Source organism: Sorangium sp. So ce281, from assembly GCF_051527395.1.
In the GTDB taxonomy this organism is placed as follows: domain Bacteria; phylum Myxococcota_A; class Polyangia; order Polyangiales; family Polyangiaceae; genus Sorangium; species Sorangium cellulosum_B.
In genome coordinates this window covers 5,997,710-6,228,395 of record NZ_CP150322.1, presented here as the reverse complement: position 1 = coordinate 6,228,395, position 230,686 = coordinate 5,997,710, and the positions used below count along the sequence as shown (strand labels likewise).

Here is a 230,686-nt window from a genome sequence, read left to right as displayed (position 1 = left end):
GTCGTAGACGCCGAGCGACAGGGCGAGCGGCGGCTCGACGGACGCCTGGGCGGCCGCGGGCCCATGGGCGGCCGCGGGCCCGTGGGCGAGCCCGCGCGCGAGATCGCTGATCAGGAAGGTGTCCTCGTTGTGCTCGCGGCTGAGGCCCACGTCGGTCCGGGCCGCCACGGCGACCGCCGCGGCGTGTTCGGCGGCGGACGTGCGGTACACGGGCATGCGCGCATCGTACCGCGAGGGCGCTGTCCGAGGGAGGGCGCTCGACGCGCGGCGCGCCTCGTGCCTGAAATGGAGAGAGACCGCATGAGGCTGCTCCCCAACCCCGAGCGCGCCTGGGAGCGCGCCGCGCACGTCCAGACCCTCGCGCGCGCCGAGATCGAGCGGCGGATCCCGCCGTTCACGGGCGAAGCGGAGGTGCTCTCCGGCGGGCACGCCAACGTGAACGTGCGCCTCGGCGCCGAGCGCGTGCTGCGGGTGTACCGCCGAGACGCCAGCGCGGCGCCGAAGGAGGCCAGCCTGCTCGCGCGGGGCTGGAGGTCGTTCCGCGTCCCGGCGGTCCTGTCGGCGGGTGACGATTTCCTCGTCCTCGAGCACGTCCCGCACGTTCCGCTCCAGGACACCGCGACGTGCGGCGCTGCGGTCGGGCGCGCGCTCGCGGAGATTCACGGCGTCAGCTACGACAGCGCGGGTTTCCTGGGGCCTGAGCTCGCCGTCTCCGTGCCGTTCGCCGACTGCATCGGCGCGCTGCGGGGTCATGTCGACGCGGTCCTCGACAGGCTGGCTCCTGCCCTGCGCGGCGAGCTGAGCGAGCCCGTGCGCGCGTTCCTCGACGCGAACGCGGAGGCGCTGCGCGCGCTGGCGTCGGCGCCCGTGCTGCTCCATGGGGATTTCAAGGCGTCGAACCTGCACTGGCTGTCGTCGGGCGAGCTCCTCGTGCTCGACTGGGAGTTCGCGTACGCGGGACCGAGCCTGATGGACGTCGGCCAGCTCCTGCGCTGGAGCCCGGGGCCCGAGTTCGTCGCGGCGTTCGCGGGCGCTTACCGCGAGAGCGCGCCGCTTCCCGAGGGGTTCGAGCGCTGGGCCGCGGCGTTCGACCTGTTCAACCTGGTGGGGCTCCTCGACGGGGCGGAGCCAGGCTCGCGCCGGGCGGCCGATGTCTGCGGCCGCATCCTTCAGACCACAGGGGGAAGCGAGGACTGAGGTGGCTTGAAGATGCCGAACCCGGCATCGCTCGGCAGTGCTTCTCGGCGGGCGCCGCAGCTTGGAGAGTCATTTTCGTGATGAGCGCTGAGCTCCTCGCGTAAGGATGCTTGTCGCGGATCTTCCGCTCTATCTTGTGGGCCGTTCGCCGTGATGCGGTTAGGGTGCGCCGCTGATGCACAACGGCGCTGACCAGTTCGCGAAGAACATTCTGCGCGAGGCGCTGAGCCGAGCCTCGTCTCCGGAGACGGAGGTGGAGGTGCTCGCGGCGACGCAGAAGATCGATGTCTACAGCGTGCCCGATCCGGCGCGGGACGCTGAGCGCGCCGGGATGGGCTTGCTGGGCGAGCTCTCCGCGGAGCCGAGCCTGTTCGAGCCGTTTCACCGCACACCAGGCCTGCGGCAGGTCCGCTCGTGTCTGCGCAAGCAGCTCACCTGGTATCACGAGCTCGAACGCCGGGCCCGCGCGCAGGCGTCTCCAGTCGGCGCCTCGTCGAACGATGCGGAACCCGACGCATCGACCCAGCCGGCCGTGGCTTTCCCTGCGCTCGTTGTCATCAGCTCGGGCCGACCGGAGAGCGTGCTTGCAGCGTACGAGTGCCGCAAGGCGAAGCCCGGCGTGTCCCACGCGGCGCCGGGGCTCGCGCTTCGCATCGTCGTGCTGTCCGAGCTGCCCCGGACGCAGGAGACGCTGCTCTTGCGCCTGCTCGGCTCCGGGCGCGTGCTGCGCGAGGCGCTCGCCGATCTGGCGGCGATGCCGGAGGACGCCTGGGAGAGGAGCGTCGCCACGCCTCTCCTGGTACATTTCCAGCTCGGGCTCGATGAGCAGGCGACGAGCGAGGAGGACGACGTGAGCGCAGAGATCCGTGCGTGGTTCGAGGATTACCAGCAAAAGCTGCGCAACGAAGGGCGCGACGAAGGGCTGAAGGAAGGGCGCGACGAAGGGCTGAAGGAAGGGCGCGACGAGGGGCTGAAGGAAGGGGGACGCAACCTCCTGCTGCGGCAGCTCCGGGCCCGCTTCGGCGAGCTGCCCGCCGCCGTCGTCGCTCGCGTCGATGCAGCCGACGTGGCCGAGCTCGAGCGGTGGGGCGAGCGGGTGCTCGGCGCGCGGACGCTCGACGAGGTGCTCGGAGCGCCGAGCTGAAGGGCCGAGGAGGGCCCGCCGTGCCTGCCCGGCCGCGCAGGGGCGGCAGCGATGCTCCGGCGTCCCCGGCGTCGCCGACCACCCCGTCGCTGTCTGCGCAGAAGACGCCCGCTCAGGGCAGGCCGGCAGGCGTCAGGACGACACCTTCACCCAGGCGGGGCGCTCGCTGATCCGCTTCCACCACGCCGCGACGTTCGGCCGATCGGTGATGAGCTCCCCGAGCTTCGACACCACGAGACACTGGAGGTACGGCATCCACGAGATGTCGGCCAGCGAGTAGCTCGAGCCCGCGAGGTACTCGTGGCCGGCCAGCGCCTTCTCGACCACGTCGAGCGCCCTCACGACCTCGGCCTTGGCCGCATCGACGATCGCCTCGTCGCCCTGCTTGCCCTGCATCGGCAGGAAGACCCGCTGGAAGACGATCTTGACCGCCGGGGTGGCGAAGTACGACTGCTCCACGCTGAGCCACTGATCCATGAGCGCCCTCGCCCTGAGCTCGGTCGGCGCCAGCGGAGCTCCCGGAAGCTTGTGATCGAGGTAACGCATGATCGCCCTCGACTCGTAGAGCGTGAAGTCCTCGTCCTCGAGCACCGGGATCACGCCGAAGGGGTGGCGCGCGAGGTGCTCGGGCTGCTTGTGCGCGCCCTTCATCAGGTCGACGAGCACGAACTGCGCCTCCTGGCCCTTCTCGGCGAGCACCGTCAGGACCTTCCGCGTACACGTGCTCATGGGATGTCCGTAGATCTTCATCGCGTCTCCTTAGACCTGTGTTCCGTCGCGAGGCGCCGACCGGCGGCGGCCACCACGGCGCGCTAGCCTAAACGGATTTCTCGGACCGCGATCGCCCAGATGATGCGGGCCGATCGCGGCGCGCGATCAGCCCTCGCGCCGCCGATCCTCCTGCCACTCGGCGTCGCGGGCCGCGGCGAAGACCGGGAGGTGCGCGAGCCACCGCTCGCCGGCGTTCGGGCGCTCGAGCGCGATGCGCAGGGCTGCGATCAGCTCGAGCGGCGCGGCGTCGAGGCCCTGCTCCTTCGCAGCCCAGCCCAGCCCGGCGAGGACGGCGTTGGCGACCTCGTAGCTCGGGCGGTGCATCGGCGCCGTGGGGATCGACGCGGGCGCGGCGAAGTGGCGCTCGCACGCCGCGACGTCGAGGGAGCCCCAGGCCGCGCACACGATCGGGCGGACAGCGTGGATCGAGCAGGCGCCGCGCTCGTCGAGCAGCGGGCAGGGGACGCCGGCCTCGGCGCGCTCCAGGCGGGAGAGCCCGCGCGTCGCCGCGTCGGCGGCGCGGACGCGCTCCTCCAGCGCGGCGAGCTCCGCCTGGCTCCGCGTGGCGCGCAGGTGGGCCGCGATGCGGAGCACCTCCGGCGCCAGCACGAGCACCTTGCTGACGCAGCAGGTCGCGCAGCCGGCCCTGCAGGCGATGGGCCGATCGGGCGGCTCGGCGCCCGCCGAGGCCGCCTGCAGCGCCTCGGCCCGCGCGAGCGCCGAGGCCGCGGCCGACACAGCGCCGGCCTCGGTGCGCGCGGCGAGCAACGGCGCGAGCGCGGCGCGCTCCCCGTCGGCGATCCCCTCGAGGACGGCGGGGGTGTACCGCGTCCCGCGGGCGAGCGGCAGGGAGCGCTTCCGCCGGGTCATCGCGGCGCTACGCGGTCTCCGGGAGCCGCCAGTCGATCTCGTCGGCGCCGCGGGCGCGGAGGGCGCTGTTGATGGTCGAGAACGGCTTGCTGCCGAAGAAGCCGCTCCTCGCCGACAGCGGCGAGGGGTGAGCCGCCTTGATGACCGTGTGGCGCTTCGCGTCGATGAGCTTCGCCTTCTTCTGCGCGTGGCCACCCCAGAGCACGAACACCACCCCGTCGGGCCTGTCGTTGACCTTCTTGATGACCGCGTCGGTGAACGACTCCCAGCCCTGGTTCTTGTGGGAGTTCGGCGTGTGCGCCCGGACGGTGAGCACGGTGTTCAGCAGCAGCACCCCCTGGGTCGCCCACGTGGTGAGGCAGCCGTGGCTCGGGATCGTGAAGCCCGGCAGATCCGAGACCGCCTCCTTGTACATGTTGGCCAGCGACGGCGGCGGCGTGACGCCCGGGCGCACGGAGAAGCACAGCCCGTGGGCCTGCCCGTCGTCGTGGTACGGGTCCTGGCCGAGGAGCAGCACGCGCACGCTCTCGTACGGCGTGAGCTTGAACGCGGCGAAGACGTCCTCCTCCGCCGGAAACACCTGGTGCGCCGTCCGCTCGTCCTCGACGAAGCGCGCCAGCTTCTTGAAGTACGGCTGCTCGAGCTCTCCGGCGAGCACGCGCTCCCACGAGGCAGGTAGATCGATCTTCATCTCTCGCTCAGACCCCTTCCTTCGGACAGAACTCGCTCATCCGGCACTCCCCGCACTTCGGCTTCCTGGCGACGCAGGTGTAGCGGCCGTGCAGCACCAGCGCAGGGCCGAAGAACGTCCATTGATCCTTCGGCACGATCTTCATCAGATCCTCCTCGATCTGCTCGGGCTTCTCGCGCTTCGAGAGGCCGATGCGCCCGCTGAGGCGGGCGACGTGGGTGTCGACGATGATCCCCGAGGGGATGTCGAACGCCGTGTTGAGCACGACGTTCGCCGTCTTCCTGGCCACGCCCGGCAGCGTGGTGAGCTCGGCCATGGTCGCGGGCACCTCGCCGCCGAAGCGCGCGACGAGCTCCCTGCACGCGGCCTGCACCGTCTTCGTCTTCTGGCGGTAGAAGCCGGTCGGCCTGAGCTCTTCCTCGAGCTCCGCCGTGGGCGCGTCGGCGTACGCCTGCGCCGTCGGGTACTTCGGGAAGAGCGTGGCGGTCACCCGGTTGACGCGCTCGTCCGTGCACTGCGCGGCCAGGATGGTCGCGACGAGCAGGTCGAGCGGCGTCTTCCAGTCGAGCTCGTAACGCGCGTCGGGGTACGCCTCGCGTAGCTGCTCGAGGAGGAGGGGGATGCGGTCTCGGGCGTTCATGGGGGTCATCGCAGCGTAACCCAGCCCCGGGCCGCCCGTCAGCGGGGCTCGGCCCCTCAGCGCCGCCGCGCGACGAGCCCCGGCCGCCTTCGGCCGAAGTAGATCTCGAGCAGCTCGCGCCCCACGAGGTTCGCCTTGGTGCGCCACGCGATGTCGTTGGCCAGCATCACGGAGACCGCGATCTCGGGGCGATCCGACGGCGCGAACGAGGCGAACCACGAGAACATCCGCGACGGCCTGCCGCCGACCAGCGTGCCGGTCTTGGCGGCGACGGGCATGGTGCCGAGGGCGCGGGTGCCGTCCGGCTTGCGGAACGCCTTGGCGCAGGTGCCCCGCCGCGTCGTGACCTCGAGCATCGACCGGAGGGTGCGCGCGACGTCGGCCCGGAGGCCGCGGCCGTCGGTGCTCCGCGGCGCGAGCGCGCCCGCGTCCTCGCGGTCCTTCGCGTCGTGCGCGCCCGGCGGCGCGAGCAGCGAGAGGCGGACGCGCTCGCCGTCGTTGGCGATCGTCTGCATGGCGAACAGGGCGCCGAGCGGGCTGAGCCGCCCGCTCCAGAAGCCCGCGGCGGCGCGGGCGAGGCCGAGCCCGCCGGCGGGGATGTTGGCGGTGCTCGGCGCGACGGGGATGTCGATGGGGACCTCGCCGTCGAAGCCGAGGTCGCGGGCCTTGTTGCGCAGGTCGTCGGCCGTGAGGTGCCGGCCTGCGAGGCGCGCGAAGACGCCGTTGATGCTGCGGCCGAGCGCCTCGCCGAAGACGGTGCAGGTGGTGCCGCGGCCCTCCAGATCGGCCGCGGTGATCGCGCTCATGCCGCCCGTGTAGCAGACGGGCGTGGCGACGTTCACCTTGCGGCCCTCGAGCAGCGCCGCCGCGGTGACGATCTTGAAGAGGCTCGCGCTCGGGGCGAGCGGGGTGGCGACGTAGTCCCTGTCTCCGCGGCTCGCCCACACGAGGATGCGGCCGGTGCGGACGTCGGAGGCGACGATGGCGCCCTCGGGGGCGCCGGAGCGGGCGAGGAGGCGCTCGGCGGCGCGCTGGAGCTCGGGATCGAGCGTGAGGCGCACCTGCTTGCCCGACGCGCCGACCGTGGCGTGGACCGCGCCGGCCTCGACGTGGAGCTTTCGGACGCCCGGCGGCGCCGGAGATGCCGTCGCCGGCGCGATCCCGACGGCGATCGCGGCGGCGAGCGCGAGGAAGAGACGTGATCGCACCCCGCGGAGATGCCAGGGAGAGGGCGCGCGGGCCAAGTTCCGCGCGGCGTTCGCGACGGGGCCTCGTCGCCCAAGGAGGAGGGGGGAGCGGTCCATGAGGAGCAGCGCCCGCTCCCCGGCTTTGCCCTGGAGCGGCTCAGCGCTCTTGTTCCAGGGCGATCCGATGGCCATCGGGATCGATGACCGTCACGGGCGAGCTGCCCTCCGAGCCGGTGGCGCCGACCACCGCGCCCAGCGCTCGGAGCGACTCCAGGATCCGATCGAGGTCGGAAACGACGAGCCCCAGGCGGAGGCCGGACGTCGGCTTGTCGGAGAGCGGATAGAGCTCGAGGACCATGCCACCCACGTCGCACGCGTAGTGCTTCGGTCCGTTGCCGTGCTGCTCCGGGGACAAGCGCAGGCCAAGGCCTTCGTAGAACCGCCGCGAGCGCTCGAGGTCCGCGCACCGGAGGACCACGTAGGCAACACGTTGCACGCTCATTGGAAGGGACCCGCGCGCGCCGACCGAGGTCAGCGCCGCCCTTCCGGCACGAGGGTCTCACCGCGCGCCAGCATCTCCACCAGCGCCGCGATCTTCTTCGCGCGCCCGGTGGGCGTCTTCATGTTGTTCGTGCGAAACGCCAGCGCGAAGAGGTTCTGGCGCCCGAGGGTCTGGAACGTCTTGCGCGCCCGTGGGTTCGCCTCGATGGCCGCGCGAAGGTCGTCGGGAACGGTGGCTTCGGTCGCGCTGCGGATGGGGGCGTAGGCGGCCTCCCAGCGACCATCCGCCTTCGCGGCGTCGACCTGCCGCTGGCCGTGCGGCGTCATGCGGCCGGCTGCCGTCAGCCGCGCGATGTGATCCCTGTTGATCTGGCTCCAGACGCTCCTCGCCTTGCGAGGGGTGTACCGCTGCAGAAACGAGACTTCGTCGAAGGATTTCCGGATGCCGTCGATCCACCCCCAGCACAGGGCCACGTCCAGCGCCTGCGCGGTGCTCACCGTCGGCACGCCGGAGTCCTTCTTGTGAATCTTCAGCCACAGCTCGGTCTCGCGGGCGTGGTTGGCGGCCATCCAGGCTTCGAAGGCCGCCTCGGTGGGGAAGCTCTTGATCTTGTCTGGATTGGGAATGATCGGCGCCATGAAAAAGGTCCCGGTTGAAGTCTATCGATCAAGGTGCCCAGGGAGCCGGCACGCCGGGTCCTCTGCACGTACCAGGGCTCTTCCTCGGGAGGGAGAACATCGAAGGTTGCCCATGGCGACCAAGTTGCGCCCGTGTCCACAACTCGCCTTTCTGTGTGTCTTTTTTTACTGCCCAACGTGTCGTTAAGCCGCAGGCGGGCAACAAAGGCAACCGACCGACAGCTTCAACGGCATGTTGGAGCGCTGAACGATATTGAAACATCGGTGATGATGCCACGGCAGGGATTGGCAGCTCGTCCCGATTTGCCTCGGTTTAGCGATCCTGTGACCGAGTCACTCCGCCCCTGGTTTCAAGAGAACGTTGTCGGTTACCTCGCGTGCGCCTGGCAGGCGCAAAATGTCATTCATCCTATAGTTCTTGTTGAGCTGTGTGCCGGTCGTTCCGGCGAAGTGGCTCACCAGGTCGTTAAGGAGAGAATCGGCGGGCACAAGCACTGCCCGCACGATCGTGCCTCCCTCCCTCTTTGCACAAATCGCGGCAGTAACACCCACGAAGTGCCGTCTGACCTTCGACTCCGGTCGATCCACAGATTCTCGTGTGCCGAAGTGGAAGTTGAACTGGTCTGTAATGCTGACTTTGTACTCGAATTTCTCGCCGGTTGGCGCGACTCCGTCGGCACCCTTGTCCGAAACAGCGAGTAAGTGGCCCATGTGGTGTGCGAGCAGTATTTCGCCCACTCCACCCTTTGCCATCGCGTCCCGTAGACCCACGGCGACCGTCGCCGCGAAGGCGGCCCTAAGGTGCTCAACGATTTTATCGTAGGGATGGGGCACTGGCTGTTCTTCCGTTCAACGAGTAGTCGACTGGTCAACCGAAGCCGGCGGACGAGGTCCATGTATTGGGGCGCCTTTGGTGACCTCGCGCACGGAGTGTCTCATGCAGTGGCGCTGCGCCGCAAGCTCCGAGTGCGGTCCAGCGCCGTACGGTAGACCCGTCGAACACAGGCGCGGTCGCGGCCTTTCCGGGGTGCCACGAGGCGCTTGTGGGGGCGCGGTGGACCGCGCGGACGGGGACGGCGCCGCGCCTAGGCGACGCGCCGAGGTGGCCTCGTCCAAGCCAGCTCTTGCGGCCGACCTGTCAGGTCGACGTGCTCTTCTGTACTTGATGTGTGGCAGGAGGCGTCTTTCAGGTGCTGTGGCTGAGCCAGCGATGGCGAGGGAGATCCGCGCGCGGCTCGGGCTCCCGCTGGAAGCTCCGGAATGCCGAGCGCGCGAGCCCACGGAAGGGATGCCCCGGTCCGACGGGCCCGCGTGCGGGAGGCCCGCCGCCGCGGCGGTCGTCGCCGCGCTCCGGGTCTGGTAGGGTGCGCGCAGAGGTGCATGTGCTCAAGCTGCCGAAAGATCTCGTCGCCGATCCGCGCCATGACGCGGTGTTCGAGCTCCTCACCAAGCATGCGGGTCTCTTGTGGGAGAGCGGCCGGAACCGGGTGGCGACGCTCCCGATGACCGACGCGCTGGCCGCGGAGCTCCGCGGCGCGCTCGCGGCCGAGCACGCCTGCCACGGCCTCGAGCTCATCGCCGATAAGCTCGCCAGGGAGCAGAAGGGGCTGGACGCCGCGGCCAGGAGGGCCCCGGAGAGCCCGCAGAACGCCCGCGCGTCGCGCATCCTCTTCCTCGCGAGCGACGGCAGCACCCGCTTCTATCGCGACTGCGACGCGCTCCTCTCCCGCTACCCGCAGCGCCTCCTGGCCTGTCGGCTCGAGATCGCCGGCGAGGCGCTGGGCGAGAAGCTCACGGGGAGCGCAAGGCTCATCCGGAGCGTGCTTGTCCTCGACAAGAAGGTTGCCGCCAGAGCGCTGCTCGCCCTGCTCCCGCCGGGCTGACGCCCGACGCCGCCACGGCGCGCTCCAGCACCGCGCGTCCTCCGTCTACGCTGCGCTCGCGCGCCGTCAGCACCGCCGGCGCGGCCTCCTGGAGAGGCACGCCTCTGCGCCTGGAGGTCCTGGCCTTCAGGCCACAGCCTCCACACCGGCGCCTGGAGCATTGTAACAGAGCTGTTGGCGTGTTCCCTTCCCGGCGCTCGGTCCACGAGCACCCCCTCAAGATCACCGGAAATCCGCGCCCGCCGGACCGGCACGCTGCGTGCTCAGCGTGCTCAGGAGGAAGGACAGCCCGTCGATCAATCCATCCCCGGCCGGAGAGAACCCATCGGCGGACTCCTGGCCTGCCACGAGCAATGACCTGAACTACGGCGCCATCGCGACGTGGCTCAAGACCGACGTCGTGCACACGGCCAACATTGCTCGCCCGGCGCCGTCGTCTTCTGATCCACGCCGCCTCCGCTCGGCGCGCAAGTCGGGAGAACCCGCGCCGGGCGCACCGAACATGGGCTCCGCGCCCCGTCGCTCAGTCGGTGCAGCACGGCGCCCCGCCGGGCGCGTCGCAGGTCGCCGGATCGTCGCTGCACGGCAGCCCCCAGGCCACGGTGGCGCCGAGGACGACCTCCAGCTGCGCGGTATGCTTCGTCGAGCCGTCGTCGTTGCGCGCCTCCGCCGCGAGGATCACGTGGGTCCCCTCCTTGAGCACGGCTTCCGGCTCCCACTGCCTTCCGGGGAGGAACGCGATGAGCCCGTACGCGTGCGGGAACTCCCCGGGGAGGAGCTCGATCATCCCCTCCTGCGGCACGCCCGGGGGGAACAGGTCCCCGGTCGCAGGGTCCTTGACGCTGTACCGCACGCGGACCCTCGTGCCGCAATCGCTGCAGCCGACGGCGAACCAGAGGTGATATCCCCCCTGCGGCCCGGCCATCACCGGGAGCGTGGCGCCCTCCTCGATGCTCTCGAAGCAGGTCTGGCCAGTCCCGATCTCGAACACAGCGGGGTTGTCCGGCAGGCGGCACCCGCCGCCGCCGCCCGCCCCGGTGGAGCTTCCGCCGCCGCCCGCCCCCGTGGAGCTTCCACCTTCGCCTGCGGAGCTTCCGCCGCCTTCCCCGGTGGAGCCGCCGGCGCCCGATCCATTCGAGCTTCCGCCGCCGCCCTCGCCGGTCGAGGTGCTGTCGGCGCTCCCCTCGCTGGTGGAGCTACCGCCGCCGCCCTCGCCGGTGGAGCCGCCGCCGCCCATCGCGTCTGACTCGACGCTCGAGCCGCAGTGGAGACACAGCACCGCGAGGGTGAACACGGGAGTCGCTTGCCAGCGGGTCAATGCGCGAAGGAAGGATCTCATGGGGAGCACCTGGAACACGCGAGGGCGCTGTGAAGGGGAGAACCGGAGCGCTCCCTCCTTCAGGCGCGATGTCCCGGAGGGCCGCGGCGGGCTCGACGCGAGCCTCGGCCCTGGCCGACTTGGCAGCAACCGTTCCATCGCGCGCTCCGCCCAATCCGGGCGCTTTCCCGAGCGCGCTCGCCAGCGCGCTGCGCCACGTGTGCCAGGCGCAGGCAGCTCTGGCACAGGGACCAGGCGCCCGCGACCCGGCAGGCGCAGCGCGCGCGCTGGAGAAGTGCATCGACGGCGCGCTCGGCCCCGGCGGGCGTCTTCGAGACCCACGCCGTGCCTTGGCGCGCTATGGTGTCGTCTCCCGGCCGGGGGTCGGGGGTTCCTTGCCGCCCATGCCGACGACCCGCCTGTTGCACAGCGCCGAGATCCCCCAGGCCGACAGCCTCGCGAACGTGCGGCGCGTGCTGGAGGCGCTCTCGGGCGGGGTGACCGAGAAGGAGCGGATCTCCGAGCAGACGGGCATCTCCTTGCGGCACGTCGGCTATGCGCTCGCCGCTGCCCGGGTCCTCGGCTGGCTCGTCGACGACGGCGTCTCGATCACGCCTGCGGCACGCGAGCTTCTCGCCACGTCGTCCGGCTCCGCCGACGAGCGGGCGCACCTGCGGCGCGCGATCTTCGCGTGCGAGGTCGTGAAGGAGGTCGCGCCGGATCTCTTCGAGCCCGCGGCGCCGACGCGGGAGGCGCTCGCGCGGCGCATCTTCCGCTTCACCGCGGGCATCGGGAAGGAGACGGCGCGCCGGCGCGCGCAGACCCTGCTCGCCTGGCGGAGCCAGGTGCTGGAGCGGCAGCTCCCGCTCTTTCCGAAGCGTCCGAGGAAGCGCGGCGCCGCGGCCGCAGCGAGCGCCGGCGAGGAGACAGCGCCGGGCGAGGGGACGGCCTCCGGCGAGGAGACAGTTCCGCGGCGCTGACCTCGCTGCTACCCCTGGGAGCCTCGCCGCGCGGCGCTCAGCGAGACCGCGCCGGGAAGGAAGAACGCATGAACCCTTACGCACCTCCGACCGCATCCATCGAGCCTCACGCCGAGGGCGTCGCGCAGATCAGCCCGGAGCGGCGCCTCGAGATTCAGAAGAAGCTGAGTCGCTACAGCAACTTGAGCCTCCTGTACGGGGTGCCGGGGTTCCTTCTGCAATCGGTGGGTCGCGCGACGGACAAAGCTGCCATCTCGCTCGTCGGCGTCGTCCTGTTCATCACCGCCCTCGTGTATTACGCGAAGATGCGCGGCCGTAGCGGCGCGTGGGGGATCGTGGGGCTGGCGACCTGCATCGGCCTGGCGCTCCTCTACTTCCTGCCGAAGCACTGCCTGAACTGCGAGGCGAAGCACTCGTACCGAACGAAGGGTTGCGATCGCTGCGGCGCGCCGCTCGGCTCTTGAGCGGGCGCGCTCGGCTGCTCCCCGGCGCCGCGGCAGGCGGACCGCGGGCCTCGATCTCGGGCCCCGTGCGGCGCTGCAAGGGGTAGAATGCCGCCCATGAACCGCGTTTCCAGGATGATGACGGTCACGGCGATCGCGCTCGCGGCGGTCGCAGCCGGCTACGGGCTCCTGAGCTCACGCGCTTCCGACCCGAAGACGCTGGTCGGCCGCGTCTGGATCGAGCGGATTCCGACGGGCGACACGGACCGCGTCGAGCTCGTCGCGTTGCTCGCCGACGAGCCGATCGGCATCTTCCGGCGTGCGTCTCAGTACGAGGGCTCGTTTGCCCTGTTTCGTTACGAGCTCCGCGGCAACGACAAGGCGCAGCTGCTCTTCCCGCAGGACAAATCGAAGCACGAGGTCGCCTTCGATGCGCGGCCGTGCGATGTGAAGGGCTTCGACTACTGCCTCGATCTGAGCGGCGCTCCGCGGGGCGCGGCGAAATATTACAGCCGGAAGGAATGGGAGATCGAGGGGAGCGACCTGCCGGCGCTGGAGAGCGCGCTGCGAGCGCTCGGCGATGAGGTGCTCCGGTCCGCGCCGGAGCCATGAACGGGCAGGGGGAGGGCAGGGGACGGGGGCAAGCCCTGGCGCGGCCCGGTGCGCGTGACCGGGCGCTCGCCTCGAAGCTCGGCCGCTCGCCTCGGAGCTACCGCGCTGCCGGCGCCTTGCGCGCGGGGCGCGCCGCGCGCAGCTCGTCGGCGCTCACCTTGCCGTCGCGGTTCGCGTCCGCCGCCTTCATCCGCTCCCAGCGCTTGTCGCCCACCTCGTCCTTGGTGAGGAAGCCGTCGCCGTTCTTGTCCTTCTTGGCGAAGCGCGCCTTGTGCTTCGCTTGCCGGTCCTTCATGCGCAGCTCGGCGTGCGCCTTGAGCTCCTCGGCCGACAGGGTGCCGTCGTTGTTGGTGTCGGCCTTTCCGAGCCGCTTTTGCGCCTTCTCGGGGAGCTCTGCGACGGTCAGCTTGCCGTCGCCGTTCTTGTCGAAGCGCTTGATGAGGCGGGCCGGGTCCTTCGGGCCGTGCTGGCGGTGGGCGTCCTTGCCCTGGCCCTGGTGCGGCGCCGGCTTGCCCCCCGTTCCGCCCGCGCCGTTCGCCGCGTAGGCCGCTCCGCCTCCGGCGAGGACGGCCGCGGCAAGGAAGCTGCCGAGGATGAAGCGACGGAGCGCGGTGTGGGTCTTGTTGGAGAAGAGGGCGAGGGTCATCGGGTCGTGCTCCTTGGTGCAAGGGCCAGCGTGTTCTTGCCGGCTTCTGTTCCTGGGACGCGCCCCGGGCCGCCCTCCCTACGCGTACCTCGATCTTTTTTCAGCGGGCGCGGCCGTGGCCCACGGCACCTCGCTCGGCCCCGGCCCGCCACCACCCGCCCGTGGGCAGGGGCCGCGCGCAGCCCGCTCGTGTGAGCCTCCGCGCATCGCATCGAGGTCGCCGCGCCGGCTCCGGCAGACGGACGCCGAGATCCACGTCCAGCGGGGGTATAGTGGAAGCAGAGACGACGATGATCTTGTACCGCCCCGTGGGCCTCGCCGAGCTCCGGCTCATCGCAGAGGCCGGCTATCGAGCGTTCCCGCCGCGGCTGTCGCATCAGCCGATCTTCTATCCGGTGCTGACCGAGGACTACGCGCGCAAGATCGCCCGCGACTGGAACACCGCCGATGAGACCTCCGGGTTCGCGGGGTGGGTGACGCGGTTCGAGGTCGAGGACGACTTTGCTCGCAGGTATCCTGTGCAGATCGCGGGCGGACGCTCCCACGAGGAGCTCTGGGTGCCCGCCGAGGAGCTGGAGGAGTTCAACCGGCATCTCGTCGGGACCATCGAGATCACCGAGGTCTATTGCGGGCCGATGTTTCAGGGAGACATCGATCCTGCGACCCGCCTTCCCCTCGGTTGGCTCCGCAACCCGCCCACGAAGGGAAGTTGAGGCCGTGGAGCTCTCCACCCCCGCAGCCAGCCCCCTCCCGGCGAGATGGACCTACTCGCCGGGGCAGGCGATGAACAGCGTGGCCCCCTGCTGGGCTTCACCCCTGCCGACGAACCGGATCTTGCGGCGCTCGTCTGCCCGGCAGTCGGCGACGATGGCCGGGTCGCCGCGGCCGTTCGCCGGGTCGACGTAGCACCACCCGTGTACCGGCTCGCCGCCCGCCTCGACATCGTCGCTCGCGTCGTGCCTGCACGCCTCGCCCTCTGCGCCTGCGAGCTGCTCGATCTCGCACACGCAATCCCAGCCGGCGGCCGCTGCGATCGGATCGGCGAGGACCTCTTCCTTCGCCGCCGCGTGCTCCTCCGTGACGTCGGCGCGCGCCGGGATGTCAGCGCAGCTGCACGCGCCCTGGGAGTTGCGCGCCTCGAGGATCAGACAGGCGACCTCCCCTCCAGCCTCGGGCGTCAGCGTGCGCTGCAGGCACCGGCTGTCGAGCCCCGTCTTCAGACGCTCGATGATGGCGCCGATCGCCGGCCGGTAGCCGAAGTCGGCCGCGTTCGCGTCCGTGAGCTGGCGCGGGCACACCGAGCCGACGATGCCCTGGGGGCCGAGCTCCCGGATGAGCTGCAGCTCGCGGAGGCTCGGGTAGGCCTTCACCTTGATCTGCGTCGTCGACCTGGGCCCCGGATCCTCCTGGTCGTTCCCCGCTTCCGGCTCGCACAGCGGGTTGTCGGTCGCCTGACCCCCCACCGCTATGCAGTCGCAGCTCTGAGCCTGCCCGTCGCAGCGCTTCACCGCGTCCCTGGGGAGATCGAAGATGCAAGCGTACTGGAGGTCCCCCGAGCCGTCCTCCGGGATCGTATACTCGCGGCCGTTGATGTCGTTCCAGCCCGTCGCCTGCGGCCCGACGATCGCATCGCCCGTGATCGGGTTCATGCCCGAGCGAGGCTTCATCGACTCGACCATGAAGGGATCCTTCGGCGGCTGGTACTTCGCGGGATCGCCGAGGATGAGCTCCCAGGTGCTGGCGTAGTCGCCCACCGGAGCGCTGAGCTCGTCGGCGTTCTTGAGCCCACCGACCGGCTCGCCTTCCTGGTTGAGGCCGTTCAGCAGGTCGGGCTGGCCTTGCGCGTTCTGGCGCGCGATGTCCTGCCATGGCACGCCGACGATGCCGGCGAAGAAGACGAGCCCGGGATCGCGGATGCCGTAGTCGAGGTCGTCCGGGTTCAGATCGCTGAAGATCGGGTTCGGGACCAGCTCGCCCCTGCGGTTCGGGATCTGCGTCTCGGTGAAGGCGCGCCTGTAGCGGTCGATCGGATAGAGGAAGTTGAAGCCGAACCGGCGCTTCTGGTCCCAGCAGCGAGAGTTGACCGGGTCCTCCGCGGCGGTCAGCCTGGCCGCGTCGCCGTCCGGGCCTGTGCACGCCGGGTCCTCGGTGCAGCCCGTCTGATCCTGGCGGCACGACCTGCAGCACGTGTTGCCCGGGTCCTGGGCGCACTCGGCGCGCGGCCGCCACATCCGGAAGCCCGGCGCGGTCTCCGCGACGAGGTAGTCCATGCCCTCCTCGCGGATCGAGCAGTCGTTCTCGTCGGTGAGCATGAGGATCGCGAGGAGCGAGCTCGGCCGCAGGAAGTCGGCGCGCTGCGTCTTGACGACGGCATCCTCGCCGGTGACGACGATGTACTCGGTGGCCGGGTCGACGCTGATCGTCGCGTAGGGCTCCGGGTCGACGAGGAAGCGGTACACGCTCTCGAGCTGCGCCTCGAAGCCGCAGCCGGTCTGCCCCGTGCCCCTGACCATCGCGGTGAGCTGCCCGACCAGCGACGTGTCGTTGAGGTCGGCGCTCGAATCGGCGCTGATGTCCGCCTCGCCGTCGAGCGGATCCGGCCTCTCCGGCTCGCCATCGAGCTTCTGATCCGGATCCCAGGCCAGGAAGCCCCGGTCGAGGTAGGTCGGGAGGTCGTTTTCGGTGGAGCTCTCGTTGCTGCGCGCGAGGAGGTGCGCCATGTCCACGTTCGAGGCGCTCGTCGTCGCCTGGCAGGCGCCCGACCCGTGGCCGCCGAGGCTCGAGCTGATGATGCCGATGTGGAGGTCCTTGACCGGCGCGAACTCACGCCTGTAGTCCTGCGGACAGGGGTCGTTCGGCGAGCCGACCGTGGTCGGGGGCATCGCGCCGGTCTCGTGGATGCAGCGCGGGTTGACGAGACCGTGCACGAGGTCGGGGATCGCGATGGCGAGGACGTCCTGCTTGTCGGCCATCGAGCCCGAGTTGTCGATCGCCAGGAGGAGGTCGATCTTGTCGACCGAACCCTGCACCAGCTGCTCGGGGTGCACCGTCGCCGGTCCTGGCTCCGACATGCCCCCTGCGCCGCCCGTCCCTGGGCTCTGCCCATCGTCGCCCTGCTCCGCGCGGATATTCTGCGCGCAGCCGCCAGGCGCAACCGTGGCAACGGCCCAGAGCCAGACCGTCGCTGCTGCAGCCCTGCTCCTGCCCCTCATGGCGCAGAGCCTCTGGCGGTGTGCTTCGTGAGTCAAGCGCTCCGCGCTCCGGGCGCTCGTGCGCCGCCGCCGAGCGCGGCCCAGGAAAAAATCTTCCGGACGACCGATGAGTCGGGCACGGTCGCGCGGTCTTAGGGATCGAATCGGCCGCGCCGCGCCGCCATGACGCCGGGGCGGGAGGACCGATCTGTCCAGAGCGAGCCAGGAGGAGACGATGGAGACGAGCGCCTTGATGTCGCAGCAGGAGCCGGTGGTTGTGTCGAACAAGAAGGTCTGGGCCGGGCGGATCCTCAGCGGCCTCTCGGTGGCGTTCCTGCTCTTCGACAGCCTCGGGAAGCTGATGAGGGTGCCCCAGGTGCTGGAGGGGTCGGAGCAGCTCGGCTATCCCGTGAGCTCGGTCCGCGGCATCGGGCTCGTCCTGCTGGCGAGCGTCGTCACCTACATGATCCCGCGCACCTCCGTGCTCGGCGCGATCCTGCTGACGGGCTTCCTGGGCGGCGCCGTCGCCACGCACGTGCGCGTCGACAACCCGCTGTTCAGCCACGTCCTGTTCCCTGTGTACGTCGCCGCGATGATCTGGGGCGGGCTGCTCCTGCGTGACGAGCGGCTGCGCGCGCTGCTCCCGTTCCGGAAGTAGCGGGGATCGAGAAATGCTCGCGCGACCGATGAGCTTGAGCGGGTCGCGCGGTCTGTGATGGAGGAGCGCCCGGGGTGCCGGGCGAGCACCCCGTCTTCATCTGAATTGTACAGTGTGACGGCTGTCTGAAGCCTCCGGCGAGAGTTTCATCTCTCCCGGAGGGTGTCGACAGCCTCCGGCGAGAGTTTCAACTCTCCCGGGAGGGTGTCGACAGCCTCCGGCGAGAGTTTCATCTCTCCCGGGAGGGTGTCGACAGCCTCCGGCCAGAGATTCATCTCTCCCGGGAGGGTGCCAGCACCCTCCAACCGGTCGCTCGAGGGGTCGAACCGCCCTTGACTCCGTGCGTGCGCTCACTTTTACGTTGGCGTCCGTCGCCGCGGCCTCTCCGTGGCGCCAAGGAGCCCCACCATGCACACCCGCAAGCTCGGAACTCTGCAGGTCTCCGCCCTCGGCCTCGGCTGCATGGGCATGAGTGATTTCTATGGTGAGCGCGACGAGACCGAGGCGATCGCCACGATCCACCGCGCCGTCGAGCTCGGCGTCACGCTGCTCGACACGGCGGACATGTATGGTCCCTTCACGAACGAGGAGCTCGTCGGCCGGGCCATCGCGGGCCGGCGCGATCGCGTCGTCCTCGCGACCAAGTGCGGCATCGTCCGCGACCCGAACGACGTCACGGTCCGCGGCATCAACGGCGCGCCGGCGTACATCCGCGCGGCCTGCGACGCGAGCCTGCGGCGCCTGCGCGTCGACGTGATCGATCTCTACCAGCTGCACCGCGTGGATCCGAAGACGCCCATCGAGGACAGCGTCGGCGCGATGGCGGACCTCGTGAAGGCCGGCAAGGTGCGCGCGATCGGCCTCTCCGAGGCGAGCTCGTCGACGCTCCGGCGCGCCCACGCGGTGCACCCGCTCGCGTCGGTGCAGACCGAGTACTCGCTCTGGTCGCGCGATCCCGAGGACGACGTGCTCGCCACGTGCCGCGAGCTAGGCATCGGCTTCCTCGCGTACAGCCCCCTCGGCCGCGGCTTCCTCACGGGGCAGATCCGGCGCTTCGAGGATCTCGCGCCGGACGACTACCGCCGCACCTCGCCGCGATTCCAGGGCGAGAACTTCCAGCGGAACCTCGATCTCGTGGTGAAGGTCGAGAGCGTCGCGCGGGAGAAGGGCGTGAAGGCGTCGCAGCTCGCGCTCGCCTGGGTGCTCGCGCAGGGGGACTTCATCGTCCCGATCCCCGGCACGAAGCGCCGCAGCTACCTCGAGGAGAACGTCGCCGCGGAGGCGATCGAGCTGACCGAGGGCGATCTGCGGCGCCTGGACGCGGTGGCGCCGAAGGGCGCGGCCGTCGGCCTTCGCTATCCGGAGCCCGGCATGCAGCTCGTGAACCGGTGAGCGCCGCGGCCTGAGGAGCACGCTTCGGTCCGCGGCCGCGAGCGCCGCGCGAGGGCTACTGGCACGCGGTGGGCACGCTGCCCCAGTGGCTCTTGGCGACGACGAACCCGTCCGGGCCGGACGTCGAGTGGGAGCCGCACAGCCCATCGGCGTCGGAGATCACGGAGTCGATGCCGATGCCGTACTCCCAGTATTTGACCTCGAGGCTCGAGTCGTGGGTCGTGCCGCTTCGCGCCGGGATGGAGGGGACGAGGATGCCGCTCGACTCGAAGAACTCGAAGCCCTCGATCGAGATCGAGAGCGTCACGTTGCGCACCTGGCCGACGCAGGTCGTCCTGCACGTGGGGTAGCCGGCGGTGCTCTCCACCGTGAAACCGGAAGGGCAGCCGGACGGATACGTGCAGTAGCCGGTGCATTTGACGGGCAGGGGCCCCGGCAGGTCCACGCACTCGTACTCTCCGCGGCCCTGGATCGTCTGGCGCCGGGTCTCGAACCCCCCTGACGTCACCGAGGTTCGGCTGCCGAGCTCTCGATACAACACGTAGTCGCTCTTGAACGACTCGTCATTCGTGCAGAGGCCGCCGTTGCAGTGGGCGATCGCGGCGAACAGCCCGGACTCCTGGTCTTCCAGGAGATAGCGCTCCCCCGCGATCTCGACCGCACGGTCCTCACCGCCCAGCTCGCCGATCAAGCCCGCCTTCGCCGCGGCGATCTCGTCGGGCGAGCCGATCGACACGCCGGCCACCTTGATGGGCCGGCCTCCCTCGTCTCGTTCGACCATCACCGGCCCCATCTCGAGCTCTTCGGCCCGCCTGGCGACCCACCCGAGCGCGTCGTGCTCGCTCGCGAAGCGCAGCCCGCCGTCGGCCGAGGGCTGGGCGAGAGGGGCGGCGTCGTCCGCCTCGGTCGACGCGGCGGCGCAGCCCATCATGAACGCCGCGGCGAGCAGAGGCGCGGCTCGGTACGTTCGACGAGGATTGCTGGCGAGAAGCCTGTGAGCTCTGTCGGTCATGGCGCGATCCTTTGTGGCCTTGGGTGTCTGAGGGAATTTCAGCTCGACGCTGGGCCCCCCCGGGCGTGTCCCGGCGCGGGGCGACGTGGGTTGAAGCGATCTCGGGCACCCTGGAGGTCGCCGAGCGACGTCTCCCGCGGGTGTCCTCGTTCCCCACGGCTGGCCTCCAATCACGCTCCGTGCCACGCCCTGCGTCGAGGGCCCACGACCTGGCCAGGCGCTCCGGGGACGCGACGCCGCGGGGCGCTAGGGCGACAAACGGGTTGAAACTGCCTGAAAAGCGCAGAATTTCCAACCGCCAAGACGCCATAAGACGCCAAGATTTTTGTGTTTTTTTGGCGTCTTATGGCGTCTTGGCGGTTCATTCCTCGCTTGATCAACGTGATCGATGTTCTCGCGCGGGGTGGCCTGCGCTGGTTTGCGCAACTTGAGCAGGGACTCGCGCAATCGGAGCGGCGTTGCGCAGGGACGACCGCGAAGGTGGTGCGCGCCGAGCCCGCCGCGGTCAGCGACGCTCGCCAGGATGCGGGACGGACGCCCCGAGGGGCGCGCGGCCGGCGCGCTCCTTCAGGGGCGCAGCGAGCCACGCCTCTTCGGGCACCCCGGGCAGCCGGAGGACGCGCAGGGGACCCTCGGACGAGACCAGACCGGCGAGCGCCGGGTCGGTCATCACCTCGTGCAGATCGCGCTCCGCTTCGTCGACCGTGCACCGCCGCCGCACGAGGCGGACGACCTGCGAGTAGTCCACGTGATCCGGATCGTGCGCGAGCCCGAGAGGTTGCCACAGCGTGTGCGGGCCGTACCTGTGGGCCGCGCCCGGGTCGAACCAGCCGTAGTTGGCGGCCCGGTCGGGGCGTTCCGCGAGGCGGTTCGTGAGTACCCAGTGCTTGCCCACGTTCTCGATGAGCCCGGCCCTCCCTGCGACCTGCTCCTCAAGGCGGCGGTGGTGCTCCAGCATGCGGGAGGTGTTCGCCATCGTGGCATCCGGGGCGCCGATGCACGGCGGGATCCGCACGGTGGCCTGCTCCCACACGAGATCGCAGAGGCGCGTCGTCAGCATCGCGCACTCGAGCAGATCCGCGATTCGCTGGGTCGTCCGGGCGGAGGCGTTGACGCGGACGGAGTCCTCCGCGTCGCCGATGCGGAGCGCGTCGGCGCTCACCAGGAACGTCGCGCGGCGCTCGTCGAGCTGGCTGTACACCGGGACCCACGAGATCGGCGCCAGGTGACCGGCCTGCACCGCTTCGAGGATGGCCTCCTCGCGCGCGGCGCACGCGTTTTCCGGAAGGCCTGCGACGAAATCGGTGCCTCTCAGGACGTCTGTCATGCTCCCCCCTCCCGCGAGCGCGACCGCGGCGCTCGAGGTGGAAGCGTGCGCGGAAGCGGACGCGGCAGGAAGATGTTTCGTTCTCTCGTCTGCGGCGTGCCCACGGCCGCGCGCTCCTGCGCCGCTTTGCGCTGTCCGTCCGCTCGCCCTAAGCTCCGCCCATGTCGCCCCCGGCGCGCCGTCTCTCCCTCCGTCCATCCCGCGCGTCCCGCGCGTCCCGCTTCCTGCTCGCCGCGTGCGCCGCCGTCCTCGCCGCGCAGGCGGCCGGCTGCGGCTCGAGCACCGCCCAGGGGCCCGAGGCGGGCGCCGCGATCTCGTCGATCGACGCGCGCCTGCGCGGCAGCTTCAGGCTCGTCCGGTTCGAGCCCGAGGTCCCGCTCGAGCCGATGCTCGCGTCGATGCTCGAGTTCCAGTACGCGCACCTGGTCGTCCGCTTCGATGGAAAGCGCATCCTCGCCGACTCACCCGGCCTCCACGTGGACCGCGCCTACGAGATCCGCGACCCCGCGTGGGATCGGTTCAAGATCGTCTCCTATGACGAGGCGGGGGTCGCCTACGAGGCGCTGTGCGAGTTCTCGGGCCAGGACGAGCTCGTCGTGCACGCGCAGACGCCGCCCTGGAAGGGCGTCGCCACGCTCCGGCGGGCGCAGTAACCCGACGGCGCAGATCAAGAGCCCACGGGGCAGGCGCGATCCCACGCGAAATAGCCCCGTACTCGGTAAGTTGTCTTCAGCTGAGAAAATCGAACCGGTTCCGGCAATGCGCTGAATCCACGCGCCGGATGAGAATTTGTGACCCGTTGGCGTAATGCTCCAGCGGCCGTTCCGCGCGCGCAATTCGGCGTTATTGACCTTGCGTCATCGCCCCGGCGGATCTAGTCCGTCGCGCACGGCCTGACTGTCGGCTCATGGCGAGTCGACTCCACAGGGGAGACCTCGTGTCGCAACGCGGTGAAGGCGTGTCGGGCGTTCCGCTCATCCGGCGCGCCCCAGGTGACGCCCAGGCGCTTCCGGTTCCGTCGCGCGACCGGGCACCGGAGGGCGGAGCGGCGCGAGCGCTCCCGGCAGCGAGCTCCTCCCTCGCCGAGCTCGCCCAGCTCGCGTTGCCCCAGCCTGCCTGGATGGGCCGGCGGTCGGCTCGTCCCTGGCTCGCCGAACCCTACCTCGGTGAGCCGTTCGGCGCGCCGCCTCCCGCCGTACCCGTCAACCAGGCCGGCGAGCGCCCCGCGCCGGCTCGCGGGCGAGCCCGTCGACGTCGCGCCGCAGGTGCTTGATCTGCCGCGCGAGGTGGCCGACGCGCTCCTCGACCTGGATCCCGAGCTGCGCGAACCGCTGCTCCAGGCTGCGGAGGCGGTCCTCGTGCGCGGCGAGCGTCGGCGGCGTCTCCGGGCCTCCGAGCTCGGAGACCGTGGTGCGTGACACCCGCATCGTCTCCGGCTCCTTTGCGGAGGAGCTCGGCTGCGTCACCTCGCCCCCCGACCAGAGCCTGGCGGACGCGCGGGGCGAGCGCCGGCGCCCGGGCGCGGTCACGTCGCCTTGAGGAACCTGCGGGCGCCTTCCCATACCGCACCTTCCAGCTCTGCTGCCATGTCCGGGCCCAGCGTCAGCGCGTGTCGCCCCGAGGCCACGAGGACGAGCTCCGTCGCGCGGAGGAGCGCGATGGACAGCCGCGCCACCGGGCCGCTCGGCGGATCGACGGACCACGCGACGGCCGTCTGGGTCAGCCGGTGCGAGCGCGCGATCGACGGCCTGGACTTGAGCCTGAGCGCCGGGAGCGGCCTGTAGGCCCCTTCATCGATCACGAAGGTCGCCGTCACATCGACGCTCGCCGCCTCGCCCCCCGGCCAGTCCGCCGCGATGCGCTGAAGTACCTTCGGCCACCCTCCGACGACGCGGCTGGAGCTCTTGATCCGCTGCGGGATGGCCCCTTCCGGCATCATCTCCCAGCGCAGCTTGAGGTGGGCGCTCGCCTCCTCCCCGGGGACCGGGCGGAGATCTCCGTAGAGGTACAGGGGACCCCCCTCCGCGGTCGTGCCGGTCGGGAGCGCATAGAAGTAAGCGGAGTAGTCGAGCTTCCTCCCGCTCTTCCCCGCACCCGGGATCGCCGACATGGCCGTGGCCTTGACGAACCTGCCCCACTCCCGCGGCGAGGCGCTGGCGCGGAGCACCGCCTCCAGCGAGTCGAGCGTGACGCCGCGCCCGGGCTTCCTCGGCTCCGGCTCCGACCCACCTCCGGCACTGCCCTTCACCCGCGCAGCACGTGCTGACACAGGCATGTGATACACGTCGCCATTGTATCCGCGGAGAAAAAATTATCACTTCACGGACGCGATCCGTGATTTTAGTGGGTATGTGTATGTTTTTGTGGCTTACGCGATGGTGGGCGCTGCCCTCAGCGAGCCGGCTCGCGCGCCATCGTCTTTCGCTCATGCGGCGGGGCTCGCGGGGCTACGTGGCCTTCCAGCGGGGTCCTTGCCGCGTCGCCGCGGAGTCGCCACGTCCACGTCAGCGGAGGCGCGCTGTGCGCCTATCCGATCGGGTGTTCGGTTCGCCGAGGAGCGTTACGCATCGAGTCATGACGCCCGCGGCTCTGCCCGCGCGGCCCTGGGCGCCTGTCCTGCGACGAGGCGGCAGCTCGTCCGGTCCCATGGAGTGGTCGCCTCCTGAAGAGTACGCTCGCACACGAGACGAACCACGAGATGCCCGCAGACAGCCGATCTGGTGCGTCACGATGCGCCGACCGGACAGGAGGACGTGCGCTGCGCGTGCGCGTGCCTTCCTCGTGCTCGAAGTTCACCCGGCGGGGTCGTCCTTTGATAAGATAGCTAGGACGGACGTAACTGTCCACACTGCGCGCCAAGGAATCCCCAGATCATGAACGACGGCGAAGCGGATGTGCTCGCTACGATGCGAGCGGAATTGGAGGCGCTCCGCTTCCGCAACGCCGAGCTCGAGCGGGAGCTCACCGAGAAGCAGCGCGTCGAGAAGGACCTGCGGGAGAGCGAGGCGCGCTACCGGGGCATCGTCGATGACCAGACCGAGCTCATTTGCCGCTTCCGGATGGATGGCACGCTGACCTTCGTCAACGACATCTACTGCCGGTACTTCGAGAAGACGCGGGAGGAGCTGGTCGGCCACCGCTTCATGCCGCTGGTCCCCGACGAGGACGGGCCGCAGCTCGCCCGGCAGTTCGCGAAGCTCGGCCCCGAGAACCCGATCGTCCACACCGAGCACCGCGTCATCCTCCCGAACGGCTCGATCCGCTGGTTGCACTGGACCAACCGCGCCCCGCTCGGCGAGGGGGGGCCGCTCGCCGAGTTCCAGGCGATCGGCGTCGACGTCACCGAGCGACGGCACGCGGAGGACGAGGTGAGGCGCCTCAACGCCGAGCTCGAGGCGCGCGTGGCGGACAAGACCCAGCGGCTCGAGCAGATGGTCCGCGAGCTGTCGACCCCGCTCATGCCGGTGGCGGATCAGGTCATCGCGGTGCCGCTGATCGGCTTCCTCGACAGCGACCGCGCCGCGGCGACGCTCGAGACCGTGCTCAACGGGGTCGTCACGCACAGCGCCAGGACGGTGGTCCTCGACATCACCGGCGTGGGGGTCATCGACTCGCAGGTAGCCGACTCGCTCATCCGGCTGGCCAAGGCGGTGAACCTCCTCGGCTCCCAGGTGGTGCTCACCGGCATCCAGCCGCGGATCGCGCAGACGCTGGTCGCGCAGGGCGTCGGCGTCGGCGGCGTCGTGACGCTCCGGACCCTGAAAGAGGGTATCGCGTTCGCCCTGCGGCGCGGGCTCACCGCCCCTCGACCTCCGGCCCCCCAGGGCAGCTAGCACCGCGTCTCGGCGTGCGCCGGAGAGGGCGCGCCTGCCCACTATCCAGTCTCACGTGCGATCGTGTAGCCTCATCGACGATGGCGCACACGCAAACGACTGCTCAACCCGACGTGCATTCGGCTGCTCACGGCGCGAAGGCCAGCGAGGGCTTTCAGCAGACAGGAGGGGACATCGACTCGCGCTACATCAACGAAGATATCGCGCCCGTGCGCCTGGATCAGCGCAAATGGGGGATGAAGGACATCGCCGCGCTGTGGGTCTCCATGTGCGCCTGCACGCCGACGTACATGCTCGCCTCGGGCCTGATCGCCGAGGGGATGAGCTGGGGGCAGGCCGTCCTCACGATCCTCCTCGGCAACGTCATCGTGCTCATGCCGATGATCCTCAACGCGCACGCGGGCACGAAGTACGGCATCCCGTTCCCCGTCTACTGCCGGAGCGCCTTCGGCATCCGGGGGGCGAACGTGCCCGCGGTCCTGCGCGCCCTCGTGGCCTGCGGCTGGTTCGGGATCGGGACGTGGCTCGGCGGGTGGGCCATCTACAAGATCGTGGCGGTCTTCATCCCGTCGATAGAGCAGATGCCGCCGACGCCGCTGGGCATCAACGTCGCGCAGCTCGCCTGCTTCCTGTTCTTCTGGGGCATCAACATCTGGATCATTCGCATGGGCATCGAGTCGATCCGGATCCTGCTGAACATCAAGGCGCCTCTCCTGATCGGCCTCGGCCTGGCGTTGCTCCTCTGGGCCTATAGCCGCGCCGGTGGGTTCGGCCCGATGCTCGAGAAGCCCTCGTCCTTCGGGGTGGGGCAGCCCAAGGAGGGCCAGTTCTGGGTCTTCTTCTTCCCGGCGCTCACGGCGATGGTCGGCTTCTGGGCCACCCTGGCCCTCAACATCCCGGACTTCACGCGCTACGCGCATTCGCAGCGCGATCAGGTCATCGGGCAGGCGATCGGCCTGCCGCCCACGATGGCGTTCTTCTCGTTCATCGGCGTCGCCGTCACCTCCGCCACGGTCGTCATCTACGGCGAGACGCTCTGGGATCCGGTCGTCGTCATCACCCGCTTCGAGAACCCGGTCGTCCTGATCATCTCGCTCGCGGCCCTCTGCATCGCCAACCTGGCGACCAACATCGCCGCGAACGTCGTGAGCCCGGCGAACGATTTCTCGAACCTCTGGCCGTCGCGGATCTCCTTCCGCACCGGCGGCCTCATCACCGGCATCATCGGGATCCTGATGCAGCCGTGGCGGCTCGTCAGCGACCCGACGGGGTACATCTTCACCTGGCTCGTCGGCTACTCCGCGCTGCTCGGCCCCCTCGGCGCGATCCTGATCGCGGAGTACTACGTCGTCCGCAGGACCAACCTCGATGTCACCCAGCTCTACAAGCGGGGAGGGATCTACTGGTACGAGGGCGGGTGGAACCCCGTCGCGATCGTCGCCCTCGCCGCCGGCATCTCGCCCAACTTGCCTGGCTTCCTCGGCACCATCAAGGTCGCGACGGTCTCCAAGGCATGGATGGATCTCTACAACTATGCCTGGTTCACGGGCTTCGCCATCTCGTTCGTCGTCTACGTCGCCCTCTCGCTGATTCGCCGCCCGGCCAAGCTCGCCGCGGCCTGATCCTCATCGCCTCGCGCCGCGGCGCGCGACCCCACCGCCCATCCAAAACGGCATCAGCGCCGTCGGCCGCGAACGGCCGCATCTCCCCCCGCGGCGCGCGCCCCCGAGACGCCCTCTGCCTCGGGTGCGCCGCCGGCGCCTCGCCGGCGCGCGCCGCCCCGACGGGTCGCTCTTTTTTTTGTACGCGGGCGTTCATCTCGTGATCAACGGCGAGGCTCGCCGATGGCAACAACGTTGTTGTGGGTCGGGGCCCCACCGTGGGAGACCTGTGGCGTGTTGTGGAGCGCTCCCGCCGCCGAGGCGCTCCGCGCTTTAAAAGTGTCTTGCCAAACAACGTGTGTTGATTCCATTCGTCTGTCTCTTGCTCCGTGGGCGCCTTTCGATGGATCATGAAATGTCGCTCTTCTCCCGCCTTCGAGGTGCCCATGAACAAGATCGTCCTCTGGTCGCTCCCGGCTCTCGCCCTGGCCGCATGCGCTGATAACGGCACGCCTGTCGACGAAACCCCGAACGTCGCGGGCGCCCCGATCACGGTCGCCGCCGCCCGGCCCTACTCCCTCTTCGAGAGCGGCCAGGTCCGCCCTCTCGCCCTCTCGCCCGACGGCTCGATGCTCTTCGCCGTCAACACGCCTGACAACCGGCTCGAGATCTTCAAGGTCAGGAGCGGCGCGCTCGAGCACCGCGGCTCCGTCTCCGTGGGCCTGGAGCCGGTCGCCGTCGCGGCCCGCACCGACGACGAGGTCTGGGTCGTCAACCACCTCTCCGACAGTGTGAGCGTGGTCGACGTCTCGAGGCCGAGGAAGCCCCGCGTCGTGCGCACCCTGCTCGTCGGCGACGAGCCTCGCGATATCGTCTTTGCCGGCGCCGGCAAGGACCGCGCCTTCATCACCACGGCGCACCGCGGCCAGAACAGCCCTGTCGATCCGGCGCTCACCACGCCGGGCGTGGGCCGCGCCGACGTCTGGGTCTTCTCGGCGGCGAGCTCGAGCCCCGCGCCGCTCAACATCATCACCCTCTTCAGCGACACGCCGCGCGCGCTCGCCGCCACGCCCGACGGCTCACGCGTCTACGCGGCGGCCTTCCACTCCGGAAACCGCACCACGGTGATCGAGACCAACGTGGTCAACCTGGGCCTCGGCCTGCCCCCGCCGACCACCAACGCCGCCGGGGTCCCGCAGCCCTCGGCGCCCCTCATCGTCAAATTCAACGGGACGCACTGGGTGGACGAGCTGAATCGATCCTGGGACGACAAGGTGAACCTCTCGTTGCCCGACAAGGACGTCTTCGTCATCGACGCCCTGGCCAGCCCGCCCGCGCCCGTCGCGGGGGCCGGGGGCGTGTTCCGGGGAGTCGGCACGGTCCTCTACAACATGGCCGTCAACCCGGTGAGCGGGCGCGTCTACGTGGCCAACACGGAGGCGTTCAACGAAAATCGCTTCGAGGGCCCCGGCGTCTTCGCCGGCCACACCGTGCGCGGCCGGTTCAACCACAACAACATCACGGTGATCGATCCCGCGACGGGCGGCGTCGCCCCGCGGCACCTGAACAAACACATCGACTACAACACGTGCTGCGCCCCGGTCCCGAACGCCGAGAACCGGAAGAGCCTCGCGCTGCCCACGGGCATGGCCGTCTCCAGCAACGGGAAGAAGCTCTACGTCGCCGCGCTCGGCTCGGACAAGATCGGCGTCTTCAACACCGCCGCGCTCGAGGCGGACACCTTCGTGCCGAGGCGCGCGCGCCAGATCCCGGTCTCCGGCGGCGGGCCGACCGGCGTGGTGCTGGACGAGGCGCGCGGGCAGCTCTACGCCCTCACGCGCTTCGACAACTCCATCTCGATCATCGACGTCGGCGCCAAGGCCGAGATCGCGCACGTGCCCATGTACAGCCCCGAGCCGGAGAGCGTGGTCCGCGGCCGCCGCTTCCTCTACGACGCGTCGTTCACGTCGAGCCACGGCGACTCGGCGTGCGCGAGCTGCCATGTCTTCGGCGATCTCGACAGCCTGGCGTGGGACCTCGGCGACCCCGACGCGGTGAACACGCCGATGCCAGGCCCGTTCGCGCTCGATCCGGCGATCTTCGGCGCGCCCCGCGAGTTCGCCGCGCTCAAGGGGCCGATGACGACGCAGAGCCTGCGCGGGCTGGCCAACCACGGGCCGATGCACTGGCGCGGAGACCGCACAGGCGGGAACGACGCGCCGAGCGCGCAGCCGGACAGCGGCACCTTCGACGAGGACGCCGCGTTCAAGAAGTTCAGCGTCGCCTTCGTCGGCCTGCTCGGGCGGGACGCGCCCATCCCCGCGGCGGACATGCAGGCGTTCACCGACTTCACCATGCAGATGATGTATCCGCCCAACCCCATCCGTCAGCTGGACAACTCGCTCACCGCCGACCAGGCGGCGGGCAAGGCCTTCTTCACCCTGCCGGCCAGCGAGGGCGGCGCGTGCGCCTCGTGCCACGTGCTCGATCCCACGGCCAACGCCGAGCACGGGGTCGCGTTCCCCGGCTTCTTCGGGACCGACGGGCGCTACACGTTCGACTTCATCTTCCAGAGCTTCAAGGTCGCCCAGCTCCGCAACGTCTATCAGAAGGTGGGTATGTTCGGCATGGTGCAGAACCCGCGCTTCAACGACCGGAACTTCGAGTTCCAGGGCGATCAGATCCGCGGGTTCGGCTTCGGCCACGACGGGACGATGGATACGATCTTCCGCTTCCACGACCAGAACGGCTTCAACGAGGCGCCGGGGATCGCCGGCTTCCCGCCTGGCGCGGCGGGCGACGTGCTGCGCCACCAGGTGACCGACTACCTGCACGCGTTCGACAGCAACCTGGCGCCCGTCGTGGGCCAGCAAGCGACGCTCGCCGGCGCGGGCGACACGGCCGCCGAGCTGCGCGTGGATCTCCTGATCGCGCGCGCCGACGCGGGGGAGTGCGATCTGGTGGCGAAGGTCCGCAGGCACGGGAATGAGGAGGGCTTCCTCTATCAGCAGGGCGCTGGCACATTCCTGCGGGACAGGGCGGCGAGCGCGGCGATCAGCGCGGCGGCGCTGCGCGCGATCGCGGCGCCGGGCAAGGCGCTGACCTTCACCTGCGCGCCGCCGGGCTCGGGGGTGCGGATGGCGCTCGATCGCGACGGCGATGGGGCGCTCGACGGCGACGAGGCGGACGCGGGGACCGACCCGGCCGATCCGGCGAGCGTGCCCTGATCCCGGGGCCGCGGCGCGCTGCCTCGCGCGCGGTCATCCACGCCCGATGACCGCGCCGCTCGCCGCGGCTCGCCGCTCACCGCGCGTCGAGGAGGGCAGGGGGCTCGCCCTGCGCCCACCGGCGCTCGCCGCCCGAACGCCGGAGAGCCGGCCAGATCAGGTGACGGTGAGTCGGACGCTCCCTGCCTCATCCTCCGCTCGCTGGAGCTGATGGGCGAGCATGCGCCTCCAGGGGATCTCCCCGAGGAGGATGTCGTCGATCGCCCAGGTGAGGTGCTCCATGGCGGCTCCCAGGGCCTTCATCCCGTTCATGAAGATGAGCTCCGTGTCGGGCGTGGTGAACGGCCGTGGCTCCAGGGCCCCCGCGGCGGCGATCGCGGGCGTCATCAGGACCGGGCCCGCGGCGATCACATCGGGCAGGTGCTCGACACGGGTGCCGGCCCGCCGGACGGCGGCCACGCGCCGCTTCACCGCCTCCGCCGGGTTGCCCTCCAGGCCCTTGTCGACGCGGAGGTTCAGCGCCCAGATGGCCGCATACCAGGGGTTGCGGATCGCCGGAAAGCCCCTGTCCCGCTGGATGGCTCCGTCCTCGAGCGAGATCCTCGGCGCGATCATCTTCAGCGGTACGGGGGCGCGCGTCAGCCGCTTCACCGCCGCTACCTGGCGACACGCCTTGACGACGGACTGCCCCTGGCTCTTCGCGGGCACCTTCGCCTGCGCATACAGCGTGTGCTTGATCTCGATGTAAGCGAGGACAGCCTCGGCTGGCACGCGCTCCCGGATCGCGAGGTCGCCGCCCAGCCCGCGCAGCGTCGGGAAGCGCGCGGCGTCGTAGATGATGATGTCCTCGCCCTGCTTGTCCCCCGTGACGTCCACCACCCAGCCGCGACAGACGCCGGCGCGCTCGGGGAGGAACTTCCGGAGCGCATGGCACATCGCGATCTCCAGCTCGGGACCGAGCTCGAGGGTCGCGAGGGCGCGGAGCTTCCGGAACTCGTCTTCCAGGTGCTCGACGATCTCCTCGGACCAGCCGCCGTAGAACCCGCCGCGCGGCGGGGCCTCCGCGCGGCCGTCCGGCGCGCCCCCGCCGCCGCGCTTCGATGCGGCGATCCCTGGTCGCGTGGTCGTCTTCGCGCGCTTGCCCGCCATCTTCACGTCATCCCCGCCGAGGCTTCCTCGCGAGCCACGCCCGCTCCCCCCACGGGCACGCGAACTCCAGCGGCTTCGTCAGGACCCAGAGCACCGGCAGCGGCGGCGGCGCCGGGGGCGTGGGCCCCGCGCCGTCCGTGAAATAGATGACGCCGGAGACCTTCCGCGCCGCCAGGAACTCCGGGGCGAACACCGGCCGCAGATCGGTCCCGCCGCGGCCGCCGACCTCGTCGAGCCGCCCGTCGAACGCGTACACGCGCCCGATCTCCACGTCGCACTCGACGACGGTGATGCGCGCCGACTCGCTCATCACCTGCAGCTGCCGGGCGATCTCCGAGAGCTCCTCGCGCCGCATGCTCATCGACGTGTCGATGGCCACGAGCACCGACGGCTTCGTGATCGCGCGGGGCGCGTACGTCCTGCCGGGGACCTCGCCGACGCGGCCCGGGAAGCGCCGGTTCGGCCGCGCGTACGTGTGCACCGGCGCGCGCTCCCTCGCCACGAACATCCTGAGCGCGGTCTTCCAGTCGAGCGGGTGCGCGGGCGGGCCCAGCGCGTCCGTCAGCTCCTCGATGAGCCGCCCCGGCGTCTTGCCCGCGAGCAGGAGGCCGGGCACGTCCGCCGGATCGCCGTCGTCCGCGAGCGCGTCCGCCTCCTCGGCGGCGCGCAGCAGGAGCTGCCGCGTCTGCTCCACCGCGCCCGGCTCCCGCGAGGGGCGCCGGAGCACGCGGTGATCGTCGACGGCCTCTCCGCCGCGCTGCGGGAGCTTGCCCTCCCGCGCCGCGCTCACGAGCAGCTCGTAGCGCTCGAGCGTGCTCTGGCCGCCGCGCAGGCCGATCGGGGCGTAGGGCTGCCAGCGGATCGGATCGGGCAGCGGCTCCTCGATGTACTCGTTGGCCGACATCTCGAGGGCGAGGTCCATGAGCTCCGGCTCGTCGGCGCCCGCGAACTTGGGGTGGCACAGGTGCCCGAGCGCGACGTGGTGCACCTCGTGGAGGAGCACGCCCCGCAGGAACACGGGCTCGTTCATGAACGACTCCACGTTGACGTGGAGGAAGAAGCGGCCGTCGAACAGCGAGACGGCCATGCGCTTGACCGAGGGGTCCGCGACCGGCGCGAGCCGCGCGAGGATCGCCGCGTAGCAGGGGTACCGCTCCAGGAAACCGGGATCGCGCACGAAGGCGTCGAGCCACGCGGCGAGCGCGTCCTCGGGCACCTCGCCGCGCCCGCCGCGCCCCGCCGCCTCGCTCATTGCGGCCGGACCGGCGTGACGCCGTGCTTCTTCAGCGCCCCCGCGAGCCGCAGGGCCCAGCGCTCCGGCAGCTGCGAGAGCAGCTGGCCCAGGCACACGCGCGCGACGTTGCTCCGCCGCACGTCGACGAGCTTCGCCTGCTGGGCGAGGTGCGCCGACAGCGCGGTCACGACGAGCCCCACGCGGTGCTGCCGCAGCGGATCGGCGCGCCACGCCAGCACCTTCTGCTCGGCGGCGCTGCCGGCGTAGTTCTGGAGCAGCTCCTCGGGGCGGACGTCGATGAGCTGCGTGGCCGTCGCGTTGCCGCCGAGCGCGTCCTGGAGGCGCTCGCGGTGGTCGCCCGGCAGGTCGGCGAGCAGCGCCTCGAACGCCCCCAGCGACAGCTTGCGCTGCGCCGCGAGCACGCCGACCTCCGGCCCCTCGAGCAGCGGCGCGAGCCGCGCCGTCACCTCGTCGAACCGGTCGGTCTCCCCGCGCTCGCGCGCCCCGCGCAGCACCTTGCCCGCCGGTGAGGTCGGCCCGTACTCGGCGAGCAGCGCGCGCAGATCGAACGGCAGCCGCGTCGACCAGGTGTCCTTCGACGCGAGCAGGAGCTCGACCCAGCTCGGGGGCAGGTACCCGCCCAGCGTGTCGCGCAGGAGCACGCCGTCCGCGAGCTCCTCGGGGCGGAGCGCGCTCAGCACGTGCGACGCATAGGTCCAGGTGCGCGGGGGCACGTCGTCGAGGACGCGCTCGTGCCCCTGCGCGAGGGCGATCACGCCCGGGTGGAGCCCGTTCACCTGCGCCCAGGCGAGCCAGGACGCCCGGTCCGCGCGGACGTTCAGGTGGAGGAACCGCGCGCGGAGCGCGCGATCGAGGGGGGTCACCTGGTAATCGGCCGACTCGGGGTTGACGGCGGCGAAGCACACCCAGCCCGCGGGCAGCTCGTACTCGTGCAGCCGCCGGGCGCTGAGCAGCTGGAGCGCCGGCTGCTGGATGTACCGCTCCGCCCGGTTGAGCTCTTCCAGCATCAGGATGCCGGCGCCGTCCTGGGGCAGCACCGACGGCGCGGCGTAGGTGGTCCGGCCGTCCCGGATGACCGGCAGGCCCACGAGGTCGGGCGGCTCGAGCAGGCTCAGATCGAGCACGACGGTGGCGATGCCGAGCCGCTCGGCGAGCTGCCGGACGAGCTCGCTCTTGCCGATCCCCGTGGGCCCCTCGAGCAGCACCGCGCGGCGCGCGCGGTAGGCGAGCTCGAGCACGGCCTCGAGGCGCGGCCCGACGGGGATGGGCGCGGAGCGTCCCTCGAGGAGGTTCGGTGAAGTCGCCGGGGCCGGCCTGCCCGGCGCGTTGCCATCGGATCTGGGCTTCGTCACGGATGAAGAGGGGGTGCCGCGCGAGGGCGAAGAAAGGACCGCCGGGGCCCGGGGCCCGGGAGGCTCGGCCCTTCCGTACCCGACGGGCTTCCGGCGCGCTTCGTCTTTCTTGCCGGGTCGCCCCGAGCTCTAGCAGCCGCTGCGCGGCCTGTCATTCACCACCGCCCACGCGACGGTGCGGGCCGCGGCGCGCTCAGGCGCCAAGGAGCAGCCCGAGGGCGGCCGCGAGCGCGGCGTCGCTCCACGAGGACAGCCCGCGGGGCAGGAGCACGGTCGCGCGATGAGGCTGGCCTTCGCAGCGCCGCGACCCCTCGTAGGTGCGCCCCGCCCGCGTGAGCTCGTAGCTGCAGCGCCCGATCGTGCCCGTGAGCTGCCGCTCGTCCAGCCGGTAGTCGGAGAGGGCGCCAGCCAGGAGGCCCTGCGCGCGGAGCCCTGCCTCCGCCCGGGTCACCGAGAGGTCCAGCGGCATGGCGCCGACGATGCCGGCCGCGCGCTGGCCCGTCGCGGTGACGTTCACGGCCCGGTTGAACGCCACGCCCCGGACTGTCTGCCCGTCGCGTCCTCTGTCGGCGGCGTACACGCCGAGGTTCACGTCCGGGCCGACGACGCGCCCCGGCTCGATGTCGGCGCTGACGAGCTCGCCCCGGGCGGTCAGCAGGATGAACTCGTTCGGCCCCGCGGCGCGGAAGATGTCCTCGCGCGCAGGGGATTCGGCGGCCGGCGCCGTCCCGCACGCCGCGGCGAGCGCGAGCGCGAGTAGCCAGAGAGCGCGCCCGGGGAGAAGGTTCATCCGCATCGCAACACCTCGCCGCCCGATCGGGTGTGCCCCGATCGGCCACGCACAACGTGATGCCGGCGATGACGGACCGGTAGACGCCCGCACCGCCGGGAGCGCGCTTCGCAGATCCGTTCCCGATGACATCGGGCCGACCCTGGCAAGTCCGTCCCAACAGCTCCTCCCCTTCCGCCCCTCAGCTACATGCCAAGCCGAGCGGCGGTCGCCCGCACAGGAGACGGGCCCAGATCGGCGTTTTCGGCGCGGAAGCGCACTCCGGTGCGCTGAGCACCGAAAACGTCGAGGTGGGCCCGTATCCGAAGCGGTCGACCGTCGCCCGCTTTAGCGAGGCAGCTCGAGGGGGGCGCAGGTCGAGACGCCGGCGCCGACGATGCGGAAGCCGATGTTCCTCATGTAGTCCGTGTCGATCGAGCCGTCCGACGGGCGATAGCGGCTCACGTTGGTGGTGCGCGACGGGGACCCGAGCTCGCTCGGGGCGGTGTAGAAATAGAAGTCGCCGCCCCAGAACGAGAACGCCCAGGCGCTGGGGGTCTCGATGCCCGGCAGGTCCGTGGCCTCGATGATCTCGCCGGTCTCCTTGTCGATCTCGGCGAGCTGCACCGGGGTGGTCGTGAAGAAGCCGAAGAGGCGGCCATCCCCGGTGCCGGTGAGCTCCGCCGAGATGTCGCGCATCGAGCCGCTGAACTCGCCGACCGGCGTCACGGACACGCCGTCGATCCTCCCCAGCCCGATGCCCGGCGTGCCCGTGGCGCCCGCCACGAACAGCTCCTCGGTGTCCGGGCGCGAGAGGTCGCTCGAGAAGCCCATGCCGAGCCGGGACCACCCGTCGGAGAGCGCGGCCCCCGAGGGCTCGCAGCTCGCGTCCTCGGTGCTGACCTTGAACAACGTCCCCTCGCTGTCGTCGGGCTCCACGTAGTTGACCCACGCCACCGCGTTGCGATCGATCGCCATCGAGTTCGGATCCATGCCGGTCCGGCACCCCAGGACACCAATCTTCGTGAACTCCTTACGATCGGGCCTGAAGCTGTAGAGCTCGTTGTCCTGTGAGAGCACATACACGAGGGATGCTCGCTCGATGCACCCGCTGTCAGAGGCCCCACTCCCGTTGCCTCCATTCCCGACGTCTCCGCTGTTTCCGCCGATATCGGTGCCGGAGCCAAACGGGTCGTCCTGGCCGCCCGCGCCGCTCCCTTCACCGCTCTCTCCGGCGCCCGAGGTCGGGTCGGTCTCCGTCGCGGACGTGCCGCGGCTGGACGCGCTGCAACCGGCCGCGGCGAGCGCGAGCCAGAAGCACCATCGTGCGATTCGCATATCCGCTCTCCCTTTCGCGTGATTCGCTCTTATAGCCGCGAAGCGCGCGTACGGGTACACGAAGTCGCACCCTCGCTCAATGGGGCGTCCAGGTCGAACAGCCCTTGGCGGGCGGGGTCATCAGTAGATGGGGATGACCTCGTCTGACTGGCAGCAATAGTAGGTCGGGCTCTCCGGTGTCACCTGGCCCATGGCGACTCCTCCGGTCGGGGCGCACCGGCCTGGGTCGTCCCTGATCCATCGCGCCTCCATGCTCTCGAGCCGCAGATCCGGCCCTGCGACGCACTTCGGCCCGGCCATCGTCACCGTCTCTGCGCCGAGGAGCTCGCGACAGCCGCTGTCCTCGTAGACCGAGACGAGCGCGGCGCACGCGGCGTCCTCGAGCTGCTCGCACGCGCAAGGCGTGCAGCTGCGCGTGTCGTCGAAGCCCTGGGCGACCGCCAGCAGATCGGGATACGGCTCAGGGCACTCCGGCGTGCGCTGGCCGAGATAGCGGATGCACATCGTGAAGCCCCCGGACCGCCGCCTGGGGGCCGCGACACACATCATCGAGGGATCTCTGCACTTGTCCTTGTCGGCCGCGCCGGTGCACGCGCGCACCCGGGTGCTCGCGGGGGCGGCCAGCTCGGGCGGCGCTCCTCCGGGATCGTGCGTCGGGGCGCACGCGCTCACCGTCGGCGCCGGGATGAGCAGCGAGCCGAGCTCGCCCGAGGTCGTCACGGCCGGCGCCGTGCACGCGCCGCTCCAGCCCTCGGGGGCGGCGAACGACGTGGACGCCGTCCCGTCGCACGTGGCCGAGGCGCTCCCCAGAAGGCCTGGAGGCAGCTCGCAGGAGGGCTTCGTGCAAAGGCACGTCGGACACATGTGCTCGCCGCCGAACCCGCTGTAACCGTCGAACAGGAGATCCGGCGCCTCCGCCGGGCACTCCGGTGGGGACGTCCCGCCGGTCGCGTCGCCCCTCCAGAGCAGGATGGGATCGTCGAACCCGAGGGACGGCGGCGGCACGCACGCGCCGTCGCACACGGGGCACGGATCATTGCACTCGTGAGCATCCAGGCTGAAGCACGGCTCGTTGCACGAATAGATCTGGACAGCGCCGCCTTCCCAGCAGCCTGCGAAGCTGCCGGCGCCGGCGAGCGCGAGCGCGACGCCGAACGGGTCCTTCCTTCTCCTCATCGTGATGGTCCTTCTCTCGCGTGTCGCGTTTCGGCTCTTCGGCAGGGGGCACCGCGACGATCGCTCGGCGCTGCCCCAAGCCTCTCTCTTCCCGCTCCTTCACGCCGGCGAGGCGACCCGACCGGGGGCGCGCGGCGCCCTTGTCACTTCGGAGCCAAGGAGAGCTCACTCGCCTATTTCATACTTGGACAAGCGAGGACAAGGAAGCCGAATCTGCCGTGGAGGCGCGATGACTCGAGTGTATATCGAGTGTATTTCGATAGGCCCCGAGAAAATCTCAGCATTTGTTGGTCGTGCGCTTTTCGTGAGAATCTCACCGCGGAGGGTGGAAAGCACGGTGGCGCTGCGGCGCTGCCGGCGGGAATCGGGCCGCGCAGGGAGGTGCGGGCGGCGCGCGCGGCGGCGGGCGAGAGCAACATCACCGGCTGAACCGCCTCGTGTGCTCGCCGCTCTCGCTCACCCTCGCGGCCGCTGTCGCGGGCGCCACGCTCGACTGACCCGCATGGCGCGCGAGCAGAAGCGGCAGCGGCTCTCCGCTGTCGTGCGCTCGCTCGACGGCCGGCTCGAGCTCGCCGTGCGGACGTGGGCGCTACGAGCGAGCGCGCCGCGGGCTCGCTGGGGCTCGCGCTCGATCGCGCGCTCGAGCTCCTGGCCAACGACGAGCGTGTCGCGCGTCCGCGGGGCGCGGCACGGAGGCGGCGAGCGACGTGAAGCCTGGCGGCCGCCGCGTCAGGAAAGTCGTTGCGGCAGGGAGGCCCTGGCAGGAGGCGCCGAGGCGCGGAACTCATGCCAGATGTGAAAGCAGAGATCTCAGAATCGAAAGGTGTCGGGGGTGCCCTTAAGGGTAACCCCAGGAACAGAGAGGGGGAGGAGCCTTGGCCCGTGTCCTGCTAGACACGGACGTCAGAGCGCCCGTGACGGCTTTCCCCCCCCCGCCGTCGAATGGGCGCTCTGTTTTTTGTGCCCCCGGGTCGGGGAAGGGCACGCGCCGCCATCCTGGCCGGCGCCCTGCGAGCGCGGGGATGCGCGTCCAGGGCGCGCAGGTGGCCGAGCGTGCATGGACTCCCTGGCTTTCGCCGAGCCGCTGGATTTGCTACTTCCGGGGCGCCACGGGGGAGGTTCTCCCGGCTGCCCGGCGGCGCATTTACGACATCCGCGTGAGATCTCCAGGCGCACTCTTCTCCCTCGCGCTCGCGGCCGCCGCCACCTTGCGTGCGGGCGAGGCGCGCCCTCAGACTGCAGGCCGCCCGGCCGGTGAGCCGGCAGGAACCGACGCGGCGCAGGCGCCCGGCGCGGCCCCGGCCGAGCCGCCGGCTCCCGTGGGCCCCGGCGGACAGGCCGCCGCGCCCGCCGGGATCGAGGTCACCGTCGAGGGCAACCGGGCTCCGCCGGGCTCCGTCTCGCTCACGCGGCGCGACGTCCGCGAGCTGCCCGGCGCCCTCGGCGACCCCTACCGCGCGATCGAGATCCAGCCCGGGGTGACCGCCATCGCGAGCGGCATGCCGTACTACTACATCCGCGGCGCGCCCCCGGGGAACATCGGCTACTTCTTCAACGGCATCCAGGTCCCGCTCCTCTTTCACGTGGGCTTCGGACCCAGCGTCATCCCGGCCGCGATGGTCCAGCGCGTCGAGATGCACCTCGGCCCCTATCCCGCGGACATCGGGCGGCTCGCGGGCGCGGCGATCGAGGCCGAGAGCGCGCCGCCGTCCGACGTCTGGCGCGGGGAGGGGAGCCTCCGGTTCGTCGATCTCGGCGGCGTCGTCGAGGGGCCGATGGACAAGGACACCCACGTCCTCGTGGGCGGGCACTACGCCGCGGGCGCGGCGCTCACCTCGGCGCTCGTCCCGAGCGTCGACGTGGGCTACGCCGACTACCAGGGCCGGATGACCTACCGGCTCGGGCCGGAGGAGCGCTTCACCGTCTTCGCGTTCGGCGCGTACGATTACCTCGCCACCATCGGCGAGAAATGCGGCGCCGCCAACATCGGCGTGCAAGGCGGCGTCGCCGCCACCGGCAAGGAATGCGGCGCCACCATCGTCGAGAAAGGCGGCGCCGACGCGACCGAGGTCCTGCTCGACAGCGACTTCCACCGCCTCGATCTGCGCTACGACCGCGACGAGGCCGCCTCCGGTGCGCGCGTCAGGGCGGCGCTCACCCTCGGGCTCGACCGGTCGCGCGGGGTGGGCGTGGAGAGCGCCGAGGCCTGGAAGCTCAACGCGCGGGTGAGCCTGTCCCGGCCCGTCCTGGCGGGGCGCGCGCTGCTGCGGGCCGGCGTCGACGCCGCGGTCGACCGTTACGACGTGACGCCGCACTCCAGCGCATCGGACAGCGAGCCCGCCGAGGGCGATCCCACCGCGGGGGACGAGCCCGCCGAGGGGACGGCCCAGCTCGACAAGCCCTTTTCGGAGCTCTTCCGCAGCCGGCTCGACCTCGCGCTGGGCGCGTGGGCCGACGCGCTGCTCGTGCTCGACGAGCGGTCGACCATCACGCCCGGCGTGCGCGTGGACCACTACACCTCGCTCGGCAAGAACGCGCTCGCCGTTGATCCGAAGATCGTCGGCCGCTTCGGCATCGGTGAGCACGTGCGGCTCATCCCGGCGATCGGCGTCGCCTCGCAGCTGCCCGGCCTCGCCCCGCTGCCGGCGCTCCAGATCGGCGGCATCCCAGGGGGGCTGCAGCGCAGCCTGCAGTCGAGCTTCGGCGTCGAGGCCGATGTGGGGCCGGTCAATTTCAGCGCCTCGGTGTTCCGACAGGTGACCTTCGGTCTGAGCGATCCGATCGGGACGGGTCGCGGCACGAACCTGAGCACCGAGCGCTTCCTCACGCGGAGCCTGGGCGACACGTACGGCCTGGAGCTCGGGGCGCGCGGGGCGCTCCGCCGGGACATGTTCTTCCTGGCGTCGTACACGCTGTCGCGCTCCACGCGCACGCGGGGCAAGGCGACGATCCCCTCGGCCTACGACCGGACGCACGTGGCGCACGTCGCGCTGCTCTACGATCTCGGCGGCGGCTGGCGCGCCGGGATCCGCCACGTCTTCTACACCGGCTTCCCCGCCGACGAGGCCGCCCCGGGCCGCCCCCCGCGCGAGCACCCGGATCGCATCGCGCCGTTCTACCGGCTCGACATGCGCCTGTCGAAGCGCTGGGCGCTGGGCGCGCGGGGCTATCTCGGGCTCGTGTTCGATGTGCAGAACGCGACGCTGGCGAAGGAGGTGTTCGACGTGAGCTGCGACGACGGCGGGTGCACGCCGCGGAAGCTCGGGCCGATCACCCTGCCGGGGCTCGCGATCGAGGGCGGGTTCTGAGGGGGAAGCGGCGGGCGCCTCGGCGGCAGGCCGGCTGAGCCGGCGGCTGCCCGCGTTACCCGTGGAGCACCTCGAAGAGCTGCTTCAACATGAGGTACGTGAGCCCCCAGACGACCCGCTCGTCCACCATCAGGCACGGGAGCTGGAGGACGTTTCCCTCGTGCGTGTAGGCATAACGCGAGGTGCGCTCGCCGCGCGCGAGCGGCCCGAGCGGCGTCCAGACTGTCTCTGCCACCTCGCCGCTCAGGGTGAGCTCCGGCGTGGCGTTCAGCGCGAAGACGAACGGGGCGACGATCATCCTGGCGCGCCGCCCGCGCGCGACCGTGGGGACCTCGGGCAGGCGCGCGAGCAAGGTCCCGTGCGCCGCGAGGTCGATCCCCACCTCCTCGCGCGTCTCGCGGATCGCCGTGGCGAGCAGGCTCTCGTCCGCCGGCTCGCGCCGCCCGCCCGGGAGCGCCATGTGCCCCGACCAGGGATCGGCCGGGTGCTCGGCCCGGCGGATCAGGAGGAGCTCGGCCTCCCCGGGCTCCCGGCCCCCCGCGAGAGGATCGAGCGCCGTGCCCAGGGGCCCCGCCGGCGCCCGCAAAATAGCGGCGACCGCGGCCTGGCGCTCCTGCGTGAGCAGGTCGAGCGCGGCCTCGCGCCCCTCGAGGCGGGCCATGATGGCGGCGAGGTCGTAGGAGGAGAGCACCGGGGTCAGGATAGCATAATATCTATCGCTATTTAGAGCGCGGCGGCGGCGCTCGGGGATCGCGCTCGCGGCGGGCCCGGACTCAAGACTCAAGCCGCGCAGGCCGCTCGCCGGGTCCCGGCCATGGCGCCATGGCGCGCCGCGCCGCGGCCCTTCGTGCGAGCACCGTCAGGGAGCCGCCGCGGCGAAGGTGTCCCACGCGTCGCAGAGCGCTCCCTTCAGGCCGGCCTGCGGCGCGATGTCGAGGCCCAGGGCGAGGCTCTCGTCCCCCTCCGCGTCATACCTCGGCCACGCGACGGCGCCCTCGCCGTTGGGGTCCCCGCTCGCCGCGTGGCGCGACCAGTACCCCATGATCTCCTGCGACATCCCGAGCTCACCCTCGGTCAGCGGGTCTGGCAACACCAGCGTCGGGTTGCCGAACACGAACTTGATCTCGGCAGCATGGAAGGAGCCGAGATCGCCGAGCAGCGAGCCCTCGGGCGCATAGGTGAAATGATAGAGATACGTCGCCGCGCCGCCGGCCGCGATCGCGCGCGCCGCCCGCCGCGTCGGGCACACGAACATCGAGTCGCCCAGCGCCGCGATCGCCGCCGCCTGCGCCGAGCCGTAGGTCTCGCTCGGGTAGAGCGCCACCACCTCCTCGCCGTGGCCTGGGGCGAGCGTCTCGGCGAACGCCTCGAACGCGGCGTCGTCGGCGACCGCCGCGGACTCGCCCCAGAGCGCGACGAAGAGCGTGCCCTCGTCCGCGTTGCTGCCGAGGATCGTCGGCACCTTCTCGAAGCTCCCGGCCTCGAGGAGCTTGCCCGGCGTGTCGGGGAGGTTCCATCCGTCGACGACAGGGAACCACGTCGGGCCGGCGCCCTCGAGGAAGGCCGGGCCCTGCGGCAGCGCGCTCATGATCTCCTCGTCCGATTTGCCGCGAAGGCACTCGAGGACGGAAGGCGCGTCGGTGCAGCCCAGCGCCTCGACGAACTCTTGCCCCTGCGCGCTGGCCGCCGCCTCGTCCGCGGCGGAGTCGCACGGTCCGCTCTCGATGATGGCGCGCTGGAACAGGCCTTTGCTCCTGGGCGACACCAGGTGCATGCAGACGCTGATGCCGCCCGCGGACTCGCCGAACAGGGTGACCCTGGAAGGATCCCCGCCGAACGCGGCGATGTTGGCCTTGACCCATTCGAGCGCGGCGCGCTGGTCCTCCAGGCCGTACGCGCCCGTCGACGGGTGATCGGGATCCTCCGACCTGAGCTCCGGGAGGGCCAGGAACCCGAGCGGGCCGAGGCGGTAGTTGAAGGTGACCACCACCGATCCGGTCGCCTCGGAGAGCGCCCGGCCGTCGTAATCCGCCTCCCCGCCGCTGCCGAGCTCGAAGCCGCCGCCGTGGATCCAGACGAGGACGGGTACGGACGAGGACGCCGGGCGCTCGGGCGTCCAGACGTTCAGGGTGAGGCAGTCCTCTCCCGAGCTCTCATTGAAGCCCGGGGTGAGCAGGTTCAGCTGCGAGCAGGGGATGCCCACCTCGACGGCGGCCCGCGGCTCGGTCCACGGCTCGTGCCGCGCGGGCGATCTCCAGCGCAGGTCCCCGACCGGCGGCGCGGCGTACGGGATGCCAAGGAAGGCGCGCGTCGCGCCGACGAGCGCGCCCTCCACCGGACCCGCCTCCGTCTCGACGAGCGGCGCAGCCACGTCGCCGCCGCCCGAGCCGCCGGCGCCGCCCGAGCCGCCCGAGCCGCCCGAGCCGCCGGCGCCTTCCAGAGCCGGCTCGCTCGAGCTGCAGGCGGCAGCGAGCAAGCCAAGAAGAATGGTGTGCGACAATGAAGGTCGAATGGGCATGATCGTCTCCGTCAAGAGCAAATCGTGAATGCGGGACCGTGGGAAGCCGAGAGCGCGGCGCCGACGACGTAGGGGGCGATGAAGGCCGCCAGTCGGCGGAGCAGCGTTCGGTGCGCGCGGAATTCAACCATGAAGAGCGAGCGGTGATGCTGGAATTTGACGTTGTTGTCTGAAAAGCCCTGACTGTGTCAGCTTCGTGCCGTGAGGCCGGGCAACCTTGACATGGCGAAGGGCGCGAACTCCTCCTGTGCCCATGGCAACTCATCGAAAAGACGGGATCGCGGGCGGCGCCGGGCGTCGAGGGGATTCGGCGCGTGGGTACCAGGGCCGCGCGGCCCGCATCGGGAGATCAGGCTGGTCCGGGCTGCTGACGTGCATGGTGATGGCCGGCGCCCTGGCCGGGAGCGCGTGCAGCTCGGATCCGGACGCCGGGGGGACCGGCGGCACGGCCGCGTCCAGCGGGAGCGCGGGCGGCGAGGGCGCAACCACGGCGACCGGCGCGGGGGGAGAGGGGGGTGGAGGCGAGATCACGCCGGTCATGCCCGATATCCACCCGGAGGTGTTCGGCACGTTCGACACGTCGGAGCTGACGGTGTTCGCGTTCAGCCAGGTGGAGGTGGACGAGGCGGATCCCCAGGTGCTGGAGCTCGCCCCGGACATGGTGCCGAGAGCGTGGCAGCGCTGGCGCGACACCGGGATCCAGGCCGACGACTATGACGCCGAGTACCTGGCGAGCTGCCATGAGCGCGGCATCCGCTTCGTCGCGGGCAGCACCGCGTCCATCGTCTTCGAGGACGAGGTCGACAGCGAGGAGAAGTTTCTGGAGCAGACCACGCGCGACGCCGCGGGCGAGCTCGTCGCCCACGACCAGATCGTGCCAGGCGCCCACCGGTCGAGCATGGCGTCCCCGAGCTACCGCGCGCGGCTCGTCGAGATCGGCAAGCTCCAGATCGACCTCGGCGTCGACGGGCTGAACTTCGACGAGATCAACGGCGGCTACGGGGGCGCGGAGTACGACGGCAACGAGGGGTTCGACGACCACCATGTCGCGGACTTCGGCAACTACCTCTGTCGCAAGCACGGCGGCCGGCCGGCGGGCTGGCAGCAGGGGTTCGAGCTCCTCCCGGAGGACGGGCTCGACTGCGGAGGAGCGCCCGAGACCGCCGGGAGAGGCTTCGATTTCCGCGGATACCTCCGGCGCGTGAACGCCGTGGCGAAGCCCTTCGACAGCGGGAACGAGCTGCTCGTCGAGGAGTGGGGCCGGACGGTGGGGAACCGTCCAGACCCGCAGCTCGGGACCTTCGTCGAGGTCTATCCGGCGCTCGTCTACTGGCAGGAGGTCGTGCTCGAGCTCCGCCGCTACGCGCGCGAGCAGCACGGCCGCGAGATCTTCATCTCGTCGAACGGCATCGTGCCGTTCGTCGACCTGCAGAGCGTGGGCCTGTACGACTGGAACATCGACGGCGGCGGCCCGCGCGGCATGAACTGGGTGCCTGTCGTGGAGGGGCACCTCGACGGGACCGTGTCGTTCCAGACTGCTCTGCGGGGGCTCAAGGCGCGCTCGAAGCGCGTTCAAGAGCTCGTCGGCGGCAAGGAAGTCCCGCTGATGCTGTTCCTGGACTGGCCCAACGACATGATGAACCGCTACTACGGGCTCCCGCTGGAGGAGCGGAAGGACTATTTCCGCGTCTTCGCCGCGGAGGCCTACGCGAACGGCCTGTACTTCGCCCTGCCGCTGCACACGACGACGGACGAGAGCACGGCGACCGCGCTCGAGATGATGGAGTTCTTCGCGCGCTTCCGCGACTTCTACAAGTCCCACGAGGAGCTGTACCACGGAGCCACCGACGTCACGGGGCCCGTGACCCTCTCCTTCGAGGAGTGCGCGTCCGCCGAGCAGCCCGAGGCGTGCGCCGGCGAGAAGAAGATGAGCCACAACCTCGTGCGGCTCGCGGACGGCCGCACCGTGCTCCACGTGATCAACCACGAGTACAGCGCAGGCGTGGTGGAGCAGGTGGGCGTGACGGTGAGCTTCCCCGTGGACGCGAGCCCGACGCAGGTCACTGTCGCGTCGATCGACTTCGAGGAAGATCGCGAGGTGCCCTTCTCGTACGAGGACGGCGTGGTCACGGCCGTGGTCGGGGCGCTGCCGGCCTCCGTCGCGATCGTCGCCGAGTGAGCGCGGCAGCGCCGTGGGTCAAGCTGTCCACCCGGGGCGCATCGCCGACCTTCTCCGGGTCAGGCCCGCAGCTCGGCGTGACGAGCCTGAGGTGGTCTGGCGGCGCGCCACCCCACGCAGCAGCGCTATTGCGCGAGCGGCGGCGCGTGCTCGTCTGCGCGGGTGTCGCCGGAGCGCGGCTCGACCGACATCTCGCCGGTGAGCACCGTCAGCGCGACCTTGATGGCGATCGTGAGCACCATGAACCCGACGGCCCAGATGCCCGCCGTGATCTTCCACTCGGCCATCGAGGGCACGTACTCGACGAGCTCGTGCAGGGTGCTCGGCACGAAGCCCGGGATGATGAGGCCCATGCCCTTCTCGATCCAGACGCCGGTGAAGGCGGCGACGCAGGCCGCGTTGAGGTAGGCGCGGCTCCCGCGGCTCGCCGGCAGGTGCAGGAGCGCCGCGGAGGCCACGTTCAGCGCGACGGCCGACCAGATCCACGGCACGAGCGCGCTCTTGCCGTGAAGGCCGAAGAACAGGTAGGTCACCGCGGTGCTGTGCGCGCCGCCGGTGTAGAGCGACGTGAAGAGCTCCGAGCCCAGCATGAACAGGTTGAGCAGGACGGTCACGCGGAGCACGGAGGTGAGCGTGCGGATCGGCCCGTCGCCCACGCGAAACCGGGTCAGCCGGGCGACGAGCTGGAGCAGCAGGATCACGAAGGCCGGGCCCGTGATGAAGGCAGAGGCGATGAAGCGGGGGGCGAGCAGCGCCGAGTTCCAGAAGGGGCGGCCGCCGAGGCCCGAGTAGAGGAACGCCGTCACCGTGTGGATCGACACCGCCCAGCCGATGGACAGGAACACGAACGGCAGATACCACTTCCTGTCCGGCTTCCTGCCCAGGTACCTCGTGTAGATGAGGTAGCCCGAGATGTGCAGGTTGATGAACAGGTACCCGTTCAGGACGATGACGTCCCAGGTCAGCATCGAGATAGGCCAGTTGAACCGCCCGAGCCCGGGCACGATGTGCCAGAACCTGTCCGGGCGCCCCATGTCGGCCACGATGAACAGGAGGCACACGACGATGGCGGCGATCGCGAGCAGCTCGCCGAGGATCACGACGTCGTGCATCTCGTGGTCGTCGTAGAGGTACGCCGGGATCACCATCATCACGGCGCCCGCCGCGAGCCCCACGCCGAAGGTGAAGTTCGCGATGTAGAGGCCCCACGAGACGTGGTCGCTCATGCCGGTGACCCGCATGCCCTCGGCGAGCTGGTGGGCCCAGGCGTTCGCGCCGACGAGCGCGATCGCCGTGAGCACCGTCATCCAGAGGTAGAAGCGCCACGAGCCCTCGAAGCTCTGGCCGACGACCCGGAGCAGGAAGCGCGGGTAGGTGATGGCGTGGGTGTCTTTGCCCATCGTGGCTCCGCTCGCTCAGACGTCGAAGAAGTAGAAGAAGCGCGGCCGCGTGCCGAGCTCCTCCTTGAGGATGAAGATCCGCTTGTTCTCGAGCACCCAGCGGATCTCGCTCTTCGGATCCAGGAGGTTGCCGAAGACGCGCGCGCCCGTGGGGCACGCCTCGAGGCAGGCGGGCATCCGGCCCTCGCGCGTCCGATGCAGGCAGAAGGTGCATTTCTCGACGACGCCCTGGGGCCGGATGCGGTTCGACAGGTAACCCTGGTCCGGGTTGATCTCGTCCGCGGGGATCTCGGGCTTCGTCCAGTTGAAGCGCCGCGCGTGGTAGGGGCAGGCGGCCTCGCAGTAGCGGCAGCCGATGCACCAGTTGTAATCGACGGCGACGATGCCGTCGGGCTCCTTCCAGGTCGCCTGGACGGGGCAGACCTTCACGCAAGGCGCGTTGTCGCACTGCTGGCACTGCACCGGCAGGTAGTACTTGCCCTTCGCGGGCACGGCGTGCTCGTACGTCGCGTCGCCCTTCTCCATGTCGAAGCTGCCCTGATCCATCTCGAGCACGCGAATGTAGGAGTTGTTCGTGCGCCGATCGTGGTTGTTCTCCACGTGGCACGCCTCCACGCACTTGCGGCAGCCGATGCACACGCTCAGGCTGAGCGCGTAGCCGAACTGCACCCCTTCCTGCGGGCGGACGTCGCGGATCGTGACCTCGCGGCCGTACTCCTCGCGCGTCTCTCGCTCGAGGCGGTCGATGACCTCGGCGAGCTCATCCCTCGTGAGCTCCTTGTAATGGCGCTGAAGGAACTGATCGAGCGAGAGGTCCTTGCTCCACGCGCGGAGCGGCTCCATCGCGCGGGCGAACGCGGAGGCGCCGAGCGTGGCTCCGAGCACCTTGAGCGCGACGCGCCTGGATGTCTGGGTCATCGGTGGGCTCCTTCTCCTGCGCCGCGCGCCTCCACGAAGCGGTCGCGCGGGGGCAGGACGGGCATCGACGGCTGGAACGCCGGCACGTGCGGATCGTGGCAGTCGACGCAGTGGTTGCGCACCCGCGCGCCGCCCGCGTAACTGCCGTTCATCCCGCCGTGCGCCCCGTTCGCGTAGTCGCGGAGCTGGGGGCCGTGGCACTGGGCGCAGAGCTGCATGGCGTCGCGCATCGCGAGGAGCGTGCCATCGGCCTTGCGCAGCGTGTCCTGCTCGCCGATCACATGGCACGAGGCGCAGCTCAGCCCGCCGTGCTCGAACCTCAGCCCGACGTGGAACTCGTCGAGCTCCGCCGTCGAGGTCGGCAGCGCACCGGGCCTGCGGAGCGAATGGCACGTCACGCACGCCGCGCGGATCGGCCGGCCCAGCGAGTCCCGCTTGTCCGTGGCGACACCGGAGAGCTTGTCAGGGTGGTGGATGCTCGCGGAGGCGATCGGCGTCGCCTCGAGCGCGGGGCGCAGCGCGAGCGGCTGGTCGCGATCCTGGCAGCCTGCCGCGTGCGCAACGCAAAGGAGTCCCAGGACCGCGGCGGCCCCGGGAAGACGAAGAGAGGAGTGCACGGCGCGATTCACATCGCACGCCACGTGCCATCGCGCGCGTCCGGGGCGGCGCCGCGGCCCGCGGCTCCGCGCGATGCAGGGCGCGCGTCCGGGACGCACCGTTTGCGCTGCCCCGCGGTCCGCGCGCGCCATGGATCTCCGGTGAGGCGCAGGACGCAGGCCGCGATGGACGGGCCTCCCGGCGACGATCTCGTGTGGCGTGGACCTTGCGATGTGGCGCTCGACCCGCTCGATCATATCCCCCGATCAACCCCAATCAGGCGTGCCGATGCCCATCAGTGCTCTTGTCATCACGCTCTCCGATGAGCCCAGCGCGCGAGCGCGGGCGCGTCGCTCGCTCGCCGCAGAGGCGGCGCTCTCGCTCGGTCCGCCGTGTGGTTCGAGGCTGCCCGCGATCGCCGAGACAGCGACCCTGCTCGCGGGGGAAGAGCTCGTGGAGCGGGTGCTCTGCACCGACGGGGTGGACTTCGTCGATGTGGTCTCGGTCGACTTCTCGGATCTGGAGCCATGATGGATCGCCGCGATTTTCTGAGGTGCTCCGCGATGGGCGCGGCGACCGTGGCCGCCAGTCGGCTCGCGCTGGGCAAGGACGGCATCGCCGCCGCCCAGGCGGCGCCCGGGGCGGGGACCGCCTCCGATGTGGTCTGGAACAAGGCGCCGTGCAGGTTCTGCGGCACCGGCTGCCACGTGCAGGTGGGCGTGAGAGGGGGCCGCGTGGTCGCGGTCGCGGGCGACCAGAGCGCGGACGTCAACAAGGGCCTGCTCTGCGTGAAGGGGTATCACGTCGGCCTCGCCCTCTACGGCAGAGACCGGCTCACGAAGCCGCTGCTCCGCAGGAACGGCAAGCTCGAGCCCATCGGCTGGGACGAGGCCATCGCGATCGTCGCGCGGCGCGCGATGCAGAACCCGGCGGGGTTCGCGCTCTACGGCAGCGGCCAGTGGACGATCCCCGAGGGGTACGCGGCGAACAAGCTCGTGAAGGCGGGGCTCGGGAACAACCAGATCGACCCGAACGCGCGCCTCTGCATGTCATCGGCGGTGACAGGCTTCCTCTCCACCTACGGCGTGGACGAGCCGGCCGGCTGCTACGAGGATCTCGACAGGTGCGATGTGCTCCTCATGTGGGGGAACAACCCGGCCGAGATGCACCCCGTGCTCTTCTCGCGCGTCGTCGACCGGCGATCGAGGGGCGAGCAGGTGCTCCTCATCGATCTCACGACGCGGCGCACCCGCACCTCGGCCTTCTGCCAGCACACGCTGTTTTTCAGGCCGAACACCGATCTTGCGATCGCGAACGGCATCGCGCACCTGCTCGTCGAGCGCGGGACGTTCGACCGGGCGTTCGTCGACAGGTTCTGCAACTTCCGCAAGCGGACGGAGCACCCCACCCTCGAGGGGCAGCCGATGAGCTTCGAGGAGTACAAGATGGCGCTCGCCGAGTACACGCCGGAGCGTGTGGAGGCGATCTCGGGCGTCGCCGCGAAGGACATCCGGATGCTGGCGGATCTCTTCGGGCGCCGCGATCTGCGGATCACGAGCCTCTGGTGCATGGGGATGAACCAGCACACCCGCGGCACCGCGATCAACGATCTGGTGCACGGCGTGCACCTGCTCAGCGGCCATTTCGGCAAGCCCGGCGACGCCCCGACCAGCCTGACGGGCCAGCCGTCGGCCTGCGGCACGGTGCGCGAGGTCGGCACGCTCGCCCACGGGCTCCCCGGCGGCCTCGTCGTCACGAACGCAGAGCACCGGAAGGAGGCCGAGCACCTCTGGAACCTGCCCGAGGGGCGGATCAACCCGAAGCCCGGCTACCACACGGTCGAGCTCTGGAAGCGCTTCTCGACCCCGAAGGAGCGGGGGGGCGACATCGACACCATCTGGGTGATGGTGACCAATCCAGGCCAGTCGTTGCCGAACACGAACGAGCTCTTCGACGCGAGCCGCAAGATCCCGGGCAAGTTCCTGATCGTGTCCGACGTCTACCCGACGGCCACGGTGCGCGCCGCGGACCTCGTCCTGCCCTCGGCCATGTGGGTCGAGAAGAACGGGATGTTCGGCAACTCCGAGCGCCGCACGCAGCAGTGGTTCAAGATGGTCGAGCCGCCCGGCGAGGCGCGGGACGATGCATGGCAGATCATCGCCGTGGCGCGCAAGCTCCACGACATGGGCCTCGCCGGGATGAAGGACAAGGACGGCCGTTTCCTGTTCGACATCCGGAAGGACGGCAAGGAAGTGCCGATCTGGGACTACAAGCACTACCACGACGTCAACGTCGACGAGCACCTCTTCGAGGAGTACCGCGAGTTCAGCCGGTTCAAGCACAAGGACCTGGCGCCGTACCGCGAGTACGTCAAGGCGCGGGGCCTGCGCTGGCCCGTCGTCGAGCAGCCCGACGGCTCGTGGCGGGAGACGCGGTTCCGCTTCGCGCGGTTCGACGACCCTTATGCCACGAAGGAGGAGATCCAGTTTTACCACTCGGTGACCAAGGACGACCGGGCGCTCATCTGGTTTCACCCCTACGAGCCGCCGCCCGAGTCGCCCGACGCGGAGTATCCCTTCTGGCTGTGCACGGGCCGCGTCCTCGAGCACTGGCACACGGGGTCGCTCACCATGAGGATACCCCAGCTACAGCGGGCGATGCCGCAATCGTACCTGGAGATGAACCGCGAGGACGCGCGGAGGCTCGGTGTCGGCGACGGCGAGGTCGTCATCCTGGAGAGCCGGCGCGGCGCGCTCGAGCTGCCTGTCTGGATCGAGGGCCGGGGCGCGCCGCCGGCTGGCACGGTGTTCGTGCCGTTCTTCGATGAGACCGTGATGGTGAACCGCGCGACGCTCGAGGCGTACGATCCGCTCTCGAAGCAGCCGGACTACAAGAAGTGCGCGGTCAGGATCCGCCGCAGGCCGCAGGGCAAGCGGGGAGAGGCGCGATGAAGGACGCCCGCGGCCTGCACGTGGGCCTCGCCGCGATCGTCGCCGTCGCGGCGGCGGGCTACTTCTCGGGAGTCCGCGGCACGGAGCAGGGCGTCGCTGAGCTGCGCGGCGATCCCGCTCCGCCCTCGGCGAGCGTCGAGGCGCGCAGCTACGCGGACATGCGCGAGCGCGCGCACGGCCCGAACGCCGGCATGTACGACGGCGCATTCGCCCGGCTCGAGGCGGCGGACGCCGATCTCTACGCGCCTGTCGAGCAGTCGGAGGCCGATCGAGAGGCGGCGCTCGAGCGGCGCGCTTCCCGCCGCGCCTACGACGGCGCGCCGCCCACGATCCCGCATCGCATCGAGCAGCTCGGCGCCCCGGATTGCCTTTCGTGCCACGAGCGCGGGCTGCGCGTCGCGAACCTCACCGCGCCGAGGATGAGCCACCGTCGCTACGAGAGCTGCACGCAGTGCCATGTCGTCGGCGCCGACCCGAGGCCGCTCGCGGAGACGCCGCCTCCGCCCGACAACACCTTTGCTGGCATGCCGTCGCCGCGGCGAGGCGCCCGCGCCTACGAGGGCGCGCCGCCCACGATCCCGCACCCGACGCTGATGCGCTCGGAGTGCGCGAGCTGCCATGGCGTCCATGGCGCCCTGGGCATTCGCTCGACCCACCCTTACCGGCAGAGCTGCACCCAGTGCCACGCGCCTTCGGCCGAGCTGGATCAGCGCGCGCCGAGGCCCGTTTCGGCGTGGCCGCCGCCGAGCATGGGAGCGGACAGGCCATGAAGCTCCACACCGTGGATGAGACGGAGAGCGCGCCTGAGATCCGGCTGCCGCCGTTGCAGGAAGCGGTGCTCGACGAGGCGACCCTCGATCAGCTCTTCTTCGACCTCGCCGAGGCCGCGGAGCTCGTCTCGGTGTCGCTCAAGGGCGGTGCGACTGCCCGCGCCGGGGATCTCCCGCGGGCCGGAAGCGGGGGTGACGGACTCGCCCTCGCCCGCCGCGCGCTCGGCGACGGGACCGCGCTCGGGGTGCAGATCCGTTATCGCTTCGCGGGCTCGGAGTGGTGGGACACGCTGCTCCGGGTGCCCTCCGGCGTGCGCCTCGTGCGCGTCCGGCACGAGGACGCTCTGGGATAGCGCGATGCGCCCGCGTGGCGCTGTCGTTCGATGAGCAGAGAAAGAGGCCTCAGAGGCCGACGGTGGCCCGGAAGAACTGGCCGTGTCCCTCGATGGCGTAGCTCCCCGACGAGAACGGGACGAAGATCGAGCCACCCTGGCGGAGCTCGCGGGCGGCGCCGCGCGCGTCGACCAGCGAGGCCTGTCCCCGGGTGCAGAGGACGATCTCCGGGCCTCGGCGGTCATCGGTCCTCCAGGGGGCCGCGGCGTCGAGGTCGATGCGGGAGAGCCGGAACTCCGGCGCCGGGGTGTCATAGAAGGACTCCACGCCCACCTGGCGCGGCACGATGGGCTCGACGCGCCACGGCGCGAAATCGAGGACGCGAACGAGCTCGTCGACGTCGACGCGCTTCGGCGTGAGCCCGCCGCGCAGCACGTTGTCGGAGCTCGCCATGATCTCGATCCCGACCCCCTGCACATAGGCATGCAGACGGCGCGGCGGCAGGTACAGCGCCTCGCCCGGCTCGAGGTGCACGTCGTTGAGCAGGAGCGCGATCACGACGCCGACGTCGCCCGGGTAGAGCTCGTGCAGGCGGAGCGCCCAGCCGGCGGCCCGCGCGAGCCATCCGCCCGCCTGGGCGCGCGCCCGGCACGCCTCCACCACCGAGGACACGAGCCCGCGCCGGGCGGCCGGCTCGAGCGCGAGCAGGCCCTGGACGAGCCGCGCGACCGCGGCCGCGTCGATCGCATCGGCGCTGCGCGGGACGAGCGCGTCCCCTGGGCCTCCGGCGAGGAGCTCGAAGACCTCCGGCAGGGCCGTGGCCGGCCGGAAACCGCAGAGGGCGTCGAACGGGGTGAGCGCGCAGATGAGCTCGGGTTTGTGGTACGGGTCGCGGTAGGTGCGCTCGGGGGCGTCGACCGGGACGCCGGCGGCGTTCTCCGCGTCGAACCCGCGCCGCGCCTGCGCTTCGTCCGGGTGTGCCTGCAGCGACAGCGGCTGGTCGGCCGCGAGCACCTTGAGCAGAAAGGGGAGCCGAGCGCCGAAGCGTTCGCGCGTCGGTCCGCCGAGGAAGGCGTCTGCGTGCCTGGAGATGGCGTCGAACAGGCGCTCTCGGCTTCCGTCGAGCTCGATGCACGAGGAGGCCGCCGGGTGGGCTCCCATCCAGAGCTCGGCCTGCGGTTTGTCGGAGGGGCGCTGTCCGAGCAGCGTCGCGATGGCGTCCCGGGAGCCCCAGGCGTACTCCTGAACGCGGTTCTCGAGCGAAAACATTGGGATAGCGTGCTCCTGCAAGGCGCCACGCTACCTCATGGCACCGGAGAAATCAGCTCTCGAGCGGGCTGCGAGCAGGCGCCGTTCCGGCTTTACGAGGTCCTGCGAGCGCTCTACGCTCGTCGGATGACGATGCGCCAGGACGACGCGAGGTTCACGCCGATCCTCGCGAGGCTGCGCGACGCCGCGCTGGCCTATCCCGGGGCCGTGGAGGAGTTCCCCTGGGGCGACCGTGTCGCCAAGGTGCGCGGGAAGATCTTCGTCTTCCTCAACAGCCACGAAGGGAAGCTCGTTGTCACGGCGAAGCTCCCGCAGTCGGGCGAGGCCGCGCTCATGCTGCCGTTCGCGGAGCCCACGGGGTACAACCTCGGCAAGAGCGGCTGGGTGACGGCGCGCTTCGGCCCGAAGGATCGCGTGCCCGAGGCGATGCTGCTCGAGTGGATCGAGGAGAGCTATCGCGCGGTGGCGCCGAAGCGGGCTTTGCAGTCGCTGGATGGCGCGGCGCCGACGCCGGGGGGGCCAGGGAAGCCAATGAAGACGCGCGCTCCAGCAGCGCGTGCGGCGGCGAGCCAGCGAGAGGCGCAGGCGACGGCCGCTGCGGCGGGGAAGGCTGCGGCGAAGAAGAGGACTCCCGTCAAGAAGGTGGCCGCGGCGAAGGAAACACCGCAGAAGAAGGCTGCGGCGAAGAAGAGGACTCCCGCCAAGAAGGCGGCGGAGAAGGAGAGCCGGCGAAGTCCATCACGCCTGTGAACGAGGCGGCGCCAGCGGACGCGGCCGGCGCGCCCGGCCGGTGAGGCTGAGTGCGTTCGTCGCCGCCCCCGCGCGTAGAGACGGGCCCTACACGCCGACGGAGGAACATCGATGCGCCACCGCGAGCCATCCAGGGATGCGTCGTCCGAGCCGCAACCGCAACCCGCCAGGCGTCCTTCATCCCCACCACGCTGGCGCCGGCTCCGGTTCGTCGTGCTCGCCGTCGCCGTGCTCTACCTCCTCGCGGTCGCGTCGATCTGGCTCGCCGTGCCCATCGTGGGCGACCGGTGGTGGCCAGGGACGCTCTTCCTCTTCGGCCCGCGCCAGATCGTCGCCCTCCCTCTCCTCGTGATCGTGCCCGCCGCCCTCCTCGTGCAGCGCCGCGCTCTCCTCCCGGCGGCGCTGGCATCGGCGATCGTGGCCGGACCGATCCTCGGTTTCACGCTCTCGCTCCGGGCCCTTACCGGAGACGCCGACAGCCCCGATCTGCGCGTCGCCTCCTTCAACACGGGGAGCCGCGCCATGAACATCGATCGACTCAAGGGCTTCGTGGCCGAGACCCGGCCCGACGTGCTCGCGCTGCAGGAGTGCTCGGCGTCGGAGCCGGAGCTGAACGCAGCATTCCCAGGATGGTCCGTCCACGTCGATACCGGGATGTGCCTTGTGAGCCGGCACCCTCTCCTCAAGGTCGAGTCCAGGGATCGCCGCGACGTCTGGAATCAAGGCGGCCACGGCGCGATCCTGCGCTACGCGATCGCGCTGCCGGACGCGCCGCGGCCGGGCTCGGAGGAGCCGCGCGGGACCCGTGTCTTCAGCTTCCTCAACCTGCATCTGGAGACGCCCCGCGAGGCGATCGAGGCGCTGATCCACGGCCTGTGGAAGCAGGCAGCGGAGCACGACCGCGTCATCGCATTGCGTGTCTGGGAGTCCGAGCTCGCGCGGCAGTGGGTCGACGAGGCGCCCTATCCGGTCGTCGTCGCCGGCGACTTCAACATGCCGGTCGACAGCGCCATCTACCGGCGCTTCTGGGCGGGCTTCGAGAACGCGTTCTCGCGCGCCGGCCTGGGGTTCGGCGCGACGAAGCGCACGCGCTGGTTTGGCGTCCGGATCGACCACGTGCTCGCCGGGCCTGGCTGGACGACCGAGCGCGCGTGGCTCGGCCCGGATCTCGGCTCGGATCACCTCCCCATCGTCGCCGACCTGCGCTGGAGCGGTGCCCCGCGCGAAGGGCGTGCGGAGCGCTAGCGCGGCGACGCCGCGAGGACGAGCGGGCGAGGTTCGAGCCGGCCCGTCATGCGCGCGCGGGGCGCGGGCCGCACAGCGGGCGCAGCGCCTCGCGCTCGGCCGCCGACAGCACCGTGATGGGGTACTTCGGATTGCCGCTCGCGCGATCGAAGAACGGATGCGGCCACGCCTTGCCGCGGAGCTTCCAGCCGAGCAGCTTCCGGGCCACGTGCGCGAGGAAGCGCACGCTCGGCCTCAGCGACCCGGGCGGCGGCTCGCCGATGGCGAACTTGCCCAGGATCCTGCCGCGCGGCGCGCCGAAGACCTCGTCGCACGGGCGCGCGCTCGGCGCTTGCTGGAACAGCTCGGTGACGATGCCGACGAACGGCAGCCGCGGCGTCAACGTGTTGCCGAGCGGCGTCTTGCAGCAGCTCGCGTACCAGCGATAGATGCCCTTGGGTGCCAGGCGCGCGGCGACGATGAGCTCGTCGCCGCGGTCGAACGAGACCGCCGAAGGAGCCACCTGCACGATGTCCGTGCCGCCCTGCTCATCGAGCAGGTCGGCGCGGCCGAGGTGGTGCAGGAACGCCTGACAGTCGTCGCAGTAGCAGACGGCGCGGTTCACAGCGTCCGGCGATGCACCGCGCAGCCATCCATGGACCTTTCCGCAGCGACACTGGAGCTCGACGTCTCTGGACATCCGGCTCGCATAGCACGGCTTGACGCGCGCCGCGCGCGCTTCCGGTCGTCAGCGGTCGAGGAAGTCCATCAGCCAGGTCATGGCCGGCCGCATGGTGCCGTTCGGCTGCTGGAGGCCCGTGTTGGCCCTCCAGGTGGAGCCGACGATGTAGCCCCACAGCGTGACGCCGGGGACGGAAGGGTGATTCCAGAACATCGTGAACTGTTCCTGCATCACCCGGCGCTGCTCCTCGTCGTTCGCGATGCCGATATCGTACTCGGTGATGTACACGGGCTTGCCCAGCGACGCGAGCTTGTCGATGTACCCTTTCACCGTGTTGGTGTTGAGCCTGTATGCGTCGTGGGCCTGCGCGCCGAGCGCGTCGACCGGGGCGCCTGCGTTGATCACCGCCCTCGCGATCCGCATGAAGTTCTGGTGCTCACCCTCGTACTCGATGTTGTTGTAGTCGTTGAGGATCAGCTTCGCGTTCGGGCAGAACTCGCGAGCCCACTTGAAGGAGTTGACGATCCAGTCATAGCCGCTGGCGCCGTCGCCGCCGATGCCGTTCTTGTAAGAGGGCGTCGTGTGGGGCGGCGGCTCGTTGACGACGTCGATGTACTTGGTGTCGGGGTAGCGCGCGCAGAACGACCGCATCCAGTCCCTCACGGCCGCCTGCTGCTCCGACCCGGAGAGGCCCGCGAGCCAGTCGGGCTGCTGGCTGCCCCACACGAAGGTGTGCTGCTTGAACGGGATGCCGTTGTCCTTCGCGTACTTGTAGATCGCGTCGAGCTTGCTCCAGTCTTTCTGGCCGCGCGCCCTCTCGACGGAGCCCCACTTGCCCTCGTTCTCGGGCGTGATCTGGTTCCAGTAGTTCGCGAAGCCGGCGCGCACGGCGCCATTCGTCGTGATGTTGCCCACGAACTTCGCGCCGGTCGGCGTGCCGCCGCCGGAGCCGCCTGAACCGCCCCCGCCACCGGAGCCGCCTGAGCCGCCCCCGCCGCTGCTCGCCGAGGAGCTCGAGGAGGAGCTCGAGCTGCTGCTGCTGCTGCTGCTCGAGGAGGAGCTCGAGCTGCTGCTGCTCGAGGAGGAAGCGCTCGTGCTGGTGCTCGAGCCTCCATTGCCCTTGACCGAGACGATCGTGGGGCCCCCGGTGCCGCTCGCGCAGAACCCCCATGACGTCGAGCGGCCCGGAGCGACCGAGCCATTGTAGCTCTCGTTGGTGATGTTCAGCTGGCCGCCGGACGGCGTGGAGCGCGCGTTCCACAGGCTGGTCACCGTGGCGCCGTTGAGCCCGAGGACCAGACCCCAGGACGTGGCCGGGGCGTTGCTCGTGTTCGTCATCGTCACGTCCGCGCAGTACCCGCCGGTCCATTGCGACTGGAACGCGAGCTCGGCCTTCATCGTGTTGTCCGGGCTGCTCAACCCCGACTCGAGGGCATCGCTGTCCTCCAGGTCAGCAGGCTCCATGGCGCAGGCGACCAGGCAGCACGCGAACGAAAAGGAGACAGCGCCAAGTAAGCGATCGATACGCATAAGGTTCTCCATGATCCGGCCGGCAGCGCCGCAGGGGTGTGCTCAAAGCGAATAAGTAAAACAGAGTTGCGTCTGCGAGCCCTGCCGCCCGTCGGGTCGAGTTTGTAAGATTATCGCCAGAGCGATATGCGATCGGCAATGGCCGTTGCACGATCACACCGTGACTGTCGAAGGAAGGTTTACACATGCCATGCCCGGCGCGAGGCGATGCCGAGCATGGCATGTGACTTAAGCACGCAATTGGGAACCGATGTCAAGCGCTTCGCGCGATCGGTTTCCTGATACAGTCACGTCGCATTCACTGGCCCGCGACGGAACGACGTGCGCGCCGTCCGCCGTCCTGAAGTTGCAACGATGGTTTGATGGCCGAGCTGTGCGCTCAAGGGGGATACTGTTGCTCCCGCGGCCTGCGGGCGCGAGGTCAGAAGCCCGGGCGGATGTGTGGCCCGCGGCCCTCGCTCACCCCGCGGGGTGTGTCTCGGCGTCCGCGCAGCAGCGGAAGCCGACCTCGTAGCCGTAGTCGTCTTCCTTGTGAAAGGTCGTCATCGGGCGGCACTGGCTCCGGATCGGACCCCACCATCCGCCCTTGAGCCCGCTGCGGTAAGGGGCCTTCTGATCGGTGCGCACCACCCACTCGTTGACGTTGCCGTTCAGGTCGAAGACGCCCGCCCACGAGGCGCACTCCGCGCGCCCGCCGGCCGGCTCGCGGCCGTCCAGGCGCGCGAGCTCGGCGGCGCATCGCGCGTTCTGCTGGCACGCTGCGTAGTGGAGCAGCCGCTGCGAGTGGTCTGGAAAGCGGTAGTCCCGGTCCTGATTGCACGTCTCGGCATTCCGCTCGTAGCCGTAGACGTAGGGCAGCGATTCGGGGCCTTCGCAGGCGAAATTGAACTCGGCCTCGGTGCAGAGCCGCTTGCCCTGCTCCGCGCAGAGCCCGGCGGCTTGCTCCCACGAGGTCAGCGTGCGCGGCAGCGCGCCGGGGACATTCGGGTACTCGTACCGGTCCATGCAGAACGAGAGGTGCTCGGTCTTCTCGGCGACGCACCGCGACGGCTCGCGGAATCGCAAGCATCGGGCGGCGACCCCCGGCTCGCCGTGGCGCTTTGTCCATTCGGGATGGTACTCGAGGCATTCCTGCACCACGGCGCTGCAATACTCGCCCTCCACCCGCACCATCCCGTCGGGGCAGCCCTGGGTCGAGCCGGGCAGCGCGATCGGCACCTCGATCATCGCCGGCTGCTCCAGCGGCTCGTCGTCCTCTGCGGCCGGAGGCTCGACCGGCAGCGGGTCCGAGTTCTCCGCCTCCGTCGCCGGCGTCTCGACAGGCAGCGGGTCGGACATCTCCGCCGGCTGCTCGGGAATCTCGACGTGCCGGGCGTCGCCTCCAGCTCCGCCCCCGCTCCCGCCGCTCCCGCCGCTCCCACCGCTGTCCGAGGGACCGGTGCAGCTCAAGGTCGCAACGCCGAGCAGTGCCAGTACCGTGAAACCCAGGATACGCACGTTGACCTCTTCCCACGTTTGGCTACATCAGCCTACAGGCGTGGGCCAAAATTGATGCTGACCCGGGCTCGCCTCGATTTCTCGCGAGCGTCGGGAGCCATCCGGAGGCATTGCAAGATCTCGGCCTGCTCCCGTACCCCGGAAAAGCCGGGCTACGGGGCTGTTGGCCGTGGCTTTGTCCCGTGGCGTGGCCGCCCGGTGGTCCAGGATGGCCGGCCAGCGCGGCCACCCCGGCACATCGGCCAGCGCGCGAACTGCGCGCTCTGCGTCCTCTTGCGCGGCGGGCAGGTCTCCGGCCGCCGTGGGCGCTCGGCGGGAGTCCGTTTGAATGCGACGTTATGGTGAATTACACGAGCTAATGAGTCGCCCATGGTGGGCGTCGAGGCCAGGGCCGCCGCTTCTACACGGGGTTCCCTTCGTCGTCCCACGTGGAGAAGCCCTGCGCGTCCGGATGATGGGTCTTCACCACGCAGAAGCGCTGGCCGGTCGGCGCCTCGAGCACCCACCACGTCGAGGCCTGCGTGACCCGCTTGGCGCCGAGCCGCTCGAGGCGGCGCACCTCGGCTTCGACGTTGTCGGTCTCGATGTCGAGGTGAACGCGGCTCCCGTGCTTCACGCTCTGCACCTCGACCGAAAGATCGCGCGCAGACGCGTCCAGGCGGACGTAGGCCTCGCCGTCCTGGCCGCGCGATCGCATTCCCAGCGCCGCGCTCCAGAAGCGGGCGGCGCCATCGAGATCGTCGGTTCGGCAGTCGATGATGAGCCCAGCCAGGCGACTCTTGTGCATGCGCTCTGTTAGCACGGCCACCACGGTGCGGCCGCGACCTGACGCGCCCTGGTGAGATTGCTGCCTACGCACCAGTTGATGTGGCGCGTCGCCGTGGTCAGAGGTCCAGCGTCGGCTCCTGGAGCATCAGGCTCACGTCCGCCACGCCGGGCAGCGCCTGCAGGCTCGTCACGAGGCCGGCCCGCATGTCGGGGTGGCGAATGCGGATCTGGTAGGCGTGCTCCATGACGGTGCCCTGCGCCGCCTCGCGCAGGGTCACGAGCGAGAAGGTGCCGCAGTGCTCGCGGAGGACGCCCGCGATCGGGCCGGCGATCTCCGCGCCGGCCTGGCCGGCCGGCGCCACGAACCGGAGCAGCCCGTCCGGCTGCCGGCGCGACCCGTAGCCGGTGACGTGGAGCAAGAGCGTCGCGACGCCGAACATCGCCGCCCCCGCGATCGCCGCGCCGTAGGCCCGCGCGCCGCTCGCCATGCCGATGGTGAGCGACGCGAAGACGAACACGACGTCGCGCGGGTCGCGCATCGTGGTGCGGAACCGGATCGCGGAGACACCCCCCGCGATCCCGATGCCGGCCGCGATGTTGTTGCCGACGGCGAGCATGAGCGTGCACGTGATGATGCTGCCGAGCGCCATGCTCTGGACGACCGTCCGGGAGTACGAGAGGCCGCGGAACGTCAGCATGTAGACGCCGGCGATCCCCTGCGTGAGCCCGAAGGCGACGAGCAGGGCGACGAGCGCGTCGCGCCACTCGACGGCCTCGCCGTGCGAGAGCGCGGCCAGCCAGTCCATCATTGCCACCCTGCGACCCGGGTCGCCCGCGCCTCCGGGAGCGTCAGCTGCGCGGTGACGCCGTAGCAGTACTTGGAGAACGAGTGCCGGACGAGGTCGAGGCGCCGCACGAGCGCCACCATCCACGCAGGCGGCCTGCGCTCGAACTTGAGCTCGAGGACGCAGACGGGCTCCGGCGTCTGCGTCTGGACGGGGTGGTCGACCGGGCGCCACCCCCCCTCGGCGGCGTCGAGATCCAGCGTCTCCCTGCGCTGGCAGACGATCTTCCGGTCAAACGTCAGGCGCGCGTAGGTGTCGATGGTGCTCTCGTACGCCTCGCGCTCATAGTCGACCAGGAGCATCGGCCTGAGGTCGTGGCGGTGGAACGCGCCGATGAACTTCTCCGCGCCCTTCCGCGCGCCCGGCGAGAGCCCATCGAGCGAGGGGGCGCGGCCGGGCGCGAGCAGATCGCGCCACTCGCTCGCTGGCACCGCCGCGCGCGACTTGATGATCACATCCTGGACGCGCCGCTTCACCTCCAGGAAGGCCGGGCTGGTCTTCCCGGGATAGGTGCGCACCCGCAGCTTGAAGCGGTCGCGCTGCTCGCGGGCGTTGGCCCAGTAGAGGTCGAACCCGCGGGTGTCGAGGTAGAGCGACCGGATGCGGTACACGCCGCCCGGGCCGGCGTACCGGTCCAGCCGGCCGATCGCGCAGGCCGTGGCCCGGATCGCCGGGACCAGACGCTCCGGCACCAGGTATTTGAACTCGTATCGTTCGATGACGTCCAGGACTCTCGCCTCCTCGGTCGTCAAGGGCAAGCGCGCCGCGCTGCTGCGCGTCGCAAAGTCGTTACGGTAACCACGCGATAATGACACAAATTTCGCCGGCGTCCGCAAGCGGAATCCATGGCCGTTCCGCGAGATTTTTGCGCTTTCGCTGCAACCTGCGCGCCTGCGGCAGCGCTGCTGGGGGAGCGCCCGGCGCGGCTCGGGGCCCGCGCGGGCGCCGCTCCTCGCCGTGGGCTGACAGGGGCTCGGAGCGGGGCGGGCCTCTTCGGCTGCCGGTGTGACGCGGGCCGGCGCGCTCCCCGCGGCGCAGGCGGAGGTCGCTGCCTGTTGGTGCCACGAGCGCCCAGCTCACGAGCGCGCCGTCATGAGTCGATGCCGTGAGCGGTTCCTCGCCGGCGGCGACGCCGGCGCGACGCACCACGCTCGCGCCCATCGACGCGCGGTGTCGGCGCGTGTGCCCGGCAGCCAGCGCGTCGATGTCGCTCTCGGCTCGGCTGGCGCGATCGAGCGGTTCGGCGCGGCGGTACCGCCGCAACCGGCGCGAGCCGCGCCGCCTCCCGGCCGCGCCGCCTCTTCCCACCCCCGATTGACCCGATCGATCACGCGCGAATTTGTTGAAGGCCGCCTGGATCCAGGCGAGATCGTCGAACGATCCGCATGCGTCAGGTACCCGACCTCCTCGCCGTCCTCCAGCAGACCGTGCGGCGGGCCATGGCCGTCGTCCCGCACGCGCGGCGCGGCTGCCTGCTGCTCCGCGAGAGCGACCGCTTCGTGGCCCGAGCGCTGGTCGGGTTCGACGCGCCTCCTGGGGTTTCCTCGCGCGTTCCGGTCGGCGTGGGGGTCGAGGAGGGCGCGCTCGGCACGGCGGCGCCCTCTGACGGCGCGCACGCGAGCCGCATCGTCGACGCGCGGGCGTGGTACCGGACGTACCTGCCCTTCGCGATCGAGGCGGGCTGCGGCGTCCCCGAAGGCGCCGGGGTGCTGGTCGCGCCCATCCAGCTGTGCGGCGAGCCGGCCGGCTATCTCGCCGTCGAGCAGGCCACCATGGAGCCTCCGGGCGAGGAGCGCCGCGCCACGATCGAGGTCCTCGCGGGCACGGCCGGCGATGCGCTGGAGCGGCACAGGCTCTATGACGACAAGGCGAGCGCGGCGCAGGAGATCCGCCTGTTCGAGCGGCTGCTCCACGCGGTGGGCACGACGCTCGCGCTGCACGACCTCATCGAGACCATCGCTCACGGCATCAAGAGCGTGCAGCTCGATCCGAGCTGGAACACGGTGGAGATCTGGCTGCTCGAGGAGGACCGCGTCGGGGACGGCCCTGGGCTCGCGCGAGACGACCTCTGCGCCCGCGTCTACAGGGCTCCGGCGTCGGAGCCGACGACCTACTTCCAGAACGTCCGCGCCGGCGCGGACAGCGCCGCGCGGCCCCTCGGCGTCTCCATCGACTGGCGGACCGGCCACGGCGGCGACGGCGAGGGCTCTCAGCGCGTCCTGCTCGACGAGGCGATCGACCGGCGCATGTCCGGCATCATCGTCGCGCCCAGCAACCCCGTGAGCGCGGAGGAGGCGTTCCGGCGGGCGGCCGAGATGGACATCCCGGTCGTCGTGATCGACACGCCTCCGATCCCGGGCAGCCGGGCGCCGCTCTACATCGGGACGGACAACCTGGCGTCGGGCAGGCTGGCGGCCGAGGTGATGAAGCGGCTGCTCCCGGGCGGCGGCGTCGTCGCGTCCCTCGGCGCCGTGGGGCTCGCGCTGAACATCCGCGAGCGCGTCGATGGCTTTTGGGCGGCGGCGCTCGGGTCGAACCTCACGGTGCTGCCGACGATCCCGTGCGACTGGGATCAGGAGGCCGGGACGAGGCTCGCCATGGTGGCGCTCGAGGGGCGGTCCGACGTCGCGGGCGCCTTCGGCGCCGCCGCGGACAACGGGCCCTCCTGGGGCCGCGCGGCGCGAGCCCTCGGCCGGGCCGGGGATCTCAAGGTCGTCGGCTTCGATCTCGTCGCCCGGACGGTCGCCCTGCTCCGGCAGGGGGCGATCCACGCGACGATCGTCCAGCGCGAGCACGACATGGGCTTCCGCGCCGTCGAGACGATCCACCGGATGATCACGCGCGGCGTCGGGCCGACCCTCGCCGAGCTGCCGCCTTCCCGTGTCGTCCACACCCGCGTCGATTGCGTCACCCTCGAGCAGACGCCGTGGTCCACGGCGCTGAGCGATTACCTCTCTCTCGAGGCCGCCCGCCGGGCCGCGGCCGGGAACGGCGTTCGGATCGCGCCCGTCGCCCCTGCGATCGAGGTCATGATGATCGGGCTCTCGCCCCCCTCGAGCTCCGTCGTCGAGGACCAGGTCTCGATCCCGGCGCGCTCGCTCGTGCGCCGCGCGATCGCGTCGGGCCGCCCGGTCGTGATCGACCCCGCCGAGGGGGGCGCGGACGCCGCCCTGCCCGCCGCTCACGACGGCGCGCGCACGGCCATCGCGGTGCCGCTGCAAGGCCGCGGCAACGTCCTCGGCGCCCTCGTCCTGAGCAGCGCTCGCAGGGAGGCGTGCGGCGCGTGCGACGTGGCGTTCCTGGTCCGCGTCGCCGGCACGGTGGCGATCGGCGTCGAGAACGCCCGGCTGCTCCGCCGCATCTCCGCGCGGAGCGAGGAGCTCGAGCGCGCCAACCTGCAGCAGGAGGCGATGCTCCAGACGATCCGCGAGCTCTCGAGCCCCGTGGTGCCCATCGCGGACGGCATCCTCGTGATGCCCATCGTGGGCGTCATGGATGCGCAGCGCTCCGGCGACTTCATCGCGTCGATGCTCCGCGAGATCGACGCGAAGCGCGCGCACGTCGTGCTGATCGACGTCACCGGCATGGCGTTCGTCGACGCGACGGCGGCGTCCCGGCTCGTCGAGGCGGCGCAGGCGGCCGCGCTGCTCGGCGCCGAGGCGGTGCTCGTCGGCATCCGGCCGGAGGTCGCGCAGATGATGGTCCGGCAAGGCCTGGACGTCGGCTCGATGGTGACGCACGCCAACCTGGCGAGCGGCTTCCGCCATGCGCTCTCGAGGGTGCGCCGCCGCGCGGCGAAGCGCCGCTGATCGCGCGGCGGCTGCTCCGCCCCGGCGGCCGGCGCCTCGATGGGGCGCGGCTCGGGCCGCAGGGCTGCGGGGCGTCAGCGAATCCACATCTGCTCCAGGGAGCGGGGGCGACATGAGCTCATGATGTGGGGGTGCAGCGTCGCGCTTGATCCGCGGCGGCCCACCCCGGGGAACCGCGGCCCGGGGTGACCTGACCGGGAGGGCCCTGTTGGAGATGGGCTCCCGGAGGTCGAGACGCCTCAGGGACGTCGCCGGGCGACGGCTATTGCGAGCAGCGCTGAGGATCCGATTGGCATTGGCACTGATCTCTACGCTCGGTTTCATTCCATTCGCAATAGCCGCACACTGCGTGCCTTTGGCTCTTGCAGTACTGGTCGCACGCCGCGCCCCCGAGGAAGCCGAAGTCGCAGACGTGAGGGAAATCAGACCAGGACACCGCCGTGGCGAGGTCCCCCTGCGGCGGGCGGCTGAGGGCGCCCTGGGCCGGGATAGCCTCTGACGAGGCTCCGTCCTGCGGCGTCTCTTGGTAAGATGAGCTGTCGACGACGCAACCGGTGAGCGATCGCGCGCCAAGTGCGGTGCATGTCCACAGCGCGGCATACTTGAAGATGATCTTGCTCGTCATTTTCGGCCCTGTCCTCCCGTGATGCTTCGCTGATTCCGTGTTTCCACACGAACGCCGTCATCGCCTGCACGAGGTGCTTGCGCGGGCGTTGGCCGTGTCCATGCGGCGCCGTGGCCGCGAGAGGCAAGCGGGAGCGCCCTGATCGACGGCGGCGCGTTCGTGGAGGGTGGCCGGCGTCTGGCCCGGACGAGGGGGACGGTGGTGTCTCCGGTGAACTCGTGTCGTCTGAGTCGTCGCGCTCGGCGGATGGCGCGGCGGTGGAGGCGCCCGTGGGATCCCGAGGGACTCAGGGATCAACGACGGTCAGGGAGATCGCGAGATGGAGAGCGTGAGAGCGCCGCCGTCCGAGCGGGGATCGACCCGCAGGCCGGCGCGATGAAGCAACTCGTCGACGAGCCTGGCGGCGAGGTCCTACCGGGCAGCGCGCTCTCCTGGAAGCTCACGGCCGTCGTCGGCCTCCTGCCCGCGGCGCGATCACCCGGGGCACGCCGCGGCGCAAGCCGCGCCGCCGCAGTCGACGCCGGCCTCGTCGCCGTTCTTCACGCCGTCGGTGCAGGTGGGCGCCTCGCAGGCGCCGCTCCAGCACACGCCGCTCAGGCAGTCTGCGCCGGTCTTGCAGCCCCCGCCCGGCGGGCAGCGCGGGCAATATTGCTTGCCGCAGTCGACGCCGGCCTCACGGCCGTTCTTCACGCCATCGCTGCACGTCGGGATCATGCAGCTTCCGTTCGTGCACACGCCGCTCTCACAGTCCGTGGCGGCCTCGCAGCGCTCGCTCGATGGGCAGGGACGGCATGAACCGCCGCAGTCCAATCCTGTCTCGCGGAGCCCCTCATCTCGCGCGCCGTTCACGCAGTGCTCCGGCACGCACCAGACACCATCACACGCGAGCCCGCCAGGGCACAGCGGCGTCGGGTCTGTGTCCACGCACTGCACGCACGCGCCCTCATGGCATCGGCCGGCGCCCGAGGCGGGACATGCGACACCATCCAACAGGAGATGTCGCGGCTCGTCGATGTCGCAGGCGTCGAGGGTGCACTGGTTGCCGTCGTCGTAGGGGTCGACGGCCGCCACGCTGACCGCGCGGCCGTCGGCCGTGCACTCCTCGACCTTGCAGTCGCCGCGGATCTGCGAGGCGATCGGGCCCCGCTCGATCTCCACGACGCACGCGCCGTCCACGCACCTTCCCACGCCGCACCGCGGGTCCGGCGGGCCCGCGCAGTCCGCGTCGCCCTCGCAGCCCCCCGGCGGAACCGGCACCCCCGAGCACTCCTCCGTGCCCTCGGCGCACTCGTCGCAGGTCCGGCACTCCTCGAAGCAGTTCGGCTTGTCGTCGCCGCGCGCGCAGCAGATGACCTTCCCCGGCTCGCCACACTCGCAGCGCTCATCGATGCAGATCGTGCCCGGCACATTCTGCTGGTCCGACTGGCAGTGGTCCGTGGTCGCGCACCTTCCGCCCACGTAGGGCCCATCGCCACACGCAAGGAAGGTCGCCGAGATGATGAGAAAAAGCAGCGCAGCAGCACAACGCGCGATGGGTCTACCCATGCGTCCAGTCCTCCGGCACGAGGCTGTGGCGCCGGCACCCAGGCGGCCCCAATCCGCCGGGGTGTCGTCTGCCAGGTCGTCTCGGGGCGCAGTATGCCGCGGTCAGGCGGCCGCCGTCACGCAAGTTTTCGCAAGATCGCGCAGCGTGCGGAGCGGCCTTCGATCAGAGCAAGGGCAAGGTCGAAGCGCACATCAAAACGTGCTCGTCAACGTAAGCCCCTTGGCCGACACCGTGATCTCTGCCGGCCCGCGCGGATAGAACGTGTAACCGAGCGTGGCGGCCAGGACGGCCCCTCCCGCGATGAGGCCGGCGAGGCCCACGCCCCGGTAGGCGATCGCGTCGTCGTAGGCCGACGCCGACTGCTGGCAAACCGGCCGGGTCAGCCGGAAGCAACGGTTCGGCCCTGCGGAGAGCGCGGCGGTGTCGCCCGCGTCGTCCTTCTTCTCCGCGCCGACGAGCATCACGCCGCCGATCGCCGCCAGGGTGGCGGAGAGCCCGAAGCCGCCGGCGACGAGCTCCGGCCGCGGCCCGGGCCGGGGAGGCGGGGGGGCGAGGGGGGAGGCGCGGGGGCCGGGGGGCGGCGCCGGCGCGCCTGCGGGCGCGGCCGGGAGGCCTGGGAGCGGCGCAGGGACGCCGGCGGGCCGGGCAGCGAACGTGAGCACGACTTCCCGCGCCTCGCCGCGCGGCACGTCGATCTCGGCCGTCGCGACGTTGCCGTCCAGCACGGCGCGCACCACGTGGTGGCCGGGGGCGACGGGGATGGGCTTGTCGCCCTCGATCTCGGCGGGCGCGCCGTCGATCGTGATCTTCGAGCCCGCGGGGGCGACGACGTGGAGCTCGCCGGCGAGCTGCCGCGCGCGGGCCAGGTCGCTGAGCCGCGACGCGACGAGCGCGCGCTCCGCGGGCGTCCTGGGCGCGCGCATGATCTCCTGGCAGAGCGACAGCCAGCGCACGGCGGCCGGCGCGTCGCCGAGCCGGAGCGACAGCGCCCCGATGTTGCACGCGGCGACCTGGGCGGGCTCCAGCCGCCAGACGGCCATCCACAGGTCGCGCGAATCGGCGAGCCGATCTTCGCGAGCGGCCGCGTTCGCCTGCGCCATGAGCCGGGCGACCGCCTCCGGCGGGGCCTCGGCGCGACCCTCCGCCGCGCCGGCCAGCAGGGCGATGCACAGCGGGAGCGCGGCGACGCGGCGTGTGTTCCTTAGCACGGGTGCGGATCTCCTTGGCCGAGCCTCGGTCTGAAGGGCCGCTCCGGAGCGAGGGCTCCGGGCGACGGCCCCACGTACCAGAAGGAGGCTGTCGGTGGAAGCCCTGGAGCGTGTGTCTCGTCCCTGTCGTTCGTCGTCGTACTCGGCGTGGACGTGGACCAGGAGCGTGCCGTAGGCCTCGTGCCATGCCTCCACGGCCTTGATCGTCGGGTCTGCGCTCTTCACCTCAGGGACGCCGAGCTTCTGGCCGTACAGCTCGGTCCAGCGCCGCAGGCGCCCTGCCTCGGCCGAGAGCCCGAGTCGCTCCACCGTCGCCTTCACGTAAATGCGGAGTTGGCCATCCAGCCGGGATATGAGGCGCCTCTACGAGCGACGCACAGAGGCCATTCGTGCGCTACGCGACACCATCATACTTCGAGAAGCCAGGAAGCTCTCCCCCCGGAGAGCGCGGTTGCGATGAGTATCCCCGAAATCCGCGGCGTATCGGCGCACGACCTGCGTGCCCGGTCTCGCCCGCGCTCACCCCACCGCCGGCCCGGCCTTCCGCTGGGCGCTGTCGCAGACCCACCGGACCACCCCAGGAATGACCCCCTGCGCGAACGCGCTCACGCGCGAGCCCACGTCGGGGTAGATCTCGAACCGCCCGCGCGCCATGCCGTCGGCCATGCTGCGCGCCACGGCGTCCGGCTCGAGCGTCTTCACGTTGCCCGCGATGGCCTTCGTCTCCGCCGGCTTGTACTGGTTCTCGAACGCCAGCTGCGGAGTTTCGGTGTCGGGCGGCATGCACACGCTCACCCGCACGCCGTGAGGCCACATCTCCGCGCGCAGCGCCTGCGAGAAGCCGATCAGCGCGAACTTGCTCGCCGCGTACGGCGTGTACCCGTAGATGCCGATCACGCCCGCGAGCGACGAGACGTTGAGCACATGGCCGGCGCCGCGCGCCGCCATCGCCGGGAGCACCGCCTTGCACAGGTGCACGGCGCCAAAGAAGTTCACGTCCATCATGCCCCGGAACTGCTCCATCGGCAGCTCGAGGAAGCGCCCCGGCATCACCACGCCCGCGTTGTTCACGAGGTGATCGATCGGCCGCTCGGCGAGCCGCGACTCCATCGCCCGCGCCACGTCGTCCGCCCGGCTGATGTCGAGCTCCAGGACGTCGACCCGCGCGGAGGGGTGCTCGCGCCGGATGCCCACGGCGGCCTCGTCGAGGAGGGCGCGGCGGCGCGCCACCAGCGTGACCGCGGCGCCGTACCCCGCGACGAGCCTCGCGAACGACAGCCCGATGCCGCTCGAGCCGCCGGTGATGAGAACGCTCTTGCCCTGGAAATAAGTTCGGGTGTCCATCGGCGGCCGAACCTACCCCAGGACCGCCCGAGGCGCGAGGCGCTCGTGCGGGCCCGCGGCGGCGCGCCTCATCGGTCACGCCGCCGCTTCTTCAGCGCGTCCTTCAGGGTGAGCTCTCCCCGATACGCCACTGGCCCGCTTCAAACCGCCCAGCGCGCTCGCCCACGCCCTCACCTTCCGGCTCACGGCGGTCTTCGCGCTGCTCAGATAGTTTCTCGCCTCACCGCTGTACAGGCCGGCGGCGAACACCGCTGCGAGGCTCGCCGCCGCGGCCACCGGCCGGAGCGCTCTCCGGCCGAGCTTGTTGAGCTTCCTCTTTTGCTTCTTCGAGAGCTTCGCCTTCATGATCCCATCAGCTCAGCAGGGGTCGTGCCATGGCGAACAGGGCCGAAGCGCGGTGACGAGCGCAATGCGCCCCCGTGACGCGCGCCCCCGCAGACAGGACGTTTTGCCTCGGTAGGGTGAAAATGCCCCTTCCGGCGCCGGCGCTCACGGGGCACGCCACCCGCGCTACGACGAGTGATGTTGGGAATCTCACAATCTGGGCGGGCTTGCGGCCGCCGGCGGGCAGCCTCGTCCGGCCGCTGCGGGCGGAGTCGCTGGCGATCGGGGCCGAGTTCGTTTACTCCGTTGTAAGCAGGCTCATGCGAGGTCTCAGGTAAGACGGGGAGCCGGGATGCGCGTGGGAGACGTCATCGACCGTCGCTTCCTGATCGAGCGCCTCGCCAGCTCGGGCGGGATGGGGGACGTCTACCGCGCCTGCGATCTGGTCACGAACGAGCCGGTGGCGCTGAAGGTCTTGCAGCGGCGAGGGCTCCAGGACGCGATCCGGTTCGCGCGCGAGGTCGAGGCGCTCGAGGCGCTCACCGCGCTGCGGCACCCGGGCATCGTGCGCTACATCGCACACGGCGCGACCGACGCGGGACAGCCCTACCTCGCGATGGAGTGGCTCGCCGGCGAGACGCTGACCGAGCGGCTCACCCGCAGCTCGCTCACGATCGCCGAGAGCATCGCGCTCGCGTCGCGCATCGCGTCGACGCTCGGCGTCGTCCACCGCGCCGGCATCGTCCACCGCGACCTCAAGCCGAGCAACCTGCTCCTCGTGGGCGGCGCGATCGAGGGGGTCACGCTCATCGACTTCGGTGTGGTGCGCCTCGGCGCCATGGACCGGCACCTCACCATGCCCGGCACGATGCTCGGCACCCCGGGCTACATGGCGCCGGAGCAGGCCCGCAGCGAGCCGAACATCGACCCCCGCGCCGACGTCTTCTCGCTCGGCTGCGTGCTCTTCAAGTGCCTCACCGGGCGCTCGGCGTTCCAGGGCGCCGACGGGCTCTCGGTGCTCATCAAGGTCATCCTCGAGGAGCCGCCGCGGCTCCGGGAGCTGCGCGGGGACATCCCCGAGGCGCTCGACGATCTCGTCGCGCGCATGCTCGCGAAGCCGCCGAAGGACCGGCCCCGCGACGGCGACGCGGTCGCGGCGGAGCTGCTCGCGCTCGACGACGCGGGCGTCGGCGCCGCGAGCAGCCGCCCGTCGAACACCCTGCGCGGGGGCGAGATCACCACGAACGAGCGCAAGATGATGTGCCTCGTGCTCGCGCGCGACGCGAGCGGCGACGCCGAGGCGACGCGCTCCCAGGAGGAGGACCTGGAGCGCAGCAAGGCGCTCATCGCCGTCGCCGAGCGCTACCAGGGCGAGCTCGAGATCCTGGAGTCCCGCTCGCCGCTCATCGTGCTCACCGCCGGCGGCGCCCCGACCGACCTCGCGGCGCAGTCCGCCCGCTGCGCGCTCGCGCTGAACGCGCTGCTCGGCAGCGTGCCGGTCGCGCTCGTCACGGGCCGCGCGGAGATGTCCGCGCGGCTGCCGGTCGGCGAGCTCATCGACCGCGCGGTCCACCTGCTGCCGCCCGCGCACGCGCCCGCCCGCGCGGACGCCGTCTGCACGGACGAGGTGACCGCGGGGCTGCTCGGCGCCCGGTTCGACGTGACCCGCGACGCGGGCGGCCTCCGCCTGCACGGCGAGCGCGAGGAGCTCGCCTCCACGCCGCCCCTGCTCGGCAAGCCGACGCCGTGCGTCGGGCGCGACCGCGAGCTCGCGCTGCTGGAGGCGGCGTTCTCGCACTGCGTCGAGGAGTCGACGCCCGGCGCCGTGCTCGTGACCGCGCCCGCGGGCGCAGGGAAGTCCCGCCTGCGCTCCGAGCTGATCCGGCGGCTCCGCGACCGCGGCGAGGACCTGGAGGTGTGGATCGGGCGCGGCGACCCGATGAGCGCCGGCTCGGCCTTCGCGCTGCTCGCCCCGGCGCTGCGGCGCGCGATCGGCCTCTTCGAGGGCGAGCCCATCGAGGCGCGGCAGCGCAAGCTCCGCGCGCGCGTCGCGCGGTACGGCCACGCCGAATCGGCGCGCACCGCGGCGTTCCTCGGGGAGCTCGTCGGCGTGCCGTTTCCCGACGGCGACAGCGTGCAGCTGATGGCGGCGCGGCGCAGCCCCGTGCTGATGAGCGACCAGATCCGCGTCGCCTGGGAGGAGCTCCTCAGGGCCGAGTGCTCGGCGAGGCCCGTGCTGCTCGTGCTCGAGGACCTGCACTGGGGCGATCTGCCGAGCGTGCTGCTCGTCGACTCGGCGCTCCGCAACCTCGGCGATCAGCGGCTGATGGTGCTCGCGCTCGGCCGGCCGGAGGTGCGGGAGCTCTTCCCGAAGCTCTGGGCGGGGCGCGGCGTCCACGAGGTGCAGCTGTCGGGGCTGCCGCGGCGCGCGAGCGAGCGGTTGGTGCGCCAGGTGCTCGGCGAGGGCGTCGCGCCGGAGCTCCTCGCGATGATCGTCGACCGCGCCGACGGCAACGCGTTCTACCTGGAAGAGCAGCTCCGCGCGGTGGCCGACGGCAAGGGCGCCGATCTGCCCGAGACCGTGGTGGCGATGGTGCAGGCGCGCATCGAGGCGCTCGACATCGAGGCGCGGCGCGCGCTGCGGGCGGCGAGCGTCTTCGGGCAGACGTTCTGGCAGGGCGGGGTGTCGGCGCTCGTGGGCGGGGCCCAGGTCGCGCCGAAGCTGGTCGAGCTGGAGCAGCGCGAGGTGATCTCCCGGCGCGGCGAGGGCAGCCTCCCCGGCGAGGTGGAGTACGGCTTCCAGCACGCGATCGTGCGGGAGGCGGCCTACGGGATGCTGACGGACGGCGACCGGCGGCTCGGGCACCGGCTCGCCGGCGAGTGGCTGTCGCGCGCGGGCGCGGGCGCGGCGGACGCGATGGCGCTCGGCGAGCACTTCGAGCGCGGCGGCGAGCTGTCGCGGGCCGCGGCCGCGTACTGCCGCGCGGCGGAGCAGGCGCTGCGGGCGCAGGACCTCGCCGCGGCGATCGCGCGCGCCGAGCGCGGCGTCGCGTGCGGCCCGAGCGCGCAGGCGCTCGGCGCGCTGCGCCTCGTGGAGGCCGAGGCGCACGTCTGGCGCGGGGAGCTCGCGCTCGCGGAGCAGCGCGGGACCGAGGCGGTGGACCGGCTGGCCGCCGGCTCCGCGGCGTGGTTCTCGGCGATCAAGCACGTCGCCATGGCGGCGGGCAAGCTGGGCGGCTTCGAGCGGGTGGAGCGCTGGATGAGCGCGGCGCAGGCCGCCGAGGCGGACGCGGAGGGCGCGCTCGTGGCGAAGCACATGTGCCTCGGCGAGGGGGCGCTGCTGCTCGTGTTCGGGGGGCGCTACGCGTTCGCGGACGCGCTGATCGAGGCGATCGAGGGCGACGGGACGGACCTCGCGGAGCGGGAGGTCGAGGTCGTGGCGCGGCTGCACGCGGCGCGGTCCGCCCGGGCGCTCGTGAGCGGCGATCCCAGCGCGTGCCTCGCGGGGCTGTCCGCGGCGCTCGCGGCGTACGAGCGCGCGGGCGACCGCGGCAACGCGTGCGCGTTCCGCATGAACGTCGGGTACATGCACGCGGAGCTCGGGGATTTCGCGGGCGCGGAGGAGGTGCTGCGCAGCGCGCTCTCGGGCGCGGAGCGGATGGGGCTGCACGATCTCGCGGTGGCGACGCTCAGCAACCTGGGGCACGTCCTCGGCTACCGGGGGAGGCTCGAGGAGGCGGAGCGGACCGAGCGCGAGGCGATCGCGCTGTCGCAGCGGCTCGGGGATCCGCGCACGGAGGGGAGCGCGCGGACGTACCTCGCGCGGATCGCGCTGCTCGCGCGGGACTTCGAGGGGGCGGAGCAGGAGGCGAGGGCGGCGGCGGAGATCCTGCAGAGCGCGCCGCCGCTGCGCGCGGCGGCGGTGGCGGCGAGGGCGAGGGCGCTGCTCGGGCTGGGGAGGTTCGACGAGGCGCTGTCGGCGGCGGGGGAGGCGTTCTCGATGCTGAACGCGCTCGGGGCGATCGAGGAGGGGGAGTCCGCGGTGAGGAACGTCTACGCGGAGGCGCTGGCGGCGAACGGGATGGAGGCGGACTGCGCGGCGGCGATCGCGGCGGCGAGGGAGCGGCTGATGGAGAGGGCGGGGAAGATCAGCGATCCGGTGTGGAGGGAGCGGTTCCTCACGATACCGGAGAACCAGCGGACGCTGGAGATGGCCGAGCGGTGGGCGGGATAGGAGGGCGAAGGAGCCCGCCCCCCCTCCACCATCGGTCACCAACGTGAACGTGAACGTCAACGACCACGTAAACGTTCGAATGTAAGAGAACGCGACGCGAAGGCTGGTTAGCGCCTACGGGACGGGGGATCAGCCCTCGCCGGGCTCGGCCGGCAGGCCGGCGTTCTTGCGGAGGGCGGCGATCAGGCGGTCCATCGCCTCGCGGTAGGCCTTCTGGGCCGCGGCGATGCGCTCCTCCATCGTCTCGTCGATCTGCTTCGCCTGGGTCGCGGACGAGTCGAGCATCGCCTTGCTGCGCCCGAGCTCCTCGATGCGCTCCTCCGACGCCTTCTTCTCCTCGTCGGTGCGGTTGCCAGAGGACTGGAATGCTCGCTCCGCCTGGACCGCCTCGTCGATCGACTTCTTGATGGTCTCGATCTCCTCGAGCATCCGGCGGAGCCGGAGCTTGTGCTCGACCATGTCGATGTGGACGACGTAGCTCACGAAGCTCACGGCGTCGGCCTGCTTCTCGAGCGTCGCGGCGTTCTCCTTGCCGAGCGAGGCACGGTAGCGCTCGATGCGGCGGTGCGCCTCGCTGCGCTCGCGGACGTACTTCTCGAGCTGGCGCTCGACGCCCTCCGCGAGCGCGTGCGCCGTGGCCCCGGTGACGTCGACGTCGCACCCCTTCTGCTTGACGACGTACTGCGCGGCGCCGCTCACCTTGCGGGTGAGGTCCTCCTTGTTGTCGTTGAAGAACGCCATCGCGCCGTCGACGGCGCGCACGCGCTCCACGTAGTCGTAGCCCCGGCCCGCCGCGTCCGCCTGCTCGATGACGTCGAGGACCTGCTTCCAGTCCGGCTTCTTGAGCTGGTCAGGATAGCCCGCGAACTGCGCTGTGGCGCGCTTCGCGAGGTCGTCGCGCTCGCCGAACGACGTGGCCGTCGCCTGCAGCTCGGCCGGGTAGCGCTCCGCATAGCCGCTCTGCGAGGCCGAGGACGCGATCTCGGGCTCCGGCTTGGGGGCGCTGCAGCCGAGCGCGAAGAGCTGGCCGGCCAGGAAGAGCGCGCCGGCGACAAGGTACGGTCGGTTCATGGGCGCTGGCCTATAGCCCATCTCCGCCCTGGCCGCGCGCGCTCCGCGCCGACGCCACCTCGGTCAAGGGGGACGTGACCCACATCCGCGCAGCCCGGCGCAACCAGGGCGACGCACGCGCGACACCACGGCACAAGGAGCCATGTGGCGCGTCGTGTGCGCGTCGTTTGAAACGCGCAGAACTGTGGAATTGCTTCCCTTTTGTATGCGCCCTTGGCATCGTCACGGACCCGCTCTGCGCGTTCGGTTTGCGCTCCAGACGGTCGAAGACGGTTGTTCCTTGCTCGGCGTTTCGCTGGCGCCGGCGCCTGTCCTGGAGGCGCCGGCCATCTTCGAGGGATGTGACGCATGGGAGCTCTGAAAGACAAGGTCGTCATCGTCACGGGCGCGAGCTCGGGCATCGGCAGGGCGACGGCCGTCGCCCTGGCCGCCGAGGGCGCCAGGGTCGTCGCGAGCGCGCGGCGCGAGGCGCAGGGGCGCGAGCTCGTCGCGGCCGTCAAGGATCGCGGCGGGGAGATCACCTGGGTCACCGCCGACATGCGGGTCGAGGGCGACGTCGAGGCGCTCGTGAAGGCCGCGATGTCCACCTACGGGCGCCTCGACTGCAGCTTCAACAACGCCGGAGCCGGCTCGCTGGTGCCGCTCGCCGACATGTCCAACGCCGACTACGACCTGGTCATGAACACGAACCTCCGCGGCGTCTTCTGGTGCATGAAGTACCAGATCAAGGCCATGCTCGCGAGCGGCGGGGGCTCGATCGTCAACTGCGCCTCGGTGGCCGCGTCGCGCTTCTTCCCCGGGCTCGCGATCTACGCTGCCTCCAAGGCCGGCCTCGTCGCGCTCACGCGCACCGCCGCGGTCGAGTACGCGCAGAAGGGGATCCGCATCAACGCGGTGAGCCCCGGCGTCGTCGAGTCGGAGATGGCGACGGCCGGCTGGCGCCTCGACGATCCCCAGGGCCGCGCCTTCGCCGCGTCGCTCCACGCCATGAACCGCGTCGGCGGGCCCGACGAGGTAACCGCGCTCGTCGCCTTCCTCTTCAGCGACAAGGCCTCGTTCATCACCGGCCAGGACGTCGCCGTCGATGGGGGCCTCCTCTCGGCGGCGTGGCCCGCCAACTACGCTGGCGGGGGCTGATCCGCGCGCCGCGGCGGAGCCCGGCCGGAGGCCACGCGCCTCACCCCGCCGCGCTCGGATCCTCCGAATCCCGGGTTCCCGAGCCTCCTGCGCCCCATACTGCGGCCATGGGTCAGCCTGAAGCGGAGCCGGCCCCCGCGGCGGGTCGTGGTGCGCGCCCGGCGGCCTCCGCCCCGCCGCTGTTGCGCGCGCTCCGCCACCGGAACTACCAGCTCTTCTTCGCCGGCCAGCTCGTCTCGCTGGTCGGCACCTGGATGCAGTCGGTCGCCCAGTCGTGGCTCGTCTACCGGCTGACGGGCTCGTCGCTGCTGCTCGGCAGCGTCGGGTTCGCGACGCAGATCCCCGTCTTCCTGCTCGCCCCGATCGGCGGCGCCGTGGCCGATCGGCGGAGCCGCCACCGCATCCTGCTCGTCACGCAGTCCGCCGCGATGGCGCTCGCCTTCGGGCTCGGCGCGCTCACCCTGAGCGGGCACGTCCAGGTCCCGCACATCCTCGGGTTCAGCGTGCTCCTCGGCGTGGTGAACGCGTTCGACATCCCGACGCGGCAGGCGTTCGTCGTCGAGATGGTGGGCAGGGAGGACCTCGCCAACGCCATCGCGCTCAACTCCTCGATGTTCAACGGGGCGCGGATCCTCGGCCCGGCGGTGGCGGGCATCCTCGTCGGCGCGATCGGCGAGGGGTGGTGCTTCGTCGCGAACGGGGTGAGCTTCCTTGCCGTGCTCGGGAGCCTCCTGGCGATGCGCGTCGCGCCCCGTCCGGCCGCCGCCGGGCGCGGCTCCGCGTTCGCCCACACGGTCGAGGGCTTCCAGTTCGTCGCGCGCACCAGGGCCATCCGCGCGCTCCTCCTCCTGCTCGGGGTCGTGAGCGTCACTGCGATGCCGTACGCGGTGCTGATGCCGATCTTCGCCGATCGGATCCTGCGCGGGGGGGCGCAGGGGCTCGGCATCCTGATGGGCGCGTCGGGCGTCGGGGCGCTGCTCGGCGCGCTCGTCCTCGCCAGCCGGAGGCGGCTCGGGGGCCTCGGCCGCTGGGTCGCCGCGGCCTGCGCGGGGTTCGGGGTGGCGCTCGGGCTGTTCGCGCTGTCGCGGTCGTTCTGGCTCTCGGCGCTCCTGCTCGTGCCCGTCGGCTTCTCGATGATGGTGCAGATGGCGGGGTCGAACACGCTCGTGCAGGCGATGGTGCCGGACGCGCTCCGCGGGCGCGTCATGGCGGTCTACGCGATGATGTTCATGGGGATGGCCCCGCTCGGCGCGCTGCTCGCCGGCTGGCTCGCGGGCGAGATCGGCGCGCCCGCGACCGTCGCCTCGGGCGGGGCGTGCTGCGTCGCCGCGGCGGCGGTGTTCGCCGCGCGGCTCCCCGGGATGCGGCAGCAGGCGCGGGAGCTGATCATCGCCCAGCAGATGGCCGCCGGGACGCCCTCGGAGCAGCTCACCCAGCCGGTCGCGGTGGGGGCCGCCTCGGAGGAGCAGCGCGCGGCGCGGCCGGCGTGAGCGGGCGGGGCCGGCGCGGTCCGGCACCTCGCATGCACCCCGCGGGTCGAGGCGGGCGTGTGTGCGGTCGGCGCACTGCGCGCCGGGCGAGGGAGGGGATCATGGGGCAAGAGGCCAAGCAGCGGTCCGGGGCGCAGGGGCAAGAGAACGGGCGGTTCGACGAGGTCGATCAATCGAAGGGGATCTTCCGGCTCGACGGGCCGCACCCCAAGGACGCCGAGCTCCGCGCGCCGGGCTCGCTCGGCGGCGGGCCGTACGAGGAGTCGGGCCGCGGCGGCCCCGCGGGCTCGCTCGAGCTGCGGGAGACCGACCCCGAGGCCACGGCCGCGGGCGCGGCGGCCCCGCCCGAGGAGGAGCCGGCGCCGGAGAGCGGCGCGACCGAGCAGGCGCAGCCGAAAGGCGCGTTGCCCCAGCACGAGGAGCCGGACGCGAAGGAGCGCAAGGCCGCCGGGCAGAGGTAGCGGGGCGCGGCGGCGCTCGCGCCGGCGCCTCGCGCGCTCACCGCGGGGCCACGGCGCTCGCGACCCCGAGGGCAACGTACCTGCCGGCAGTGCCGAGCACGCCCATCTTGTCGCGGAAGCCCTTCATGAGCCGGTCGGGCAGGATCAGATCGTCGAGCAAGAAGCCGCCGAGCGCCGACAGCGTGCCCGTGAGCGCGCTGCTGCGCTGCCCTGCGGCGTTGAGCGCCGCCTCGTAGCCGATGCCCCACACGATCATGCCCGTGGCGAGCGCCGCGACTCCGGTGGGCGTGGCGACCGGATCGAACCGGTCCTTCGCGCGCCGACCCCCGAGGCCGACCGCCGCCGCCATGGCGTTCATGGCGGCCCAGGGCGATCCGCGCTTGAGGGTGGACGCTGCCATCATCGTGCACATCGTCGCTGCCGTCAGCACGGCGCCCGTCCGCAGCCCGCGCGTGACGATCTCGCTCATCCGGATCGCCTGCTGAGGGCGCTGCGCCGCTGCGCGAGGCGTCGCCCAGGGAGACCCGGGCGTCGCCTCGGGCGGCAGCGCCGTCGCCTCGGGCGGCAGCGCCGTCGCCTCGGGCGGCGAGGCGATCGGCGCGGCGGTCACCGAGGCGGCTTCGGGCGGCGGGGACGCCGCCTGGGCAGGTGAAGTCACCCCCTCGGTGGGCGGGACCAGCGCCTCGGGCTGATCCGGCGCCGCGCCTTCCCGGCGGCCGACATGGAGGTAGTCCTCGCGGCCGTCATGGTACGTGTAGGGGACCGGCCTGGGACCCTGGTGCTCCGGCTCCGCCGTTCCTGCGGCGCGTTCCGGGTTCATTCGATTGTCCATCTGGCACCTTTCAGCGATTTCTGCGGATACGTGGGTTCCTCTCCCCGACATGTGCCAACTCCGTGCCAGGTCCGAGCTGGCCAGTCCATGGAGTCGGGGCGCCCTTGGTTCATGGCCGGCGAGCGCGCCGCGGTCCGGCGGCGGCGAACCGGTCGCTCCGCCGGCCCGACCGATCCGTCCTCCGCCGCCCGACGGCTGTGGTTTGCCGCTCGCATGGGGGCGCGCTCAGGAGGATTTCATGAGCACAGCCCGCCCGCTGGAGATCACCACCGCCTCGAGGACATCACGCGCCGTGAAGACGGCGGGTGTGATCTTCGGCCTGGGCGCAGGTGGCCTGATCGACGGCATCCTGTTTCATCAGCTCCTGCAGTGGCATCATCTGATCTGCTTCAGCTGCCATCCTGGCGCGACCATCGACGATGTGAGGCGGAACATCTTCGCCGACGGTCTGTTCGGCGCTGTCGCATTGAGCCTCACCGTGGCAGGGGTCATCAAGCTCTGGAGCGCCCTGCGCGCGGGCGGAGCTGAGCTCCCCGGACGGATGTTCCCGGGCGCCGCCGCCATGGGCTGGGGGCTGTTCAACCTGGTCGAGGGGGTGATCGATCATCACCTCTTGCAGATCCACCACGTCCGTCCAGGTCCGGGTCAGCTGGGCTGGGACCTGGCCTTCCTCGCGTCCGGCGTCCTGCTGATGCTGGTCGGCCGGCGCCTGACGCGCGAGGCGCCCGCGTCAGTGGCCGCGCTTGCTCGGGCCTGACTCGCCCCCGCGCCAGGCCAGCTGGACCAGGCGGTGCAGCAGCGACAGCGAGGGCGCCAGAGGGCCCGCCTCGGGCGACGGAAACGCGCTCGTCAGCTGGGCCGCGGCGTACGGCGTCCTCCTGGCGATGAGCAGCTCGCAGCGGCCGTCGAACACCGCTGGGGCCCGGGGCGAGGCGGGGGGATCCAGCGAGAGCCCTTCCGGGAGCTCTGCGACGGCCCGCCTCAGGTCGTCGAGCTCGTCGAGCGCGAGGCGCCGCTCGTGCGGCGCTCCTGCGCCGCCGCCGCCCGCGCGCAGCAGCGCGTGCCCGCTGGCCTGCGAGCGGAACGGGCCGCCCGAGGAGGGGGACAGCGAGAGCTCGACCTTGACCCAGCGGCGCCCTCCGCCGGCCGGCGCGATGCCCTCGAGGACGAGCAGCCAGTCGGGGGCCGCGGGCCGGCGCGCCAGCGCGCGCCTCGCCCAGCGGCGCTGCGCTGCTGCCCCGACCCACGGCGAGAGCCCCGCGTGCCACGCGCGGAACGCGAGCTCATCGCGGTACGCCGCGCCCGGGAGCCACCCCCTGGCCACGCCGATCGACTCCCAGACCGCGAGCCCGGCCGCGAGCGCCGGACCCACGCTGATGCACTGGACCAGCCCCGGAATGCAGGCGCCGGCCGCCGCGAGCACGGCGCCACCGGCCGCCGCCGAGGCGGCCAGCTGGACCGCGCCGAGCCCGAGCTCCCACGGCTTGCAGCCCCGGCACCGCTGCCGCAGCTCGGCGGTGCTCAGCTCGCTCGGATCGCGCAGGTCGCAGGCCGCTCTGGTCATAGTCTTCGTTGCCATCCCGGGCATGGCCCGGAGCCGAACTCTGCCAGCATACCGCGATCCAGCGGCGGCGACCCGATCCAGGTTGCTCGATCTCGTACCGCGTCGCGGAAGGGCGAACTGGGGGTGGCGAAGCGGGGCGATCCGTCGGGTCGAGCTCGCGGTGCCCAAGAGGAGCGAACCGTCGCATTGGCTTGGTCCTGGATCTGACGCGACCCGGGTGCCGCCGACCCTGGCAGGCGCAGCGGGCCGACGACGCGCCGCGCGCCGGTCACGACCTGGCGAGGTCCGAGAAGCCCCGCGACCGGGCGAAGGTCGCCCCAACGTCACCGTCGCGGAGAGGCGTAACGTGCTCTTGATGGTATTACCGCCCCCTCTCGTTGATGCGGCAGCGCATCGCATCGAGCATGCTGCTTGATGGTGAGGGGGTCTGCCCAACGAGGCTGGCCATCATGGAGAGTGCTCGCTCCGCGTGCGCAACCTGGGAGGACGACTCTGGAGCGCCGCGGCGCACGACGCATTACCTCCAGCCCATCAAGATTCTCATCGCAGCCCTCTCTGAGCCCGGTGGCGTCGGCTCGGAGGAGCCCTTTCCGCACTGGCGCACCCCTTCCGTCCACCGCTCGAAAATTACCACCCCTCGTCGCTCCTACGCCCGCCCCACGACGGGGTAGGCCGACCGCAGGAGCGGAGCAGCGGCGCGGTGCCGGCCACAAAATAGGCGACGAGGAGACCTGATCTTGGCGGACAGCCTCCTCGTCGTGCTCCGGTTCTTGTGCCCAGGAATCGAAGCGGTCGCAGTGTTATCCAGAGCGCCATCGACATCAAGCGCTGGCAGCAGCAGCCGCCCACGGTCGTCGAAGCGCGGCCTGCGCGCTGCCCCGTCTGCGGCGCTGCGAGCTGTCCGCTGGGCGGCGCCATCCGGCTCCAAGGCCACGCGGCGACGTCTGCCACGTGACCGGCTGCACCGTCGGCGGCAAAGCCATGCCGCTCCGCATCCACGGGCTGCTCGATGATGCCTCTCGTTACGTCGTGGCGCTCGAGGCGCACACGACCGAGGAGGAGGTCGATACGCTCGCCATGACCGTCGACGCCCTGCGTCGCCACGGCAAGCCCGACGCGCTCTATCTCGACAACGGATCCACCTACCGCGGCGACGTCCTCAAAGCCGCGTGCGCGCGGCTCGGCATCACGCTCCTGCACGCAAAGCCGTACGACCCAGAGGCGCGTGGCAAGATGGAGCGTTTCTGGCGCACGCTGCGCGAAGGGTGCCTTACCTATCTCGGCGCCCTGACGTCGCTCGTGGACATCAACACGACGCTCCGCGCCTTCCTCGACAGGCGTTACCACCCGGCGCCGCACGCAGGCCTGCTCGGCCAGACCCCGGCGAAGGTCTACGCGGCCCGCCCCGCCGCCGAGGGCAGCGTCGACGAAAGGGCGCTGCGCGTCGCGCTCACCGAGCGCACCCGGCGCCGCGTCTCGGGCGACAACATCGTCTCTGTCGACGGCGTCGCCTTGCAGCTCGATCAAGGCTACCTCGCCGGCCAGATCGTCTCCGTTGCCCGATGCTTCGTCGCACCCGACGAGCCGTCGTGGGTCGAGCACGAGGGCAAGCGCTTGGTGCTGCATCCGGTCGACCCGCAGCGCAACGCGCGCCGAAAGCGGCTGCCGTGCGGCGGGCCTGCGGTGAACAAGCCGACTCGCCCCGTGGACTTCAACCCCGCGCGAACGCTCGGCCGCTCGATGGGTACTGGCGCCGACACGAGCGAGCGCGGAGGTGAGACGTGAGCGAGTCCTACGTCCGCTTCTTCACCCTCTCCGCCGCCCCCTTCTCCAAGGAGATCCAGGACGGCGACCTGTGGCTGCCGCCCTCGAAGGAGCAGCTCGTCGAGGAGGTGTGCGAGGCCGTGCACGGGCACGCCCAAGTGCTGCTGGTCGGCGAGCCCGGTGCCGGCAAGACGTGTGTGCTGCGGGCCGTGCGTCGGCGCAAGCGGCCCAGGCGGCGAACGCCTACGTGCTCGTCGGCGGTCGGTTTCTGTTCCTCGCGAACTTCTCGGACAGCACGCGCCAGAGCCCGGACTCTGTCGGGTGGTCTGCGATGAGCTCCTCGGCGTCCTGGATGCCCGCCTGTATCGCAGCGCTGATGAACTGGGGCTCGAACAGTATGTAGCTCAGCACATCGGGACGGCTGTATGGGCTCATAGATGTTAGCCAATACACAAGTCTGAGATCGATGTGCTTGAACTTTCGAGTGCCACGAAGGATATCTTCGATGGCTCTCGCTGCCACGGAACCGACGTCGTCTTGCCCTGACGGACCACCGAAGATGATCGGGATTGCACCCGCTGCCCGACTTTCCTCGCCCTGCTCGAGCAACACGCGAACCTCCTCGACCATGCGATCGGAGGTTATCATGCGCAGGATCTGCAGAATGTGATCTTGCAACGTCGGTATCCGGCGAATATTCATGGCTGCGGACGCGCCATACCACCGGGAGTCTGTCGAGATCACGACGAGGCCCTTGGCGCCGAACGCTCGGGCGGGCGCCAGCGGCGCGTTCAGGCGCAGCCCGCCGTCGACGAAGAAGGGGCCGCTATCCTGCGCACCGATCCGAGTCGGACGGAACAGCACCGGGATCGATGCCGATGCCAGCACGTGCTCCGCCGACAGCCGGGTCGAGACGTAGTCGATGGCTCGCGCCTCGTCGGAGCCTATCGTCATATCTTGATGTGATTGGTAAAATACCTTGGTTCGGCCCGAGTTGCTCTCGGTCGTGGCGATCGCGAGCGTATCGACTATTTTGCTATTGATGTTGCTGTGGATGGAGTTCCAGTCGATCAGGGTGCTACTTTTGAGGCTGGCTAGCAGGGGCCGCGTGTCGAGCAGGCTCATGGGGGTGAGGTCAACTATGCCGAACAAGCCGGCGATGTATTGTGCGCCCGCGCGCAGCAAGGAGAGCGAGACGGGACCCAGGACCATCTCCTTGTGGATACGTTGCCAGCGTTCCACGAGCTCGCGGCTGGCGTCGTCCGCGGTCATGTGAGCCAGCGACGCGAGCAGGGCTGCATTGATGGCGCCAGCGCTGGTGCCAACGAGGATCGTCGGCCGACTTCGCCGGAGCCTGGGCAGCAGACTGGAAGCGAAGCCGGCCTCGTATGCGCCGCGAGCTCCCGCGCCGGTCAACACGATGGCGACCGGACCTTCAGGTACTGCGCCTACGCGCGCAGCTCGGACATCGTCGTCGTGATCTGACATGACGTTCTCCCTCCCCCTTTTGCGTCAACTGCAACCGCTCTAAATCGAGCGGCAACCAGAGGCCACGCGCGCCTTCGCGCCGTGATGCGCAATAGCGAAGCTGTACCACAACGAAGGCAGATGCGGGAGCAAAAGGGCGATTCCGTCGCGCCCGCATCTCTCGTCCGTGGCGGGCAGATTGTCTGGCGAGAGGCACGCGGGTGAGCCCGTAGGGATTTACAGTGAGCTGCGGAGGGAACGCGGTCCATCCGATGCATGGAGAAGTTGGTGAGCCTGGTCCTCGAGGGCGTGCCAGGCACCTGGTGTCTCCCCGTGTCCCATGTTGATGATTATAACATCCGATGTTCGTGGCTTGTTATTGGCAATGGTATCCGGGTAGCCATGTTCCCGAAGGCTGTAAATGATGTCTGTTGTTGCACGGCATCTGCTGATTGTGTTAGGGTCAATCCGGGCCGCGGTCGATATGTCGCTTCGAGATCCTTCATGAGTATCGCGGGTGGTGTATTTATCTATGCATCTCGGGTGGAGGTGCTGCGTGATTGGGTTCGTGGCAGGATTGTTCGATTTTCTTTGCTCAGTAACTTGTCCAGCCCTCTGCTGGTGCCGCCTCCCCTCGCATCAGAAATCAATGGACAATCTGAGATGGTCATGATCGGGCACACATTCCGTGCCTGACCATTTGTCCCGACCCCCCTCTGCTGGCGCTTCCGCCGCACGAACGCACGAGGTAGAGACGTCTGCTTGCGAAGGCAATTCGCCGGGAGACGAACGATGTGGAAGCTCTTTAGAACGCCATGGTTCAAGCTCGTGTGTGCGGCCGTCCTTGGGATCGGGTGTGATCATGGATATCTCGGAGACGATGTCCAAGCCGAGATTGCCAGTAGTGATTTTCGGCGCGGTACTGTCGATAATGTCGACATTGTCGACGGGGATCGCGGCGTCGGTAGCGGCAATAAGATGACGTTTCGAAAGGTCGCGCTGTCGCTGTCGGATGAGAAGTCCATGGCGGGCATTTACGACCTTGCTGTTGGCGGAAACGTGGTGTGGGCTTCTGCGTATACGTTCAACAAGACAACTAGAGATAAAGGCCCCATGGTCGTGTGGGAGAAGGTCGGCAGTAAAGACTTTGCCCGCGCTACCTTGCCGCCGACGCACGCCGTTCATTTCCCCGACGTCTGCGCTGTCTCGGCTGAGGAAGCCTATGTCTTGGCGCTCGACGGTCCGGACCGTAAAGCACGGCTCTTCGCGCGCAAGCCCGGTGATAAGCCGCTTTTCGAGGAGCAGCCCGCCGTAGAGCCGTCTGAAGGGAGGTACTTCAGCGTGATGCGCCTCGCTTGCTTCCCAGGAGGGAACCTCTGGGTATACGGCAGTATGCAGAAGGGAGACGACATCGGGAACAAAATCCATGCCCTCTTCCACAGGCCGTCGACGCACGAGGCGTGGCAGGCGGTGCCGTTGCCTCACGATCTACCGCCGCCGTCGTGGTCGAGCGGCGTTTCTCTCCTCCTGCTCCGCGCGGATGGGAGCGGATATGCGGGGTTCAGCCTTGGCGGAGAGGCCCGCATCTATGAGCGCACTCAGGACGGGATCTGGGAGAAGGTCTTCGCGATCGGGGATGAGGCCCTTCAGATCACGAGCGCGGTGGGTGATCCTTCGGGCAGAGCGGTCGCAATCGCGCAGCCGAAGGGGAATAAAGGGATTATCCTCAGCCTCGAGGATGCAGTATGGTCGACGAAGATCGTCCCGGAAGCTTCGGAGTTTCGGGCGACTGCCCAGACGCCCGAAGGGGAGCTGCTGATCGGTGGCGTCCGGTACAGCCGCAGGGGCGGTGTGGTCGACGCGGCAGAGGCTGTACTCGTGAATAGTGATCTCCAGCGGCTCCCCGTGCCCGTTCGAGGTCGAGTCCATGCAATGGGATTCCTCTCGGAAACTGGATACGTCGCCATCAATTTTACTGAGAGGGTGGAAGATGCTGGTCTGTATGAAGTAAAATTCTAGAGAGTCAAGCAAGGCATGTCGGCGGCACATGCGCGGATTTCGAGCTCGCAACGCCAGGTCACTTGTCATGCGCATCCTGGGCGAACTATGTTCCTGTCGAATAGCTGCCAAGGACCGTGGGGACACAGTGTTGACGGCGCGGTGTAGCGAAGCAGTCGTCGCTGTAAATGCTGGGAACACGAAGGTTTCATCCTCCTCGGGCTCTGCAGTTTGAAGGGGGTATGATGTTACGCGTAACCGCTGATGTTTTCTCCGGACGTCCGAATCCATCTTGGATCATCAAGGGCGAGTCCACAGGGCGAGAGCTGCTGAAGACAGCGGACAACGTACTCGGCGGCCGCAGCGCAGTCGCAGGCGCAGCACCACCGAGACTCGGCTTCCGTGCACTCATCCTCGAACCCCTGACAAGCGACTCGTCCCAGGGTCTCCATGTTCTCGCGGCGAGGCGCGGGAGGCTCGTGCTCCCAGTGGAGCTGGCCGAAGAAGCCGGGGGACGCGATCTGCTGACGCGACTGCTCCAGACCATGCCAACCACACACCATGATGCGTGGATGAGCCAACGGTTGGGCCCTGACGTGGCTTCGGCCGAGCGGATTCAGAAGTACATGCTCGACTACGTCGCCGGTCGCGCTCGCACGACAGCGCAGACGAAGCCGCGAACCGCTGCTCCGCAGCAGCTGCGAGCCGCTGTGTGTCAGCATGAGACGGCGCCTTACAATCCGGCCGTGTGGAACAACAGTCCTGATGTGGTCGAGCAAAACAACTGCTATAACTATGCTTGCAACATGATCACTAATACGTTCGCTCAGCCAGGTCGTGGCTGCGGCCAATCACAGGACCAGTACGCCTGTAGAGAGTTCGGCGTGGCGGCGCTCTGCGACGGTCTGCGCGGGCAGAGCGACTGCGTGCCTGACTCCGAGGCGCCGCGTTATCTCGTCGCGCTGGTGGTCTGGCCGGATGAGGACTTTCATTGGTATCGGCTGAATGAGGGGGGGACGTGGAGCCACAAGCGAGGTCATGATCCAGTAACGAACGTAGACAACGAAGGTGCCTTTATCAATGATCCAGCCGCATGCGCGCGCGATCCATACGTCCAAATGTGTGGGTACTTCTATACAGGAAAGAGCATTCGTGTCGCGTGACTTTCCGAGAGTGAGGAACAGCCGAGCGGAGATCGCGTGGCGCAAGCAACTCGCCCTCCACGGCAGCGGGGCTCTCGCGGGGCGCACGCCCGGCCGCAAGCCGAAGCGCGACGCAAAAGACGGGCGCATCGCCGAGCTCGAGAAGCGCTCGGCGCGGCTCGAGGAGAAGCTCGCGCTCGCTGCGAAGCTCATCGATCTCCAAAGAAATATCAGCCATTCTGGGGATCAACCTCACGACTGACGAAGCGTGAGAGCGCGGAGCTTGCCGAGCACCTCTTCGCAGAGACGGTCACCCGCCACGGGCTCGATCCCGGCTCGCTCACCGTGGACGCCGACCGCGGCTCCGCGATGAGGGCGGAGGGGCTCGCTCAGCTCCTTGGCTCGGTCGGCGTCGTTCGTAGCTTCAGCCTGCCTCACGTCAGCGATGACAACACCTTCTCCGAGTCGCAGTTCAAGATGCTCAAGTGCCACCCCGACTATCCGGACCGCTTTGCTCGCTGACTCATGCATGCTCGTGGTGCCAGGAGTTCTTCAGCTGGTGTAATGACCTGCATCAGCATTCTGGCCTTGCGCTCTTCACACCTGCTGATGTATTCTTCGGCCGAGTCGAATAGGATTCTCGTCTGGCCTGTCTCAAACCTGTTGGCAACTTCCGTCCCCGATCCGCGTGGCGGCGACGCCCAGTGAGAAGCAGAGGTCGTCGTCGCGCGGGACGAGGCGCAAGAAGACGCGCTCCAGCGCTTCGCTCCGCACGGGGCGCAGCTTGGCCGGCGTGCGGGCCAGCAGGTCGATGATATCTGGCGCGCGCGTCGCGAAGAGGTGCGGGGTCCACGCGCTCCGCCGTAGAGCGAGGAGCGTGTGCTCGCTGGAGTCTGCGTTCGGCCTCGAGTGGATATGCGCCCATGGAGGTTATGCCGGCGAGGGCGCCGTGGTCACGGTGCCCGTCGAACCGCCGTCGATCCGGCGGCGCGCGCGTTCAGTCCGCGTCGCCGCCGGGCGAGCGTTCAGTCCGCGTCGCCGCCGGGCGAGCGTTCAGTCCGCGTCGCCGCCGGGCGAGCGTTCAGTCCGCGTCGCCGCCGGGCGACGCGATGGCGCCGACCTTCGCCCTGGTCGCGCGCAGATAATCGCCGGGAGCGACGAGGATCTGCGTGCCGCGTACGCCGGCCGAGATGGAGACGACCTCGAAGAGCTCGATCGTCTCGTCCGCATAGACGGGATAGGCCTTCTTCGCGCCGAGCGCCGTGACCCCGCCGCGCACGTAACCGGTGAGCGGCTGGACCTCCTTCAGCGGCACCGTGTCGACCTTCCGGTCGCCGGTGAGCCTGGCCATCGCCTTCAGATCGAGCTGGGCGTTGCCGGGTACCACCGCGAAGCAGACGCCGTGGCGATCGCCGCGCGCCACCAGCGTCTTCCACACCTGCTCCGGGGGCAGGCCGATCTTCCTGGCCACGGTGCCCGCGGTCAGGTCGCTCGGGTCGACATCGTAGGTGCGCAGCTCGTAGGGGATGCCGAGGCTGTCGAGGATGCGCGCGGCGTTGGTCTTCATGGGGATGGGCCGGGCCATGCTATACGCGCCGGCTGCGCCGATGACGACCGAGAAGAAGCTCCCTAAGGCCGGCCGAACCGCTTCGTCCGCCTCGCGGGCCTTGCGAGGGCGCGCGGCGCCGGCTCAGCGCGGGCGCCGGTCGTGGAAGAGGAGCATCTCGATGGTGCCGGCCTCGCGGAGCCAGGGCTGGTCGTGCGGGCCCGGCAGGACGCGGAGGGTGTGGGGGATGGACCGCTTCGCGAGCTGCGAGGCGAGTGCGGTGTTCGCGTCGCGGAACGGGTCTCCCTCGCTGGTGAGCAGGTGGAGACCGCGCGGCCCGACCGCGGCGACGGCCCTGGCGAGCCGGTCGGCGTAGGACGCGGCGCGGTGGGCACTGATGGCGGACTGCACGCCGCCGAGGGCGCCGAAGAGCTCGGGCCTGCGGAGGAACACCTCGACGCCGACGTAGCCGCCGAGGGAGCAGCCGTCGAGCGAGGTGCGGGCCGCGTCGTCGAACGCGGCCGCCTCGGCGCGGGCCCGGGGGAGGACCACCTCGGCGAGCCAGCGCGCGTAGCCGTCGAGCGCCGCGGAGGGGTTCGGGGCCTTGTGGACGTTGGGCGTGAAGGGGCACGCGATGGCCAGGCCGCGGAACGGCCGCGCCGCGAGCGCGGCGTTGACCTCGGCGAGCCGCGCGTCGGTCCAGTCCATGCGGCGCGAGGTGCGCTCGAGCGGCGGGCGGCGCAGCCGCTCGTAGGCCGATCCGAGGCCGTACCGCGAGAGCCACGCGAAGGCGCCGAGGCGCTCGTCGCCGGTCTCGCCGAGGCCGTGGAGGAGCACGAGCAGCGGCACGCGCTCGCCCGGGGCGAGGTGCTTCGGGACGAGCAGCGTGAAGCGCCGGCCGAGCGCGCGCTCGCCGGGGACCTGGAGGTCGCGGACGTCGAAGGCGGGCGGGGAAGCGGCGGGGGGCGGCGAGGGCGGCGAGGGCGGCGCGGCGCCGGCGCGGTCGGCGAGGGCGGCGCGCGGGGCAAGCGCAGCGGCGCAGAGGGCCAGGAAGGGGCGCCGGTGGAGGACCATGCGCGGATTGTCGCAGATCGGCGGCCGTCAGCCAGCCCGCGCTCGCGCTCCGAGGCCCGCGGCGCGCGGCGTCTACGAGCGGCGTCCGGGAGCGGCGCTGCGCGGGCGGTGGCCTTTCGGGATCTGACGTCAGGTCATCGAGCCCCAGAGTTCCTGGGACGACGCTCTTCCAACGCACGTCCAAAACACCGAAGCACCGGAGTTGCCCCCTTCGCTGCTCGTGGCTTGACTCGGCTTTGTGCGGTCGTAGGCTCCCTGCGACGGCGTCGTGCCGCTGCGCGCTGTTCTGGGTGGATCGCGGCGGCGCGCGGATGGATCCGTGTCGTGCTCGACAGAGCCGAACAGGGAAAACGAGCTATCGGCATATTCTGACATGCGGTGTTGGCGACCGCGGGCGTCGCCGCCGGGGCTTGTCGAAGGGGGGACGGTCATGTGGATCCAGATGGGGGCGATCGCGCTCGCGGCGGTAGCGGCGGTCGGCTGCGCGCACGCGAAGGGCGGCCGGGGCGCGGGCGATGTCGTATACCTCGACCAGGGATGGGGCGAAGCGGAGCGCCGGATCTTCTACCGTGCCTCCCAGGGCGCCAGGCTAGTCCCGCTCGGGTGGTTCCTTGCGCTCGAGCGGGAAGGCAGCGCCGAGCGGTTCGCCGCGAGCGACTATGTGGCGCGCTATCGCTTCATCGAAGATCGGGACGCGAAGAACAACCCGGAGCGCCTCCCGGTGGGGTTCGCCAGGGACGTCGATCCCGCGACGGGCGAGGTGTACGTCGGGTTCACGTGCGGGACCTGCCACACTCGCCAGATCTCCTATCGCGGCGCGAGGATCCGGATCGACGGCGGCCCTGCGGCGATCGACGTGGTCGCCTTCACCGATGCGCTCTTCGGCGCGCTCGACCGCACGCTGAAGACGCCGGAGAAGCTGGATCGCTTCGCCAGGGCGGTCCTCAAGGACCGTTACGGTGAGGACTCCACGCGCGCCTTGCGAGCGCAGATGGAGAAGATGCTGGAGGTTGTCCGGCTGCAAGCGTTCACCGGGGGCGCGGCGGGGCCCCACGCCGCCGTTGCAGGGTTTGGCAGGCTGGACGCGCTCGGGCGCGCCGGCAACCTGCTGTTCGGTCTTCTCGATCCGGAGAACCTCCGCGCGGCCAATGCGCCCGTCGACTATCCCCACCTCTGGGATGCGCCGAGCTACGACTGGGTTCAATGGAACGGATCCATCACGCAGCCGATGGGGCGCAACATCGGGGAGGCCCTGGGGGTGGGCACGCACACGCGGCTCGACCCCGCGCCACAAGGGGCGGGGATGCAACTCCAGTCGAGCATCCGGGTGGACAACCTGCACCTGATCGAGCAGCAGGTCGAGAAGCTCCGCGCGCCGCGCTGGCCGGAGCACCTGCTCGGCAGCATCGACCGCGAGCGGGCGGCGCGCGGCGAGCGCCTTTACCGCGCGCACTGCGCGAGCTGCCACGACCCGGGGCTGACTCCCCCGGATGAGCACGGCAAGCGCCTCCGGCGAGCGATGATGTCCCCGCTCGAGCTGATCGGCACCGATCCGACCCACGCCGTGAATTTCAACGAGCGCACGGCGGATCTTGGGACGCTCGGGTTCGGGAAGATGGGGATGGCGCAGGCGCTGGAGCTCGGAACGTCGGCGATCCGCGAATTGAAGTACAAGGAGTACGCCCTGTCGTCGGAGCAACGGCTCGCGTGGGACGGGTATCGTCTGAACCGGTGGCGCGCGCCGCGGGCGTACAAGGCGCGCGAGCTCAACGGGATCTGGGCGACGGCGCCGTACCTGCACAATGGGTCCGTCCCGAGCCTGTACGAGCTCCTCCTGCCGGCGGAGCGACGCTCGCGGAGGTTCTATCTCGGCAGCACGGAGTTCGACCCGAAGCACGTCGGCCTCCAGGTGAAGCCCTTTCAGGGAGGGTTCGAGCTCGTGACGGAGATCCCCGGCAACTCGAACGCCGGGCACGAATACCGCGACGGGCCGCGCGGAAACGGCGTCATCGGGCCCGCGCTGACCGAGCAGGAGCGCTGGGATCTGGTCGAGTACCTGAAGACGCTCTGACAGGCGCGCGCCTGGCGAGGCGCGCCGAGCGATGGCGGCGCGGGGGGAGAGCCGCCTCTGGGCCTGCCGGAGGGGACTCTATGGTCGCCGCGGAGGAGGTCCAGAGCCGCCAGAGGCTGACAGGAAATGTCCGAGACGCGCGGGAGGGGTAGACGCGCCGGGCGCGCAGCGAGTACACCGAGGCGCCCATGGACACGACGCACGACGCGACGGACGCGACGCACGACGAGGCGGGGCAGACGCGCCCGATCCGCCCTGAAGATCAGGACCCGAAGCTGTGGAAGGGGAACGGGTGGACGGCGCGGGTCATCAAGAACGAGGACGACGATGGGTGGGCCGTCGAGATGACGTGCGACGGCCAGAGCGAGCCCTCGCTGGTGGGGCCGTGGACGATGGGGCGTGACAAGAAGAACCCGAAGCCGCTCGACGCGAGCGCCTTCGCCACCCTGGTGAAGACGGCGAACGAGATCCTTTCGCGGCACGACCAGCAACGCCGGGCGCAGCTGCACCGGAGCGTGACGACGGTGGTCGGGGGCGGCGCCCGGATGCGGGTGGACCTCGACATCGTGCCCGACGAGGACGATCCCCACGCCATCCTCACGGGGAGAGACGCGGCAGGGGAGACCGTCAGGCGGTCGAGGGTGCCCCCGGACTTCAAGCTCACCGCCGAGAGCGCGCGGGCGTGGCTCGACGAGGGCGTTCCCGAGCCGTGACGGGCGCGCGGCCGGCGATGGGTCCGGTGCTCTGGGGATGAGCGAGGCCGAGCTCCATGCCCCCGCGCTCAGCCGCGGTGGTCCGGCGGCCGGCCGGCGCGCTCGACGCTGGTGAGTGCGCCTGGGCCCGAGCTCCTCGCGCGTCAGCCCACTTCCAGCGGGAGCGCGGGATCCGCCGCCCACTCGGCCAGGGACCCGTCGTAGACGGCCACGTTCTCCGCGCCGAGCAGGCTCAACACGAAGGCATCGCTGCACGCCGCGATCCCGCCGCCGCAATACGTGATGATGCGCTTGCGCCCCAGGGCTCCGGCTGCCTCGAAGCGGTCCCGCAGGATCGCCGGAGCCAGGTACGCGTGCGAGCTCGGATCGACCAGAGCGCCTGCGGGGACGTTGACGCTGCCCGGAATGCGCCCGGGCCGCGCGACGCGCGTCACCTCTCCGGCGTGCTCCTCGGCCGACAGCGCGTTGACGATGCACGTGTCCGTGTCGCCCATCGCGGCGAGCACCCCGCTCTTATCCACGATCCAGCCGGCGCGAGGCCGGGCCACGAACCGCGCCCGAGCATGCCTGACGGCGTCGGCCGATACGGGTCGGCCCTCCGCCGTCCACTTCCGCCACCCGCCGTCGAGCACGGCGGCGCGGTCGAAGCCGAACGCCCTCAGCATCCAGAAGACGCGCGCCGCCCACATGTTCATCGAAGCATCGTAGAGCACCACCCGGACGCCGTCGCCGACGCCGTAGCCGGACATCGCCGCCGCGAACTGCTCCGCAGGAGGCATCATCACCGGCGATGGATCTCCTCGGTCCGACAGATCCGCGAGGAGGTCGGCGAACGCGCTGCCCGGGATATGCGCCTCGGCCCACGCGGCGCGCCCGCTCTCGACGTGGACGCCGCCCGACGTCGGTGTCAGGAAGACCGTGCAGTCCAGGATGCGCAGATCGGGGTCGTCGAGGTGCTCCTGCAGCCAGCCGGTGTCGACGAGAGCCTGTGGGTTCGCGAACGTCATGGATGAAGACCTCGGTGACAGGTAGGTTGCCGAGGACGGCGGCAACACACATCGAGAGGTGCCGCGCGTCGGCCGCTGTCAGTCGTCGCGCCTGGTGCCCTTCAAGGAATCGTTGAACCGCTTGTTTTCCATTGTCAACGTGTAGACTCGCACGGCGGTCTCGATCGATGTCAAGATCCTGTTGATATCACCGTCCTTGATGACATAGGCGAACGGCCGATGCTCTCTGATGACCCTCGCGGGGTCCTTGATGTTCTGGTAGGCCGAATAGAAGATGATGGGGATATCGGGCTGCCTCTTCCGGAGCTGGTCGCACGCCCAGAAGCCGTCGTGCCCCTCCATCTTCACGTCGAGGACGACCGCGTAGACGCCGTCGCGCAAGGCGGCCAGCCCCTCCCTCGCCGACGCGCACAGCAGGACGTCGTACTTCTCGCTCAGGATGAAGTCGAGCGAGTCTCGCGCCGCGGCGTCATCGTCGATCACGAGGATCACGGGGCGTGGCGGCCCGTTCGCCGGTGGTTCGCTCTTCTTGCGCCATGAGTATCTCAGGTCGTTGAACGCCATTGCCCGCATCCTTGCAGCACGGGGCCACCCTCTCGCCGGTTCGTGCTCACCCCGGCTCTTCGCTCGCTCACGATGCCCATCACCTACGACACGCCCGCCGTCGGCAGGGTCACCGTGAACCGGGTGCCCTTGCCCCATTCGCTCTGCACCTCGATGGTCCCGCGACTGGCGTCGATGATCCGCTTGACGACGGCGAGACCCAGGCCGGTCCCGGTCGCGGGTTTCGTGGAATAGAACGACTCGAAGATGTTCGGTAGATCCGCTTCCCGGATGCCCACGCCGTCATCCGTCACCTGGAGCACGCACGCTCCGGCCTCCTCCCTCGCCGAGATCTCGATCAGGCCCGCGCCACCTCGCCCGCTCCTCTCGACGATGGCGTCGCGCGCGTTGTTCAGGAGGTTCTGCAGGACGGAGTAACACTGCGTCGGATCTGCCACGATGCTGATGGTCCCCGCGATGTCGGCCTGGACCGAGATGCTGGATCCTCCGGTCGTCTCCCTGAAATCGATGAGCGCGCTGTCGATCAGCTCGTTCAGGCTGATCCGTTCCCATGAGCGCTCGCCGCCCGTGATCCTGGAAAAATCAAGGATCGCCTTGGTGATGGTGAGCACCCGGGTGGTCGCCTTGAACACGAGGCTCAGGGCGGCGTCGAGCGCCTCCTGGTTCTCGAAGACGCGCTGGAGCCGCGCTGTGAGCGGACCCAGCGCCTCGCCCGGCAGATGCTCGGCGAGCTCCTCGTGCAGCTTGCCGAGCTCCACAGCCGAGTCGAAGGTGAGGCTGGGGCGCGAGGCCGTCTCATCCTGCCCGAGGACCCTCGCGAGCACCAGGCTCGCCCCCGCGAGCGCGTTCCGGATCTCGTGCGCGAACGCGCCCGCCATCCGCTTCTCCGTCGCCTCGCGCTCCAGGCGGATCAGCTTCGCCTGGGCCTCCTGGAGCTCGGCCGTGCGCTCTTTGACCTTCTCTTCGAGCCTGCCGTACAGGCGGCTGTTCTCGATCGAGATGGCGGCCTGCGCGGACAGGACCTGCAGGACCTTGATGCGCGCCGGCGTGAACGCGTCCTCGAGCAAGGTGTTTTCCAGATAGAGGACCCCGACCAGCTTGCCTTGCTGGACGATCGGCGCACACAGGATCGATTTCGGCTTCTTCCGCGCCATGTACGGGTCGGACAGGAATGTGCTCTCGCGCGCTGCGTTGGCGAGGACGACGCGCTCCTTCGTCTTCTGGACGTATCGCACGACCGCCCGCGAGAGGCCCTCCACCTCCTCGAGCGGCACCGACTGGAGGACGCTGCTGGGCGGCTCCTCGGCGTCCGCCGCCGCCTCGACGTACAGCTCGTCGTTGTTCGCGAGCAGCAGGTATCCCTTGTTGGCCCCCGCGTTCTCCATCGCGGTCCGCATCAGCCTCTCGAGGAGCTTGCCGAGCTCGATCTCTCCCGAGATCGCCTGGGAAGCCCGCACGACGGTCGCGAGATCCAGCATCTCGCCGGCCCCGACGATCGTCGCTATCTCCGTCGGTCCGGCAGCCCTCGCCGCCCCCGCGTCCCGCGGCAAGAGCTCCGCGTACCTCTCCTTGAGCTGCATGGCCTTGGCCGCCGCGCCCCAGCGCGTGTAGCCGTAGAGGGCGTCGGTCATGTAGACGCGCGCGATCTTCGCCCTGCCCCTCGCGAGGTGGAACCTCGCGGCGAGCTCGTTCGCCAGCGCCTCGTGGTGCGGGAACTCGTTCTCGTGCGCCGCCATGATCGCCCGCTCGTAGAGGTCCATCGCCGCCGCGTCGTCGCCGACGATGCGCGCGCGCTCGGCGGACAGCAGGAGACGCCTGTGGTGGAAGTTCTCCGGGCAGCTGTCCGCCCACACCGCGATCTCGGCCGCGTACCGGTCGAGCTCTCTCTCGTAGCGCTCTCGCTCGGCGGGCGCCGCCGCCGGGTACAGCGCCAGCATGATCAGGCTCCCGTAGAACGGGATCTCGGTCGAGATCCACATGTGGCCCAGGTACGGGCGCAGCCGCTCCGCGAGGGCGACGAAGGACAGCGCGCGCTCGTGGTCCTCGTAGAGGAACGCGAGCTGCGCCTTGTGGACGTTGTAGTATGCCGCCATGTGCTCGAGGCCCGGGGCCGCCATCTCGGCGTCGAACGCCGCCTCGTCGAAGGCGCCATCGCTCAGGGTGTGGCGGCCGTGCGTGCGCCCTCGCAAGCTCGCGACCATCTGCTTCGCCGAGGTCACGATCAGGATGGCCACGACGTTCTTGGTGCGCTGGAGGAAAGGGGAGCCCCTCTCTATCTCCTCGGCGATCGCGGCGAGGTTGTTGCCGACGCCTATCCCGTTGACGATCCCGTGCATGACGGAGTAGCTGGCGAACTGGATGTCCCCCACATCCAGGCCGTCCTGGTACGCCTGTGAGAGATACGAGAACGACAGCCGGAGCGGCTCTCGGTAGTGGGCGATGAACACCGCGAAGCTGGACTTCACCTTGGACGCCGTGTCGGCACAGGCCATCTTCTCGTTGAGATCCATCGCGAGCTTGCCGAACTCGTAGGCTTCCGAGTACCGACCCAGGCCGATCAGGACGATCGCGTAGACCAGGTAGCCGAAGGGGGAGCCCTCCGCGTGGCCGTGCTTCAGGGAGATGTTGGCCTGCTTGACGCTCGCGAGCGCGTGGAGGGAGGGATACCCGAGGAGGAGGGCCGCGCTCGCGTTCGTCAGGATCGTGAGCGCCGCGCTCTGCTCCGGGTCGGTGAGCGCCGGGGCGTCGAGCAGGTCCGTGATCCGGCGGCCCGCCAGGTTCGATGGCACCTCCGCGAGCTCCGCGGCGAAGGCCGCCTTGATCCGCTCCTCGTCCTCGGGCAGCTCGATCCCGAGCAGCGCGAGGGCTGCCCGCGCGCTGCTCACGGATTCGGCGAACTTCCCGGCGACGTTGAAGAGCGGGATGCGCAGGGCGTGAACGTGCACGCGATCGAGGCGGGTCTTGGCGCGGTCCAGGACGACGTTGAACAGCGATTCGGCCTGCGCGACATGGCCGCTCAGGAACGCGCAGCTGGCTCGCTCGGTGTGGAGCGCGAACGCGAGATCGTAGTCCTGCTCCCACCCGCGCTCGTCGAGCAGCGACGTCCCGGCACCGAGGTAGGTGGCGGCCACGTCGTAGGCCGCGGACGCCTTCGCCTTCCTGCCGGCGGTGAGGTTCAAGCGCGCGAGGCTCGTCCGCTCGCCCTGCGAGGAGATCCGCGAGGCGCCGAGGTTGAGGTGATTGACCGTGTCGAACAGGTTCTCTTCCGTGTCGCCGAGCTCCCGTTGCGCGAGCATCAGGCGCCCGATCCTGAGGTGCAGGTCCTCCTTGCGCTCGCCGTCGATCAGCGAGTAGGCCGCCTGCTGCACGCGATCGTGCAGGAACCTGTACGAGACGTTGATGTCCCAGGGGGCCGGCTCGCCATCTCCGGGCTGGTCGGGCGCGGCGTGGAGGAACCGGTACTCGGCGTCCAGGGGCAGGACGAGGTTCTCCGCGAGCGCCTCCCAGAGATCCGCGGCCGTGCTCCCGGGCGGCCGCTCGTCGATCATCGAGAGCGTCTTCAGATCGAACCGGTGGCCGATGCAGGCGGCGAGCGTGAGGATCCGCTGCGTGCTCGGCGCGAGCTGCCGGAGCTTCCTCGCCATGAACTCGGCCACGTTGTCCGTGATCGCCGCGCTCCGGATGCGATCGAGGTCCCAGGAGAACGAGCCCGATGGGACGTCGAAGGCGAGCAGCTGGTCCTTGTGCAGCGAGGTCAGGAATTGATTGATGAAGAACGGGTTCCCCTGGGTCTTTTCGAGGACGAGCGCCGCCAGCGGGGCGGAACGCCGCGGATCGCAGCCGAGCGCGTCGACGAGGAGCTGGCTGATGTCCGGCAGGCGCAGCGGATCGAGGGTGATCTCGGCCATGTCCGTCCCCGCCTTCCGGAGCTCTGCCCGGGCCGTCGAGAGCGGGTGCCCCGCGTCGATCTCGTCGTCGCGGTAGGCGCCGATCACGAGCAGGTGGCCGCGCTCCGGATCCGACAGGAGCTGCGTGAGGAGCCTGAGCGAGGCGAGATCGGCCCACTGCAGATCGTCGAGGAAGAGGACCAGCGGGTGGTCGGCCGTGGTGAAGACGCAGAGGAAGCGCTGAAAGACCAGGTTGAAACGGTTCTGGGACTCGGTCGGCCCGAGCTCGGGCACGGGCGGCTGGGGGCCGACGACGAGCTCCAGCTCCGGCATCAGGTCGACGAGGACCTGCCCGCTCTGGCGCAGGGCGGTCGCGAGCTTGCGCTTGAAGAGCGCGAGCGTCTCGGCGCGCTCGGTGAGCAGGTGCCGGATGAGATCCTGGAAGGCCTGCGCCAGCGAGGCGTACGGAACGCTCCGGTTGAGCTGGTCGAACTTGCCCGAGATGAAGTGGGCTCGCCGGCCGGCCATGACCTTGTACAGCTCGCTCACGACCGCCGATTTGCCGACGCCGGCGTGGCCGGAGATCAGCACGAGCTCGGCCGCGCCTCGGCTCGCGCGGTCCCATGCCGAGAGGAGCGCCGATATCTCCGCCTCGCGGCCGTAGAGCTTCTGCGGGATGAGCAGCCTGTGGTCGCGGTCGTACCGGCCGAGCGGGAAGGGGGCGATCTGGCCCGTCGCCTCCAGCTGCGCCAGGCACTCGCGCAGGTCGGCCTTGAGCCCGTGCGCGCTCTGGTACCGGTCCTCGGCCGCCTTGGACAGGAGCTTCATCACGATGTTCGACACCGCCTCGGGGACCGCGGGCGACCGTTCGCGCGGCGGCGTGGGCTTCTTGGCGATGTGGCTGTGCAGGAGCTCCAGGGGATCCGTCGCCTGGAAAGGCAGCGTGCCCGTCAGTAGCTCGTAGAGGGTGACGCCGAGGGAATACAGGTCCGTGCGGTGATCGAGGGTTCGATTCATCCGTCCGGTCTGCTCCGGTGACATGTAGGTCAGGGGCCCTTCCAGGGAGTCGGGGCTCTTCGCCTGCTGGATCTCCTGGGAGAGGCGCGTGGCGATGCCGAAGTCGATCAGCTTGACCTGACACGTATCCATGTGGACGAGGATGTTGTGCGGCTTGATGTCCTTGTGGATGATGTGACGCCGGTGGATCGCCTCCAGGGTGTCTGCGATGGATTCGGCGATCTGGAGGGAGGTCTTCAAGCTGAGCTCCTGCGTCCGGAGGACGTCGCCCAGCGATCGTTCCTCGAGGTTCTCCATGACGAGCGCCAGGTTCGTGCCGATCCGCTCCAGGCCGTACACCTTCACCACACCAGAGAGGTCGAGGCTCCTGGTGATCGCGACTTCGTGCCGTAGCTTCGCGATCTGACGGGAGCTAGGGTATTCGCTCTTGAAGAGCTTGATCGCGACCGGCGCCCGATCCACGTTCCGGTACCCACGATAGACGATGGTCTCGACGCCGCTGTGGATCTCGTCCGTGATGGTGTAATGGGGAAGGCTGATCATCGTGTCTCCTACACGGAATCGGTGCAATCGCTCTTGCTGGCGAGTCGATTCGCGGGTGGTCGAGGCCGAACAACGTCGATTGAGCTCTGGTCGGCGTGGGTGGAGAGAGCAGAGGGTGGAGCCCCGACGCGCCCTGGCGCAGCCGCGGGCGCGCGGGATGATGTCGCTCGGAGTCGTTTCGCTCGCTCTCCGACGGTCGTCGCGCGCATCGACGCGGGTCGAGGCGGGTCGAGGCGGGTCGACTGCCGGGTTGTTGCCTCGCTACTTCCCACCCATCCACATTGCACGTATAGCATTCTCGCACCATGCGAGGAAACGGAATTCCTCCAGAGACGTCCGGTGATCCAGCGCCGACTCCCGGCGATCCAGGGCGACTCGACGGGGGCCCCGTCGAGTCGCGTGCGGACCGGTGATGGTGGTCACATCACCGTCTCGGCTTCCGATCCAGGGGACTGTAAGAGCTTCGTGGACGGTGTGGGCGGGAAGCGCGGCGGGCTATCGCGTGACGTCGTCGATTTCTCGTCTGAATGTCATCAATGAAGGACCGGCTGCGTCACGAGGCCCGGCAGCGCCGCACCGCGCGGCCGATCATCCATCGACATCGAGCGCATCGAGCGGGCGCGCGTCGCGAACGCCGAGCGTCGGCCGCCGTCAACCATCGCGCTTGGTGCCCTGCAAGAGGTCGATGGACCTCTTGTTCTCCGTCATTGTCGTGTGGACTCGCACGGCTGTGTCGACCGTGGCCACAATCCTGTTGATGTCACCATCCTTGACGATGTAAGCGAATGGCCGGTGCTCCCGGACGACCCTGCTGGGATCCTTGATGTCCTGGTATGCCGAATAGAAGATGATGGGGATGTCGGGCTGCTTCCGGCGGAGCTCATCGCACGCCCAGAAGCCGTCCAGCGGCTCCATCTTCACGTCGAGGATGACCGCGCAGACATCGTCGCGAACGGCGGCCAATCCCTCCGTCGCCGATCCGCACAAAAGGACGTCGTACCTGTCCTGCAGGATGTAATGCACGGACTCTCTCGTCGCCGCGTCATCGTCGATCACCAGGACCACGGGGCGCGGCGCTTCGTCCTTCGGTGGCGCTCTTCTCTTGCGCCATGCGTCTTTCAGATCCTTGAACGCCATCGTAGGCACCCTTGCAGCGCGGGTCCAACCTGCCGCCGGTTCGCGCTCACCCCGGCGCTCCGGTCGAGAGTGACGATCGAGCGCCTGCTCCACCCGGCGGCGGCCTGCGCGAAATGGCCGCGCAGGATCTCGCATCCGGCGCGCTCGAGGCGGAGCGTGGACGCCAGGTCGTATGCCTGCTCCCACGCTGCATCATTCGCGCTTGGCCGCAATTGGCCGCTGGATCGTTCTTCCCGCCCACACCATGTGAATAGCATTCTCGCATCTTGCAGGTAAACAGATTTTGACCGACGTGGTCGTGCGCCCCGCCGCCGACTCCGGGCGAACCGGGGCGGGTCGACGAGCAGCATCATGCAGTGCCGCTTGGATCCCTGTTGCGGTCCCAGGTCGAGGGGGGAGAGTTTTGCTGCCGGTGTAATCGACCCGTGAGGCGCGACGGGACGCCGCGTGGGGAGGGCGGAGCGAGCCAGGTGAGCGGCTCGCACGTCGCAGCTCCCCGCCTGGCGCACTGCGTTCAGCCCGGGTGGATCGGCGTCCATGCCGGCGGGTCGCTCGCGGGGAACGACTCGTCCGACGCCTCGTCCACCGGCTCCCACGCCTCGCGCTGCGAGAGCGCCCCGCCGCGATCGAGCGGTGTCTGCGGGCTCCGCTCCTCGCGCACCTTCGCCCTCGTCGCCCCGGGTCCGGCCGCGGTGTCTTCAGGCGATTCCGGCTGTCGCTCCGCTGCCTTCTTCTCGTTCGTTCCCATGCGTCACCCTCCGGCGCTCCCGTGCCCGACACGACTGGTGGAGCCGGCGAGGCGTGCGGCAAGGGGAGCCCGCGCTGGATCGCGGCCGCTCTCGCTCGCTCCTCCTTCTCGCTCAGCGCGCCGGCTCAGCCTCGACGAATCGCTCGAACACGGCCTTGCGCAGCAGCTTCGGCGGCAGGATCCCCTGGGCGAGCACGAAATCGTGAAATCGCTGCGCATCGAAGCGAGGGCCCATCATGGACTCGACCTCTGCCCGGAGCTCCATCAGCCGGGTGAACCCGTAGAAATACGATGTCGCCTGTCCCGGCGCGCGGAACGTGTAGCGCTCCACCTCGGACCGAGCGAACGGCGCTGACAGCACCACTTCCTGCTCCAGGAAGGCGCGCGCGGCCGCAGGCGTGATCTTGCCGGCCTGGAGCTCCGGGTCCAGGAAGGCGCGCGCGGCCCGCAGCAGGCGGTATTGCAGCGAGACGAGCTGACCCTCGGGCGGCATGAACGGGAACACGAGGGCCTCGGAGTACAGCCCCCACCCCTCGACGTTGGCGCTGTTCATCGCGAAGACCGCGCGGGCGATCGAGACGCCGCGCTCGACGAGCGAGGCGAACTGGAGCTCGTGTCCGGGGCGCGCCTCGTGGGCGGTGAGCGTCCACGACGCCGCTGCATGGGTGAAGTCGTCAACCTTCTGCAGCCCGTCCGCGGCGCCGGGCGGGCCCGGGAGGCTGAGCGGCAACACGAACTCCCCCACTTCCCCCTGGTTGCCGATCAGCCGCGGCGGCCGCATGTGCGGCGCTGGCGACTCGGCGCTCTCGGCGGCGGTGCCGAGCCGGATGCGCGCAGGCCGCTCGGGCAGCGTGACGAGGCGCTCTTTCCTGATGATGTCCTCTATCTGGGCCAGCCGCGCCTTGTAATGCGGCAAGATGGCCTCGCCCACCAGCTGCTCTTTCTTCAGGGCGCGGATCACGTCGCGGTAATCCGCGCCTGGCAGCTTGCGCGCGCTGGCGACCGAGCTCGAGAGCTCCTGCATCTGCGCCGTCAGATCCTCGAAGGCGGCGTGGGCCAGGGGCGCGAGCTCGGCGGGCGGCAGATCGACGCCGTACGACTCGAGCTGGAACGCATAGAGCGGCCGCGGCAACGCGAAGTCGGTCCGCGCCCGGGGGAGCACGTCGCTGCGCAGCGCCGCGTCGTACGCCTCGAGCTGGCGATTGAGCGCAGCGAGCGGCTCGTCATGGCCGCTGATGCCGTATTTCCTGAAGAGCTCGCCGATGCCCTCCCGCACGCGGGCGTTCGTGGCGAGGTGCCGCTCGATCTCCATCCTGGGTGGGGCGAGCAATCCGGGCTTCTCGAGGTCCTGGAGGAGCCTGGCCATGGCCTGCTCGGCGATGGGCACGTAGCCCGCCTCCATGCCGGCATAGCGCCGGAGGCGCGTGCGGGCCGCAGCCCGCCGCGCCGGCGGTACCCGGTCGTCCAGCAGGTTCGAGATGCCGTCGAACACGAGCCCCGTGACGTGCACGTAGGTGACGCTGTACTTCTCCTCGAGCTCCGAGCTGCGAACGGCCCGGTCCGCGGCGTCCAGCAAGATCCGCAGATCCTCGGCGACCGCCGGGTCCTTCTCGGTCTCTCGCCGTTTCTGGAGCTCCACGATGGCCGCGCGGTAGGCCGCGCGCTTCTGCGCCTCGACCCCGGGCGAGAGGTCCGAGATCTCCCGGTCCGCGCGCTCGATCCCCAGAGATCCGGCGCGCTCCGGCGAGAACCGGACGAGCACGTCGAGGAGGACCTTTGCGTGCTCGTTGCTGCGCTCGACCCAGGCCGGGAGTCGCCGGGCCGCGGCAGGCGCCGAGCGCGCGGCGGGCGCGGTGCTCGCGGCCGCCGAGGGCGCCGGCGAGGGCGGGGGAGCCGGCGCGGCGGCAGGAGGCGGGGCGCCTCGGGCGCACGCAGCGGCGACCAGGGGGACGAGGACGAAGGTGCGAAGTGCGCGCAGGGCCATGCCGCACATCTTGCGACGGCGCCGCCGCGCGCCAGCCGCAACGCGAGGCAAATGCGGCCGGCGTGAGCCCAGCTCAGCTGTGCTCGAGCGGAAGCCCCGCCTTCACCCAGCCGCTCGTGCCGCCATCCAGGTTGTAGAGCTGGTTCAACCCGAGCCGCTCGGCGAGCTTCGCCGCCGTCAGGCTGCGGGCGCCCTTCGCGCACACGAACACCACCCGATCGCGCGGCAGGGCCCGCTGCGGATCCGCTCTCAGTTGATCGAGGGGCACCAGGCGCGCGTGCGGCACGTGTCCGACCGACCACTCGCGTGGCTCACGCACATCCACAACGTCCACCTCACCGCTCTTGATCAGCTCGTCCGCGTCCCTGGGCGATATCGTCTGGATCATTCGTCCACTATAACGGACGAGTGCGACCGTGGCAACCCGGGGGACACAAGTTCGCCCCCGGGACGAAAACCTTCGAAATCCCGTGCGTTCAGCCTGATTCGAAGATCCAACCAGGGGGTTGGACGGCGAGGGCGGCTGGCAGGGAGCCCGGCGGCGTCCGCCTCAGCGGACAGGCGCCGGGCGGGCAGTCAGCGCGCCTTTCCGATCTGGATCCGATGCAACGCGTCAACCAGCGCGTCGATGTCCTCGCAGGTGTTGTAGGGGGCGAGCGACGCGCGCACGGTGCTCTCCAGGCCGAAGCGACGCAGGATGGGCTGCGCGCAGTGGTGGCCCGAGCGCACAGCGATGCCCTCCCGGTCGAGCGCCCCGCCCACGTCCTCGGTGCGCTGCCCATCGAGGACGAAGGAGAGCACGCCCGCCTTGTCGGCCGCGGTGCCGATGAGCCGCAGCCCGGGGACGGTCGCGAGGGCGTGGGTGGCGTAGTGCAGCAGCTCGTGCTCGTAGCGGCTGATGTTCTCGATCCCGAGCCGCGTCACGTAGTCGAGCGCGGCCCCGAGGCCGACCGCGTCCGCGATGTTGCCGGTGCCGGCCTCGAAGCGCGCGGGGGGCGGGTGGTAGATCGTCCGCTCGAAGGTGACGTCCGCGATCATGTTGCCGCCGCCCTGCCAGGGCGGCATCGCGTCGAGCACCTCGCTCTTGCCGAAGACGGCGCCGATGCCCGTGGGACCGAACACCTTGTGGCCCGAGAACACGTAGAAGTCGCAGCCGAGGAGCTGCACGTCCGCGCGCATGTGGGACACCGCTTGCGCGCCGTCCACGACGACGCGCGCGCCGTGCCGGTGCGCCATCGCCACCATCCCACGGGCGGGCGTGATGGTGCCGAGCGCGTTCGACACCTGCGTGATCGAGACGAGGCGCGTCCGCGGGCCGAGCAGCTTCTCGTACTCCTCGAGGATCACCTGGCCCCGGTCGTCCACCGGAGCGACACGGAGCCTTGCGCCCTTCTCGGAGCAGAGCTGCTGCCACGGCACGATGTTGGCGTGGTGCTCGAGCCACGTGATGACGATCTCGTCGCCCGGGCCCACGTTCCTCCGGCCCCAGCTCTGGGCGATCAGGTTGATCCCCTCGGTGGTGCCGCGCACGAACACGATCTCGCGCGTGGACGGCGCGTTGATGAAGCGGCGCGTCGCCTCGCGCGCCGCCTCGTACGCGTCCGTCGCGCGGGCCGCGAGCGCGTGCGCCGCGCGGTGGATGTTCGAGTTCTCGTGCTCGTAGAAGTGCGAGAGACGATCGATGACGGCCCGGGGCTTCTGGGTCGTCGCCGCGTTGTCGAGCCAGACGAGCCGCTTGTTGTGGACCCGCTCCTCGAGGATGGGGAAGTCGCGGCGGATCGCGTGGGGGTCCAGGATGCCGGCGGAGCCACTCACGCCGCGGATCAGCGCCGGATCCACGGCGCGGATCTCGTGCGCTTCGACCTGGGGAGGGCCGACCGGCGACTCGATGCCCAGCGCGGGCGCGCCGGGCACGAAGTAGGGGTCGGCGTCGCGGTCCGCGAGATCGCCCAGCACCGGGATGCGGAGCACCTCGTCGGCCGCTCCCAGGCTCAGCGGATCGGAGCCCACGAGCGGCACGCGGGCGAACCCGGCGTGCACCGTGGCGTCCGGCAGCGACGCCTCGCCGGGGAAGGCGGGTACCGAGCCGGAATACGCGGGTACCGAGCCGGAATACGCGGGTACCGAGCCGGGAACTACGGGGGCCGCCGCCGCGGACGGCCCCGGTACAGGCGACGGCGCCGCGCCAGCCGCCGCCAGGTGCGGGACGGGTGACTGCGACGGCGCGGCGCCAGGCAGCGGCGCCGTCTGCTCCGCCGCCCCCTGCTTCAACGGCGCGCCGAGCATCTCGTTCGCGAGCTGCGCGATCACCGCGGCCAGGGAGGCGGGGTCGAAGCCGGGGACGGCGGGCGCCGGCGCGGGCGCGCCGCCCGGCGCCGAGAGAGGCACGTTCGAGCGCGCGATCCCAGAGCTCCCTACGGCGCGGGTCACCTGCGGCAGAGCACCCTGGAGATCCGCTGTCAGGATCTCACTTGTACTCATAGTAGCTGTCCACCTGGACGCCCTCGAGCACGCCGAGCGCATCTTCGGTCAGAACCGCCGCCGAGCAGTACAGGGACGCGAGGTACGAGGCAGCCCCGAGCTGGTTGATGCCCATGAAGCGAATCGACAGGCTCGGGCTCACCTCGCCGGGGATCCCGGGCTGGAACAGGCCCACGACGCCGCGCTTCTTCTCGCCGGTGCGGACCAGGAGGATATCGGTCTTGTTGCCCGCGAGGTGCAGCTTGTCGGTGGGGATGAGCGGGAGGCCGCGCCACGTGAGGAACGGCGAGCCGAACAGGGTCACCGTCGGCGGCGGAACACCGCGCTTCGTGCATTCGCGACCGAACGCCGCGATGGCCCGCGGGTGCGCCAGGAAAAAGGCCGGCTCCTTCCACACGCGCGCGATGAGCTCGTCGAGATCGTCCGGCGTGGGGCCGGCGCCGCGCGGCTTGACCCGCATGCTCTCATGCACGCTGTTGAGCAGGCCGTAGTTGCCGTTGTTGATCAGCTCGTCTTCTTGCTTTTCCTTGAGCTTCTCGACGAGGACGGTGAGCTGCTCTTTCACCTGATCCATGGGGCTGCGGAACAGGTCGGAGATCCGGGTGTGCACCTGGATCGTCGTGGTCACCGTGTTGAGCACGAACTCGCGCGGCTGCTCTTCATAGTGGATGCGCGCCGTGGGCAGCTCGGCCGCGTCATCCGGGCTGCAATCGACCGCGAAATCGTTGCTGACGACCCGGTTGAGGCGGTACACGCCTGCTTCGACGGGCGTCCAGGGGAGCAGCTGCACGAGCCAACGCGGGGTGGCACCGACCCACTGGGGCGGAGTCTTGCTCGTGTTGGCGTGTTGCCTTGCGGCGCGCTCGCCAAGCAAATGGCTTTCGTGGTTCGTCATGGCAGGGTTTTTCCTAGAGCTTTGACGAGTTGGGGGGATGTCTTCACCAAAGCTGAGCCAGTACTACAACTTCTTCCCAGGTTGCCGCAATGGCGCTCGTGACGCCCTGGACGCTTTCCTCCTGTAAAGCAGATGTGTTTTCCATCATGCTGGACTCCTATAAAACGGATTTTCCTTCCGCGATGGTGGAGCGCAGCCGCGCGTGACGTGGCGGAGGGTGACACCGGCCGACGTTAGCTGAGGTGAAAGCCCAAGTGGGTTGCGGCGTCGTTGCGGCGTCGTTGCGGCGTCGTTGCGGTCTCGTCCGAGATGAGGAGTCAGGTGATGGAGCGCCGGCCCCGAGCCACCGGCGCGCCACGACCACTGAGCGGCGACCGACCTCGGCGGAGCACAAAGTGGCTGGCGGATTATGTCCGTTATGTTAGACGAACATCCGCTGGTAATCAAGCGCGGCGTTCGCTGCCCGCTCGACGCCCTCCGACCTCGAGGACGCGGAGGCATGCGCGAAGGCGGAGAAGATCGTCGCGTCGAACCCGAGCCGGTACGTGCTCCTGCGGCGGCAACGTGTGGCCCACGCGCAGCGTCCCGCCGAACAGCCGTATCAGCCAGGCCCAGGTGCGGAGCGACGTCTTCGAGGACGGCGGCGGCATCCGAGAGGTCCGAGCGCGCCGTCGCGGCGCGCTCGGCGCGGGCGAGATCCCGCTCGTCCCCGGCGCCGGCGCGGTGTATGAGCGCGGGCCTTCCGTCGAGGCCGCCCCGCGATGATCCCCCACCGCCGCCTGCACCGCGCCGTCTTCGCGCTGGCTGCCCTCTACAACGCTTGCTGGGGGCTCTACGCCGCCGTCGACCCGCAATGGCTCTTTCGCTTCGCGGGCATGGAACCCCTCAACCACCCGCCGATCTTCGCCTGTCTGGGGATGGTCGTCGGGGTGTATGCCCTCCTCTACGCGGAGGTCGCGCGCGCGCCCGAGCGCGGGTTCCTCCTTGCGGGCGTCGGTCTGCTCGGCAAGGTGCTCGGGCCGATCGGCCTCGCGGCGCTGCTCGTCACCGGGCAGTGGCCGCCTCGGTCCGCCGTGCTCTGCTTGACGAACGATCTCGTCTGGTGGATCCCCTTCGGCCTGTACCTCCACGACGCGTGGCCGTTCTTCGTGCGGCAGTGGAGGGACGCGCCGGGGAGCCCGTAGCGCTTCGGGGGGCTGACCTGCAGAGCGAGCCGGGGACGAGATCGGCCGGCGTGTGTCGTTCGCGCGGGTCAGGGCGCTACGCTACCGCGGTTCGCCGGCGCGAGGGCCGGCGGGAGGGTGTGTGTTCATGAGCTCGAACAAGGCAGCGGTCGTCATCGGCGTCGGCCCCGGACTCGGGGCCGCGGTGTCGCGGCGCTTCGCGCGCGAGGGGTTCTCCGTCGGCCTCATGGCCCGGACGGCCGCCGCGTGCGAGGCCGTGCAGCGGGAGATCGAGGGAGCCGGAGGGCGCGCCTTGAGCGTCCCGGGGGACGCCACCGACGCCGCCTCCGTCGCGGCGGCCTTCGCGCGCGTGGAGGCGTCGCTCGGGCCGGTGGAGGTGCTGATCTACAACGCCAGCGTCTTCCGCGTGGCCGGCGCGCTGGAGCTCACGCCGCGAGAGCTCGAGGACGACTGGAAGATCCACTGCCTCGGCGGCTTCCTGAGCGCGCAGGCGGCGCTGCCCGGCATGCTCGAGCGCGGCCGGGGGACGATCCTCTTCACGGGCGCCACCGCCTCGCTCCGCGGCGGAGCCCGCTTCGCGTCCCTCGCCGTCGGCAAAGCCGGCCTGCGCGCCCTCGCGCAGTCGCTCGCGCGCGAGCTCGGTCCGCGCGGCATCCACGTGGCGCACGTCGTCATCGACGGGCTGATCGACACCCCGCGGGTGCGCGCGATGGTGCCCGGGAGGACGCCCGCCACCCTGCTATCGCCGGAGGCGCTGGCAGAGACCTACTTCCAGCTCCACGCCCAGGCGCCGAGCGCCTGGACCCTCGAGATCGACGTGCGCCCGTCGGTGGAGAAGTTCTGATCCTGCCCAGGGAGGCGCGGTCACCGATAGGCGCGGCCCGCTCGCAAGGAACGAAGGATGACAGAGAGAGATAGGCAATCGACCCCCGCGGCGATGGATCCGTGGGGAAACGGGCGCGGTTACGGCCCGATCTCGCCGCGGCACCCGCTCGGCGGGGAGATGACGGACGTGGTGCGCGGCATCTTCACGCGCCTCAGGCTCCCGTGGCTCCTCCAGCGCTACTCCAAGATACCGGTGCTCGCGGTCTTCAGCTGCGTGAACGGGTTCGTGAGCATCGGCCTGATGGCGGCCCTCGCCGTGGTGACGAAGTCGCCCTTCGTCTTTCCATCGCTCGGGCCAACGGCCTTCCTGTTCTTTTACACTCCCACGGCGGCGTCGGCCGCGCCGCGCACCACCATCCTCGGGCACAGCATCGGCATCGCGGTCGCGTACATGAGCCTGCTCATCACGGGGCTCACGCACGCAGGTCCGGCGACCGCGACCGGCGTGACGCTCCCGCGCGCCATCGCCGCGGCGCTCTCGCTGGGGCTCACGGCCGGCCTCATGGTGCTCGCCCGCGCGCCTCACCCTCCCGCGGGCGCGACGACCCTCATCGTCTCGCTGGGCATCCTGTCCCGGCCTCCGATGCTCCTCGTGCTCCTCGGCGGGGTCGTCCTGCTCACGCTCCAGGCCATCCTCATCAATCGCCTCGCCGGCGTCGACTACCCGCTGTGGGCCCCGCGGCAGGCGCGCTCCGAGCAGGATCCGCCGCCTGCGCCTCCTCCTTGATCCAAGGGCCTCCCGCTTGATCCAAGGGCCTCCCGTTGCCGAGCGGCCGAGGACGGGCGACTCGCGTCGTCGCTCCATGCCATCTGGGCACCTCGTCGCGCGTCGCGCCGCGCCTGTCCGCGATGTCACGGTCGCGGCGTGACATGTCACGGTCGCGGCGTGACATGTCACGGTCGCGGCGTGACATGTCACGGTCGCCCATCGGGGATGGGGTTGGGCTCCGCGCTCCACCGCGTCAGACGAACGGGCCCGATCCGGCAGGATCCGCCGCCTGCTCGGGCCGTCGAGCTCCACGTCGAGCGGCGGGGGCGGAGAGGCCGTGTTGTTCCGGGCGCTGGCGCACCGGTTGCTTGGCGACTCCGAGAGGGGTTCTGGGGCCAGGCCCGGCGGCGATCGTCGCCTTGGTCGTTGCTTCGGGGCCCCGCACGTCATGTGGGGAGTCCATCAACGGAGGTCTTGTGAAAGTTTCATGTGTGATGGTCGGAACGCTGCTGCTCGCAAGCCTGGGAACCGCGGGCTGCGTGGTGGAGAGCGTCGAGAACGGGGAAGGAGAAGACGCCCTCGGCGAGGCGGAGCAGGCGCTGGCGTCCAGCCCGGCGCTCCGGGACTTCGGGCAAGTTCCGGCGCAGACGACGGCCTGGCGTACGGTCACCGTGGACAGCCAAGGGGTGACGCTGACTGGTTGCCAGTGCAGCGTCTCGAGCCAGCACTTCGGCGTCTCGAGCTGCCCGGTCTCCTTCAAAGGCCAGCGGAACGTCAACGTGTCCTTCACCGCGCCAGGGTCGCCGGGGACCTATACCGCGACGTTCGGCATCACGTGCGCCGGGCCGTCCTCACCGTCGGCCACCAGCGATCTGAGCGCCGTCGCCCCCATCGGCGTGAACCACAACGGCACGCTCCTCCGGGCCGGCGGCGCGAAGCCGAAGGCCGGGCGCAAGGCGACGCGGCAGGCGCGGACGACTGGCGCCGCGCGCTCGACCCGGCGCGCGCGGTGACCCACGGCGCGCGGCGCCGCGGGCCAGAGCCAGCGACGCGCCACGCTTCGATCCGCGGCGATCGCGCGGCGTGGTGGCTCGTCAGGCCTCGATCGCGCCGGCATGGCCCGCCTCTGCCAGGTTCTCCCGGCAGGCCGCGATCGTCGGGTGGCCCGGGCCGAGCGTCGCCGTGTAGATGGAGAGCGCCCGCTCCAGCAGCCGGCGCGCCGATGCCCGCTTGCCCTGCCGGAGGCGCAGCACACCGAGGTTGTTGAGCGCCATCGCCAGGTCGGGGTGAGCCGGGCCGAGGAGCCCCTCCATCGTCCCGATCGCCTTGCGGAACAGGCGCGCTGCGGCGTCGAGCTCGCCCTCGGCGTAGAGCAGGGCGGCGAGGTTGCTCGTGGTGAAGGCGACCTCGTGGTGCGCGGGGCCGTACGCGCGTTCGAAGATGGCGAGCGCGCGCCTGTAGAGCGCCGCCGCCTCTTCGCGCTTGCCCTGCGCGTCGAGGATGGCCGCGAGCGCGGCCGCATCCTCGGCGACGAGCGGGTGCTCGGGCCCGAGCGCCGCCTCCCGCAGCGCCACCGAGCGGCGCGCGAACGGCTCTCCACGGGCCGCGCGGCCGCGAGCGTGCTCGAGCCCGCCGAGGTTGTGGAGCAGGGGCGCGAGATCCGGGTGATCCGGTCCGTGGACCCGCTCGAGCACGCGGAGCGCCCGGCGGTAAAGCCGCGCCCCCTCGGCGAAGCGCGCGCGGTACTTGCAGCTCATCGCCAGCTCGTTGAGGCAGGCGGCGACCTCGACGTCGCGGACGCCGAAGGCGGCCTCGGCCAGCCGGAGCGCGCGGCGGGCGCGCGCCGCCGCGTCTGCGTAGCGGCCCTGGAGCCGCGCGGTCGCGGCCAGGGCGAGCCATGCGTGGACGCGGAGCCGCTTGATCTCGCCGCCCCGCCGCGCCCGCGCGAGCACGAGGATGGCGCGGCGCGCGTGCGCCTCGGCGGCGGGAGGGTCGCCGGACGCCGTCGCGATCCGCCAGAGCACGAGCAGCGCGCCGGCTGCCTCCGGGTCGGCGGGCCCGAGCTCCCGCTCGACGAGCGCGAGCGCCTCGCCCGCATCCGAGCGAGCCTCGCCGAGCATGCCCATGGAGAGATGACGGAGGGCGCGCTCGCGGAGGGCGCGGGCGCCCGCAGCGGCCTGTCCCCGGGCCGGCCGCGCCACGCGAGGGGCGGACGTGGAGAGGGTGGGGGCTGGCATGGGGCAGGGGAGGATCGGCGATCCGGCGGGCGCGCGCCAGGGGGCGGCGAGCGCGTGAGCGACGAGCGGAGGGGCCTTGGTAACCTGGCGGTTCCCTCCAGCGCTCCGCCGGGCGGCGCGCCCGGCGCCCCGGCGTCACTCCGCGAGCGCCGCGTCGCCCAGCGTGTTGACGTATCCCGACTCGATGATCCTCTTGAGGAGCATCAGGAACACGCCCGCGTCGCGCCAGCACTCCGCCGGCAAGCTCGCCACGCCGCCGCGCACGATGTCGACGAATCGCTCGACGACGCGGCCATCCCCGGCGCTGTCGTCGGCGGCGAGGTCGCGCAGCGTCGCCGCGATGACGTCCTCGTCATCGACGCCGACGAACCGCATCGTCGCCTCGACGAGCCGTCGGTTCGGATGGTTGAAGAGGTTGAGATCGAACCGGCCCCGGGGGCCCGAGCGCCGATCGACGTCCTGATCTCCCACGTCGTCGAAGATGCGCGAAGCAGCGTCGGCGAATCGCTCGCACACGCGCCTGACCGCCGGGGAGGCCAGCACCTGTCCGATCGTGGGGAGCTCGGGGCTCGCGCTCCGGTAGAGGCTGTAGACGACGGCGACCGTCCCGGCCGTTTGAATGCTCCCGATCGCATGGGCGACGAAATCGTCGGCGTGGTCGTCCCAGAACGCACCCTCTTCGCGCTCGAGAACTCGCTGGCTGAGCTGCCGCATGGCGGAGCCGTGGCTCAGAAAGCCGGCGACAGGCGACTCGATGAGCGCGCCTGCGTCCTCGGGAGAGCTCAGGCGACGCAGCAGGCGCGCCACCTCGGCCAGGGGCCGAGCGCGCGCGGCGACGAGGGCAGGATCGGGGCGCGGCGCCCTGGCCGCGTCGAGCTCGCTCCGGAGGACGGCGGACGCCGGCTGCCTCGTGTCGTTCGATGCAGCGATGTGCAGGCGCGGCGCGTGAACCTCGATGAACCGGTGCGTTGCGACAACCATCGCAAGGTCCCCGTCATCCATCAGGCCGTCGAACAGGAACAGGAGTCCAAATACGATGGAGACCTCGGCGAGGCGCTCGACATCCTCGATTTCGATCGCGATCGCGGCGCAGAACGCGGTCGCCTTGGGGCCGATCTGGCGCACGACGCGCTCGATGTGCTCCGGATCGAGGTCGGGTAAGGCGCCCTGGACGATCGGGCGGAACCTCTCGAGAAAACACGCGTGGACGGCTCGCATCCTCTCGGAGAGCGCGCGACGACCGACGGCGGTCGGGTAGGAATCGCCAAAGACATGGCTCTGCCACGTCCTCTCGATCAGATCGTCTAGCTTTCCCATGACGGTTGCGACACGAGGAGGGCGCCGAGGACCCACGCGCGGTCCACCCGCGCCGGGCAATACAGCTCCTTGCCGATCCAGCGGAGATCTTCCTGGCCGGCGCCGATGTCATGGTTCGCCATCAGCCAGTCGCGCCCCCGCCGCCAGGCGCTCCGCGCCATCGATTCGAGCTCGCGGTTCCTTCGGGCGGCGCGGAGCGCGAGCACGGCGTAGGCCGTCTCTGCCGCGGTGGGCGCGCCGCCGGCTCCCCAGCCGCCATCGCCGCGCTGCGCGCGCAGCAGCGCCTCCATGCCGCGCTTCACGGCGGGCACCTGCCCCGCGTGCGAGAGGGCCAGGATGACCTGGCTGGTCGTGTAGAGCCAGGAGCTGTGCCATTTGTCGCCAACCCACCGCCCGTCCGGCTGCTGGCGCTCGAGGAGGTACCGCGCCGGCTCCGACGCCTTCTCTCCGCGGGACGCGAGGGCGTGCATCGCGTGTGCATTGGTCGTGAGCGAGGGTTGCAGCTCGTTCGCGTACGTGATGAACATCCCGCCTCGCTCGAAGCGCCGCAGCGTCTCGATGGCGCGGGGCGCAGCGAGCTCTCCCAGGGTGGCGATGACCGTCGAGGTGATGTCGCCGTCCTGCGTGAACGCGTCGCTCATGCCGATGCCCTCGGGGCGAAGCGCGGCGCCGAGGTCGAGCAGCTGCGGCCGCGCCACGTCGCCCAGCCGGGGATGGTCGAGGAGATCGAAGGCCCGCAGCGCGTACAGGACCCAGGTCTGCTCGAATCGGTGGATGGGCCACACCGTGGGGACGATGCCTGGAATTCCGACCTCCGTAGCGCGGCTCGCTCGAACCAGGTACTCGCGCGCCGCCGCTCGTGCGTCCGCGAGGCCGGCCTTGTCCCGAGATGCGTGAAGCCAGGCCGCCGTGGCCGCGGGGCTGTGCCCGACGCCGCCGCTCCCGTCGAGGAGGTCGGGCGAGGGGCTGCTCCCCCAGCCCTCCCACGAGTGCGACGCCGCGCTGCCGGCCGCCGGCCGGGCCTTGCCGATCAAGGCCCGGCGCCGCTCGCCGAGCGCAATGAGCGCCCTGTACGGTCCCCACTCGACGCCGAGGCCGAGCGAGGAGGCCCGGTCGAGGAGCCTGGGCATGAGCAGCTCCAACCCGACAGGGATGTCGTCCGGCAAGGCCGTCCCCCAGTGCGCTGCCTGGTTGCGCAGGAACTCCAGGCCCCCCTCGCAGGCGCGGCGTACCTGCGGCATGAGCTCGCGGTAGGGATGGAGGGCCACGACCGACGCCAGCGTCGGGAGATCGCGCGCGCGTGGAACCGACGAGAGCCCCCAGCCCGCGTCCGGCCGCTGCTGATCCAGGAGCCACGGGATGATGCTCGCCCTGGCATCGGGAAAGACATCGAACATCAGCACGGTGGCGGTGTCGTAGACCGACGGGCTGACGAGACCCCCGCCTCGCCCGAGCTCCGCCACGAGCTCGCGAAGAACGGCCAGAGCGTGATCGGAAGGACTCGAATGCGGTGAGGTGTTCATGTGCTGATCCACCCGGCGAGGGCCGGCTGCCGCCGGCGACCGTGTTGATGGTGAGCAGCGTCGTCCCGTCGGCGACCGTGAGCGATGGCTCGATGCGCTGGGGCGCTGGAGCTCTGCCCGCTCAGCACGGGCGAAAGGCGACCCGTGTCGCGGCCGTCGGATGCCCGATCGGGAAGTACACGTGCTTCGGTGAAGCGCCCTCCAAGTGTGGAACGAGCCCGGCGCGGCGCAACGCCCCGACGAGCATGAACTGCAGCTGGAGCGCCTCCAGGCGAGCGACGTTGTATCCCAGACAGAAGTGCGGTCCCCCGCCGAACGCGGCCAGCTCCAGCGGGCCCGGCGGGCTCGAGCGATCTCTCCAGCGGCTCAGATCGAAGCGGTCGGGGTCCGGGAACAGCGATGGATCGTAACCGAATTGCGCGGGGCTGAGGGCCAGCGGCGTATCTCGAGGGACGCGCCTGCCGCTCAGCGTGATCGTGTCGGTGACCGTCCGGAAGGTGAACCAGACCGGCGTGTACAGCCGCAATACCTCCCGGAAGACGGCGTTGGCGACGGGGAGCCGGTCCGCCTCTCTCGCGGACAAGGGCACAGACGCGTCCGGCGCGGCCGCGTGCTCGTCGCAGAGCGCGCTCCACACCTCGCTCCGGCGCGTCAGGACGATGACGATCCAGGCCAGGATAGAGGCGCTTGTCTCGTGTCCGGCGAGCAATATCGCGCGAAGGTTGTCGACGATGCCTTGGTCGGACAGGGGCTCGCCTTCGTCGTCGCGAGCGTTCGAGAGCATCTCGACGAGGGAACCCGCGGCGCCGCCCCCGCGAGCGAGCGCGAGGAGCTTCCGCAGGCGGTCGTCTATCCAGGCGCGCGCGCGATCCGAGCGGTACGCGGGCATGCCTGGCAGACGACCCGGGATCGGGTAGACACCCAGGAACAGCTCGCGATAGGCCCGGCTCCAGGCGCGCACATCCCCTGTCGGGACGCCGCAGACGCGAAGGATGATCTCGAGGGTCAAATCCCGCATGGCGGGATAAACGGCGAAGCTCTCTTGCTGGAGCCAGGCATCGGTCTTCGCGGCGATCGCGGAGGCGATGGTGGCGGCGGCCTCCTTGGCGAACCCCTGCGGGGAGAACGAGGGGTTGATGGCCGAGCGCATGTGCCGGTGCAGCGACCCGTCCTGCCCAGCCATCGAGCTGCCCACGATCCCCCTGAGGTGCTCCGGATGGTCCATGACCACCTCGGGCGCGCGCAGGAGATCGAGGGCGTCGGCGCCGACATAGAAGAGCCGGCGTTGCGCGAACCCGAGGTTGACCCAGAAGAGCGGGCCCAGCGCGCTCCTGCTGCGGCGCAGCAGGCCGATGGCGTCCCGGTAGAGGACGGGCAGGTGACCGATCACCGGCAGCTCTCCGGCCGCGGTGGGGAAGCTGTCTTGGTCGGTTCGACCCAGGGAGAGCATGACGAACCTCGTTCTCGCGTAGGCCGCGCCTGCGGCGCCTGTCTCGTCGTCGTCACGAGCTCGAACGCGCGCCGCCGGGGCTGCCGGCGGTGCTTCCCGGATTGACGGTGCCGGACGCCGAGCCGCGCGAGCAGAAGGGGAGGGGCCGCGGGTCAGCGGCCCGACGGCCCGTTCGTCGCCGCCGTCGTCGTCGCGGGCTGACGCATCTGGTTGATGCAGAACATGATTCCAGCCCTCAGGTTCGACCGCGTCACCATGCTGTTCAGATCGAGGCCCAGCTCGACGATCGTCTGCGCGACCGACGGCCTGATGCCGCAGATGATCCCGCCCGCGCCGAGGAGCCGGATGGCGTTCACGAGCTTGATCAGGTGATTCGCGACCTGCGTGTCCACCATCTCGACGCCCGTGAGATCCAGGATGGCATACCGCGCGCTGGTGCGGACGATCTCGTCGAGCAGGTTCTGCATGACGTCGGCGGTCCTCGCGCTGTCGACGACGCCGACCATCGGCAGCGCGACCACCCCGTCCCAGACCTGGATGATGGGCGTCGAGAGCTTGCCGATGACCTCCTGCTGCTTCTGGATCTGCAACAGCCGTAGCCGGAGCTCCTCTTCCGCTCTCTTCGCCTCGGAGACATCGAGCGAGAGCCCGATCACGGACTCGACGTTTCCGAGCGGACCCTGGATCGGCACCATCCAGTTCTCCCAGAACGAATTGTTGGTGGGGATGTGGCTCATGGAATGGGAGGGAGACCCGCGGAGCGCCCTCCTCACGTTCTCCGTGCCTTCGGGAGCGTTGGCAAAGACGTCGAAGAGGTTCGTCCCGACGAGCTGCCCCCGCTTGAGGCCGAGCCCCGCCAGGCCCCTCCCGTCGTGGCGGGTGATGACGCCCGCCGAATCGCACGACCAGACGATGAGAGGGAGGTTGTCGGAGAGGGCGCGGAGCACGTCCGCCTCCTCTCCCTTCCCGGGCTCGGCGGCGGGGTGATCGTCGGCGCCGGACGTCGCGTGCAGCGAGCCGTAGACCGCCTGGCCGTGCGGCGCTCTGCGCAGCACGCAGGAGAAGGACGCATAGACGTTTCCCGCCGTCATCACCCGCCCGCGGAGCTCGACGGCCCCGGTCGCCTCCAGAAGCGCGGACCACTTCGCCCGGGCCGCCTCCCGATCGTCGTCGTGGAAGAGCTGGAAGAACGCCGTCCCCGGCGTGGCCGCGTGCCCGACTGTGTGGCCGAATGACTCGCTCCAGTGCGACAGCGTGCCGTCGACATTCGCTACGAACAGCGCCTCCGGGGAGTAGAGATAGGCTGCCTCCCACGTGTCGCGTGAACTCGTGTAATGCTGTGTCATGACGAATGTTGCCCTCCCCCAAGCCCGATTCAGGCCTCCTACCCGTGGTCATCTCGTTCGTAGGGGCCGTGGATCGCGCATGTATTTGACCAAGAATCGGCGTCGGCAGACTCACCCCTCTCAGGACCCGCGAGCGCGATGACGAGCGCCAGGAGATGTGCAAACGCTTCGATCGCAGCGAGGGTTCCAGCTTGCGTTGCGAGATTACAATCCGCCCATCGCCGGCTGAGGCCGGGTAGATCCGGAACTCGCGCTAAGGCCATTCCCGATGTGTGGTCGTGATCGGCGTCCAGGATGCTGTTCAATCCGTTCGGCCCGGAAACGCCGCGAGGCGAGGGGGGCTCAGACGAGACGCGGAGACCGAGCTTCTCATGGGGGCCGCCACGCCGCGAGGGCGCCGGCGACATCGCAGGAGCTCGGCGTGCTTGCCGGCCGCTCGCGAGCATCGCTCGCTCGGCGATGCCGTCAGGTGGCCGTCCCCGTGACGGTGCCTCATCACGGCGCCTCATGACGGTGCCTCATGATGGTGCCTCATGACGGCGCCTCATGACGGCGCCTCATGACGGCGCCTCATCACGGCGCCTCATCACGGCGCCTCATCACGGCGATCGAGCAGACGCCGCCCGGAGCTCCATGGGGTCACACCTGTGCTGTCGTCCCGCCAGGGGAAAGGACTTGACTTCCACGAACCGCTTGGATGTGCTGTCCGGCAGCGCGGCTGCGCCGCTCTGAGCTTGACATGGAAACCGAGACCGCCCCGAGCCCCTCGCCCGAGCAGATCGACCTTTCCGCGCCTTCGGTGATAGCCGATCCTTACCCCGCGTACCACGCGCTGCGCGGGCGATCTCCGGTGCTCTATGCGCGCGTGCCCGCGGGCGGCGCCGCGGGGCTCGGCGAGCCAATCCGTGCCTACGCGCTGCTGCGCCACGCGGAGGTGCTCGCCGCCCTGCGGGATCCCCAGACGTTCTCGTCGAACGTCACGGACAAGATCCGTGTCCTGCCGCGGATCACGCTGCTGCACGACGATCCGCCCCGGCACACCCACCTCCGCAGGCTCGTCAGCCGCTCGTTCACGCCGCGGCGCATTGCAGAGCTTGAGCCGTGGATTGGCCGCCTCGCCGCCTCGCTGCTCGAAGCGACGGGCGACGGGCCGTCAGACCTCATGGGCGCCTACGCGATGCCCCTGCCGATGATGGTGATCGCCACCCTGCTCGGTATCCCGGCGGAGCGCTATGTGCAATTTCGGAGCTGGTCCGAGTCCGTGATGTCCTACAGCAGTGTCCCGGCGGAGGAGCGCGCGAGCCGCGGCAAGGCGATGGTCGACTTCTTCGCGGCGGAGCTCGAGGCGCGACGGCGCGCGCCGTCAGGCGATCTCATCTCGGCGCTCGTCGAGGCCGAGATCGACGGCGCGCGCCTCGACACGCCCGAGGCGGTCGGCTTCTGCGTCGGCCTGCTCGTCGCCGGCAACGACACCACGACGAACCTCATCGGCAACATGGCGCACCTCCTGTCCGAGCGACCCGAGCTCTACCGGCGCGCGCAGCAGGACCGGAGTCTGGTGGAGCCCATCATCGAGGAGACGCTGCGCCATTCGAGCCCGGTGCAGCGCCTCTTGCGCGTCGCCACGCGGCCGGTGGACGTGAGCGGCGTGACGATACCGGCCGGGCACCTCGTCGACGTCGTGTTCGGCGCGGCGAACCGGGATCCGGCCGTCTTCGAGGAGCCGGACGCGTTCCGGCTCGACCGGTCTCCGCTGGAGCACCTGGCGTTCGGGCAGGGGACCCATTTCTGCATCGGCGCGGCGCTGGCGCGGATGGAGGCGCGGATCGCCCTGAACGCGCTCCTCGACTGCTATGAATCCATCGCGCCCGGCGAGGCGCCTCCGCTGCGGCAGACGCGGGCGATGATGCCGCTCGGGTTCGAGTCGCTCCCGCTCGTGCTGCGCCGGCGGGCCGCCCGCACGTAGTGCTGCATCGCTCGAGTTGATCCCTGGTTGGGCGGGAGGTCGTGCCGGGCTGCCCGACCCCCTCCACGGGGGGTTACCGGAAGCGCAGAACCAGGGACGAGCTGGGCCTGTTCGCCGGCGCGGAGGAGCGGACGACGGAGAGGCCGGCAACCTCAATCGCTTCGCGGGACACGGGCGGCTGGCTCCTCGTCCGGCGCGCCCCAACGCGGGCCCGACCGGCCACCTTCGGGAGCGACATGCAGCCCAATGCATTAGCGCAGCAGCGACATGTAGCCCAATGCATTAGCGCAGCGACGAGGCGCGCCGGCTCGTCACGCGCGCGGGAGGAACGTCACCTTGCCGGTCTCGAGGGCGTACTCGGCGCCCACGATCAGCATGCCTTCCTCGGCGCACAGCCGCTCGAGAAGCCGGCTGCCGTGCCGGAGGTGATCGCACGAGTTGCGCACGTTGGCGCGCACCGCCTCGCGCAGGAGAACGTTCCTGTCGGCGTGGCGGCCGGCAGCGCTCACCACCGTCTCGACGGGAGCTCGGCAGCGCTCGACGATATCGCGGATGTTGTCGGTGAGGTGGCCGCCGTGGTCCTCGTCGAGCAGCTCGCTCAGCGTCGCCTCGATGGCGCCGCAACGCGAGTGGCCCATCACCACGGCAAGGCGGGTCCCGAAGGCGGCGGCGGCGAACTCCACGCTGCCCACGAGCGAGGGCGCCACCACGTTGCCCGCGACCCGGATGACGAACAGGTCCCCGAGCCCCTGGTCGAAGAGGAGCTCCGCCGGCGCCCGCGAGTCCGAGCAGCTGAGGATGATGGCGAAGGGCTGCTGCCCCTCCACGAGGGCGGCCCGCGCCCGCGCTCCCATCATGACGTGCTCGCCGCGGATGTTGTCCATGAAGCGCCGGTTGCCCTCGATCAGGCGTTCCAGCGCCTGATCGGCCGGCACGACGGGAGAGGCGGGCGGCGCGTTGCTGGGTTCCATGGTGGCCGGTCACGGTGGGGGACCGGGCCGCGGGCGTCAATGGGTGAATATTCCACCTTACATGTGAGCCGCCGGGCTCATGGCCCACGGCTCATCGCTCACCCGGCGCCACCGCCGCGCCGTCGCCGCCGCGCCCGCATCGCGAGCGCCGCGAGCGCCGCGGCGGCCCCGAGCGCGCCCAGCGGCCCGCGCGGCGCGCCCCCCGGGATCGCGCACCCGCAGCCTTCAGCTGCCGGCTCCTTCTCCAGATCGACCACCACGCTGACCTGGTCGGTCGCCTCCAGGATCCCGTCGCTGACCGTCACCTCGAACGCCAGGGTCGTCGTCGCGACGACCTCGGGCGCCACGAAGGTCGCCCGCGCGCCCTCGCCGGTCAGCTCGACCGCGGGCCCCGCCGTCTGCACCCAGGAGAACGTCAGCGCGTCCTCCTCGGGGTCCGAGCTCCCCGAGGCGTCGAGCGTCACGACCTCGCCGATCGCGACCGCCTGGTCCGCCCCCGCGTCGGCCACGGGCCCGCCCTGGCAGGAGGCGGTGTCCTCGACCACCGTCGCGAACGGCCTGTTCTTCAGGCCCGCGAACCCGATGTCGTCGAGCTCCCAGCCGGCGTCGCCCGCGGCCGCGTCCGTGCCGACGCGGAACCGCACCTGCACCGTCTTCCCGGCGAACGCGGTCCCCAGGTCGATCGCCACGTGGTCGACCTCGGGCCACGAGGGGCTCTGGCCGACGAAGGCCCTCCGCCTGCCCAGCGGATTGCCCGACTCGACGGTGACCCTCCCGCTGTAGCCGGGCTGCGCGCGGCTCCCGATGTCCCGCCATGTCGCGCCGCCGTCGGCGCTGATCTCGACCACCGCGCCATCCCAGAACGTCTCGTCGCTCGCCTCGAACTGGTGCCGGTGCGCGAACGTCAGCACGAAGCGCTCGGTGTCGCTGACCTCCAGGGGCGGCGACACCAGCGCCGTGTCGGACACGCTCCCGAGGTTGACGCCGCGCCACACGCGGTTCCGCGCGGTCCCCTCGGCGCGCGACCAGACGAGCTCGCTGGAGAGCCCCTCGACGCGCCAGGTCGTGCGCTGCGCCTCCACGTCGTCGACCGCCGAGGACGCCGGCAGCTCGTCGAAATTCACGCGGCGCACCAGGGCCTCGACCCGCACCGGCGTGCACGCGGCGGCGCTCTTCAGCGTCAGGCTGAGCTCGAGGTCCTCGGCGGGCGCCACGGTCCGGTCGAGCTTCACCGCCACGGTCGCGGTCGCGGTCGCGAACGGCGCGACGTCGCCGAACGACGCGCGCGCGCCGTCCGGGAACGTCACCCCCGCGGAAGGCACCTCGATGGACGCCACCGCCCCGGTCAGGGGCGCCGCGCCGCGGTTGACGATCTCGATCGCGATCGTGCCGGACTCCTCCGCGTCGAGCAGCCCGTCGCGGTCGCAGGAGCCGGCGCTGTCGTCGAGCTCCGCCCGGACCAGCGAGATCTCGGGCTGGACGCCGAAGCTCTCCACGACGCCGGTGAAATCGTGCGAGTCGGCGCGCGGGGACACGGCGCACGTGCCGGCGCCGCGCCGGGCGAACGCCTCCGCCAGCGCGAGGAAGTCGCCCTGATCGCTGGCGAGCGCGGCGGCGAGGAGGGCGTCGCGCTGCTCGGTGTACGTCGGGCTCACCGGCGCGAGCTGCATGCCGGCCACCACGTAATCGCTCATCCGCCGCCGGGTCTGCTCGAACGCGCGCGGCGGGGTCAGGCCGCTGCCGTGCCGGATCAACCCGACGTAGGCCTCGAACAGCATGCTCGCCCAGACCTCTCCCGCGTTGTGCTCCTCGGAGTTGTCGGAGAACGAGGAGCTGAGCGGGTGGTCGGGGAGGCGAGCGCCCTCCGAGATGTGCTTGAACGTCAGCCCGTTCCTGGTGAAGTCGACGGAGTAGGGGGCGCGGCGGATGCCGAAGTAGCTGTCGCCGAGCGCCGCGCTCCCGTAGCTCGAGAGCGGGAAGGCGCCGTCGAGGTCGTCGCCGTCGCGCAGCGCCATGTGCAGGGCGATGAAGTCGCCCCACCCCTCGCTCTGCGCGCCGCACATCTTCGTGCCGCACGCGACCAGACGGAGGTGGATGTAATGGCCCCACTCGTGCGCCACGATGCTGTTGTCGATCGTGCCGTCGCGCTCGACGCCGGGCTCGCGGGTCATGGTGACCGTGAGCGGCGCGTCCGCGGCGGCGAGCGCCGCCTTGAGCGCGCTGCCGTCCTCCTGCGAGATGCTCTGGGCGGGGGTCGTCACCTCGGGCGCCTCGCCCGACAGCCGCGGGGCCCCGTCGCTCTCGCGGTTGTTGGCGATGATCACGCCGATGGCGCCCGCCGCCTGCGCGCTCTGCGCCTTCTCGGCGAAGGTGCACCCGCCCCGGTCGACGAGGGCGATCTTGCCGGCCACGTCGCTCGTGATCGGCCCGCACGCGTCGCCGCGGGGCTCGGCGCCGTCCTGGGCGAGGGCGAGCTCGCCGGTGACCTCGTAGCGCCGGGGCCCGAACAGGGCGGTGTTCGACGCGTAGCTGGCGTTCTGCGGCGTGACGCTCAGCGAGCGCTGATCCGGCCCGGACCACAGGTACATCTGCATCCGGGGCGACGCGCCGTCGTACGTCGCGTCCATGTTCGCGTTGTCGCGGCTGCCGCCGAGCGCCTCGTCCTGCGCCTCCGCGAGGAGCGGATCGCCGTCGAGGCCGCCCCGGCCGAGGTTGTCGCGCTGGGCGTTGCCCGCGGCCTCGGTGAAGCCGGAGTCGTAGTACCAGTCATGGAGCCAGTTCGTGACGTAGAAGATCTGGGTGACGGCCGCCATGGTCTGCTCGGGCGTGGCGAGCGGCTCGGCGAGCGGGTCATAGATATAGTCGAACGCGCCCGGCCCCGAGAGCTCCGCGCGCGTATCGCCCCTGGAGAACCCGTCGGGCGCGTTGTGGTCCGCGTAGGCGTCGACGTTGTTGCCGCGGGTCGAGGTCGCGCCGGCCGGCAGCCACGGATCGGCCCCGCCGTCGAGGTTCGTGTTGAAGCCATCGATGGAGATGAGGCTCGGCGCCACGAACCGAGGGATCTGGCCGTCGGGCCGCCCGGTCGGGTGCGGCGAGAGATCCGCGAGGGGGCCGTCGAGCGGCCTGTGATCGCCCCCTTGCTCCGCCCAGACCCGGTAATCGAACGCGGCGTGAGAGAGGTTCTCCCGGAAGAGCACCTGCCCGTCGCCGGCCCCGAACACCCAGGCGTACGCCGCGGAGCTCGTGCCGCCGGCGTCGCCCGAGACGAGCTCGACGAAGTAGCCGGCGACGAGCCGGTCGGGCAGCGGAAAGAGCACCTTCCTCACCCGCGCCGGCTGCGTGAAGCGCAGGCTCCCGGCGCGCTGGCGCGCGTGATCGGTGTCCGCGATGTCGAAGCGCCGATATCCGCCCTTCGCCTCGCCGAGCTCGCGGAGGTCGGCCGTCTTGATGTCGACGCGGTGCGCGTCGCGCAGGGCGCGGACGACCGCCTGCGCCGGCGAGCCGGAGAACGCCCGGCCGCGGAGCGAGCCGGCCGCCGGCGAGGCGGCGCCGGGCGGCAGGGGGACGGCCGACGCGTGGAGGTTGCCCGCGAGGGCGACGAGCCCGAGGTCGCGCTTCATGAGCACCTTGAGCCCGCTCCGGAAGACCGGGATCCCGCCGACGTCCTGGCCCAGCGTCACGACGATGCCGCCGCGCCCGGTGTCGTGGACGTGGCGCACAACGGCCGTATCGAGCGCCGCCTGCGGAAGACCGTAGAGGCGCGCGTACCGCTGCACGTACCACCGGGCCGCGGCCTCGGGCGTCGCGTGGGTCGCGGCCGGCGGGCGGTGGCCCGGGGACGTCGCCCATACGAAGGTCGGCACCCCGCGCTGCGGATCGGTCGACGCGACGACGGCGCGCGTCGTCGACGCGCGCTCGTCGACGTCGATGACGCGCGCGCGGCGCGCCGCGCGGACAGGCGGCGCGGGCGGGGCCTTGAAGTAGGCGTCGTAGTTCGGGCGCTCCCGCGCGTGGGCGATGGGGCCTGCGAGCAGCGCGAGCGATAGCGCGGTGTACCGAACTGAGACCTTCATGTTCCTCGATTCTCCGACTCCGAGGGGACGACGCATCACCGGCCGCGCGCGGATAGGCCGCGCGCTTCCTCCCCGGGCGCCTCGCGCCCACCCGTCGAACCCGCGGCGCGAGGCAACCTAGCCCCAGCGTGAGCGCAGGGAAAGCGCGGCGTCCCTCGCTCTGTCCGGCGTCGTAAGGCGCCTCTCATGCGATCTCGTCCGGGCGCTCCGCAGAGCGCGAGTCACGCGGCGCCGAGACCAGAATGGAATAGAGAAGCAATCCTTGTGGGCACATTGCATGAATCCATGAATTGCCGTGTCATGCGTCCTCGCGAGGCGAGCCGAGCGGTTGCCTCGGTCGCCGCGGGGTGGGCAGGAGGGCGGTTGTCGCGCCCGCGATCTGCTCGGGGACCTGGACGGCGTCTGGTCGGCTCGCGCGGCGCGTCGCGCAGCGCCGGGCCCGCGGGGGGGCGGGCTCGCGCGGCGCGTCGCGCAGCGCCGGGCCCGCGGGGGGGCGGGCTCGCGCGGCGCGTCGTGCGGCGCCGGCTCGTGGGTGCGAGCTCGTGTGGCGCGGGCTCATGCAGGGCTGGCGCCGCGAGCCAGCTCACGCGCGGGGTGCCGGTATGACGAAGCGCTGACATGGCGCCCGGCCCCCGGGGATTATCTTCGCAAAGCCAACGTGACCCACGCCTTGCACGTCGAGACCAAGCTCGTCTCCGAGGAGCTCTGCGTACTGCTGCGTCAGGTCGATCCCGCCGTCTTCGTCTTCCATGACGAACCCGAGGTTCGCGCCCGGGTCGAACGGGTGGCGTCGCGGCTCCGCGAGCTCGTCGTGGCGGCCGAGCGCGACGATGCCGGGGGCAGGATCGAGCGGCTCCGCGAGCGGCTCCGCGCGCTGCTCGCGGCGGTCGAGCGGGCGACCCCGACCGGCACACCCTCGCCCAAGGCGGCGTGGATTGCGTTCCAGCGAGAGGTGCAGCCTGCCTACGAGTCGCTGCTGCTGACGCTGCGCGGCGTGGTCGCCGCGCCGCCGAGCGTCAGGCCGACGAACCATGCGCGCAGCCTGTGGCACGTGGGCTCGGGGCTCTCGGTGCTCGGGCTGATCCAGCTCCTGCCGGAGCGCGGCTGGCTCGTGGCCGCGAGCGGCGCGTTCGTCGTGGCGGTGTGGTCGATGGAGATCGCCCGCCGGGTCAGCGAGCGGGTCAATGAGCGGCTGATGGGGGTCTTCCGGCTCGTGGCGCACCCGCACGAGCGCTACCGGGTGAACTCGTCGACCTGGTACGTGACAGCGCTCTTCTTGCTGGCGCTGTTCGGGACGCGGCTGAGCCAGTCGCTCGCCGTGGTGGTGCTGGCGGTGGCCGACCCGGCGGCGGCGCTCATCGGCCGCCGCTTCGGCCGCACGCGGCTGCGCGACGGCCGCTCGCTGGAGGGCACGCTCGCCTTCTTCGCGGCGGGCGCGCTGAGCGCCCTCGCCGTGATGTGGGCGCTCGGCCCGGCGTCGCTCTCCTCGCGGCTCCTCCTGGCCGCCGTCGCGGGCCTGGCCGGGGCGGCGACCGAGCTGTTCTCCACGCGGATGGACGACAACTTCACGATCCCGGTCGCCGTGGCGGCCGCGGTGACGGTCGCCGGCGCGGGCTGACGTCAACTGACGTTATCTGACGTCAGTTGACGTCAGTTGACATCAGATAACGTCAGGCGCCATCTCGCCGCCGATCTCCAGCGCGAGGCGAGCGAGGTACTGTCTCATGAACTCCGCGCGTCGCGCGCCCTCGCGGCGCCCTGCGGCCGTCGTGAGGCTCTCGGCGGTCTTGAACAGCTTCACGTGGAAGTGGTCGATCGCGTTCACCCGGTCGTCCCACGGCCTCCGCTCGGCGAACGGATCCCCGGGATCGTAGAACCGCACGCCGAGCAGGCCGCCCACGGCGAAGCAGCGGGCGATCCCGATCGCGCCCAGGCCGTCGAGGCGGTCGGCGTCCTGGACCACCCTGGCCTCGAGGGTCGTCGGCTCGATCCCCGCGCTGTAGCTGTGGCTCTCGATGGCGTGGGCGATGTCGGGGAGGAACGCCTCGGGGTACTCCACGCTCCGCAGGAAGCAGAGCGCCTCCTCCGCGGAGAGCCGCGACGCCTGGGAGCGCCTGGGGTCGTTCTTGGGGACGTTGACGAGATCGTGCAGCCACGCCGCGGGGACGACGATCTCGAGCCTTGCCCCTTCGTCCGCCGCGAGCGCCTTGGCCGTGGCGACCACCCTCGCGAAGTGCGCCAGATCATGGGCCGGATCCTTGCCGAGGTCGGTCGCCTCGAGCTTCTTTGCGAAGAGCGCTTCCCAGTCCTTCATCTCCCGCCTCATAGACGCGGACCCCGACCCGCGCAACGGCGCTGCGCGGCGCCCGCATTCTCATGGGCACCTGCCACTACGCCCTCGACGGGTCACGTCACCGATAGGGATCGAGCTCCAAAGTGTTTGAGCGCCGAGGCCCTGGGCTGCGCTTGCCCGTCGGCGTCCTTGATGTCGAGAGCGACCACGTTGAAGGTGTGCGTGACAGGGATCTCCTGACCATCGACGCTGTATTTCACGCTGATCGTGGCGCGCCCGTCGCGCTGCGCGGCGGCCCTGACGATCGCGTCCGCGCGATCGGCGTTGACTTCGTAAAGGGGCGCGCCTCCCGATTTCGCCCAGGCGTACTCCCCATCTTCCCGCGGCGGGGTGAGCACGGCCCGGAATGCGCGCTGCTGCCCGGTGAGGACATGGACGTTGGCCGGGCTCTCTCCGTCGCCGTCCTTGATGACGAGGTTGACGACGGTGACGTCGTGCCTGGCTCGCGCGGTCCTGCCGCCGAGCTTGAAGGCGACCTCGATCGTCTCGACATCGGCAGCCTCTCGCCCCGCGGTGAGTGTTGCCGTCTCTTTGCTCGAGTGGAGGGTGAGCTTGCTCTCCGGGGTCACGCAATTCCACTCGAACGTCCCCCCTTTGACGTCGAGCGTCGGCACCGCCTTGTACTTCCGCTGCGCGCCGGCGAGCACGAAGTGCTTCGCCGCCGCCGCTCCGTCCTCGTGCTTGACGGCGACGCCGACGAAGACGATCTTCCCCGTGGCCGTGAGCGGCTGGATGGCGTTCTCGTGCGCGCAGGTGATCTCGACGTCGACCTCGCCGTGCTGGGTCGCCCGGATCGTGACCTTCTTCTGGTTGTCCGGGTGGACGATGGTGGCGCCGTTGCTCTCGGTCTCCCACGTGAACCGGCTCCCGTTCGGCGCGCCCTGCACCGTGAAAGAGGCCGTCGTGCCTCGCTCCGTGTCGACGGCGGCATGCGTCATCTCGGGTTCCACCCAGATGTCGGTCACAGCCATCTGGATCTGCCTGGTCGTGGTCTGCCCGTCGAGCGTGGTGGCGAGCGTGAGCGACGCCGGCGCCTCCTTGGTGGTCTTCGCCGTCCCCGCGAGCTCGACGCTGGCCTCGCCGCCCGCTCCCACGACGACGAGCGGGCCGCCCGCAGTCCAGGCGTATCCCTCCAGCGCGACCGCCGGCTTCGGGACGGCCTTGCCTGTGTGCCTCATGTACCGCAGCACCGAGGCCGGCGGCGCGGCGCGACCGTCGCCGCCCTTGATGGCCACGTCCACGATCGTGAAATCGTGGTGGACGGTGGCCATCTGATCCCGGGGCTCGAGATCGAGCATGGCTGTCACCTGGATCTTCGCGACGCCCGCGTCGCCCGGATCGATCGTCGCCACGTCCGTGCGCACCGTGCTGTGGTCGATCCCGTACCTCTGCGCCCCTGCCGATTTCCAGTGGAACTTTGTCCCCGGCCCGGCCGGCTCGAAGACGGCAGCGAACCGCCGCGGCGCGTCCACCTCGCCGAGGAGGGCGTGCTTCTTCGCATCACCCTGCTTGTCGTCGTCCTTGATGCGGAGCTGGACGATGGTCACGTTGAGCTTCGTGTCGACGCTGCGGCCGCCGTCCGTGAAGCGCACGCGGAGCTTCACGACGCCGGCGCCGTCCCCCGCGACCTTGACCGTGGCGGTGTCTCCGGCGCTGCGGATGTCGGCGAGCGCCGCCGGATCGTCTGCAGTCCAAACAAACTGGCCGCCGCCGATCGCCGGCGTCAGCACGGCCTTGTAGGTGCGCTTGTTCTGCGCGAGCACCCAGGGAACCGGATCCGAGCCGTCCTGGGCCTTGATCTCGATCTTCAACGGGACCACGTCCACGTCGCCGCTGACGGCGCCGGGCGCGTTGACGTAGTAGGTGCCGGTCGCCGCGAGCGAGAACGTCAGCGTGACCTTCCCGACGACGAGCGGCTCCACGTAGAGGGGCACGTTGCCGTTCCAGTGCCTGGGGTGCACGGCCGCGCCGGACACGAGCTGGTTGCCGCCGGCCAGCGCGTCGTACACCTGCGCGAGGGCTGTGTTCCACGTGAGCGTCGCTTGCCCGTCGAAGCGCGCCGGATCGACCGAGAGGTCGACCTGCGCGCGCGACGGCGTCGAGCCCCCATCCCAGTAGACGAGCTGGGGGTGCTGGACCTGAATTTGCGGCGTCGCGTGCTGGGTGCAGCGGCGGTACGCCATCTGCGCGAGCCACCAGCCGCTCTCGACCGCCTGCCAGAGTTGATCGCGCGCGCCGCCGATCAGCTGGCTCACGGAGCGCCTCCGTCGAAGCGCCGGGACGCCTCGTTGCAGAGGGCGCTGATCCGCGTGCCCGGACCCGCGTGCGCGTCCAGCGCAGGATGAGGCCCGTCGATCGTCGGGGAGGGCGCGTCAGGACGCCGTCACCGGCGTACCTCGAATTGCCCCAGCGGGTGCGCCACGCCGTTGACCATCACATCGATGCTGTGGCGACCGGGATAGTGACGGCGGGTCGTCATCTCCTCGAAGGAGACCTTGCCGGCTATCTCGGCTCGACCCGACGGAGGCAGGACGAGCTTCCGCAGCTTGAAGACCTTTGGCCGCGTCGAGCCGTTCGCCTTCACGAAGTGCACGGCGCAGTCGACGATCAGCTCCTGGTCGCGCGGGGCCGTCGACGCGAGCTCGAACGAGAACCGGAGCTCTCCGCCGAGCTCCACCGATCGCGGGGACAGCGACGCCGAAGCGATCGCGACGCTCGGCGCCGCGCCGAAGCCGAGCGCGTCGAGCGCGCCGCGATCACCCTTCTTGACGAGCGAGCGCAGCGCGTGGCGCACGATCCATTGCCGCCCGGGCGGCGCGCCCTCGAGCCAGCGCCGGCAGAGGCTCGCCGCGATGTCCGGGTGGTCCTTGCCGATGTCATTGATGTTGTTCGCGACGGAGCGCTGCACGTAGCGCTCCGGATCGTCCTTCAGGAGCTCGAGCAGCTCGATGACCGGCCCTGGATCCTGCTGGAAAGCGCGGAGCCGCGGGGCCCACGGCAGCCGTGGGCGCGTCCCCTCGGAGACGAGCCGCCGGACATGGACGTTCGGGTCGGCGGCCCACGTGCGGAGCCGGCGGAGCGTCGCGTCGGGGTACCTCGTCAGGAACGCGCGGATGCTGAACTCGGCGGAGAACCGCTTCGTCAGCTCGACTTGCGCGGTCATCGCGTCCTCGAAGTGATCGAGACCGCGCTTCGCCACATAGAACACGTGAGGCATGTACTGCAGCGGCGCGAGGCCGAACGCGTCGCTCCGACCAAGCTCGGGCCCGAGGGAGGCGACGATCACCCGAGCTGCCTCCGGAAAGGGCTGCGGCAGGTGGTGGTGCATGACGTCCGCGATGTGGGAGGCGCGGCCGGTGAGCTCCAGATCGGAGAGGCCCGCCAGGCAGTCGCGGGCGAAGCCGCGCTCGTCGAGGCCAGGGTGCGCCGAGCGGAGGTTGCGGGCGATCGAGCGGACGCACCGCTCGTCGAAGAGGTCCTTCAGCCGGTCGGCCATGGGTACCTGCCGGTGAGGATGCCGAGGCCGATTGGCCAGGTGTTCGCCACGTTGGACATGGGCGTTGACTAGCGCGAGACCCTGACAGATTCTGTCACCATATGTCGCGCGCCGTCCGGGTCATGGAGCTCTCCGACCTGCTTCGCGCGCGGGGAGCGACGACGGTCGGCGAGCTGGCCGCGACGCTCGGGGTCAGCGCCCGCACCGTGCGCAGGGACCTCGCGACGCTGAGGGAGCGCGGCCTCCACATCGAGGGCGAGGCCGGCCCCGGCGGGGGGATCCGGCTCGATGCCGGCCGGGGCGTCACCGCCGTGCACCTCTCGGTCGCGGAGATCGTGACGCTCTGGCTCTCCGCGCGCCTCTCCCAGGCTGCGAGCGACCTTCCGTGGAGCGACGCCGCCAGCTCCGCGCTGGCCAAGCTGCTCGGCAGCCTTCCTCCTGAACGAGCGCGAGAGCTGCGCGCCCTCTGCCGCAGGGTCATCGTCGGCGAGCCTGCGAGCGGGCCAGTGCGCGCCGGCGCCGGGGCGCCCCCCGCAGAGCTGGTGAGGCTCTTCGAGGAGTCGTTCTCCTCCGGCGTCGGCCTCGGGTTCGACTACCAAGACCGCGAGGGGAGGGCGTCGAGGCGACGCGTGGAGCCGCACGGCCTCCTGATCCAGAGCCCTGTCTGGTACGTGCTCGCCCTGGACACGGGGAAGAACGAGCCGCGAATGTTCAGGATGGATCGCATCTCGACACCCCGCGTCCTGCGGGAGATCGCGTTTCGCCCGAACGCCGACGTCATCTGGGCCCTCTTGCCGGACGAATGCGCGTGGCGACCGCTCCTCGGCGAACGACCGTGAATATCGGCCAAAACGGACGGACATCCGTCAGGCTCCGGTGCTGTGCCCACCACGGTTCGACCCAGCGGAGCCTGGGACGCACGGTGTCGTAGGGTTGCGCGCATCGGCTCTGCCTGATAGCTTAGGTTTGATACAACACACGACATCCTGGCGAGTGACCAGAACGAAGCGCGACGTCCGGTACACGGGGTGTGTGCTCGATTCCGGGCGATTGCAGAGAGAGAGCTCCCGCCGAGCAGTGACCAGCGATCGATGATCGATGATCGATGATCGATGGCGCACGGCCCACATGCCCCATGAGGCCGTGCTCGCCTGCGTGCGGTGGCCGGTGGCGCACGGGTAGATACGGGCTTCGTGCTCGCCGAGGTTGTCGATGCATGCCTCTCGTCGCTGGATGGCCCCCCATCCAGTCGACGAGCGAGGGCCATCGTGTTTGATGGCCATTCTCGAGGACTCGAACAAGGAGCTTGAATGAACCGTTCAGCCGCGAGGTGGGCGTCCATCTCCTTCGCTGCCCTGACTGCCTCTCTGCTCGGAGGTCCAGCCTCCGCGCACGTGCCGGAAGCGCAGGGCGATCCGCCGGACAGGGACGCGGTCCTCGACTGGAACGCCGTCGCTCTGGACGCGGTCGCAGAGGACTCCTCCCGCGCACGCGGGCGGGACCAGCGCGGGCCGACGCGCGTCTCACGGGCCCTCGCGATCGTTCATGCGGCGATCTTCGACGCCGTGAACTCGATCGTCCCGAGGTACGAGCCGTATTCCATCTTCCTCGACATGCCGGATGCATCCATCGACGCGGCGGTGGCCACGGCAGCTCACCGCACGCTGACGGCGTTGTTCCCGAGCCAGAGGGCGCTGCTCGACGGGAGGCTCCGCGAGTACCTGGCGGAGATCCCCGAGAGCGACGCCAGGGAGGACGGTCGCGCGCTGGGCGGCGCTGTCGCCGACGAGATCCTCGCGGAGCGGGAGAACGACAGGTCAGACGCCCCGATGCCTTACACCCCGGACATCGCCCCCGGCCGGCATCGCGTCGATCCGCTCTACCCTGAACAGGGGTACCTGACCCCGAGGTGGGGGAGGGTTCGGCCGTTCGCCATCGAGAGCGGCGCCGAGTTCCGGTCTCCGCCGCCGCCGCCGCTGTGGAGCCTGGAGTACGCGTTGAGCTTCTATGAGGTCTTCCTGCTGGGTGGCGACGGCCAGCGCACCCCGACCGCGCGCACGCCGGAACAGACCGTCATCGGGATCTTCTGGTCGTACGACTCCGCCCCGCGCATCGGGGAGCCGCCCCGGCTCTACAACCAGATCGCGCGGGTCCTCGCGGTCAAGGAGTGCAACTCGGAGATCGAGAACGCTCGTTACTTTGCGCTCGTCAACGTCGCGCTGGCCGACGCCGCCATCGCCACGTGGGAGACGAAATACCACTACGAGTTCTGGCGGCCCATCGTCGCGATCCGTCGGGCCGACAGGGATCGCAACTCGCTCACGATAGCTGACAGGAGGTGGACGCCCCTCGGATCCCCCGGCAGCAACCAGGGCCCGCCGCGCATGACACCAGCGTTCCCGGCGTACACCTCCGGGCACGCGAGCTTCGGGGCTGCCATGTTCCAGGTGTTGACCCGATATTATGGGACGGATCGTATCCCCTTCTGCTTCGTGTCCGACGAGTACAACGGAGTAACGACGGACGAGCGGGGCAATGTCCGCCCCGAGATCACGCGCTGCTATTCCAGCTTCGAGCAGGCGTCCCGGGAGAACACGGTCAGCCGCATCTACCTGGGCGTCCACTGGAGGTTCGATGGAGTGCAGGGGATCCGTCAGGGCAAGCGCGTCGGAGACGCCGTCTTCGACAGGATCCTCCGGCCGCTTCCTTGACGAGTTCGTCAACGAGCCGCTCGATCCATCGAGCGGAGATCCGTCGCCTCATGGCGGGTCTCCCCGGCCCCGGCCAGCCCCTCAGTTCATGAGCCGGGAGCGAGCGGGCGCCCACCGCTCTGCCGCGACGCGCTCCTCGACGCTCATGCAGCGACGATGCTCCCCGGCCAGCGCGGGCGCAAGGGCCTCGACGGCGTCGTCTCGGCGCCTCGCCCGCTCGACCCCGCGCCTGGGCTGACTGGGACGGGCCCTTGCTCCGCTGGTGGAGGAGGAGCTGTGTCCGGTTCATCCGCTTGATGCGGAGCATCCCGGCCGCGCGCGGGGACAGGGAGCGCGCGGCCGGCAGGCGGAGCGTCAGGCCGTCGGGTGAATCTCCGCGCCCGTGGCGCGGTGGGGAGGCGCCGCCGCGAGCTGGTTGATGTGCACGTGCTGGCTCGGGACGGGGAGCCCCAGCTTGCCGAGCTCCTCGCGGATGATCTTGGTCGTGGCGAAGTAGACGTCCCAGTAGTGATCGGTATGGCAGAAGGGCCGCACCGCCAGCACGGGCCCGGCGAGCGTGAAGTCCAGGATCTCGACGGTGGGCGCAGGGGTCTTCGCGACGTTGGGGATGAGCGCGAGGTGCGCCTTGAGCCGCGTGATCGCCGCCTCGTGATCCGCGCCGTGGGCGAGCTGTGCGGTGCAGTCGACGCGGCGGACCGGGTTCGTGCTGAAGTTCTGGATCGTGTCGCTGAAGATCTTGTTGTTGCCCATGATGGTGCGGACGTTGTCGGGCGTGTCGAGGGTGGTCGCGAACAGACCGATCGAGTGGACGGTGCCCGTCACGCCGCCGATCGTCACGAAATCCCCGGTCTTGAAGGGGCGCAGGAGGATCATGAAGATGCCGGCCGCGAGGTTCGACAGGAGGCCGGACCATGCCATGCCGACGGCGATGCCGATCGCGGCGAGCAGGCTGGCGAAGGTGGTGGTCTCGACGCCGAAGACGCTGAGTACGGCGATGACGAGCAGGATGTTCAGCAGCACGGACGCCGCCGACTCCAGGTAATGAGCCAGCGTCGAGTCGAGCTTCTTCAGCGCGGAGCTGCGCTGCATCATCGACAGGAGCCCCCGGATGATCACGCGGCCGATGACCCAGACCAGGATCGCGCCCACGATCTTCCCGCCGACGCTCACCCCGAGCGCTACCCCCATGTCCATGTACCGCTGAACCCTCTCGTCCATCTCAAGCCTCCTGGCGACGTGTGCGCCGCTCGCGGGGGCCCCCGTGCAAGGTGCATGCGCGACGCGCCTTGCTGGATTTGCCCCTTGGCGGCCAGCCTTATCACACCGGCGGGCCGCTCCGCGAGGGGCGTGACCGAGATTTTCGAGCCTCAGCGCTGCGGCCTGCGGACATCAGGTGGCCGCGGAGCGGATACCTCGTTGTAGCGAAGGAGCAACGGGCGGCGGGGCCGCGCGCGGCGTGCGGCCGCGATCGAGCGGCCGACGTGCAAGGGCACAGGAGCGAGCGAGCGCGCCAGGCAGGCGTGTCCAGCCAAGGCGATGGCCGAGGCGATCTTCGTCGCCGCCGAGGTGATGCTCGACGGCGGAAAGCGGACGCGGGCCAGCGGCGTGGGCGGCGTACGGGGCTGTGAACCGGCTCAATGAAGACTATGTCCGAAGGCTCTCGGGTTGATCGGGAATTTCAAGCCGATGACCAGCCCGTACTCCGTGCCGTACGAAGGCCTCGTCGCGCCAACTCCCCCGTCGAACGGAAGGGCGAGTCGAAAGCCCGCGTAGGCGACGGGGATCGCGATGAAGGGGACGATCTGCGCCCCATACGTTCGGGCGTTCGACCGGCCCGCGCCCTCGGTATACATCGAGAGCTCGGCGCCGACCGGGCCGAACCCACCCTGGAAACCGAGCGCCAACCTCTCGTGGACCGGTCGGTCGGCGACGAGCTGCGCCTGCGCAACGGCGCCTATCCAGGCGAACGAGCGTTGTCCGTACCACGCGAGGCTGCCCTCGACGCCGGCGCCCACGGCGTCATCGGCGTTCTCGCGGCCAGTATAGCTGAAGAGGCCGCCCACGCTCACGACCGGGTCGCCAGGGCGCCCCACATTGGGCCAGCCTTCCCGGGGAACCACCGCGGGGGGAGGGCTCCCCGCGGGGGACACGCCGTCCGCCTGCGCCGATGCAGCGCCGACGAGAAGGCAAGCGCCGACGAGAACCGCTGTGACCGCCGAGTGGCTCATGCGCCTGGGATCTAGCCCATGTGACTCGGCCAGTCACGATGCAGGCGCAGGCGAGCGGAAGACGCGCTCCGGGAGCGCTGCGCTAGGCTCCCCTGCGATGGTGCAGCTCTCGCGCGCGGAGCAGGTCGCGGCGCTCGCGCGCGTGATCGCCGCGCTCGACGCCCGGCCGGCGCCGCATTTCGACGCCTTCGCGGCCCTGTTCCACGGGCATGGCCGCCTCCGCGAGGACGACGGGCGCATGTTCAGTATCGACGCGCCACGCGCGCCGGGTTGCAATCGCGGCGAATTCACAGAGGGGTGACGAAGATGCTCATCGACGAGCGACCGAGCCATTATCAGGGCGACCTTTCGTGGAACAGCCTCAAGCAGCTCATTGAAGGTTACGACGACAACGAGTTCCAGGGGCTCGTGCAGGGGCCGGAGGGCTACGCCATCAAGGTCGTACGCGGAGCGCACAGCGGGAGTTTCTATCCGTATTACGGATCGGACTACTATTTCGATTTCACGGCCACCCACGCGCTTGGCGAGAGCGGCACACATCACGCGATCCTGGACGAGAGCGGAACAAGGGTCCTGGGAATCGAGCCGCCGCTGTGACGGAACGATCTCTGCCGCACACCGAGGGTGCCCGTCCAGCCCGAGCCATCACGCGTCAACTGCGGTGACCTCAGCGTAGCAACCCCAGCTCTTTTCCAGACACCATGATGGGGGTGCTCAGGAGGGGAGCGGAGGCCGCGCAGGAGGGCGCCGGGCCCGCGCAGCCGGGGACGATCTCGGTCGAGTCCAGCGCTACGTCGCGAGCGACAGGTCGCGCACGTACTCGGCGAGCGCCCGCTCCGCGCTGGCCACCGCCTCCCGCGTGCCCGGGAGCTTCGCCGACACCGCCGCGATCCGGTCTTCCTGCTCGCCCAGCGCCTTGAGGTAGCGCTCGTGGAGCCCGCTCCCCGGGGGCACGGCCTTGAGGTTGTCGCGCACGCGCGCCTGCTCGGCGCGTAGCGCCTCGATCTCGGACTTGAGGGCCGAGAGCGCGCGCTGCCGCTCGGCGACCGCGGCCTTGAGCTCCGCGAGCCGCGCGAGCGCCGCGCGCAGCGCCTCGGGGATCTCGCGCGACGACAGGACCACCTCGATCTGCTCGCCGGAGAGGCCCGTGAGCGCCACCGTGTGGGAGATGGGCTGCTCCAGCGCCACGGTCACGCGCGCCGTCTCGCCCGCGGCGACCTCGCGCCGGACGCGGTAGCGATCGCGCGTCGCCTCGACGCCTTCCCTGGGCTCGGCGAGCTCCCAGCCGGCGATGCGCGGGTGCTCGATGAGCAGGACGCGCGGCTCGCGCGCCGCGCCCACGATCGTGTAGACCGTCACCTTGCGGGCGGTCCTGACGATCTCGAGCATGCCGCCCTGGATCTTGGCGCGCGAGAACACCTCCTCGCCCCGCTCCTCGCGGTCGATTCGCACCTTCCGGTCCACGGCGAAGCTCACGATCCGCGATTCTCCCGGCGGCAGCGGCGAGAGGCGCGCGTCGCCGACGTAGGTGACGACCCCCCGGCTCGATCGCTCGTAGACCGTGATCGCGCCGGCCGGGAGGGTCGTGTCGCCGTCGTTCCTCAGGCGGATCGAGGCGAGCGGGCTGCGCGCGCTCGCCTCCGGCTGATAGAGCCACAGCCGCTCTGCCGGGATCTCGCGCTGGACGATCGGCAGGAGCGCCGTCTGCCCGCTCGCGATCGTGAGCGGCGCCGGGAAGTGGAACACGACCTGCGTCGCCGCCTCCGCGGGCTCCGGCTCGACCTTCTCCGACGGCACGGTGACCGCCGCGGCGGGCGCGCGGGCCTCGTCGGTGCCCCCGCCGGCGCGGTAGCCCATGCGCCGCGCCGCCCTGGCCGCGAGCCCCGCGGCGCCCTCGTCGAGCCGCGGCAGCACGCGCTCGGCGACGTCGACGGGCACCTCCGGCCGGGCCACATAATAGATCTCGTAGAGCGCCTGGCGGAACGTCACCGGGTCTCCCGACACCAGGGTGAAATCCACGCTCTGCCAGTCGCTGCCGCTCTGGTTCTCGACGACGGCCCACCCGGCGAGCGCCCCGGTCTTCGTCTGCGCGTCCTCCGGCACCGTGAGCCGGTACGTCGTCTTCCAGAGCGGCACCTCGATGACGTAGGCCACGCGGACCACCCGCTCGCCCTCGCCGGCCGTGCGCACGACGAGCTCGCGGCGGTTGCGCTCCCGCCGGCTCGAGAGCCCGACCAGCGCCGCGCCGACCTGCTGCCGCAGCCGCTCCTCGACGAGCTCCACGCTCTCGAGCTCCTCCAGGACGACCTGCTTCAGCGCGCCCTCCGACATCAGCGCGAGCCGGTGCCGGTCCTCCGAGCCGCCGTGCGGCAGCGCCGCCTGCGCCGTGGTGACCGCGACGATCCGCCCGGCGATGGCCCCTTGCACCCCTCGCGTCCGCACCTCGGCGCCGCGGAGCGCGTTCAGCAGGGCGGCCTCGGACTCGAGCGCGCCCTCGTCGAACGGGAGCTCGCGGAACAGGTCGCGCAGCGGCTCCCTCCCGGGAAGCGTGATATTCCCCGTCACGCCGCGATCGTCATAGACCACGATGCTCTTCAATACATCGTCGACCTGATCGAGCCGCACCTCGAGCCGGAGCTCGGCGTCGCCGCGCACGCGCGCCTCGTGCTCGAAATATCCGACTCCGCCCGTCGAGAGCACCACCCGCCTTAGCAGCAGCGCGTCCGACGCGGCCCCCGATCGGGCCGGATCCATCGCGGCGGCCCGCAGCGTCGCCGTGGTCCTCAATCCATGGTTCATCGTCGCCTCCCCCGGCGGAGGCGTGCGATGGCCCCGCCCTGGGGGTGTCCATAACGCCCCTCCGGGGGGCGTCAACGACGGTGGCTGGCCGGGAGATCGGGCGCGGCGCCGCGCGTCAGCCGCGCAGCGAGGCCTCGAGCTGCTTCACGACCGCGAGCGCCTCGTCGACGTGGCGGGTCGCGCGGAGCTGGGAGGAGAATGCATGTCGAACGATGCCGTCGCGATCGATGACGAACGTCACGCGGCCCGGGAGGAGGCCGAAGAGCGACTTGACGCCGTAGCGCGCGGCGGTCTGCCCGCCAGGGTCGCTGAGCAGCGTCATGGGCAGGCGGTATTTGTCGGCGAATTGCTGGTGGGACCCGGCCGAGTCGGCGCTCACGCCGAGGACCTCGGCGCCCGCCTCCGCGAACGCATCGTAATGGTCGCGGAACGCGCACGACTCCGCCGTGCACCCAGGGGTGTCGTCCTTGGGATAGAAGAACAGGACAACGGTCTTCTTGCCCCGGAAGTCGGAGAGCTTGACCGTCTCCTGCTTCTGCGATTGCAGGCCGAAATCAGGGGCTGTCTCACCGACCGACAGGGTGGATTTGCCGAGCATGGTGCGTCTTCTACCCGATGCGCCGCGCCGCGTCCAAGGCCCCAGCGGAGCGCGGCGGCTCGCCGGCAGGCGGGGGCGCGGCGAGCCGGGCTCTCCGCAGGTTCCTTCGCGATTTCCCGCCGTGGCGACGCCCGCGCGCCGGACCGGGGAGAACTTGAGTAAGCGGTTATGAAGGCGCGCTGCACGCGTCGGACGCCGGCCGCGGGCCGGCGATCGGGTTACGATGAGCGCCCCATGGCCACCACGTTCGCCGCATTGATCTTTCGACCCGCCGAGATCCCGGACCGCGCGCTGTCCCAGGGCTTTGCCGTGGCGCTCGGTGGCTGGGACGTCGCCTCGCCGCGCCTGTTCATCGCGCCGCTCCCCGGCGTGCCCGGGTACTCGGCGGCGTTCTACGCGAGCGGCGAGCCGGCCGGCGGCGGCGACGAGCTCGACCACCTCTCCGAGCTCTTCGAGGACGAGCTCTCTCCGCCCGTCGCCGTGCTCGACGCTGCCGCCGAGCTCGGCCACCCGGGCGCGACGGTCTTCGCGCTCGTGTTCTCGGAGGACGTCGTCCACGACGACGGCTGGCGCTTCGAGGCGAGCGGGTTCGTCCGCCATTTCGTGAGGGAAGGGGAGGAGGGCGTCGAGGCCGGCGTGGAGGCGCCCGACCGCAGCGAACTCGTCGAGCTCGACGTCGACCTGCCGGAGGGCGCGACCGCGCAGGGGGACCGCGACGCCACGGATCGAGCGATCCGGCCGCACCGCGGCTCGACGTTCCTCGCCGCCGAGCTGGGCGCCCCGGTGCTGGGCGCGCTCATGGGTGCCCTCTTCGCGCCCGAGCGCCGCGTCGCCGTGCGCCTCGTCGAGCCGGGGCCGGGGTCGATCGCCGACGAGGTCGCGCGGCTCAACCGGGTGCTCCGGCGCGACGATGGCCGCGGCGCGCCCGCGTCGTCGCCGCCCGTCCGCGGCGTCGCCCCGCCGGCGACGTACGCGGCGTTCGCGCGCGCGTACGACTGGGCCGATCCGGCGGATCCGGAGGACCTCTACCGCGAGCTCGCGATCGGCGCCGTCGAGGGCACGCTGTGCTTCCTGCGCGAGGGCGAGCTCCTCGGCCACGACCGCGAGCCGGGCTGGGAGGCGGCGGCGGCGCGGCAGCTCTACCCGATCGCGCGGCTCTCGGGCTCCGCGCTCGGCGGCGGCGCGGCGGCTCGACCCGATCGCGCCATCGTCGCGCTCGGGGCCGACGGCGAGCAGCTCTGGGTCGTCCGCGGCGGCACGAGCGCGGCGCCGGCCGGGCCGACGTTCGGCGAGCTGCTGCGCTACCTCTCGCTGGGATGGTCGCGCCGGAGCGACGCGGAGGAAGACCTCATCGGGGCGCTGATGCTGCGCGCGCGGCTCAGGTCGCTCGGGGGTTGAGCCCGCGCCCCGGCGTGGGATCCGCCTGTCGGGGCGAGGCGCTTTGCCACGCGACGCGCGCGCCTCGGCTCAAAACGACGTGTCGTACGCGTGGTGCCGGTGGGCTTCCGTGTGGAACGACGTCATGTGCGGGTCGTCCAGGACCAGATGGAGCAGGCCGACGTCGCGCTCGCTGCGGGCGAACACGCTCACGAGGATCCCGCCCTGCCGGACGCCGGCCTCGTAGCGTTCCGCCCAGCGCCTCGGGACGCCCGCGGTGAGGAGGATCTCGCGCAGGCCGCCCGTGATCCCGGCGCCGACCGCGCTGGCCACGACCGCGGCCAGCGGCCCGGCGACCACGAACCCGAGGTCGGGGACCACGACGCTCATCGCGACCGCGGCGCCGAACGTGTTCGACGGCGGCGGTACGTCCGGGCTCGGAAAGCACCTGTCGCGCGTCGCCTCGGTCATCAGCAGGCTGACCTCCTGTCGTGTGTAGCCGCAGTCGATGATGCGTTCCGCCGCGGCTTCCGCCTCGTCGTGCGTCTGCACCAGGCCAATTACGAGCTTCTCCATGGAAGAGACCTCCTTCGCGTTGAGCGCGCCCTCGCTCTGGGCCCCGGCGACGGATACCGCACGCTCTGTGCCAATCCGAAATTCTCACGCCTCGATGCGTTCGCGCCGATTTCTGTGCCCCTTCCGCTGGAGGAGCGAGGCGGGATGTCGCAGTGCGCCCCGTGGGCCTCACCTTCCGATGTCGACATCGCCCGTGCCAGCGCGGTTGATTCCATATTTTGCCGTCGAGCGGCGCGAGCGCCCCGTTTCAACGGGCTCCGTCTGACCAGGTCGCCCGAGGCCGCGGCCACGGGCGACCGAGGCGGCTGGAGCGCGACGAGGCCGGAGGCCGCGTCAGAAGCCGATGGTGTCCTCGACCGGCGCGGGCGGCTTCGTCCCGGTCGAGCGGCCGGTCGACGCCTCCCGCGGCGTGGCGCGGCCGCGCCCCTCCGAGGTGCCGCGCGGCGCCGCCGCCGCGCCCGGCCTCCCTGCCGCGCGCGGGCTCACCGTCGCCGCCGGCTGCGCGGTCGCCGCCGGCTGCGCGGTCGCCGCCGGCTGCGCGGTCGCCGCCGTGGCCGCCGGCTGCGCGGTCTCGGCCGCGGGCGTCGCGCTCGCCGGCTCCGCCGGCGCCGGCGCGGCGGCGCTCGCTGGCGTCGGCGCCGCCGGCTGCGCCGGGACGGGCGCGGCCTGCCGGGCCGGCGCCTCCGACGAGGGGGTCACCTCGGCCGTGGGCGATGGCTTCGTTGCCAGGAAGACGACCGCCGCCACGAGCGCTCCGAACGCGAGCGCGGCCGCCAGGATGGCCGGCGCCCACCGCCGGGCCCCGTCCGTCCCCGAGGTCGCCATGCCGGCGAGCGTCCGCCCCGGCGCGCCGTCCGTCGAGAGCCGCGCGCCCGGCGCCGACGACGGCGGCGTGCCGGTCGTCGAGAGCCGCGCGCCCGGCGCCGGCGGCAGCGGCGTCGGCTCCCCGAACAGCACCGGCTGCGACGCGCTCCCGTGGAGGGCTCGCTCCCCCGCGGACGAGGGCTCGGTCGTGAACGCCGTGCGCGCGATCCCGAGGACCGCGCGCTCCAGCGCCTCCGCCATCTGCCGCGCCGACGCGAAGCGCGCCGCGGGATCGTGCGCCAGCGCCTTCTTCATCCAGGCGTCGATCGCCGGAGAGAGCTCCGGCTTCACCTCGCTCGGCGGCGTGAAGATCCCGGTGTGCAGCACCACCGACAGCGCGCCCAGCGTCTCGCCCCGGAACGGGACATGCTCGGTGAGCGCGTGGTAGGCGACCACCGCGAGCCCCCAGAGATCCGCGCGGAAGTCGACGTGCTTCGCGCTGAGCAGCTGCTCGGGGCTCATGTAGAGCGGCGTGCCCAGCACGCTCCCGGTCGACGTCATGCCGAGCTCGCCCTGGACCCGCTTGGCCACCCCGAAATCGAGCACCTTCACGAACAGCTCGCCCTCGACGTCGAGCAGGAAGATGTTGTCCGGCTTGATGTCGCGGTGGACGATCCCGACCTGGTGCGCCCGGCCGAGCGCCTTGGCCGTCTGCGACACGATCGCCGCGACCTCGACGGGCGGCAGCGCGCCCAGCCGCTGCATGCGGCTCTTGAGGTCCTCGCCCTCGAGCAGCTCCATCACGATGAACGGCACCCCGTCCGGCGTGACGCCGTGGTCGAAGACCTGCGCGACGTGCGGGCTCTTGATCTGCGCGGCCGCCATCGCCTCCCGCCGGAAGCGCTCCACGAAGCCGCTCTGGTCCGCGTAGGCCGGCGCCATGAACTTCACCGCCACCTGCGTCCCGAGCGCGAGGTGATCGGCCACCCACACGCTCCCCATCGCCCCCTTCCCGAGCTCGCGCGCCAGCCTGAGCGTGCTCGTCACCTGCTGTCCGGGGTTCATCGGGGGTCCCTCTTCGCTCGGGCGAGCCGACGGTCCTGAGGGGGCGTCCTGTGCGGGCGGCGCGGCCCTCTGGGTGTTGGCGCGTGTTGGCGCGTGTCGGCGCGTGTCGGCGCGCACAGCGTACAACAAACACCCTGGACCGTCACCACCGAGCGCTCGCGCCGCGCACCTGACGGGAGGTCTCGGATAAGCTGGCACCATGCGCGAGGGCACGCTGGTCGCAGGCCGGTTCGAGGTGCGCCGCCTTGCCGGCGCCGGCGGGATGGGCACGGTCTACCGGGCGATCGACCAGCTGACCGGGCGCCCCGTCGCGCTCAAGGTCGCGCCCCCGGAGCTCGCCGCCCGCTTCCGGCGCGAGGCGCGCATGCTCGAGGCCGTGCAGCACCCGCTCATCGTGCAGCACATCGCGCACGGCACGGGCGACGACGGCGCCCTGTGGCTCGCGATGGAGTGGCTCGAGGGCGCCACGCTCGACGCGCGCCTCCAGGAGGGGGCGCTCCCCGTGGCCGACGCGCTGCTCGTCGCGCACCAGATCGCGGAGGCGCTCGCCGCCGTCCACGCGATCGGGATCACGCACCGCGATCTCAAGCCGAGCAACGTGCTCCTGCGCGACGGCAGGGTCGACGGCGTGGTCCTGCTCGACTTCGGCGTCGCCCGGGCGGCGGCGTCGACCTCGCTCGTCACGGAGGCCAGCTCGCTCGTCGGCTCGCTCGGCTACGTCGCGCCCGAGCAGGCGCGCGGCGACGTCGAGGTCGACGCGCGCGCCGACGTCTTCGGCCTCGGCGTCCTGCTCTTCGAGTGCCTCGCCGGGCAGCGCCCCTTCGCGGCCGACGACCCGCTCGCCGAGGTGTGCCGCATCCTCCTCGAGGAGGCGCCGCGCCTCGTCGAGCGGCGCCCGGACGTGCCGCCCTTCCTCGACGAGCTCGTCGCGCGCCTCCTGGCGAAGGACCCGGCGGCGCGCCCCGCGGACGGCCGCGCCGCGGCGGCCGCGCTCGCGGAGGCGCGCGCCCTGCTCGCGCGCGCGTCCAGCGCGGGCGCGGACGGCGCGCCGGCATCGGTCACGGACGACGAGCGGCGGCTCGTCAGCGTCGTCCTCGTCGATCTGGGCGCCGCCGACCCGGAGCCGGCGAGCGATCGCGGCGTCGAGCGGATCGTCGCGGACCTCGCCGAGGCGTTCGGCGGCGAGCGCGTGCGGCTCCCGGGCGGCACGCGCATGGTGCTCCTGTCCTCGCAGACCGACGAGGTGTTCTCCGGCCGCGGCGGCGCCGGCACGATGGCCGCCTTCGACCTCGCGGCGCGCGCCGCGCAGTGCGCGCTCGCGCTGAAGGCGCGCCTGCCCGGGCGCCCTGTCGCGCTCGCCACGGGCCGCGCGCAGGTCGGCGAGCGCCTGCCCGCGGGCGACGTGATCGACCGCGCGGTCGCCCGCCTGCGCGAGGCCGAGGGCGACGTGCGCATCGACGAGGTCACCGCGGGGCTCGCGGCGCCGCGCTTCGAGGTGACCGGCGACGGCCCCTCGTTCCTGCTGATGGGCGAGCGCGACGGCACCGAGCCCGAGCGCACGCTCTTCGGCCGCGTCACCTCGTTCGTCGGGCGCGACCGCGAGCTCGCGACGCTGCGCGGCCTCTTCGAGCAGAGCGCCGACGAGCCCGTGGCGCGCGCCGCGCTGGTCCTCGGCGAGGCCGGCATCGGCAAGACGCGCCTCCGCTGCGAGCTCGTCCGCGCCGTGCGCGAGCGCGACGCGCGCGCGTCGGTCTACGTGGCGCGGGGCGACCCCCTCGGCGCGGGCGCGCCGTTCGGCATGCTGGGCGAGATCGTCCTCGCGGCCGCCGGCTGCCTGCCCGGCGAGGCGCTCGAGGCGCGCCGCGCCAAGATCCGCGAGCACGTCGCGCGGGCCCTGCCCGCGCCGGCCGACGACGCCCCGCGCGTCGCCTGGTACCTCGGCGAGATCGCGGGCACGCCGTTCGACGACCCCGACGCCGAGCTGCGCGCCGCCCGCGGGGACGCGGTCGCCGTGAGCGAGCAGGCCCGCCGCGCCGTGCTCGAGTGGCTCGCGGCGCGATGCGGCGAGGGGCCGGTCGTGGTGGTGCTCGAGGACATGCACTGGAGCGATCACGCCTCGGTCTCGGTGCTGGACGAGGCGCTCCAGGCGCTCTCGGATCGCCCGCTCCTCGTGCTCGGCTTCGCGCGCCACAGCTTGATGGAGACGTTCCCCGGCCTCTGGGGCTCGCGCGGCGTGCAGCACATCAAGCTCGGCGCGCTCAGCCAGCGCGCGGCCGAGCGGCTCGTCCGCAGCGTGTTCGGCGAGGAGCTCGCCCTGCCCGAGGTGGCGCGGCTCGTCGAGCACGCGGACGGCCACCCCTTCTTCCTCGAGGAGCTCATGCGCGCGCGCGCGGAGGGCCGGAGCGACATGCCGCCCACGGTCGTGGCCCTGATGCACGCGCGCATCGAGGCGCTGCCGGCCGAGGCGCGGCGCACGCTGCGGGCGGCGAGCCTGTTCGGCGGCAGCTTCTGGCCCGAGGGCGTGCGGCAGCTGCTCGGCGCCGGCACCTCGGCCGAGTCGCTCGACCGCTGGCTCAAGAGCCTGCTCTCGGAGGAGCTCGTCGCCCGGCGCGGCGTGTCGCGCTACCCCGGGCACGACGAGCTCACGTTCCGTCACGCCGTGGTGCGCGACGCCGCCTACGGGATGCTCACGGACGGCGATCGCACCGCCGGCCACCGGGCCGCGGCGCGCTGGCTGCGCTCGGTGGGCGAGACCGACGAGCGGGTGCTGGCCGAGCACGCCGAGCGCGGCGGCGACGCCCCCACGGACGGCGAGGGCCTCGTCGCCCGCGGCCCTGCGCAGGATCGCGGCGGCGGAGGGGCGGGAGGACCGGGGGCGCCCCCCGGAGCCCGAATCAGCGCGTGAACGGAACGAAGCGCGAGGGGGCCAAGGTTGATGAACAACCATTGACGTGATACCCCGCCGCCCGGAGCAGTGAGCATGGATTCTTCTGACCTGGGCGCCGTCGGTCCTTACGAGCTGCTGTTGCAGCTGGCCAGGGGCGGCTCGGCGGAGGTCTTCATCGCGCGTCGCGCCTGCGCGGCAGGCGGAGGGGACACGGGCGGCGCGGGTCCGGAGCGCGGGTCGCTCGTGGCGGTGAAGCGGATCCGGGCCGATCTGCGGTGCGAATCGAGCTACGCGTCCATGCTCTTCGACGAGGCGGGCATCGCGTCGCGCGTCGCGAGCCCCCATTTCGTTCCCGTCCTCGATTACGGCCTCGACGAGGGCGCGCCGTACATCGTCATGGAGCTCGTCGTGGGGGTCACCCTCAAGCACCTCACCCGGGCTCCCGAGGCGCTCGGGGTCGGCGACGCGATCGAGCTCATCGCGCAGGCCGCCGAGGGGCTGCACGCGGCGCATGAGGCGCGCGACAGCTCGGGGGAGCTGCTCCAGGTGATCCACCGGGACATCTCGCCGTCCAACATCCTTGTCGGCGTCGACGGTCGGGCGTCCATCTGCGATCTCGGGCTCGCGTATGCCCTGCGCCGCACGACGCGGACGAAGACCGGGATGGTGAAGGGGAAGCTGAGCTATTTCTCGCCGGAGCAGGCGAACGCGAGGCCGCTGGATCGGCGCTCGGACGTGTTCTCGCTCGGGGTCGTGGCGTGGGAGGTGCTGGCGGGCAGGCGGCTGTTCGCCGGCAGCAGCATGGTCTCGACCCTCCACGCCGTCCTGGAGCGCGAGGTGCCGCCGCTCTCGAGCGAGCGCGAGGGCGTGGGCCAGGCCGTCACGGCCGCCGTCGCGCGGGCGATCGAGCGCGATCGCGACGCGCGCTGGCCCACGGCGGCCGATTTCGCGCAGGCGCTCCGGGCCGCGGCCGGGGAGGAGGGGCACGCGGCGTCGCGCGACGCCATCGGCGCGCGGGTCGCCGAGGTGCTGCCGCCGCCGCTGAGGCCGCTGGCGCCGTTTTACGCCTCGGGCGGGCCGTGCGTCACGGAGGAGATCATCGCTGCTTTGCAGTCGATGCGCGCGGCGGGGCCGGCGGGCGAGGGGGAATCGGGCGAGCTCCTGGAACAGCGGCGGCCCTCGCGCGGCTGAGCGCGCTGCTGCGGTGTCGGCCTCCGCGGGGGAGCCCGGAACCTGAGTATGCGCTCAACACCATAATCTCGTTCAGCTGCACGACCGCGCTACGGCGTCCGCTCCTCTTGACGCGGCGCTCCGGAGGCGCTCCGCCAGCTGCGTCGTCCCTCCGGCCGGCGGACGCGCGCGGGGCGGTCGATAGGCGTTGACATCCGAGATGTGAGCGTTCACATTGCGGAGGTATCCTTTCGCTTTGCTCCGGGTGGGTCGCTATGCGCAGTGCGAGCCTCGTGGTCGGGCATCGGGTCGAGCCTGGTGCCGGTCACGTCCGGTCGTCGCGCAGACGATTGTCGAACGATGGTGATCGGCGCTTCGCCAGGAGTGAGCCACCGGAGACCGCGACAGACCTCGGTTGTTCCACGATTGTCGTGAAAAATCATGAATGCTGCTCATCGGTAGAGCCGGTGCGCAGGGTGTGGTCCGCGCGCGTAGCTACCTGGATGGTCGTGTCACCGCAGGCCACAGAGATCTCGTCATCGTCGTCGATGATGCCTGCATTGTGAGTCGTTTCCTTACCATCCCGACAGGAGACCACATGGCTTTGATGACGAGGGGCAGAGGCGGGTTGGGTGAGGGAATCGGGCCTCATCAAAAATGGCCAGCCACGCCCCGTCATGGAGTGGTTGATGGATTTTCTCGGCAGGTAGTCGAATATATTCAGGCCGAACCGGCCACGAGCTGTCACGACACGGGCGAGGGTGAAACACCAGATCCCGCCTGCGCTCCACTTTAGCGTGCCCACAGCGGGCGAGGAGAGAGAACCACATGGTTAGGCCCTCAGATCATGAGAAGGCGCGTCCTCTCCTAGGCTCTCGGTCAGCTGTCTCGATCGCGTTGATCGTGGCCAGCGGCTGCACGGGAGACCTGGGCGGGTTTCGCTCCGAGGATTCCACACCCACAGACCCGCCGCCGACCTCGACGGGCACGTCGACGGGCACGGGCCCGACGGACCCGGCCGCTTGCGAGGACGGCGCGGTGTACCCCGGGCGAGCGCCGCTGCGGCGGCTCACGCGCTTCGAGTACAACAAGACCGTCCGCGACCTCCTGGGCGACACGACAGAGCCAGCCATTTCACTGCCGAGCGAGGATGTCGGGAACGGCTTCGGCAATGACGCGGACACGCTGTCGGTCTCGAGCCTGCTCGCCGAGCAGCTGGGCACCGTCGCGGAGGGCGTCGCCCGGCGCGCGACCGCCACCCCGGAGGCGCTCGCCAAGCTCGACCCTTGCGCGAGCAGCGTGACGAGGGAGAGCGAGGAGGCGTGCGCGCGCACGATCATCGAGCGAATCGCGCCGCTCGCTTACCGAAGGCCGCTCGCCGCCGGTGAGGCGGACGAGCTCCTCGCGCTGTACAGCGCCGGCCGGACGGATGCGACGTTCGACGCCGGCATCGCGACGGTGATCGAGGGGCTGCTCCAATCGCCGGATTTTCTCTACCGCATCGAGTTCGGCGCACCCGACCCGGAGCGCCCCGAGCTCCGCCGGCCCACGGGCGACGAGATGGCGACGCGCCTATCGTACCTGCTCTGGGGCACGATGCCTGACGAGAAGCTGCGCACGGCGGCGCAAGCAGGTGAGCTCGCGACCAAGGAAGGCGTGCGCGTTCATGCCGAGCGCATGCTCGAGGATCCCCGGTCCCGGGCCACCGTCCGGTACTTCTTCGACAACCTGCTCCCCATCAGCAGCCTCGCGGATCTCGAGCGAAACCCGGCGTCGTTCCCGACCTTCTCGCGGACGATCGGCGCGCTCATGCACGAGGAGACGCAGCGGTTGATCGAGCACGAGATCTACGAGGAGAACGGCACCTGGGCGTCCATCTTGACGGCCCCGTACACGTTCATGAATGGACCTCTCGCGGCGTTCTACGGCGTCTCCGGTGTGACGGGCGACGAGTTCCAGCGGGTGCAGCTCGACACGACCCAGCGCCTCGGGATCCTCACCCAGGCCGGTATGATGGCCGGGACGACGCACTCGAACAACACGAACCCCGTGGTCCGGGGCGCGTTCGTGCTCGACAAGCTGATGTGCCAGAAGATCCCGCTCCCCACCGGCGACATCCTGGAGAGGGTGAAGCCGCCGGATCCGTACACCGGCAAGACGGCGCGGGAGCGCTTCAGCCAGCACAGCAAGGATCCGGTCTGCGCGGGCTGCCACCAGTTCATGGATCCGGTCGGGTTCGCGCTCGAGAACTACGACGCGGTCGGGCTGTTCCGCACGACGGAGAACGACGTCCCGATCGACGCGAGCGGCGGGGTCCCGGGCACGGACATCAAGGTGAGCGGGCCGATCGAGCTGGTGCAGGGGCTCGCCCAGACCGAGGCGGTCCAGAGCTGCTTCGCGAAGCGCTGGGCCGAGTACGGCTATGGTCTCACGCTTCGCGCCGGGGACGCGTGCACCAAGAAGGCTGTCACGGACGCCTTCAAGGCGTCCGGATACAATGTGAAGCAGCTCCTGATCGAGCTCACGCAGACGGATGCTTTCCACTACATGGCTGCCCAGGAGGAGTGATGGTTATGTCGAACTTTCGTTTGAGCCGACGTGCCGTGCTGCGCGGCGCTGGCGCCATCGCCATCGCGCTCCCCTGGCTGGAGATCATGGGCACCGAACGCACGGCGAGCGCGCAATCCGCCCCCGCCAAGCGTTTCCTCGGCGTCTACACGCCGGGCGGGACGGTGATGAACCGCTGGCGGCCGACCGGCAACGAGACGAACTTCACCTTGGGGCCCATCCTGTCGCCGCTCGCGCCGGTGCAGGACCGGCTGCTCGTCGTCGACGGCCTCGACATGAAGAGCGCGGTCGGTGAGCAGCACCAGGCCGGGATCATCGCCTGGCTCTCGGGCACGACTCAAGCCCCGAACGGCGGCTACGGGGGCGGACCGTCCGTCGATCAGGTGATCGCCTCCCGGATCTCCGCCGGTCAGAAGGCGAAGGCGAGCATCGAGATCGCGGTGCGCTGGGCGACGGGAAAGTCCCACGGCCTGCTGTCACCGATGAACGCCGCCAATTTCGAGAGCGCCGCGCCGTTCAGGCCGATCTCGCCGCGCCTCGATCCGACGGAGATCTTCACCGACCTCTTCGGCACGCTGGACCCCAGCGCCGGCAACGACGCCGCCCGCCGACTCGCGCGAAAGAAATCGATCCTCGACTTCCTCGACGGGCGGTACTCCGCGCTGTCCGCGCGGCTCGGCGCCGCCGACGCGCAGAAGATCGACCAGCACCTGACGAAGATCCGCGAGATCGAGAAGAGCCTCGACAGCGCGCCGGCGGTCGAGACGAGCGTGTGCAAGGCGCCGACGAAGGTCGACACGTCCGACTACAACCCGCGCACGGGGCTCAGCGCGGACAACGACGGCAAGGTCAAGGACACCTCGACCGACGCGGCGATCCCGAAGGTCGGCAAGCTGATGATGGACATGCTGGTGATGTCGCTCGCCTGCGACATCACCGCGGTCGGCACGCTGCAGTGGAGCGACACCGAGGCGAAGCACACCTTCCCCTGGCTCAACCTGACCGAGCACCACCATTTCTACCAGCACGACGGCGGCTTCAGGCCGGACGAGTGCGAGCGCATCTGCAACTGGTACTCGAAGCAGCACCTCTATCTCCTGCAGGAGATGGCGAAGGTCGACATGGGTGGACACTCGCTGCTCGACGAGAGCGTCGTCTTCTTCGGGTCCGAGCTCTCGGATCCGCCGAGCCACAACAAGTCGAACATGCCGTTCTTGCTGGCCGGCGGCGGCGGCGGCCTGCGCACTGGACGCTGGGTCCGGTACCCCAACCTCCCGCACAACAACCTGCTCGTCTCGATCTTGAACCTGTTCGGCGACAACCGGAACACGTTCGGCGACCCGAAATTCTGCACCGGGCCGCTCACGAACCTGACGTAGCCGGCGCGAATTCAACGACGCCGGCCGTCGCGAATTCAACGACGCCGGCCGGCGCTCCTCGCGCTACAGGCCGGCGCCGTCACGCGGCGCGGCGCGAGCAGGATGGTCGCGCGGGGGAGGCGCGACCGCGACGGCGCCTCACCGCAAGAGGTCGCCGATCGCCCCGTACCAGACGTTCGCCATGCGCGCGTAGCCGGACTCGTTCGGGTGTATCCTGTCCGGGAGCTCCGTTGTGGGAAACCCGGTGTGCATGTCCACCAGCACCACGTGCTTCCCTGCGGCTGCCCGGGTTCCCACGGTGTCCACCGGCGCGTTGGTGTAGGTGACCACCGTGGGATCGGCGAAGGTGATCGGAATGAGCTGCGCCACGACCACGAGCGTGTCCGGAGTCGAGGCGAAGATCTTGTCGAGGACCGCTCCCAGGCCAGGCGCCGCGGCGCCATGGGAAGGTTGTCATTCTGGGTCAGATCGTTGGTCCCCGCCATGAGCAGCACGATGTGCGGGTTCTGCGCGAGCGCGGGCGTCGGCACCAGCCCCCGATCTGATCGATCTTCCAGCCGCTGTGCCCCTCATGGGCCCGCGGAAACGAGGCGCCGTCGACCGTCGCCGGCCCGTTCATCAGGGACCCGACGAAGGTGATCTTCTTGCCCGCGGCCCGCGCCTTCCTGAACAGCTCGATCCGGTAACCGCCGCCGCCCTGCACCCCGACCCCGTCCGTGATGGAGTCGCCGAGCGGCAGGATCTTGCAAGGCTCCCCGTTCGTCGGGCACGGCGTGAACCCGCCCGCGCCGCCATCGCCGTGGCCGCCATCGCCGTGGCCGCCCGCGCCGCCCGCGCCGCCATCGCCGTGGCCACCCGCGTCGCCGGCCTGGCCACCGGTGCTGGAGGCGCCGCCGCCGTCGCCGCCGCTGCCGCCCGAGCCCGTCGAGCCGCTCGTGGCGGCGCCCTCTCCACCGGCCCCGCTGGTCACGCCGCCGCTCGTCGCCCCCCCGCGCAGAGAGCGAGTGCGATCCCAGGGACGAAGGGCCGGCGCGCGTGGCGGCCTGCTCAGGGGGAAAGCAAAAGGAGATCCCGAAGGGGACTTTGAGCGTTCACATGATGGGTATCAACGAGAATGGACCGGCGCGCTCCGGCCTGGCTCGGGACTGGGGTCGTCCTGAGCACCGGGGGCGTCGCCATCGGGATCGACGTCGCCACCCCCGCCGTTCGCTCGGCCGTCGAGGATGCGGGGAACGACCAGATCAAGGACCCTGCGGTCGCGCCTTCGCGCGTCGGGCCAGGGCCTCCGCGATCGTTCTCACTTCGGGGGCCAACTCCAGGGGAGGCACGCCGCCGGCGATGCCGCTCAGGCGAGCATGCCGTCGATGGGCCCGGAGCCCTTGCCCTCGCCGAAGTTCTCCGTCCACTGGGTCTTGTCCCGAACGGCGGCGGCGATGAGGCCGTTGAAGAGCCGGTTGTTCGTGACGCCTCCGGCGTCGATGTAAGCACCCTGCTTCAGGTAGCCGCCGCCGTCCCCGGCGATGATCGTCGGAACGTTCTGGAAGCTGTGCGACGGGCCGTCCGACACGTGGTTCGTCCACAGGATGATGGACTTGTCGAACAGGCCGCGCGCCTTGAACTGATCGAGGCCGTGGAGCAGCGTCTGCATGCGGAGCACGTCGATCTCGGCGTGCGCTTGCTCGGCCGTCGGGTTGCTGCCCGAAGAGGCGTCCGATTGCACACGATGGCTGATGTGGTGGAAGGGCCACCCGAGCTTCTCGTTCGACGGCACCGCATACTTCGTCTGATCCGTGCCGTCGCCGTGCTGCAGCGTCGCCACGCGGTTGAAGTTGCAGGCGAACGCCAGCGCCACGAGCTCGAGATGGAGCTTCGCGACGTCTTCTATCATGCCGTTCGTCTTGAACGCGAAGCCGCTCTTGAGCGCGTCGAGCTCCGACGTCGAGAGGCCCGCCTGGCTGCAGGCCCCGGCGGCCATCTCGCCCATCGTGACCTCGGCGTCGCGGATGGCGTCGAAATGCTGCTGGAGGCGGTGCTTGTCGGCCGAGCTCAGCGCCGACATGCGCATCAGGCTGTTCAGCTCCTCGCGCACGAAGTCGTTCGCGCTCTTGCGGCTGCGGATGAGCTCCTCGGCGACCTGCCCGCCGCTGCCGCCGCTGCTGCCACCGCCGCTGCTCGTCAGGCCGACGAGCTTGGAGTAGAGCGTGTACGGGTTGTCGTCCGCAGAACGCACCTGTCCGGAGCCGCCGCCCTTGAACGAGATGCGCTCGGCGATGTACCCGTTCCTGAGGTTGCCGGCGTAGAGCGTGAGCGGCTCGGCTCCGCCCTCGTTCACCAGCTTGGCGACGACGACGTCCGCGGACACGCCGCTCGAGGATGCGGTCTTGCCGCCGCCCTGCGCCGGGCGCGCGGTGAGCGACTGACACAGGCCCTGCGCGTGGCCGCAGTTGGTGGGCCCATTCATCGGGAAGTTGATACCGCGGATGAACAGCAGGTTCGAGGCGTGAGGCGCGAGCACGTGCGTCGCCTTGTCCGTCATGGCGGCGAGCCCGTCGGTCGTGAGCTGGCCAGTCTGGTCCGGGAAGAACTTCTTACCCACCACGCCGCACGCCGCCACGATGTAGAGGCTGAACACGGGCGCGCTGTCCGCGGCCCAGGCGGAGCGCAACGGCAGACCCTCGAGGAACGGAAGGGCGATGGCGACGCCGCCCGCGCGCAGGAACGCGCGCCGATTCATGCCGCGCCGGTGCGCTGCGCTCGGAGGAGCGAGGTTCATTGCGATCTTGGGGTTCACAGCGTACCTCCCATGCGAGTCCGGAATGCTTCCTTCTTCACGAGCTCGAGCATCATCGCTTTCACCGAGCCGCTGGCGCCGCGGCTCACCTCGGCGAGCGTCTCGACGAGCGGCAAGTCCGACGGGACGACGTCGCGCTGGAGCGCGAAGCTCGCGAGCTTCTTCGCGTAGCAGAGGTGAGCCTGCTCGCCCTCCGCCATGTAGTGCATCAGCTCGCCGGCGTCGGCGAACGACTTGTCCCCTTCGGAGAACGTGTAGACACCGCTGCTGTCGACCGGCAAGCCTCCGTTCTCCTCGTCCCGATATTGCCCCATGCCGTCGAAGTGCTCGAAGGCGAAGCCGACGGGGTTGATGAGCTGGTTGTGGCACGCGCCGCCGCAGGCGGAGGTGAGCCGCGTGATGCGTTGACGGTTCGTCTGCCCGGGCTCGAGAGGCGGGACCGGCGGAATGTTGGGGGCCGGCGCGCCGAGCGGCGTGCACAGCACGTCGAGGTTGATGCTGACGCCGCGGTGGATCGAGTCCGACTCCTCGTTCAGAGCGTTCAGCGTCAGGTAAGGGAGCTGCGAGAAGAAGCCGACGCGATCGGGACCGAGGTCTCGCTCCACGACGCGGCTCCCGCTCGGCGAAAGGCCGTAGAGGCTCGCCATCCCCGGCCCCACGAAGCCCTTGGTGGACGTGAGGATCTCCTTGACGCCGAGACCCTCGGTGAAGATCTTGTCGAAGAACAGGTACGCGCTCTCCTCGTACTCCGCGTTCAACGATTCGTTGTAGGTCGGCACGCCGAGCTTGCTGATCGTGGCGTAGCGATCGAAGTGGAGCAGCTCGCGATGGAAGTACCGCATGCCCTCGGCCGCGGTGGGCTCCTCCAGCATGGTCTTGGCGACCGCGGCGATCGCCTCCGGCGTCGTGAGCGTGGGCGCCTTGTCGAGCAACTCGTCGCTCGGCGCGGCGTCGCGCAGCCAGAGCGAGAGCTTCGCCGCGATCTCGTAACCATCGAGCGGCTTGCGATCCTCGCCGAGCTCCGTGCGGTAGAGGAAGTGCGGCGACTGCAGCATCGTCCGGATCACGAGCTGCGCGCCCTTGGCGAACGCGCTCTTCGCGCCGGACATCGCCGTTCCGGTCTCGAAGAGATCCGTGTACCCGGCGATCTCATTGTCCGTCAGCGGACGGCGATACGCGCGGCGCCCCACGGTCTCGATGAAGCCGGCCTCGTCCGTGCCCGGGTAAACATCGGCGAGCGCCTCCGCCGAAGCCGTCACCTCCTCGGCGAGCGCCTCCGCCGCCGATTGGTAGTCGCTCCACGAGCGCTGGTTCACGCTCAGCAGGTGCTCGTTGTTCGTGAAGTCCGTCGTGCCGGCGACGGGCTTCTCGAACCCGTCGGACAGCGACGGAGGATCGGCGAGGTTCAGGACCACCTGAACGCTGCGCGCCCACTGCGAGTTCGTGAGCCGCACGAACCGGTGGTACTGCGGCCCACCCGGCATGTCGATGCCGCGCGCCACCCCGCCGGTGACTGGGCCGTTCACGTCCGGCGCCGGGCCGTCGCTTTCCTCCGACGGATCGCCCAAGGCGCCCGTGCATCCAGCGAGCAGGAGCGCTGTGACGCAGAGCCCCGCGCGCAGCGCCCGCCTGCCGCGTGGCAAGCCGGTCATTAAAAAAGACGGTGGGGTCATGATTGCCTCCTGACCAAGCACGGGTGACGAATCAGCTATTCCAGCGCAGTTGCAATGCAACCATCATTCAGCAACTGTCTTGTTCATCTGAGAATCGAGAATCCATGCATCGAAGAGATCACGTTCAGTCCACGGCCTGCGGGAGGCCGCGTTCACTCACGGCCTGCGCGGCTCACTTGAGCGACTGGAAGAAGCGCCAGGCTCGCCCGCCCGCGCCGGACGGTACGTTGTGACCGCCGGGGTGCGTGCAGTACACGACCGGCTGGCCCTCCTTGCAGCCCGCCACGCCTACGGAGAAGAGAACGTTCAGTCCAAACACAGATCGACTCATAAGGACACCACCTCGATAGCTTCTGCTCGCCGGGGGCTCGGGCGATCGCGGGTCGTTCGCCACGCCCCCCTTCGGCCGGTTGACGCAGGCGTCATGCACCGAGCGCCGCCGGGCCAATCATGTCTCTCAATAGGTCGAGAACAGGCTCCAGAGGAACTTGGGCGCGAACGCGGGCCAACCATGATTGGTGTTGCTGTAGTTCGGGTCTCCGTGCTGGCACCAATAGACCGGATAGTCCTCGTCGCAGCCCTGAGCCAGGACGCAGTTCGAGAGATCGTCCGTGTACCCGTCGACCGGCGTCGTGCTCGCCTCGCAGTGGTTCAGCGCGGTATAGAAGTCGCGCGTCTTCGGGCCGTTGTCCGTCCCGACCACAGAGTCGCGCTTTCCGTGAATGACGACCGCCGTGACCTGCCCGGTACACTTTCGGGTGCCGGCGTTGAGCGGGTACTGCTGTACGTTCTTGGTGGCGCACGGGCCGATCGCGCGCAGCTTGTCCGCGTGCTCGCAGCCGAGGATGCTCGAGAAGTCGCCGCCCGAGCTCTCGCCCGCCGCGAACACGCGAGCCTTGTCGATGCAGAGGTTGCCCGTGATCTGATCGTAGAACGGCTGAAAGAAGGAGACGTCGTTCGCCCCCCAGCCCGAGCTGGAGTTGGCCGGGTGAGGGTAGACGCGGATCCAGGCTTCCTTGGGGCCGGTCGCCTCGAAGCCCGCGTTCTGCTCTGCCCAGCTGATCGGGTTGCCCGTCGGGTTGAACATGATCATCACCGGGTACGGCTTGCTGGCGTCGTAGTTGGTCGGCAGCTTCACGTAGTACTGGTGACCCGATACGGTGAGCGGGCTCTGCGCGCTGCCCGTCTGCGGATTGGCCTTGCCGCAACCCGTGCTCGGCTCCGGGGGGACCTTGCCTCCCATCGATCCGCCCGCTCCGCCCGCCCCCGGCGAACCGCCGCTTCCGCTCGTGCCCCCCTCACCGCCCGCTCCGCCCGCGGACGCGCTGCTGTCGCCGGTCGTGGCGCCGCCGCTGGTCGTGGCGCTGCTGGTCGTGGTGCTGGCGCTGCTGCCTGACACGGCGGCCCCGCCCGCCCCGGCGTGAGGATCGTCACCGGACGAGGTCGCGCCGTCATCGACGCCACCTCCGCAAGCCGAGAGAGCGAAAGAGCCGGCCAGCGCCGCGAACAATGTGGCTCGAACGAGTGTAGGTTGGTTCGTCATTCGAATACCCAGGCGCGATTTTTCCCTCACCGGCGGCGTTCCACGAGGCGCGCCCGCAGCGTGAGGTCGTTTCCAGTTGATTGAAGGATCCGAGTGCGACGGCTGAGCTGGGATTCAGCGAGCTTGTGCGACTTTGATGTAAACAGGCCGCCTCGCTGGATTTTCACTCGCCGCGCTCGCGGCAAGGTATTCATTGTGATCGTTCACATCGTCGATGTCAACTCCTGTCGACAAAACCGCGGAGTTCCTCGGGCCCGAGGGAGGACGGGGCTGGCGTGGCGCCTCCAACGAAGCGGCGCGTCAAGCGGGGCACCGGGCCGCGGGCCAGTGGAGCGCCTCATACAACGAGGGCGCCAATGGCATCGTAACAGTCGCCCCGCAGCGCAACAGAAGCGTCGGCGGCGGACGTCCTCCGCCACGTCATCTCCGACCAACCGGTGGGCGCTGTATCGAGAGGGGGCCGGTCGATTCGAACGCGGTGGTCGCCGTCGACCAGCACGGCGGTGAGGCGGTCGTGAGCCGCCATGTCCCCGATCCGGAGCATCGGACGGTGGGGCATCTCACCGGGTCTCGCGACTGGCTCGAAGCCGGCCAGAACACTCGGGATCGAGGAGAGCCGGGGCTGGTCAATTTTGTTTGACGCCCTGAATGTGATCGTTCACCGTGCGCCCTCGGGGGGCCTGCTGTTGACATCGTATTTGCGCAGGCACACGAGCCGCGATGCGCGAATCGGTGGTCCAGTGGAACGGCTCAACGCACCGCGCTGGGGGCCGCCGGACGCTGCGGGCGCCAGCTGCTGGCTCGTGACGTGAACCTGGTTGGTGTCAGTGCATTTTTCTGCGAACCGTGAACGAGCCATCGAGTCGCGCGCCAGGAGGCCTCGGAGAACCACGATCGCTCTGCAGCGCGCCCCGAACGGGCTGATCTCGTCCCTGGAGTGAGCATGACGACACGTCGATTCCTTTCGTCACTGGCCTGCATCGGCTGCGCGCTGTCGCTCGCCGCTTGCGGGAGCGATGATGCCGGCAGCGGCGCCGGCTCCAGCAGCCAAGGTGGGGGCGGCGCCGGCGCGCCGGGCGCCGCTTCCAGCGGCCCCGGCGGGGGCTCTCCTGGAGGCGCCTCGGCCAGCGCGGGAGGTCAAGCGGGCGCCGGCACGGGCGGCGAAGCGCCCAGCGGCGGGACGACGGCGGGCGGCGGCGAAGGCGGCGCCGCAGGGGCGGACGGGGCGGGCGGGGCGGGCGGTTCAGGCGAATTCGAGCCGGTGACCATCTCGTTCGGGACCACGCTCGATCCGCGCACCCAGGTGCTCGAGGCGCGGGCGCTCGCCGAGTCCATCGCCGATCCCAGCTCTCCGCAGTGGCGCGCCAAAGGCGACCAGCGCAGGACGTATCGCTTTCCAGAAGCGGGCGCCGACGTCCCTTACCGCGTCTGCGTCCCGAATGGCTGGGACGGCACGTCGAAGCTGCCCCTCGTCATGTTCTTGCACGGCGCTTCGAACGACGAGAGCTCGTACCTGGACCAGAACAACAAGCAGATGGTGAATCTGGCCGACCAGCATGGCGTGCTCCTGGTCTCGCCGCTCGGCTATCAAGGCGCCTACGGCAACTTCCTGCGGCTGCCGGCCGTGTTCGGGCAACCCGAGGAGGCGGAGAAGCTCCTGGCCATGCGTACGCCCGAGCGAGAACGCGACCAGGAGCTCAGCGAGAAGGACGTCATCAACGTCCTGGAGCTGGTGCTGCACGAGTACCCCATCGATCGCAGCGCGATGTTCCTCACCGGACACTCGATGGGGAGCGGCGGCACCTGGTACATCGGCGGCAAATACGCCGACTACTGGGCGGCTCTGGCGCCCATGTCCGGCCCCTTCGTCCAGGAGTCGGGCTACCCATGGGGCCGGCTGCTCGGCATGCCCATCTTCGTGACGGAAGGTACCCGCGGCACGCCTTCCCTGACGGGCAGCCGGGCGCTGTGCGACTGGATGATGGCTGGCGGCTACACGATCACATACAAGGAAGTCGATGCGGACCATGCGGGCATGGTTCCGCTCGTCCTGCCCGACGTCTTCGGCTTCTTCGACCGCTGACGGCCTCCGCGCTCGTCGCGCGCCTTCACACTCGCTCGGCGCACGCAACGGCGCTGTCAGCATGCGTGTCGATGGCGGAAAGTTCCAGTCCTCACGGTCCCACGGCCATGCCAGCGTCCTCGCTCGGGCCGGAGGAACCATGCGGGCGGGTCGATTGGGTTTGACATCGATCTTGTGATCGTTCACATTGCCCCGGAGCGATATCCTTCTTCTTCCTCTTGGGTGGGTCGTCATGCGGACCGAGACCTTCGTCCTTCGATGGATGCCGGCACCGGCACCGTTCGCTCGGTGGTGCGCGCCGCGGGCGGCGGAGCGGCGCCCTGCTGGCCGTCGGGCCCCCCTCGAGACCGCGCGATCCCTCGTGATCGCGTTGGTGCGCGAGCTCACGGATTCTGGTCGTGGTTGAATCGTCCAGTGTTGAACGGCTGCGGGGCCCATGCAACCGGCAAGATCGACGCCGCGCTCGATGACGGAGTGAACACCACGGCTTCTGTTGGATGGTCGTCGCGTTGAGAGCCACGCTGAACTGGTCGCCCGGTCGCCAGCGCTTCACCAGGAGAGAGAGACGATGACCCCACCGTCTATTTCGATGATCCTCCTGCCACGCTGGGAGCGGGCGCTGGGCGCGCCGCGCTGCGCTGCGGCGCTCTTGCTCGCGGGGTGCACGGGCTCTCTGGGCGCCCACGATGACAGCGCCGACGAGCACCATGGGTTCCGGGAGGTCCCCTACGTCCTCGCCGGCGGCGCCGCGGGCTACCTGAAGACCGGCCAGCTCGTCGACGTCAAGATCACCGACAACGAGCTGCTCCACACGAGCGACGCGGTGGTCGGATGCACCAACAGCCAGGGAGGGCCGCTCGACGACCTCGGCGACGAGAGCCTCGAAGGCGGGCTCGTCGACACGATCATCGCCTGAAGAAGCAAAGAATCCACACGTTTCGGAGGTCGAGCCGCCGCCTGTCGGCTCGCCGCTCAAAGCATCGCGATCTTCAATCGCTCAACTTGCGGAAATCCAACATGAACAAGAACCGTTCTTCTCGATGGCTGCGCCGTACGACGTGGATCGCGCTCGGGGTCGCGACTCTCGCCGCATGCGGCGATGGGGGCGACAGCGATGGCACCGGTGGCTCGGGGGGAGCCGGCAGCGCCACGACGGGCGCCGGCACGACGAGCGCCGGCACGACCGGCGCGGGCACGACCGGCGCGGGCACGACGAGCGCCGGCACGACGAGCGCCGGCACGACCGGCGCGGGCACGACCAGCGCCAGCAGCGGCGGATCGAACGAGGGCGGCGGCGGGTCGGACGCCACGAGCAGCACGTCCGCGAGCAGCACGTCCACGAGCACCACGTCCGCCGGAGCCGGCGGCGCCGAGCCCACGGGGAAGTTCGTCGGAAACATCACGACGCGCGGCGCCGTGCGCGACGGCTTCGCGAAGTACTGGAACCAGATCACGCCCGAGAACGAGGGCAAGTGGGGCGAGGTCGAGAAGAGCCGCGGGAACAAGGACTGGAGCAAGCTCGACAGGATCTACAAGTACGCGCAGGACAACAACATCATCTTCAAGCACCACGTCTTCGTGTGGGGCTCCCAGCAGCCCAGCTGGGTCGGGAGCCTCTCCGGGCCGGACCAGCAGGCGGCCGTGCGGGATTGGATGAAGTCGTTCTGCGAGCGCTACCCCAATACGAAGTACATCGACGTGGTCAACGAGCCGCCGCCCCACACCACGCCCTCTTACAAGAACGGCATCGGCGGCGACGGCGCCAGCGGCTGGGACTGGATCGTCAACTCCTTCAAGTGGGCCCGCGAGTTCTGCCCGAACGCGAAGCTGATCCTCAACGACTACAACAACATCGAGTACCAGAACGACCACAACAACTTCATGAAGATCGCGCGGGCGGTGATCGCGGCGGGCGCCCCGGTCGACGCCATCGGCGCGCAGGCGCACGACGCGTACAAGATCAACACCAACACGGTCAAGGGCTTCGTTGACCAGCTCGCCTCGCTGGGCAAGCCTGTTTACATCACCGAGTACGACATCGGCGAGGCGAACGACAACAGGCAGAAGCAGATCATGGAGGAGCAGTTCACGATGTACTGGAACCACCCCTCGGTCCAGGGCATCACCTTGTGGGGCTACATCGTCGGCACCACCTGGCGGGACAACACCGGCATCCAGTATGACGACGGCAGGATGCGGCCGGCCATGCAGTGGCTGATGGACTTCCTGGATCGCCAGTGATTGATGTCGCGCTCGCGCTGAAGGTCAACGGCTGGGCGGCGCAAGGTCCGCCCGCGCCGGCCAAGGGCAGCGGCGCGCACAGCGGCGTTTCGTACACGGGCTGCTCGAGCGGGCAGCCCACGCGCTGGTGTGCGTTCGACGGGGATCACTCCCCCTCGCCGAAGGACAACGGCCAGCCGACGACCTGGGATCCTCGCGAGGTCTGGGGTTTCTTCACGCAGATCTGAGCTGAGGGTCGAGCGGTGGCGCTCGGCCCGCTTCACCGGAGCGTCGCCGGGCCGGGGAGCTCGAACGTAGTCCGCCGCCGATGCCCACCTTCCGCAAAAGGCGATGTCCGCCAGCTCGCCCAGCGGGCTGTCTTCACGACGAACCACCCCAGCGAGAGGCGCCGGAGCGCCATGAGCCGAGCGACCCGCGACGTGGACAATACCTGACCGAGCCTCAGGAGAGCAGCAAGGATTCAAGAATGTCGACCAGCACGGTATCCTTCCAGCGTGAGCTCCTCGGGGCGGCGTTGTTGCTCTGTGGCGTGACCGCGTTTCCGTCGGTCTCCCTGGCAGACAACCCCGTCGTACAGACCATTTATACACCCGATCCTGCGCCCATGGTCCACGATGACACGGTATACCTCTATACCGGGCATGACGAGGACAGCGCCACGGACTGGTTCACGATGAACGAATGGAGGGTGTATTCCTCCAAGGATATGGTGAACTGGACGGATCACGGGTCACCGCTGAAATTCAGCGATTTCAGCTGGGCAAAGGGCGACGCGTGGGCAGGCCAGGCCATCCCCAGGAACGGGAAATTCTACTATTACGTTCCTGTCACGAGCCGCTCGCTGAACAGGATGACCATCGGCGTCGCCGTGTCGGACAGCCCCACCGGTCCGTTCAAAGACGCCCTGGGAGAGCCGTTGATCACGGCCGATTGCGGAGACATCGATCCGACGCCGTTCATCGACGACGACGGCCAGGCTTATCTGTACTGGGGAAACCCGAGCGTGTGCTACGTGAAGCTGAACCAGGACATGATCTCCTACCAGGGAGACGTCGTGCGCGTGCCCATGACGGCGGAGAGCTTCGGACAGCGCACCGGGAATGACGATGGTCGCCACAAGACCAAGTACGAAGAAGGCCCGTGGCTCTACAAGCGCGATGGGCTGTACTACCTGGTGTACGCGGGGGGGCCTATCTCCGAATACATCGCCTACTCGACGAGCAGCAAGCCCACCGGTCCGTGGACGTACCGGGGGGTCATCATGCCCACGGAGGGCAGCAGCTTCACCAATCACGCGGGCGTCATCGACTTCAAGGGGAGCTCCTACTTCTTCTATCACAACGGCGCCTTGCCGGGCGGCGGAGGTTATCACCGCTCGACGGCCGTCGAGCGGTTCACGTTCAACGCCGACGGTACATTCCCGACGATCAAGATGACCAAGGAGGGCCCGCCTGGCGTCGGCAACCTGAATCCGTATGTCATGACGGAGGCCGAGACCATCGCCTGGGGATCCGGGGTCGAGACCGAGGCGTGCGGGGAGGGGGGAATGAACGTCGGGTCGATCGAGAACGGGGACTACATCAAGGTGAAGGGCGTCGATTTTGGCACCGGCGCGGTGTCCTTCGACGCGAGAGTGGCCTCGGCGACCAGCGGCGGCAGCATCGAGCTGCGCCTCGACAGCGCGACGGGCACGCTGGTGGGAACCTGCATGGTTCAGGGGACCGGCGGCTGGCAGACCTGGGCCACCACGTCCTGCGCGGTCGACGGTGCGACAGGGATACACGATCTGTACCTGAAGTTCACCGGTGGGAGCGGTTTCCTGCTCAATGTCAACTGGTGGAAGTTCACTCCGCTCGACGCCCCGGATCCGACCGGCGCGGGGGGCGCTGGCGCGGGGGGCGCTCCGGACGTGGGTGAAGGGGGAGCGGCGGGCAGCGGCGGGTCGGGCGAGGGGGCGAGCAGCAGCAGCCGCGCAGCGACGACCGGCAGCGGCGCAACGGCGGGCAGCGGGGCGACGGCGGGGAGCGGCACGGGCGGCGCTGGCGGTACCCCCGCTGGCGGCGCCAGTGGCGCCAGCGGCGACGAGGGCGGGTGCGCCTTCCGGGCCCAATCGAGGCCCAGCTCCCCCGCGGGCGCGCTCGCCGCCTTGATCGCGCTCGGCGCGGTCGCCGCGCGGCGGCGTCGTGCCCGAGGAGCCAGGCGGAGCGGATCCGCCACGAATTGACGGTCTGGTGCAATCATTGGAGGTTTGATCATGTTCACGAGAGTCCGCGCAGGTCTGATGCTCGCCACTGCCTCGCTGGCGCTGGCGGTCAGCTCGACCGCGGCAGCGAAGCCGTACAAGGGCGCAGAGCTTTACTCGGCCCAGGGCTATCTTCACGGTCGCATGGAGATGCGCATGCGCATGGCGCGCGGGAGCGGCATCCTGTCGACCTTCTTCACCTACAAGGACGGCTCCGAGATGTCCGGCGCGTTCTGGGAGGAGATCGACATCGAGGTCTTCGGGAAGGACAACGCCCGGATCTGGCAGTCCAACATCATCACCGGGACGGGCACGAGGACGACGTCGGAGGGGAAGCACGACGCGGGCTTCTCCCTCGCGGACGGCTATCACACCTACGCGCTGGAGTGGACGCCGGACTACGTGGCCTGGAGCATCGACGGGCGAGAGATCAAGAGGACGACGGGGGCGCAGGTGACCGCCCTGAAGAATCCCCAGTCTTTCCGCTTCAACACGTGGTCCTCGGATGCGACCGATTGGGTCGGACCGTTCGACGATTCCGTCCTCCCGCAGCACCAGTACGTCAACTGGATCAAGTACTATCGCTACAACAACGGGGCCTTCGAGCTCGCGTGGCAGGACGACTTCAACTCCCTGGACAGCGCGCGATGGGGCAAAGCGGACTGGACGTTCGACGGGAACCGCGTGGACTTCGACCCGCAGAACGTGACGGTGAAGGACGGCACGCTGGTGCTGTCGCTGACACGGGAGGGGCAGACCGGGTTCAACGGAAATGTGCCCCGCGATGAGGACACCGGGTCGGGCGCCGGCGCGGTCGGGGCGACGACGGCGGCCAGCTCCTCCGGCAGCGGCGCGGGCGGGGCGGAGACGGCGGCCAGCTCCTCCGGCAGCGGCGAGGGCGGGGCGGCGACGGTGGCCAGCTCCTCCGGCAGCGGCGAGGGCGGGGCGGCGACGGCGGCCAGCTCCTCCGGCAACGGCGTGGGCGCGGCAGGGACCGCCGCCAGCTCCTCCGGCAGCGGCGACGCGTCGGGCGAGGGAGGTGGGGGCGTCGGAACCACGCCGGACGAGGAGCCCTCCGACGGGGGTTGCGGGTGCGTCGTCGCCGGAGCCAGCACCACGGGGAGCTCGTGGGCCGCGGCGCTCGCCATGGGGCTTTCCGCCCTGGCGATGCGGCGGCGCCGGCCCCGCGGCTGACCTCGTCAGGATGCTCGAAGGCGCCACGGGGCGGGGGAGGGCGCCCTCGCCGCCGCGGCCGCGACGGCACCGGGCGCCGGACCTCTAGCGCGCGGAACTAGAGCGGCGGTCACCCGCTTCGGATACGGGCCCATCTCGACGCTTTCGGTGCTCAGCGCACCGGAGTGCGCTTCCGCGCCGAAAACGCCGATCTGGACCCGTCTCCTGTGCGGGTGACCGCCGCTCTGCGACGCTCGTACCAGGGGCGGGTGGGAACCGCTCTAGATCTTCTCCCAGCGCCTGCTCTCGGCGGAACGGAACAGCGCGTCGATGACCCGCATGTTGCCGACCGCGACGTCGATCGAATTCTCGACCGGGCCGCCCGTGCGAATGGCGCGCGAGAACGCCTCGCTCTGCAGGTGGTACTGGTCGACGACCGGGAACGAGGTGACCTTGGCCGAGCTGCAGTTCAGCGTCGAGCCGTCATCGAGGAAGATCTTGCACGGCTGGTCGGCGGGGGCGTTGAACGGGATCTCGATCTCGATGCGGCCCTTGGTGCCGAGCGCGTTCACGCGCTGGTAGGCCACCGCCTGCGTGCTGCACGTGAACGTCAGGTGCGCGCCGCCGTAATCGAGCAGGCCCGAGGTCAATCGATCGGTGCCGAACTCGGGATCGCGCTCGACGAGCACCATCGCCCGCACGGGCTCGCGTCCGAACAGCAGGCGCGAGGTGTTCACCGCGTAGCAGCCGATGTCGTAGAGCGCGCCGCCCCCGACCTGTTCCCTGTTGCGGATGTTGGTCGCGTCGCGGTTGAAATACGAGAACGCCGCCTGGACGCTGACCAGCTCGCCGATCCGGCCGCTTCGCACCCAGTCTCTGGCCTGCTGCCACTGCGGGTGATAGCGGACCATGAACGCTTCGGCGATCCGCTTGCCCGTCTCGTGCTGGACGTCGACCAGCGCCGCGGCGTCCTTGGCGTTGAGCGCGATCGGCTTCTCGCACAGGACGTGCTTGCCGGCGCGGGCCGCGCGCGCCGACCACTTCACGTGCAGGTGGTTGGGCAGCGGGATGTAGACGGCCTCGATCTCCGGGTCGTCGAGCAGCTCATCGTAGCTTCCGTACGCCTTCGGGATCCCGAGCGCCCCCGCGGCGGCGCGCGCCTTGTCGATCTCGCGCGATGCCAGCGCGGCGATCTGGGTCAGGGGCCCCCGCCTCATGCTGGGCAGGCTGACCTTCAACGCGAAGTTGCTCGCCCCGAGGACACCCCAGCGCACGGGGGTGATGGATTCGCTCGACTTCGGATCTTGCGCGGATGTGGACATGGGCACCTTGCAGCGCGCGACGCTGGTGGCCGACGGCGCGTCTGAGAACGCTCGACGTGAATCGACCCGACGGGTCAGGCCAGGGGCTGGAGGGAGAGCGCCCGCCCTCCGCGAGGAGCGGAGAGGGCGAGAGCAGGGCGCGGCGCCTCAGAAGGCGTCGTCACGGCGCCTCGCCTCGCACTCCACCTTGTACAGAGCCGCCTCGACTCAGACCCTGTCTCGGACAGGCTCTCTGTCCTTTGTCGCCGCAGCTGAAATCCTTCACTGCGGCGACCGGTGCGGGGACGTCCGCCGTCCCGCCCGCGGCCCATGCTGCGCCCGCAAAGCCGCCCGCAAACCCGAAGGCAAAGCCAGTGCCGATGCTCATCATCACGGCAACCATCAGCTTCACGCTCATCCACATCCGATGTCTCCTGATCAGGGAAGGGGCAAGCTCAGCCGCATGATCGCAGCTCGAAGCCGGATTGTGATCGTTCACATGGTGAGGGTCAATCAAAATTGACCGGTGCGCAGCCATCCTCGGCCGCAATCGACGCGTGGCGGAGGCCGGCGACGCATGGCGGCGGCCGTCCGTGGCGCCCGCGTGGGCTGTCACACGAGCTTGGCTTGTGCGAGATCGTAGGTCCCGGCGAGCCCGGAGGGTGCTCTTGCGCTGTACCGGCTTGCCCTCGACCAGGACGCGCGCGGCGCAGGAGGACCCCGCCAGCGTCCTCCTCGGGCTCGGGATCGAGGGGGCCCGCGCGCCGGTCGATTGGCGTTGACTCCCGCAATGTGATCGTTCACATTGCGGTCAGGGGCGTCCTTTTACTTTGCCCTCGGTGGGGCATCCTGCGCGCCGAGATCTTCGTCTTCTTGATCGGTCCCGGTGCTGATTCCGTTCGCTCGGCCGTCGCTGAAGCGATTGCCGATCGAGGGTGCTTGGTGTCTCGCCAGAGGTGATTCACCAGAGGCCATGACAAGCCTTGCTGATTCGACGGCTGTCGTGAACCCTGGGCGCTGTTCACTGGAATTTTCTTGGGAGTCCGGCGAAGCGGCCGGATGGCAGCTTCGGGGGCGGCGTGACCTATGTTGCGGCGGGCTATGCTCACCCCCTCTCGGACGCAGCAGTGTCATCACACCGGCCCGGTCCGGTCTCTGGTGCTCCAGGTTCCATCACGCCGGGCGAGATGGGCTCCGTGATGCGAGCGCCTGCTCTGAGGCATGGTCGCGAGTTGTGGGTTCCCGCGCGTCGTCACCCCCCTTGCATTATCGGAGAGCAAGATGAAGAAGCCGTCATGGCACGAGCTCCGTTTCTCGAGAGAAGTCGCCGCCGTTTGCGCGCTCGCGTTCGCGGCCGCGTGCACGGGCGCGCTGGGTGACACGACGGAGGGCCCTGGGGCATCCTCTGCCGGGGGGGATGAACCGCCGGCCGGCTCGGACCCGCCGGCGTTCCAACCCGCGGCCGGGATGCTGCGCCGCCTGACGAGGACGCAGTTCCGCAACGCCGTGCGCGACATGCTGGGCGTCGAGGTCGATATCCATCAGCTCGACGCCGACAGCTGGAACGGGAACTTTGCGGTCATCGGCGCCGCGACCGTCGTGACCTCGGAGCGAGGCGTCGAGCAGTACCACGCGGCGATCGAGGGGGCCGTCGACGCGGTGTTCGCGGATCCCGCGAGGCGAGACCGGTTCATCGGCTGCGCGCCCAGCGGCGCGGAGGACGACGCTTGCGTGCGCGGCTTCATCGAGGCGCAGGGGCGCCGTGCGTGGCGGCGCCCGCTCGAGGCCGCCGAGGTCGACCGGCTGGCGGCCGTCGCCGCGAAGGCCGCGGCCGAGCTCGAGAGCGCCGTCGAGGGGGCCCGCTGGGCGACGGTGGCCCTCTTCACGTCTCCGAACTTCCTGTATCGCCCGGAGCTCGGCGCTCCGAGCGCCGACGGCTCGCTCCGCTTGACGGGCTACGAGACGGCGTCCCGGCTCGCGTTCCTTTTGTGGAACAGCCTGCCGGACCAGGAGTTGCTCGACGAGGCCGCGAGCGGGGCGCTCGGAACGGTGGAGGGGATCCGCGCGGCGGCGACACGGCTGCTCGAGGCGCCTGCCGGGCGCGAGGCGGTCGGCGCCTTCGCCGAGGAGTACATGCGGCTCGATCGGATCAGCACGCAGGCAAAAGACGCGGCGCTCTTTCCGGAGTACAGCCCCGCGCTGCAAGCGGCGATGGTCCGCGACATGCGAGGCACCTGGGAGGTCCTCGCGTTCGACGATCGCGCGAGCGCGCTCGACCTGTTCTCGACCACGAAGGTCGTCGTCAATAGCGAGCTCGCCCAGGTCTACGGTCTCGACACGGCCGGCCTCGGCGCGGGCGCCTTCGAGGTCCGCTCGCTGCCCGCGGACGGCCCGCGCGTCGGGATCCTCAGCAAAGCGGGCTTCCTCTCGCAGTTCGCGAACCAGAAGGAGGGCTCTCCCACCTTGCGCGGCAAGTTCATGCGCGACGCCCTCATGTGCACGCCCATCCCGCCGCCCCCCGGCAACGTCGCCCTCGAGCTGCCGGAGCCGCCCGCGGACAAGCCCCTGACGAAGCGTCAGCGCCTCGAGATCCACCGGACCGAGCCCGCCTGCGCCGGCTGCCACTCGTTCATGGACCCGCTGGGCCTGCCGCTCGAGAGCTTCGACGCGATTGGCCGCTTCCGCACGACCGACCACGGCCTGCCGATCGACCCGAGCGGCGAGTTCGACGGGGTGCCGGTCGCCGACGCGCGCGCGCTCGGTATGACCCTCAGCGCGGACGCCTCGGTCGCGGAGTGCCTCGTCCGCAAGTACTACATGTACGCAGCGGGGCACGAGGAGAGAAAGGTGGACAAGCGCGTGCTGAACGCGCTGACCGCCTCGTTCGAAGGGTCGGGGTACCAGCTGCGCGAGCTGGTCCTCGACGTCGTGACCAACGACGCGTTCTCGTCCGTCGCCCCCCAACCCTGATCGCAGGTCCCCCCAATGACGAACAAAGCTTTGAGCCGACGAACTGTTCTCCGGGGCATTCTGGCGACGGGCGCCGCCGTCACCATCCCGCTCCCGCTGCTCGAGATCATGCTGAACGAGAGCGGCACGGCGCACGCTCAGACGAAGACCCCGGTGTCGCCGCTCTACGTCACGTGGTTCTTCGGGAACGGCACGCTGCCCGGTCGCTGGAAGCCGACGCGCACGGGCTCCGGTCAGGCCTGGGACCTCAGCCCCGAGCTCCAGCCGCTCGCGGATCTCAAGTCGTATCTCACGGTGATCAGCGGCCTCGAGAACAAGCTCGTGGTCTCCGGCGTCGAGCACCCCACGGGGTCGGCGGGGGCCACGACGGGCGCGCCGCTCAGCGGGAACGCCGTGCGGGCCGCGTCCATCGACCAGGTCGTCGCGAACGCCATCTCGGCCGGGGCGCCGTACCGCTCCCTCGAGCTGGGATTGACGCCGGCGACGCCGGGCGGCCCTCAGGACTCGCTGCATACCGTCTCGCACAAGGGGCCGAACGCGCGCAACAACCCGGAGTTCGATCCGAAGGCCGTGTTCAATCGATTGTTCATGAGCGGCTTGCCCGAGCCCAGCGATGACGGCGCGGCTCAGGCCACGAAGATCGCGAACGTCCGGAAGAGCGTGCTCGACTCCGTCCTGCAGGACGGCGCGAGCCTGAAGCAGCGGCTCGGGGCGGCCGACAGGCGTCGTATCGAGGAGCACCTCGAGTCGATCCGCGCCATCGAGCAGCGCCTCGAGACCATGCCGTCCGGCGGCGATCCGACGGCAGCGTGCAAGAGCCCGACGGCCCCCACCGCCGGCAAGGACTCGCAGAGCGAGGCGCCCCCTGCGGTGAACGCCGCCATGGTCGAGCTCTCGGCGCTCGCGCTCGCGTGCGAGAGGACCCGCGTGCTCTCGTACATGTTCTCGCTGCCCGCCGCGCACGTCTACTACCGGCACCTCGCGCAGGACATGAACGACGACTTCCACGACACCATCTGCCACGGAGATGCCGGGGACCAATCGAGTCAGCCTCGCGTCGACAAGGGCGTGATCTACACGATGCGCTGCCTGAACGAGTTCTTGACGAAGCTCAAGAACACGCCGCACGGCAGCTCGAACCTGCTCGACAGCTCGCTCGTGTACGTCACGTCCGACACCGCGTGGGGCAAGGTGCACACGAGGACGGAATGGCCGGTGCTCTTCGCGGGGAAGGCCGGAGGCCGGCTGCGTGGCGACGAGCACCGCAACTTCCCCGGCGACAACCTGAGCAAGGCGCTCCTGACGGTCGCTCAGGTCATGGGCGTCAACGTGACGGAGTTCGGCATCGACGCGGGGCGGGTCACGTCGCCGCTCGCGGGCATCCAGGTCTGAGCGCGGCGCCGCCGCGTCTGGAGGAGGCGCTCGCCGACCTGCCCGCGCTACCGCATCGTCCCCAACCTAGGATACTGGTTCTATGAACTCGATTTCATCGTTCGCTACAGCGCGGCTCGTCTGCGCGAACCGCACCGCCATCGATGACCCCGGTCCGAGCCCCGATACCGTGGGGATGCGGGGTATCTGCGCAACGCCGGCGATGGCTCTGCTTGCGCTGCTGCTTACGGTCGCCGGATGCAGCAGCACCGAGACGGGCGGCGCGGGGGGAGCCGGGGGAACCGGGGGAGCAGCGCCGGGCGATTCCGGTACGCATGACGCCGCGTCGGGCTCGGGCGGCGGCGGTGGCTCGGGTGGCGACGGCGGCTCGGGTGGCGGCGGCGGCTCGGGCGGCGGCGGCGGCTCGGGCGGCGGCGGCGGCTCGGGCGGCGGCGGTGGCTCGGGCGGCGGCGACGCCGCTCCAGATCTCGCAAGCTATGCGAGCGGGTTGGACAAGCTGTTCGTCGATGCCCCGTGCGCCCCGTCGACGCCCTTGCCGCTGGCCTCCATGGCGACGTGCAATCATCCGCCCAACACCCAGCGCATCGAGAAGCAGGTGATCTTCGGCGGCGATCCGGGCACGACGTACTCGGTCAAGCTGCGGGTGCGCGGGATCTGGGAGCCGACGGACATCGAGGGGGGCGAAATGCCCATGAAGCCGTTCATGATCGGCGGCAGCGTTGGCCCCAGCGACTCCATCAACTACCAGCAATATTCGATTGAGGTGAGCGAGCCGCGCCAGACGTACTGGCTGAACAATTATCAGTACCGCGCTCACGACATTCACAAGGAGGACTACGAGGCGACGATCCAGGTCAACGGCGGCGCCATGGTCAAGGTGGTGATGAACGACGGCAACGAGCGCCAGATCGCCAATTGGACCAAGGACTATTTCGAGGGGCTGCCGCCGTACGACACGGCGCCGACCACCGGCCAGATGCTGCGCCTGGACGTGGTGTCGGTGAGCAAGTAGGGCGCGCCGGGGCCCGACGGCCTCGCTCGGCCCATGATCTCGTCCGCGTCCGGAGGTGCAGTGCGGCCCGGGACGCGCCGTGCTCCGGCTGCGGACAGCTGTTGAGCACGCGCTCGCCCACACCGCGTCGCGGAGAGGGCACCGCGCGCACCATGGGCGCCAGGAGAGACCTGTTCGACGCCCGGCGCGCAGCGGCGAGCCAGAGCCTCGAGGCGGCCCAGCAAGCTGATCGAGGAGGCGGAGCAACCTGTTGGAGCTCGATGAACTCCAACAGGTTCGGCCCGCTAGCGAACTGCCTTCAACAGGCCGAGGCGGTACGGGAGCTGCGAGTATTCGCCGCCCGAGCTCGGGTTGCGTCCTTGATACAGGAACTGCAGATTGCAGGTGTCGAGCGTCGCGGTTTCGTCGTTGCCATCGCGCACCAGCTCGCCATGGCTGACGTCGTCGCTCCAGTCAGCCACGCCTGACGCGTAGGTCACGTTGTTTTGACCTGCGAACGGCGCATTCCAGGTATGCGCGAGCGGGGTCCACGCGCCGTCGAGGCGATCCGCGGTGAACGAGCGATAGAACCTGGCGCCCGTCGGGCCGATGGCCTCGATCACGGTCAAGTACTTGTTCATGCCCTTGATCTTGTACGTGGAGCTCCCCTCGAACAGATTGTTACGATTCGAGTCCTGAAGGGCGACGGAGACGGGGCCGAACCCGTTCGGGAAATTCTGCAGGGTGGTCTGGCTGCGGTACATCCGACCGTCGTCGCCGGTGAAGAAGAGGTAACAATTGGCGCTGTCGCAGATCGCCCAGTAATCGATGGGCAGGCTGGGCATGCCAGCGGGCGTGGACGCGAAGAAGTTCTGGGGTCTGGTCCAGGTGTCCGGGCGGCTCGGGTCGCTGGTCGTGGAGAACTGCGGCGGCTGCGATTGATAGATGAGGTACCACTTGTTCTGAGGCCTGAAGAAGAACATCTGCGGCGCGCACCGATAGCCGCTGAAGCCAGGCGTGCGATCCATGTAGTAATGTGATGCGGACGCGGCCTGGGACCAGTCGGCGAAGTTCAGGTAAGTCATCTGCCAGTTGCCGGCGGTGTTCGCCGTGGTGGCGTAGATGTGCCATCGATCGTTGAAGAAGGAGACCGTCGGATCCTTGATGGACACGATATTGTGAGTCGCGTCGGACTTCGGGCTTACCAGCGCGCTGCTCGACTGCCAGCGGAAGGTGGTGGGCAAGCCGCAACCTTCGCTGCCCCCGCCGCCGCCCCCGTTGCCGCCGCCGCCGGTGCCGCCGCTGCCACCGGTGCCGCCGGTGCTCGCGGGGGTGATCCGGAATTGCTGGTTGGTGCCGCCGTTCGATGCCCATTGAATCACGGCGGTGCCGTCCGCGGTGCCGCGGCCGTAGACGTCCAGGGACTTGCCGCTGCTGCGTGCGGTGAGGCGCACGACGCCGCTGGCGACGTCCGTGAAGGACCACTGCTGGTTCTCGCCGCTCCAGCAGGAGTATTGCTGGATGCGTGCGCCGTCGCTGGTGGAGGCGCCCGCGACGTCCATGCAGCGGTTGCTGTTGACGTTGCGGATGCGATAGTAGCCGCCGCCTGCGGATTCCATGCGGAACTGTTGCCGGGTCGAGCCGTTGCAGCTGGCGATCTGCATGGCCGCTGCGTCCGCGGTGCTGCCCCCGGCCACCTCGACGCATTTCCCACTCTGGACGCCGACGATCGTGTAGGTCGCCGCGGTGTCGATGGTGACACTCTCAGCCAGCTCGTCGAACTCGTGGCTGGCCTCGTCGAGCGGCTCGGCGGAGACGCACGCGGCCGTGGCGGCGAACGTCGTGAGCAGAGACCATCGTCTGAATCGGATTCTCATCGTCATCCCCTCTGTTCAGGCATACGAAGCGCGAAGCGAGACACATGGGACGGCGGCCGGGATCGGCTGCGCAAGCTCTGGCCCTGCGGGTAAACTTCGTCGACCTGCGACCGAGCCGGCGAGCCTGCGCAGCGATCTCCGGGCGCGCGGATCTCCGTGAACCGCGCGTCAGCGCGTCCGGCGTCAGCGCCCCAGGTAGCTCATCAGCCAGGACATGGCGGGCCGCATCTGGCCGCTGCTGCTCATGAGTCCTGAGTTGGCCACCCACGTCTGGCCGCTGACGTACCCCCACAGCGTGATGCCCCTCACGCTCGGATGGTCGTAGAACATGGGGAACTGGCTCTGCATCACGTTGAGCTGCTGCGTGTCGTTCGCCAGGTTGATATCGTACTCGGTGATATAGACCGGCAGGCCGGTGCCGGCGAGCCGGTCGATGAAGCCCTTGACGGTGCTGGTGTTGATCTTGTACGCGTCGTGAGCCTGAGCTCCGATGCCGTCGATGGGAGCCCCTGCCGCCCGGATCCGATTGACGATAGTGAGCGTGTTCTGATTGTCACCGCTGTACTCGATGTTGTTGTAGTCGTTGAGCAGCAGCTTGGCGTTCGGGCAGTACTGCCGCGCCCACTTGAACGCTTGCACGATCCAGTCGTAGCCGCTCGAGCCCGCGCCGCCGAGGGCGTTCATGTACACCGGGGTGGTGTGCGGGGGCGGCTCGTTCACGACGTCGATGATGGCGACGTCCGGGTAGCGCTGGCAGAACGCCTGGATCCACTCTTCTACCTCTGCGCGTTGCTCGCTCTGCGATAGACCGGCAAGCCAGCCCGGCTGCTGGGCGCCCCAGATCAGGGTGTGGCCCTTGTAGGGAATGCCCTTCTGGCGCGCGTAATCCCGGACTCGGTCCATGCCGGCCCAGTTCATGACGTCCCGCGTGGATTCGACGGAGCCCCACTTGCCCTCGTTCTCTGGGCTGATCTGGTTCCAGTACCGGGACAGATCCGCTCGCACCTGCCCGCCGGTCGTGATGTTGCCGACGAACTTGCCGCCGGCGCCGCCGCCGGTGCCACCGCCCCCGCCGCCGCCGGTGCCGCCGGTGCCGCCGGTGCTCGCGGGGGTGATCCGGAATTGCTGGTTGGTGCCGCCGTTCGATGCCCATTGAATCACGGCGGTGCCGTCCGCGGTGCCGCGGCCGTAGACGTCCAGGGACTTGCCGCTGTTGCGTGCGGTGAGGCGCACGACGCCGCTGGCGACGTCCGTGAAGGACCACTGCTGGTTCTCGCCGCTCCAGCAGGAGTATTGCTGGATGCGGGCGCCGTCGCTGGTGGAGGCGCCCGCGACGTCCATGCAGCGGTTGCTGTTGACGTTGCGGATGCGATAGTAGCCGCCGCCTGCGGATTCCATGCGGAACTGTTGCCGGGTCGAGCCGTTGCAGCTGGCGATCTGCATGGCCGCTGCGTCCGCGGTGCTGCCCCCGGCCACCTCGACGCATTTTCCACTCTGGACGCCGACGATCGTGTAGGTCGCCGCGGTGTCGATGGTGACGCTCTCGGCCAGCTCTTCGAACTCGTGGCCGTCTTCATCGAGCGGCTCGGCGGAGATGCACGCGCTGAGCGCGATCGTCGTCAGCAGAAGCCATCGTTCAAATCGCATTTTCATGAAGGTCTCCTGTACCCAAGCGGGCATGTCGTAAGCTGCGGCGTGAAGCAGCCCCTTGGGCGCATAGATAAGTTGTTGATATGGCGTCGCTTCTTCATGGGGCGGGCGTGCGGTTCGCCGTGGAGACGAGCGGTCGCGCCCAGCGCTGCTGAGGCGCGACCGCAACGTTCGCGGGCTCACCGTTGCTCGCGTCCGTGACGACCGAGCGAAGGAGCCGATGCCGAGATCGTTGGTGGTCTCGGTGCGCATGACCGCCCTTCCGAAGCGAAGCAAAAGAATACCGACGAGGCGCAATGTGAGCGCTCACATTGCGGATGTCAATCGCCGAAGGCGAATGAGTGAAGGCGGGCCCTTCGATTCATAGGTAAGTTGTCGATACGGTGTCGCTTTTTCAGAGAGGCCGGATCGCTTGGCAGCTTGGCAAAATGTTCTGTCGACCCAGGGCAGCTCTCGCAGTTGGGACTTGACATCTCCGGAGGGTTTGGACCCTCCTCTTCCCGCCCACACTGGGCTTCTTTGTCCCACGCTGGACTTCTCTCTTCCTCCCTACATTGAACTTCTTTCTCCCCCAACCAGCGCGAGCTGCACCGCGCGCTCGGGTGGGGGACGGCCGCGCTGCCGGCGGCTGTGCTCGCCGCCACGCCTGGGCGCGCCCGCGGCGGGGAGGGTAGGATCACGGAGGATGGAGCCCATCTTGATCATGTTGATCATCTCGGGAATCACGACGCTCGTGGGGGGCATCGCGGAGACGCGGCATCAGGCGAGGCGAGCCGCCGAGGCCCGCTGGCGGCTCGCCGGGCCGATCTGGCAGCGCGCCGCGGACCTGGTCGGCGGCAAGTTCAAGTCAGGGCCGGATCCGTGGGGAGACCGCCGAATGCAGATCTCTGTGGTGTGCGAGAACGTCTCGCTGCTCGTCGACCACGACATCGATCACGACGACGTGTCCGTCGCGCGTTACCACACCCGCATCACCGGCACGGCGCGGAACCCGTCGGGCCTCAGGCTCCGGGTCCACGAGCAGCGGCTGCGCCGGGCGCGCGGCGGGGCATTCCGGGCGCGGCAGGTGGACGTCGGCGATCCGGCGCTGGACGGCGCCTTCGTCGTCAAGGCCAGCATTCCGGCGCTCGCGCGCTGGTGGCTCACGCCGCCGCTGCGCGAGGCGCTCCGCGCGGCCGCCGACTACCAGCTCACGCTCGAGTCGCACCGGCTCACCGCCATCCGCGTCGGGCTGGAGGACGACGCCGAGAAGCTGGCGAGCGCCATCCGCGCCGCCGCGCTCGTCGCGGACCGCGGCCGCGCGTTCGCCAAGGAGCTGCGGGCGCTCTCGCAGGGGCTCGGCGGGCGCCTCCTGTCCGGCGCGGGCGCCGCCTCGTCCGAGGGCGGGATGACCATCGAGCTCGAGCACCGGAGCAGGCTCTTCACCGTGGAGGTCGGCCGGGAAGGGGGGAAGGGCGCGTTCGGCACCCGCGTCCGCGCGGCCCGCGCCGCGTCGCCCTCGGAACGATTCACCCTGAGGCGCCGGCCCAGGCGCGGCCCGCCCCGGGGCGCGCCCGATCCGTCCGGCGACGACGCCCTGCCCCGGGCCTACGAGCTCTCGGCGGAAGCGCCCGACCGGGTGGCTCCGCGCCTCGGCGAGGAGCTGGGGCGCGAGATCGCCGCGCTCCGGCCGGCGGCGATCGTGGGCGACGAGGCCGCGGTCACGCTCGTGTTCGGCCACCTCGAGACGGGGCGCGAGCGGATCGAGCGCGCGATCGCGATCGTCTCCGCGCTCGCGGCCCCCGAGCGGCGCGGGCCCTATCGCTGATCGCCGCGCGACGCGCTGCAGGTCGGGGCGGGGCTGCGCCGTATCACCCCTGTCACACCTGACACGTGCCACACCGGTCAGTGTGGCAGGCACCCGGCCGCCGCGCGTGTGCGCGCCGGCGCTCCAGGGAGAGGGGGTGTCCTCTGGGCGGGAGGGGACAGAGCGCGAGATTCATCGGACATGGCCGCGTGTCGCGCTAGTTCGCGGCCTGTCATCGCTGCTGGCCCCGCTCTTGCCATGTCCTGCGGTGAAGGCCGCCGCGACGCGCTGACGGGCCGACGAGCCCGCGGGGGGGCCCGCGGGCGCGCCGCATTCGTCGTGATCGAGGGTGTGTCGCGCGCCGGCCGCCGCGCGGGCGCGAGCCCGCGCTCAACCCACGTAGGACCGAGGAGAATGACCATGACCTTGAATTCGATGCTCCGTGATGTCTCGATGGCTCGCACCGCCCGCCGCGCCGCGGCCCTCGCGCTGGGGCTCTGCGCCCTCGGCGGCTGCGCCGCGGGGCAGGAGCCGGCGGACGCGGCGGTCGAGGAGGGGCTCGCCCCGATCACGAGCCTGCAGCTCTCGAACGGCGCCGAGGTTCATTTCTACGAGCCGGAGGAGGGCCGCGTCCTGGCCTTCACCACCGGCGAGCTCGCCGAGTCCATGGAGCGGCTCGCCCCCGTCGCGCTCTACGAGGCGCTCTCGCGGCAGGTCGCGCCGCCGGCGCTGATCGCGGCGCAGGCGCGCATGGACGCGGCGCGGCTCGCGCGCGGCCCGCGCCGCGCCGCGATCGCGACCGACGTGGACGTGATCGAGGAGGCGGCGCCGGCGCCGCGAGCGGGAGAGGAGCTCGGGACCGCCGCGCAAGCCCTGACGGCGAGCGATTTCGTGGCGAGTTATTGCAGCGCGAGCAACGTCGATTTCGATTATTGCTGGACCGACAGCACCGTCGGCCGCACGGTCAGGGTCAAGGGCACCAAGTGGTATCACGCCCACGCGGACTCCACCTCGGGCACCATCCAGATGGCTGTGTACTACGAGAACATGTGGGGCAACGATGTCCTGGTCTTCCTCCGGACCATCACGTCGACGGGGGGCGTGTTCTCCTACGAGACAGAAGACAATGATACGTACAAGGTCGTCATCTCGCAGGTGGACCCCGGCAACACCTATCATCTCTCGGTCCACGGCGATCAGTAGGCGGCGGCCCGTCGCGCCCTTCTGCGCGGCGAACCGCCCGGGCGAGATCGGCCGCCCTCGGCCGGTCTCGCCTGGGCGCACCCTCGCGGGGACGAACCTCTGGGCGAGGATGGAGCCCATCTTCGTCCTGATGATCATCTCGGGGATCGCGGCGCCCGCGCCGCAGGGGCCCTACCGCTGACGACCCGGCGAGCCGCCCTGCCAGCTCGCGGCGCTGCGACGGCCGACGACCAGCGCGTGCGCTTCGCGCGCCTGAGCTTGCTCCACCGGCTGGCGGGGCGTGATAGATCGTGGGCCTGCGGCATGCAGCCTCGGGTCGATTCGCTGGCGCCTCCTCCGTGCGCGGCCTCCCAGGGGCGGAGAGGGGCAGGATGAGCGCGGGTCGGGACGAGCCGACGACGCTGGTCCGCACCCGGCGGCGCGCCGGCTCCGCCGCCGAGCCGCGGCCGTTCCTCTTCCTCGTCTTGCAGTGCCAGCGGCCGATGGATCCGCCCGCGCGGCTGCCGCTCGACGGGGTTGACGAGGTGCGGTTCGGGCGAGGCCCGGTGCGCTCGATCGACCGGCGGACCGAGGCGGACCGGGCGCTGCTCGACGTGCGCCTCGAGGACGGCTGGGTGTCGTCCCGCCACGCGCGGATCACGCGCGACGGCGGCCAGCTCTGCCTGGAGGACCTCGGCTCGACGAACGGCACCTTCGTGAACGGCGTGCCACGGCGGAGCGCGACGCTCGCCGAGGGGGACCTGATCGAGCTCGGGCACACGTTCTTTCTGTTCCGCGAGGTCGCGGTGCCCGACGAGGCGGCGAGCGACGCGGCCCGGGCGGCGGATCAGCCGTTCGGCCTCGCCACCTTCTCGCCCGAGCTGGCCGAGCGCTTCGCCGCCCTCCGGGCCGTCGCGCCCGCGCCCATCCCCGTCGTCCTCCAGGGCGAGAGCGGCACCGGCAAGGAGGTCGTCGCGCGCGCCGTCCACGCGCTCTCGGGGCGGCCCGGCCCGTTCGTCGCCATCAACTGCGGCGCGCTGCCCGAGAGCCTCATCGAGTCCGAGCTGTTCGGCCACAAGAAGGGCGCCTTCTCCGGCGCCGCCGAGGACCGGCCCGGCCTCATCCGCGCGGCCGACCGCGGCACGCTCTTCCTCGACGAGATCGGCGATCTGCCCGCGGCGTCGCAGACCGCGTTCCTGCGCGCGCTGCAGGAGTCGGAGGTCGTCGCGGTGGGCGCGACGCGCCCCGTGAAGGTCGACCTCCGCGTGGTCGTGGCCACGCACCGCGACCTCCCGGCGATGGTCGAGCGCGGCGACTTCCGGGGCGATCTCTTCGCGCGACTCTCCGGCTTCGTGCTCGAGCTGCCGCCCCTGCGCAGGCGCCGGGAGGATCTCGGGCTGCTCATCGCCGCGCTGCTCCGCCGCGCCGCCCCGGACCGGGCCGCGTCGATCTCGCTCGGCTGCGAGGCGGCGCGCGCGCTCCTCCTGCGCGAGTGGCGGCTCAACGTCCGCGAGCTGGAGAAGTGCCTGGCGACCGCGATCGTGCTCGCCGGCGGCGGCCGGGTGGAGCTCGACCACCTGCCGCCGCCCGTCGTCGTGCCGCGGAGCGGCCAGCCGCCCGAGGCCTCGAAGCCCGAGGCCCAGCCCGCCGAGCGCCTGCGGCCCGCCGAGGAGGACCAGCAGCGGCGCGAGGCGCTCATCCGCCTCTTCCGCGAGCACCGCGGGAACGTCAGCGCCGTGGCGCGGGCGATGGGGAAGGGGAGGACGCAGATCCACAGGTGGATCGCGCGTTATGGCATCGAGCCTGGCGACTACAGGGACGGGTGAGCGCGCGGTTGGATGACCGCGCGACGGCGCGGCCGCCGGTCAGGGGCAGTACTGCGCGCCGGCGGACAGCAGGCCTCCGGGCAACAACGGCGCGAACGGGGAGAACGGGAAGTCCCGGACGACATCCGACGGGTGGTTGAGAAACACGGTGATCGGATGGCGCCATGTGCGCCCGCCGCCCTTGCACTGCTGGAAGTCCCGGTCGCCCTCCACGAGCCCCCCGTCGTCGACGGAGCACTGGTGGAGCGGCGGACACTCCGCGACGAGGAGCGATTCGTCGCAAGCCCCGACCGAGGTGGCGACGCAGTCCACCTCGCCCTCGGCGCCGGCGCAGAGGCGTTCTCCCACGTACGCGGCGTGATCGGTCCAGTATTCACCCGTGCAGGCGAAGGCGTTCTGATAGATGGCCTGCCCAGAGAACTCCGAATGGGTCGGAGCAGGGTGGAACTTGCCTTTCTCGTCCACTTCATTCATCCCCACCGCGAGCCGGGGGTGGAGGGGCTCATCGCCCCACAGGTTCCCGTAGAACGCGCCCTCGCGCCAGCCGAAGACATCGACCTCCGCCGCCGGATACACCGCGGGGCGGAACGTCGCCTCGTTGATGGAGACGGTGCCGGGCGGTGGCGGGGGGCTCGGCCGCGGGTGGCTCGAGACGCTGAAGCGGCGGTTCCTCTCGAGCGCCGCGGCGACGCCCTCGCCCGGCGCCAAGGGGCCGGCGCGGCCGCTCGTCCGCGGGCCGCTCATGAGGCTGAAGTAGCCGCTTTGAGGGCAGACGAAGCGGAGCGCGGGCTCGGTGCGGCCGTCGCAGCGCACCGCGCTCGGATCGATGTGATCGGGTGAGCCGGCGTCGCAGCCGCGGACACCGCTGCAGACGCGAAGCACCGTGTCGCTGGCGGGCAGCCCAGCGGCGCTCGCTGGGTCGTCGGCGCAGTCGGTCAGGGGCGCTTCGCCGGTCGCGATGAACACGGTCGAGCCCGGGGTGCAGGAGCCGACGTGCTGGGCCGTCCACCCACAGCTGCGCGACGCGCCATGGGATTCGACCTCGCACCGCCTGAAGCTCGGAATGGCGTCGCCGTCCTCCGTGGTCGTCACCACGCGGACGGAGGACGCCGGCGTGAGGAGCCCCGGCCGGTGCTCCGGGAACGCCTGGCCTCGCAGCGAGACGGTGATCGAGCGGCCCAGGGCGTTCACGAGCGAGAGCATGCACGCCGAGACGAGCTGCTGGCACGTCGCTCCCACCGGGCCCACGGCCCAGACAGGGCAGATCCCGATCTTGCCGTCGAATGTGAATTCCTCGCCTGTCGACGTGTCGGTGTACGAGACGCTCTGGCCCTGCTCGAGGGCGCAGGCGACGAGGTAGCCCATCACCTCGCGCGTGGGCTCGTGGCGGAGCTGGTAGCGGAGCTCCAGGTGCTTGCTGTCGTCGGCGTAGCTCGCGGTCGCGAGCGGGACGGACACCATGACGGGATTGGCCCGCGGGTTCGCGATCAGCGCGTTGCGGGTGAGCGCCTCGGCGGAGAGGCCGTTGCCCCAGACGCCCTGCACCGCGTCCGCGATGGCCGCCACCAGCTCGCTGGCCGACCCGCCGCTGGCCGATCCGCCGCTGGCCGGCCCGACGGCCGACCCGCTCGTCGAGCCGCTCCCCGCCGGCGCCGCGCGCGGCGGCCCGTCGAGCGGGGAGGCGTCGCCGCCCGCGACGGCGCAGCCCGCGCCCACGAGCGAGAGCCCGAAACACAGCGCAATCAACCCTCGTGTCCGGTAGATCTTCACGCGGTCAGGTTCCTTTCTTGTCTCTGGTCCGGGCGATCCGACCGGTCGGTTCACGCGGCGCCGGTCGCCCCGGGCGTGAGCAGGGCGCGCTCGATCTCGTCGAACCGCCGCTGCCAGAAGCCCGCCGACATCGCCCTCGCCTCGGCGAGGAACAGGCGCGCTTCGCCGCCCTCGCCCGCGCGGAGCGCCGAGAGGGCCGCGCTGTGGAGCGCCTCGGCGTGCTCATGAAGGATCGCGGTCTGCCGCGCCTCGTCCACGAGCGCGCGCCATGCCGCAGCGTCGAACCGACCGGCTGCCCGGTCGTCCAGGGCCTGTTGCACCAGGCGTGCCAGCGTCCGGGCGCAGGGGGTGAGGTTGGGCTCGTGGAGGCTCGCGCGGGTCTCGGCCAGGTGGCGGGCTGCCTCGTCGTGCTCGCCCCGGGCGACGTGGATGCGAGCGAGGAGAAGGACGTCGTCCGGCGAAGGGCGCTTGTTGAAATAACGCCGCTGGAGGTCGAGGCTGCGGCGCGCGAGCGGGAGGGCCTCGTCCGGCGCGCCCAGCCAGTACCGCAGCTCCGCCAGGTTCAGCGTGGCCCAGCGCTCGAGCTGGGCGTGGCCGAGCTCGCGGGCGAGGCGGACGGCCTCCCGCTGGTCCGCGACCGCGCGCCCTTCCTCCCGCCGCTTCACCCACATGAAGACGCGGTTGATGTACGCGGTGCACAGGTGGAAGACGTCGCCGGCGCGCAGGCAGGCCTCGACGACGGCCTCGGCGTGGCGCTCGGCCTCGTCGAGCCGGAGGGCCACCGAGAGCGACGCGACGAGCACCAGCCGGGCGATGACGTGCGCCTCGTGGTCGCCGAGGGCGAGCGCGCCGCGGGCGGCCCGCTCCAGCTTGGGGATCCCCTCGTCGACGCGCTGGTCGCGGCAGTCGGAGCGGCCGCCCGCGAGCAGGCAGCGCGCGTCGAGGCGGGCGTCGCCGAGGCCGGCGCAGAGCTCGGCGGCGCGCGCCGCGATCGCCGCCGAGGCGGGGAAGTCCTCGAGCCAGTCGAGCGCGGTCGCCTCCTCGAGGAGGAGCTCGGCCGCGCGGGCCCGGTCGCCCGCGGCCTCGGCCAGCGCCCGGGCGGCGCGCAGATCGGCGAGCGACTCCTCGAAGCGCTGCAGGCGGTAGCGCGCGCGGCCTCGGCCCGCGAGCGCGCGGGCGCGGGCGCGGGTCGAGGCGTCGTCGCGCTCGAGGAGGCCGGCGAGGCGCAGGGCCGCGGTGAAGCGCTGCTCGGCCTCGACGACGTCGTGCCGGGCGAGCGCCTCGTCCGCGAGCTCGGCGTGCGCCGCCGCCGCCGCGGCCAGGTCTCCCGCGGCGGCCGCGTGGCGGGCGATCCGGGCGCGCGCCCCCGCGGCGCGCGGCGCGCCAAGGAGGCCCTGGAGGACGGCGGCGTGCAGCGCGCGGCGGCGGGCGGGCGGGATGCGCGCCTCGACGGCCTCGCGCAGGAGCGGGTGCCGGAAGGCGTAGCGCGGCGGCGACGCCGAGCGCGCGACGAGCACGCCGGCCCGGGCGAGGCGCGCGAGGCCGACGCCGGGGTCCAGCGCGCCGGCCGGCGGCGGCGCGTCGGCGGCCCGCAGGGCGGCCTCGAGCTCGGCCGGGGAGAGGTCGTCGCCGAGGATCGCCGCGCGCTCGAGCAGGTCCACGAGCGGCGGCGGCAGGGCGGCGAGCGCGCGCTCGGCGAGGCGCTCGCCGAGCGGCGCGGCCGACAGGGAGAGCAGATCGTCCGGCGCGAGCGTCCAGCCCTCGCCGCCCCGGGCGCGCTGGATCGCGCCGCCGACGCGCAGCGCGCACGCCACCTCCACGAGGTCGCGCGGGACGCCGCGCGCCAGCGCGTGGAGGCGATCGAGCACGGCGCGGGGGATGAACTCGACGGGGCGGAGGCGATCCTGGAGCAGCGCGCCCGCGGCCTCGGCGTCGAGCGGGCCGAGGTCGAGCGCCACGCGGCGGGCGGCGCGCTCCCCGAGCGCCGGGCGGAGCGACGCGAGCGAGGGCCGCGCGGCGAGCACGATCGCGAGGCGCGCCGCGCTGCCCTCGGCCGTGGCGAGCTCGATCGCGTCGAGCGCGGACGCGTCGGCGCGGTCGGCGTCGTCGAGCAGCAGCGCGAGCGGCGCGGCGGCCGCGAGGGCGGCCGCGAGCGCGCGGGCCTCGGCGTGGCGGCGCGCGCCCGGCGCCCCGAGCAGCGGCGCGGCGGCCGGGTCTCCCGGGGCGAGCCGCCCAAGGGCGAGCCCGACGGCCGGCCAGGCGCGCGCGGCCTCCGCCGCGCCGAGCCGCTGGACGAGCGCCTCCTGGGCATCCGCGTCGCGCTCGCCGCCGGCTGGCAGATCCAGGGCCGCGCGCAGGAGCGCGACGAGCGTCGCGCCGTGCTCGGCCGCCTCTGGCCGGAGGGCCGCCGCGGCGTGCACGGCCGCGCCGCCGGCGTGGAGCGCCGCCGCGAGCGCCCCGAGGAACCGGCTCTTTCCGTGCCCTTCCGCGCCGAGCGCGGTGACGAGCGCCGGCCCGCCGCCGGCGAGCGCCTCCTGCGCGGCGGCGAGGGCCGCGCCGAGCGCCGCATCGCGGCCGCGCAGGGCGGTCTCGCCGGGCTCGTCGGGGGGCGCGCCGCGCGGATCGAGGGGCCGGTCGCGCCGATCGGGGGCCACAGCGCGCGGAGAGGGCGAGGCATCGTGCGGGCCGTCCGCGAGCGCGCGCCGCGCTTCGGCCGTGAGGATCGCCGGCGGCATGGCGTCCGCGTCGCCCGGGCCGGCCCCCCAGGTCTCCGCGTCCTCGAGCGCTGCGCCTGCGAGCGTGACGCCGCGCGTGCCCTCGCGCACCCGGAGCGGAGCCAGGTGGACCACGAGGTGCGGCTCGGTCGCGCCGGCCTCGGCGAGGCGCCGGGCCACCCGCGCCGCCGCGCGCACGCCGTCGCCTGGCGCGTCGGCGGCGGGGAAGGCGAGCACCATGCGCTCCCCGCGAAAGCGCGCCAGGACGCCGCCTTCGGCGCGGGCGATGTCGGCGAGCGCGTCCGCGCGCTCGCGCGTGCGCAGGGCGAGCAGCGCCACCGAGCGGCGCGGATCGGTGGCGGGAGCTGGCGCGCCGGAGGAGGCCGCGCGCCCCCGGGACGGGGCGGCCCGCGCTTCCAGCGACGCCGCGAGCGCGCGCGCCACGTCGCTGGCGCGGGCCGGGCGGGCCTCGGGATCCTTCGCGAGGCAGCGGAGGACCGCCTCGTCGGCGCCCTCCGGCAGCGGCGCGAGCGAGGAGGGCGGGGCGGGGCGGCGCGCCACGTGGGCCTGCCGCACCTCGGCCGCCTCGCCGACGAACGGCGGCCGGCCGGTGAGCAGCTCGAAGATCATCGCGCCGAGCGCGTAGATGTCGGCGCGCGCGTCGACGGCGCCCGCGCCGAGGCACTGCTCCGGCGCCATGTACGCCGCCGTCCCAAGGATCGCCCCGGTCTGCGTCAGGTCGGGGCCGAGCGGCGCGCGCGCATCGCCGCCGGCGCGCGCCTGCGCGGCCAGGCCGAAGTCGATCAGCGCGACCTCCCCGCCCGGCCGCAGCCACACGTTCTCGGGCTTGAGATCGCGGTGCACCAGCCCGGCCTCGTGCGCCGCGTCCAGCGCGACCGAGAGCGCGCGCACGATCGCCGACGCCTGCTCGACCGGCATCGCGCCGGTGCCCGGCAGGTCCGCGAGGCAGCGCGCGAGCGAGCTGCCCTCGAGCCGCTCCAGCACGAGGAACGGGCCGAGCTCCTCCGAGCGCCCGCGGCCGAGCAGCGCGGGGACCAGCGGCGGCGCGAGGCGGGCGAGCGCCGCGGCCTCCCGCTCGATCCGGCCGTCGTCCTGCCGGCGCGCCACCTTGAGCGCCACGGCGCGGCCGTCGCCCTCGCGCGTCGCCGCGTAGACGCGCGCAAACCCCCCTTGCCCCAGCAGCCGCTCGACACGGAACCCTTCGACGCGGAGCCCGGGGACCAGCGGCGACGGATCCTGATCGAGCGCCTCGTGCTCGCGCTCGTCGGCGCTCGTCACCGACGATGGGGCCAGAGGGTGCGCCGGGCACGCGGCGCCGGCCCGCGCTGGGAGGCGGCGATGGCACTCGGAGCAGCGCATGGGGCGCGAGTATACTGGGGTAGGTGCCATGCGGACGCCTGCCGAGCCCAACCAGGACGAGACAGCCGTCATCTCGGGCCGACCGCTGGAGCTCGAGGCGAGCGCCGCCGGCGACGCGCTCCCCGCCGGCGCGGTGGTCGGGGGTTACGTGCTCGACGACGTGCGGCTCGGGGGCGGCTTCGGCGTCGTGCACCGCGCCGTCCCGGTCGGGGGCGGCGCGCCGGTCGCCCTGAAGGTCCTCCGCCGCGGCCTGTCGCTCCTGCCGGCGATCCTCCGGCGCTTCCAGCGGGAGGCGGAGGTGCTCGCGCGGCTCAAGCACCCGGCGATCGTCGAGGTCCGCGGCGTGGGCGCCCTGGACGACGGCCGGCCGTACATCGCGATGGAGTGGGTCGAGGGCCGGAGCCTCGCGGCGGAGCTGAGCGCGCGGGGCGCCTTCTCGCCGCCCGAGGCGGTCGCCCTGCTCGAGGAGGTCGGCGGCGCGCTCGCCGCCGCGCACGCGATCGGCGTCGTGCACCGCGACGTGAAGGCCCAGAACGTCATGGTCTGCCCTGGCGCGGGCGGGCTCGGCGCGCCGGGCGTGAAGCTGGTCGACTTCGGCATCGCCAAGCTCCTCCGCCCGCGCGACGTCGATCGCGCGCGCGGCGCCAAGAGCAGCAGCCTGATCCTCGGCACGCCGCTCACGATGGCCCCGGAGCAGATCCTCGGCGGCGCGGTGGACGCGCGCACGGACATCTACGCGGTGGGCCTGCTCGCCTACCAGCTCGTGACGGGCGAGCTGCCGTTCCAGGGCGCCGATGCGGTCGAAACCGAGGAGATGCACCTGCGCGCGCCGCCGCCCTGCCCGAGCGACCGCGCGCCCGTGTCGGCGGCGTTCGGCGCGGTGGTGCGCCGCTGCCTCGCCAAGGAGCCGGCGGACCGGTACGCGGGCGTGCCCGAGCTGCTCGCCGCGCTCCGCCAGGCGGTCGCCCGGGCGGTCGGCGCGCCGGGCCGCCAGACCGTGGCGCCCGCGGCGCGCTCGCCGGTCGGCGCTCCCCTCGCGGGCGCCGGCGCGCACGGGCAATGCGCGCCGCGGGGGCCGTGCGCCGCGCTGCTCGTCGAGGCCCGGCTCTCGGCGCCGGACGAGGCCGGTGACGAGGCGCTCGCCGACGTGGAGCGCCTGGTCCAGGCGGCGCGCGCGGCGCTCGTCCGGCTCGGGGCGACGCTCGTGGTCGAGAGCGCCGACGCGCTGCTGGCGGCGCTGCCCGCGCCGTACGATCGCGCGCCGGAGCGGGCGCTCGGCTGGGCCCTCGAGCTCTGGGCGGAGCTCGGCGCGCGGGCCGGCGCGAGCCCCGAGGTCCTCCCGCGCCTCGCGCTGCACGCGGCCGAGCCCGAGGCGCTGCGCGGCTGGGCGCCCGCCGCGACCGGGGCGGGGGTGTTCGTGACGGACGCGTTCGCGGAGGGGCTCGCCGGGGAGGCGGGGGAGGGGGAGGGGGAGGCGGGGGAGGCGGGGGAGGCGGGGGAGAGCGAGCGAGCGCCGCGCCCGGCCGAGGGCGGCGCGCTGCGCCGGGTGGCGCCGTGAGCGGCGCGGCCCGACGCGGGCGCGCGCCGCCACGGCCGCTGCCACAGGGTGTCACAGGGGCGGTGTGACAGGGGACAGCCGGGATGTGGCAGGCAGGGCGCCTGCGCGGCGCGGAGCCGCCCACCGGCGCGGCGCGGAGCTGTCCTGCGGCGAGCGCGGCGACCGCCGCGGACGGGCCTCCGATGCGCGTCGGTTCGACATCGTCGGTGGGAATGGCCCTCAGCGGGCGCCGTGAGGCCGCTGGAGCCGCGCGCTGGCAAGGCGCTTGCGATGGCGCTTTGCCGCGAGGCGCCGCCGCGGCCGTGCCACTCCCGGCGCGCTGCGCGGCTGGCCGCCTTCGCCTCGAGAACAAGAGAGCCAAGGAGACATCGCCATGCGCATCGTTCGCTCTGCATTCGCCCTCGTCGCCCTGTTCGCCGCCGGCTGCGCCGTGGAGTCGGCCGACCCTGATCTCATGGAGAACACCCCGCCCCTCTCGGAGAGCTGGACCGTCAGCAACCTGGCGGTGAACGTGCTCTGGGACTCCGGCATCGGCGTCAACCTCTCGGCCTGGAGAAGCATTCACTGCCACCTCGATCATGGCCCCGGGTACATGTTGACGGACCTCAGCGCGTTCCAGGCGCCCCTTGTCAATCCCGACAACTTCATCGCCAGGATGACTGGCCTATGTCGGGAGTTCGACCTCCCGAATGTGACGCTTCCGCGGACCGGCGCGATCGCGGCGGAGCTCCTCTTCACGGCGCCGAGCTTCGGCCCAGGCCCGCTCAACGCGCAGATCCCGGTCGCCAACTACCCCACGGGGCTGGAGCTCAAGGTGAACGCCGCCAACACCTATGTGAAGGACGTGCGCATCACGTACGCTCCCAGGAACGCGGCCAATACGGCACTCGACCTCGCCTCGCCTTCCCACACGAGCTGGGCGACGGGGTACGCCGGGAACAAGGTGACCCTGAGCTGCCCGGCCCAGCAGGTGCTGGCGGGGGTGGATGTCAGGCACGACGTGGGCGACGGGAAGATCCGCGTCCTGGAGATCCACTGCAGAGCGCTGCAGCCCTGAGAGGGCCAGCGCTGTCGCGGCGAGTCGCCCCGGGGCCTCTCCATCGGCGGGTATCCGATCTCCGCCACGTCTGAAAAAGGAAAAAGAGAGCTCGCCGCACAGGGCAGCTGCGCGCCTTTCCGCCCGCGGCGTTCCACGAGGCTGAGGGAACACACGCTGACGACGGCGTGGCGCGACCATCGCAGCCTTCATCACCAAGGTATTCCACGAGGGCCCCGGGGTTTCCGTCGAAGGCGGCGCGGCCGGCGACGTTCACGATCGACGTCTTGATCGACGTGTCAGAGTAATCCACCATACCGCGCTTGCGGTCGACCGTATTCACGAGGATTGCCGAGCCGCGTGCCATCGAGGCGCTCGAAGGCGTTTGGGCCTCGAACAGCGTGTGTAGCTACCAAGAGCGCATCGACCGCCGGCGGCGCGCGAGTCCGCCACGAACAGCAATGAGAAGCTCGCGATCTTCTACGCGTCATATCACGCTCCGAACAGCGTCTTCCCGCGGGGGTGACCGCGCGTGGCGCGACATGCTGTGGAGCTTGCCCACGACGAACAGGTCGATCCGTGGGCGGAGCCAGATGCCCTTGACGTGGACCGTCCTGTCGCCGGTCTCGAGATGGTTGAAGGGCGTCTGGAACACACGGTCGATGCCCAGCTTGTGCAGCTGTCCCCTCTCGAAATCGCGTTCTTCTGCGCTGGTCATCTCGGCGTCGCTGGGATGGCACCGACGACGCTGCCGCTTGACGCGCTCGACGTCGCGCACAAGAGCGGATCCATGTTGGGTATTCGAACGCGACAATGGCTTGGTCGAGCGGGACAATGGCTGGGTCGAACGGGACAATGGGTGGGCGTCGGCCTCCTCGCCGTGCTCATCGTCCTCGGCACACAGCTCCTCAAGCGGCGCGCAGGAGCGGGAGCCCGCTCCGTGGCCACGGTGACGTATGCCTGGATGCAGCGGCGGGGGCCTGATGGGCTGAACGTCAGCGTCGATCTCTACGCGCCGCCGCGCGCGAGCAAGCGCGGCCCGCTGGTCGTCCTCTTGCAGGGGAACGAGCCCTCGCAGCCCGACGAGCGACTCGCCTTCGCCGCGAACGTCGGCGACTCCCTACAGCGAAGCGGGGTCGCCGCCGCCGCCGTCTCGTTCAACGTCCACACGGGCTACACGCTGCGCGCGTGCGCGGCGGACGTCGCCCGGGTCTTGCAAGAGGTGACCGACGCGCGCAACCCGACGCGCGTGGTCCTCGTCGGACGCGGCCTCGGCGCGTGGATGGCGTCCCTCCTTGCGCTCGATCGGCGGCTCCTCGAGGGGGCCGGCATGGATCCCAGGCGCGTCGATGGCGTCATCCTGTTGCGCGGCACCTACGACCTCGGCGAGGCGGCGCTCGAGGGGCACCCCGACGCGGCGTTCTTCGCGGGCTCGGTCGAAGATCGCAGGGAGTCCTCGCCCATCACGTACGCGCGGTCCGACGCGCCGCCGTTCTTGATGCTGTTCGGCGGGGAGGACGACCTCGGCTGGGCGCGCCTCGCTCGCCCCTTCGCGCGCGCGCTCCAGAACGCGGGCGCGCGCGACATCGACTACTTTGTCGTCCCCAGGCGCGATGCGCACAGCATCGCGCACTGGGGCGGAAGGGGAGACATGGTCGGCGATCTGGTGTTCCCCTTCGTCGCCTCGGGCCTCAAGGACCTCCCCATCGACAACCCCTTCGGCGTGCTCCGCCGCTGGGGTGCACGGCCGCCGTTCGACCTGTCGGAGCTCCGCAAGGATCCCCGGGCCATCACCACCTACCCGGTCGACGCCGCGCTGCGGGAGACGATAAGCGGCCTCTTCGGCAAGGGGGGGCTCGAGCGCTACCCCTTGCCCGGCAAGACGTATCAGGCCATCGATCTGCTCGCCTACCTGGCCGGGCGGCCGAAGTCCGAGGTGGGCGAAGGGGACTGGCTGGTGGTCTCGAACCTTCGGGGTGAGCAGCAGTACTTCTCGCGCGAGGCGCTGAAGAAGGCGCAGGCGGTCATCGTGGTCGGGCTCGACGACGAGGACAATCTCTACCGCATCGTCGACTTCTACCGGCTGAAGCAGGCCTACTCGTGGATCGAGGGCGAGGAGCCCATGCCCATGATGATCCGGCCGCTCGGCGCGTTCCTGCACTTCCGGACGCCGCTGCCCGCGGACCTGGGGAACAAGACCTACGCGGCATTCGGGCTCGGTGCGGCGAGCTTTCACTGGGTAGAGAGCGACCCGCTCGCGCCGTTCCGCTCGCTCTCCGGCGGGGTGCGCGAGGCGCTGATCGGCGAACAAGGGTGCGTCAAGTGCCACAGCTTCCGTGGCGTCAACGCTCGGGCGCACCACGCGCTGGCGCTCGACGGCACGCCGTACGGGGCGTACGCGCTGCCGCTCGAGGAGTATCCGAGCGAGGTGCTGCGGCGCTTCTTGTTCGAGCAGGACGCGGTGGCAGCGAGCTTCGGGGTCATGCCGCTCCGGGTGGACGAGACCGTCGCGGGGCAGCTCCTCGACATCGTGAACCACGAGAAGAACGAGACGAAGTAGCGGCCCGACGCCTCAGGGGTCCACTTGTTCGTGGAGCGCCGCCGCCCACTCGGCGTGCGCGCGCGCCGAGGGGTGCAGGCCGTCGCTGGCGAGCATCTTCGCCTCCGCCTGCTTGTGCATGAGCGGATAGAGGTCCACGTAGCGCGCGCCGGCGGCTCCTGCCTCGTCGCGCAGAACGGTGTTGAAGGCGACGATGTCCGCGCCGATCTGCCGCGGATCTCCGAACGAAGCGGCGGCCGGAGAGAGCGACCAATCGGGCTGCGGCAGCGCCACGATCCGATCCGGCGCGACGCCAGCGTCGATGATCGCTCGGAGGAGCACCCGCACGCGCGAACGGTAGGCGTCCGCGCTCCAGCGACGCACGTAGTCGTTGGCGCCCACCGCGAGCGTCACCAGCGTGGGGCGAAATGGCGCCACCTCCGGGATCTCCCGCTCTTGCACGTCTTCGGCGGTGTAGCCGTTGACCGCGACGTTCTTGAGGGTCACCCGGCGGCCCTGGGCGCGCCAAAGCTCGGCGAGGCGCGAGGGGAACGCGTCGGACGGCGGGTTCCCGGTCCCTGCCGTGAAGGAGTCGCCGAGCGCCAGATAGCGGATCTCCTCGAGCCCGCGCGTGGGCGCGACATCCTCGCTGGCGCCGGTCGTCGCGCTCCGTGGAGAGCTGCCGAGCAGAAGCAAGGCGAGGAGAATCCCGCCGAGCAGGAGCAAAAAGGGCAGGAGAAGCGGGCGGAACGAGCGCATCAAGAAGGATAGCATCACTTCATCGACGATCTAGATATCCATCGAATCGCTCCTCGCGGTCTGACCACGGGACCAGCCAAGGGGCAGGGTGGCGTGGACGATCGTCGATTCGCATCGGGCTATCCGTCCGAACCTGGCTGCGGCGCCACCCGCGAGTGTATGGACCGGGAGCTTGGGTGACACATGGGGGAAGCCGTTTGCTCGTCCGTCAGGGCGCCTTCACCTCGACGGGGATCGCGGAGCTCGCCCCGGCGCCGTCGCCGAGCTGACCCAGGGTGCCTCTGCCCCAGCACAGGACCTGGCCGGGGCCCGTGGGGCCGCACGCCCCCTCGACGATCGCGCACGTGTGGAAGAAGCCGGCGCTCACCGCGACGACCTTGGCGAGGGCCGTGCCGTCGCCGAGCACGACGGGTTCCAGTCGCGTGTTATCGGCCCTCGCCGGCGTGCTGCGACCGAGCTGCCCTTGCTCGTTGCTGCCACGGCAGCGGAGCTGCCTCTGGTCGTCGATCGCGCAGACGAAGACGTAGCCGGTGGACATCCTACCCCAGACACCCGGGATCGCGGCCGCCGTCCCGGCCGGGGGAGCCTCGGCGCCGTGCTGACCTGAGCTGTTGTTCGTCCCCCAGCAGAAGAGGCCTCCCACGTCGTCGCGCGCACAGCCGAAGTTCGTGCCGTAGGAGATCTCGGAGAAGGGCAGCGTCGCTCCCGCCGCGATGAGCGGCGTGTGCGCGCTGTAGTTCGCGCCGCCCTCGGAGCCGGCGGGTGTGTTCGTGAGGATATACCCGCCGCCCATCGCGCCCCAGCAACTCAGCCCGTCTTCCGCCGCGCCGGTCGAGAAGCAGCTGCCTATCGAGCCGATGCCCCGCGCGAGGATGGCCCTCGGACCGGCCGTCGCGGTGAAGTTGAACGCTTTCACCGGGACGAGGCTCTCCTCGCCGGTCGCCTCCGGCCCGAGGCTCGAGAACAGGTTGGACCCCCAGCAGTAAATGCTGCTGGTCGAGGTGAGCGCGCACGCCGAGTACCACTCTGGCGCGATCTTGCGCACGAGCAACGGGGCCGTACCGTCATTGACGATCGCCGGGGCGTCGTGGGCCATCGAGTCCTTGGAGCCATTCGCGAGGAGGCCGGTCTCGTTGTTTCCCCAGGCCCAGAGTCGGAGCTGGCTGTCGATCGCGAAGGTCGCCTGCTCGGTCAGCGCGACTTGCGTGATCGTCGCCGCGCCGAGCGACGCGGGAAAAATCACTCTCACCGGCGTGCTCGAGGAGACCGCCATCGCCTGCGGAACACCCAGCTGGCCGAACGAGTTGTCCCCCCAGCAGGTGAGAGAGCCGTCATGCCGGATCGCGCACGTATGGCTGCCGCCCGCAGCCACCATGACGGCGTCGGCGAGCGTGGGGCTGTCTGGCGGGATCTGGCATCCAGGATCACCACCGCCGCCCCCGCTCCCACCGCCGGCCGCGCCCCCGCCGGCCGCGCCGTCGCCGCCGGCCGCGCCGTCGCCCCCGCCGCCCTGCGCATCGATCGGACCGCCGCCCGTTCCGCCACCCGCGCCGCTGTCCGAGAAACGCCGCTCGGGAGCGGTGCATCCTGCCCCCGCAGCGAGGGTGGCGGCGACGACGACGAGCAAGGAGCAGAAGTTCGGTCGCGTCTGGGTGTTCATCTTTATCTCAAGCATCCGGTTACACTCCCAGCGTCCTTTGCACAGCCTTACCGCACGGAGGACAAGATGTCCAGTTGGGCACCGATCACCGATGTCCCCGCTTTCCCGGAGGCCTCAGGGGGCGTTTTGGCATGCACCTGCTGAGCGTGGGCGATCTCAGCAGAGCCTGCGGGCGCCGGCGAGCGGCAAGGCTCCGGCTGCGAGTCGACGCGAGCGGTGGGCTCGATCGTCCTTGGATGATGCGGTAGTGGCCCGGGGTACGGCGCGAGTTCCGCGCGTCCCGGCACGCCGGAGCCGCCCCTCAGCCCCTCCACGAGCGCCGGGCCGCGCGCCGGTAGCGCTCCAGCTTGAACATGAAGGCGGGAAGTCGGGAAGAAAAGATCAATGATCTTCCCGCCTTCATGTTCAAGCTGGAGCGCTACCAGGCGCGTCCACCCCGGGGATGGGAGCGACCCGTCGTTTGTTGGAGGCGCGTCCACCGGGAGACAGGGGGCGCCATCTGTTGCTGGAGGCGTGTCCACCCCGGAGATGGGAGCGACCCGTCTTCTGTTGGAGGCGCGTCCACCGGGAGACAGGGGGCGCCATCTGTTGCTGGAGGCGTGTCCACCCCGGAGATGGGAGCGACCCGTCTTCTGTTGGAGGCGTGTTGACCGGGAGACGGCGCCACCCATCTATTGCTGGAGGCGTGTCCACCTCGGAGATGAGGGGGACCCATCTTTTGTTGGAGGCGTGTCCACCGGGAGACGGCTGCCATTCATCTCCCGCGTGGACGAGCCAGCTCACCCGGATGGGTTCACGGCGTACCGGTCGCCCCGAACGGGGGCGCCGAGACGGATTCGGGCTTCTTGGCTGGGGCTCTCCGGCGGGATCTCGCGAGGTCGTCGACCATCTCGACGTAGGGCGCCAGCAGGAACGCGGCGAGCGCCTCGCTCCCCGGGATCTCCGGGTCGGCGTGGCTCTCGATCTTCTGGATCAGGCTCCGCAGCGCGTCCCGGGCGGCGCTCCACTGCGGCCGGCCATCGGTCGGCCCGCCCTCCTTGGCGGTGGCCACGGTCGTGAAGCCGTACGCGTCGCCGAAGCGCGCGTGGGCGGCGACGAGCTGCCGGTGGTGCCGGATCCCGCCGAACCCCTCGATCACCGCCTGCGCGCGTTCCTCCTCGAGCGTCTTCATCCGCTGCACCATCGCGGTCCACTGGAGCCTCGGCCGGCGCGTGATGAAGCGAAGCCCATCGGGCGCCGGGAAGAGCTGCGCGTAGAGCCAGCGCGCCTCGGACGGCGCCGGCGCCTCCCCGTCGTCGGAGAGGCCGGCCGCTCCCGCGTTCCACTGCTCGAACGCGCGCCACCGGTCGTCGCTGTCGCTGTTCGCCGCGCTCCGCTCGGCCTCGCTCGCCGCCGAGTGGCGCTGGTCGGCCTGCGCGCTCGCCCGCATGCTGCGGAACCCCTGAAGCTCTGTCGTGGCTGCGTCGAAGCGCCTCCACGGCCTGTCGATGTGCGGCGGCAGCGCCGCGAGGAGCTCGACCCCCCTGGGCAGCGGCGCGTCCCCCTCCTTGCGCTTGCCGCTCTTGGGCCGGAGCACCGCCGCGATCCGCGCGCTCACCTGATCTCGGACAGCGATGACGTCGTCGGCGACGAGATCCGGGGGGAGGGCGACGGTCGAAAACATCGGTGATTCACTCACGGGGAAAACCTCCTGTGATGTCTTATGGGATCCGGCCTGCCGCTGCGGCGGCACGCCGTGGTTTCGTTGCGGCGTGGCGGCATGGCAACACGTGTGCCGGCGCGAGGTGAGCCCGTGGCTCGGCGCTGCCGCGCAGGACGGAGAGGAGGGGGAGAGAAGGGGAGCGCAACGCCCTGCCGTGAACCGCAACGGATTGCGCCGTTGCGCAAGGGTTCGCTGCTTGAGAAGGCGAAGACTTCTCGAGGAACGATCGCCCCCGTCGAGGAGCGGACTACCGAGGTAAGCGAGAGGAGCGCGGTGGATGCTTGTGCCGACGCAGCGATGCGTGGAGGGCGATTCGTGCGGCTCGGGTGCTCGCCGCGGCGAATGAGGGGAAGCTGTGGCCGTCGCGCCGGCCCGGCGGGGGGACGCGGGCGGTGGTGACGCTGCCGCGCGGCCAGGCTTGTGGTAGCGTCCGCCCCGGAGCTCCTCTGCCATGAGCAACGCCCCGATCGCCACCCTCCGCGGCCACGCGGTCTCCAGCCGCGTGCTGACCCCGCCGCCGGCGCAGAACCTGGACGATGCCGTCCGCCTCTGCGACCCCTACTCGCCGCTGGACCCGCGGGAAGACTCCAGCCTGTTCGCCAACCTGACGGCCATCCGCGGCAGCGATCGCCTCGGCCGGATCGTCCGCAACATCCGCCGGTCCGGTGGGATCCCCACCCTCCACTTCGTCAGCGGTCACCTCGGGAGCGGGAAGACCACCGAGCTCCTTCGGATGAAGGTCCAGCTGGAGACGGCCGCTCACGGCGCGCCGCTCGCGACGGTCCTGTTCCTCGACGCCGACGTGATGCTGAACCGGACCGACATCGACCTCGAGGACATCCTCCTCGCGCTGTGGAAGCTCGTTTATGAGCAGCGGAAGGCGGCGGCGGTGAAGGTGCTCGTGCCGCTGTGGAAGGACCAGATCAAGGAGGCGCTCAGCAAGACGATCACCAACCTTCCCGGCGACATCTCGGAGGCGCTCACCCGGATCCTCGGCGAGGTCCGCCTGCCCAGCGCGGAGCGCCGGAAGGATATCCGCACCGCCCTGCGTTCCACGACGGCAGTGCTGATCGAGGGGCTGAACAAGGCGTTCGCCGCGACCAGGGAGGCGCCGGACGACGGCGCGGGTCCGCTGGTGGTGCTCATCGACAACATGGAGAAGCTGAGCCAGGCACACCATGAGGGGGTGGAGCGGCTCTACCGGGAGCGGATGGGCGCCCTGAAGAGCCTCGACGCGCACCTCGTCATCACGGTTCCGCTGTATCTCTGCTACGCGCCGGCCGGCGCGGGGCTGAGCGGGCTCTACGGCGGCGAGATCGTCGTCGTGCCGATGATCGAGGTCCGCCGGCGCGCCGCGGAGGGCGGTGGGGACAACCAGGGCGGCGTGACCGCGCTGGCAGACCTGCTCAAGAAGCGAGTGCGGTTCGATCGTCTGTTCGAGGAGGGCGACAGGGCGGCGGAGCGAATCGCGCGCCTCAGCGGCGGCTGCATCCGGCACGCGCTCCACATGGTGCGGGCAGCCAGCAATGAGCACGATGACCCTCCGGTGACCGCGGCCTCGGTCGAGCGGGCCGCCGCCATCTTGCAGGCCGATTTCGAGCGGGCGCTGCCAGAAGGGTATGTGCCGATTCTGCGCCAGATCGCGGAGACGAATCGATTCCCGGACCAGTGCGAGGTAGGGGTGAAGCGCGACCTGCTGCTCAACCTGTTCGTCCTCGAATATCAGAACGGCGGTCCGGACCCGTGGCACGCGGTCCACCCGCTCGTGGAGCGGTGCCGGAAGTACCGTGAGCACGGGTGAGCCTGCGGGCGGGGGGTCGTACCTGCCGGGGTCCGCTGCCGAGCCCATCGCCAACCTGACCGACGAGTCCGAGGAGCGGCTCAGGGCGCTCCGCCGGGGACTGCGGCGCGCGGACCGGTTCACGTTGTTCGTGGTGCTGGCGTCTGGCGCAGCGCGCGCCGAGGTGTTGCGGCGGATGCGAGGATGGAGCGGGCAGGAGGGGCTCCCGACGTTCCAGTTCCTGCCGGATGGAGCGCAGGGGGTGCGCGCCATAGAAGAGCTCCTGGAGACCGCGGGGCCTGTCCAGCCGCTCCGGGGTGTCGTCGTGCCTGATACAGCGTCGTTGCTTGACGCTGCGGAAAGTCGCGCAATTCAGGCGCTCAACGTCGCGCGCGATACGCTGGCGCGCGTGATCGTGGGACCGCTCGTGCTGGTGCTTTCGCCGGACCGCGCCGCCGAGCTGTCTCGGATGGCCCCTGATCTGTTCGACGTACGATCAGGGACATGCGAGGTGGAGGCGCTCCCAGGCGCCACGCTGGGCGATGAAGCGAGGCTCGTATCGCCGCCCGACGAAGCGCGACGCCCGGCGGGATCCATCGATGAGCTGGACGAGTTGAGGGCGACAGCAGCCCGACTTCGTGAGAGGATGGCTTCGCCGGAGGCACCGCCGCCGGCCGCGCTGGCGGATGCATGGCTGAATCTTGGGCAGAAGCTACTGGTTCATCACTATGCCCTCGACGAGGCGCTGGCCAGCTCAAGGGAGGCGAGACGCCTGGCGGAGGGTATCGGATATCACGGCGCAGTTGCGGCTGCCTTGGTCCTTGAAGGCAACGTGGCAATGTATCGTGGGGATCTCGAACGCTCAAGGAAGGCATACGAGCATGGCCTGGAGATCTCTCGAGCGGCCCAGGATCGCCTCGGCGAGGCCAACTGCCTGAAGAGCCTCGGCGACCTCGACATGCGCGTCGACGACCTCGATGCCGCTCGCACCTCCTACACCCTCGCTCTGGCCATCTTTCGCGAGATTCGCGGGCGCCTCGGTGAGGCCAACTGCCTGAAGAGCCTCGGCGACCTCGACATGCGCGTCGCCGACCTCGATGCCGCTCGCGCCTCCTACACCCTCGCTCTGGCCATTTTTCGCGAGATTCGCGGGCGCCTCGGCGAGGCCAACTGCCTTCAGAGCCTCGGCGACCTCGACATGCGCGTCGCCGACCTCGATGCCGCTCGCGCCTCCTACACCCTCGCTCTGGCCATTTTTCGCGAGATTCGCGGGCGCCTCGGCGAGGCCAACTGCCTTCAGAGCCTTGGTCGCCTGGCACTTGCGGCCGGCGAGCCCAAGGAAGCCTTTCAGCGCTTCCTGGAGGTGCTCGCCCGCCATCGCGAGATCCGGGATCAACTTGGCGAGCAGGCTGTTCACGGCTACCTCGCACGCACAGCCGCGGCTGTCGGCGCTCTGGACCAAGCGTTGAGCCTCGCAGAGCTCTCCCTGGACATCGGCCGGCGGATACTCGATCGCTTTGGTCAGAGAATCACACTAGAGCTCCAGCTCCGGCTCTTCTCCAGCCTGCAGGACGGCCGGGCGTTCCTCGCCACCGCCCTTCTACTCCGCGATCTCTGCAACTCCCTCGACGAGGTCGATCGCGCCCAGGGCTACGCTGCCCTCCTTGAACAGGCACAGCACACGCTGCCGGCCGAGGCGTGGGCCGACCTCCAGCAACATGCCGAAATCGTCCGCCAGGCGGCCGTCGCTGCAGCCTCTCAGCGCCTCCAGGACACCGGCCGCGACCCCTACGCCCTCCCCAGCCTTCCTGACGCCAGGACTCCATGACTCTCCAAGAACCCCCGTTACGCCGACCGCGTTCGTGTGGCACGAGGGGCGTGGATCGCGCCTTAAAGACGTGTCCGTTGGCCGGATGCAGCAGGTGGGGCGTCTGAGTTCCTGGACGGCGTGCCTGGGTTCCTGGACGGCCCCGCCCGCGTCCTGACGAGGCGGACGCGGCGCGAGATCCGCGATCAGGGCGCTGTGCCGTGGCGTTCCATCAGGCGCGCCGTCATCGCCTGCGCGGCGTCGGCGACCCGGGCGGCAGCGCGCGCCGCGTCGCTGACCACCTCGTCCACGCGGCGCGCGCCGTCGCTCCCGGCCTGCCCCCAGACCAGCGCCGCGGGCAGCGCGATCCCGAGCGCCAGCGCCGCCCCGGCCGCCGCGACGCGCCAGCGCCGCCCCCGCGGCGCTGCCGGCGGCGCCACCGGCACCCCCGCCGCGGCCTCGAAGGCGGCGATCATCGCCTGGACGCTGGGGAACCGCTCCGACGGGCTGATGGCGAAGGCGCGCGCGAACCACGCCTCCAGGGCGGGCGGCGCTCCCGGGCACAACGTGGCCAGCGGGGGGCGCCCGCTGACCAGGATGGCCGCGAGCACCGCGGCCAGGTTGCGGCCCGGGAAGGGCTGCCGCCCGGTCAATGCCTCGTGCGCGACGACGGCGAGCGACCACATGTCGAGCTGCGGGCCGCCCAGGCCATCACACGTGTGCTCCGGGCTCAGGTACGCCGGCGTGCCCAGCACCACGCCGTCCGCGGTGCGGCGGCGGAAATCGGCCGGCCGATCCTGGCCGACCCACTTGGCGATCCCGAAGTCGGTGATCTTGGCGCATAGATGGCCGTCGCTCCCCTCGACGAGCAGGATGTTCGACGGCTTGATGTCCCGGTGCACGACGCCGAGGCCGTGCGCCGCCGACAGCGCCTCTCCCAGCTGCCGCAGCAGCGACGCGAGCTCGACGGCGGGGAGCGTCCCTCGCTCCTCCAAGAGCTGACGCAGCGACCTGCCGCGCACGTGCTCCATCACGATGTACGGGCCCGCCGCCAGGTCCTCGCCGGCGTCGAGCACGGCGACGACGCCGCGGGTCTTCTGTCCGAGCTGCGCGGCGACCCGCGCCTCCAGGCGGAACCGCTCGATCGCGTCGACGTTCCGCCCGCCCCGGGCCACCGTGAGGAACTTCAGCGCGACATCGGCGCGCCGGACGCCGTCGTGCGCGCGCCAGACCTCGCCCATCGCGCCGCGCCCGAGCAGCTGATCGACCTGGTAACGCCCGTCGATGAGGCGGCCTCGCAGCCGTACGGAGCGGCGCGACGAGGCGGGGCGGGAGTCCGCCGGTCGATCGGCGAGCGCGACGGCAGCGCGCGCGCCGTCTCTCCTCTGGGAGTCAGGTTGTGAATCGAACGAGGAAGGATGGAACACGATCGAGCACCTCCGTGCCGCCTCTGTGTCCCAGCCACGTCGGTGTCCCTTCCGGGCGACGCGCTGGGGTCAGGGACCGGGGCATTCCCGGAGCGTATCGCGAACATGCGACCCTGGGAATCCCGGACAGCGCACTTCCAGCAGCGTGCCAATCGCGGATACGCGCTCACAAGGTCGTACGGCCGCGCTGGATGTCGGGCCGGGCGCGCAGCGCGGCGCAGAGCCGGCGCGTCGCCTCGCGCAGCTCGCCTCGGTCGAGCCACGTGAACCCGAGCCGCGCGGCGTCGCACCCGGCAGCGCGCTCGCTCCCGGGGGCCAGCGCGCCGGAACCCCTTGAACCGGGCGCTCGCACCGACGACGTTACGCCGCCCGTCATGCCCGGCGACCCCCAGGCCGTCCCCCCCGTAGCCCCCGCGGCGCCCTTCGAGACCCGCGCGGCCCTCCTCGCCTGGCTCGCGCAGCACGGCGTCGCGCACCTGGCCCGGCTGAGCCTCGAGGCGGTGGCGCCGCGCGTCGACCCCACGCTCTGGCCCGAGCTGCAGCTCCTCGGCGCGCGGCGGCGCCTCATCGACCTCGCGAGCGCCGAGTCGCTCGCGGGCGCGCTCGCGTGGCTCGCGCCGTCGCGCCTCCGCGACGTCCTGCCGCCCCTCGTGGCTCGCTTCCTGGAGGACGAGCGCGACGACGCCGCGCTCGCGCGCGCGGCGGCGCCGTCGCTGCTGCGGGCGCCCGACGAGCCGCGGGCCCTGTCGGCGCACGAGCGGCTCTGCGCGCTGCGGGCGCGCGTGCCGGACGCGGCGGCCCCGCGCCCCGAGCGGGCGCTCCGGGCCGCCGCGCTGCGGTTCGACGCCGCGCTCCCCGGCTTCCGCCTCGACGACCCGCGGCCCTTCGAGGCGCACCGCGCGGGCGCCGGCTTCGTCAGGCCGGAGGCGCGGCTGACCCTCGCGCCCGGGGCCCTCCGCGCCGAGTGCGACTGCGGCGCGGCCGGCTGCGTCCACGTGCTCGCGGCCGTCGACGCCGCGCTGCTCTGGCTCCGCCAGCCCCCGAGCGAGGCCTTCTTCCAGGCGCTCGACGAGCTCGGCCGCCCCGCCTGGGAGCGCGCCTTGCTGGCGCTCGACAGGGCCCTCGACGAGGGCGCGGGGGCGCGCGGCGGCGTCGAGCTCTCCTTCCGGCTGGACGTCGTCGAGGCGGCCGGCGTCGTGGTCGCGCCCTGGATCCACCGGCCGGGCAAGAAGGCGCAGCGCGGCGCCGGGGCGCGGCTCGGCAAGAAGCGCCTCCTGCTGGAGCACGGCGGAAAGCTCTCCCCCGAGGACGCCCGCGCCGCGTCCCTCCTGCCCGAAGGCAACGCCTTCGCCTCGCGGGCGCTGCTCGACGCGCTCATCGGCCACCCGCGCCTCTTCCTCGACGAGGCGCCCGACGTGGCCGTGCGCATCGAGCGCGCGCCGGTGGGCGTCGTGGCCGAGGAGCGCCACGGCGCCGTGCGGGTGAGCGCCGGCGTCGAGGGCACGGCGCTGCCCCCCGCGCTGCTCGATCGCGCGCGCCGGGCCCGGCCCGAGGAGGTGCTGTTCCTCTGGGACTGGGACAAGGGCGCGCGGCGGCTCACGCTGCTCGACGTCAAGGCCGAGATCCGGGCGCTGCTCGACGTGCTCGCGCGCGAGGGCGACGTCTTCCCGCCCGAGAGCCACGGCGCGCTGCTCGCCGCGCTCTCGCGGTGGGCGCTGCGCGTGCCCGTGGCCATGCCGCGCAGCGTGATGGGCGAGTCGGTCCCGCCGGAGCTGCTGCCGGTGCTGCGGCTCACGGCCCAGCCCCGCGGCGCGGTGGAGGTCGAGCTGCGCGTGCGGCCGCTCGCCGACGCCCCGCCGCTCGTGCCGGGCGCGGGCGCGCGCGACGTCCACGTGCGGCGCGGCGACCGGGCGCTGCACGCGGTGCGCGACCTGCGCCGGGAAGAGGACTTCGCCGCCGCGCTCGCCGCCGAGCTCCCGCTCGCCGGGGCCGAGCCGTTCGAGGATCGCCCGTTCCACTACCGCTTCGCCAGCGCGCAGGGCGCGCTCGATCTGCTCGCGGCCTGCGCGCGGCGCGAGCCGCCCCCGGAGCTCGAGTGGGTCAGCGAGCCCCTGCGGGTCGTGGGCGACGGCGGCCCCCGCGCGCTCAAGGTCGTCCTCGAGAAGCGGCGCGAGTGGTTCGGCGTCCTCGGCGGCCTGAGCGTCGCGGGAGAGCGCGTGGAGCTGGCCCGGCTGCTCGATTCGGCGCGCCGCCACGAGCGCTACGTGCAGGTCGAGGCCACCACCTACGTGGAGCTGGGCGAGGCCCTGCGCGCCCACCTCGAGCGCCTGGCCGATCACGTCCACGACGCCCGGCACGGCCTGTCGGTGGGCCCCTCGGCCGCCGCGGTGCTGTGGGAGCTCGAGCGGGCCGGCGCCGCGCTCGAGGCGGACGGCGCGTTCCGGGGGCTCGTCGAGCGGGTCGTGGCCGCCGGCGAGCTCTGCCCCGCCGCGCCGGCGGCGCTCGCGGGCGAGCTCCGCCCTTACCAGCTCGACGGGTACCGCTGGCTCGTGCGCCTCGCGGCCTGGGGCGCGGGGGGCGTGCTCGCCGACGACATGGGCCTCGGCAAGACGGTGCAGGCGCTCGCCGTCCTGCTCGAGCGCGGCGAGCGCGGGCCGGCGCTCGTCGTCGCGCCCACCTCGGTGGCCTTCAACTGGCAGGACGAGGCGCGGCGCTTCGCGCCCTCCCTCCGCCTCACGCTCTACGCGGACGAGGCCGATCGCGACGACGCGCTCGCGCGGCTCGGCCCGGGCGACGTGCTGGTGCTCAGCTACGGCCTGCTCGTGCGCGACGCCGCGCGCCTCGCGGCGCGGCGCTTCGCCACCGTCGTCTTCGACGAGGCGCAGAGCCTGAAGAACGCGACCACCCAGCGCTTCCGCGCCGCGAGGGCGCTCCAGGCGGACTTCACGTTCGCGCTCTCGGGCACGCCGATCGAGAACCACCTCGGCGAGCTCTGGAGCCTCTTCGCGCTCGTCTTCCCCGGCCTCCTCGGCGGCTGGGACGCGTTCCGCGACCGCTACGCCATGCCGATCGAGCGGCAGATCGACCCTGCTGCGGGGCCCGCGCTCGCGCGCGTGCTCGCCCCGTTCCTCCTCCGGCGGACCAAGGCGCAGGTGGAGGCCGAGCTGCCGGCGCGCACCGAGGTGCGCGTGCCGGTCGTGCTCTCGGGCGCCGAGTGGCAGCTGTACGAGGACGCGCGCCTCGCGGCGCTGTCCGACCTCGAGACGCCCCGGGCGGTCCGGCGCGAGCAGGAGCGGCGCGTCGAGGTGCTGGCGGCGCTCACGCGCCTCCGGCTGCTCGCGTCGCACCCGCGGCTCTACGACGCGCGCTCGACGCTCGACTCGTCCAAGCTCGCGCGCTTCCTCGGGCTCGTCGAGGAGCTGCGCGCGGAGGGGCAGCGCGCGCTCGTGTTCAGCCAGTTCACGTCGCACCTCGCGCTGGTGCGCGAGGCGCTCGAGGCGCGCGGCGTCGCGTACGTCTACCTCGACGGCGAGACGCCCCGGAAGGCCCGGGCCGAGCGGGTGCGCGAGTTCCAGGAGGGGTCGGCGCCGCTCTTCTTGATCTCGCTGAAGGCGGGGGGGTTCGGCATCAACCTCACGGCGGCCACCAACGTGATCCACCTCGACCCCTGGTGGAACCCCGCGGTCGAGGATCAGGCCTCGGACCGGGCGCACCGCCTGGGCCAGCGGCGGCCGGTCACCATCTATCGCCTGGTGGCGCTCGGGACGATCGAGGAGAAGATGCTGTCGCTGCACGCGGAGAAGCGCTCGCTCGTGGCGCAGGTGCTCGGCGGCAAGGACACCGCCGGCAAGCTCTCGACGCAGGAGCTCGTCGGCCTGCTGTCAGCGCAGCTCCGGGGGCCGGACGGCGGCGAGGGCGGGGACGGCGAGCTCTCGGACTCACGCCCTCCGAGTCGCGCTCTTTGACTCGGGATCTCTGACTCGTGCCGTCCGACTTCCGCTCTCCGTGGACCGAAGCTGGGCGCTACGTCGCCCAGAGAACGGCGAGATCGAGCTCGATGGCCTGGAAGGGCGTGGCGCGGACGCTCGCGGTGTCGCGGTGGGCGGCGATCGGTGCCCAGCTGCGGTCCGCGGCGAGCGTGAAGATCTCCAGGGTCCGCTGGAGGGGCGCGATCAGCCAGACGTGCCGCACGCCCTCGCGCGCATAGACGGGCATCTTCTCCTTGCGATCTCGCCTGGGAGCGGGTGGAGAGCGGCCTCGTGGTGGGCTGTTCAATCGCGGCGTAACGTAGCGAACGCGCCGCGACCGTCCACCGTCCGCCCCGCTGGCGCGCAGCTTGCAATCGGCCGACGCCGTTGAGCGCTCCAGGCCTGTCGACGAGCGCCAGCGAGGAGAAACGACATGCCGAAAGCGAAGTCCGCGAGCGCTTGCTGGATCCCGGGAGCGCGGCCCGCGCCGTCCGAGCCTTCCGAGGCGTCCCTGTCGCTGGCGCTCACCGCTGCCGAGCAGGAACTCCTGGGTCGCGCTCTCCGGTTCCTCGTCAACGTCCAGGCCGCGCCCTTCATCGCGCGGGCGCGTCGCGAGGGCTACGCGGCGAACGAGCACCGCGAGGGGTGGCGATTGTTCAAGCTCGCCTCGGGCGAGCAGCGCCCGCTCGAGCACCTCTTTGCGGAGGCCGCGGTGGAGGCCGCGGGCGGCGGAGGCGTCGAGGGCGCCGAGCGGATCCAGCTGCTCCGGGAGGTCGACGTCTTCGGGAACACGTGGTTCCCGCGCACGCGCGCGATCATCCGCCGCGTGGTGCCGCGCGAGCGGCGCGACGGCTTCGAGGCCGCGTTCTTCAAGCACCTGGAGCCGCAGCCGCTCGGGTCGCCGGTGACCATGTCGGTCGGGACGTACCTCCGCCGCCTCGAGGGGCTCGCCAGGAACAGCGATGGCGACGCGAAGAAGGTCCACAAGATGCTCGCGGCGCGCGGGCTGACCGAGGCGAAGGTGCAAGAGGTGCGCGATCTGCTGGCGAGGCTCGAGGCCGGCGCCGGGGCGCAGGCGCAGCCGCCCCGGGTGCCGGCGGCCGAGCTGGCGAGGGCCTGGCGGGAGCAACGGGAGGGGATCGAGGGCCTGCGGGGCTGGTTCAACGACTGGGCGACGACCCTGCGGCAGGTCTTCCCGGTGAAGGCGCAGATCCAGCTCGGCCTCACGGCCGTGAGGCGCACGGCGGCCGCCGAAGACGCGATCGAGGAGGACGTGCCGCTCGACGAGGACGAGGCCGGTGGCGGGTGACGGGAGCCCGCGCGGCGCCAGGCCGCGGGGGCGGTTACGCAACCGCTTGCTCTCTTCCGCAATGGCTTGCGGCATCCTGCAAAAGGTCGCGCTCGGGGGGCCCCGGCGGAACGTCCCGCACGGCACGAGCCCGGCTGCGCGCAGGCGGCCGCGCTGCAAGGGAGACTTGCCCCGCCGACTGGGCTCGTCGTCCGCGCCACGACTCGGTTCTTCGTCTGAACCACGATTCGGGCTCGTCGCCCGGGCGATCCCTGTGCCCGTCGCCTGAGCCACAGCCCGTCTCCTCGCCTGAGCCACAGCCCGTCTCCTCGCCTGAACCACAGCCCGTCTCCTCGCCTGAGCCTGAACGATGAGCGGGCTCGTCACCTGAGCCACAGCCCGTCTCCCCGCGCGGGCCACGGCTCGGCGTCTGGGAATTGCCGCAAGGCCGAGCGCCCTGAAATGGCGGAAGAACAGGAGGACAACGAAGGGAGCCCTGGTGTGAAGGAGAGAGGCTGACGCATCCGAGGCGCCGACACCGGACGATGTGGGGGGGCATGCTATAGACCCTTCCAACAGGCAGCGACGGTTGGCTGCTTGAGCATCGGTCCGGGTACGCCGTCGGGTTCTCTCGCCAGAGCGGCGCGACGAGCTCGACATTCGGGAGCGTTGCGTGTCGACAGGGGGTGGGGACGTTTCGCCCGGAGCCGCCGCGCGGGCATGGCAGCGATCGGAGGGGCCAGGATGAGCCGCGAGACCCTCGCGCCAGGGACGGTGTTCCAGGGTCGCTATGAGATCCTGTCCTGCTGCCGAGCGAGCGGACGAACGGTCGTTTACAGGGGCCGGCGCATCGGAGGCGGTGGGCCGATCGTGCTCCAGATTCTCCGTCTGCCTCGCGATGGAGACGGCGGACACCATGCGCGGCGCTCCATCTTGCGGTTCCTGCGGGAGATGCGCTCTGGCACGCGGCTCCACCACGCTCCGATCGTCCGGCCCGTCGACTGGGGGCACGCCGGCGAGGGGTGGCTCTATACCGTCTTCGAGCTCATGCCGGGACACACCCTGCGGGAGGTGATGCCCTCGGAGGACGACCTGCAGCAGCACGCGCTCGGCGCGACCCTGCCGCAGGCGACGCTCGAGCTCAAGGAGACCCCGCGCCGCGACGCCGAGGCCCAGGAGCAGAGACAGCCGGACCGGCCGGGATCGGGCGGAATGCGTGGCGAGCGTGGCGAACCGGCCGAGACCACGCTCGCGCTCGCCGGCCTGGCGCCCACGGAGGCGTCGGCCGGCGTGACGCCCGAGGAGCGAGCGCGCGAGGCCGCAGCGCCGTCGGTACACGACGCGCACGGCGCGACCACGGTGGGGGGAGCGACGCCGACGGGGCGCGGTCCGGGCTCCGGGCTGCCGGACGTCGGCGGCACGATCAAGCATTACGAGATCATCCGCAAGCTGGGCCGGGGCGGCATGGGGATCGTGTACCTGGCCCGCGACACGAAGCTCGGGCGCCTCGTCGCGATCAAGCTGCTGCTCGAGTTCAGCGGGCAAGGAAACGAGCGCTTCCTGGCCGAGGCGCGGGCCACGGCGCGCTGCCGTCACGAGAACATCGTGGTGATCCACGAGGTGGACGAGATCCGCGGCCACCCGTACCTGGTGCTCGAGTACATCAAGGGCCGCACCCTGAGCGAATGGCTGACCCAGCGCGAGCACCCGAGCGCGCCAGGGCCGCTCGCCGCGATAGGGCCGTCGGGCCCGATGTCGCCCGGCCAGGTGGTGGAGCTGATGATCCCCGTGGTCCGCGCGCTGGTCTGCGCGCACGAGCTCGGGATCGTGCACCGCGATCTGAAGCCGGAGAACATCCTCATCGACGACGCAGGGAGCATCAAGGTGCTCGACTTCGGGATCGCGAAGCAGCTCGACGCCAGGGTGATGTCGACGCTCACGGGCACGCAGGCGACGCTCGCGCGAGGCCACGGCGATGGCCACCGGAGCGGGCTCATCGGCACGCCGGCCTACATGTCACCCGAGCAATTGCTGGGCGGGGACGTCGATCCTCGCAGCGACCTCTGGGCCGTGGGCATCCTGCTGTACACGCTGCTCGTGGGGACGCACCCGCTCGACCCGTTCTCGGTCGCGCGGCTCGCGGACATCGTGAAGCTCGATCTCCCCATGCCGCGCGTGAGCGCGCGGCGGCCGGATGTGGGCGCGCTCGGCGACCTTGCCGATCGCTGCCTGAAGAAGCGCAAGCACGAGCGCATCGGCTCGGCCAAGGAGCTGCTCGCGGAGCTGGAGGCGCTGCTGCCCGGTCGAAAGGGGCGCGAGCTGGGCGACGACAAGAGCCCGTTCGCCGGGCTGTCCGCGTTCCAGGAGTCCGACGCGGCGCGCTTCTTCGGCCGCGATCGCCAGATCGCCGCCACGACGACGCGGCTGCGCTACCAGCCGCTCCTCACGGTCGTCGGGCCGTCGGGGGCGGGCAAGTCGTCGTTCGTGCGCGCGGGGGTGATCCCGGCGTTGAAGCGCTCGAGCGAGCGGTGGGAGACGTTCATCGTGCGGCCGGGGCGCCGGCCGCTGTCGGCGCTCGTCGATGTGCTCGTGCAGGTGGCCGAGTCCGAGGCGGCCAGCGCGGGGTCCGGGTCGGCCGAGCTCGCCGACCACGACGGGATCGTCGCCACGCTGCGCGCGCAGCCGGGGCACCTGGGCGCTCGGCTGCGCGCGCGCTGCCGCCGCGAGGGGACGAGGCACCATGTCCTGCTCTTCGTCGATCAGTTCGAGGAGCTGTACACGCTCGGCGCCAGCCGCGAGGAGCGGGCCGCGTTCGTGGCCTGCCTGGAAGGCGTGGCCGACGACGCGTCTTCGCCCCTGCGTGTGCTGCTCGCCGTCCGCTCGGATTTCCTCGATCACATGGCCGATGATCACGATTTCGTGATCGACGTGACGCGCGGTCTGTCGCTGCTGCCGCCGATGGGGCGCGACGGCCTGCGCGACGCGCTGACGAGGCCGCTGGAGGCGGCCGGCCATCGCTTCGAGACGGCCGAGATGATCGAGGACATGCTGGGCACGCTGGAGAGCACGCGGAGCCCGCTGCCGCTCCTGCAGTTCACGGCAGCGAAGCTGTGGGAGGCGCGGGATCGCGAGCACCGGCTGCTGACGCGAGACAGCTACGAGCGGCTGGGCGGCGTGGCGGGCGCCCTGTCCGCGCACGCGGACGCGGTGCTCTCGGCGCTGCCGGCGCGCGAGCAGCGGCTGGCCCGCGCGGTGCTCGTGCGCCTGGTCACGCCGGAGCGCACGCGCGCGGTGGTCAGCCTGGAGGAGCTCCATGGGGTGGCGCAGACCCGCGGGGGGCCTGCGGGCGAGGCGATCGAGCAGGTGGTCCAGCACCTGGCGGGTGCGCGGCTGCTGCTGATCGAGACCGGGGGCGAGCGCGAGGGCACGACGGTGGAGCTGGTGCACGAGTCGCTGATCGAGCGGTGGCCCAAGCTCCGGCAGTGGCTCGCCGAGGGCGAGCAAGACGCGCAGTTCCTGGCCCGGCTGCGCGCCTCGGCGCAGCAGTGGGAGGCGAGCGGCTGGGCCGAGGGGCTGCTCTGGCGCGACCGCGCGGCCCAGGACGCGAGGGCGTGGTACGAGCGCCGGCGCGCAGCGCAGGGCGCCGACGGGCGAGCGGGGCTGAGCAAGCGCGAGGAGCGCTATCTCCTGGCCGTCGTGGAGCTCGCCGAGCGCGCGCGGCGCTTGCGACGGCAGTTCGCCGTGGGCGTGATCGCGACGCTCAGCGCGTTCGCGGTCATGGTGTCGTACCTGGCGATCCGCGCGCAGGCGGACGCGCTCCTGGCGCGCAATGCCACCCGGATGGCCGCGGCGCGCGAGCTGCAATCCGACCCCACGACGGTGCTGGCGCTCTTGCGGGAGGTCGAGCCGCCCGAGGTGCCGCGCGGGTGGGCCACCCTCGCGCGCTGGGCGCTGCACAGCTGGGTCGCGCGCGTGGTGCTCACCCATCCGGATTTCGTCATCCGCGCGGCGTTCAGCCCCGACGGCAGGCGCATCGCGACGATCTGCGCGGACAGGGCCGTGCGGGTGTGGAACGCGGATGGCACGGGCGAGCCGCTGGTCCTCCGTGGCCACGACGCGCCGATCAACTCGGTGGCGTTCAGCCCCGACGGCGAGCGCATCGTGACGGCGTCGGACGACAGGACCGCGCGGGTGTGGCGCACCGAGGGTGGGGGCGAGCCGCTCGTCCTCCGCGGTCACGAGGAGGGGGTCTATTCGGCGGCGTTCAGCCCGGATGGCGGGCGCATCGTCACGGCGTCGTTCGACCGGACGGCGCGGGTGTGGAAGGCGGACGGCACGGGCGAGCTCCTCGTCCTCCGGGGTCATGCGGAGCCGGTCTATTTCGCGGCGTTCAGCCTCGACGGCGGGCGCATCGTGACGTCGTCGTTCGACCGGACGGCGCGGGTGTGGAACGCCGATGGGTCGGGCGAGCCGGTGATCCTGCCCGGTCACGAGGATGCCGTCTACTCGGCGGCGTTCAGCCCGGATGGCAAGCGCGTCGTCACGGCGTCCTGGGACAAGACGGCGCGGGTGTGGAACGCCGATGGGTCGGGCGAGCCCCGGATCCTGCGCGGCCACGAGGATGTCGTCTACTCTGCGGCGTTCAGCCCGGATGGCGAGCGGATCGTCACGGCGTCCTGGGACAAGACGGCGCGGGTGTGGAACGCCGATGGGTCGGGTGAGCCCCGGATCCTGCGCGGCCACCAGGATCGGGTCTACTCTGCGGTGTTCAGCGCCGACGGCAGGCGCATCGTCACGGCGTCTTATGACAAGACGGCGCGGGTGTGGAACGCCGAGAGCACGGGTGAGCCCCTCAGCCTCCGTGGTCACGAGGATTCGGTCTCCTCTGCGGCGTTCAGCCCGGATGGCAAGCGCATCGTCACGGCGTCGTGGGACAGGACGGCGCGGGTGTGGAACGCCGAGGTCGCGGGAGCGCCCGTGATCCTCCGTGGCCACGAGGGGGAGGTGTTCTCGGCGGCGTTCAGCCCTGACGGCGAGCGCATCGTCACCGCGTCCGACGACAAGACGGCGCGTGTGTGGAACGCCGACGGCTCGGGCGAGCCGCTGGTGATCCGTGGTCATGCGGACCGGGTTCGCTCGGCGGCGTTCAGCCCTGACGGCGAGCGCATCGTCACGGCGTCCTTTGACAAGACGGCGCGTGTGTGGAACGCCGACGGATCTGGCGAGCCCGTGACGCTCCGCGGTCACGCGGACAGGGTGCGTTCGGCGGCGTTCAGCCCCGACGGCGAGCGCATCGTCACCGCCTCGTATGACAACACGGCGCGTGTGTGGAACGCCGATGGCACGGGTGAGCCCGTGGTCCTGCGAGGGCATGATCGTTGGGTGGTATCGGCGGCGTTCAGCCCCGACGGCAAGCGCATCGTGACGGCGTCGTGGGACAAGACGGTGCGTGTGTGGAACGCCGACGGCACAGGCAAGCCCGTGGTCCTGCGTGGTCACGAGCACCTGGTCAACGCTGCGGTGTTCAGCCCTGATGGCAAGTATGTCGTGACCGCGTCCGACGACAAGACGACGCGGATATGGAATGCCGACGGCACGGGCGAGCCGCTGGTGCTGCGCGGGTCCGATGCGTCCGTCAACGCGGTGGCGTACAGCCCCGATGGCAAGCGCATCGTCACCGGGTCCGACGACAAGGTCGCGCGGGTGTGGACCGATCTCGAGCCGCTCCGCGGCGTCGATGATCCGAAGCTGTGGACGGCGACGACCTACTGCATGCCCGTCGAGCGGAGGATCGAGCTCCTTCGTGTGCCCGAGTCGGCCGCCCGGGCGAGCCAGGAGGCCTGTCTGCGGCAGGTCGCCGCGGTCCGTGAGGCCGCGCCGGGGGGGCAGGCGGATTCGGGGGGCCGGCTGCGCGGCACGGCCGGCCGGTGACGAGCCTCCGTCCATCGATCGCCTGCTCACCTCCGCGAATCAGCGCGCCCTCACCCCGCCCGCAGCCTCCACACCGCGGGCCGCAGCAGCAGGATCGGCGCGGCAAACCCCGCGATGACGAACGCCCAGACGGTCGCCTCCACGCCGATGCGCCCCGCGAGCCAGCCGGCCGCCAGGGTGCCCGCCGGCAGGAGCGCCCCGGTGAGCACATGGAGCGTGGCATCGACCCGGCCGAGCACGTGCAACGGCAGCATGGATTGCCGGGCGCTCACCGCGTGGATCATGAACGCCATGAGGAACGCGTCCCCCACGAGCTGGTGCACCACGAGGGCAGGGACCGCGAGCCGCCCGAGCTGCGCGGCCAGCGGGATGAGCGCGCAGCCGGCCTGGCTCATGAACAGGCTGAGGATCATCGCCGGCCCGGCGCCGAGGCGTCGGCCAAGCCAGCCCGCGAGGAAACTGCCGCCCAGCGCGCCGATGCCGCCCACGCTGATGATCAGCCCGACCGTGGTCGTGTCCAGCCCCAGATGCTCCAGGAGATAGAGCATGTACAGCGCGGAGAAGACCCCGCCGACCAGGAGGGCGTGGACGCCCATCGCCAGGAACGTCGCCCCGATCACCGGGTGGCCCACGCCGTGGCGCAGCCCCACCCGGAGATCCTCGACCAGCGAGGCGCCCCCATCGCCTCCGCCGCCCGCGGGGACGGCCGGCGCCTCCGTCGCCCGGATGCGCCCGAGGAGCGCCGCCGACACGAGGTACGACAGCGCGTCCACCACCATCGTCACCGGGGCCGTCAGCGCCTGGATCAGGATGCCCGCGGCGCCGGGGCCGGCGATCTCCGCGGCGGCCTCGGTCCCCTCCAGCCTGGCGTTTGCCTTGACCAGGTGGTCCTGCCCCACGAGCGCCGGCAAGTAGGCGTTGTCGGCGATCTGGAACAGCGACGTGGCCATGCCCACCAGCGCGGCCACCACGGAGAGCTGGAGCAGGGTGAGGGTGCCGGTCCAGGCCGCGATCGGGACCGAGAGGATCAGCGCCGCGCGCACGAGATCCGCGCCGACGAGGAGCGGCCGCTTGCGCGAGCGATCGACGAGCCCGCCCGCGAAGAGCCCCACGAGGACGCCCGGCGCGGTGGACACGGCGGAGAGGACCGCCACGCCCGACGCGTCGGCCCCGAGGCTCACGATGGCGATCACGGGCAGCGCCGTCCGGCTGATGCGGCTGCCCACAGCGCTCACCGCCTGCGCCGCCCAGAGGCGCAGGAAGTCGGGATGGCGAGAGAGGCCGGCGGGGGGAGGGGACATCGTCTGGGGCGTGAGCAGAGCAGAAAAGAGGAGGGAAGGAGAAGCGCGCACTATCGAACGCGGCCGATCGGTGGCTATGCGATCACCGCTCACGGTTTCGTCGGGTTCTCGGAAGGCAGCGCCCTCCTCCCCGGACCGTCCATCGAGCGCGCAACCCGCTGGATTGCGCCGGGGCGCCCGCATCCCGCTCGCCTCTCCGGGCAGGCGCGGCTACGAAGGCAGCCCTGGAGTCCCACGCGAACATGCCCACGCTGCTGCGTTCACCGGCCACCAGGCTCGGCGCCGCGCTCGTCGCGATCGCGATGGCGCTCGTCGGCTTCCTGCCCCTCTTCGACGGCCCCGGCTACGAAAGCGCGCTCGCCGCCGGCCTGATCGTCCCGGGCGCCGCCGCGATCGTGACCGCCCTCGACGTCGCCGCGCATCGGCCGGCGCCTGTCGAGGCGTTCCGCCGCGGCGTCGCGTGCGGCGCCCTGCTCGCGGTCGTCGCGTACGCCACCACGCTGGCGCACGGCCTGCGCGCCGGCTTCTGCGATGTGCTCGGCGGCTCGGCGCACTTCGCCCTCGGGCCCGGGCTCGGCGCGGCGCTCGGCGGCGCCTGGGGCGCCGTCGCGGGCGAGCTCGCCGCCGGCATCCGGCGCGACGACGCCGCGCCTCCCCGCCCGGCGTGGCGGCGCCGGCTCATCGCCGTCCTCGCGGCGCTCGCCGCCCCCCTCGGCGCGATCGGCGTGAGCGCCGTCCGCTTCTACACGAGCCCGATCGTCTTCGCCTACGACCCCTTCGCCGGCTTCTTCAGCGGCACCCTCTACGACACGGTCGTCGACGCGTCCGGGCTGCTGACGTACCGCGCGGGGACGCTGGCCACCCTGTTCGCCGCGTCGGCGCTCGCGCAGCACCTCGTGCACGACGCGGGCGGGCGGGTGTCGTTCCAGCCGCAGGGCCGGCCCGGGCTGCTCCTGCTCGGCGGCGTGAGCGCCGCGCTGAGCGCCGCGACCGTCCTGGAGGGCGCGCGCCTCGGCCACTTCCAGACCTCCGAGAGCATCGCGGCCGAGCTCGGCGCGCTCTCGAAGGGCCAGCGCTGCGAGGTCGTCCACCCGCGGGGCATGCGCGAGGCCGACGTCCAGCGCTTCGTGCGCGAGTGCGACGCCCACGTCGAGGCCGGCGAGCGCTGGCTCGGGGCGCCCGCGGTGGTCGACGGCGCGCCGCTCCGGGTCCGCGCCTACCTGTTCGAGAGCGCGGCGCAGAAGGGCGCGCTGATGGGCGCGTCGCGCACGTACGTCGCGAAGCCGTGGCGCCGCGAGGTGTACCTGCAGGCCGCCGGCTACCCGCACCCGACGCTGGGGCACGAGATCATGCACGTGCTCGCCGGCGCCTTCGCCCGCGGCCCGTTCAAGGTCGCCGGGCGGCTCGGCGGGTGGCTCCCCGACCCGGGGCTCATCGAGGGGATCGCCGTCGCCGGCTCGCCCAGGGAGGGCGAGGACCTGAGCCCGCGCGCGTGGGCCAAGGCGATGAAAGATCTCGGGATCTTGCCGCCGCTCGCGCGCCTTTTCGCGCTCGGCTTCCTCGCCGAGAACTCGTCGACCGCCTACACCGTGAGCGGCGCGTTCGTCGGCCACGTGCGCGCGACGTACGGCGCGGACGCGGTGCGCGCCTGGTATGGCGGCAAGGCGCTGCCGGAGATCACCGGCGCCTCGTGGGAGGTGATGGAGCGCGCGTGGCACGCCGATCTCGACGCGCTCACGCTCCCCGACGCGGCGAAGGCGCAGGCGAAGGCCCGCTTCGATCGGCCGGCGCTCTTCGAGCGGCGCTGCCCGCACGTGGTCGACGCGTGCACCCACGAGGCGGAGGCGCTGCGCGCGCGCGGCGACCACGAGGGCGCGATCGCCGCGTACCGGCGCGTGCTGTCGCTCGACCGGAGCCCCGCGCCCCGCGTCGCCATCGCCGAGACGCGCCTCGCCAGCGACGCGCCCGCCGAGCGCGGCGAGGGGATCCGCGAGCTCGAGGGCATCGCCGGGGACGGGTCGATCCCGCGCCACCTGCGCGATCGCGCGGCCGAGCGCCTCGGCGACGTCGCGCTCGCGGCGGGCGACCGGGAGCGCGCGGCGGCGCGGTACAGCGAGGTCGCCGGCCGGCTCGTCGACGAGGATCGGCTCCGGACGCTCGACGTGAAGATCGCCGCCGCGAACGACGAACGCGCCCGCGCGGCCATCGTCGAGCTGCTGATCGGCACGCGCGGCGGCGCGCCCGACAGGCTCCGGGCGGCGGAGCTCCTCGGCGCGTGGGCCGCGCAGTCCCCCGGCGACGGCCTGCCGAACTACCTGCTCGGCCGCCATTACCTGAGCGACGGTCGCTTCGATGAGGCCGCCGATCGCCTGGATCGGGCGCTCGCGGCCCACCTGCCCATCCAGCGGGTCTGGATCGAGGCCGAGCGGCTGCGGCTCGTGGTCGCGTGCGGCGTCGAGGACGTCGAGACCGCCCGCAGGATGTTCGCCCAGTACGCAGCGCACGACGGGGCCGTCGGCACGGGGCCGGCCGTGAGCGAGGAGCGCCGGGACGCGGCCCTTCGCCTGCTCGAGCGCTGCACCGGCGCGGCGGCCCGGCCTACGTCCCCGGCGACCGCAGGCGACCCGCCGGCCGGAGAAAAGTGAAGAATGCCTCTCGTCCCTGCGCGCTGACGTGGTGAGATGTCGTGGAGATGCACGCAGAGCCTGCGAGCGAGAGGGTTGGCCGCCTCGTCGCGCTGAACGCCGTCCTCACCGTCGTGGCCCGTCACTCGAACCTGCTCCTGCCGAGGCCGTTCGAGGAGCTCGCCGGGGCCGTCGGCCGGTTCGCCGCGTTCCAGCTCTTCGCCGTGGTGTTCCCGGAGCCGGAGGGCGGGCTCCGCGCGTACGCGGTCTTCCGCGGCGACGCGCTCGCAGCCGCGCCGTTCGGCGCGCGCCTGCCGGCGCCCGCGGCGCTCTTCCGGCGGGTGTTCGCCGAGGGTGAGCCGTTCTCCTGCGACGACGTCCGCGCGGGGAACGCGCTCGCCCAGATGGGGGCCGGCGAGGGGTGTCTCTCGTACGTCGCGCTCCCGGTGCGGGCCGCGCCTCCGGGCGCCGAGCCCGGCCACCCCGCCGCGCGCTCCGGGCCGGCCGGCGCCGGGGCCGGCGGCTTCGGCTGCCCGATCATCGCGGCGCTCGTCGTCGGCTACGGGGACGCCGGCGCGGCGGCCTCGGCGCCGTTCCCGCTCCTCGAGGAGATCGCCGGCGCGCTCGGCGCCGGCCTGGATCGCTCGCTGCGCGTCGTCGCCGGGGAGCGCGAGGCCGCCGAGCGGCTGCTCAGGATCCGCGAGCTCGAGGAGCAGCACCGGAACCTCCTCGACAACGCGCCGCTCATCATCTTCCGGCTCGATCCCGAGTCGGGCGAGCTCTCGTTCCTGAACCGGCACGCCGAGCGGCTCCTGGGCGTGCCGGTGGCCGAGGCGCTCAGGACGCCGGGCTTCCTCGGGGAGGCCCACGCCGACCCGGAGGGCGTGATGTGCTTCGAGGACGCGGTCGCGCGGGCCAAGCTCGGGGCCCCGTCGGCCTCCTACGAGGCGCGCCTGCGGCGGCGGGGCGGCGACGCGATCACCGCGCGCGGCACGGTGTACCCGCTCGTCTCGGATCGCGGCCGCGTGGTGGCGATCGAGGGCGTCCTCGCGGACGTGAGCACCGAGCACGCGGCGCGCACGCGGCTCATCCAGGTCGATCGCCTCTCGACGCTCGGCACGCTCGCGGCCGGCGTCGCGCACGAGATCAACAACCCCGCGGCGTTCATCCTGCTCGGCCTGGACATGCTCGACCGCCTCCTGCGCGGCCCGAACGTGCGCATGGAGGGCAGCGCCGCCTCCAGCGCGTCGGAGCTCGTGAAGGAGCTGCGCGACTCGATCAAGCGCATCGTCGACATCGTCCGCGATCTCAAGCTGTTCGCGAGCCCGCCGCAGCCCGAGGGCTCGCGGCGCACGCTGACGGACGCGAACCGCACGGTCGAGTCCGCGCTGAGCCTCACGCGCGGCCAGATCATCGAGCGGGCGCAGATCGTGAAGAACCTCTCCGAGGTGCCGCCGATCCTCATGGATGACGGCCGGCTCGGCCAGGTCATCGTGAACCTCCTCGTCAACGCGGCCCAGGCGATCGCGAAGCCGGGCTCGAAGCACGAGGCCCGCGACCAGACGGTGACGGTCGAGACGCGGAGCGACGGGGAGACGGTCGAGATCGTGGTGAGCGACACCGGCGCCGGCATCGCGGAGGAGAACCTGCCGCGCATCTGGGCGCCGTTCTTCACGACGAAGGGGCCGGAGGTCGGTACGGGGCTCGGGCTGTCGATCAGCCGCGAGATCATCGAGCGCGCGGGCGGGCAGATCACGGCGGAGAGCCCGGTCCCGGGGCGCGTCCCGCCCGGCGGCGCGCGGTTCATCATCTCGCTGCCCGCGGCGGGGCGGACGGACGAGGCGACGCCGAGCGTCTCGCCTGTGCCGCGGCTCGTCTCGAAGCGGGTGCGGGTGCTCGTGGTGGAGGACGAGGCGTCGCTCGCCCGCGCGCTGTCCGATCAGCTGGGCCGCGTCCACGAGGTGGCGCTCGCGCCGAGCGCCGACGCCGCGATGGGGATGCTCGCGGGCGGGCAGCGCTTCGACGTGGTGCTCTGCGATCTGCGCATGCCCGGCATGTCGGGCGACGTCTTCTACACGCGGATCCGCGAGAGCGATCCCGTGCTGGCCCAGGGGTTCATCTTCATGACCGGCGTGGGCTTCGGCGCGGACGTCGAGCGGTTCCTCGCCTCGTCGGGCCGCCCGCTCCTGGAGAAGCCGTTCTCCGCCGAGGACGCGCTCTCCGCGATCGCCGAGGTCGTCTCCGCGAACTCCGCGCCCCGCGCGGAGGCGCGCGACAGCAGCAGGTGAGAGGCGCCCGCGCTGTCGCCAGTGGGGCCTCACCGCCGTCCACGTTGCGCGCTCGCGATCCGTGACCGGCGCGCCCGCTGGAGCGCGCTGGTCACGGACCGATCAGCCGAGGAGCTGCGCGCAGATCTGCTGGAGCTCCCGCAGCACGTCTGGGGTGGCTTGCAAGGTGATCCGGGAGCGGTGCTCGCCCTCCTGGTAGCTCAGCGTGAGCAGGACGACGGGCGCCGCGATCCTCGCCCCGCGGCTCGCGGCCGCGATCGTGTCGACGCGCCAGTCGACGCCGGTGAGCAGTTTGCCGTGATCGAGCAGCGCGCCGCGCACGATCTCCCGCCGCACGACCGCTCGGGCCTGGTCGTAGCCGGCGAGCAGGATCGCCTGGAGCTCCTCGGCGCCCTCGCCCGGCGCGAGCGCCGCGAGGTCGGCCGCGAGCGCGGCGCGGTCGAGGTCGCGCTTGCTCGCCTCGCGGACGAGGAACCGGCACGCCTTGAGCACGCGCGCGAGCGCCCCGGAGTCGACCTCGTGCCGGCGGCAGAATGCGTCGAGGAGCCGCTCGACGGCGGCGGGCACCGGCTCGGCGAGGCTGGGCCCGAGCGCCTCCCAGAGGCGCTGCCGCGCGCCCTCGGGCAGCTCCAGGAGCCGGCGCAGGTCGGCGGCGAGCTCCGGGGGCGGCGGCGCGCCGCCGAGGCAGCGGAGCTCGGCACCGCGCGGGCTCATCGGCTCAGCTGGATCGGGACGTAGAGCGCCCGCATCGTCGCCGCCGTGCCCGCGCGCGTGTACCCGGCGAGGCCGAACAGGACGTTCCACCAGTGGCCTTCCGGGGTCTCGCCGTACGAGAACAGGGGGACGAGGTGGAACTCCCACTCCTTGCCGTTCCGCACCCGGTGCTCCCGGTACACGGTGTTGAGCGCGACCTGCGTCACCGACGTCGGGTCCGCGAACCGGAAGAAGAACGGCAGGGCCACCGTGGTGCGCGACGTCGGCGACGCGAAGTCCCAGAGGAACGGCGCGACGACGAGGTGCGTCGTGTCGCGGTTCCTCCCCGAGTAGAAGAACGGATAGATGTCCGTCTCCCAGCCGGTGAGATCCCGCGTGTGCCGCACGAGCGGCGTGAGCCAGGTGGTGTCGCTCAACCCGTGGCGCTTGAAGCGGCCATAGAACGGGAAGAGGACGAGATCATCGCTGCGCGGCGAGGTGTTCCGGTAATAGAACGGGAGCAGGAACGTCCGCTCGAGATCGATGGCCGGATCCCGGTATTGCCAGAAGAGCGGCGTGATCATGTCGAGCTCCGTCCGCCCTCGGTAGCGAGCGTAGCCCCAGGTCGCGAAGGTGCTCTCCCCCTCCTCGCCGCGCGCCTTCAGGAAGAGCGGCGTGATGAGCAGGCTCTTGTTGCCCTCGTACCCGTAGTGGAAGAACGGGAACAGCGTCGTGCGATCGTGGTTCTTGCCCCAGCTGTGCCAGTAGAAGGGCATGATGTTGAACACGTCGCCCTTGCGGGAGTGCTGCCACATCAGCGGGCCCCACACGTTCGTGGAGCGGTCTCCGACGTCGCTGTAGTGGTAGTAGTGCAGGAGCGGCGGGATGACCTCGTACTCGCTGCTCTCGTCGTGGCCGTAGAAGTAGAGGGGGGCCAGGCCGAGATCGATCTTGTCGGCGGAGCGCGTGTCGCACGCGGGGCCGCCCTTCCAGCTGCAGAAGAGGGGGCCGACCAGGTTGAAGCCGCTCTGCGCCGTGTGATGCGTGAAGGTCAGCAGGGGAGGGATGTGGAAGTAGCCGCTCCCGTCGTCGCGCTTGCCCTCGAAGAAGAGCGGCGCGAGCCAGTTGTCGTGCCGGCCCGGCTCTGCCTTCCGCCCCGGGCTCGCGGGGCGACCCTCGGACTCGCGGTGCATGAACGGGCCGACGATCGTCGTGTACGTGTTCTCGTCGCGGAGCTTCCAGAAGAAGGGGAAGAGCACGTCGGCGTCGACGTCCTTGCTCCGGCGGTTGTAGTAGAGCGGCGTCACCATCGTGGCGCGGTCGCCGGGCATCCGGCGCTCCGCCCACAGGGGGAAGACCGTCCTGAACTGGTAGCTGCCGCTCCGCTCGCTGTAATAGGGGCCGTACCAGTCGCGCTGGATCTCCGCGGCGCGCCCGACCTCCCACTCGCCGACGTCGTTCGTGCCGATCTGCTTCTTGACCGCGGGCGGCACCGCCAGCGGGTCCTCCGGCAGGGTCGGCTCCTGGGTCTGGATCGGGCTCTCCTCGGACGTCGGCGCCGCGTGCGTCTCCGGCGTGCCGGGCGGCGGCTTCGGCGGCGCGCTCGCGGGCGGCGGCTGCGTCATGCCGGGCTGGCCGAAGCCGACCTGCGCCGCCGCGACGGACGGCGCGGCGAGCGCCGCCAGCGCCGCGGCGAGCGACAGCGCCGCTCCCGCGCGTCGAGCGCGGCCCCGCCCCTCGCCCGCCGGCGCGCCGCGCGCCCCTCGCGAGCAGCCCTGCGCTCCCATCGCTTCGGAGGTCAACGCGCTCCCCGCTGGCCGCCGGGCGACGCCTCGAGGGCCCGATCCGCGAGCACGCGCGCCGCACCCTCCAGCGGGATCTCCTCCTGCACGTGCGCCACGAGATCCTTGATCTGGAGCACGCCGCGCTCGATCTCCGCGTCGCCCAGGATCACGCAGAGCCGCGCGCCGAGGGAGTCCGCGCGCCGGAGCATCGCCTTGAGCCGCCCGCCGCGCCCGTCGAGCTCGACCGGGACGCCGAGCGCGCGCAGCTGCTTCGCCAGCACGAGCGCCTGATCCGCGCCGCTCTGGCCGAGCGGGGCGAGGAAGCAGCCAGGCCTCCGGCGGGGCGAGGCGCCGGGCATCATCGTGAGCAGCCGCTCCATCCCCATCGCGAAGCCGATCGCGGGAACGCTCGGCCCGCCGAGCCCCGCGACCATGGCGTCGTAGCGGCCGCCGCCCGCGAGCGTGCTCTGGGCGCCGAGATCGCCCGCGGTCGCCTTCACCTCGAAGAGCGTGCGCGTGTAGTAGTCGAGCCCCCGCACGAGCGACCGATCGACGACGTAGTTCACGCCGAGCACGTCGAGGCAGCGGCGCACGCCGTCCCAGTGCGCTCGGTCCGCGTCGTCGAGCAGATCGAGGATCGACGGCGCGTCGCGCGACACCTCGTGATCGCGCTGGTCCTTCGAGTCGAGGATGCGCAGGGGGTTCTTCTCGAGGCGGCGCTGCGAGTCCTCGCTGAGCTCGGCCTTGCGCGGCGTGTAGTGGGCGAGCAGCGCCTCGCGGTAGCGCTCGCGCGTGCCCGCGCTGCCGAGCGAGTTCACGTGAACCACGAACTCGGCGACGCCGATGCGCTGCAGGAAGCCGGCGACGAGGTCGATCGTCTCGGCGTCGCAGAGCGGCCCGGGATCGCCGAAGAGCTCGCAGCCGGCCTGGTAGAACTGGCGGTAGCGCCCCTTCGCCGGCCGCTCGCCGCGGAACATCGGGCCGAGGTAGTACCAGCGGGTGACCGGCTCCTTCGCGTGGACCGCGTGCTCGACGTAGGCGCGCGCGGCGCCCGCGGTGCCCTCGGGGCGGACGGTGAGGTGATCGCCGTGGCGTTCGAAGGAGTACATCTCCTTCTCGACCACGTCCGTCGTCTCCCCCATCTGGTGCCGGAAGAGCTCCGTCGGCTCGAGCAGCGGCGTGCGCACCTCGGCATAGCCGTGGAGCTCCGCGTGGAGGCGGAAGGCCCCCTCGAGCTTGTGCCAGCGCTCCACCTCTTCGGGGAGGATGTCGTTCATCCCCCGTACCGCGCGCAGTTCCATCGCGCGGCGCTTATGGTCGGTGCTGGCGAGCGGGTCAAGCTGGTCGGATGCTTCCGGGTTACGCTCGGGTCTCGCCGGCGCGTCGCCCGAGGGCTATGGGGTCTTTTCAGAGGCATGGCAAAGGCGAAGGCACGCGCTGCGGCGATCGATCTTGGGAAGGCCCGCGTGGGCGTGGCCGTGACCGACGAGCTCGGGCTCTACGCGCACCCGCGGCCGCTGCTCGACGGGCGAAACCGCAAGGCGCTCCTGGAAGCCCTTGCGGCGCTCGTTCGGGACGAAGGCATCACCCGGTTCCTGGTGGGGCTGCCGCTCGAGATGAACGGGGACGAGGGGCCCGCCGCGCGGCGGGCGGTGGCCTTCGCGCAGGCGCTGGCGGACGCGGCCGGCGTCGAGGTGGAGCTCGTCGACGAGCGGCTGACGACGGTCGAGGCGGCACGGCGGCTGCGCGACGGGGGCGTCTCGGGGCGGAAGAGCAAGGAGCGCGTCGACGGTGCGGCGGCGGCGCTGCTGCTCCAGGCGTGGCTCGACGGACGGCGCTAGACCGCTGCACCCCGCGCTGGCCTCGACCGGGAGTCGCGCGGCCCGGGATCGTCGGGGCTACCGGCTCTCGCTGCGGAGCAAGAGGTACGCGCCGGCGGCGCCGACCGCGCCGACCGCGAACAGCACGACGTCCCACATGGGCCAGGCGACGCCGGCCGCGCGCCGGAGGACGACGGCCTCCACCACCCGCACGAGCAGCGACGCGAAGCCGTACGCGCACAGGCCGACCACGATCGGCCGGCGCAGGTTGTCGGCCAGATCGACCGCCTTCATGCTGTTGTTCCAGACGGTCTTGCGCACGTGGCTCGCGCTGATCAGCGCAGGGGTGATCAGCGCGAAGCCGATCCCGGACGCGAGCAGGACGGCCTCGAGGCCCGTCAGGTTGTCGGTCACCTGGCCGCCGCGCGACAGGCGGATGATCGCGGTGACGAGCGTGATCAGGCTGCCGGCGACCCAGAAGAGGCCGAGCGCGAAGAGCAGCAGGATGAGCGGCCTCGCCATGCTCACCTGCTGCGCCTGGCGGAGCTGCATCGTCGGCGCCACGCGCGGCGCCGACGGCATCGACACGCGCGGCCCGGGCGACCCGGGGGCGTCGAGCTCCTTGGGCCCGGACTCGCTGGTGTCGTAGAGCGCGAGCTCCGCGTCGAGCTCCTCCATCGTCTGGTACCGATGGCCGGGCTCCTTCGCCATGGCCCGCTGGATGATCATCTCGAGCGGCTCGGGGATGCTCGGCTCGAGCGAGCGCGGGCGGGGCGGGTCCTCGGTCAGCACCGCGGTGAGCGTCGCGGTCGGATCGTTGCGGTCGAACGGGCGGCTGCCGGTGAGGGCGCAGTAGAGGATCGCGCCGACGGCGTAGATGTCCGCCCGGTGATCGACGCGCTCGCCGCGGGCCTGCTCCGGCGCCATGTACGAGGGCGTGCCCATGATCATGCCGGTCTGCGTGAGCGCGGCGCCGGGCGCGTCGTCGACCTTGGAGATGCCGAAGTCGATCACCTTGGCCGTCGGCATCGCGAGGTCGCCGGTGAGGAACACGTTCTCCGGCTTCATGTCGCGGTGCACCACGCCCTTCGCGTGGGCCGCGGCGAGCGCCTTGCAGATCTGCCGGACGATGCGCACGGCGGGGCCGGTCTTCATCTTGCCGGCCTCGTTGAGGTAGTCGGCGAGCTCCTTGCCTTCGAGGAACTCGTTCACGAGGAACGGACGGCCCTCCGCGGTGCGGTGGACGTCGAAGACGGTGACGACGTACGGGCTCTGCACCGCGGCCGCGGCCTCGGCCTCGCGCTGGAAGCGCGAGATCACCTGGGGCTGCCGCGCGAACTCCGGGTGCAGCATCTTGATGGCGAACCGCTTGCTGGAGATCCGCGTGTGGCGCGCCTCGTAGACGCGCCCCATGCCGCCCTCGCCGACGACGCGCATGACCGTGTACGTCTCGTTGAGCGTCTTGCCGACGAGATCGTCGCGGAGCGCGTCGTCCTCCGACTCATCGAGCGTCGCGGCGTCGCGCGGGCAAACCCTGAACTCGGCCGGGTACCTGACCCCGCAAGTGGGGCAGACCTTGGGGGTCGAGTTGTCGCTCCCGGGGGTCGGGAGCGCCGTGGCGGAGGAGGAGAGGCTCGTCATCGCGTTCGCGATATGAAGGTCCGACTGCGAGCCGCGCGCGTCCGACTGCGGTCGGGAGGCTTCGTCGGGGGGCCGGATGGTGCCGGGCATCGCCGACCGAGGGTAACCAATCGGCCGTTCTGGGGGTGACAAATCGCGCGGCCGTGTCGACCGCGTTGACGGACCGAGGCACCTGCGTATACTCGCGCGCTCCTCAGCTCACTGGCCTGAACTTCGCGGGCTCCCGCCACCACGGGCGTGGTGCTCACATTCAGGCGTCACTTGGCCAGCCGCCGGTCCCGTTCTTTCCGTTTTCGGAGAAGACGAGCCGGCCCGGACGCTCGGTAGCGCACCGGCAGGGCCATGGAGAGCCAGCCATGCTGCACTCGGTTCAGAAGACGGACATCATCCAGAAGTACGCGATCCACGACGGCGACACCGGGTCGCCGGACGTCCAGATCGCCCTCCTCAGCGAGCGGATCAACCAGCTGCAGGAGCACTTCCGCACGCACCAGAAGGACCACCACTCCCGCCGCGGCCTGCTGAAGCTGGTGAGCCAGCGCCGCCGGCAGCTCGACTACCTGAAGCGCGTCGACATCGAGCGCTACCGCAGCCTCATCAGCCGCCTCAACCTCCGCAAGTAGCGCGATCCTCGGGCCGCTCAGGCCCGGGGTCCCGGCGCGAGGCGTGCGCCGCACGCCCGCGCTGCGCGAGAGCAGGCGACCTCGCCTGCCGCCGGCCTGCTGGGCCTGTCTGTCCCACCTGCTGCTTCACCACCACCGGCGGTTCCCCCAGCGGCTCGCCCGCGTGGGATCGGTCCTGCTCGCGGCCGCACGCGCGCGGTCCGCCTCGTCCGCGGCTCCGCGCGCGCCTTTCTGCACAAGCACCCCTGCGCGCGCGGCCGTTCCGGTCCCTTCCGTTCGGGAGGTTTTGCGGGACGCACCCCTGAACGCCTGCGTTTTGCGCTGGCGAGAGCGGAGCGGACGCTCTAAGGAGGTCACTCATTGACCACGGACCGGCGGGGCGATCGGGCCTCGCCGTTCCCGAGCGCGGGCTCCGCGCGTCTTCGTCTTCGCTTCGTGCGCAGCAGGTCGGCTCCTGCGCAGGAACCGAGGAAGAAGAGCAGCCCCTCGCGCTCGGCGTAGCGCCGCACGCAGCGGCCCTCGCGATCGTGCGAGAGAGAGCTGAAATCCCCATGTTCGTTCGTGAATCCGTCATGGTGGGCGGCCGTGCCCTCACCCTCGAGACCGGCCGCCTGGCCAAGCAGGCTCACGGGGCCGTGCTCGTCACCTACGGCGATACGATGGTGCTCGTGACCGCCGTCTCGCAGGACGAGCGGCCGGGCCTCGACTTCTTCCCCCTCACCTGCGAGTTCGTCGAGAAGACGTACGCCGCCGGCAAGATCCCCGGCGGCTTCTTCAAACGCGAGGCGCGCCAGCGCGAGGAGGAGATCCTCTCGAGCCGCCTCATGGATCGCCCGCTCCGCCCCCTCTTCCCGGAGGGCTTCAAGCGGGACACGCAGATCATCGCGACGGTCCTCTCCAGCGACAAGCAGAACAAGGCGGACGTCCTCGCCCTGACGGGGGCGAGCGCCGCGCTGCACATCTCGGACATCCCCTGGCACGGGCCGGTCGTGGGCGTGCGCGTGGGCCGGCTCGACGGCGAGTTCGTGGCGTACCCCACGGTCGCCGACATCGAGCGCTGCGACATCGACCTCGTCGTCGCCTGCTCGCGCGACGCGATCGTGATGGTCGAGGGCGGCGCCGCGGAGGCGACCGAGGCGGAGATCATCGACGCGCTGATGTTCGCGCACGAGACCGCGCAGCCGGTGCTCGATCTGATCGAGAAGATGCGCGCCGCCGTGGGCAAGCCGAAGCGCGAGTTCGTCGCGCCGGCGCTGCCGGAAGAGATCAAGCGGCGCGTCGCCCAGATCGTCGACGAGGACCTGAAGGCCGCGACGAAGGTGACCGACAAGAAAGCGCGCTACGACGGCTACAGCTCGCTCAAGAAGAAGCTGACCGAGACGCTGAGCGCCGAGCTCGGCGCCGACAAGCTCCTGCCCTTCCAGGGGCTCGTGAAGGCGGAGTTCGAGGAGCGCAAGGCGCACGTCGTCCGCACCTACGTGATCGAGGAGGGCAAGCGCATCGACGGCCGCGACGGCAGGAGCATCCGGCCCATCATGTGCGAGGTCGGCCTGCTCCCGCGCGTGCACGGCAGCGCCCTGTTCCAGCGCGGCGAGACGCAGGCGATCGTCACGACGACGCTCGGCACCTCGACCGACGAGCAGAAGATCGACGGCCTGATGGGGGAGACGTGGAAGCGCTTCTACCTCCACTACAACTTCCCCCCCTTCTCGACCGGCGAGACGAAGCCGCTCCGTGGCCCCGGCCGGCGCGAGATCGGCCACGGCGCGCTCGCCGAGCGCGCGCTCTCCCGGATGATCCCGGCGCCGGATCAGTTCCCGTACACGATCCGCATCGTGTCGGAGACGCTCGAGTCGAACGGCTCGTCGTCGATGGCGGCCGTCTGCGGCGGGTGCCTCTCGCTCATGGACGCGGGCGTGCCGATCAAGTCGCCCGTCGCGGGCATCGCGATGGGGCTCATCATGGAGGGCCAGCGCTACGCGGTGCTCTCGGACATCCTCGGCGACGAGGATCACCTCGGCGACATGGACTTCAAGGTCTGCGGCACGGCGCGCGGCGTGACCGCGATCCAGATGGACATCAAGATCGCGGGCCTGAGCCGGCAGATCCTGATGCAGGCGCTGGATCAGGCGCGCGAGGGGCGGCTCCACATCCTGGGCAAGATGCTCGAGACGCTGCCGACCACGCGGCCCGAGCTCAGCCAGTACGCGCCGCGCATCACCACGGTGCGCGTGAAGCCCGACCAGATCCGGCTGATCATCGGCCCCGGCGGCAAGACCATCAAGGGGATCGTCGACCAGACCGGGGTCGCGATCGACGTCGAGGACGACGGCACGGTGAACGTCGCGTCGGCCGACTCCGAGGCCGTGAAGAGGGCGCTCGACATCATCAAGGGCCTGACGGCCGAGCCCGAGGTCGGCGCGACCTACAAGGGGACGGTCAAGCGCATCACCGACTTCGGCGCCTTCGTCGAGATCCTCCCGAACACCGACGGCCTGCTGCACATCTCGGAGATGGCCCACACGCGCGTCGAGCGCGTCGAGGACGTCCTCAAGGAGGGAGATTCGCTCGACGTGAAGGTGCTGAGCGTCGATCGCGAGGGGAAGATCCGGCTGAGCCGGCGCGAGCTGCTCCCGCTCCCGGAAGGCGAAGAGGGCGATCGGGCGCGCGAGCGCATGGCGCAGGCGCGCGACGCCGGCCCGCCGCCGCGGCGCGATGGGCCGGGCGGGCGCGGCGGCGATCGCGGCGGCGATCGCGGATCGCGGCCCGGCATGGATCGCGACCGAGGCGGACCGCCGCGCGAGCGCCGAGAGCGCCGCTCCTAGTCTCAAGGCCCCAGGCGGGACCTCATGCCGCGCTGCGGCGCGCGCCCGAGCCACCCCGCCGCTCACTCCCCCTCAGACAGCTCTCCGATTCGCGGCGATCCGCGGCCGCGCGCGCGGATCGCTGCCGCGCGCGGCTGGGCGCCGCGCTCCGCTGCTGCGTTGACGCGCGGGTGCGCCGCGCCGCGCAGCGGCTCATCCTCCAGCTGCTTTGTTGGAATCCGGTGAAGTCCGCATGGCCCGTTCACAATCGGGGTAGTGTCGCGACCCCTGCTCGTGGCATGCTCCGCCCGTGCTCGTACGCAGAGCGAAAATCGTCTGTACCATTGGCCCTTCGTGTGACTCTCAAACGACGCTGGAGCAGCTCATCCGCGCCGGTATGGATGTCGCTCGACTCAACTTCTCTCACGGCTCGCATGAGGATCATGGCAAAGCAATCGCCACGGTCCGTGCGGCTGCGGAGGCATGCGGGAAGCCTGTGGCGATCCTGCAGGACCTCTGCGGCCCGAAGATCCGAGCCGGTCGCTTCCCCGGCAACACCTTCGAGGTGGCTGACGGGGCTACCGTATGGCTGACCGAGGCGAACAGGGACAGCCCTGTCGCGACGCCCGGCGAGATCCCGATCCTCTACGAGGGGCTCGCGTCCGATCTGCAGCCGGGTGACGTCGTCCTGATCGACGACGGCCGCGTCGTCGTCACCGTGACCAAGGTCGAAGGGGACCGCGTCCAGGCCGGCGTGACGCAGGGCGGACGCCTTCGCGATCGCGTCGGCGTCCACCTGCCCGCCAGGCGGGTGCGCATCTCCGCGCTGACCGAGAAGGACAAGGCCGACCTCAGCTTCGGCCTCGCGCAGGGGGTCGACTATGTCGCCCTCTCGTTCGTCCGCAACGCGGACGAGGTCCGGCACGTCCGCGACATCTGCGAGGCCTGGGGTCGCCCGACGCCGATCGTCTCCAAGATCGAGACGCCAGGCGCCATCGACAACCTCGAGGCGATCATCCTCGCCTCGGACGGGGTGATGGTCGCGCGCGGCGATCTCGGCGTGGAGTTCAACCCGGAGCGGGTGCCGATCATCCAGCGCGAGATCCTCGGCCTCGCCCGCGTTCACCAGAAGCCGGTCATCGTCGCGACCGAGATGCTCCAGTCGATGGTGACCGCGACGCGCCCGACGCGCGCCGAGGCGAGCGACGTGGCGACGGCCGTCTTCGACGGCACCGACGCGGTCATGCTCTCGCAGGAGACCGCGACCGGCGCGCACCCGCCGCTCGTCGTGCGGATGATGGCCCGCATCGTGACGGAGGCCGAGCAGAGCTCGTTCTACCGTTATCTCTCGAGCGAGCAGCCCGGCCAGCGCGCCAACGTCCCGGAGGCGACCGCGCGCAACGCGTGCGACATCGCGCGGGACATCGGCGCGAAGCTGATCCTCGCGTTCACCGAGAGCGGCCTCACCGCGCGGTACGCGTCGAAGGCGCGCCCCGTCGTGCCGATCGTCGCCTTCTCGCCGAACGACACGACGCGCCGGCGCCTCGCGCTGCTCTGGGGCGTGGTGCCGTTGCCGATCGACGCGCTCCGGAACTCGGACGAGATGATCGAGCGCGCCACCGGGTACCTGCTTGCGAACGGCCTCGTCTCGCCGGGCGACAAGCTCGTCACCATCTTCGGCGCTCCTGTCGGCGTCTCGGGGTCGACCAACACGATTCGGGTGAAGGTCGTTGAATGAGCCTGCCCGCCCGCGATAGGGGCTCGTCGGGCGAGCAGGAATCCTTCTCCAGAAACGCGGGCGCAGAGGTCCTCCCGAAGCTCGAAAAATACGAGCTGATCGAGGAGCTAGGCCACGGCGGGATGGCCACGGTCTACCGCGCCCGCGACCCGCGGCTCCGCCGCGAGGTCGCCGTCAAGATCATCCACAAGCACCTCCGGGAGAACGCGGAGGTCGGCACCCGCTTCGTCGCCGAGGCGCGCGCGGCGGCGAAGCTGCGCCACCCCGGCATCGTCGAGGTGTACGACGTCTCCAGCGAGCAGGACCGCGAGCGCTACCTCGTCGTCGAGCTGCTCCGCGGCGCCACGCTGCGCAAGATCCTGGGCGCCCACCGCGAGATGCCGGCCGAGATCGGCGCCGCGGTGGTGCTCGAGCTCTGCGACGCGCTGGAGCACGCGCACGCGTCGGGGATCATCCACCGCGACGTGAAGCCGGAGAACGTGCTCGTCGAGCTGCCCTCCGACCGCGACGGTGAAAGCCGCCGGGACGGCGCGAGCGTGGTGATCAAGCTCACCGATTTCGGCATCGCCAAGATCCTGGACGCTCAGGGCGTCACCTCGACGGGGCAGGTGCTCGGCTCTCCGGCGCACATGGCGCCGGAGCAGATCGAGGGCGGCGAGGTCGACGCGCGCACCGACGTGTTCGCGCTCGGGGTGCTCTTCTACGAGTGTCTCGTCGGGCACCTGCCGTTCGAGGGCAAGAACCCGGCGCAGGTGCTCCGCAAGGTGCTCGAGGGGATCTACCCGGAGGCCGAGCGCGAGCGGGCCGCCGTGGGCGCGCGCTGGAGCCGGATCGTCGCGGGCGCCCTCGCGCACGACATCGCCGCCCGCCCGGCGAACCCTCGCGCGCTCGCGGATCAGATCAGGGCCGAGCTCACGGCGCTCGGGATCGCGGAGCCGCGCGCCGAGCTCGCCGCCTACTTCGCCGACCCGGCAGGCTACGCCGAGCGGCACGTCGCGCGGCTCGTCCCGTGCCTCGTGGCGCGCGCGGAGGCCGGCCGCAAGCGTGGCGACGTGCCCGGCGCGGCCGCGGACTACAACCGGGCGCTGGCCCTCGCGCCGAACGACCTCACCATCCTCAAGCGGCTCGCGAAGCTGAACGCGAGCCGCAACCGGCAGAAGCTCGCGCTGCGCGCGCTGCTCGTCGCGCTCGGGTCGGTGGCGCTCGGCCTCGCCGCGTTCACGATCGCCCGCGCGCTCCGCGACCTGCCGCCGGTGGACGGGGACGCGCTCGCGGCGGCCGAGCCGCCGCCGACGCCGACGCCGACGCCGCCGACGCCGCCGACGCCGCCCATCGACGCCCTCATCCCGTCGCCGAACGTGCGCGCGGTCGCGCCGAGCGCCAGGGAGGTCGCGAGCGCGCCGCGGCCCCGCGCGCGGCCGCCGTTGCCGCACATCCCGCGCGCGGCCGCGCCGGCGGAGGACGTTCCGGCGGTGCGCGACGTCGTCTTCCAGATCGTCCCGAGCGGCGCCAGGCTGGTGCTCGATGGCGCCGAGATCAGCTGGTTCGGCGCGAACAAGGTCACGCCCCTCAAGATCGGCACACACACGGTTCACATCAGCGTGCCCGGCTCGCGGTGCTGCAAGCCGTACGCGGGCGTCATCTCGGTCGTGGCGCCGAAGCCCGGCGTCTCCGCGCCGCAGCGGATCGTCCACAAGCTGGAGATCCTGCCCAGCACGGTCGTCCTGAGCGGCGCGCCGCCGAGCGCGCAGGTCGCGTGCCCGCAGATCGGCCTGATCGGCTACGCGGGCACCCCGCAGGCCGTGACCTTGAACGACGTGTCCTGGAGCGGGAGCTGCCTCTTCACGCCCGCGTCGCCGGAGGCCGCGCCGCGCGTCGGCAACGTGACGCTGGTGGCCGGCGAGCCGAACACGGTTTCCTGGCCATCCGGCTGACGGCATTGCCGTCATTGTGGCGTCCGCTCCGGAATTCTCAGCATCCCCGCCCAAATTCCGCTACATCACGGCGCACCCCTTCCGCATGGCTGCGCGAACTCCAGGCAGGAGATCTCCCGGCGCTCGCTTCCCATCGGTCGGGGGCTTCCGCGCCCTGCGCGCGCCGCGGCGCCTCGCGGCGGCGGCCGCCGCAGCCCTCGCGCTCTGCTTCGCGGCGCCGGCGCGCGCCGACGACGTGCAGCAGTTCGAGCTCGCCAAGACGCGCTTCGACGCCGGGCACTACGAGGAGGCCGTGAGCCGCTTCGCGGCGATGCTCGATCCCGCGAACGCGCCCTGCGAGCGCGGCCCGATCGAGGCGGAGGGCAAGCCGTGCAGGATCTCCGAGCCCGGCCTGGTCGAGCGGGTGCGCGGCCTCGCCGCCGCGGCGCTCGTGGCGCTGCGGCGCACGAGCGAGGCCGAGGCGTACATCGAGAAGATCCTCCTCGACAACCCGGTGTACTCGCCGAACCCGGCGGTGTTCCAGCCCGAGGTCATCGATCGGTTCACCGCGGTCCGGGCGCGCATCCGGGCGCGCATCGAGGAGGTGACGCGGCAGAAGGCCGAGGCGCAGCGCGCGGCGCGGCTGCGGATCGAGCGGGGCCGCGAGGACGAGCGCCGCTGGGTCGCCGAGCTCCACCGCCTCGCCGGGCGCGAGCGGGTCGTGGCGCAGAACTCCCGCTGGACCGCGATGCTGCCCTTCGGGGTGGGGCAGTTCCAGAACGGCGACGATGGGCTCGGCTGGTTCTTCCTGGTGAGCCAGGCCGTCGCCGGCGGGACCTCGATCGTCTCGGCGATCGCGCTGGCCAGCTACGAGAACGTCGACATCTCGCCGAGGTCCTCGGGGCAGGGCGGCGGCCCGGCGCAGAGCGTCGACATCGACGCGCTGAACAGCCGTATCGGGACCGCGTCCGCCGTCAACCGCGTGGCCTTCGGGGCGTTCGCGACGCTCGCCGCGGCCGGGATCGCCCACGCGCAGATCACGTTCGTCCCCGAGCGGGTCTCCTTCCGGACGCGCCCCGTGCCGCCGCCGCCGCCGCCGAGCTTCACCGCCGCGCCGACGATCTCCGTGGTCCCCGGCGGCATGGTCGCGGGGCTCACCGGCCGGTTCTGACCGGGGGCGCCGCGCGGCTCACGCCTTCCGCGCGGCGGCGATCCAGAACCCGCCGAGCTGCGCGAGCGGCGTGTCGCACAGCGCCCACTCCGCCCCGCGCAGGAGGCGCCCGAGGCCCGGCACGCGCATCGCGGCCGCGAACGGCGTCACGATGCGCACCCCGCGCGAGGCGACGACGCGCACGCCGTCCGGCATCAGGGCGGCGGCGGCGCTCGGCGCGTCGAAGCGCGTGAAGACGGCGCTCTCCCGGGTCCTGTCGCTGATGGCGCCCGCCGGGCCGAGCCGCTTCACGAGCCCGCGCAGGCTGTAGGGGTTGTAAAACTCGGCGATCACGTGCCCGCCGGGCCGCACCACGCGCGCCATCTCCGACAGCGCTCGACGGACGTCCTCCACGTGGGCGAGCACCTTGAACGAGCACGCGACGTCGAAGCTCTCGTCGGCGAACGGCAGGTCGGTCGCGCTCCCCTCCACGACGTCGAGCCCGCGCTCCCGGGCGCGCTCGAGCATGCCGGGCGAGAGATCGACCCCGCGCGCGGCGCGCGCGAACGCG

General features: G+C 71.0%; 173 protein-coding genes and 2 pseudogenes (2 of these 175 cut by a window edge). 80 read left to right on the top strand and 95 right to left on the bottom strand.

Features of this window, described 5'->3' with window-relative positions:
* Positions 1-216, bottom strand: partial view of a PP2C family protein-serine/threonine phosphatase gene (locus WMF27_RS23615; RefSeq protein WP_437766627.1) — the 5' portion only. It extends 708 nt beyond the left edge of the window; only the first 216 of its 924 coding nucleotides appear in the window; it begins with the start codon at positions 214-216; its stop codon lies beyond the left edge, outside the window.
* A gap of 84 nt (positions 217-300) precedes the next feature.
* Here WMF27_RS23615 and WMF27_RS23610 point away from each other — a divergent pair, with 84 nt between their 5' ends.
* Both WMF27_RS23610 and WMF27_RS23605 read left to right on the top strand, forming a co-directional pair.
* Positions 301-1,197: a phosphotransferase family protein gene (locus WMF27_RS23610; RefSeq protein WP_437766628.1), complete on the top strand. Its 897-nt coding sequence runs from the start codon at positions 301-303 to the stop codon at positions 1,195-1,197.
* 175 nt (positions 1,198-1,372) lie between these two features.
* On the top strand, positions 1,373-2,341 hold the full coding sequence (locus WMF27_RS23605) for a DUF4351 domain-containing protein (RefSeq protein ID WP_437766629.1): 969 nt from the start codon (positions 1,373-1,375) through the stop codon (positions 2,339-2,341).
* Between the two features lie 132 nt (positions 2,342-2,473).
* Here WMF27_RS23605 and WMF27_RS23600 read toward each other — a convergent pair whose 3' ends face one another.
* From WMF27_RS23600 to WMF27_RS23565, 8 genes are all read right to left on the bottom strand, one after another.
* Positions 2,474-3,091 (bottom strand): glutathione S-transferase family protein, encoded by a 618-nt coding sequence (locus WMF27_RS23600; protein WP_437766630.1) that lies wholly within the window; start codon positions 3,089-3,091, stop codon positions 2,474-2,476.
* A 126-nt stretch (positions 3,092-3,217) separates the two neighbouring features.
* Positions 3,218-3,982: a YkgJ family cysteine cluster protein gene (locus tag WMF27_RS23595; RefSeq protein WP_437766631.1), complete on the bottom strand. Its 765-nt coding sequence runs from the start codon at positions 3,980-3,982 to the stop codon at positions 3,218-3,220.
* A 7-nt stretch (positions 3,983-3,989) separates the two neighbouring features.
* Positions 3,990-4,673: a uracil-DNA glycosylase gene (gene ung / locus WMF27_RS23590; protein WP_437766632.1), complete on the bottom strand. Its 684-nt coding sequence runs from the start codon at positions 4,671-4,673 to the stop codon at positions 3,990-3,992.
* Between the two features lie 7 nt (positions 4,674-4,680).
* Positions 4,681-5,313, bottom strand: coding sequence for an endonuclease III (gene nth / locus WMF27_RS23585; RefSeq protein WP_437766633.1), 633 nt, complete (start codon positions 5,311-5,313; stop codon positions 4,681-4,683).
* 56 nt (positions 5,314-5,369) lie between these two features.
* Positions 5,370-6,521, bottom strand: coding sequence for a penicillin-binding transpeptidase domain-containing protein (locus tag WMF27_RS23580; RefSeq protein WP_437766634.1), 1,152 nt, complete (start codon positions 6,519-6,521; stop codon positions 5,370-5,372).
* 136 nt (positions 6,522-6,657) lie between these two features.
* A complete protein-coding gene (locus WMF27_RS23575) occupies positions 6,658-7,002 on the bottom strand; it encodes a VOC family protein (protein ID WP_437766635.1) in 345 nt (114 codons plus the stop codon).
* Between the two features lie 29 nt (positions 7,003-7,031).
* Positions 7,032-7,640: a YdeI/OmpD-associated family protein gene (locus WMF27_RS23570; RefSeq protein ID WP_437766636.1), complete on the bottom strand. Its 609-nt coding sequence runs from the start codon at positions 7,638-7,640 to the stop codon at positions 7,032-7,034.
* Between the two features lie 333 nt (positions 7,641-7,973).
* Complete coding sequence (locus tag WMF27_RS23565) at positions 7,974-8,474, bottom strand: hypothetical protein (protein WP_437766637.1); 501 nt, start codon at positions 8,472-8,474, stop codon at positions 7,974-7,976.
* Between the two features lie 542 nt (positions 8,475-9,016).
* Here WMF27_RS23565 and WMF27_RS23560 point away from each other — a divergent pair.
* Entirely contained in the window at positions 9,017-9,523 is a 507-nt protein-coding gene (locus WMF27_RS23560; RefSeq protein WP_437766638.1) for a hypothetical protein, read from the top strand.
* 523 nt (positions 9,524-10,046) lie between these two features.
* Here the strand turns inward: WMF27_RS23560 and WMF27_RS23555 are convergent.
* On the bottom strand, positions 10,047-10,862 hold the full coding sequence (locus WMF27_RS23555) for a hypothetical protein (RefSeq protein WP_437766639.1): 816 nt from the start codon (positions 10,860-10,862) through the stop codon (positions 10,047-10,049).
* A gap of 383 nt (positions 10,863-11,245) precedes the next feature.
* On the opposite strand from WMF27_RS23555, the gene WMF27_RS23550 reads away from it, so the two are divergent.
* The 3 genes from WMF27_RS23550 (at position 11,246) to WMF27_RS23540 (ending at position 12,876) form a co-directional block, all read left to right on the top strand.
* Positions 11,246-11,821, top strand: coding sequence for a hypothetical protein (locus WMF27_RS23550; protein WP_437766640.1), 576 nt, complete (start codon positions 11,246-11,248; stop codon positions 11,819-11,821).
* Positions 11,822-11,889: 68 nt separating this feature from the next.
* On the top strand, positions 11,890-12,285 hold the full coding sequence (locus WMF27_RS23545; RefSeq protein WP_437766641.1) for a hypothetical protein: 396 nt from the start codon (positions 11,890-11,892) through the stop codon (positions 12,283-12,285).
* 96 nt (positions 12,286-12,381) lie between these two features.
* Positions 12,382-12,876: a hypothetical protein gene (locus tag WMF27_RS23540; protein WP_437766642.1), complete on the top strand. Its 495-nt coding sequence runs from the start codon at positions 12,382-12,384 to the stop codon at positions 12,874-12,876.
* A gap of 97 nt (positions 12,877-12,973) precedes the next feature.
* On the opposite strand, the gene WMF27_RS23535 is transcribed toward WMF27_RS23540, so the two are convergent.
* Positions 12,974-13,522: an EF-hand domain-containing protein gene (locus WMF27_RS23535; RefSeq protein WP_437766643.1), complete on the bottom strand. Its 549-nt coding sequence runs from the start codon at positions 13,520-13,522 to the stop codon at positions 12,974-12,976.
* Positions 13,523-13,812: 290 nt separating this feature from the next.
* Between WMF27_RS23535 and WMF27_RS23530 the strand changes: the two genes are divergently transcribed.
* On the top strand, positions 13,813-14,235 hold the full coding sequence (locus WMF27_RS23530) for an ADP-ribosylation/crystallin J1 (RefSeq protein WP_437766644.1): 423 nt from the start codon (positions 13,813-13,815) through the stop codon (positions 14,233-14,235).
* Positions 14,236-14,286: 51 nt separating this feature from the next.
* On the opposite strand, the gene WMF27_RS23525 is transcribed toward WMF27_RS23530, so the two are convergent.
* Positions 14,287-16,734, bottom strand: a complete 2,448-nt coding sequence (locus tag WMF27_RS23525; RefSeq protein ID WP_437766645.1) for a hypothetical protein — start codon at positions 16,732-16,734, stop codon at positions 14,287-14,289.
* Positions 16,735-16,948: 214 nt separating this feature from the next.
* On the opposite strand from WMF27_RS23525, the gene WMF27_RS23520 reads away from it, so the two are divergent.
* Positions 16,949-17,371, top strand: a complete 423-nt coding sequence (locus WMF27_RS23520; RefSeq protein WP_437766646.1) for a DoxX family protein — start codon at positions 16,949-16,951, stop codon at positions 17,369-17,371.
* 146 nt (positions 17,372-17,517) lie between these two features.
* Here the strand turns inward: WMF27_RS23520 and WMF27_RS23515 are convergent, their stop codons facing one another.
* Entirely contained in the window at positions 17,518-17,646 is a 129-nt protein-coding gene (locus tag WMF27_RS23515; RefSeq protein WP_437766647.1) for a hypothetical protein, read from the bottom strand.
* A 133-nt stretch (positions 17,647-17,779) separates the two neighbouring features.
* Between WMF27_RS23515 and WMF27_RS23510 the strand changes: the two genes are divergently transcribed.
* A complete protein-coding gene (locus WMF27_RS23510; protein WP_437766648.1) occupies positions 17,780-18,763 on the top strand; it encodes an aldo/keto reductase in 984 nt (327 codons plus the stop codon).
* A gap of 55 nt (positions 18,764-18,818) precedes the next feature.
* On the opposite strand, the gene WMF27_RS23505 is transcribed toward WMF27_RS23510, so the two are convergent.
* The gene (locus WMF27_RS23505) at positions 18,819-19,775 is read right to left on the bottom strand and encodes a hypothetical protein (RefSeq protein WP_437766649.1); all 957 of its coding nucleotides are present in this window, start codon (positions 19,773-19,775) and stop codon (positions 18,819-18,821) included.
* A gap of 505 nt (positions 19,776-20,280) precedes the next feature.
* On the bottom strand, positions 20,281-21,102 hold the full coding sequence (locus WMF27_RS23500) for a hypothetical protein (protein ID WP_437766650.1): 822 nt from the start codon (positions 21,100-21,102) through the stop codon (positions 20,281-20,283).
* Positions 21,103-21,263: 161 nt separating this feature from the next.
* Between WMF27_RS23500 and WMF27_RS23495 the strand changes: the two genes are divergently transcribed.
* Complete coding sequence (locus tag WMF27_RS23495) at positions 21,264-21,755, top strand: hypothetical protein (RefSeq protein WP_437766651.1); 492 nt, start codon at positions 21,264-21,266, stop codon at positions 21,753-21,755.
* A 549-nt stretch (positions 21,756-22,304) separates the two neighbouring features.
* Here the strand turns inward: WMF27_RS23495 and WMF27_RS23490 are convergent.
* Both WMF27_RS23490 and WMF27_RS23485 read right to left on the bottom strand, forming a co-directional pair.
* Positions 22,305-22,529: a hypothetical protein gene (locus tag WMF27_RS23490; RefSeq protein ID WP_437766652.1), complete on the bottom strand. Its 225-nt coding sequence runs from the start codon at positions 22,527-22,529 to the stop codon at positions 22,305-22,307.
* Between the two features lie 98 nt (positions 22,530-22,627).
* Positions 22,628-23,377: a hypothetical protein gene (locus tag WMF27_RS23485; protein WP_437766653.1), complete on the bottom strand. Its 750-nt coding sequence runs from the start codon at positions 23,375-23,377 to the stop codon at positions 22,628-22,630.
* Between the two features lie 631 nt (positions 23,378-24,008).
* Between WMF27_RS23485 and WMF27_RS23480 the strand changes: the two genes are divergently transcribed.
* The 3 genes from WMF27_RS23480 (at position 24,009) to WMF27_RS23470 (ending at position 29,763) form a co-directional block, all read left to right on the top strand.
* The gene (locus tag WMF27_RS23480; protein ID WP_437766654.1) at positions 24,009-24,935 is read left to right on the top strand and encodes a PAS domain S-box protein; all 927 of its coding nucleotides are present in this window, start codon (positions 24,009-24,011) and stop codon (positions 24,933-24,935) included.
* 80 nt (positions 24,936-25,015) lie between these two features.
* On the top strand, positions 25,016-26,557 hold the full coding sequence (locus tag WMF27_RS23475) for an NCS1 family nucleobase:cation symporter-1 (RefSeq protein WP_437766655.1): 1,542 nt from the start codon (positions 25,016-25,018) through the stop codon (positions 26,555-26,557).
* A gap of 425 nt (positions 26,558-26,982) precedes the next feature.
* Positions 26,983-29,763, top strand: a complete 2,781-nt coding sequence (locus WMF27_RS23470) for a hypothetical protein (RefSeq protein WP_437766656.1) — start codon at positions 26,983-26,985, stop codon at positions 29,761-29,763.
* A 156-nt stretch (positions 29,764-29,919) separates the two neighbouring features.
* Here WMF27_RS23470 and WMF27_RS23465 read toward each other — a convergent pair whose 3' ends face one another.
* The 6 genes from WMF27_RS23465 to WMF27_RS23440 form a co-directional block, all read right to left on the bottom strand.
* Positions 29,920-30,912, bottom strand: a complete 993-nt coding sequence (locus WMF27_RS23465) for a DUF6602 domain-containing protein (protein WP_437766657.1) — start codon at positions 30,910-30,912, stop codon at positions 29,920-29,922.
* 7 nt (positions 30,913-30,919) lie between these two features.
* Complete coding sequence (locus WMF27_RS23460) at positions 30,920-32,164, bottom strand: vWA domain-containing protein (protein ID WP_437766658.1); 1,245 nt, start codon at positions 32,162-32,164, stop codon at positions 30,920-30,922.
* Positions 32,161-33,519 carry an AAA family ATPase gene (locus WMF27_RS23455; protein ID WP_437766659.1) on the bottom strand — a complete coding sequence of 453 codons (1,359 nt, stop codon included), beginning with the start codon at positions 33,517-33,519 and terminating at the stop codon, positions 32,161-32,163. Before WMF27_RS23455 ends, WMF27_RS23460 begins: the two co-directional genes overlap by 4 nt.
* Positions 33,520-33,712: 193 nt before the next feature.
* Positions 33,713-34,309 (bottom strand): hypothetical protein, encoded by a 597-nt coding sequence (locus WMF27_RS23450; protein WP_437766660.1) that lies wholly within the window; start codon positions 34,307-34,309, stop codon positions 33,713-33,715.
* A 327-nt stretch (positions 34,310-34,636) separates the two neighbouring features.
* Complete coding sequence (locus WMF27_RS23445) at positions 34,637-35,626, bottom strand: hypothetical protein (protein ID WP_437766661.1); 990 nt, start codon at positions 35,624-35,626, stop codon at positions 34,637-34,639.
* A gap of 120 nt (positions 35,627-35,746) precedes the next feature.
* Positions 35,747-36,802, bottom strand: coding sequence for a hypothetical protein (locus tag WMF27_RS23440; RefSeq protein ID WP_437766662.1), 1,056 nt, complete (start codon positions 36,800-36,802; stop codon positions 35,747-35,749).
* A 1,157-nt stretch (positions 36,803-37,959) separates the two neighbouring features.
* Between WMF27_RS23440 and WMF27_RS23435 the strand changes: the two genes are divergently transcribed.
* Positions 37,960-40,110, top strand: coding sequence for a TonB-dependent receptor domain-containing protein (locus WMF27_RS23435; protein WP_437766663.1), 2,151 nt, complete (start codon positions 37,960-37,962; stop codon positions 40,108-40,110).
* A 55-nt stretch (positions 40,111-40,165) separates the two neighbouring features.
* Here the strand turns inward: WMF27_RS23435 and WMF27_RS23430 are convergent, their stop codons facing one another.
* On the bottom strand, positions 40,166-40,801 hold the full coding sequence (locus WMF27_RS23430; protein ID WP_437766664.1) for an NUDIX hydrolase: 636 nt from the start codon (positions 40,799-40,801) through the stop codon (positions 40,166-40,168).
* Between the two features lie 168 nt (positions 40,802-40,969).
* The gene (locus tag WMF27_RS23425) at positions 40,970-42,628 is read right to left on the bottom strand and encodes a carboxylesterase/lipase family protein (protein ID WP_437766665.1); all 1,659 of its coding nucleotides are present in this window, start codon (positions 42,626-42,628) and stop codon (positions 40,970-40,972) included.
* Between the two features lie 38 nt (positions 42,629-42,666).
* Between WMF27_RS23425 and WMF27_RS23420 the strand changes: the two genes are divergently transcribed.
* On the top strand, positions 42,667-42,801 hold the full coding sequence (locus tag WMF27_RS23420) for a hypothetical protein (protein WP_437766666.1): 135 nt from the start codon (positions 42,667-42,669) through the stop codon (positions 42,799-42,801).
* Between the two features lie 80 nt (positions 42,802-42,881).
* Complete coding sequence (locus WMF27_RS23415; protein WP_437766667.1) at positions 42,882-44,807, top strand: hypothetical protein; 1,926 nt, start codon at positions 42,882-42,884, stop codon at positions 44,805-44,807.
* Positions 44,808-44,932: 125 nt separating this feature from the next.
* Here the strand turns inward: WMF27_RS23415 and dsrP are convergent, their stop codons facing one another.
* Genes dsrP through WMF27_RS23400 form a run of 3 tightly spaced genes read right to left on the bottom strand, consistent with a single transcriptional unit; the run spans position 44,933 to position 47,742 of the window.
* Positions 44,933-46,207, bottom strand: coding sequence for a sulfate reduction electron transfer complex DsrMKJOP subunit DsrP (gene dsrP, locus WMF27_RS23410; RefSeq protein WP_437766668.1), 1,275 nt, complete (start codon positions 46,205-46,207; stop codon positions 44,933-44,935).
* A 15-nt stretch (positions 46,208-46,222) separates the two neighbouring features.
* Positions 46,223-47,125 (bottom strand): 4Fe-4S dicluster domain-containing protein, encoded by a 903-nt coding sequence (locus WMF27_RS23405; RefSeq protein WP_437766669.1) that lies wholly within the window; start codon positions 47,123-47,125, stop codon positions 46,223-46,225.
* On the bottom strand, positions 47,122-47,742 hold the full coding sequence (locus WMF27_RS23400; protein WP_437766670.1) for a hypothetical protein: 621 nt from the start codon (positions 47,740-47,742) through the stop codon (positions 47,122-47,124). Before WMF27_RS23400 ends, WMF27_RS23405 begins: the two co-directional genes overlap by 4 nt.
* Positions 47,743-48,010: 268 nt before the next feature.
* On the opposite strand from WMF27_RS23400, the gene WMF27_RS23395 reads away from it, so the two are divergent.
* Genes WMF27_RS23395 through WMF27_RS23380 form a run of 4 tightly spaced genes read left to right on the top strand, consistent with a single transcriptional unit; the run spans position 48,011 to position 51,796 of the window.
* Positions 48,011-48,253: a hypothetical protein gene (locus tag WMF27_RS23395; protein WP_437766671.1), complete on the top strand. Its 243-nt coding sequence runs from the start codon at positions 48,011-48,013 to the stop codon at positions 48,251-48,253.
* Positions 48,250-50,673, top strand: coding sequence for a molybdopterin-dependent oxidoreductase (locus WMF27_RS23390; RefSeq protein ID WP_437766672.1), 2,424 nt, complete (start codon positions 48,250-48,252; stop codon positions 50,671-50,673). Before WMF27_RS23395 ends, WMF27_RS23390 begins: the two co-directional genes overlap by 4 nt.
* Complete coding sequence (locus WMF27_RS23385; protein ID WP_437766673.1) at positions 50,670-51,443, top strand: nitrate reductase cytochrome c-type subunit; 774 nt, start codon at positions 50,670-50,672, stop codon at positions 51,441-51,443. Before WMF27_RS23390 ends, WMF27_RS23385 begins: the two co-directional genes overlap by 4 nt.
* A complete protein-coding gene (locus WMF27_RS23380) occupies positions 51,440-51,796 on the top strand; it encodes a hypothetical protein (RefSeq protein WP_437766674.1) in 357 nt (118 codons plus the stop codon). The genes WMF27_RS23385 and WMF27_RS23380 overlap by 4 nt, the downstream gene beginning before the upstream one ends.
* A gap of 49 nt (positions 51,797-51,845) precedes the next feature.
* Here the strand turns inward: WMF27_RS23380 and manA are convergent, their stop codons facing one another.
* Positions 51,846-53,045 carry a mannose-6-phosphate isomerase, class I gene (manA, locus tag WMF27_RS23375; protein ID WP_437766675.1) on the bottom strand — a complete coding sequence of 400 codons (1,200 nt, stop codon included), beginning with the start codon at positions 53,043-53,045 and terminating at the stop codon, positions 51,846-51,848.
* Between the two features lie 126 nt (positions 53,046-53,171).
* Between manA and WMF27_RS23370 the strand changes: the two genes are divergently transcribed.
* On the top strand, positions 53,172-53,795 hold the full coding sequence (locus WMF27_RS23370) for an MmcQ/YjbR family DNA-binding protein (RefSeq protein WP_437766676.1): 624 nt from the start codon (positions 53,172-53,174) through the stop codon (positions 53,793-53,795).
* A gap of 213 nt (positions 53,796-54,008) precedes the next feature.
* Positions 54,009-55,040, top strand: a complete 1,032-nt coding sequence (locus tag WMF27_RS23365) for an endonuclease/exonuclease/phosphatase family protein (RefSeq protein ID WP_437766677.1) — start codon at positions 54,009-54,011, stop codon at positions 55,038-55,040.
* A 46-nt stretch (positions 55,041-55,086) separates the two neighbouring features.
* Here the strand turns inward: WMF27_RS23365 and WMF27_RS23360 are convergent, their stop codons facing one another.
* From WMF27_RS23360 to WMF27_RS23335, 6 genes are all read right to left on the bottom strand, one after another.
* The gene (locus WMF27_RS23360; RefSeq protein ID WP_437766678.1) at positions 55,087-55,719 is read right to left on the bottom strand and encodes a DUF6151 family protein; all 633 of its coding nucleotides are present in this window, start codon (positions 55,717-55,719) and stop codon (positions 55,087-55,089) included.
* A gap of 48 nt (positions 55,720-55,767) precedes the next feature.
* Positions 55,768-57,165 carry an endo-1,4-beta-xylanase gene (locus WMF27_RS23355; RefSeq protein WP_437766679.1) on the bottom strand — a complete coding sequence of 466 codons (1,398 nt, stop codon included), beginning with the start codon at positions 57,163-57,165 and terminating at the stop codon, positions 55,768-55,770.
* A 525-nt stretch (positions 57,166-57,690) separates the two neighbouring features.
* On the bottom strand, positions 57,691-58,728 hold the full coding sequence (locus WMF27_RS23350) for an SUMF1/EgtB/PvdO family nonheme iron enzyme (protein ID WP_437766680.1): 1,038 nt from the start codon (positions 58,726-58,728) through the stop codon (positions 57,691-57,693).
* 400 nt (positions 58,729-59,128) lie between these two features.
* Positions 59,129-59,515, bottom strand: coding sequence for a VOC family protein (locus WMF27_RS23345; protein WP_437766681.1), 387 nt, complete (start codon positions 59,513-59,515; stop codon positions 59,129-59,131).
* Between the two features lie 97 nt (positions 59,516-59,612).
* The gene (locus tag WMF27_RS23340; protein ID WP_437766682.1) at positions 59,613-60,305 is read right to left on the bottom strand and encodes a DUF4956 domain-containing protein; all 693 of its coding nucleotides are present in this window, start codon (positions 60,303-60,305) and stop codon (positions 59,613-59,615) included.
* Positions 60,302-61,099 (bottom strand): polyphosphate polymerase domain-containing protein, encoded by a 798-nt coding sequence (locus WMF27_RS23335; protein ID WP_437766683.1) that lies wholly within the window; start codon positions 61,097-61,099, stop codon positions 60,302-60,304. Before WMF27_RS23335 ends, WMF27_RS23340 begins: the two co-directional genes overlap by 4 nt.
* A gap of 627 nt (positions 61,100-61,726) precedes the next feature.
* Between WMF27_RS23335 and WMF27_RS23330 the strand changes: the two genes are divergently transcribed.
* On the top strand, positions 61,727-64,150 hold the full coding sequence (locus tag WMF27_RS23330) for a substrate-binding domain-containing protein (protein WP_437766684.1): 2,424 nt from the start codon (positions 61,727-61,729) through the stop codon (positions 64,148-64,150).
* Between the two features lie 1,099 nt (positions 64,151-65,249).
* Here the strand turns inward: WMF27_RS23330 and WMF27_RS23325 are convergent.
* From WMF27_RS23325 to WMF27_RS23310, 4 genes are all read right to left on the bottom strand, one after another.
* A complete protein-coding gene (locus tag WMF27_RS23325) occupies positions 65,250-66,320 on the bottom strand; it encodes a hypothetical protein (protein WP_437766685.1) in 1,071 nt (356 codons plus the stop codon).
* A 192-nt stretch (positions 66,321-66,512) separates the two neighbouring features.
* A complete protein-coding gene (locus tag WMF27_RS23320; RefSeq protein WP_437942994.1) occupies positions 66,513-67,850 on the bottom strand; it encodes a hypothetical protein in 1,338 nt (445 codons plus the stop codon).
* Between the two features lie 198 nt (positions 67,851-68,048).
* The gene (locus WMF27_RS23315; protein ID WP_437766687.1) at positions 68,049-68,873 is read right to left on the bottom strand and encodes an SDR family oxidoreductase; all 825 of its coding nucleotides are present in this window, start codon (positions 68,871-68,873) and stop codon (positions 68,049-68,051) included.
* Positions 68,874-68,948: 75 nt separating this feature from the next.
* Positions 68,949-69,218, bottom strand: coding sequence for a hypothetical protein (locus WMF27_RS23310; protein ID WP_437766688.1), 270 nt, complete (start codon positions 69,216-69,218; stop codon positions 68,949-68,951).
* Positions 69,219-69,549: 331 nt separating this feature from the next.
* Between WMF27_RS23310 and WMF27_RS23305 the strand changes: the two genes are divergently transcribed.
* Positions 69,550-73,431 carry a protein kinase domain-containing protein gene (locus WMF27_RS23305; protein ID WP_437766689.1) on the top strand — a complete coding sequence of 1,294 codons (3,882 nt, stop codon included), beginning with the start codon at positions 69,550-69,552 and terminating at the stop codon, positions 73,429-73,431.
* A gap of 129 nt (positions 73,432-73,560) precedes the next feature.
* On the opposite strand, the gene WMF27_RS23300 is transcribed toward WMF27_RS23305, so the two are convergent.
* Entirely contained in the window at positions 73,561-74,502 is a 942-nt protein-coding gene (locus WMF27_RS23300) for a hypothetical protein (RefSeq protein WP_437766690.1), read from the bottom strand.
* A gap of 348 nt (positions 74,503-74,850) precedes the next feature.
* On the opposite strand from WMF27_RS23300, the gene WMF27_RS23295 reads away from it, so the two are divergent.
* The 3 genes from WMF27_RS23295 (at position 74,851) to WMF27_RS23285 (ending at position 77,590) form a co-directional block, all read left to right on the top strand.
* On the top strand, positions 74,851-75,639 hold the full coding sequence (locus WMF27_RS23295; RefSeq protein WP_437766691.1) for an SDR family NAD(P)-dependent oxidoreductase: 789 nt from the start codon (positions 74,851-74,853) through the stop codon (positions 75,637-75,639).
* Positions 75,640-75,746: 107 nt separating this feature from the next.
* Positions 75,747-77,129 carry an MFS transporter gene (locus tag WMF27_RS23290; protein ID WP_437766692.1) on the top strand — a complete coding sequence of 461 codons (1,383 nt, stop codon included), beginning with the start codon at positions 75,747-75,749 and terminating at the stop codon, positions 77,127-77,129.
* A gap of 101 nt (positions 77,130-77,230) precedes the next feature.
* Positions 77,231-77,590 (top strand): hypothetical protein, encoded by a 360-nt coding sequence (locus WMF27_RS23285; protein ID WP_437766693.1) that lies wholly within the window; start codon positions 77,231-77,233, stop codon positions 77,588-77,590.
* Positions 77,591-77,627: 37 nt separating this feature from the next.
* Here the strand turns inward: WMF27_RS23285 and WMF27_RS23280 are convergent, their stop codons facing one another.
* The gene (locus tag WMF27_RS23280) at positions 77,628-78,422 is read right to left on the bottom strand and encodes a hypothetical protein (RefSeq protein ID WP_437942993.1); all 795 of its coding nucleotides are present in this window, start codon (positions 78,420-78,422) and stop codon (positions 77,628-77,630) included.
* Between the two features lie 292 nt (positions 78,423-78,714).
* Here WMF27_RS23280 and WMF27_RS23275 point away from each other — a divergent pair, with 292 nt between their 5' ends.
* The gene (locus WMF27_RS23275) at positions 78,715-79,179 is read left to right on the top strand and encodes a DUF2243 domain-containing protein (RefSeq protein WP_437766695.1); all 465 of its coding nucleotides are present in this window, start codon (positions 78,715-78,717) and stop codon (positions 79,177-79,179) included.
* Here WMF27_RS23275 and WMF27_RS23270 read toward each other — a convergent pair.
* Entirely contained in the window at positions 79,153-79,986 is an 834-nt protein-coding gene (locus WMF27_RS23270) for a hypothetical protein (RefSeq protein ID WP_437766696.1), read from the bottom strand. The two genes, WMF27_RS23275 and WMF27_RS23270, sit on opposite strands and share 27 nt — an antisense overlap.
* Before the next feature lie 933 nt (positions 79,987-80,919).
* Between WMF27_RS23270 and WMF27_RS23265 the strand changes: the two are divergent.
* A pseudogene (locus tag WMF27_RS23265) lies at positions 80,920-81,771 on the top strand (DDE-type integrase/transposase/recombinase); the annotation flags it as partial.
* A gap of 222 nt (positions 81,772-81,993) precedes the next feature.
* Here WMF27_RS23265 and WMF27_RS23260 read toward each other — a convergent pair.
* Complete coding sequence (locus tag WMF27_RS23260; protein WP_437766697.1) at positions 81,994-83,238, bottom strand: patatin-like phospholipase family protein; 1,245 nt, start codon at positions 83,236-83,238, stop codon at positions 81,994-81,996.
* Between the two features lie 771 nt (positions 83,239-84,009).
* Here WMF27_RS23260 and WMF27_RS23255 point away from each other — a divergent pair.
* From WMF27_RS23255 to WMF27_RS23240, 4 genes are all read left to right on the top strand, one after another.
* Positions 84,010-85,236, top strand: coding sequence for a hypothetical protein (locus WMF27_RS23255; RefSeq protein WP_437766698.1), 1,227 nt, complete (start codon positions 84,010-84,012; stop codon positions 85,234-85,236).
* 467 nt (positions 85,237-85,703) lie between these two features.
* A complete protein-coding gene (locus WMF27_RS23250; RefSeq protein WP_437766699.1) occupies positions 85,704-86,378 on the top strand; it encodes a hypothetical protein in 675 nt (224 codons plus the stop codon).
* 10 nt (positions 86,379-86,388) lie between these two features.
* The gene (locus WMF27_RS23245; RefSeq protein WP_437766700.1) at positions 86,389-86,619 is read left to right on the top strand and encodes a hypothetical protein; all 231 of its coding nucleotides are present in this window, start codon (positions 86,389-86,391) and stop codon (positions 86,617-86,619) included.
* Between the two features lie 83 nt (positions 86,620-86,702).
* Positions 86,703-86,879, top strand: a complete 177-nt coding sequence (locus tag WMF27_RS23240) for a hypothetical protein (protein ID WP_437766701.1) — start codon at positions 86,703-86,705, stop codon at positions 86,877-86,879.
* Positions 86,880-87,438: 559 nt separating this feature from the next.
* Here the strand turns inward: WMF27_RS23240 and ybaK are convergent.
* Together ybaK and WMF27_RS23230 are read right to left on the bottom strand one after the other, a co-directional pair.
* Positions 87,439-87,924, bottom strand: coding sequence for a Cys-tRNA(Pro) deacylase (gene ybaK, locus WMF27_RS23235; RefSeq protein WP_437766702.1), 486 nt, complete (start codon positions 87,922-87,924; stop codon positions 87,439-87,441).
* 123 nt (positions 87,925-88,047) lie between these two features.
* Positions 88,048-88,977 carry a hypothetical protein gene (locus WMF27_RS23230; protein WP_437766703.1) on the bottom strand — a complete coding sequence of 310 codons (930 nt, stop codon included), beginning with the start codon at positions 88,975-88,977 and terminating at the stop codon, positions 88,048-88,050.
* A 430-nt stretch (positions 88,978-89,407) separates the two neighbouring features.
* On the opposite strand from WMF27_RS23230, the gene WMF27_RS23225 reads away from it, so the two are divergent.
* Positions 89,408-91,048, top strand: coding sequence for a di-heme-cytochrome C peroxidase (locus WMF27_RS23225; RefSeq protein WP_437766704.1), 1,641 nt, complete (start codon positions 89,408-89,410; stop codon positions 91,046-91,048).
* Positions 91,049-91,236: 188 nt separating this feature from the next.
* Entirely contained in the window at positions 91,237-91,761 is a 525-nt protein-coding gene (locus WMF27_RS23220) for a hypothetical protein (RefSeq protein ID WP_437766705.1), read from the top strand.
* Between the two features lie 143 nt (positions 91,762-91,904).
* Here the strand turns inward: WMF27_RS23220 and WMF27_RS23215 are convergent, their stop codons facing one another.
* The 9 genes from WMF27_RS23215 to WMF27_RS23175 form a co-directional block, all read right to left on the bottom strand.
* Entirely contained in the window at positions 91,905-92,768 is an 864-nt protein-coding gene (locus WMF27_RS23215) for a sulfurtransferase (protein ID WP_437766706.1), read from the bottom strand.
* A 78-nt stretch (positions 92,769-92,846) separates the two neighbouring features.
* Positions 92,847-93,332, bottom strand: a complete 486-nt coding sequence (locus WMF27_RS23210) for a response regulator (RefSeq protein WP_437766707.1) — start codon at positions 93,330-93,332, stop codon at positions 92,847-92,849.
* A gap of 83 nt (positions 93,333-93,415) precedes the next feature.
* Positions 93,416-98,779, bottom strand: a complete 5,364-nt coding sequence (locus tag WMF27_RS23205) for a trifunctional serine/threonine-protein kinase/ATP-binding protein/sensor histidine kinase (protein WP_437766708.1) — start codon at positions 98,777-98,779, stop codon at positions 93,416-93,418.
* Between the two features lie 651 nt (positions 98,780-99,430).
* Positions 99,431-99,916 (bottom strand): response regulator, encoded by a 486-nt coding sequence (locus WMF27_RS23200; RefSeq protein WP_437766709.1) that lies wholly within the window; start codon positions 99,914-99,916, stop codon positions 99,431-99,433.
* 514 nt (positions 99,917-100,430) lie between these two features.
* Entirely contained in the window at positions 100,431-100,664 is a 234-nt protein-coding gene (locus tag WMF27_RS23195) for a hypothetical protein (RefSeq protein ID WP_437766710.1), read from the bottom strand.
* A gap of 112 nt (positions 100,665-100,776) precedes the next feature.
* A complete protein-coding gene (locus WMF27_RS23190) occupies positions 100,777-102,657 on the bottom strand; it encodes a DUF885 domain-containing protein (RefSeq protein WP_437944511.1) in 1,881 nt (626 codons plus the stop codon).
* A 64-nt stretch (positions 102,658-102,721) separates the two neighbouring features.
* Positions 102,722-103,036: a rhodanese-like domain-containing protein gene (locus WMF27_RS23185; protein ID WP_012237276.1), complete on the bottom strand. Its 315-nt coding sequence runs from the start codon at positions 103,034-103,036 to the stop codon at positions 102,722-102,724.
* A 188-nt stretch (positions 103,037-103,224) separates the two neighbouring features.
* Positions 103,225-105,129, bottom strand: a complete 1,905-nt coding sequence (locus WMF27_RS23180; protein ID WP_437766712.1) for a family 2A encapsulin nanocompartment cargo protein cysteine desulfurase — start codon at positions 105,127-105,129, stop codon at positions 103,225-103,227.
* On the bottom strand, positions 105,116-106,024 hold the full coding sequence (locus WMF27_RS23175; RefSeq protein WP_437944510.1) for a family 2A encapsulin nanocompartment shell protein: 909 nt from the start codon (positions 106,022-106,024) through the stop codon (positions 105,116-105,118). Before WMF27_RS23175 ends, WMF27_RS23180 begins: the two co-directional genes overlap by 14 nt.
* 555 nt (positions 106,025-106,579) lie before the next feature.
* On the opposite strand from WMF27_RS23175, the pseudogene WMF27_RS23170 reads away from it, so the two are divergent.
* From WMF27_RS23170 to WMF27_RS23150, 5 genes and pseudogenes are all read left to right on the top strand, one after another.
* Positions 106,580-106,675 (top strand): annotated as a pseudogene (locus tag WMF27_RS23170) (serine O-acetyltransferase EpsC); the annotation flags it as partial.
* A gap of 110 nt (positions 106,676-106,785) precedes the next feature.
* Positions 106,786-107,208 (top strand): hypothetical protein, encoded by a 423-nt coding sequence (locus WMF27_RS23165; protein WP_437766714.1) that lies wholly within the window; start codon positions 106,786-106,788, stop codon positions 107,206-107,208.
* Positions 107,209-107,335: 127 nt separating this feature from the next.
* The gene (locus tag WMF27_RS23160) at positions 107,336-108,052 is read left to right on the top strand and encodes an SDR family NAD(P)-dependent oxidoreductase (protein ID WP_437766715.1); all 717 of its coding nucleotides are present in this window, start codon (positions 107,336-107,338) and stop codon (positions 108,050-108,052) included.
* Positions 108,053-108,109: 57 nt separating this feature from the next.
* Positions 108,110-108,820: an HPP family protein gene (locus WMF27_RS23155; RefSeq protein WP_437766716.1), complete on the top strand. Its 711-nt coding sequence runs from the start codon at positions 108,110-108,112 to the stop codon at positions 108,818-108,820.
* Positions 108,821-109,296: 476 nt separating this feature from the next.
* Entirely contained in the window at positions 109,297-109,815 is a 519-nt protein-coding gene (locus WMF27_RS23150) for a hypothetical protein (protein WP_437766717.1), read from the top strand.
* 81 nt (positions 109,816-109,896) lie between these two features.
* Here the strand turns inward: WMF27_RS23150 and WMF27_RS23145 are convergent, their stop codons facing one another.
* The 5 genes from WMF27_RS23145 to WMF27_RS23125 form a co-directional block, all read right to left on the bottom strand.
* Entirely contained in the window at positions 109,897-111,039 is a 1,143-nt protein-coding gene (locus WMF27_RS23145; RefSeq protein WP_437766718.1) for a tetratricopeptide repeat protein, read from the bottom strand.
* 135 nt (positions 111,040-111,174) lie between these two features.
* Positions 111,175-112,356, bottom strand: coding sequence for a hypothetical protein (locus WMF27_RS23140; protein WP_437766719.1), 1,182 nt, complete (start codon positions 112,354-112,356; stop codon positions 111,175-111,177).
* Positions 112,344-113,879, bottom strand: a complete 1,536-nt coding sequence (locus tag WMF27_RS23135) for a hypothetical protein (protein WP_437766720.1) — start codon at positions 113,877-113,879, stop codon at positions 112,344-112,346. The genes WMF27_RS23140 and WMF27_RS23135 overlap by 13 nt, the downstream gene beginning before the upstream one ends.
* A gap of 121 nt (positions 113,880-114,000) precedes the next feature.
* A complete protein-coding gene (locus tag WMF27_RS23130) occupies positions 114,001-115,329 on the bottom strand; it encodes a cytochrome P450 (RefSeq protein WP_437766721.1) in 1,329 nt (442 codons plus the stop codon).
* A 152-nt stretch (positions 115,330-115,481) separates the two neighbouring features.
* Entirely contained in the window at positions 115,482-116,675 is a 1,194-nt protein-coding gene (locus WMF27_RS23125; RefSeq protein WP_437766722.1) for an STAS domain-containing protein, read from the bottom strand.
* 739 nt (positions 116,676-117,414) lie between these two features.
* On the opposite strand from WMF27_RS23125, the gene WMF27_RS23120 reads away from it, so the two are divergent.
* Positions 117,415-118,641, top strand: a complete 1,227-nt coding sequence (locus tag WMF27_RS23120) for a cytochrome P450 (protein WP_437766723.1) — start codon at positions 117,415-117,417, stop codon at positions 118,639-118,641.
* Between the two features lie 311 nt (positions 118,642-118,952).
* On the opposite strand, the gene WMF27_RS23115 is transcribed toward WMF27_RS23120, so the two are convergent.
* Both WMF27_RS23115 and WMF27_RS23110 read right to left on the bottom strand, forming a co-directional pair.
* A complete protein-coding gene (locus tag WMF27_RS23115) occupies positions 118,953-119,612 on the bottom strand; it encodes a carbonic anhydrase (protein ID WP_437766724.1) in 660 nt (219 codons plus the stop codon).
* Positions 119,613-119,710: 98 nt separating this feature from the next.
* Positions 119,711-123,685 (bottom strand): M36 family metallopeptidase, encoded by a 3,975-nt coding sequence (locus tag WMF27_RS23110; RefSeq protein ID WP_437944509.1) that lies wholly within the window; start codon positions 123,683-123,685, stop codon positions 119,711-119,713.
* Positions 123,686-124,343: 658 nt separating this feature from the next.
* Here WMF27_RS23110 and WMF27_RS23105 point away from each other — a divergent pair.
* Positions 124,344-125,303: a diacylglycerol/polyprenol kinase family protein gene (locus WMF27_RS23105; protein ID WP_437766726.1), complete on the top strand. Its 960-nt coding sequence runs from the start codon at positions 124,344-124,346 to the stop codon at positions 125,301-125,303.
* Between the two features lie 42 nt (positions 125,304-125,345).
* On the opposite strand, the gene WMF27_RS23100 is transcribed toward WMF27_RS23105, so the two are convergent.
* The 3 genes from WMF27_RS23100 to WMF27_RS23090 all read right to left on the bottom strand — a co-directional run bounded on the left by WMF27_RS23100 (position 125,346) and on the right by WMF27_RS23090 (position 129,534).
* Positions 125,346-126,011 carry an HD domain-containing protein gene (locus tag WMF27_RS23100; RefSeq protein WP_437766727.1) on the bottom strand — a complete coding sequence of 222 codons (666 nt, stop codon included), beginning with the start codon at positions 126,009-126,011 and terminating at the stop codon, positions 125,346-125,348.
* A gap of 80 nt (positions 126,012-126,091) precedes the next feature.
* Positions 126,092-128,293, bottom strand: a complete 2,202-nt coding sequence (locus tag WMF27_RS23095) for a hypothetical protein (RefSeq protein WP_437944508.1) — start codon at positions 128,291-128,293, stop codon at positions 126,092-126,094.
* 128 nt (positions 128,294-128,421) lie between these two features.
* The gene (locus WMF27_RS23090; protein ID WP_437944507.1) at positions 128,422-129,534 is read right to left on the bottom strand and encodes a DNA alkylation repair protein; all 1,113 of its coding nucleotides are present in this window, start codon (positions 129,532-129,534) and stop codon (positions 128,422-128,424) included.
* Positions 129,535-129,635: 101 nt separating this feature from the next.
* On the opposite strand from WMF27_RS23090, the gene WMF27_RS23085 reads away from it, so the two are divergent.
* Together WMF27_RS23085 and WMF27_RS23080 are read left to right on the top strand one after the other, a co-directional pair.
* A complete protein-coding gene (locus tag WMF27_RS23085) occupies positions 129,636-130,373 on the top strand; it encodes a helix-turn-helix transcriptional regulator (RefSeq protein WP_437944506.1) in 738 nt (245 codons plus the stop codon).
* Between the two features lie 471 nt (positions 130,374-130,844).
* Positions 130,845-132,245 (top strand): phosphatase PAP2 family protein, encoded by a 1,401-nt coding sequence (locus WMF27_RS23080; RefSeq protein ID WP_437766731.1) that lies wholly within the window; start codon positions 130,845-130,847, stop codon positions 132,243-132,245.
* Between the two features lie 354 nt (positions 132,246-132,599).
* Here the strand turns inward: WMF27_RS23080 and WMF27_RS23075 are convergent, their stop codons facing one another.
* Together WMF27_RS23075 and WMF27_RS23070 are read right to left on the bottom strand one after the other, a co-directional pair.
* Positions 132,600-133,463 (bottom strand): mechanosensitive ion channel family protein, encoded by an 864-nt coding sequence (locus WMF27_RS23075; protein WP_437766732.1) that lies wholly within the window; start codon positions 133,461-133,463, stop codon positions 132,600-132,602.
* Positions 133,464-133,879: 416 nt separating this feature from the next.
* Complete coding sequence (locus tag WMF27_RS23070) at positions 133,880-134,338, bottom strand: hypothetical protein (RefSeq protein WP_437944505.1); 459 nt, start codon at positions 134,336-134,338, stop codon at positions 133,880-133,882.
* Between the two features lie 232 nt (positions 134,339-134,570).
* On the opposite strand from WMF27_RS23070, the gene WMF27_RS23065 reads away from it, so the two are divergent.
* Together WMF27_RS23065 and WMF27_RS23060 are read left to right on the top strand one after the other, a co-directional pair.
* On the top strand, positions 134,571-134,774 hold the full coding sequence (locus tag WMF27_RS23065; protein ID WP_437766734.1) for a hypothetical protein: 204 nt from the start codon (positions 134,571-134,573) through the stop codon (positions 134,772-134,774).
* The gene (locus WMF27_RS23060) at positions 134,771-135,070 is read left to right on the top strand and encodes a hypothetical protein (RefSeq protein WP_437766735.1); all 300 of its coding nucleotides are present in this window, start codon (positions 134,771-134,773) and stop codon (positions 135,068-135,070) included. Before WMF27_RS23065 ends, WMF27_RS23060 begins: the two co-directional genes overlap by 4 nt.
* A gap of 192 nt (positions 135,071-135,262) precedes the next feature.
* On the opposite strand, the gene WMF27_RS23055 is transcribed toward WMF27_RS23060, so the two are convergent.
* Both WMF27_RS23055 and WMF27_RS23050 read right to left on the bottom strand, forming a co-directional pair.
* Positions 135,263-137,272 (bottom strand): DUF4139 domain-containing protein, encoded by a 2,010-nt coding sequence (locus WMF27_RS23055; RefSeq protein ID WP_437766736.1) that lies wholly within the window; start codon positions 137,270-137,272, stop codon positions 135,263-135,265.
* Positions 137,273-137,387: 115 nt separating this feature from the next.
* Positions 137,388-137,870: a peroxiredoxin gene (locus tag WMF27_RS23050; protein WP_437766737.1), complete on the bottom strand. Its 483-nt coding sequence runs from the start codon at positions 137,868-137,870 to the stop codon at positions 137,388-137,390.
* A gap of 234 nt (positions 137,871-138,104) precedes the next feature.
* Between WMF27_RS23050 and WMF27_RS23045 the strand changes: the two genes are divergently transcribed.
* Positions 138,105-139,268, top strand: coding sequence for a hypothetical protein (locus WMF27_RS23045; RefSeq protein WP_437766738.1), 1,164 nt, complete (start codon positions 138,105-138,107; stop codon positions 139,266-139,268).
* 69 nt (positions 139,269-139,337) lie between these two features.
* Here WMF27_RS23045 and WMF27_RS23040 read toward each other — a convergent pair whose 3' ends face one another.
* Together WMF27_RS23040 and WMF27_RS23035 are read right to left on the bottom strand one after the other, a co-directional pair.
* Entirely contained in the window at positions 139,338-139,823 is a 486-nt protein-coding gene (locus WMF27_RS23040; RefSeq protein ID WP_437766739.1) for a hypothetical protein, read from the bottom strand.
* Between the two features lie 333 nt (positions 139,824-140,156).
* Positions 140,157-141,692 (bottom strand): serine/threonine-protein kinase, encoded by a 1,536-nt coding sequence (locus tag WMF27_RS23035; RefSeq protein WP_437766740.1) that lies wholly within the window; start codon positions 141,690-141,692, stop codon positions 140,157-140,159.
* A 199-nt stretch (positions 141,693-141,891) separates the two neighbouring features.
* Here WMF27_RS23035 and WMF27_RS23030 point away from each other — a divergent pair, with 199 nt between their 5' ends.
* Together WMF27_RS23030 and WMF27_RS23025 are read left to right on the top strand one after the other, a co-directional pair.
* Positions 141,892-144,597 (top strand): protein kinase domain-containing protein, encoded by a 2,706-nt coding sequence (locus WMF27_RS23030; protein WP_437766741.1) that lies wholly within the window; start codon positions 141,892-141,894, stop codon positions 144,595-144,597.
* A 75-nt stretch (positions 144,598-144,672) separates the two neighbouring features.
* Positions 144,673-145,770 carry a serine/threonine-protein kinase gene (locus tag WMF27_RS23025; RefSeq protein ID WP_437766742.1) on the top strand — a complete coding sequence of 366 codons (1,098 nt, stop codon included), beginning with the start codon at positions 144,673-144,675 and terminating at the stop codon, positions 145,768-145,770.
* A gap of 418 nt (positions 145,771-146,188) precedes the next feature.
* Here WMF27_RS23025 and WMF27_RS23020 read toward each other — a convergent pair whose 3' ends face one another.
* A complete protein-coding gene (locus WMF27_RS23020; protein ID WP_437766743.1) occupies positions 146,189-146,554 on the bottom strand; it encodes a hypothetical protein in 366 nt (121 codons plus the stop codon).
* Positions 146,555-146,787: 233 nt separating this feature from the next.
* On the opposite strand from WMF27_RS23020, the gene WMF27_RS23015 reads away from it, so the two are divergent.
* Together WMF27_RS23015 and WMF27_RS23010 are read left to right on the top strand one after the other, a co-directional pair.
* A complete protein-coding gene (locus WMF27_RS23015; protein ID WP_437766744.1) occupies positions 146,788-148,317 on the top strand; it encodes a DUF1592 domain-containing protein in 1,530 nt (509 codons plus the stop codon).
* On the top strand, positions 148,317-149,696 hold the full coding sequence (locus WMF27_RS23010; RefSeq protein WP_437766745.1) for a DUF1552 domain-containing protein: 1,380 nt from the start codon (positions 148,317-148,319) through the stop codon (positions 149,694-149,696). Before WMF27_RS23015 ends, WMF27_RS23010 begins: the two co-directional genes overlap by 1 nt.
* Positions 149,697-149,834: 138 nt before the next feature.
* On the opposite strand, the gene WMF27_RS23005 is transcribed toward WMF27_RS23010, so the two are convergent.
* The 6 genes from WMF27_RS23005 to WMF27_RS22980 all read right to left on the bottom strand — a co-directional run bounded on the left by WMF27_RS23005 (position 149,835) and on the right by WMF27_RS22980 (position 155,403).
* Positions 149,835-150,065 (bottom strand): hypothetical protein, encoded by a 231-nt coding sequence (locus WMF27_RS23005; protein ID WP_437766746.1) that lies wholly within the window; start codon positions 150,063-150,065, stop codon positions 149,835-149,837.
* A gap of 94 nt (positions 150,066-150,159) precedes the next feature.
* Positions 150,160-150,666, bottom strand: coding sequence for a hypothetical protein (locus tag WMF27_RS23000; RefSeq protein WP_437766747.1), 507 nt, complete (start codon positions 150,664-150,666; stop codon positions 150,160-150,162).
* A gap of 375 nt (positions 150,667-151,041) precedes the next feature.
* On the bottom strand, positions 151,042-152,487 hold the full coding sequence (locus tag WMF27_RS22995; RefSeq protein ID WP_437766748.1) for a DUF1552 domain-containing protein: 1,446 nt from the start codon (positions 152,485-152,487) through the stop codon (positions 151,042-151,044).
* Entirely contained in the window at positions 152,484-154,160 is a 1,677-nt protein-coding gene (locus WMF27_RS22990) for a DUF1592 domain-containing protein (RefSeq protein ID WP_437944504.1), read from the bottom strand. The genes WMF27_RS22995 and WMF27_RS22990 overlap by 4 nt, the downstream gene beginning before the upstream one ends.
* A 172-nt stretch (positions 154,161-154,332) precedes the next feature.
* Complete coding sequence (locus WMF27_RS22985) at positions 154,333-154,491, bottom strand: hypothetical protein (protein ID WP_437944503.1); 159 nt, start codon at positions 154,489-154,491, stop codon at positions 154,333-154,335.
* A 126-nt stretch (positions 154,492-154,617) separates the two neighbouring features.
* Entirely contained in the window at positions 154,618-155,403 is a 786-nt protein-coding gene (locus tag WMF27_RS22980) for an alpha/beta hydrolase family esterase (RefSeq protein ID WP_437766751.1), read from the bottom strand.
* Between the two features lie 46 nt (positions 155,404-155,449).
* Here WMF27_RS22980 and WMF27_RS22975 point away from each other — a divergent pair, with 46 nt between their 5' ends.
* The 7 genes from WMF27_RS22975 (at position 155,450) to WMF27_RS22945 (ending at position 163,463) form a co-directional block, all read left to right on the top strand.
* Complete coding sequence (locus tag WMF27_RS22975) at positions 155,450-155,584, top strand: hypothetical protein (RefSeq protein ID WP_437766752.1); 135 nt, start codon at positions 155,450-155,452, stop codon at positions 155,582-155,584.
* A gap of 1,062 nt (positions 155,585-156,646) precedes the next feature.
* On the top strand, positions 156,647-157,786 hold the full coding sequence (locus tag WMF27_RS22970) for a hypothetical protein (protein WP_437944502.1): 1,140 nt from the start codon (positions 156,647-156,649) through the stop codon (positions 157,784-157,786).
* A gap of 568 nt (positions 157,787-158,354) precedes the next feature.
* Positions 158,355-158,702 (top strand): hypothetical protein, encoded by a 348-nt coding sequence (locus tag WMF27_RS22965; protein ID WP_437766754.1) that lies wholly within the window; start codon positions 158,355-158,357, stop codon positions 158,700-158,702.
* Positions 158,703-158,803: 101 nt separating this feature from the next.
* On the top strand, positions 158,804-160,027 hold the full coding sequence (locus tag WMF27_RS22960; protein WP_437766755.1) for an endo-1,4-beta-xylanase: 1,224 nt from the start codon (positions 158,804-158,806) through the stop codon (positions 160,025-160,027).
* Complete coding sequence (locus WMF27_RS22955; protein WP_437766756.1) at positions 160,024-160,254, top strand: hypothetical protein; 231 nt, start codon at positions 160,024-160,026, stop codon at positions 160,252-160,254. Before WMF27_RS22960 ends, WMF27_RS22955 begins: the two co-directional genes overlap by 4 nt.
* A 239-nt stretch (positions 160,255-160,493) precedes the next feature.
* Positions 160,494-162,251 carry a glycoside hydrolase family 43 protein gene (locus WMF27_RS22950; RefSeq protein ID WP_437766757.1) on the top strand — a complete coding sequence of 586 codons (1,758 nt, stop codon included), beginning with the start codon at positions 160,494-160,496 and terminating at the stop codon, positions 162,249-162,251.
* A 30-nt stretch (positions 162,252-162,281) separates the two neighbouring features.
* Positions 162,282-163,463, top strand: a complete 1,182-nt coding sequence (locus WMF27_RS22945; RefSeq protein ID WP_437766758.1) for a family 16 glycosylhydrolase — start codon at positions 162,282-162,284, stop codon at positions 163,461-163,463.
* Positions 163,464-163,723: 260 nt separating this feature from the next.
* Here WMF27_RS22945 and WMF27_RS22940 read toward each other — a convergent pair whose 3' ends face one another.
* Complete coding sequence (locus WMF27_RS22940) at positions 163,724-164,764, bottom strand: Gfo/Idh/MocA family protein (protein ID WP_437766759.1); 1,041 nt, start codon at positions 164,762-164,764, stop codon at positions 163,724-163,726.
* Between the two features lie 1,260 nt (positions 164,765-166,024).
* Here WMF27_RS22940 and WMF27_RS22935 point away from each other — a divergent pair.
* The 3 genes from WMF27_RS22935 (at position 166,025) to WMF27_RS22925 (ending at position 170,117) form a co-directional block, all read left to right on the top strand.
* On the top strand, positions 166,025-167,713 hold the full coding sequence (locus WMF27_RS22935; RefSeq protein ID WP_437766760.1) for a DUF1592 domain-containing protein: 1,689 nt from the start codon (positions 166,025-166,027) through the stop codon (positions 167,711-167,713).
* Between the two features lie 30 nt (positions 167,714-167,743).
* Positions 167,744-169,105, top strand: coding sequence for a DUF1552 domain-containing protein (locus tag WMF27_RS22930; protein WP_437944501.1), 1,362 nt, complete (start codon positions 167,744-167,746; stop codon positions 169,103-169,105).
* An 82-nt stretch (positions 169,106-169,187) separates the two neighbouring features.
* On the top strand, positions 169,188-170,117 hold the full coding sequence (locus WMF27_RS22925; protein ID WP_437766762.1) for a hypothetical protein: 930 nt from the start codon (positions 169,188-169,190) through the stop codon (positions 170,115-170,117).
* Between the two features lie 284 nt (positions 170,118-170,401).
* Here WMF27_RS22925 and WMF27_RS22920 read toward each other — a convergent pair whose 3' ends face one another.
* Both WMF27_RS22920 and WMF27_RS22915 read right to left on the bottom strand, forming a co-directional pair.
* The gene (locus WMF27_RS22920; protein ID WP_437944500.1) at positions 170,402-171,973 is read right to left on the bottom strand and encodes a non-reducing end alpha-L-arabinofuranosidase family hydrolase; all 1,572 of its coding nucleotides are present in this window, start codon (positions 171,971-171,973) and stop codon (positions 170,402-170,404) included.
* Positions 171,974-172,156: 183 nt separating this feature from the next.
* On the bottom strand, positions 172,157-173,626 hold the full coding sequence (locus WMF27_RS22915) for an endo-1,4-beta-xylanase (protein ID WP_437766764.1): 1,470 nt from the start codon (positions 173,624-173,626) through the stop codon (positions 172,157-172,159).
* A gap of 682 nt (positions 173,627-174,308) precedes the next feature.
* Between WMF27_RS22915 and WMF27_RS22910 the strand changes: the two genes are divergently transcribed.
* The 3 genes from WMF27_RS22910 to WMF27_RS22900 all read left to right on the top strand — a co-directional run bounded on the left by WMF27_RS22910 (position 174,309) and on the right by WMF27_RS22900 (position 178,417).
* The gene (locus tag WMF27_RS22910) at positions 174,309-175,430 is read left to right on the top strand and encodes a hypothetical protein (RefSeq protein ID WP_437766765.1); all 1,122 of its coding nucleotides are present in this window, start codon (positions 174,309-174,311) and stop codon (positions 175,428-175,430) included.
* 399 nt (positions 175,431-175,829) lie between these two features.
* Positions 175,830-176,612: a hypothetical protein gene (locus tag WMF27_RS22905; protein WP_437766766.1), complete on the top strand. Its 783-nt coding sequence runs from the start codon at positions 175,830-175,832 to the stop codon at positions 176,610-176,612.
* Between the two features lie 371 nt (positions 176,613-176,983).
* A complete protein-coding gene (locus WMF27_RS22900; protein WP_437766767.1) occupies positions 176,984-178,417 on the top strand; it encodes a sigma 54-interacting transcriptional regulator in 1,434 nt (477 codons plus the stop codon).
* A 39-nt stretch (positions 178,418-178,456) separates the two neighbouring features.
* Here WMF27_RS22900 and WMF27_RS22895 read toward each other — a convergent pair whose 3' ends face one another.
* Positions 178,457-180,187: a hypothetical protein gene (locus WMF27_RS22895; protein WP_437766768.1), complete on the bottom strand. Its 1,731-nt coding sequence runs from the start codon at positions 180,185-180,187 to the stop codon at positions 178,457-178,459.
* 50 nt (positions 180,188-180,237) lie between these two features.
* The gene (locus WMF27_RS22890) at positions 180,238-184,281 is read right to left on the bottom strand and encodes a protein kinase domain-containing protein (RefSeq protein WP_437944499.1); all 4,044 of its coding nucleotides are present in this window, start codon (positions 184,279-184,281) and stop codon (positions 180,238-180,240) included.
* Positions 184,282-184,309: 28 nt separating this feature from the next.
* Between WMF27_RS22890 and WMF27_RS22885 the strand changes: the two genes are divergently transcribed.
* Together WMF27_RS22885 and WMF27_RS22880 are read left to right on the top strand one after the other, a co-directional pair.
* Positions 184,310-185,839, top strand: a complete 1,530-nt coding sequence (locus WMF27_RS22885; protein ID WP_437766770.1) for a serine/threonine-protein kinase — start codon at positions 184,310-184,312, stop codon at positions 185,837-185,839.
* Between the two features lie 373 nt (positions 185,840-186,212).
* The gene (locus WMF27_RS22880; protein ID WP_437766771.1) at positions 186,213-186,896 is read left to right on the top strand and encodes a hypothetical protein; all 684 of its coding nucleotides are present in this window, start codon (positions 186,213-186,215) and stop codon (positions 186,894-186,896) included.
* Positions 186,897-187,362: 466 nt separating this feature from the next.
* Here WMF27_RS22880 and WMF27_RS22875 read toward each other — a convergent pair whose 3' ends face one another.
* Positions 187,363-187,653 (bottom strand): hypothetical protein, encoded by a 291-nt coding sequence (locus WMF27_RS22875; protein WP_437766772.1) that lies wholly within the window; start codon positions 187,651-187,653, stop codon positions 187,363-187,365.
* An 81-nt stretch (positions 187,654-187,734) separates the two neighbouring features.
* Here WMF27_RS22875 and WMF27_RS22870 point away from each other — a divergent pair, with 81 nt between their 5' ends.
* Positions 187,735-189,435, top strand: a complete 1,701-nt coding sequence (locus WMF27_RS22870; protein WP_437766773.1) for an alpha/beta hydrolase family protein — start codon at positions 187,735-187,737, stop codon at positions 189,433-189,435.
* Between the two features lie 12 nt (positions 189,436-189,447).
* Here the strand turns inward: WMF27_RS22870 and WMF27_RS22865 are convergent, their stop codons facing one another.
* From WMF27_RS22865 to WMF27_RS22855, 3 genes are all read right to left on the bottom strand, one after another.
* Entirely contained in the window at positions 189,448-190,188 is a 741-nt protein-coding gene (locus WMF27_RS22865; RefSeq protein ID WP_437944498.1) for an SGNH/GDSL hydrolase family protein, read from the bottom strand.
* Positions 190,189-190,381: 193 nt separating this feature from the next.
* A complete protein-coding gene (locus tag WMF27_RS22860; RefSeq protein ID WP_437766775.1) occupies positions 190,382-191,833 on the bottom strand; it encodes an RCC1 domain-containing protein in 1,452 nt (483 codons plus the stop codon).
* 793 nt (positions 191,834-192,626) lie between these two features.
* On the bottom strand, positions 192,627-193,496 hold the full coding sequence (locus WMF27_RS22855; protein WP_437766776.1) for a hypothetical protein: 870 nt from the start codon (positions 193,494-193,496) through the stop codon (positions 192,627-192,629).
* Positions 193,497-193,986: 490 nt separating this feature from the next.
* Here WMF27_RS22855 and WMF27_RS22850 point away from each other — a divergent pair, with 490 nt between their 5' ends.
* Together WMF27_RS22850 and WMF27_RS22845 are read left to right on the top strand one after the other, a co-directional pair.
* Positions 193,987-195,336, top strand: coding sequence for a hypothetical protein (locus WMF27_RS22850; RefSeq protein ID WP_437766777.1), 1,350 nt, complete (start codon positions 193,987-193,989; stop codon positions 195,334-195,336).
* On the top strand, positions 195,323-197,143 hold the full coding sequence (locus WMF27_RS22845) for a tetratricopeptide repeat protein (protein WP_437766778.1): 1,821 nt from the start codon (positions 195,323-195,325) through the stop codon (positions 197,141-197,143). The genes WMF27_RS22850 and WMF27_RS22845 overlap by 14 nt, the downstream gene beginning before the upstream one ends.
* Before the next feature lie 185 nt (positions 197,144-197,328).
* Here the strand turns inward: WMF27_RS22845 and WMF27_RS22840 are convergent, their stop codons facing one another.
* Both WMF27_RS22840 and WMF27_RS22835 read right to left on the bottom strand, forming a co-directional pair.
* Positions 197,329-198,549 carry a serine/threonine-protein kinase gene (locus WMF27_RS22840; RefSeq protein WP_437766779.1) on the bottom strand — a complete coding sequence of 407 codons (1,221 nt, stop codon included), beginning with the start codon at positions 198,547-198,549 and terminating at the stop codon, positions 197,329-197,331.
* Positions 198,550-198,715: 166 nt separating this feature from the next.
* Positions 198,716-198,925, bottom strand: a complete 210-nt coding sequence (locus WMF27_RS22835) for a hypothetical protein (protein WP_437766780.1) — start codon at positions 198,923-198,925, stop codon at positions 198,716-198,718.
* Here WMF27_RS22835 and WMF27_RS22830 point away from each other — a divergent pair.
* Entirely contained in the window at positions 198,924-202,514 is a 3,591-nt protein-coding gene (locus WMF27_RS22830; protein ID WP_437766781.1) for an SNF2-related protein, read from the top strand. The genes WMF27_RS22835 and WMF27_RS22830 overlap by 2 nt on opposite strands.
* A 58-nt stretch (positions 202,515-202,572) precedes the next feature.
* Here WMF27_RS22830 and WMF27_RS22825 read toward each other — a convergent pair whose 3' ends face one another.
* The gene (locus WMF27_RS22825; RefSeq protein ID WP_437766782.1) at positions 202,573-202,824 is read right to left on the bottom strand and encodes a Uma2 family endonuclease; all 252 of its coding nucleotides are present in this window, start codon (positions 202,822-202,824) and stop codon (positions 202,573-202,575) included.
* A gap of 126 nt (positions 202,825-202,950) precedes the next feature.
* Between WMF27_RS22825 and WMF27_RS22820 the strand changes: the two genes are divergently transcribed.
* Both WMF27_RS22820 and WMF27_RS22815 read left to right on the top strand, forming a co-directional pair.
* Positions 202,951-203,826 (top strand): hypothetical protein, encoded by an 876-nt coding sequence (locus WMF27_RS22820; protein ID WP_437766783.1) that lies wholly within the window; start codon positions 202,951-202,953, stop codon positions 203,824-203,826.
* Between the two features lie 930 nt (positions 203,827-204,756).
* The gene (locus tag WMF27_RS22815) at positions 204,757-209,736 is read left to right on the top strand and encodes an nSTAND1 domain-containing NTPase (protein WP_437766784.1); all 4,980 of its coding nucleotides are present in this window, start codon (positions 204,757-204,759) and stop codon (positions 209,734-209,736) included.
* Positions 209,737-209,786: 50 nt separating this feature from the next.
* On the opposite strand, the gene WMF27_RS22810 is transcribed toward WMF27_RS22815, so the two are convergent.
* The gene (locus WMF27_RS22810) at positions 209,787-211,037 is read right to left on the bottom strand and encodes an MFS transporter (RefSeq protein WP_437766785.1); all 1,251 of its coding nucleotides are present in this window, start codon (positions 211,035-211,037) and stop codon (positions 209,787-209,789) included.
* Between the two features lie 242 nt (positions 211,038-211,279).
* On the opposite strand from WMF27_RS22810, the gene WMF27_RS22805 reads away from it, so the two are divergent.
* A complete protein-coding gene (locus WMF27_RS22805; protein ID WP_437766786.1) occupies positions 211,280-213,682 on the top strand; it encodes a hypothetical protein in 2,403 nt (800 codons plus the stop codon).
* Positions 213,683-213,729: 47 nt separating this feature from the next.
* A complete protein-coding gene (locus WMF27_RS22800) occupies positions 213,730-215,949 on the top strand; it encodes a hybrid sensor histidine kinase/response regulator (RefSeq protein ID WP_437766787.1) in 2,220 nt (739 codons plus the stop codon).
* Between the two features lie 102 nt (positions 215,950-216,051).
* Here WMF27_RS22800 and WMF27_RS22795 read toward each other — a convergent pair whose 3' ends face one another.
* From WMF27_RS22795 to hisS, 3 genes are read right to left on the bottom strand one after another with little or no spacing between them, the layout of a single operon-like run.
* Positions 216,052-216,663: a COMM domain-containing protein gene (locus WMF27_RS22795; RefSeq protein ID WP_437766788.1), complete on the bottom strand. Its 612-nt coding sequence runs from the start codon at positions 216,661-216,663 to the stop codon at positions 216,052-216,054.
* Complete coding sequence (locus tag WMF27_RS22790) at positions 216,660-218,444, bottom strand: hypothetical protein (protein ID WP_437766789.1); 1,785 nt, start codon at positions 218,442-218,444, stop codon at positions 216,660-216,662. The genes WMF27_RS22795 and WMF27_RS22790 overlap by 4 nt, the downstream gene beginning before the upstream one ends.
* On the bottom strand, positions 218,441-219,727 hold the full coding sequence (gene hisS / locus WMF27_RS22785) for a histidine--tRNA ligase (RefSeq protein WP_437766790.1): 1,287 nt from the start codon (positions 219,725-219,727) through the stop codon (positions 218,441-218,443). The genes WMF27_RS22790 and hisS overlap by 4 nt, the downstream gene beginning before the upstream one ends.
* A 114-nt stretch (positions 219,728-219,841) precedes the next feature.
* Between hisS and ruvX the strand changes: the two genes are divergently transcribed.
* Entirely contained in the window at positions 219,842-220,267 is a 426-nt protein-coding gene (gene ruvX, locus WMF27_RS22780; protein ID WP_437766791.1) for a Holliday junction resolvase RuvX, read from the top strand.
* A 57-nt stretch (positions 220,268-220,324) separates the two neighbouring features.
* Here ruvX and WMF27_RS22775 read toward each other — a convergent pair whose 3' ends face one another.
* A complete protein-coding gene (locus tag WMF27_RS22775) occupies positions 220,325-221,887 on the bottom strand; it encodes a serine/threonine-protein kinase (protein WP_437766792.1) in 1,563 nt (520 codons plus the stop codon).
* Positions 221,888-222,243: 356 nt separating this feature from the next.
* On the opposite strand from WMF27_RS22775, the gene rpsO reads away from it, so the two are divergent.
* The 5 genes from rpsO (at position 222,244) to WMF27_RS22750 (ending at position 230,136) form a co-directional block, all read left to right on the top strand.
* Positions 222,244-222,510 (top strand): 30S ribosomal protein S15, encoded by a 267-nt coding sequence (gene rpsO, locus WMF27_RS22770; RefSeq protein ID WP_437766793.1) that lies wholly within the window; start codon positions 222,244-222,246, stop codon positions 222,508-222,510.
* A gap of 551 nt (positions 222,511-223,061) precedes the next feature.
* On the top strand, positions 223,062-225,335 hold the full coding sequence (pnp, locus tag WMF27_RS22765) for a polyribonucleotide nucleotidyltransferase (RefSeq protein WP_437766794.1): 2,274 nt from the start codon (positions 223,062-223,064) through the stop codon (positions 225,333-225,335).
* 289 nt (positions 225,336-225,624) lie between these two features.
* Complete coding sequence (pyk, locus tag WMF27_RS22760; protein ID WP_437766795.1) at positions 225,625-227,052, top strand: pyruvate kinase; 1,428 nt, start codon at positions 225,625-225,627, stop codon at positions 227,050-227,052.
* On the top strand, positions 227,049-228,986 hold the full coding sequence (locus WMF27_RS22755) for a serine/threonine-protein kinase (RefSeq protein WP_437766796.1): 1,938 nt from the start codon (positions 227,049-227,051) through the stop codon (positions 228,984-228,986). The genes pyk and WMF27_RS22755 overlap by 4 nt, the downstream gene beginning before the upstream one ends.
* An 85-nt stretch (positions 228,987-229,071) precedes the next feature.
* Positions 229,072-230,136 carry a hypothetical protein gene (locus tag WMF27_RS22750; protein ID WP_437766797.1) on the top strand — a complete coding sequence of 355 codons (1,065 nt, stop codon included), beginning with the start codon at positions 229,072-229,074 and terminating at the stop codon, positions 230,134-230,136.
* A gap of 18 nt (positions 230,137-230,154) precedes the next feature.
* Here the strand turns inward: WMF27_RS22750 and WMF27_RS22745 are convergent, their stop codons facing one another.
* Positions 230,155-230,686, bottom strand: the 3' portion of a protein-coding gene (locus tag WMF27_RS22745) for a class I SAM-dependent methyltransferase (RefSeq protein ID WP_437766798.1). 227 nt of this gene lie beyond the right edge of the window; 532 of the gene's 759 nt are visible here — the last part of the coding sequence; its start codon lies beyond the right edge, outside the window — the gene reads right to left on this strand; it ends in the stop codon at positions 230,155-230,157.

What these genes read in the sequence shown, in the direction of transcription:
- WMF27_RS23610 (WP_437766628.1), top strand. Translation starts at nt 301, where the DNA reads ATGAGGCTGCTCCCCAACCCCGAGCGCGCCTGGGAGCGCGCCGCGCAC.
- WMF27_RS23605 (WP_437766629.1), top strand. Translation starts at nt 1,373, where the DNA reads ATGCACAACGGCGCTGACCAGTTCGCGAAGAACATTCTGCGCGAGGCG.
- WMF27_RS23600 (WP_437766630.1), bottom strand. Translation starts at nt 3,091, where the DNA reads ATGAAGATCTACGGACATCCCATGAGCACGTGTACGCGGAAGGTCCTG.
- WMF27_RS23595 (WP_437766631.1), bottom strand. Translation starts at nt 3,982, where the DNA reads ATGACCCGGCGGAAGCGCTCCCTGCCGCTCGCCCGCGGGACGCGGTAC.
- ung (WP_437766632.1), bottom strand. Translation starts at nt 4,673, where the DNA reads ATGAAGATCGATCTACCTGCCTCGTGGGAGCGCGTGCTCGCCGGAGAG.
- nth (WP_437766633.1), bottom strand. Translation starts at nt 5,313, where the DNA reads ATGAACGCCCGAGACCGCATCCCCCTCCTCCTCGAGCAGCTACGCGAG.
- WMF27_RS23575 (WP_437766635.1), bottom strand. Translation starts at nt 7,002, where the DNA reads ATGAGCGTGCAACGTGTTGCCTACGTGGTCCTCCGGTGCGCGGACCTC.
- WMF27_RS23570 (WP_437766636.1), bottom strand. Translation starts at nt 7,640, where the DNA reads ATGGCGCCGATCATTCCCAATCCAGACAAGATCAAGAGCTTCCCCACC.
- WMF27_RS23555 (WP_437766639.1), bottom strand. Translation starts at nt 10,862, where the DNA reads ATGAGATCCTTCCTTCGCGCATTGACCCGCTGGCAAGCGACTCCCGTG.
- WMF27_RS23550 (WP_437766640.1), top strand. Translation starts at nt 11,246, where the DNA reads ATGCCGACGACCCGCCTGTTGCACAGCGCCGAGATCCCCCAGGCCGAC.
- WMF27_RS23545 (WP_437766641.1), top strand. Translation starts at nt 11,890, where the DNA reads ATGAACCCTTACGCACCTCCGACCGCATCCATCGAGCCTCACGCCGAG.
- WMF27_RS23540 (WP_437766642.1), top strand. Translation starts at nt 12,382, where the DNA reads ATGAACCGCGTTTCCAGGATGATGACGGTCACGGCGATCGCGCTCGCG.
- WMF27_RS23535 (WP_437766643.1), bottom strand. Translation starts at nt 13,522, where the DNA reads ATGACCCTCGCCCTCTTCTCCAACAAGACCCACACCGCGCTCCGTCGC.
- WMF27_RS23530 (WP_437766644.1), top strand. Translation starts at nt 13,813, where the DNA reads ATGATCTTGTACCGCCCCGTGGGCCTCGCCGAGCTCCGGCTCATCGCA.
- WMF27_RS23525 (WP_437766645.1), bottom strand. Translation starts at nt 16,734, where the DNA reads ATGAGGGGCAGGAGCAGGGCTGCAGCAGCGACGGTCTGGCTCTGGGCC.
- WMF27_RS23520 (WP_437766646.1), top strand. Translation starts at nt 16,949, where the DNA reads ATGGAGACGAGCGCCTTGATGTCGCAGCAGGAGCCGGTGGTTGTGTCG.
- WMF27_RS23515 (WP_437766647.1), bottom strand. Translation starts at nt 17,646, where the DNA reads ATGAATCTCTGGCCGGAGGCTGTCGACACCCTCCCGGGAGAGATGAAA.
- WMF27_RS23510 (WP_437766648.1), top strand. Translation starts at nt 17,780, where the DNA reads ATGCACACCCGCAAGCTCGGAACTCTGCAGGTCTCCGCCCTCGGCCTC.
- WMF27_RS23505 (WP_437766649.1), bottom strand. Translation starts at nt 19,775, where the DNA reads ATGACCGACAGAGCTCACAGGCTTCTCGCCAGCAATCCTCGTCGAACG.
- WMF27_RS23500 (WP_437766650.1), bottom strand. Translation starts at nt 21,102, where the DNA reads ATGACAGACGTCCTGAGAGGCACCGATTTCGTCGCAGGCCTTCCGGAA.
- WMF27_RS23495 (WP_437766651.1), top strand. Translation starts at nt 21,264, where the DNA reads ATGTCGCCCCCGGCGCGCCGTCTCTCCCTCCGTCCATCCCGCGCGTCC.
- WMF27_RS23490 (WP_437766652.1), bottom strand. Translation starts at nt 22,529, where the DNA reads ATGCGGGTGTCACGCACCACGGTCTCCGAGCTCGGAGGCCCGGAGACG.
- WMF27_RS23485 (WP_437766653.1), bottom strand. Translation starts at nt 23,377, where the DNA reads ATGCCTGTGTCAGCACGTGCTGCGCGGGTGAAGGGCAGTGCCGGAGGT.
- WMF27_RS23480 (WP_437766654.1), top strand. Translation starts at nt 24,009, where the DNA reads ATGCGAGCGGAATTGGAGGCGCTCCGCTTCCGCAACGCCGAGCTCGAG.
- WMF27_RS23475 (WP_437766655.1), top strand. Translation starts at nt 25,016, where the DNA reads ATGGCGCACACGCAAACGACTGCTCAACCCGACGTGCATTCGGCTGCT.
- WMF27_RS23470 (WP_437766656.1), top strand. Translation starts at nt 26,983, where the DNA reads ATGAACAAGATCGTCCTCTGGTCGCTCCCGGCTCTCGCCCTGGCCGCA.
- WMF27_RS23465 (WP_437766657.1), bottom strand. Translation starts at nt 30,912, where the DNA reads ATGGCGGGCAAGCGCGCGAAGACGACCACGCGACCAGGGATCGCCGCA.
- WMF27_RS23460 (WP_437766658.1), bottom strand. Translation starts at nt 32,164, where the DNA reads ATGAGCGAGGCGGCGGGGCGCGGCGGGCGCGGCGAGGTGCCCGAGGAC.
- WMF27_RS23450 (WP_437766660.1), bottom strand. Translation starts at nt 34,309, where the DNA reads ATGAACCTTCTCCCCGGGCGCGCTCTCTGGCTACTCGCGCTCGCGCTC.
- WMF27_RS23445 (WP_437766661.1), bottom strand. Translation starts at nt 35,626, where the DNA reads ATGCGAATCGCACGATGGTGCTTCTGGCTCGCGCTCGCCGCGGCCGGT.
- WMF27_RS23440 (WP_437766662.1), bottom strand. Translation starts at nt 36,802, where the DNA reads ATGAGGAGAAGGAAGGACCCGTTCGGCGTCGCGCTCGCGCTCGCCGGC.
- WMF27_RS23425 (WP_437766665.1), bottom strand. Translation starts at nt 42,628, where the DNA reads ATGCCCATTCGACCTTCATTGTCGCACACCATTCTTCTTGGCTTGCTC.
- WMF27_RS23415 (WP_437766667.1), top strand. Translation starts at nt 42,882, where the DNA reads ATGGCAACTCATCGAAAAGACGGGATCGCGGGCGGCGCCGGGCGTCGA.
- dsrP (WP_437766668.1), bottom strand. Translation starts at nt 46,207, where the DNA reads ATGGGCAAAGACACCCACGCCATCACCTACCCGCGCTTCCTGCTCCGG.
- WMF27_RS23405 (WP_437766669.1), bottom strand. Translation starts at nt 47,125, where the DNA reads ATGACCCAGACATCCAGGCGCGTCGCGCTCAAGGTGCTCGGAGCCACG.
- WMF27_RS23395 (WP_437766671.1), top strand. Translation starts at nt 48,011, where the DNA reads ATGCCCATCAGTGCTCTTGTCATCACGCTCTCCGATGAGCCCAGCGCG.
- WMF27_RS23390 (WP_437766672.1), top strand. Translation starts at nt 48,250, where the DNA reads ATGATGGATCGCCGCGATTTTCTGAGGTGCTCCGCGATGGGCGCGGCG.
- WMF27_RS23385 (WP_437766673.1), top strand. Translation starts at nt 50,670, where the DNA reads ATGAAGGACGCCCGCGGCCTGCACGTGGGCCTCGCCGCGATCGTCGCC.
- WMF27_RS23380 (WP_437766674.1), top strand. Translation starts at nt 51,440, where the DNA reads ATGAAGCTCCACACCGTGGATGAGACGGAGAGCGCGCCTGAGATCCGG.
- manA (WP_437766675.1), bottom strand. Translation starts at nt 53,045, where the DNA reads ATGTTTTCGCTCGAGAACCGCGTTCAGGAGTACGCCTGGGGCTCCCGG.
- WMF27_RS23370 (WP_437766676.1), top strand. Translation starts at nt 53,172, where the DNA reads ATGACGATGCGCCAGGACGACGCGAGGTTCACGCCGATCCTCGCGAGG.
- WMF27_RS23360 (WP_437766678.1), bottom strand. Translation starts at nt 55,719, where the DNA reads ATGTCCAGAGACGTCGAGCTCCAGTGTCGCTGCGGAAAGGTCCATGGA.
- WMF27_RS23355 (WP_437766679.1), bottom strand. Translation starts at nt 57,165, where the DNA reads ATGGAGCCTGCTGACCTGGAGGACAGCGATGCCCTCGAGTCGGGGTTG.
- WMF27_RS23345 (WP_437766681.1), bottom strand. Translation starts at nt 59,515, where the DNA reads ATGCACAAGAGTCGCCTGGCTGGGCTCATCATCGACTGCCGAACCGAC.
- WMF27_RS23340 (WP_437766682.1), bottom strand. Translation starts at nt 60,305, where the DNA reads ATGATGGACTGGCTGGCCGCGCTCTCGCACGGCGAGGCCGTCGAGTGG.
- WMF27_RS23330 (WP_437766684.1), top strand. Translation starts at nt 61,727, where the DNA reads ATGCGTCAGGTACCCGACCTCCTCGCCGTCCTCCAGCAGACCGTGCGG.
- WMF27_RS23325 (WP_437766685.1), bottom strand. Translation starts at nt 66,320, where the DNA reads ATGGGTAGACCCATCGCGCGTTGTGCTGCTGCGCTGCTTTTTCTCATC.
- WMF27_RS23315 (WP_437766687.1), bottom strand. Translation starts at nt 68,873, where the DNA reads ATGGACACCCGAACTTATTTCCAGGGCAAGAGCGTTCTCATCACCGGC.
- WMF27_RS23310 (WP_437766688.1), bottom strand. Translation starts at nt 69,218, where the DNA reads ATGAAGGCGAAGCTCTCGAAGAAGCAAAAGAGGAAGCTCAACAAGCTC.
- WMF27_RS23305 (WP_437766689.1), top strand. Translation starts at nt 69,550, where the DNA reads ATGCGCGTGGGAGACGTCATCGACCGTCGCTTCCTGATCGAGCGCCTC.
- WMF27_RS23300 (WP_437766690.1), bottom strand. Translation starts at nt 74,502, where the DNA reads ATGAACCGACCGTACCTTGTCGCCGGCGCGCTCTTCCTGGCCGGCCAG.
- WMF27_RS23295 (WP_437766691.1), top strand. Translation starts at nt 74,851, where the DNA reads ATGGGAGCTCTGAAAGACAAGGTCGTCATCGTCACGGGCGCGAGCTCG.
- WMF27_RS23290 (WP_437766692.1), top strand. Translation starts at nt 75,747, where the DNA reads ATGGGTCAGCCTGAAGCGGAGCCGGCCCCCGCGGCGGGTCGTGGTGCG.
- WMF27_RS23285 (WP_437766693.1), top strand. Translation starts at nt 77,231, where the DNA reads ATGGGGCAAGAGGCCAAGCAGCGGTCCGGGGCGCAGGGGCAAGAGAAC.
- WMF27_RS23280 (WP_437942993.1), bottom strand. Translation starts at nt 78,422, where the DNA reads ATGGACAATCGAATGAACCCGGAACGCGCCGCAGGAACGGCGGAGCCG.
- WMF27_RS23270 (WP_437766696.1), bottom strand. Translation starts at nt 79,986, where the DNA reads ATGACCAGAGCGGCCTGCGACCTGCGCGATCCGAGCGAGCTGAGCACC.
- WMF27_RS23260 (WP_437766697.1), bottom strand. Translation starts at nt 83,238, where the DNA reads ATGTCAGATCACGACGACGATGTCCGAGCTGCGCGCGTAGGCGCAGTA.
- WMF27_RS23255 (WP_437766698.1), top strand. Translation starts at nt 84,010, where the DNA reads ATGTGGAAGCTCTTTAGAACGCCATGGTTCAAGCTCGTGTGTGCGGCC.
- ybaK (WP_437766702.1), bottom strand. Translation starts at nt 87,924, where the DNA reads ATGAAGACCAACGCCGCGCGCATCCTCGACAGCCTCGGCATCCCCTAC.
- WMF27_RS23230 (WP_437766703.1), bottom strand. Translation starts at nt 88,977, where the DNA reads ATGGTCCTCCACCGGCGCCCCTTCCTGGCCCTCTGCGCCGCTGCGCTT.
- WMF27_RS23225 (WP_437766704.1), top strand. Translation starts at nt 89,408, where the DNA reads ATGTGGATCCAGATGGGGGCGATCGCGCTCGCGGCGGTAGCGGCGGTC.
- WMF27_RS23220 (WP_437766705.1), top strand. Translation starts at nt 91,237, where the DNA reads ATGGACACGACGCACGACGCGACGGACGCGACGCACGACGAGGCGGGG.
- WMF27_RS23215 (WP_437766706.1), bottom strand. Translation starts at nt 92,768, where the DNA reads ATGACGTTCGCGAACCCACAGGCTCTCGTCGACACCGGCTGGCTGCAG.
- WMF27_RS23210 (WP_437766707.1), bottom strand. Translation starts at nt 93,332, where the DNA reads ATGGCGTTCAACGACCTGAGATACTCATGGCGCAAGAAGAGCGAACCA.
- WMF27_RS23205 (WP_437766708.1), bottom strand. Translation starts at nt 98,779, where the DNA reads ATGATCAGCCTTCCCCATTACACCATCACGGACGAGATCCACAGCGGC.
- WMF27_RS23200 (WP_437766709.1), bottom strand. Translation starts at nt 99,916, where the DNA reads ATGGCGTTCAAGGATCTGAAAGACGCATGGCGCAAGAGAAGAGCGCCA.
- WMF27_RS23195 (WP_437766710.1), bottom strand. Translation starts at nt 100,664, where the DNA reads ATGGGAACGAACGAGAAGAAGGCAGCGGAGCGACAGCCGGAATCGCCT.
- WMF27_RS23190 (WP_437944511.1), bottom strand. Translation starts at nt 102,657, where the DNA reads ATGTGCGGCATGGCCCTGCGCGCACTTCGCACCTTCGTCCTCGTCCCC.
- WMF27_RS23185 (WP_012237276.1), bottom strand. Translation starts at nt 103,036, where the DNA reads ATGATCCAGACGATATCGCCCAGGGACGCGGACGAGCTGATCAAGAGC.
- WMF27_RS23180 (WP_437766712.1), bottom strand. Translation starts at nt 105,129, where the DNA reads ATGAGTACAAGTGAGATCCTGACAGCGGATCTCCAGGGTGCTCTGCCG.
- WMF27_RS23175 (WP_437944510.1), bottom strand. Translation starts at nt 106,024, where the DNA reads ATGACGAACCACGAAAGCCATTTGCTTGGCGAGCGCGCCGCAAGGCAA.
- WMF27_RS23165 (WP_437766714.1), top strand. Translation starts at nt 106,786, where the DNA reads ATGATCCCCCACCGCCGCCTGCACCGCGCCGTCTTCGCGCTGGCTGCC.
- WMF27_RS23160 (WP_437766715.1), top strand. Translation starts at nt 107,336, where the DNA reads ATGAGCTCGAACAAGGCAGCGGTCGTCATCGGCGTCGGCCCCGGACTC.
- WMF27_RS23155 (WP_437766716.1), top strand. Translation starts at nt 108,110, where the DNA reads ATGACAGAGAGAGATAGGCAATCGACCCCCGCGGCGATGGATCCGTGG.
- WMF27_RS23150 (WP_437766717.1), top strand. Translation starts at nt 109,297, where the DNA reads ATGGTCGGAACGCTGCTGCTCGCAAGCCTGGGAACCGCGGGCTGCGTG.
- WMF27_RS23145 (WP_437766718.1), bottom strand. Translation starts at nt 111,039, where the DNA reads ATGCCAGCCCCCACCCTCTCCACGTCCGCCCCTCGCGTGGCGCGGCCG.
- WMF27_RS23140 (WP_437766719.1), bottom strand. Translation starts at nt 112,356, where the DNA reads ATGGGAAAGCTAGACGATCTGATCGAGAGGACGTGGCAGAGCCATGTC.
- WMF27_RS23135 (WP_437766720.1), bottom strand. Translation starts at nt 113,879, where the DNA reads ATGAACACCTCACCGCATTCGAGTCCTTCCGATCACGCTCTGGCCGTT.
- WMF27_RS23130 (WP_437766721.1), bottom strand. Translation starts at nt 115,329, where the DNA reads ATGCTCTCCCTGGGTCGAACCGACCAAGACAGCTTCCCCACCGCGGCC.
- WMF27_RS23125 (WP_437766722.1), bottom strand. Translation starts at nt 116,675, where the DNA reads ATGACACAGCATTACACGAGTTCACGCGACACGTGGGAGGCAGCCTAT.
- WMF27_RS23120 (WP_437766723.1), top strand. Translation starts at nt 117,415, where the DNA reads ATGGAAACCGAGACCGCCCCGAGCCCCTCGCCCGAGCAGATCGACCTT.
- WMF27_RS23115 (WP_437766724.1), bottom strand. Translation starts at nt 119,612, where the DNA reads ATGGAACCCAGCAACGCGCCGCCCGCCTCTCCCGTCGTGCCGGCCGAT.
- WMF27_RS23110 (WP_437944509.1), bottom strand. Translation starts at nt 123,685, where the DNA reads ATGAAGGTCTCAGTTCGGTACACCGCGCTATCGCTCGCGCTGCTCGCA.
- WMF27_RS23100 (WP_437766727.1), bottom strand. Translation starts at nt 126,011, where the DNA reads ATGAGGCGGGAGATGAAGGACTGGGAAGCGCTCTTCGCAAAGAAGCTC.
- WMF27_RS23090 (WP_437944507.1), bottom strand. Translation starts at nt 129,534, where the DNA reads ATGGCCGACCGGCTGAAGGACCTCTTCGACGAGCGGTGCGTCCGCTCG.
- WMF27_RS23085 (WP_437944506.1), top strand. Translation starts at nt 129,636, where the DNA reads ATGTCGCGCGCCGTCCGGGTCATGGAGCTCTCCGACCTGCTTCGCGCG.
- WMF27_RS23080 (WP_437766731.1), top strand. Translation starts at nt 130,845, where the DNA reads ATGAACCGTTCAGCCGCGAGGTGGGCGTCCATCTCCTTCGCTGCCCTG.
- WMF27_RS23075 (WP_437766732.1), bottom strand. Translation starts at nt 133,463, where the DNA reads ATGGACGAGAGGGTTCAGCGGTACATGGACATGGGGGTAGCGCTCGGG.
- WMF27_RS23065 (WP_437766734.1), top strand. Translation starts at nt 134,571, where the DNA reads ATGGTGCAGCTCTCGCGCGCGGAGCAGGTCGCGGCGCTCGCGCGCGTG.
- WMF27_RS23055 (WP_437766736.1), bottom strand. Translation starts at nt 137,272, where the DNA reads ATGAACCATGGATTGAGGACCACGGCGACGCTGCGGGCCGCCGCGATG.
- WMF27_RS23050 (WP_437766737.1), bottom strand. Translation starts at nt 137,870, where the DNA reads ATGCTCGGCAAATCCACCCTGTCGGTCGGTGAGACAGCCCCTGATTTC.
- WMF27_RS23045 (WP_437766738.1), top strand. Translation starts at nt 138,105, where the DNA reads ATGGCCACCACGTTCGCCGCATTGATCTTTCGACCCGCCGAGATCCCG.
- WMF27_RS23040 (WP_437766739.1), bottom strand. Translation starts at nt 139,823, where the DNA reads ATGGAGAAGCTCGTAATTGGCCTGGTGCAGACGCACGACGAGGCGGAA.
- WMF27_RS23035 (WP_437766740.1), bottom strand. Translation starts at nt 141,692, where the DNA reads ATGAACCCCGGACAGCAGGTGACGAGCACGCTCAGGCTGGCGCGCGAG.
- WMF27_RS23030 (WP_437766741.1), top strand. Translation starts at nt 141,892, where the DNA reads ATGCGCGAGGGCACGCTGGTCGCAGGCCGGTTCGAGGTGCGCCGCCTT.
- WMF27_RS23025 (WP_437766742.1), top strand. Translation starts at nt 144,673, where the DNA reads ATGGATTCTTCTGACCTGGGCGCCGTCGGTCCTTACGAGCTGCTGTTG.
- WMF27_RS23010 (WP_437766745.1), top strand. Translation starts at nt 148,317, where the DNA reads ATGGTTATGTCGAACTTTCGTTTGAGCCGACGTGCCGTGCTGCGCGGC.
- WMF27_RS22990 (WP_437944504.1), bottom strand. Translation starts at nt 154,160, where the DNA reads ATGACCCCACCGTCTTTTTTAATGACCGGCTTGCCACGCGGCAGGCGG.
- WMF27_RS22985 (WP_437944503.1), bottom strand. Translation starts at nt 154,491, where the DNA reads ATGAGTCGATCTGTGTTTGGACTGAACGTTCTCTTCTCCGTAGGCGTG.
- WMF27_RS22980 (WP_437766751.1), bottom strand. Translation starts at nt 155,403, where the DNA reads ATGGGAGGCAAGGTCCCCCCGGAGCCGAGCACGGGTTGCGGCAAGGCC.
- WMF27_RS22970 (WP_437944502.1), top strand. Translation starts at nt 156,647, where the DNA reads ATGACGACACGTCGATTCCTTTCGTCACTGGCCTGCATCGGCTGCGCG.
- WMF27_RS22965 (WP_437766754.1), top strand. Translation starts at nt 158,355, where the DNA reads ATGACCCCACCGTCTATTTCGATGATCCTCCTGCCACGCTGGGAGCGG.
- WMF27_RS22960 (WP_437766755.1), top strand. Translation starts at nt 158,804, where the DNA reads ATGAACAAGAACCGTTCTTCTCGATGGCTGCGCCGTACGACGTGGATC.
- WMF27_RS22950 (WP_437766757.1), top strand. Translation starts at nt 160,494, where the DNA reads ATGTCGACCAGCACGGTATCCTTCCAGCGTGAGCTCCTCGGGGCGGCG.
- WMF27_RS22945 (WP_437766758.1), top strand. Translation starts at nt 162,282, where the DNA reads ATGTTCACGAGAGTCCGCGCAGGTCTGATGCTCGCCACTGCCTCGCTG.
- WMF27_RS22940 (WP_437766759.1), bottom strand. Translation starts at nt 164,764, where the DNA reads ATGTCCACATCCGCGCAAGATCCGAAGTCGAGCGAATCCATCACCCCC.
- WMF27_RS22935 (WP_437766760.1), top strand. Translation starts at nt 166,025, where the DNA reads ATGAAGAAGCCGTCATGGCACGAGCTCCGTTTCTCGAGAGAAGTCGCC.
- WMF27_RS22925 (WP_437766762.1), top strand. Translation starts at nt 169,188, where the DNA reads ATGAACTCGATTTCATCGTTCGCTACAGCGCGGCTCGTCTGCGCGAAC.
- WMF27_RS22920 (WP_437944500.1), bottom strand. Translation starts at nt 171,973, where the DNA reads ATGAGAATCCGATTCAGACGATGGTCTCTGCTCACGACGTTCGCCGCC.
- WMF27_RS22915 (WP_437766764.1), bottom strand. Translation starts at nt 173,626, where the DNA reads ATGAAAATGCGATTTGAACGATGGCTTCTGCTGACGACGATCGCGCTC.
- WMF27_RS22910 (WP_437766765.1), top strand. Translation starts at nt 174,309, where the DNA reads ATGGAGCCCATCTTGATCATGTTGATCATCTCGGGAATCACGACGCTC.
- WMF27_RS22905 (WP_437766766.1), top strand. Translation starts at nt 175,830, where the DNA reads ATGACCTTGAATTCGATGCTCCGTGATGTCTCGATGGCTCGCACCGCC.
- WMF27_RS22900 (WP_437766767.1), top strand. Translation starts at nt 176,984, where the DNA reads ATGAGCGCGGGTCGGGACGAGCCGACGACGCTGGTCCGCACCCGGCGG.
- WMF27_RS22890 (WP_437944499.1), bottom strand. Translation starts at nt 184,281, where the DNA reads ATGCGCTGCTCCGAGTGCCATCGCCGCCTCCCAGCGCGGGCCGGCGCC.
- WMF27_RS22885 (WP_437766770.1), top strand. Translation starts at nt 184,310, where the DNA reads ATGCGGACGCCTGCCGAGCCCAACCAGGACGAGACAGCCGTCATCTCG.
- WMF27_RS22880 (WP_437766771.1), top strand. Translation starts at nt 186,213, where the DNA reads ATGCGCATCGTTCGCTCTGCATTCGCCCTCGTCGCCCTGTTCGCCGCC.
- WMF27_RS22865 (WP_437944498.1), bottom strand. Translation starts at nt 190,188, where the DNA reads ATGCTATCCTTCTTGATGCGCTCGTTCCGCCCGCTTCTCCTGCCCTTT.
- WMF27_RS22860 (WP_437766775.1), bottom strand. Translation starts at nt 191,833, where the DNA reads ATGAACACCCAGACGCGACCGAACTTCTGCTCCTTGCTCGTCGTCGTC.
- WMF27_RS22855 (WP_437766776.1), bottom strand. Translation starts at nt 193,496, where the DNA reads ATGTTTTCGACCGTCGCCCTCCCCCCGGATCTCGTCGCCGACGACGTC.
- WMF27_RS22850 (WP_437766777.1), top strand. Translation starts at nt 193,987, where the DNA reads ATGAGCAACGCCCCGATCGCCACCCTCCGCGGCCACGCGGTCTCCAGC.
- WMF27_RS22830 (WP_437766781.1), top strand. Translation starts at nt 198,924, where the DNA reads ATGCCCGGCGACCCCCAGGCCGTCCCCCCCGTAGCCCCCGCGGCGCCC.
- WMF27_RS22835 (WP_437766780.1), bottom strand. Translation starts at nt 198,925, where the DNA reads ATGACGGGCGGCGTAACGTCGTCGGTGCGAGCGCCCGGTTCAAGGGGT.
- WMF27_RS22820 (WP_437766783.1), top strand. Translation starts at nt 202,951, where the DNA reads ATGCCGAAAGCGAAGTCCGCGAGCGCTTGCTGGATCCCGGGAGCGCGG.
- WMF27_RS22815 (WP_437766784.1), top strand. Translation starts at nt 204,757, where the DNA reads ATGCGCTCTGGCACGCGGCTCCACCACGCTCCGATCGTCCGGCCCGTC.
- WMF27_RS22810 (WP_437766785.1), bottom strand. Translation starts at nt 211,037, where the DNA reads ATGTCCCCTCCCCCCGCCGGCCTCTCTCGCCATCCCGACTTCCTGCGC.
- WMF27_RS22805 (WP_437766786.1), top strand. Translation starts at nt 211,280, where the DNA reads ATGCCCACGCTGCTGCGTTCACCGGCCACCAGGCTCGGCGCCGCGCTC.
- WMF27_RS22800 (WP_437766787.1), top strand. Translation starts at nt 213,730, where the DNA reads ATGCACGCAGAGCCTGCGAGCGAGAGGGTTGGCCGCCTCGTCGCGCTG.
- WMF27_RS22795 (WP_437766788.1), bottom strand. Translation starts at nt 216,663, where the DNA reads ATGAGCCCGCGCGGTGCCGAGCTCCGCTGCCTCGGCGGCGCGCCGCCG.
- hisS (WP_437766790.1), bottom strand. Translation starts at nt 219,727, where the DNA reads ATGGAACTGCGCGCGGTACGGGGGATGAACGACATCCTCCCCGAAGAG.
- ruvX (WP_437766791.1), top strand. Translation starts at nt 219,842, where the DNA reads ATGGCAAAGGCGAAGGCACGCGCTGCGGCGATCGATCTTGGGAAGGCC.
- WMF27_RS22775 (WP_437766792.1), bottom strand. Translation starts at nt 221,887, where the DNA reads ATGACGAGCCTCTCCTCCTCCGCCACGGCGCTCCCGACCCCCGGGAGC.
- rpsO (WP_437766793.1), top strand. Translation starts at nt 222,244, where the DNA reads ATGCTGCACTCGGTTCAGAAGACGGACATCATCCAGAAGTACGCGATC.
- pnp (WP_437766794.1), top strand. Translation starts at nt 223,062, where the DNA reads ATGTTCGTTCGTGAATCCGTCATGGTGGGCGGCCGTGCCCTCACCCTC.
- WMF27_RS22755 (WP_437766796.1), top strand. Translation starts at nt 227,049, where the DNA reads ATGAGCCTGCCCGCCCGCGATAGGGGCTCGTCGGGCGAGCAGGAATCC.
- WMF27_RS22750 (WP_437766797.1), top strand. Translation starts at nt 229,072, where the DNA reads ATGGCTGCGCGAACTCCAGGCAGGAGATCTCCCGGCGCTCGCTTCCCA.